The sequence below is a fragment of the Marinobacter sp. MBR-105 genome, from assembly GCF_053628895.1.
In genome coordinates this window covers 110,964-341,649 of the sequence record NZ_JBRJHG010000001.1, presented here as the reverse complement: position 1 = coordinate 341,649, position 230,686 = coordinate 110,964, and the positions used below count along the sequence as shown (strand labels likewise).

The 230,686-nt window shown below is 56.3% G+C and carries 208 protein-coding genes, 3 tRNA genes, 1 other RNA gene and 1 pseudogene (2 of these 213 only partly in view); 161 read left to right on the top strand and 52 right to left on the bottom strand.

Translation table 11 applies throughout. The annotated features are described in order from the left end of the window. The 8 genes from ACSSVV_RS01640 to ACSSVV_RS01605 all read right to left on the bottom strand — a co-directional run. Positions 1-407, bottom strand: the 5' portion of a protein-coding gene (locus ACSSVV_RS01640) for an arginyltransferase (RefSeq protein WP_014421227.1). It extends 307 nt beyond the left edge of the window; only the first 407 of its 714 coding nucleotides appear in the window; the start codon lies at positions 405-407; its stop codon lies off the left edge, out of view. Then, positions 404-1,120, bottom strand: a complete 717-nt coding sequence (gene aat / locus ACSSVV_RS01635) for a leucyl/phenylalanyl-tRNA--protein transferase (RefSeq protein WP_022991060.1) — start codon at positions 1,118-1,120, stop codon at positions 404-406. Before aat ends, ACSSVV_RS01640 begins: the two co-directional genes overlap by 4 nt. A 15-nt stretch (positions 1,121-1,135) precedes the next feature. After that, complete coding sequence (trxB, locus tag ACSSVV_RS01630) at positions 1,136-2,089, bottom strand: thioredoxin-disulfide reductase (protein ID WP_022991061.1); 954 nt, start codon at positions 2,087-2,089, stop codon at positions 1,136-1,138. Positions 2,090-2,263: 174 nt separating this feature from the next. Continuing rightward, positions 2,264-3,175 carry an AAA family ATPase gene (locus tag ACSSVV_RS01625; protein WP_022991062.1) on the bottom strand — a complete coding sequence of 304 codons (912 nt, stop codon included), beginning with the start codon at positions 3,173-3,175 and terminating at the stop codon, positions 2,264-2,266. Positions 3,176-3,182: 7 nt separating this feature from the next. After that, a complete protein-coding gene (locus tag ACSSVV_RS01620; RefSeq protein WP_288036248.1) occupies positions 3,183-4,106 on the bottom strand; it encodes a carbon-nitrogen hydrolase in 924 nt (307 codons plus the stop codon). Continuing rightward, on the bottom strand, positions 4,103-5,155 hold the full coding sequence (locus ACSSVV_RS01615) for an agmatine deiminase family protein (RefSeq protein ID WP_081698959.1): 1,053 nt from the start codon (positions 5,153-5,155) through the stop codon (positions 4,103-4,105). The genes ACSSVV_RS01620 and ACSSVV_RS01615 overlap by 4 nt, the downstream gene beginning before the upstream one ends. Before the next feature lie 100 nt (positions 5,156-5,255). Continuing rightward, the gene (locus ACSSVV_RS01610; RefSeq protein ID WP_023010003.1) at positions 5,256-5,561 is read right to left on the bottom strand and encodes a hypothetical protein; all 306 of its coding nucleotides are present in this window, start codon (positions 5,559-5,561) and stop codon (positions 5,256-5,258) included. A 104-nt stretch (positions 5,562-5,665) separates the two neighbouring features. After that, positions 5,666-6,250, bottom strand: coding sequence for a PilZ domain-containing protein (locus ACSSVV_RS01605; protein ID WP_014421234.1), 585 nt, complete (start codon positions 6,248-6,250; stop codon positions 5,666-5,668). Positions 6,251-6,404: 154 nt separating this feature from the next. On the opposite strand from ACSSVV_RS01605, the gene ACSSVV_RS01600 reads away from it, so the two are divergent. Continuing rightward, positions 6,405-7,649, top strand: coding sequence for a lipoprotein-releasing ABC transporter permease subunit (locus tag ACSSVV_RS01600; protein ID WP_014421235.1), 1,245 nt, complete (start codon positions 6,405-6,407; stop codon positions 7,647-7,649). Then, on the top strand, positions 7,642-8,340 hold the full coding sequence (locus ACSSVV_RS01595) for an ABC transporter ATP-binding protein (protein WP_023010004.1): 699 nt from the start codon (positions 7,642-7,644) through the stop codon (positions 8,338-8,340). The genes ACSSVV_RS01600 and ACSSVV_RS01595 overlap by 8 nt, the downstream gene beginning before the upstream one ends. Here the strand turns inward: ACSSVV_RS01595 and ACSSVV_RS01590 are convergent. Next, positions 8,328-8,873, bottom strand: coding sequence for a DUF2062 domain-containing protein (locus ACSSVV_RS01590; RefSeq protein WP_022991069.1), 546 nt, complete (start codon positions 8,871-8,873; stop codon positions 8,328-8,330). The two genes, ACSSVV_RS01595 and ACSSVV_RS01590, sit on opposite strands and share 13 nt — an antisense overlap. Positions 8,874-8,956: 83 nt before the next feature. Between ACSSVV_RS01590 and ACSSVV_RS01585 the strand changes: the two genes are divergently transcribed. From ACSSVV_RS01585 to murB, 9 genes are all read left to right on the top strand, one after another. Continuing rightward, positions 8,957-11,377, top strand: a complete 2,421-nt coding sequence (locus tag ACSSVV_RS01585; protein WP_454105455.1) for a DNA internalization-related competence protein ComEC/Rec2 — start codon at positions 8,957-8,959, stop codon at positions 11,375-11,377. Positions 11,378-11,449: 72 nt separating this feature from the next. Continuing rightward, entirely contained in the window at positions 11,450-12,076 is a 627-nt protein-coding gene (locus ACSSVV_RS01580) for a MotA/TolQ/ExbB proton channel family protein (RefSeq protein WP_014421239.1), read from the top strand. Between the two features lie 5 nt (positions 12,077-12,081). Further along, entirely contained in the window at positions 12,082-12,507 is a 426-nt protein-coding gene (locus tag ACSSVV_RS01575) for an ExbD/TolR family protein (RefSeq protein WP_014421240.1), read from the top strand. Further along, positions 12,507-14,276 (top strand): lipid A export permease/ATP-binding protein MsbA, encoded by a 1,770-nt coding sequence (msbA, locus tag ACSSVV_RS01570; protein WP_023010440.1) that lies wholly within the window; start codon positions 12,507-12,509, stop codon positions 14,274-14,276. Before ACSSVV_RS01575 ends, msbA begins: the two co-directional genes overlap by 1 nt. Next, positions 14,273-15,334, top strand: coding sequence for a tetraacyldisaccharide 4'-kinase (lpxK, locus tag ACSSVV_RS01565; protein WP_454105454.1), 1,062 nt, complete (start codon positions 14,273-14,275; stop codon positions 15,332-15,334). The genes msbA and lpxK overlap by 4 nt, the downstream gene beginning before the upstream one ends. After that, on the top strand, positions 15,327-15,515 hold the full coding sequence (locus ACSSVV_RS01560) for a Trm112 family protein (RefSeq protein ID WP_011785222.1): 189 nt from the start codon (positions 15,327-15,329) through the stop codon (positions 15,513-15,515). Before lpxK ends, ACSSVV_RS01560 begins: the two co-directional genes overlap by 8 nt. Before the next feature lie 20 nt (positions 15,516-15,535). Next, positions 15,536-16,321, top strand: coding sequence for a 3-deoxy-manno-octulosonate cytidylyltransferase (gene kdsB, locus ACSSVV_RS01555; protein WP_114433972.1), 786 nt, complete (start codon positions 15,536-15,538; stop codon positions 16,319-16,321). After that, positions 16,314-16,793: a low molecular weight protein-tyrosine-phosphatase gene (locus tag ACSSVV_RS01550; protein WP_023010437.1), complete on the top strand. Its 480-nt coding sequence runs from the start codon at positions 16,314-16,316 to the stop codon at positions 16,791-16,793. Before kdsB ends, ACSSVV_RS01550 begins: the two co-directional genes overlap by 8 nt. Next, entirely contained in the window at positions 16,790-17,821 is a 1,032-nt protein-coding gene (gene murB / locus ACSSVV_RS01545) for a UDP-N-acetylmuramate dehydrogenase (RefSeq protein WP_454105453.1), read from the top strand. Before ACSSVV_RS01550 ends, murB begins: the two co-directional genes overlap by 4 nt. Before the next feature lie 64 nt (positions 17,822-17,885). On the opposite strand, the gene ACSSVV_RS01540 is transcribed toward murB, so the two are convergent. Continuing rightward, entirely contained in the window at positions 17,886-19,619 is a 1,734-nt protein-coding gene (locus tag ACSSVV_RS01540; RefSeq protein WP_023010008.1) for a proline--tRNA ligase, read from the bottom strand. A 126-nt stretch (positions 19,620-19,745) separates the two neighbouring features. Between ACSSVV_RS01540 and ACSSVV_RS01535 the strand changes: the two genes are divergently transcribed. Next, positions 19,746-20,369, top strand: a complete 624-nt coding sequence (locus ACSSVV_RS01535; RefSeq protein WP_454105452.1) for a TetR/AcrR family transcriptional regulator — start codon at positions 19,746-19,748, stop codon at positions 20,367-20,369. Here ACSSVV_RS01535 and ACSSVV_RS01530 read toward each other — a convergent pair. Then, positions 20,357-20,854 (bottom strand): Lrp/AsnC family transcriptional regulator, encoded by a 498-nt coding sequence (locus ACSSVV_RS01530; protein ID WP_454105451.1) that lies wholly within the window; start codon positions 20,852-20,854, stop codon positions 20,357-20,359. The genes ACSSVV_RS01535 and ACSSVV_RS01530 overlap by 13 nt on opposite strands. Before the next feature lie 142 nt (positions 20,855-20,996). Here ACSSVV_RS01530 and leuA point away from each other — a divergent pair, with 142 nt between their 5' ends. Continuing rightward, positions 20,997-22,691: a 2-isopropylmalate synthase gene (gene leuA / locus ACSSVV_RS01525; RefSeq protein WP_011785215.1), complete on the top strand. Its 1,695-nt coding sequence runs from the start codon at positions 20,997-20,999 to the stop codon at positions 22,689-22,691. A 100-nt stretch (positions 22,692-22,791) separates the two neighbouring features. Here leuA and ACSSVV_RS01520 read toward each other — a convergent pair whose 3' ends face one another. The 3 genes from ACSSVV_RS01520 to xseA form a co-directional block, all read right to left on the bottom strand. After that, a complete protein-coding gene (locus tag ACSSVV_RS01520; RefSeq protein WP_011785214.1) occupies positions 22,792-23,001 on the bottom strand; it encodes a cold-shock protein in 210 nt (69 codons plus the stop codon). Positions 23,002-23,314: 313 nt separating this feature from the next. Next, complete coding sequence (locus ACSSVV_RS01515; RefSeq protein ID WP_264192109.1) at positions 23,315-25,240, bottom strand: propionyl-CoA synthetase; 1,926 nt, start codon at positions 25,238-25,240, stop codon at positions 23,315-23,317. 62 nt (positions 25,241-25,302) lie between these two features. Beyond that, on the bottom strand, positions 25,303-26,682 hold the full coding sequence (xseA, locus tag ACSSVV_RS01510) for an exodeoxyribonuclease VII large subunit (RefSeq protein WP_036148472.1): 1,380 nt from the start codon (positions 26,680-26,682) through the stop codon (positions 25,303-25,305). Between the two features lie 190 nt (positions 26,683-26,872). On the opposite strand from xseA, the gene guaB reads away from it, so the two are divergent. Both guaB and guaA read left to right on the top strand, forming a co-directional pair. Next, positions 26,873-28,336, top strand: a complete 1,464-nt coding sequence (gene guaB, locus ACSSVV_RS01505; protein WP_022991076.1) for an IMP dehydrogenase — start codon at positions 26,873-26,875, stop codon at positions 28,334-28,336. Positions 28,337-28,401: 65 nt separating this feature from the next. Next, positions 28,402-29,979, top strand: coding sequence for a glutamine-hydrolyzing GMP synthase (guaA, locus tag ACSSVV_RS01500; RefSeq protein ID WP_454105450.1), 1,578 nt, complete (start codon positions 28,402-28,404; stop codon positions 29,977-29,979). A gap of 67 nt (positions 29,980-30,046) precedes the next feature. On the opposite strand, the gene ACSSVV_RS01495 is transcribed toward guaA, so the two are convergent. Further along, positions 30,047-31,078, bottom strand: coding sequence for a zinc-dependent alcohol dehydrogenase family protein (locus ACSSVV_RS01495; RefSeq protein ID WP_011785196.1), 1,032 nt, complete (start codon positions 31,076-31,078; stop codon positions 30,047-30,049). 272 nt (positions 31,079-31,350) lie between these two features. Between ACSSVV_RS01495 and tadA the strand changes: the two genes are divergently transcribed. The 4 genes from tadA to ACSSVV_RS01475 are packed head-to-tail and all read left to right on the top strand — an operon-like array spanning position 31,351 to position 34,660. Next, positions 31,351-31,854 (top strand): tRNA adenosine(34) deaminase TadA, encoded by a 504-nt coding sequence (gene tadA, locus ACSSVV_RS01490; protein ID WP_011785195.1) that lies wholly within the window; start codon positions 31,351-31,353, stop codon positions 31,852-31,854. A 6-nt stretch (positions 31,855-31,860) separates the two neighbouring features. Next, on the top strand, positions 31,861-32,850 hold the full coding sequence (galE, locus tag ACSSVV_RS01485) for a UDP-glucose 4-epimerase GalE (RefSeq protein ID WP_011785194.1): 990 nt from the start codon (positions 31,861-31,863) through the stop codon (positions 32,848-32,850). 33 nt (positions 32,851-32,883) lie between these two features. Next, a complete protein-coding gene (locus ACSSVV_RS01480; RefSeq protein WP_023010014.1) occupies positions 32,884-34,230 on the top strand; it encodes a UDP-glucose dehydrogenase family protein in 1,347 nt (448 codons plus the stop codon). A gap of 19 nt (positions 34,231-34,249) precedes the next feature. Then, complete coding sequence (locus ACSSVV_RS01475; protein ID WP_454105449.1) at positions 34,250-34,660, top strand: HIT domain-containing protein; 411 nt, start codon at positions 34,250-34,252, stop codon at positions 34,658-34,660. Between the two features lie 11 nt (positions 34,661-34,671). Here ACSSVV_RS01475 and fabR read toward each other — a convergent pair whose 3' ends face one another. Continuing rightward, positions 34,672-35,298 (bottom strand): HTH-type transcriptional repressor FabR, encoded by a 627-nt coding sequence (gene fabR, locus ACSSVV_RS01470; RefSeq protein ID WP_023010016.1) that lies wholly within the window; start codon positions 35,296-35,298, stop codon positions 34,672-34,674. Between the two features lie 204 nt (positions 35,299-35,502). Between fabR and aspS the strand changes: the two genes are divergently transcribed. From aspS to nadA, 14 genes are all read left to right on the top strand, one after another. After that, the gene (gene aspS, locus ACSSVV_RS01465) at positions 35,503-37,302 is read left to right on the top strand and encodes an aspartate--tRNA ligase (protein ID WP_224848727.1); all 1,800 of its coding nucleotides are present in this window, start codon (positions 35,503-35,505) and stop codon (positions 37,300-37,302) included. Positions 37,303-37,374: 72 nt separating this feature from the next. Next, positions 37,375-37,902 (top strand): crossover junction endodeoxyribonuclease RuvC, encoded by a 528-nt coding sequence (ruvC, locus tag ACSSVV_RS01460; protein WP_011785189.1) that lies wholly within the window; start codon positions 37,375-37,377, stop codon positions 37,900-37,902. 30 nt (positions 37,903-37,932) lie between these two features. After that, positions 37,933-38,562, top strand: coding sequence for a Holliday junction branch migration protein RuvA (gene ruvA / locus ACSSVV_RS01455; protein ID WP_014421260.1), 630 nt, complete (start codon positions 37,933-37,935; stop codon positions 38,560-38,562). A 160-nt stretch (positions 38,563-38,722) separates the two neighbouring features. Beyond that, a complete protein-coding gene (gene ruvB, locus ACSSVV_RS01450; protein ID WP_011785187.1) occupies positions 38,723-39,754 on the top strand; it encodes a Holliday junction branch migration DNA helicase RuvB in 1,032 nt (343 codons plus the stop codon). Next, positions 39,747-40,166, top strand: coding sequence for a tol-pal system-associated acyl-CoA thioesterase (gene ybgC / locus ACSSVV_RS01445; RefSeq protein ID WP_454105448.1), 420 nt, complete (start codon positions 39,747-39,749; stop codon positions 40,164-40,166). Before ruvB ends, ybgC begins: the two co-directional genes overlap by 8 nt. 38 nt (positions 40,167-40,204) lie before the next feature. Further along, positions 40,205-40,894, top strand: coding sequence for a protein TolQ (gene tolQ / locus ACSSVV_RS01440; RefSeq protein ID WP_011785185.1), 690 nt, complete (start codon positions 40,205-40,207; stop codon positions 40,892-40,894). A 33-nt stretch (positions 40,895-40,927) separates the two neighbouring features. Continuing rightward, positions 40,928-41,374 carry a protein TolR gene (tolR, locus tag ACSSVV_RS01435; RefSeq protein WP_011785184.1) on the top strand — a complete coding sequence of 149 codons (447 nt, stop codon included), beginning with the start codon at positions 40,928-40,930 and terminating at the stop codon, positions 41,372-41,374. An 18-nt stretch (positions 41,375-41,392) separates the two neighbouring features. Further along, the gene (gene tolA, locus ACSSVV_RS01430; protein ID WP_454105447.1) at positions 41,393-42,424 is read left to right on the top strand and encodes a cell envelope integrity protein TolA; all 1,032 of its coding nucleotides are present in this window, start codon (positions 41,393-41,395) and stop codon (positions 42,422-42,424) included. 14 nt (positions 42,425-42,438) lie between these two features. Continuing rightward, a complete protein-coding gene (gene tolB, locus ACSSVV_RS01425) occupies positions 42,439-43,761 on the top strand; it encodes a Tol-Pal system beta propeller repeat protein TolB (RefSeq protein ID WP_454105446.1) in 1,323 nt (440 codons plus the stop codon). A gap of 54 nt (positions 43,762-43,815) precedes the next feature. Then, the gene (pal, locus tag ACSSVV_RS01420) at positions 43,816-44,385 is read left to right on the top strand and encodes a peptidoglycan-associated lipoprotein Pal (RefSeq protein WP_206851811.1); all 570 of its coding nucleotides are present in this window, start codon (positions 43,816-43,818) and stop codon (positions 44,383-44,385) included. Positions 44,386-44,408: 23 nt separating this feature from the next. Beyond that, positions 44,409-45,185 carry a tol-pal system protein YbgF gene (gene ybgF, locus ACSSVV_RS01415; RefSeq protein WP_454105445.1) on the top strand — a complete coding sequence of 259 codons (777 nt, stop codon included), beginning with the start codon at positions 44,409-44,411 and terminating at the stop codon, positions 45,183-45,185. A 113-nt stretch (positions 45,186-45,298) separates the two neighbouring features. Next, positions 45,299-45,374, top strand: a tRNA-Lys gene (locus ACSSVV_RS01410). A 62-nt stretch (positions 45,375-45,436) separates the two neighbouring features. Then, a tRNA-Lys gene (locus ACSSVV_RS01405) sits at positions 45,437-45,512 on the top strand. 192 nt (positions 45,513-45,704) lie between these two features. Further along, a complete protein-coding gene (gene nadA, locus ACSSVV_RS01400) occupies positions 45,705-46,766 on the top strand; it encodes a quinolinate synthase NadA (protein ID WP_121206718.1) in 1,062 nt (353 codons plus the stop codon). A gap of 17 nt (positions 46,767-46,783) precedes the next feature. Here nadA and ACSSVV_RS01395 read toward each other — a convergent pair whose 3' ends face one another. Beyond that, positions 46,784-48,256 carry a M48 family metalloprotease gene (locus ACSSVV_RS01395; RefSeq protein WP_454105444.1) on the bottom strand — a complete coding sequence of 491 codons (1,473 nt, stop codon included), beginning with the start codon at positions 48,254-48,256 and terminating at the stop codon, positions 46,784-46,786. Between the two features lie 156 nt (positions 48,257-48,412). Between ACSSVV_RS01395 and ACSSVV_RS01390 the strand changes: the two genes are divergently transcribed. Together ACSSVV_RS01390 and ACSSVV_RS01385 are read left to right on the top strand one after the other, a co-directional pair. Beyond that, positions 48,413-48,640 (top strand): sulfurtransferase TusA family protein, encoded by a 228-nt coding sequence (locus ACSSVV_RS01390; RefSeq protein ID WP_454105443.1) that lies wholly within the window; start codon positions 48,413-48,415, stop codon positions 48,638-48,640. A 15-nt stretch (positions 48,641-48,655) separates the two neighbouring features. Continuing rightward, on the top strand, positions 48,656-49,732 hold the full coding sequence (locus ACSSVV_RS01385) for an AI-2E family transporter (RefSeq protein WP_023010422.1): 1,077 nt from the start codon (positions 48,656-48,658) through the stop codon (positions 49,730-49,732). A gap of 4 nt (positions 49,733-49,736) precedes the next feature. On the opposite strand, the gene ACSSVV_RS01380 is transcribed toward ACSSVV_RS01385, so the two are convergent. Beyond that, on the bottom strand, positions 49,737-50,204 hold the full coding sequence (locus ACSSVV_RS01380; RefSeq protein WP_454105442.1) for a peroxiredoxin: 468 nt from the start codon (positions 50,202-50,204) through the stop codon (positions 49,737-49,739). A gap of 74 nt (positions 50,205-50,278) precedes the next feature. Between ACSSVV_RS01380 and dapA the strand changes: the two genes are divergently transcribed. The 5 genes from dapA to ACSSVV_RS01355 are packed head-to-tail and all read left to right on the top strand — an operon-like array spanning position 50,279 to position 54,866. Continuing rightward, on the top strand, positions 50,279-51,157 hold the full coding sequence (gene dapA, locus ACSSVV_RS01375) for a 4-hydroxy-tetrahydrodipicolinate synthase (protein ID WP_454105441.1): 879 nt from the start codon (positions 50,279-50,281) through the stop codon (positions 51,155-51,157). Positions 51,158-51,188: 31 nt separating this feature from the next. Next, a complete protein-coding gene (bamC, locus tag ACSSVV_RS01370) occupies positions 51,189-52,283 on the top strand; it encodes an outer membrane protein assembly factor BamC (RefSeq protein WP_454105440.1) in 1,095 nt (364 codons plus the stop codon). Between the two features lie 41 nt (positions 52,284-52,324). Beyond that, entirely contained in the window at positions 52,325-53,038 is a 714-nt protein-coding gene (gene purC / locus ACSSVV_RS01365) for a phosphoribosylaminoimidazolesuccinocarboxamide synthase (RefSeq protein WP_113880230.1), read from the top strand. Between the two features lie 33 nt (positions 53,039-53,071). Further along, the gene (locus ACSSVV_RS01360; RefSeq protein WP_454105439.1) at positions 53,072-53,806 is read left to right on the top strand and encodes a TIGR04219 family outer membrane beta-barrel protein; all 735 of its coding nucleotides are present in this window, start codon (positions 53,072-53,074) and stop codon (positions 53,804-53,806) included. A gap of 52 nt (positions 53,807-53,858) precedes the next feature. Next, the gene (locus ACSSVV_RS01355) at positions 53,859-54,866 is read left to right on the top strand and encodes an NAD-dependent epimerase (RefSeq protein WP_011785170.1); all 1,008 of its coding nucleotides are present in this window, start codon (positions 53,859-53,861) and stop codon (positions 54,864-54,866) included. Positions 54,867-54,918: 52 nt separating this feature from the next. Here the strand turns inward: ACSSVV_RS01355 and ACSSVV_RS01350 are convergent, their stop codons facing one another. After that, entirely contained in the window at positions 54,919-55,722 is an 804-nt protein-coding gene (locus ACSSVV_RS01350; RefSeq protein WP_454105438.1) for an RluA family pseudouridine synthase, read from the bottom strand. Between the two features lie 157 nt (positions 55,723-55,879). On the opposite strand from ACSSVV_RS01350, the gene ACSSVV_RS01345 reads away from it, so the two are divergent. The 11 genes from ACSSVV_RS01345 to ACSSVV_RS01295 all read left to right on the top strand — a co-directional run bounded on the left by ACSSVV_RS01345 (position 55,880) and on the right by ACSSVV_RS01295 (position 65,221). After that, positions 55,880-56,053 (top strand): DUF2897 family protein, encoded by a 174-nt coding sequence (locus ACSSVV_RS01345; protein ID WP_011785168.1) that lies wholly within the window; start codon positions 55,880-55,882, stop codon positions 56,051-56,053. Between the two features lie 271 nt (positions 56,054-56,324). Next, positions 56,325-57,278, top strand: a complete 954-nt coding sequence (locus tag ACSSVV_RS01340) for a hypothetical protein (RefSeq protein WP_454105436.1) — start codon at positions 56,325-56,327, stop codon at positions 57,276-57,278. A gap of 290 nt (positions 57,279-57,568) precedes the next feature. Next, a complete protein-coding gene (locus ACSSVV_RS01335) occupies positions 57,569-58,918 on the top strand; it encodes a tyrosine-type recombinase/integrase (RefSeq protein WP_454105435.1) in 1,350 nt (449 codons plus the stop codon). Next, positions 58,915-59,496, top strand: a complete 582-nt coding sequence (locus ACSSVV_RS01330) for a hypothetical protein (RefSeq protein WP_454105434.1) — start codon at positions 58,915-58,917, stop codon at positions 59,494-59,496. Before ACSSVV_RS01335 ends, ACSSVV_RS01330 begins: the two co-directional genes overlap by 4 nt. Before the next feature lie 86 nt (positions 59,497-59,582). Beyond that, positions 59,583-59,792: a helix-turn-helix transcriptional regulator gene (locus ACSSVV_RS01325; protein WP_444712839.1), complete on the top strand. Its 210-nt coding sequence runs from the start codon at positions 59,583-59,585 to the stop codon at positions 59,790-59,792. Beyond that, positions 59,789-59,995 (top strand): hypothetical protein, encoded by a 207-nt coding sequence (locus ACSSVV_RS01320; protein ID WP_454105433.1) that lies wholly within the window; start codon positions 59,789-59,791, stop codon positions 59,993-59,995. The genes ACSSVV_RS01325 and ACSSVV_RS01320 overlap by 4 nt, the downstream gene beginning before the upstream one ends. Then, positions 59,992-60,213, top strand: coding sequence for a hypothetical protein (locus ACSSVV_RS01315; protein WP_454105432.1), 222 nt, complete (start codon positions 59,992-59,994; stop codon positions 60,211-60,213). The genes ACSSVV_RS01320 and ACSSVV_RS01315 overlap by 4 nt, the downstream gene beginning before the upstream one ends. Then, positions 60,213-62,384 carry a DUF3987 domain-containing protein gene (locus ACSSVV_RS01310; protein WP_454105431.1) on the top strand — a complete coding sequence of 724 codons (2,172 nt, stop codon included), beginning with the start codon at positions 60,213-60,215 and terminating at the stop codon, positions 62,382-62,384. The genes ACSSVV_RS01315 and ACSSVV_RS01310 overlap by 1 nt, the downstream gene beginning before the upstream one ends. 381 nt (positions 62,385-62,765) lie before the next feature. Next, positions 62,766-63,119, top strand: coding sequence for a hypothetical protein (locus tag ACSSVV_RS01305; protein WP_454105430.1), 354 nt, complete (start codon positions 62,766-62,768; stop codon positions 63,117-63,119). 14 nt (positions 63,120-63,133) lie between these two features. After that, positions 63,134-64,534 (top strand): hypothetical protein, encoded by a 1,401-nt coding sequence (locus ACSSVV_RS01300; RefSeq protein WP_454105429.1) that lies wholly within the window; start codon positions 63,134-63,136, stop codon positions 64,532-64,534. 15 nt (positions 64,535-64,549) lie between these two features. Then, complete coding sequence (locus ACSSVV_RS01295; protein WP_454105428.1) at positions 64,550-65,221, top strand: hypothetical protein; 672 nt, start codon at positions 64,550-64,552, stop codon at positions 65,219-65,221. Positions 65,222-65,732: 511 nt separating this feature from the next. Here the strand turns inward: ACSSVV_RS01295 and ACSSVV_RS01290 are convergent. From ACSSVV_RS01290 to ACSSVV_RS01260, 7 genes are all read right to left on the bottom strand, one after another. Next, a tRNA-Val gene (locus ACSSVV_RS01290) sits at positions 65,733-65,809 on the bottom strand. Positions 65,810-65,852: 43 nt separating this feature from the next. Continuing rightward, positions 65,853-66,812: a DMT family transporter gene (locus ACSSVV_RS01285; RefSeq protein ID WP_454105427.1), complete on the bottom strand. Its 960-nt coding sequence runs from the start codon at positions 66,810-66,812 to the stop codon at positions 65,853-65,855. Positions 66,813-66,928: 116 nt separating this feature from the next. Continuing rightward, positions 66,929-67,288, bottom strand: coding sequence for a hypothetical protein (locus ACSSVV_RS01280; protein WP_454105426.1), 360 nt, complete (start codon positions 67,286-67,288; stop codon positions 66,929-66,931). Between the two features lie 20 nt (positions 67,289-67,308). Further along, on the bottom strand, positions 67,309-67,536 hold the full coding sequence (locus ACSSVV_RS01275) for a hypothetical protein (RefSeq protein WP_454105425.1): 228 nt from the start codon (positions 67,534-67,536) through the stop codon (positions 67,309-67,311). A gap of 64 nt (positions 67,537-67,600) precedes the next feature. Further along, positions 67,601-68,212, bottom strand: coding sequence for a hypothetical protein (locus ACSSVV_RS01270; protein WP_454105424.1), 612 nt, complete (start codon positions 68,210-68,212; stop codon positions 67,601-67,603). 129 nt (positions 68,213-68,341) lie between these two features. Further along, the gene (locus tag ACSSVV_RS01265) at positions 68,342-68,944 is read right to left on the bottom strand and encodes a YceI family protein (protein WP_023010404.1); all 603 of its coding nucleotides are present in this window, start codon (positions 68,942-68,944) and stop codon (positions 68,342-68,344) included. After that, positions 68,925-69,680 carry a CDP-alcohol phosphatidyltransferase family protein gene (locus ACSSVV_RS01260; protein WP_023010403.1) on the bottom strand — a complete coding sequence of 252 codons (756 nt, stop codon included), beginning with the start codon at positions 69,678-69,680 and terminating at the stop codon, positions 68,925-68,927. The genes ACSSVV_RS01265 and ACSSVV_RS01260 overlap by 20 nt, the downstream gene beginning before the upstream one ends. 111 nt (positions 69,681-69,791) lie before the next feature. Between ACSSVV_RS01260 and ACSSVV_RS01255 the strand changes: the two genes are divergently transcribed. Genes ACSSVV_RS01255 through ACSSVV_RS01240 form a run of 4 tightly spaced genes read left to right on the top strand, consistent with a single transcriptional unit; the run spans position 69,792 to position 74,043 of the window. Continuing rightward, positions 69,792-70,808, top strand: a complete 1,017-nt coding sequence (locus tag ACSSVV_RS01255) for a zinc-dependent alcohol dehydrogenase (protein ID WP_023010402.1) — start codon at positions 69,792-69,794, stop codon at positions 70,806-70,808. Then, the gene (locus ACSSVV_RS01250; RefSeq protein WP_023010031.1) at positions 70,786-71,184 is read left to right on the top strand and encodes a 6-pyruvoyl trahydropterin synthase family protein; all 399 of its coding nucleotides are present in this window, start codon (positions 70,786-70,788) and stop codon (positions 71,182-71,184) included. The genes ACSSVV_RS01255 and ACSSVV_RS01250 overlap by 23 nt, the downstream gene beginning before the upstream one ends. After that, complete coding sequence (locus ACSSVV_RS01245; RefSeq protein WP_454105422.1) at positions 71,171-73,090, top strand: glycosyltransferase family 4 protein; 1,920 nt, start codon at positions 71,171-71,173, stop codon at positions 73,088-73,090. Before ACSSVV_RS01250 ends, ACSSVV_RS01245 begins: the two co-directional genes overlap by 14 nt. Next, positions 73,072-74,043: a lysylphosphatidylglycerol synthase transmembrane domain-containing protein gene (locus tag ACSSVV_RS01240; protein ID WP_023010033.1), complete on the top strand. Its 972-nt coding sequence runs from the start codon at positions 73,072-73,074 to the stop codon at positions 74,041-74,043. The genes ACSSVV_RS01245 and ACSSVV_RS01240 overlap by 19 nt, the downstream gene beginning before the upstream one ends. Here ACSSVV_RS01240 and ACSSVV_RS01235 read toward each other — a convergent pair whose 3' ends face one another. Continuing rightward, complete coding sequence (locus tag ACSSVV_RS01235; protein ID WP_023010034.1) at positions 74,044-74,910, bottom strand: RibD family protein; 867 nt, start codon at positions 74,908-74,910, stop codon at positions 74,044-74,046. 118 nt (positions 74,911-75,028) lie between these two features. Here ACSSVV_RS01235 and ACSSVV_RS01230 point away from each other — a divergent pair, with 118 nt between their 5' ends. Then, positions 75,029-75,445 carry a helix-turn-helix domain-containing protein gene (locus tag ACSSVV_RS01230; protein WP_023010035.1) on the top strand — a complete coding sequence of 139 codons (417 nt, stop codon included), beginning with the start codon at positions 75,029-75,031 and terminating at the stop codon, positions 75,443-75,445. A 16-nt stretch (positions 75,446-75,461) separates the two neighbouring features. On the opposite strand, the gene galU is transcribed toward ACSSVV_RS01230, so the two are convergent. Then, complete coding sequence (galU, locus tag ACSSVV_RS01225) at positions 75,462-76,298, bottom strand: UTP--glucose-1-phosphate uridylyltransferase GalU (protein WP_011785155.1); 837 nt, start codon at positions 76,296-76,298, stop codon at positions 75,462-75,464. A gap of 319 nt (positions 76,299-76,617) precedes the next feature. Between galU and ACSSVV_RS01220 the strand changes: the two genes are divergently transcribed. The 36 genes from ACSSVV_RS01220 to ACSSVV_RS01045 all read left to right on the top strand — a co-directional run bounded on the left by ACSSVV_RS01220 (position 76,618) and on the right by ACSSVV_RS01045 (position 120,359). Then, the gene (locus ACSSVV_RS01220) at positions 76,618-77,823 is read left to right on the top strand and encodes a ShlB/FhaC/HecB family hemolysin secretion/activation protein (protein ID WP_454105421.1); all 1,206 of its coding nucleotides are present in this window, start codon (positions 76,618-76,620) and stop codon (positions 77,821-77,823) included. 120 nt (positions 77,824-77,943) lie between these two features. After that, positions 77,944-79,482 carry a glucan biosynthesis protein G gene (locus ACSSVV_RS01215; protein WP_454105419.1) on the top strand — a complete coding sequence of 513 codons (1,539 nt, stop codon included), beginning with the start codon at positions 77,944-77,946 and terminating at the stop codon, positions 79,480-79,482. A 14-nt stretch (positions 79,483-79,496) separates the two neighbouring features. Beyond that, positions 79,497-79,754, top strand: coding sequence for a hypothetical protein (locus ACSSVV_RS01210; protein ID WP_022991112.1), 258 nt, complete (start codon positions 79,497-79,499; stop codon positions 79,752-79,754). Then, positions 79,747-81,852 carry a glucans biosynthesis glucosyltransferase MdoH gene (gene mdoH, locus ACSSVV_RS01205; protein WP_454105418.1) on the top strand — a complete coding sequence of 702 codons (2,106 nt, stop codon included), beginning with the start codon at positions 79,747-79,749 and terminating at the stop codon, positions 81,850-81,852. The genes ACSSVV_RS01210 and mdoH overlap by 8 nt, the downstream gene beginning before the upstream one ends. Before the next feature lie 92 nt (positions 81,853-81,944). Continuing rightward, positions 81,945-82,625 carry a GntR family transcriptional regulator gene (locus tag ACSSVV_RS01200; RefSeq protein ID WP_022991114.1) on the top strand — a complete coding sequence of 227 codons (681 nt, stop codon included), beginning with the start codon at positions 81,945-81,947 and terminating at the stop codon, positions 82,623-82,625. Between the two features lie 17 nt (positions 82,626-82,642). Then, positions 82,643-83,530, top strand: coding sequence for a methylisocitrate lyase (gene prpB / locus ACSSVV_RS01195; protein WP_011785149.1), 888 nt, complete (start codon positions 82,643-82,645; stop codon positions 83,528-83,530). Between the two features lie 47 nt (positions 83,531-83,577). Beyond that, positions 83,578-84,711, top strand: coding sequence for a bifunctional 2-methylcitrate synthase/citrate synthase (prpC, locus tag ACSSVV_RS01190; protein WP_014421292.1), 1,134 nt, complete (start codon positions 83,578-83,580; stop codon positions 84,709-84,711). A gap of 8 nt (positions 84,712-84,719) precedes the next feature. Continuing rightward, positions 84,720-87,344: a Fe/S-dependent 2-methylisocitrate dehydratase AcnD gene (gene acnD / locus ACSSVV_RS01185; protein ID WP_023010043.1), complete on the top strand. Its 2,625-nt coding sequence runs from the start codon at positions 84,720-84,722 to the stop codon at positions 87,342-87,344. A gap of 73 nt (positions 87,345-87,417) precedes the next feature. Further along, positions 87,418-88,596 (top strand): 2-methylaconitate cis-trans isomerase PrpF, encoded by a 1,179-nt coding sequence (gene prpF, locus ACSSVV_RS01180; RefSeq protein WP_113880188.1) that lies wholly within the window; start codon positions 87,418-87,420, stop codon positions 88,594-88,596. Positions 88,597-88,634: 38 nt separating this feature from the next. Further along, entirely contained in the window at positions 88,635-90,113 is a 1,479-nt protein-coding gene (prpD, locus tag ACSSVV_RS01175) for a 2-methylcitrate dehydratase (RefSeq protein ID WP_454105417.1), read from the top strand. Between the two features lie 143 nt (positions 90,114-90,256). Further along, complete coding sequence (locus tag ACSSVV_RS01170) at positions 90,257-91,669, top strand: TIGR03013 family XrtA/PEP-CTERM system glycosyltransferase (protein WP_278800691.1); 1,413 nt, start codon at positions 90,257-90,259, stop codon at positions 91,667-91,669. Positions 91,670-91,733: 64 nt separating this feature from the next. After that, on the top strand, positions 91,734-92,378 hold the full coding sequence (locus tag ACSSVV_RS01165) for an XrtA/PEP-CTERM system exopolysaccharide export protein (protein ID WP_023010390.1): 645 nt from the start codon (positions 91,734-91,736) through the stop codon (positions 92,376-92,378). Between the two features lie 39 nt (positions 92,379-92,417). Further along, on the top strand, positions 92,418-93,935 hold the full coding sequence (locus tag ACSSVV_RS01160; RefSeq protein ID WP_454105416.1) for an XrtA system polysaccharide chain length determinant: 1,518 nt from the start codon (positions 92,418-92,420) through the stop codon (positions 93,933-93,935). After that, positions 93,935-94,840 carry a polysaccharide biosynthesis protein gene (locus ACSSVV_RS01155; RefSeq protein ID WP_454105415.1) on the top strand — a complete coding sequence of 302 codons (906 nt, stop codon included), beginning with the start codon at positions 93,935-93,937 and terminating at the stop codon, positions 94,838-94,840. The genes ACSSVV_RS01160 and ACSSVV_RS01155 overlap by 1 nt, the downstream gene beginning before the upstream one ends. After that, the gene (locus ACSSVV_RS01150) at positions 94,833-96,119 is read left to right on the top strand and encodes an outer membrane beta-barrel protein (protein WP_011785140.1); all 1,287 of its coding nucleotides are present in this window, start codon (positions 94,833-94,835) and stop codon (positions 96,117-96,119) included. The genes ACSSVV_RS01155 and ACSSVV_RS01150 overlap by 8 nt, the downstream gene beginning before the upstream one ends. Before the next feature lie 28 nt (positions 96,120-96,147). Then, complete coding sequence (locus ACSSVV_RS01145; RefSeq protein WP_454105536.1) at positions 96,148-97,047, top strand: XrtA system polysaccharide deacetylase; 900 nt, start codon at positions 96,148-96,150, stop codon at positions 97,045-97,047. Continuing rightward, positions 97,044-98,201: a glycosyltransferase family 2 protein gene (locus ACSSVV_RS01140; protein ID WP_454105414.1), complete on the top strand. Its 1,158-nt coding sequence runs from the start codon at positions 97,044-97,046 to the stop codon at positions 98,199-98,201. Before ACSSVV_RS01145 ends, ACSSVV_RS01140 begins: the two co-directional genes overlap by 4 nt. After that, a complete protein-coding gene (locus ACSSVV_RS01135) occupies positions 98,201-98,506 on the top strand; it encodes a hypothetical protein (protein WP_454105413.1) in 306 nt (101 codons plus the stop codon). Before ACSSVV_RS01140 ends, ACSSVV_RS01135 begins: the two co-directional genes overlap by 1 nt. Next, positions 98,503-99,627 (top strand): glycosyltransferase, encoded by a 1,125-nt coding sequence (locus ACSSVV_RS01130; protein ID WP_454105412.1) that lies wholly within the window; start codon positions 98,503-98,505, stop codon positions 99,625-99,627. Before ACSSVV_RS01135 ends, ACSSVV_RS01130 begins: the two co-directional genes overlap by 4 nt. Positions 99,628-99,842: 215 nt before the next feature. After that, on the top strand, positions 99,843-100,877 hold the full coding sequence (locus tag ACSSVV_RS01125) for a CoF synthetase (protein WP_454105411.1): 1,035 nt from the start codon (positions 99,843-99,845) through the stop codon (positions 100,875-100,877). A gap of 62 nt (positions 100,878-100,939) precedes the next feature. Continuing rightward, entirely contained in the window at positions 100,940-101,929 is a 990-nt protein-coding gene (locus ACSSVV_RS01120; protein WP_426373971.1) for a glycosyltransferase family protein, read from the top strand. 63 nt (positions 101,930-101,992) lie between these two features. Then, positions 101,993-103,480: a hypothetical protein gene (locus tag ACSSVV_RS01115; protein ID WP_454105410.1), complete on the top strand. Its 1,488-nt coding sequence runs from the start codon at positions 101,993-101,995 to the stop codon at positions 103,478-103,480. Positions 103,481-103,735: 255 nt separating this feature from the next. Then, positions 103,736-103,888 carry a hypothetical protein gene (locus ACSSVV_RS01110; protein WP_454105409.1) on the top strand — a complete coding sequence of 51 codons (153 nt, stop codon included), beginning with the start codon at positions 103,736-103,738 and terminating at the stop codon, positions 103,886-103,888. Positions 103,889-104,278: 390 nt separating this feature from the next. After that, positions 104,279-105,547, top strand: coding sequence for a glycosyltransferase (locus tag ACSSVV_RS01105; RefSeq protein WP_454105408.1), 1,269 nt, complete (start codon positions 104,279-104,281; stop codon positions 105,545-105,547). A gap of 142 nt (positions 105,548-105,689) precedes the next feature. Further along, positions 105,690-106,607, top strand: a complete 918-nt coding sequence (locus ACSSVV_RS01100) for a glycosyltransferase (protein ID WP_454105407.1) — start codon at positions 105,690-105,692, stop codon at positions 106,605-106,607. Continuing rightward, positions 106,600-107,727, top strand: a complete 1,128-nt coding sequence (locus ACSSVV_RS01095) for a glycosyltransferase (RefSeq protein WP_454105406.1) — start codon at positions 106,600-106,602, stop codon at positions 107,725-107,727. Before ACSSVV_RS01100 ends, ACSSVV_RS01095 begins: the two co-directional genes overlap by 8 nt. Before the next feature lie 6 nt (positions 107,728-107,733). Next, positions 107,734-108,774 carry a polysaccharide deacetylase family protein gene (locus ACSSVV_RS01090; protein ID WP_454105405.1) on the top strand — a complete coding sequence of 347 codons (1,041 nt, stop codon included), beginning with the start codon at positions 107,734-107,736 and terminating at the stop codon, positions 108,772-108,774. Beyond that, positions 108,764-110,137, top strand: coding sequence for an O-antigen ligase family protein (locus tag ACSSVV_RS01085; protein ID WP_454105404.1), 1,374 nt, complete (start codon positions 108,764-108,766; stop codon positions 110,135-110,137). The genes ACSSVV_RS01090 and ACSSVV_RS01085 overlap by 11 nt, the downstream gene beginning before the upstream one ends. A gap of 99 nt (positions 110,138-110,236) precedes the next feature. Beyond that, on the top strand, positions 110,237-111,367 hold the full coding sequence (locus tag ACSSVV_RS01080) for a glycosyltransferase family 4 protein (RefSeq protein ID WP_426373963.1): 1,131 nt from the start codon (positions 110,237-110,239) through the stop codon (positions 111,365-111,367). Next, a complete protein-coding gene (locus tag ACSSVV_RS01075; RefSeq protein ID WP_454105403.1) occupies positions 111,364-112,878 on the top strand; it encodes an oligosaccharide flippase family protein in 1,515 nt (504 codons plus the stop codon). The genes ACSSVV_RS01080 and ACSSVV_RS01075 overlap by 4 nt, the downstream gene beginning before the upstream one ends. 3 nt (positions 112,879-112,881) lie before the next feature. Then, positions 112,882-114,813 (top strand): asparagine synthase (glutamine-hydrolyzing), encoded by a 1,932-nt coding sequence (asnB, locus tag ACSSVV_RS01070; protein ID WP_454105402.1) that lies wholly within the window; start codon positions 112,882-112,884, stop codon positions 114,811-114,813. Beyond that, complete coding sequence (locus ACSSVV_RS01065; protein ID WP_454105401.1) at positions 114,806-115,879, top strand: hypothetical protein; 1,074 nt, start codon at positions 114,806-114,808, stop codon at positions 115,877-115,879. The genes asnB and ACSSVV_RS01065 overlap by 8 nt, the downstream gene beginning before the upstream one ends. Continuing rightward, on the top strand, positions 115,858-116,739 hold the full coding sequence (locus ACSSVV_RS01060) for a glycosyltransferase (protein WP_426373959.1): 882 nt from the start codon (positions 115,858-115,860) through the stop codon (positions 116,737-116,739). Before ACSSVV_RS01065 ends, ACSSVV_RS01060 begins: the two co-directional genes overlap by 22 nt. A 36-nt stretch (positions 116,740-116,775) precedes the next feature. Then, positions 116,776-117,675, top strand: a complete 900-nt coding sequence (locus tag ACSSVV_RS01055) for a glycosyltransferase (protein WP_454105400.1) — start codon at positions 116,776-116,778, stop codon at positions 117,673-117,675. Further along, the gene (locus tag ACSSVV_RS01050) at positions 117,672-118,793 is read left to right on the top strand and encodes a GNAT family N-acetyltransferase (RefSeq protein WP_454105399.1); all 1,122 of its coding nucleotides are present in this window, start codon (positions 117,672-117,674) and stop codon (positions 118,791-118,793) included. The genes ACSSVV_RS01055 and ACSSVV_RS01050 overlap by 4 nt, the downstream gene beginning before the upstream one ends. Before the next feature lie 12 nt (positions 118,794-118,805). Beyond that, the gene (locus ACSSVV_RS01045; protein WP_454105398.1) at positions 118,806-120,359 is read left to right on the top strand and encodes an exosortase/archaeosortase family protein; all 1,554 of its coding nucleotides are present in this window, start codon (positions 118,806-118,808) and stop codon (positions 120,357-120,359) included. On the opposite strand, the gene ACSSVV_RS01040 is transcribed toward ACSSVV_RS01045, so the two are convergent. The 9 genes from ACSSVV_RS01040 to ACSSVV_RS01000 all read right to left on the bottom strand — a co-directional run bounded on the left by ACSSVV_RS01040 (position 120,301) and on the right by ACSSVV_RS01000 (position 133,588). Continuing rightward, positions 120,301-121,371 carry a glycosyltransferase gene (locus ACSSVV_RS01040; protein ID WP_454105397.1) on the bottom strand — a complete coding sequence of 357 codons (1,071 nt, stop codon included), beginning with the start codon at positions 121,369-121,371 and terminating at the stop codon, positions 120,301-120,303. The genes ACSSVV_RS01045 and ACSSVV_RS01040 overlap by 59 nt on opposite strands. Positions 121,372-121,438: 67 nt before the next feature. Continuing rightward, positions 121,439-122,119 carry a PEP-CTERM sorting domain-containing protein gene (locus ACSSVV_RS01035; protein WP_454105396.1) on the bottom strand — a complete coding sequence of 227 codons (681 nt, stop codon included), beginning with the start codon at positions 122,117-122,119 and terminating at the stop codon, positions 121,439-121,441. A 148-nt stretch (positions 122,120-122,267) separates the two neighbouring features. Next, positions 122,268-124,232 (bottom strand): PA14 domain-containing protein, encoded by a 1,965-nt coding sequence (locus ACSSVV_RS01030; RefSeq protein WP_023010362.1) that lies wholly within the window; start codon positions 124,230-124,232, stop codon positions 122,268-122,270. Between the two features lie 120 nt (positions 124,233-124,352). Beyond that, positions 124,353-127,055, bottom strand: a complete 2,703-nt coding sequence (locus ACSSVV_RS01025) for a tetratricopeptide repeat protein (RefSeq protein ID WP_454105395.1) — start codon at positions 127,053-127,055, stop codon at positions 124,353-124,355. A 50-nt stretch (positions 127,056-127,105) separates the two neighbouring features. Next, positions 127,106-128,476, bottom strand: coding sequence for a PEP-CTERM-box response regulator transcription factor (gene prsR / locus ACSSVV_RS01020; protein ID WP_014421323.1), 1,371 nt, complete (start codon positions 128,474-128,476; stop codon positions 127,106-127,108). A gap of 135 nt (positions 128,477-128,611) precedes the next feature. Beyond that, positions 128,612-130,750, bottom strand: coding sequence for an XrtA/PEP-CTERM system histidine kinase PrsK (gene prsK, locus ACSSVV_RS01015; RefSeq protein ID WP_454105394.1), 2,139 nt, complete (start codon positions 130,748-130,750; stop codon positions 128,612-128,614). Between the two features lie 124 nt (positions 130,751-130,874). Next, positions 130,875-131,822 carry an SDR family oxidoreductase gene (locus tag ACSSVV_RS01010; protein ID WP_014421325.1) on the bottom strand — a complete coding sequence of 316 codons (948 nt, stop codon included), beginning with the start codon at positions 131,820-131,822 and terminating at the stop codon, positions 130,875-130,877. Then, complete coding sequence (locus ACSSVV_RS01005; protein WP_022991126.1) at positions 131,822-132,637, bottom strand: lysophospholipid acyltransferase family protein; 816 nt, start codon at positions 132,635-132,637, stop codon at positions 131,822-131,824. The genes ACSSVV_RS01010 and ACSSVV_RS01005 overlap by 1 nt, the downstream gene beginning before the upstream one ends. Before the next feature lie 30 nt (positions 132,638-132,667). Then, complete coding sequence (locus ACSSVV_RS01000) at positions 132,668-133,588, bottom strand: D-hexose-6-phosphate mutarotase (protein WP_014421327.1); 921 nt, start codon at positions 133,586-133,588, stop codon at positions 132,668-132,670. A 109-nt stretch (positions 133,589-133,697) separates the two neighbouring features. On the opposite strand from ACSSVV_RS01000, the gene ACSSVV_RS00995 reads away from it, so the two are divergent. From ACSSVV_RS00995 to ACSSVV_RS00895, 21 genes are all read left to right on the top strand, one after another. Further along, on the top strand, positions 133,698-134,453 hold the full coding sequence (locus ACSSVV_RS00995) for a 2OG-Fe(II) oxygenase (RefSeq protein WP_023010073.1): 756 nt from the start codon (positions 133,698-133,700) through the stop codon (positions 134,451-134,453). A 71-nt stretch (positions 134,454-134,524) separates the two neighbouring features. Beyond that, positions 134,525-134,621: signal recognition particle sRNA small type (ffs, locus tag ACSSVV_RS00990), an RNA gene on the top strand. 124 nt (positions 134,622-134,745) lie between these two features. Further along, positions 134,746-136,659: a DNA polymerase III subunit gamma/tau gene (gene dnaX / locus ACSSVV_RS00985; protein WP_226610764.1), complete on the top strand. Its 1,914-nt coding sequence runs from the start codon at positions 134,746-134,748 to the stop codon at positions 136,657-136,659. 4 nt (positions 136,660-136,663) lie between these two features. Beyond that, complete coding sequence (locus ACSSVV_RS00980; RefSeq protein ID WP_011785097.1) at positions 136,664-136,987, top strand: YbaB/EbfC family nucleoid-associated protein; 324 nt, start codon at positions 136,664-136,666, stop codon at positions 136,985-136,987. Positions 136,988-137,020: 33 nt separating this feature from the next. Continuing rightward, positions 137,021-137,623: a recombination mediator RecR gene (gene recR / locus ACSSVV_RS00975; RefSeq protein WP_011785096.1), complete on the top strand. Its 603-nt coding sequence runs from the start codon at positions 137,021-137,023 to the stop codon at positions 137,621-137,623. Positions 137,624-137,640: 17 nt separating this feature from the next. Then, a complete protein-coding gene (locus tag ACSSVV_RS00970; RefSeq protein WP_226610766.1) occupies positions 137,641-138,792 on the top strand; it encodes a ribonuclease D in 1,152 nt (383 codons plus the stop codon). Continuing rightward, positions 138,789-139,082, top strand: coding sequence for a YcgL domain-containing protein (locus ACSSVV_RS00965; protein ID WP_023010355.1), 294 nt, complete (start codon positions 138,789-138,791; stop codon positions 139,080-139,082). The genes ACSSVV_RS00970 and ACSSVV_RS00965 overlap by 4 nt, the downstream gene beginning before the upstream one ends. Next, complete coding sequence (locus ACSSVV_RS00960) at positions 139,079-139,525, top strand: YcgN family cysteine cluster protein (protein ID WP_023010354.1); 447 nt, start codon at positions 139,079-139,081, stop codon at positions 139,523-139,525. Before ACSSVV_RS00965 ends, ACSSVV_RS00960 begins: the two co-directional genes overlap by 4 nt. Beyond that, positions 139,525-139,869, top strand: coding sequence for a hypothetical protein (locus tag ACSSVV_RS00955; RefSeq protein ID WP_226610768.1), 345 nt, complete (start codon positions 139,525-139,527; stop codon positions 139,867-139,869). The genes ACSSVV_RS00960 and ACSSVV_RS00955 overlap by 1 nt, the downstream gene beginning before the upstream one ends. 75 nt (positions 139,870-139,944) lie before the next feature. Further along, positions 139,945-142,062, top strand: coding sequence for a VWA domain-containing protein (locus tag ACSSVV_RS00950; protein ID WP_454105393.1), 2,118 nt, complete (start codon positions 139,945-139,947; stop codon positions 142,060-142,062). Between the two features lie 18 nt (positions 142,063-142,080). Then, entirely contained in the window at positions 142,081-142,923 is an 843-nt protein-coding gene (locus tag ACSSVV_RS00945) for an AAA family ATPase (RefSeq protein ID WP_011785090.1), read from the top strand. 22 nt (positions 142,924-142,945) lie between these two features. Beyond that, entirely contained in the window at positions 142,946-144,124 is a 1,179-nt protein-coding gene (locus tag ACSSVV_RS00940; RefSeq protein WP_199451624.1) for a vWA domain-containing protein, read from the top strand. Positions 144,125-144,538: 414 nt separating this feature from the next. Further along, positions 144,539-145,018, top strand: coding sequence for a hypothetical protein (locus ACSSVV_RS00935; RefSeq protein WP_022991135.1), 480 nt, complete (start codon positions 144,539-144,541; stop codon positions 145,016-145,018). 18 nt (positions 145,019-145,036) lie between these two features. Continuing rightward, entirely contained in the window at positions 145,037-146,677 is a 1,641-nt protein-coding gene (locus tag ACSSVV_RS00930; protein WP_454105392.1) for a hypothetical protein, read from the top strand. After that, a complete protein-coding gene (gene bamD, locus ACSSVV_RS00925) occupies positions 146,674-149,493 on the top strand; it encodes an outer membrane protein assembly factor BamD (protein ID WP_454105391.1) in 2,820 nt (939 codons plus the stop codon). Before ACSSVV_RS00930 ends, bamD begins: the two co-directional genes overlap by 4 nt. Beyond that, positions 149,490-149,978 carry a tetratricopeptide repeat protein gene (locus ACSSVV_RS00920; protein WP_036148514.1) on the top strand — a complete coding sequence of 163 codons (489 nt, stop codon included), beginning with the start codon at positions 149,490-149,492 and terminating at the stop codon, positions 149,976-149,978. The genes bamD and ACSSVV_RS00920 overlap by 4 nt, the downstream gene beginning before the upstream one ends. Continuing rightward, positions 149,975-150,346 (top strand): hypothetical protein, encoded by a 372-nt coding sequence (locus ACSSVV_RS00915; protein WP_022991139.1) that lies wholly within the window; start codon positions 149,975-149,977, stop codon positions 150,344-150,346. The genes ACSSVV_RS00920 and ACSSVV_RS00915 overlap by 4 nt, the downstream gene beginning before the upstream one ends. Positions 150,347-150,372: 26 nt before the next feature. After that, positions 150,373-151,023 (top strand): MotA/TolQ/ExbB proton channel family protein, encoded by a 651-nt coding sequence (locus ACSSVV_RS00910; RefSeq protein ID WP_014421339.1) that lies wholly within the window; start codon positions 150,373-150,375, stop codon positions 151,021-151,023. 40 nt (positions 151,024-151,063) lie between these two features. Then, on the top strand, positions 151,064-151,594 hold the full coding sequence (locus ACSSVV_RS00905; protein ID WP_023010082.1) for an ExbD/TolR family protein: 531 nt from the start codon (positions 151,064-151,066) through the stop codon (positions 151,592-151,594). Next, positions 151,591-152,079: an ExbD/TolR family protein gene (locus ACSSVV_RS00900; protein ID WP_011785081.1), complete on the top strand. Its 489-nt coding sequence runs from the start codon at positions 151,591-151,593 to the stop codon at positions 152,077-152,079. The genes ACSSVV_RS00905 and ACSSVV_RS00900 overlap by 4 nt, the downstream gene beginning before the upstream one ends. Next, entirely contained in the window at positions 152,072-153,037 is a 966-nt protein-coding gene (locus ACSSVV_RS00895) for an AgmX/PglI C-terminal domain-containing protein (RefSeq protein WP_014421342.1), read from the top strand. Before ACSSVV_RS00900 ends, ACSSVV_RS00895 begins: the two co-directional genes overlap by 8 nt. Positions 153,038-153,050: 13 nt before the next feature. Here ACSSVV_RS00895 and ACSSVV_RS00890 read toward each other — a convergent pair whose 3' ends face one another. Beyond that, the gene (locus ACSSVV_RS00890) at positions 153,051-153,536 is read right to left on the bottom strand and encodes a MaoC/PaaZ C-terminal domain-containing protein (protein ID WP_011785079.1); all 486 of its coding nucleotides are present in this window, start codon (positions 153,534-153,536) and stop codon (positions 153,051-153,053) included. 223 nt (positions 153,537-153,759) lie between these two features. Here ACSSVV_RS00890 and ACSSVV_RS00885 point away from each other — a divergent pair, with 223 nt between their 5' ends. The 3 genes from ACSSVV_RS00885 (at position 153,760) to ACSSVV_RS00875 (ending at position 160,732) form a co-directional block, all read left to right on the top strand. Beyond that, positions 153,760-155,436, top strand: coding sequence for a long-chain fatty acid--CoA ligase (locus tag ACSSVV_RS00885; protein WP_228223539.1), 1,677 nt, complete (start codon positions 153,760-153,762; stop codon positions 155,434-155,436). A gap of 127 nt (positions 155,437-155,563) precedes the next feature. Next, positions 155,564-159,484: an ATP-dependent RNA helicase HrpA gene (gene hrpA, locus ACSSVV_RS00880; RefSeq protein ID WP_454105390.1), complete on the top strand. Its 3,921-nt coding sequence runs from the start codon at positions 155,564-155,566 to the stop codon at positions 159,482-159,484. Between the two features lie 126 nt (positions 159,485-159,610). Next, entirely contained in the window at positions 159,611-160,732 is a 1,122-nt protein-coding gene (locus tag ACSSVV_RS00875) for a beta-ketoacyl-ACP synthase III (protein ID WP_014421346.1), read from the top strand. A gap of 6 nt (positions 160,733-160,738) precedes the next feature. Here ACSSVV_RS00875 and ACSSVV_RS00870 read toward each other — a convergent pair whose 3' ends face one another. Beyond that, positions 160,739-161,146: an acyl-CoA thioesterase gene (locus ACSSVV_RS00870; RefSeq protein WP_454105389.1), complete on the bottom strand. Its 408-nt coding sequence runs from the start codon at positions 161,144-161,146 to the stop codon at positions 160,739-160,741. A gap of 88 nt (positions 161,147-161,234) precedes the next feature. Between ACSSVV_RS00870 and ACSSVV_RS00865 the strand changes: the two genes are divergently transcribed. The 5 genes from ACSSVV_RS00865 to dinG are packed head-to-tail and all read left to right on the top strand — an operon-like array spanning position 161,235 to position 168,159. Next, the gene (locus ACSSVV_RS00865; RefSeq protein WP_454105388.1) at positions 161,235-162,017 is read left to right on the top strand and encodes an MlaA family lipoprotein; all 783 of its coding nucleotides are present in this window, start codon (positions 161,235-161,237) and stop codon (positions 162,015-162,017) included. A gap of 23 nt (positions 162,018-162,040) precedes the next feature. After that, entirely contained in the window at positions 162,041-163,528 is a 1,488-nt protein-coding gene (locus ACSSVV_RS00860; protein ID WP_454105387.1) for a DUF3336 domain-containing protein, read from the top strand. Between the two features lie 6 nt (positions 163,529-163,534). Then, positions 163,535-165,223 (top strand): AAA family ATPase, encoded by a 1,689-nt coding sequence (locus ACSSVV_RS00855; RefSeq protein ID WP_273029955.1) that lies wholly within the window; start codon positions 163,535-163,537, stop codon positions 165,221-165,223. Between the two features lie 3 nt (positions 165,224-165,226). Further along, positions 165,227-165,982, top strand: a complete 756-nt coding sequence (locus ACSSVV_RS00850) for a general secretion pathway protein GspB (RefSeq protein WP_454105386.1) — start codon at positions 165,227-165,229, stop codon at positions 165,980-165,982. After that, positions 165,982-168,159, top strand: coding sequence for an ATP-dependent DNA helicase DinG (gene dinG, locus ACSSVV_RS00845; protein WP_454105385.1), 2,178 nt, complete (start codon positions 165,982-165,984; stop codon positions 168,157-168,159). Before ACSSVV_RS00850 ends, dinG begins: the two co-directional genes overlap by 1 nt. A gap of 250 nt (positions 168,160-168,409) precedes the next feature. Here the strand turns inward: dinG and ACSSVV_RS00840 are convergent, their stop codons facing one another. After that, the gene (locus ACSSVV_RS00840) at positions 168,410-171,160 is read right to left on the bottom strand and encodes a LuxR C-terminal-related transcriptional regulator (RefSeq protein ID WP_454105384.1); all 2,751 of its coding nucleotides are present in this window, start codon (positions 171,158-171,160) and stop codon (positions 168,410-168,412) included. 260 nt (positions 171,161-171,420) lie between these two features. Here ACSSVV_RS00840 and cysB point away from each other — a divergent pair, with 260 nt between their 5' ends. Then, positions 171,421-172,398 carry an HTH-type transcriptional regulator CysB gene (gene cysB / locus ACSSVV_RS00835; RefSeq protein WP_022991154.1) on the top strand — a complete coding sequence of 326 codons (978 nt, stop codon included), beginning with the start codon at positions 171,421-171,423 and terminating at the stop codon, positions 172,396-172,398. Between the two features lie 73 nt (positions 172,399-172,471). Here the strand turns inward: cysB and ACSSVV_RS00830 are convergent, their stop codons facing one another. Then, complete coding sequence (locus tag ACSSVV_RS00830) at positions 172,472-173,197, bottom strand: phosphoadenylyl-sulfate reductase (protein ID WP_022991155.1); 726 nt, start codon at positions 173,195-173,197, stop codon at positions 172,472-172,474. Positions 173,198-173,404: 207 nt separating this feature from the next. On the opposite strand from ACSSVV_RS00830, the gene thrH reads away from it, so the two are divergent. Beyond that, entirely contained in the window at positions 173,405-174,019 is a 615-nt protein-coding gene (thrH, locus tag ACSSVV_RS00825; protein WP_022991156.1) for a bifunctional phosphoserine phosphatase/homoserine phosphotransferase ThrH, read from the top strand. A 48-nt stretch (positions 174,020-174,067) separates the two neighbouring features. Here thrH and pabB read toward each other — a convergent pair whose 3' ends face one another. Beyond that, on the bottom strand, positions 174,068-175,417 hold the full coding sequence (gene pabB, locus ACSSVV_RS00820; RefSeq protein ID WP_454105383.1) for an aminodeoxychorismate synthase component I: 1,350 nt from the start codon (positions 175,415-175,417) through the stop codon (positions 174,068-174,070). Positions 175,418-175,600: 183 nt separating this feature from the next. On the opposite strand from pabB, the gene ACSSVV_RS00815 reads away from it, so the two are divergent. Next, complete coding sequence (locus ACSSVV_RS00815; RefSeq protein WP_227501047.1) at positions 175,601-176,182, top strand: hypothetical protein; 582 nt, start codon at positions 175,601-175,603, stop codon at positions 176,180-176,182. A gap of 159 nt (positions 176,183-176,341) precedes the next feature. Continuing rightward, complete coding sequence (locus tag ACSSVV_RS00810) at positions 176,342-177,163, top strand: DUF6160 family protein (RefSeq protein ID WP_454105382.1); 822 nt, start codon at positions 176,342-176,344, stop codon at positions 177,161-177,163. A 127-nt stretch (positions 177,164-177,290) separates the two neighbouring features. Here ACSSVV_RS00810 and ACSSVV_RS00805 read toward each other — a convergent pair whose 3' ends face one another. Next, on the bottom strand, positions 177,291-177,902 hold the full coding sequence (locus ACSSVV_RS00805) for a hypothetical protein (RefSeq protein WP_224848525.1): 612 nt from the start codon (positions 177,900-177,902) through the stop codon (positions 177,291-177,293). A gap of 254 nt (positions 177,903-178,156) precedes the next feature. On the opposite strand from ACSSVV_RS00805, the gene ACSSVV_RS00800 reads away from it, so the two are divergent. The 10 genes from ACSSVV_RS00800 (at position 178,157) to ACSSVV_RS00755 (ending at position 189,039) form a co-directional block, all read left to right on the top strand. Then, the gene (locus ACSSVV_RS00800) at positions 178,157-179,179 is read left to right on the top strand and encodes a DUF58 domain-containing protein (RefSeq protein ID WP_454105381.1); all 1,023 of its coding nucleotides are present in this window, start codon (positions 178,157-178,159) and stop codon (positions 179,177-179,179) included. Continuing rightward, positions 179,176-181,266: a transglutaminase TgpA family protein gene (locus ACSSVV_RS00795; RefSeq protein ID WP_454105380.1), complete on the top strand. Its 2,091-nt coding sequence runs from the start codon at positions 179,176-179,178 to the stop codon at positions 181,264-181,266. Before ACSSVV_RS00800 ends, ACSSVV_RS00795 begins: the two co-directional genes overlap by 4 nt. Then, on the top strand, positions 181,259-182,290 hold the full coding sequence (holB, locus tag ACSSVV_RS00790; RefSeq protein ID WP_454105379.1) for a DNA polymerase III subunit delta': 1,032 nt from the start codon (positions 181,259-181,261) through the stop codon (positions 182,288-182,290). Before ACSSVV_RS00795 ends, holB begins: the two co-directional genes overlap by 8 nt. A 65-nt stretch (positions 182,291-182,355) precedes the next feature. Further along, on the top strand, positions 182,356-182,706 hold the full coding sequence (locus tag ACSSVV_RS00785) for a PilZ domain-containing protein (RefSeq protein ID WP_454105378.1): 351 nt from the start codon (positions 182,356-182,358) through the stop codon (positions 182,704-182,706). A 12-nt stretch (positions 182,707-182,718) separates the two neighbouring features. After that, complete coding sequence (locus tag ACSSVV_RS00780) at positions 182,719-183,639, top strand: alpha/beta fold hydrolase (RefSeq protein ID WP_454105377.1); 921 nt, start codon at positions 182,719-182,721, stop codon at positions 183,637-183,639. Next, complete coding sequence (locus ACSSVV_RS00775; protein WP_454105376.1) at positions 183,632-184,540, top strand: DUF4892 domain-containing protein; 909 nt, start codon at positions 183,632-183,634, stop codon at positions 184,538-184,540. The genes ACSSVV_RS00780 and ACSSVV_RS00775 overlap by 8 nt, the downstream gene beginning before the upstream one ends. A 4-nt stretch (positions 184,541-184,544) precedes the next feature. Beyond that, the gene (locus tag ACSSVV_RS00770; protein ID WP_226596336.1) at positions 184,545-185,753 is read left to right on the top strand and encodes a patatin-like phospholipase family protein; all 1,209 of its coding nucleotides are present in this window, start codon (positions 184,545-184,547) and stop codon (positions 185,751-185,753) included. Positions 185,754-185,828: 75 nt separating this feature from the next. Further along, positions 185,829-186,734 (top strand): 50S ribosomal protein L3 N(5)-glutamine methyltransferase, encoded by a 906-nt coding sequence (gene prmB / locus ACSSVV_RS00765; RefSeq protein WP_023010098.1) that lies wholly within the window; start codon positions 185,829-185,831, stop codon positions 186,732-186,734. Between the two features lie 37 nt (positions 186,735-186,771). After that, positions 186,772-187,866, top strand: coding sequence for a chorismate synthase (aroC, locus tag ACSSVV_RS00760; protein WP_141066935.1), 1,095 nt, complete (start codon positions 186,772-186,774; stop codon positions 187,864-187,866). Positions 187,867-187,884: 18 nt separating this feature from the next. Beyond that, complete coding sequence (locus ACSSVV_RS00755) at positions 187,885-189,039, top strand: MFS transporter (RefSeq protein ID WP_454105535.1); 1,155 nt, start codon at positions 187,885-187,887, stop codon at positions 189,037-189,039. On the opposite strand, the gene ACSSVV_RS00750 is transcribed toward ACSSVV_RS00755, so the two are convergent. Further along, on the bottom strand, positions 189,033-189,920 hold the full coding sequence (locus tag ACSSVV_RS00750) for a LysR family transcriptional regulator (RefSeq protein ID WP_454105375.1): 888 nt from the start codon (positions 189,918-189,920) through the stop codon (positions 189,033-189,035). The genes ACSSVV_RS00755 and ACSSVV_RS00750 overlap by 7 nt on opposite strands. Positions 189,921-190,285: 365 nt before the next feature. Between ACSSVV_RS00750 and leuC the strand changes: the two genes are divergently transcribed. The 20 genes and pseudogenes from leuC to cobA all read left to right on the top strand — a co-directional run. Then, positions 190,286-191,704 (top strand): 3-isopropylmalate dehydratase large subunit, encoded by a 1,419-nt coding sequence (leuC, locus tag ACSSVV_RS00745; protein WP_454105374.1) that lies wholly within the window; start codon positions 190,286-190,288, stop codon positions 191,702-191,704. A gap of 17 nt (positions 191,705-191,721) precedes the next feature. Next, positions 191,722-192,369, top strand: a complete 648-nt coding sequence (leuD, locus tag ACSSVV_RS00740) for a 3-isopropylmalate dehydratase small subunit (protein WP_141066938.1) — start codon at positions 191,722-191,724, stop codon at positions 192,367-192,369. An 18-nt stretch (positions 192,370-192,387) separates the two neighbouring features. Beyond that, the gene (gene leuB, locus ACSSVV_RS00735; RefSeq protein ID WP_228223558.1) at positions 192,388-193,461 is read left to right on the top strand and encodes a 3-isopropylmalate dehydrogenase; all 1,074 of its coding nucleotides are present in this window, start codon (positions 192,388-192,390) and stop codon (positions 193,459-193,461) included. Positions 193,462-193,587: 126 nt separating this feature from the next. Beyond that, positions 193,588-194,703 carry an aspartate-semialdehyde dehydrogenase gene (asd, locus tag ACSSVV_RS00730; protein ID WP_031210539.1) on the top strand — a complete coding sequence of 372 codons (1,116 nt, stop codon included), beginning with the start codon at positions 193,588-193,590 and terminating at the stop codon, positions 194,701-194,703. Positions 194,704-195,016: 313 nt separating this feature from the next. Beyond that, positions 195,017-198,190, top strand: a complete 3,174-nt coding sequence (locus ACSSVV_RS00725; RefSeq protein WP_454105373.1) for a FimV/HubP family polar landmark protein — start codon at positions 195,017-195,019, stop codon at positions 198,188-198,190. A gap of 84 nt (positions 198,191-198,274) precedes the next feature. Beyond that, positions 198,275-199,183 carry a tRNA pseudouridine(38-40) synthase TruA gene (gene truA / locus ACSSVV_RS00720; protein WP_023010108.1) on the top strand — a complete coding sequence of 303 codons (909 nt, stop codon included), beginning with the start codon at positions 198,275-198,277 and terminating at the stop codon, positions 199,181-199,183. Beyond that, a complete protein-coding gene (locus tag ACSSVV_RS00715; protein ID WP_023010109.1) occupies positions 199,180-199,809 on the top strand; it encodes a phosphoribosylanthranilate isomerase in 630 nt (209 codons plus the stop codon). Before truA ends, ACSSVV_RS00715 begins: the two co-directional genes overlap by 4 nt. Then, complete coding sequence (trpB, locus tag ACSSVV_RS00710) at positions 199,802-201,010, top strand: tryptophan synthase subunit beta (protein WP_197536003.1); 1,209 nt, start codon at positions 199,802-199,804, stop codon at positions 201,008-201,010. Before ACSSVV_RS00715 ends, trpB begins: the two co-directional genes overlap by 8 nt. Positions 201,011-201,027: 17 nt before the next feature. Next, entirely contained in the window at positions 201,028-201,840 is an 813-nt protein-coding gene (trpA, locus tag ACSSVV_RS00705; RefSeq protein WP_222448048.1) for a tryptophan synthase subunit alpha, read from the top strand. A 38-nt stretch (positions 201,841-201,878) separates the two neighbouring features. Then, positions 201,879-202,808: an acetyl-CoA carboxylase, carboxyltransferase subunit beta gene (gene accD / locus ACSSVV_RS00700; RefSeq protein WP_014421381.1), complete on the top strand. Its 930-nt coding sequence runs from the start codon at positions 201,879-201,881 to the stop codon at positions 202,806-202,808. Next, the gene (folC, locus tag ACSSVV_RS00695; protein ID WP_153739925.1) at positions 202,789-204,111 is read left to right on the top strand and encodes a bifunctional tetrahydrofolate synthase/dihydrofolate synthase; all 1,323 of its coding nucleotides are present in this window, start codon (positions 202,789-202,791) and stop codon (positions 204,109-204,111) included. Before accD ends, folC begins: the two co-directional genes overlap by 20 nt. Before the next feature lie 92 nt (positions 204,112-204,203). After that, the gene (locus tag ACSSVV_RS00690) at positions 204,204-204,875 is read left to right on the top strand and encodes an SPOR domain-containing protein (RefSeq protein WP_014421383.1); all 672 of its coding nucleotides are present in this window, start codon (positions 204,204-204,206) and stop codon (positions 204,873-204,875) included. Between the two features lie 93 nt (positions 204,876-204,968). Further along, positions 204,969-205,538, top strand: a complete 570-nt coding sequence (locus tag ACSSVV_RS00685; RefSeq protein ID WP_014421384.1) for a CvpA family protein — start codon at positions 204,969-204,971, stop codon at positions 205,536-205,538. 34 nt (positions 205,539-205,572) lie between these two features. Next, positions 205,573-207,096 carry an amidophosphoribosyltransferase gene (gene purF / locus ACSSVV_RS00680; protein ID WP_014421385.1) on the top strand — a complete coding sequence of 508 codons (1,524 nt, stop codon included), beginning with the start codon at positions 205,573-205,575 and terminating at the stop codon, positions 207,094-207,096. 27 nt (positions 207,097-207,123) lie between these two features. Beyond that, positions 207,124-208,347, top strand: a complete 1,224-nt coding sequence (locus ACSSVV_RS00675) for an O-succinylhomoserine sulfhydrylase (RefSeq protein ID WP_454105372.1) — start codon at positions 207,124-207,126, stop codon at positions 208,345-208,347. 22 nt (positions 208,348-208,369) lie between these two features. Beyond that, positions 208,370-210,970, top strand: coding sequence for a DNA translocase FtsK (locus tag ACSSVV_RS00670; protein WP_454105371.1), 2,601 nt, complete (start codon positions 208,370-208,372; stop codon positions 210,968-210,970). Between the two features lie 40 nt (positions 210,971-211,010). After that, entirely contained in the window at positions 211,011-211,631 is a 621-nt protein-coding gene (gene lolA, locus ACSSVV_RS00665; protein WP_014421388.1) for an outer membrane lipoprotein chaperone LolA, read from the top strand. After that, positions 211,631-212,965: a replication-associated recombination protein A gene (locus ACSSVV_RS00660; RefSeq protein WP_153739921.1), complete on the top strand. Its 1,335-nt coding sequence runs from the start codon at positions 211,631-211,633 to the stop codon at positions 212,963-212,965. The genes lolA and ACSSVV_RS00660 overlap by 1 nt, the downstream gene beginning before the upstream one ends. 114 nt (positions 212,966-213,079) lie before the next feature. Continuing rightward, positions 213,080-214,354 (top strand): serine--tRNA ligase, encoded by a 1,275-nt coding sequence (gene serS / locus ACSSVV_RS00655; RefSeq protein WP_454105370.1) that lies wholly within the window; start codon positions 213,080-213,082, stop codon positions 214,352-214,354. A gap of 41 nt (positions 214,355-214,395) precedes the next feature. Further along, a pseudogene (cobA, locus tag ACSSVV_RS00650) lies at positions 214,396-215,202 on the top strand (uroporphyrinogen-III C-methyltransferase); the annotation flags it as partial. A gap of 16 nt (positions 215,203-215,218) precedes the next feature. Here cobA and ACSSVV_RS00645 read toward each other — a convergent pair. Continuing rightward, positions 215,219-216,298 carry a 3-deoxy-7-phosphoheptulonate synthase gene (locus ACSSVV_RS00645; protein WP_011785031.1) on the bottom strand — a complete coding sequence of 360 codons (1,080 nt, stop codon included), beginning with the start codon at positions 216,296-216,298 and terminating at the stop codon, positions 215,219-215,221. 183 nt (positions 216,299-216,481) lie between these two features. Here ACSSVV_RS00645 and ACSSVV_RS00640 point away from each other — a divergent pair, with 183 nt between their 5' ends. Together ACSSVV_RS00640 and ACSSVV_RS00635 are read left to right on the top strand one after the other, a co-directional pair. Further along, a complete protein-coding gene (locus ACSSVV_RS00640; RefSeq protein WP_011785030.1) occupies positions 216,482-218,308 on the top strand; it encodes a DUF1631 family protein in 1,827 nt (608 codons plus the stop codon). Between the two features lie 8 nt (positions 218,309-218,316). Beyond that, complete coding sequence (locus ACSSVV_RS00635) at positions 218,317-218,733, top strand: PilZ domain-containing protein (RefSeq protein ID WP_141066949.1); 417 nt, start codon at positions 218,317-218,319, stop codon at positions 218,731-218,733. 56 nt (positions 218,734-218,789) lie between these two features. Here ACSSVV_RS00635 and ACSSVV_RS00630 read toward each other — a convergent pair whose 3' ends face one another. The 7 genes from ACSSVV_RS00630 to gloB all read right to left on the bottom strand — a co-directional run bounded on the left by ACSSVV_RS00630 (position 218,790) and on the right by gloB (position 227,942). After that, a complete protein-coding gene (locus ACSSVV_RS00630) occupies positions 218,790-219,575 on the bottom strand; it encodes an enoyl-ACP reductase FabI (protein WP_011785028.1) in 786 nt (261 codons plus the stop codon). Positions 219,576-219,642: 67 nt separating this feature from the next. Beyond that, complete coding sequence (locus ACSSVV_RS00625) at positions 219,643-221,241, bottom strand: ABC transporter ATP-binding protein (protein ID WP_454105369.1); 1,599 nt, start codon at positions 221,239-221,241, stop codon at positions 219,643-219,645. Position 221,242: 1 nt separating this feature from the next. Then, positions 221,243-222,265 (bottom strand): ABC transporter permease, encoded by a 1,023-nt coding sequence (locus ACSSVV_RS00620; RefSeq protein ID WP_454105368.1) that lies wholly within the window; start codon positions 222,263-222,265, stop codon positions 221,243-221,245. 2 nt (positions 222,266-222,267) lie between these two features. Continuing rightward, complete coding sequence (locus ACSSVV_RS00615; protein WP_022991191.1) at positions 222,268-223,353, bottom strand: microcin C ABC transporter permease YejB; 1,086 nt, start codon at positions 223,351-223,353, stop codon at positions 222,268-222,270. 43 nt (positions 223,354-223,396) lie between these two features. After that, on the bottom strand, positions 223,397-225,226 hold the full coding sequence (locus tag ACSSVV_RS00610; RefSeq protein WP_454105367.1) for an extracellular solute-binding protein: 1,830 nt from the start codon (positions 225,224-225,226) through the stop codon (positions 223,397-223,399). A gap of 12 nt (positions 225,227-225,238) precedes the next feature. Beyond that, on the bottom strand, positions 225,239-226,981 hold the full coding sequence (locus tag ACSSVV_RS00605; protein ID WP_011785023.1) for a LysM peptidoglycan-binding domain-containing protein: 1,743 nt from the start codon (positions 226,979-226,981) through the stop codon (positions 225,239-225,241). Positions 226,982-227,150: 169 nt separating this feature from the next. After that, positions 227,151-227,942: a hydroxyacylglutathione hydrolase gene (gloB, locus tag ACSSVV_RS00600; RefSeq protein ID WP_011785022.1), complete on the bottom strand. Its 792-nt coding sequence runs from the start codon at positions 227,940-227,942 to the stop codon at positions 227,151-227,153. A gap of 122 nt (positions 227,943-228,064) precedes the next feature. Between gloB and ACSSVV_RS00595 the strand changes: the two genes are divergently transcribed. From ACSSVV_RS00595 to ACSSVV_RS00580, 4 genes are all read left to right on the top strand, one after another. Further along, positions 228,065-228,874 carry a class I SAM-dependent methyltransferase gene (locus tag ACSSVV_RS00595; protein ID WP_011785021.1) on the top strand — a complete coding sequence of 270 codons (810 nt, stop codon included), beginning with the start codon at positions 228,065-228,067 and terminating at the stop codon, positions 228,872-228,874. Beyond that, positions 228,874-229,317, top strand: coding sequence for a ribonuclease HI (gene rnhA / locus ACSSVV_RS00590; protein ID WP_011785020.1), 444 nt, complete (start codon positions 228,874-228,876; stop codon positions 229,315-229,317). The genes ACSSVV_RS00595 and rnhA overlap by 1 nt, the downstream gene beginning before the upstream one ends. 52 nt (positions 229,318-229,369) lie before the next feature. After that, entirely contained in the window at positions 229,370-230,080 is a 711-nt protein-coding gene (gene dnaQ, locus ACSSVV_RS00585) for a DNA polymerase III subunit epsilon (RefSeq protein WP_454105366.1), read from the top strand. Between the two features lie 210 nt (positions 230,081-230,290). Beyond that, positions 230,291-230,686, top strand: partial view of a hypothetical protein gene (locus ACSSVV_RS00580; protein ID WP_022991196.1) — the beginning only. It continues 1,311 nt past the right edge of the window; only the first 396 of its 1,707 coding nucleotides appear in the window; the start codon lies at positions 230,291-230,293; the stop codon falls past the right edge of the window.

The following is a 230,686-nucleotide window of genomic DNA, read 5'->3' as shown; positions in this document are numbered from 1 at the left end:
ACGAGGAACGAGGTAAATTGTTCTCTTGAAGGTGGATACATGTCCCCGTCGCGATGACGCTCCTCTATATAGTGGGCATACAGCCGGTAATAGCGTTCACTGAATGCTGCTGGCACCAGCTTGCAGTCGAGGTCGGCATTTTTGCGAAGCACCCGGCGTTGATTCCGGTCTGGCTCGAATTGGCCAACCTGCAGGCGCACCGGAACACAGGCGTTGCAGCTTTCGCAGTGCGGACGGTAGTAATGTGAGCCGCTGCGACGGAAGCCCAGTGCGGTTAACTGGCTGTAGAGCTTTCTGTCGATGTGGGCGCGAGGGTCCACAAACATGGTGGTCGCTTCACGGTCTGGCAGGTAACTGCAATCGTGAGGAGGGGTGGCAAAGAAAACGAGCGTTCTGAGATTACTCATTTCACCTCCGGGCAGGGCCATTGCCAGCTGAAGTTCCAGTCTGGCTGGTCCGGTTTCCGATCGACACATGCCCTGAGTATAGATAAAAACTCCGCCCTCGGAATACTGCGCGCGCCCATCGTCAGCAAGTGGTCGCTCTCTACCTGGCAATCCATGAGCTGGTAACCCCATTCGCCGAGCTGGTGGGCCAGATGCACCATCAGTACCTTGGAGGCGTTGGTTTCCAGTGAAAACATGGATTCGCCGAAGAAACAGCGGCCGATAGCCAGACCGTACATGCCGCCTGCGAGCTCATTGTTGCGATTCCAGACTTCAATGGAGTGGGCGATACCACGTTTATGCAGCTCGGTATACGCTGCCATCATGTCGTCAGTAATCCAGGTGCCCTCAGCGCGGGTGTTTGCGCAGAGCCGAATGATGCGGCCAAAGCATTGATCGGTGGTGATATGGAATCGACGCTGGTTCAGCGTCCGGCGCAGGCTCCGGGAGATGTGGATGTCAGAGGGAAACAGCACGCAGCGGGGGTTCGGTGACCACCAGAGAATGGGCTGGTCGTCACTGAACCAGGGGAAAATGCCATTTCGATAGGCCAGAATCAGGCGTTCCGGAGACAGGTCGCCACCCAGGGCAAGCAGGCCATCGGGATCCTCCAGCGCTTCTTCTGCCGGAGGAAACCAGAATTGATCAGGGTCCAGCCAGGGTAGCGACGTCATTCTGCTCCTGAGCAGTTAGCCTTGTTGATCAAGAAACTTTTCGGCGTCGAGCGCAGCCATGCAACCAAACCCGGCGGACGTCACAGCCTGCCGATAGACGTGATCGGCTACGTCGCCAGCCGCGAACACGCCTGGAATGCTGGTCTGGGTGGCCATGCCGTCCAGGCCGGAGCGAATCCGGATGTAGCCGTTAGCCATATCCAGTTGCCCTTCAAACAGGCTGGTATTCGGCTTGTGGCCGATCGCGATGAATACGCCGGCCAGCTCCAGATCCTGGGTGCTGCCATCTTTGGTGTTCCGGATGCGCATGCCGGTAACACCGGTGCCATCGCCGAGCACTTCGTCCAGGGTGTGGTCCCAGATGATGTTGACGTTGCCGTTTTCTGCTTTCTCGAAGAGTTTGTCCTGAAGGATCTTCTCGGCCCGAAGCTTGTCACGGCGATGAACCAGGGTCACTTCATCAGCGATGTTCGAGAGATACAGCGCCTCTTCCACAGCAGTATTGCCGCCGCCGATAACCGCGACTTTCTGCTTGCGGTAGAAGAAGCCGTCACAGGTGGCGCAGGCCGACACGCCCTGACCCTTGAACTTCTCTTCCGACTCAAGCCCCAGATACATGGCAGAGGCGCCAGTGGCAATGATCAGAGCGTCGCAGGTGTATTCGCCGTTGTCGCCTTTGAGCCGGAACGGGCGGTTGTTCAGGTCAGCTTCGTTGATGGTGTCGTACACGATGCTGGTTTCAAAACGCTCGGCGTGCTTCTGCATGCGCTGCATGAGCTCGGGGCCCTGAACGCCGTCATTGTCGCCCGGCCAGTTGTCTACGTCAGTGGTGGTGGTCAGCTGGCCGCCAACTTCGATACCGGTGATCAGGGTCGGGTTCAGGTTGGCGCGCGCGGCATAGACTGCAGCGGTGTAGCCGGCCGGGCCGGAGCCAAGAATGATCAGTCGGGAATGTCGGGTTTCGCTCATCTGTGTCTCACTGAAATGAAGTATGCGTATTCGACGGCTCTCCTCTGTCCCTGCGGAGGGCAGAACAGGAACCGCTCATCTGAAATCTGGCAAAAGGCTAACATGAAATGACCGGACTGCCATTTGTTTACGCCAATGCGGCTTATAAAACCTTGCTATGTGGTCAGATCCGGATTATTCAAGCACCGATACGGTCGTTAACAGCTGGCGCACCCGCTCCCGGGCTTTACCGGATTCTCCCTGTTCCAGCCGGTGCTCGGCTACGGCGGGGAAGACGGCCTGCACGTCGTCGGGCAGTACGTGATTACGACCTTCCATCAGTGCCCATGCTTTGGCGGCTCTCAGCAGGCCGAGGCCCGCCCTCGGGGACAAGCCGTAAAGCAATCCGGGCATGCGCCGGCTCTGCTCAAGAAGGCGTTGCAGGTAATCCAGCAAAGCCGGGCTGGCGGATACCTTTTCCACGGCCTGCTGCAAGGCCACCAGCTCATCGTGCGGGAGTATGGCCTGCAAACGATCGGTAAGGTGTTTGCGGTCTTCGCCCTCCAGCAACTCCCGTTCCGCTTTCGGGTCGGGGTAGCCCAGCCGAAGGCGCATCAGAAACCGGTCAAGCTGGGATTCAGGCAGGGGAAAGGTGCCGCCTTGCTCTATGGGGTTCTGGGTTGCGATCACAAAGAACGGGGTAGGTAGTGGTCGGGTTTCCCCCTCAATGGATACCTGCCTTTCTTCCATGGCTTCCAGCAGGGCGCTTTGGGTGCGCGGTGACGCGCGGTTGATTTCGTCTGCCAGAACCACCTGGGCGAAGATGGGGCCGGGGTGAAACACGAGCCCGCCGGCCTGCTTGTCATACATGGAGTAGCCGAGGACGTCTGCAGGCAGCAGGTCATTGGTGAACTGGATTCGCTGATAGCTTAACCCCATGATTTTTGCCAGCGCATGGGAGAGGGTGGTCTTGCCCATGCCCGGAATATCTTCAATCAACAGGTGGCCGCGGGCAAGCAGGCCGCAGAGCGCCAGACGAACCTGATTCTCCTTGCCCAGCAGTACCTTGTTAAGGGCGCTGACGACCGTGTCCATTTTCTGTTTCATGCCGGTTTCAGTCCCTTACCCGTTTCAGAATGTCGCCGTAGGCATCGATGCGCCTGTCCCTGAGGTACGGCCAGATTCTCCGGATGGATTCGGTGCGCTGGCGGTTCAGGGTTACCGACAGGATACACTCGTCAGTCTCGTTGCCGCGGGCCAGAAACTCGCCCTGAGGGCCACAGATGAAACTGTTCCCCCAGAACCGGATGCCATCGCTTTGGCCGGAAGGATCTGGCTCGGTCCCAACGCGATTCGGGGCGATAACCGGAAGGTTGTTGGCTACCGCATGGCCACGCTGAACGGTCACCCAGGCGTCCAGTTGCCGGGCCTGTTCGTCTGGATCGTCGGTCACGTCCCAGCCAATGGCGGTCGGGTAGATCAGTATTTCCGCGCCGGCCAGTGCCATCAGTCGGGCCGCTTCCGGGTACCACTGGTCCCAGCACACAAGGACCCCCAGCTTACCAACGGAAGTCTGGATGGGGGTAAACCCGCTGCTGCCGTCATTGAAGGTGGCATCACCGGGAGTAAAGTAGAATTTCTCATAAAAGCCCGGGTCGTCCGGGATGTGCATTTTCCGGTACAGCCCGGCCAGGCTGCCATCGGTGTCGAACACCACAGATGTGTTGTGGTAAACGCCATTCATGCGCCTTTCAAAAATAGAACCCACAAGCACAACGCCTAATTCTTTTGCGAGACCAGACAGATAGTTGCTGGTGGGCCCGGGAATGGGCTCGGCAAGCTCAAAAATGGCGGTGTCTTCGGTCTGGCAGAAATACTGGGTGGCGTGCAGCTCCTGCAGGACAATCAACTGCGCGCCATCCGCCGCAGCCTGCCGTATCAGGCGTTCGGATGTCGCGAGACTCTGGTTCTTGTCGGGACTGCAGGTTTGCTGAATGGCGGCGACCTTCAGGTTGGAGCTGGTGTTCGTGCTGGTCATACCGTTACCACCCCCGCAGGAATTTGCATGGTTACGCAGTGCAGACTGCCGTGTTGGTAAATAAGCGGGCGGCAGTCAATCGGAATAATCTCCCGGTCTGGGAAGATGCCCGCCATGATGCGGACGGCTTCTTCGTCCTGCGGCACATCGTAGACTGGCAGCAGAACTGCGCCGTTGATGATCAGGAAGTTGGCGTAGGTCGCTGGCAACCTTTCGCCGTCCTCATCGTAAATCGGGTCGGGCCAGGGCAGGGGCGTCAGGCGATAGGGGGTGCCGTCGGCCTGACGGAATTCCTGCAATTCTTCTTCCATCGCCGCCAGGGCGCTGTAGTGCTCGTCCGCAACATCCGGGCAGGTCACATAGCAGATATGATCAGGCGCGCAGAACCGTGCCAGGGTATCGATGTGGCTGTCGGTATCGTCGCCCGCCAGATATCCGTGGTTGAGCCAGAGAATACGATCGACCCCGAGGACCTCCTCCAGCAATTGCTCGATAGCCGTCCGATCCATGGATGGGTTTCTGGACGGAGTCAGCAGGCACTCGCTGGTAGTGAGCAAGGTGCCGGCGCCATCGGATTCTATAGAGCCGCCTTCCAGGACAAAATCCACTGGCTGCAGTGGGTGTTTGCCGAAAACGCCCGCGTTCGCCAGGTGCCGGTTGAGGGCATCGTCTTTTTCCCAGGGAAATTTGTCTCCCCAGGCATTGAACCGGAAGTCCAGCAGAGCGGGGCCGTCAGCGGTATCCACGGTGATGGGGCCGTGGTCCCTGGCCCAAGTGTCGTTGGCCGGGGCTGGCACAGTGATTACGCGACCTGGTAACCCGTTGCCTTCGGCATAAGCGTTCAGCTGCTGGCCAAGTTGCTGGAGACGTGCCACGAACTCGCAGCTGATCACCAGGTGTTCAAAACGGAGGACCGCTTTGGCAATGGCCTCGAACACGGGCTCCACGTCGGCCATGCGCTTTGCCCAGTCGGTTCCGGGATGAGGCCAGGTCAACATGACTGCGCTTTGGGAAGCCCACTCCGCAGGCAACGTACGTCTGGAAGTCACTGTATAAGTCACCTTGGTTTGCAAAAGCCGCCATTCTATCTGAGCAATGCAGCCCGTGCATTGTCATTCCTTGGCCGGTGTTTGATGAAGCGGGTGTTTATCAGTCTTTGTGTTGCTTTGCCACTGCATGTATTACGCGGTTACCTTCGAAATAGACGACAAAATCCTGATAATGCCACTGACTGATGGGGGGTTCTCCGACCGGGCCTTTGATGTTCTGGGGGGCGCCCCAGCGATTTCGGACGGAGTCTTCACTCATGCCGTTCGCGGGCAGGCTGATCTGGCTTCTGTCGGCCTGGCTGCCGACCGGTACCCTCAGTTCCTCAGCAAGGGCCAGTGGCGCTGAGCCGGCGAATACAGCCGTAGCCAAAACGGCGGCAGCCATCACATTGCGGTAGTTTGTCATAGAGGAGTCTCCAATAATGCATGATTACTGCGCACTGTCTGCGGCAGATGAATAAAACGTAATATCCCGAAAAGCTTAGCAAAAGTCAGCACTTTTTCAGTATCTTACTCTTTTTGGCGTTGCCGAATCTGCCAACGCATCACATGCCGGGCAATTTGCTGACGGTCGCTGTCATCCAGTTCAACAAACAGCGTGTGAACCCGTGTGCCGCCTTGGTTGTCGTGCTCGGTATCCAGTACTTCAGCAATGGCTCTTGGCTGGTATAGCTCTGGTGGTAGAGTCATCCGAATGGCCAGTCGGTCACCCGCGCCAAAGGTTGCTGTCGGCCAGCGGAATGAGAGGCCGCCCTCACTCAGGGTTACATCCTGCCAGTCCTCCGGTTGCAACGGATTTTGCTCAAAGGCGATAATGCGCGCCAGCGTATCGACCTTGCTGTTCAGGGATTTGACCAGCCCGGCCAGCAGGCGGTCGCGCTCAGCCAGGCTTGCCAGGTGTGCACGTACGTCCTGGTCCAGCCTCCGGAACTCGGCTTTCAGGGCTTCCAGTGGAGAGTTATTGAACGGATCGTCGCCGGGATGGGCGTCGTCCAGGCGGCGTACCTCAAGCCCGATACGGTCGTCTATCCGGAAGAACTCCCGGCGCTCCCGCTGGCTGTCTCCGCTCGGTGGCGTTTTATTCTGGCTTGGCATCCTGTCTCCGGACGGGTTTTTATTGATTATAGAACAGTTTAGCAGTTTCCCAACGGCTGGTAAGAGGCCTGGCAAATCTCCGGGCCAGGTAATGATCGAGGCCAGCGGGGATTCAATAATCGACGGACCGCAAGGTAGCGACAGGCACCCCTACATGTTCAGACCCTTATCGTTTTATATTGGCCTGCGATATACCGCCGCCAAACGACGTAATCACTTCATCTCCTTTATCTCCCTGACCTCAATGATTGGCCTGATGCTGGGCGTTGCGGTATTGATCATCGTGCTCTCGGTCATGAACGGGTTCGATCGCGAACTCAAGCAGCGCATTCTTGGGATGGTGCCTCATGCCACGATTCAGGGGGCTTCCGGTCCCCTGGAGAACTGGCAGGAGATTGACCAGAAGGTTGAAGCCTACCCGCGAGTGCTGGCGGCCGCTCCCTTTATCCAGGGCCAGGGCATGGTAACCGGTGGTGGAAACGTCCGGGGCGTGATGCTCAACGGTGTCCTGCCGGAGCAGGAGGCCAGCGTTTCGATTATCGAGAACCATTTCATCGAAGGCAGCCTTGAGGAGCTTCGGTCCGGGGAATTCGGAATCATCATTGGCCGGTTGATGGCAAACAGCCTTCGACTGGGGGTAGGCGATAAACTCACGGTGGTATTACCGGAAGCCTCGGTAACGCCGGCCGGCGTGTTGCCCAGGCTCAAGCGCTTTACCGTCAAGGGTATTTTCAGCGTTGGTGCTGAGCTTGATGGGAACTACGCGCTGATTCATATGGATGATGCGGCGCGTTTGATGCGTACCGGTGGCCGCGCGGAGGGTATCCGGCTTTTAATGGATGACCTGTTTGCGGCGCCCAAAGTTGTCAATGATGTTGCCCGGACCCTGGGAGGCCGCTATTACGTATCGGACTGGACCCGCACCCATGGCAACCTGTTTCAGGCAATCCGCATGGAAAAAACCATGATCGGGTTGCTGTTGATGTTCATTGTCGCTGTGGCGGCCTTCAACATTGTGTCAACGCTGGTCATGGTGGTGACCGACAAGACCGCTGATATCGCCATCCTGCGAACCATGGGCGCCACGCCCGGGCGCATTATGAGGATCTTTATCATCCAGGGTGCCGTGATTGGTGTGTTTGGCACGCTCACAGGTACTGCATTGGGGATCTTTGGCGCTCTGAACATCAGCGGCTTCATTTCCTGGCTCGAATCCGCACTGGGGCATCAGTTTCTCAGCGCTGATGTTTATTTCATCAGCTACCTGCCGTCGCAGCTCCAGTTGCAGGATGTACTGATTATCAGCGGTGCGGGCCTTGCCATGAGCCTGCTGGCAACTATTTATCCGGCCTGGCGTGCGTCGCGGGTCGAACCGGCGGAGGCATTGCGTTATGAGTGACGGGCAGACGACATCTCTGGTGATTGATTGTCAGAAGGTTACCCGCACCTACAGTGAAGGGCCGGAAACATTGACGATTTTCTCGGACATCTCACTTCAGGTTAAGGCCGGCGAGACGGTTGCCATTGTGGGCAGTAGCGGGGCAGGGAAAACCACCTTGCTGAACCTGCTGGGCGGTTTGGATCGCCCTTCCTCCGGGCATATCCGGATTTGTGGCAAGGATATTCATCAGCTATCGGAAGCAGGCCGGGCGAGGTTCCGGAATCAGCACCTGGGGTTTGTGTATCAGTTCCATCATCTGCTGCCGGAATTTACCGCACTTGAGAACGTCATGTTGCCCTGCGCGCTGGGTGGCATGGCACCCAGGCAGGCCCGCCCGAAGGCGGAGCAACTGCTGCAACGGGTGGGGCTGGGTGAGCGGCTCAGGCACAAACCCGGCGAGTTGTCCGGTGGTGAGCGTCAGCGGGTAGCGATCGCCAGAGCGCTGGTTAACAGCCCGGAGTGTGTGTTAATGGATGAGCCTACCGGCAATCTGGATGAGCACACAGGGGAGGGTATCCGTGCCCTGATCGGCGACCTGCGTGATAATTCCGGGACGTCATTCATCATGGTTACCCACGACATGACCATGGCCCGGAGCCTGGGAAGGGTGCTGCGACTGGAGCAGGGGCGATTGGTTCAGGAGGCCTGATTGCTCGCGGGCGTTCGCTTGTTGCGCTGGCGACGCCGTAATTGCCATTCAGTGCGGATCTTGCGGCGCCATAGATACTGGATGATCAGGTAAGCGACGCAGGCGGTCACCGTGGCCAGAACCAGAGAACCCAGGTACAACGGCACGCCGATATCGATCAACCTGTGGCTGATCCAGTCCCAGGAAAGCTCGAATTCGAACGCCAGAACCGGCCGATTGAGTATCCAGGCCCCCACCTTGTAATTGAAGTAGAACATCGGGGGCATGGTCAGCGGATTGCTGATCCAGACCAGAACCACGGATAAAGGCAGGTTGGCGTTAAACCAGATGGCGCAGAATGCGGCTGCCAGCATCTGGAAAGGCATCGGAATAAAACAGAACCAGACGCCCACCAGGAAGGCCCTGGCAACACAGTGCCGGTTGATGTGCCACAGGTTGGGTTCATGGAGGATATCGCCCAGAAAACGCAGCGATTGCATCGACTGCACCTTTTCAGGGGTGGGCAAATACCGTTTCATGAACTTCTTCGGCATAGGAAGTTCGGCCTGTTTCCTGGCTTTGAGTAATCACTGGAGCCCAGAGGCTGCCAGCGCTATCGAAAATCGGAGGACAAGGATTGTCCGAAAACCCAGTTTCCAACCGGGTCAGCAGGCTCGGTGTTGGACTCGCCAGCATTCTCGCCTTCTCTTGCGGCGTTATCTTACTGTATCGGCTCGCAACCTTGCCACCATATCCATGGCTGTTTGTGCTGGTTGGGTTAATGTTGCTGGCTATGGCCTGTCGATACCAGCGCATACAGAGGCTCGGGCCCGTGGTGGTTGCTGCGACGCTGGGGTTGGTCTGGGCCGGCTGGAATGCCGATATGAGACTGGCCGAGCGCCTGCCTTCGGAGTGGGAAACCAAGCGCATTGTGGTTTCCGGGTATCTCTGTGATTTGCCGACGCCGGGAAGCTTTGACAGTCTGAGATTCGGATTCTGTGTCCTGCACTGGCAGGCACCTGGCGTGTCGGTAGATAACAACTTGCCCCGCGTCCTGCGACTATCCTGGTACGGCAGGGAGGGGCGCAGGCTACCCGACCATCGCCTGACACTGGAGGTCACTCTCAAGCGTCCTCAGGGCAACCTGAACCCAGATGGGTTTCGCTACGAAGACTGGTTGTTCCGTCACGGCTATCGGGCGACCGGTTCCGTTAAACAGGTCTCTGCGGCACCGGAGCTGTCATGCGCACTGCAATGTCAGTACCACGCCTGGCACTGGCGAGCATCAAAGAAGTTGCAGCGTTGGTTTGGTGAAGCGGAATACTACCCCCTGATTGCGTCTCTGCTAATGGGTAACCGGGGTTCTCTGGAAGATCATCACTGGCAGGTACTCAAGTCGACCGGCACCATTCATCTGGTGGCTATTTCCGGTTTGCATCTCGGTCTGGTGGCGGTCGGAGTTGGTCTGTTGGCGCGCTGGGGTTTGTTATTGCTGCCGGTTGGTGGTCTGAGTGAGCAGGGCCGGCGTTCTCTGGTTTTTCTGGTGGTTGTGCTCAGCTGCCTTGTCTATTCGCTATTGGCCGGTTTTACCGTACCAACCCGGCGGGCCCTGGTGATGGTGGTTGCCGGCGGCTGGTATCTGCTCAAGGCAAGACAGCAGAGCGGCTGGCGACCCTTTGTGCTGGCTCTGGCAGTGGTGCTTCTGATGGATCCGTTTGCGCCTCTGGACCAGGGTTTCTGGTTGTCTTTTGGCGCTGTCGGGGTGCTGCTGGCGGTATTTTCAGGGCGTCTGGGTTCGTCGGGTTGGTTGTCGGCTTTGTTGATAGCCCAGTTGGCGGTCTTTGTCGGGTTGTGGCCAATGTTGATGCTGGTGCATCAGGGCCAACCTTTTGCAGGCTTCGCGGCCAATCTATTGGCGGTGCCCTGGGTGTCGTTTGCCGTCATGCCGGTACTGTTCCTGGGGGCCATCATCGCCCTTTTTTCCGGGGGGTGGCTCCTGCCCTGGGTGTCGGCCGGGTTTGACCTTGTCCTGGGGGCGCTATGGTGGTGGCTGGAGCTGGTGGCCCAGTTCCCGGCAGGGCAGATGCAGCCTCTGCCGCTGCCACTGGCAGCGGGTTTGGCGTTGCTGGCGCTTTGGGGGATTCGCTGGAGGGACTGGCGATGGCGGGCATTGCTGGGCGTTACCTTCCTGTTGCTCAGTGTACCCTGGTCAGGTACGGGAGCAGGCAATTCCGTGGCACGGGCACCTGAAGTCCGGGTGTTGGATGTGGGGCAGGGGCTGTCGGTTGTGGTTCGCGCCGGTGGCCGGGTGATGGTGTATGACACCGGGCCCGAAGTTACGGGCGTCTACTCCGCCGCCGATTCGGTGCTGGTGCCGAATCTTCGGGCAATGGGCGTCGAGGTTATTGATCTGCTGGTCTTGAGCCATGCGGATAATGACCACGCCGGCGGTCTCGAGACGTTGTCTGAGCACTTCGCGATCAAAAGGGTGATTTCCGGAGAGCCTGCTCTTATTACCGGGCGGGTGCCGGTGACGGTGGAAGGTTGTCGCCCGGGGAATATCCGGTGGCCGGGTCTGGTGATGTCGCTGTGGCAAAATCCGTTGCCTGCGGACGGGAATGACGCTTCGTGCGTGATACGCGTGTACCACCCGTCCAGCAACAGCGATTTCGTATTGACCGGGGACATCAGCCGGAAGGTTGAGCAACTGATGCTCGGTGGCGGCGGCCCAGAGTGGCTTGAGAACCGCGTTGCGCAGCGGGTGGTGCTGGCGCCACACCATGGCAGCAAAACTTCATCTTCAACACGCTGGGTACAGGCGGTGGCGCCGGATCAGGTGATCTATACGGCGGGCTACCGGCACCATTTCGGGCATCCGCATCCGGAAGTAACCGGTCGGTACCGCGCCAGTGGTGCCGTGCCATTGAACACGGCCTGCTCCGGCCAGATCACACTCAGGTTCGCAGATTCAGGCCTGCTTATAAGTGAGCTCTGGCAGACACAGCCTTTCTGGATAGCGTCTCCGGGGCTTGCCAGGAGTGAATGTAAAATACCGTGACAATCCGGGTGTGGCCTGCACCGACAGCTATGCTAAAGTAGCGCGGCTTGTAACTAATCAGGGAGATCAAGCGTGTTCGAGCTGTTGAAAGCCGGTGGCATCCTGATGGTGCCCATTGTTGCCTGTTCCATCCTGGCACTTGCCATCATTCTGGAACGAATCTGGACCTTGCGGGCCTCTCGGGTCGCGCCCCCGCAGTCTATTAACGAACTCTGGCGCTGGATCAAGAAAAAAGAGCTTAACGGTCGCAAGCTGAAAGCCTTGCAGGCATCTTCGCCACTTGGCCGGATTCTCGCCGGCGGCCTGATCAACGCCAAACATGGTCGCGAGATCATGAAAGAAAGCATCGAACACGAGGCCAGCCAGGTTATCCACGAGCTGGAGCGTTTTCTGAATCCCCTGGGCACTATCGCCACAATCACGCCACTGTTGGGCCTTTTGGGTACCGTTATCGGCATGATCAAAGTGTTTGCCGAAATCCAGTTGGCCGGCGTCGGCAATGCCGGCAACCTGGCCGGAGGCATTTCCGAGGCATTGATCACCACTGCGGCTGGCCTGAGTGTCGCCATTCCTGCTCTGATCTGTCACCGCTATTTCATCCGTCGCGTAGACGAATTGGTGGTCAACATGGAGCAGGAAGCCATCAAACTGGTGGAAGTGGTCCACGGAGACCGCGAAATCGACGTTGAAGGAGCCTGAACGCCGTGAAGTTCAAGCGCCAACGAAGCCAGGAAGTCGGGGTAGATCTGACGCCACTGATTGATGTGGTGTTCCTGCTGCTGATTTTCTTCATGGTGTCGACCACATTTACCCGGGAGAGTCATCTGCAGGTGGAGCTTCCGGAAGCCAGTGCAGAGCCGGCAGCTCCGTCTGAGGTCCGGCAGATTGATGTGGTGATCAATGCCGAGGGCCAGTACTTTCTGAACGACCGACCACTGGTTAACAATCGCCGGGAAACCCTCGAGCGTGGCGTCAGTGAGCTGGCCGAAGGCGACAACAGCCTGCCGTTCATCATCACTGCAGACGCCCAAACCCCCCATGAATTTGTGGTGCGGGCCATGGATGTTGCCGGTCGCCTGGGGTTTGCCAAGCTGAGCATAACCACAGAGCGGGAGGCTGAAAGCCAGTGATGCAGACAAGGCCGGAGCCGCTCAAGACGCCACCTGCCGGTAGCTGGACCACCTACAAACGCCTGCTCAAGTACGTCAAGCCTTTCTGGTTTGCGTTCTCCCTCGCCGTGTTCGGAAACATCATTTACGCCGCTGCATCCACCGGGATGGCCGCGGCGATGGAATATGTGATCACGGCGATCGAGAATCCGTCCGACCAGAACCGGATGTTGCTGACCGGGCTGATCGTGGGTGTTTTTGCCTTCAGAGGCGTTGGTACGTTTTTTAGCCAGTATTTTATCAGCTACGTCGGGCGCAACGTGATCAACGCCTTACGCAACGATGTGTTTGATCGCCTGATGTCTTTACCGTCACGATACTATGATGAAAACGCATCCGGGCGTCTGGTCTCGAAGCTCACCTTTAACGTTGAGCAGGTCGCGGATGCTGCGACCAATGCGGTGACTATCACCCTTCGCGAAGGGCTGACCATAGTGGGTCTGCTCGGCTTCATGCTGTACACCAACTGGAAGTTGACCCTGATTTTTCTTACGGCCGGTCCGGTCATTGGTCTGGTCGTGAATTATGCCAGCAAACGGTTTCGTCGAATCAGTAAGCGTATTCAGGGTTCCATGGGCGATATCACCCATGTGGCCTCCGAGTCGATCACCGGATACCGGGTGGTGCGCACCTTCGGAGGCGAAGATTATGAACGGGAGCGGTTTCGTGAGGTCAGTGCCCGTAACCTGAAACAGAGCCTGAAAATGGCTTCTACTCAGGCGATCAGTGTCCCGGTCATTCAGGTGCTGGTGGCTTTTGCTATCGCCGCGCTGGTGTGGACCATGCTTGCGCCGGAGATTCGGGGTGAGATGTCGACTGGTCAGCTGATTGCGTTCATCACCGCGGCGACGACGATGGCCAAGCCCATTCGCCAGGTCACTTCCGTGCACGCCAAGATTCAGAAGGGTGTGGCGGCTGCGTTTGATGTGTTCGAGACCATGGATGAAAAGCCGGAAGAGGACCAGGGCTCCTACAACCCGCAGCGGGTCAAAGGCGACATCACATTTGACCAGGTGTCTTTCCGATACCGGGATCAGCTCGACAATGTGCTTGAAGGGATAACCATCGATATTCCAGCCGGCCAGAGTGTCGCACTGGTGGGCCGGTCAGGCAGTGGTAAGTCGACCATGGTCAGCCTGTTACCCCGTTTCTACGAGTACACCGGGGGAGCTATCCGCATTGATGACCATGAACTGAAGGAGTTTTCGCTTCAGTCCCTGCGTGCCCAGATTGCTCTGGTGAACCAGAACGTGGTGCTGTTCAACGATACCATCGCCGCCAACATTGCCTACGGTTCCCTGCGCGACTGCAGCCGGGAAGAAATTATGGAAGCGGCTGAAAAGGCCCACGCGCTAGAGTTTATCAACCGCATGCCGGAAGGGCTCGACACCATGATTGGCGACAATGGTGTGATGCTTTCCGGTGGCCAGCGCCAACGGCTTGCGATTGCGCGGGCCATCCTCAAGGACGCCCCAATTCTCATTCTGGATGAGGCGACATCGGCGCTGGATACGGAATCCGAACGCCATATTCAGGAAGCGCTGGAAACGGTTATGCAGGGCCGTACCACGCTGGTGATCGCACACAGGCTATCCACCATTGAGAAGGCCGACCGGATTCTGGTCATGGACAATGGCCGCATTGTTGAGTCCGGAAGTCATGGTGAGCTGTTGGCTGCGGGTGGGGCATATGCCCAGCTGCATCAGATTCAGTTCAGCGAGCACGCATGAGCACCAGCCTGGTTGACCGGCTTTGGTACGGGCAGGGCAGGCCTCTTGCACTGCTCACACCACTGGCCTGGTTATATCGGGCGGTGTCTGAGTCCAGGCGTCGAAAGGCCTGGCATGCGCGAAACGAATTGCTGCCGGTCCCGGTTGTGGTGGTGGGCAATATCACCGCTGGCGGCACTGGTAAGTCACCTCTCACTGCCAGCCTGGTTCAGTGCATGAATCAACATGGCTGGAAACCGGTGATTCTCAGCCGTGGCTACGGTGGTAAAAGCTCTCAGTACCCCTTACTGGTCGCTGACGGGACCCCTGCGGGCATCTGTGGTGACGAACCCCTGATGCTGGCACGGTCCACCGGATGCCCGGTGGTGGTTGACCCGGATCGCTGTCGTGGGGCTCGCTGGGCGTTGGAGAATGGCCTGGGCGATGTACTGATCTGTGACGATGGCCTGCAGCACTACCGTCTGCCCAGAGACATTGAACTGGCAGTATTTGATGCCCGGCGTGGCACTGGAAACGGTGCCATCATTCCGGTCGGTCCGCTGCGGGAGCCGGTTGAACGGTTGAACGGTGTCGACTTTGTCGTTCTTAACGGAGCGGAGTTTCCGGAGGCTGGCGAGACCATCGAGAGCTTTGCCGGCGTTGATCATCCGGAGATTCATGCCATGGAGCTGGTGCCCTCGGCTCTGGTGAATCTGAATTCCGGTGAGACCCTGTCGCCGGGGCAGCTTGAAGGTAAACCGGTACGGGCGGTGGCGGGTATCGGTAATCCCGGTCGATTTTTCGATACCCTCCGGACTCTTGGCGCTCACGTCAATGAAGTGCCCTTTCCTGACCATCATCATTTTCGCCCCGAAGACCTGGCGTCGGGCGCTCTCGAATGGTTGGTAATGACGGCCAAAGATGCAGTGAAGTGCCAGGGCTTTGCTCCGGATAACGCCTGGGTCTTGACGGTTCAGGCCCGGTTGTCGGAACCTTTTGAACGGCATTTTCTGGAACGGCTCAGAGCCTGCTCTGGCCAGTTGCAACCTGATATCAGCGAGGAATCGAATCATGGATAAAAAACTGCTGGCCATGTTGGCCTGCCCGGTGTGCAAGGGTGAGCTCAAGCTCAACGATGCCCGCACCGAGTTGATTTGCTACCAGGATGCCATGGCGTTCCCCATTCGTGAGGGGATTCCGGTTATGCTGGCGGTTGAAGCCCGCACCCTCAGCACAGACGAGCGCCTCGACAAACACTGAGTCACCCGCAGGACGCAACCATGTCATTTACCGTTGTCATTCCCGCCCGATACGCTTCCAGCCGTTTGCCCGGCAAACCTCTGGCCATGATTGCCGGCAAGCCGATGATCCAGCATGTCTGCGAGCGGGCGAATGAGAGCCGCGCCAGCCGCGTGGTGGTCGCGACCGACGATGCCCGTATCGAGGAGGCGTGTCGAGGTTTTGGTGCCGAAGTCATCATGACCTCGCCCAACCATGCCAGTGGCACAGACCGCCTTGAGGAAGTGGCGAGGAAGCTGCAGCTGGATCCGGACCATCGCGTGGTCAACGTTCAGGGGGACGAGCCTCTGATTCCGCCTGAACTGATCAATCAGGTTGCCGATAACCTTGAACAGTACCAGGAGGCCGCCATCGCAACACTGTGCGAGCGGATTCACGATGCCCGCCAGGTGTTCAACCCCAATGTTGTGAAAGTGGTCTTCGATGCCCGGGGTATGGCTCATTATTTCAGTCGGGCACCGATTCCCTGGGCCAGGGACTTCTGGCCAGCGGGGGCTGCTACCCAGGACGTGGACCTTCCGGATGGCATCGGCTATTTCAGGCACATTGGCATCTATGGTTATCGTGCCAGTGTGCTCAGTGAGTTTGTTACCTGGCTGCCGGCCCCCACCGAACGGGTGGAATCCCTGGAACAGTTGCGGGCACTCTATAACGGCGCTCTTATTCATGTGGATGTGGCGGACCGGCCTCCTGCTCCGGGGGTAGATACCGAAGAGGATCTGGCCCGTCTGCGGGCGCTGATGGAAAAAGGGGGTGCCCGTGGCTGATCGTGTAAGCGTGCTGTTTGTCTGCCTGGGCAATATCTGTCGTTCTCCCAGTGCTGAGGGCGTTTTTCGCCACCTCGCCCGGGAACAGGGCCTGTTCGGCAGACTGCATATTGACTCCTGCGGCACCGGCAACTGGCATATCGGTAAATCTCCGGACGAGCGGGCAACTGCCGCCGCGGCGCGCCGTGGTATCGACATCAGCGACCTTCGTGCCCGCCAGTTCCGTGCAGAAGATCTGGATCAATTTGACTATGTGCTGGTGATGGATCGGTCTAATCTCGCGGATGTTCGAGAGGTCTGGCACCAGAATGGGGGCACGGAGCCGCGCTTGTTTCTGGATTACGGTGACTCCCGGTTGGCCGAGGTGCCCGATCCTTACTACGGCGGAGAGGATGGATTTGAGCACGTGCTTGATCTGATTCATGACGCCAGTTCCGGCCTCCTGGACGAAATCCGGAGGCGGCTGGCTTGAGTCAGGATCTGCAGATTCAGGAGTGGGCCAGCCTTCAGGGATTGAATACCCTGGCTGTGCCGGTAACGGCCCGATACCTGGTGGAAGTCGAAAATCCGGATCAGCTCAAACAGGCGCTTTCCTGGGCCTGTAACCACGAACAGTCCATTCTGGTACTGGGCGGTGGCAGTAATCTGGTGTTTGCCGGCGATTATCCCGGCCTGGTCATCCGGATGGCACTGCGTGGCCGAAGCTGGGAGCAGGTAGACGATCACGGCGCGGTACTGGTGTTGAAAGCCGGTGAGAACTGGCACGAGGCTGTGCTTTACGCCGCTCGTTCCGGTTATCGCGGGATCGAGAACCTGGCGTTGATCCCGGGCACCGCCGGTGCCGCCCCGGTACAGAACATCGGGGCTTATGGCACCGAATTGGGTGACTGTCTTGACAGTGTCACGGTACTGAACCGCCAGACTCTGAAGGTTGAAACCCTGCCTGCAAGCGCCTGCGAGTTCGGCTATCGCGACAGCCTGTTCAAGCACCGGCCGGGCTACTACATCATCCTTGAAATCCGGCTCCGGTTGTCCCGTAATGCGCCTTTGAAGATTGGCTATCGGGATCTTCAGGATTACTTTGGCGACGTTAACGAGGCTGAGTTAACACCCCTGGCGGTGGCCGAAGGCGTGATGGCCGTGCGCCATCGCAAACTGCCGGACCCTGCGGTATTGCCGAATGTAGGCAGTTTCTTCAAAAACCCGGTTATAGGATTGGCTCAGTTTCGGGAGCTTCAGGCCCGGTTTCCGGATGTTGTGTCCTATCCCGCGGATAGTCAGGTCAAACTGGCGGCTGCATGGCTTATTGACCAGGCCGGATGGAAGGGGTTTCGCAACAGTCGGGTGGGGGTTCACAACCGCCAGGCGCTGGTGCTGATCAATCATTCCGGTGGAACTGGCCAGGATGTACTGTCCCTGGCTGATGACGTGCGTCAGTCTGTGCTTGAGAAATTCGGCGTTGAGCTGGAGATGGAGCCGGGGATCGTGGGCAACGCCTGATCTGCGGAGACGTCGTTAACTCACCGGGAGACTGAAGGCAGTCTCCCGGTGAGTTTGATCAGGGTTACAAGCCGCCTTTGGGCGACGCCTTCACCAGGAACGACAGAGCCTCATCCACAGGAATATCCTGTTTTTCCTCGTCTCGCCGACCCTTGTATTCCAGGGTTCCGGCGCTCAGGCCGCGTTCTGAGACCACGAAGCGGTGGGGGATACCGATCAGCTCCATATCTGCGAATTTCACACCCGGGCGTTCGTTACGGTCGTCCAGCAGGACATCGTAACCAGCCTGGCGAAGCTGTTCGTACAGTTTGTCGCCAGCCTCGGCCACCACCGGAGATTTGTGGCCATTCAGGGTAACAATGGCCACCTCGAACGGTGCGATGGCATCCGGCCAGATGATGCCCTTCTCGTCGTGGTTCTGCTCGATGGACGCCGCGACGATGCGGGAAACGCCAATACCATAGCAGCCCATTTCCATTATCGAAGTCTTGCCGTGTTCATCCAGAACCGAGGCGTTCATGGCCTTGCTGTACTTGTTTCCTAGCTTGAAAATGTGGCCAACTTCAATACCGCGACGGATCTCCAGTGTGCCGTTCCCATCCGGGCTGGCATCGCCCTCGACCACATTGCGAAGATCTTCCACACGGCTGATTTCGGCATCACGTTCCCAGTTTACGCCAGTCAGGTGATAATCATCCTTGTTGGCGCCGCAGACAAAGTCTGCCAGGTGTGCTGCGCTGCGATCCACGATAACCGGCACCGGCAGCTTGACCGGGCCGATGGAGCCTGGCTTGCAGCCGATGGCTTTTTCGATTTCCTCGTCGGTTGCCATGGTCAGCGGCTCGGCAATGCCGGGGAGGTTCTCAGCCTTGATCTCATTCAGGGTGTGATCGCCGCGCAGAATCAGGGCCACCAGGCCGGATTCACCATTCTCATCCGCCTCTGCCTTTACCAGCAGTGTTTTCACACTGCGCTCAGCCGGCATGCCCAGGAACTGGGAAACGGCGTCGATGGTGCGTTGACCCGGTGTGTGAACTTCTTTCAGTTCCTCGCCGGGGGCAGGGCGCTCGCCGGCAGGTGCTACCGCTTCGGCTTTTTCGATGTTGGCGGCGTAGTCACCGCTGGTGCTGAATACGATGGCATCTTCGCCAGAGGAGGCTAGCACGTGGAATTCATGGGAGGAGCTGCCACCAATGGAACCGGAGTCCGCCTGTACCGGACGGTAGTCGAGCCCCAGCCGATCGAAAATGTTGCAGTAGGTCTGGTGCATCACCTTATAGGTTTCATCCAGGGATTCCGCGTTCAGATGGAATGAGTAAGCATCCTTCATGATGAACTCGCGGGCGCGCATCACGCCAAACCGCGGGCGGCGCTCATCGCGGAACTTGGTCTGGATCTGGTAGAAGTTGGCCGGCAGCTCTTTGTAGCTTTTCAGTTCGTTCCGGATCAGATCGGTGATAACTTCTTCATGAGTGGGGCCAAAGCAGAAATCGCGGCCATGGCGGTCGTTCAGGCGCAGCAGTTCTCCACCGTACTGTTCCCAGCGGCCGGATTCCTGCCACAGCTCGGCGGGTTGTACCGCCGGCATGAGAACTTCCTGGGCGCCGCTCTTGTCCATTTCTTCACGGACGATTCGCTCCACCTTACGCAGGGTGCGCAACCCTAACGGCAACCAGGTGTAAAGGCCGGCGGCCAGTTTACGGATCATGCCCGCCCGCAGCATCAGCTGGTGGCTGATAATCTCGGCGTCGGAAGGGGTCTCTTTCTGGGTAGCTATCAGGTAACGGCTCGCTCGCATCGTGTCTTCCGCTGTCATCAGAAAAGTGGGAGTCAGACTAATTGGCAAGGCGGGATGCCCGCCACAGCCTTTCATTGTCGTAGAGTGGGCGTTATTGTACGGAGCCTGCATCACAAGGTACAGATAATGACTGACGAATCCATCGATGTGTCACCCCGCCGGCGCCCGGTTCAGGCCCGCAGCCGGGAACGGGTGAACACCATACTGCAGCATGCTGCCGGGATCTTTCACGAGCAGGGCGTCGACAGTGCCAGTATGTCTGCCATTGCCCGCCAGTCCGGCATGTCTTTGGCATCGCTTTATCGCTATTTCCCGAATAAAGCGGCGATTGTCAACGCTATTGCGGAGCGACATGTTGAGAAGATGGAGCTGGCGTTGCGGGCCAAACTGCCTCAACTGAGCCTGAGCGATGCGGTAGATGTTCTGATCGATCTGTTTTACGAGTTCTACCGAACGGAGCCCGCCTATTCCGCGATCTGGAGCGGTGTGGAAGCCATGCCGGAACTGAGGGAGCTGGATCTTCGCGAACTCTACAGCAACGCCCGGGACCTGGATGCCCGTCTGCAGGAGGAGTATCCCGATTTGCCGGCAGATCGCCGCTGGACAGCCAGTTTGCTGTTACCCCGTTCCGCCGGCACGATTCTTCGGCTGGCGGCCACCCTGCCGGACGAGCAGGGCGTGCTGTTGGTGCAGGAAATGAAAGCCATGGCCCGTGCCTATCTGGACAACCTGGTGGCTCAGGACAGATAACCCAGCGGCAGTGCGGTGCTGTCGATGACGCGCCGGAGAACAAAGCTGGAGTGAACACCGCTAACACCGGGAATACGGGTTATCCTGTTCAACAGGAAGTGGTGGTAGTGGTCCATATCCGGCACGACCACTTTGAGCATGTAATCCGCACTCTGACCAGTGATCAGATAACACTCCTGAACCTCCGGGTATTCCCCCGCCTGTTCCTCAAACGCGGCAAAGCGCTCTGGTGTATGCCGGTCCATGCCAATGAGAATAATGGCGGTGAGCGACAGCCCCAGTTTTTTGTGATCCAGAATGGTGACCGTTCGCACGATAATGCCCGCCTCCTCGAGGGCGCGAACTCGCCGAAGGCAGGGGGAAGGGGATAGGCCGACCTTCTCGGCCAGTTGCTGATTGGTCAGTGAGCCGTCTTTTTGCAATTGTTCGAGGATTTTTCGATCGAGCCTGTCAATTTTGACAAGCGTTTTCTCGGTATCAGGCATTTTCTGTCTCTTATTTAAGAATTTATGAAATTATATGGCATTATCTGGTCGTGCGGCCAGAAAATGGCAACCAAATAGCTCGCTCCAGCCTTTACACTGTGTGTGTTCCAATCACTGTTTGATATCGGAAGGAATTTTCATCATGGCTTTTGACCATCGCAAATACGTTGCTTTCCAGCCGGTCGCCAAGAAAGACCGTCGCTGGCCCGATCAGGTTATCCAGAAAGCCCCGGCCTGGTGCGCTGTAGATCTTCGGGACGGCAACCAGGCCCTGGTCAAACCCATGTCTGTTGCCCAGAAGCAGCGCTTATTCGATTTGCTGGTCAAGCTGGGTTTCAAAGAGATCGAAATCGGTTTCCCGGCAGCCAGCCAGCCGGACTTTGATTTCTGTCGCAAGCTGATCGAAGAAAACCGGATTCCGGATGATGTAAAGATCCAGGTGCTGACCCAGGCTCGCCCTGAATTGATCGAGCGGACTTACCAGGCCCTTGAGGGTGCCAAACGGGCGATTGTTCACGTTTACAATTCCACCTCAACCGTGCAGCGTGAGCAGGTGTTCGGGCTGGACCGGGACGGTATCCGCGATATCGCGGTCCACGGCGCCACCATCGTGCGGGATATCGCCGCCCGCTATCCGGACACGGAGTGGACCTTCCAGTATTCGCCAGAGAGTTTTACCGGTACGGAGCTGGACTTTGCGGCCAGTGTGATTGATGCCGTCAACGATGTCTGGCGCCCGGACCAGGGGCAACCGGTTATCATTAACCTGCCGGCGACTGTTGAAATGGCAACGCCCAATGTCTTCGCAGATCAGGTGGAGTGGATCTGTGACAACATTCGCTATCGGGAGCACATCAGCATCAGCCTGCATACCCACAATGACCGGGGCTGCGCGGTGGCCGCTGCCGAACTCGGCGTGATGGCCGGGGCAGATCGGGTGGAAGGCACCCTGATGGGCAACGGCGAGCGCACCGGTAACATGGACCTGGTCACCATGGCTATGAACCTGTATTCCCAGGGGATTGACCCTACCCTGGATCTGTCCGGCATGGCCGAAATCACCGAAGTGGTGGAGGCGTGCACCGAAATTTCCACTCATCCGCGTCATCCCTATGCCGGTGAGCTGGTCTTTACCGCTTTCTCCGGCAGCCATCAGGACGCCATTCGCAAGTGTCTCTCCCGTCGGAAAGAGGGCGATGCCTGGAACGTGGCTTACCTGCCCATCGATCCGTTCGATGTCGGTCGCCGATACGAGGAAGTGGTTCGTATCAACAGTCAGTCCGGCAAAGGCGGCGTCGCTTACGTACTCGAGCGCGACTACGACATTACCTTGCCGCGGTGGCTGCAGATCGAGTTCAGCAAGGTGGTTCAGCGCGAGGCTGAAACCAATGGGGGCGAGATCGACTCACACACCATTCACCGTTTGTTTGAAGAGCGATATCTGAAGGTGCACAGCGATTGGGCTCTTCGCTCCTATGACCTGCATCGGGATGACAATGGGGTGCGGGCCGAGGTGGTTGTTGGGGGTGATGCCGCGCCGGTTACCCTTGAAGGTCGTGGGTTGGGAGCCGTTGAGGCCGTTTCCGATGCACTGTCCCGGCAGTTTGGGGTCTCGGTGGCGGTTGAAGCCTATGATGAGTTTGCGCTGGGCGAGGGTACCAATGCCAATGCTCTGGCATGCATACGGCTCACAGCCAATGGCAAGCACTGCAGTGCGGCAGCCCTGGCAGAGGATACCACCTCGGCAACGTTGCAAGCTCTGTTCTCGGCTGTAGCCCAGGTGCTCGATGATAGTCGGTCCGAGTCTGTTTCTGCAGAAGCAGCCGAGACTGCCTGAACGGATAATCCCTTAAACAAACAGAAAGGCCGGTAATCCCAGGATTACCGGCCTTTCTTGTTTCTGCCCGTGAGGGGCATCAGGACGTTAACATAACGGCTTAGAGCGGCGTTACGTTTTCGGCCTGCGGGCCTTTCGGGCCCTGGGTTACGGTGAACTGTACCTGCTGACCTTCGGCCAGAGTACGGAAACCGTTTGCGTTGATTGCACTGTAGTGAACGAAAACGTCACTGCCGCCTTCCTGGGCGATGAAGCCAAAGCCCTTGGATTCGTTGAACCACTTTACGTGGCCGGTTTTGGTATCGGACATCGATCTTTCCTGTCTTACTGATAATTTTCCCTCACGGGACCTTCTTTCGAGCTGGGACATCCGGAGCGCACTGAGGAAGGGGCAACGAAAAGCCAAGGGCAGGACGTTGTAACGCATTCGCCAAATAACGCTGCAGAAGTACACAGCAATTTTCAGTATAGACCGACTTTGAAAGGCGTCAATTGTTTTTTTTATGATCAGCAAGTGTTTTTTAATTGATAAAAAACAATAAGTTGTAATCAAAGTGAAACCCGGGGCTGCTCTCGACCAAGAGCGCCCCGGGTGTTCTGTGGCTCAGCGGATGGAGGTTTGATCAGCGACCGAATTTCTCGCTGATTTCTTCCAGAATGGCCGGGTCGTCGATGGTGCTGGGTACCGTGTACTCCTCGCCATCGGCAATCTGGCGAATAATACGTCGCAGGATCTTGCCGGAGCGGGTTTTGGGTAAACGGTCAACAACGATAGCCCGGCGGAAACAGGCAATAGCCCCGATCTTCTCGCGAACCATCTCTACCAGCTCCTCCTCCAGTTCATCCTGGTCAATGGTGGCGCCATCTTTGATCAGCACCAGGCCAACCGGAATCTGACCCTTCATATCGTCATGAGCGCCCACTACGCAGCATTCCGCGATCGCCGGGTGGGATGCAACGACTTCTTCCATCTCGCCGGTAGAGAGCCGGTGCCCGGCGACGTTAATTACATCATCCGTCCGCCCCATGATGAAGACATAGCCGTCATCATCGATAAAACCACCGTCGCCGGAGCTGTAGAAGCCAGGGATTGGCTTGAGGTAGCTGTTCTGGAAGCGCTGGTCGTCGCCCCATACGGTCATCAGGCAGCCCGGCGGTAATGGCAGTTTGACTGCAACCTGGCCCTGTTCGCCCGCGGGTACCTGGCTGCCTTCCATGTCCACTACCTGAACGTTGAAGCCGGGTGAGGGCACGGTTGCAGAGCCGGGTTTCGTAGTCATCATTTCAATGCCGACCGGGTTGCAGCATATGGCCCAGCCCGTTTCGGTCTGCCACCAGTGATCGAGGATGGGCAGCCCGGTATGCTCCTTCAGCCATTCATAGGTGGGTGGATCCAGGCGCTCGCCGGCCAGGAAAATCCGTTTGAGGGAGGAAACATCGTAGCGGCTCAACTGATCTGCTTCCGGGTCTTCCTTGCGCACTGCACGGAATGCGGTGGGCGCGGTAAACAGCATATTGACCTTGTGGTCCTGAACCACGCGCCAGAATGCGCCGGCATCCGGGGTTTTTACCGGTTTGCCCTCGTAAAAAATGGTGGTGCAGCCGGTAAAGAGCGGTGCATAAACAATGTAACTATGGCCTACCACCCAGCCAACATCTGAGGCCGCCCAGTAAACGTCTCCGGGTTTGGCGTCGTAGACCAGCTTCATGCTGTAAGTGAGGGCAACGGCGTGGCCCCCGTTGTCACGGACGACGCCTTTGGGTTTCCCGGTGGTACCGGAGGTGTAGAGAATATAAAGTGGGTCGTTGGCTTTGACGGGTACCGGTTCGGCCGGGGTGGCGTTGGCCACGATCTCGTTCCAGTCAAAGTCTCGGCCTTCCTGCATGGTTGCCTTGACCTGTGGCCGCTGGAATACCACGCACGCGTCCGGTTTGTGGCTGGATTGCTCTATGGCCTTGTCTACCAGCGGTTTGTATTCGATCACCTTGGTAACTTCGATGCCGCAGGAGGCGGTAATCAGTGCCTTGGGTTTGGCATCTTCAATGCGAACGGCCAGTTCGTGTGCTGCAAAACCGCCGAAGACCACCGAATGGACTGCGCCTAGCCTGGCGCAGGCCAGCATGGCGATGGCTGCCTGAGGAATCATCGGCATATAGATGATTACGCGGTCACCTTTTTCTACTCCGCGGGCACGCAGGGCGCCGGCGAACAGGGCAACTTCATCACGCAGTTCGTTGTAGGTGAATGACTGTTTGGTGTTGGTGACCGGGGAGTCATAAATCAGGGCTTTCTGGTCGCCGCGGCCGGCACGGATATTGGCATCCAGGGCTACGTCGCTGGTGTTCAGCTCACCGTCTGGAAACCACTCGCCATGGCCGTTATCGAGGGCGCGCCAGATCGTATTCGGGGCTTTGATCCAGTCGATGTGCTGCGCCTGCTCACGCCAGAAATCATCCCGCTGGTCAATGGACCGGCGAAATTCGGAGTTGTAGCTCATTGTGCTCCACCTCGGTTGTCCGTGTTGTTGTTTTATCGTTGTTATCGACAACTTTAGGAGCTTTGAAATCCGGGGCTAGTAGACCATAGGCGTAGTTGCCAGGCTCTGCGGCTCTATTCGCTCGAAGAATTGATCTCTGTCACCCGGGCGGACACCGAGCCATGACCAAGTCTTGCGGTAATCTGACTGCCAGTTTCCAGATCACCAGCCTTGCGAACGATCCGGTCATTGTCGTCTTTGACGATGGCGTAGCCTCTTCCAAGGGTGACCAGGGGGCTGACAACATGAAGGGTTTGTGCAATGTGCTGTAATCGCTCGTCTTTTTGGCGCAGCTGGTGACGGGTCGCGAGTGTCAGGCGTTCCTCGAGACGTTGGGTCTGTTCTCTTACCGTTTTTAGGGTTCGGCGTGGGGATTGTGCGCTCATCCTTTGAAGCAGGTAATCGGTTTTCTGCTTCTGCTGGTCCAGTCTGTCACGGATCGCCTTGTTCAGCCGCAGCTCAAGCTCATCCATGCGTTGCGCCTTTTCCAGCAGTTCCCGTCTCGGATCCCGAAGCCGGGCAGACAGGTGCCCCAACTGGTTATCCAGCCTTTGCAATAAGCGGCGTGCAGACTGGCCAAGACGCCCCTGCTGCTCGGTCAGTCGACGGAGCCAGTCCTGCTGGTCGGGCGAGATCTTCTCAGCGGCGGCCGACGGCGTGGGGGCTCTCAAGTCCGCGACAAAATCAGCAATGGTGACGTCGACCTCATGGCCAACGGCGCTGACGGTCGGGATGGGGCAGGCGGCAATGGCCCGCGCGACGGCTTCTTCGTTGAAGCACCACAAGTCTTCCAGGGAGCCGCCGCCCCGGCCGATGATCAGGACATCGGCCAGACCATGCTGCTGCGCCCGGTCAATGGCCTGGACAATATCTGCGGTGGCCGGCTGGCCCTGGACGGCGGTGGGATAGAGCGTGACCGGAATAGCCGGGCAGCGCCGCTTGAGTACCGTCAGAATATCGTGGATGGCGGCGCCAGTTGGCGAGGTAACCACACCAATATGTCTGGGCGTGGCGGGAATCGGTTTCTTTCGGGCCGGGTCAAACAGGCCTTCGCCCTGGAGTCTTGCTTTGAGGGCCTCGAAAGCCTGCTGCAGGGCGCCCAGCCCGGCGGGCTCGAGGTGTTCCACGATGATCTGGAAATCCCCGCGGTTCTCGTACAGGGTCACCTTGCCGCGAATCCGGATCTGGTCACCTTCCCGGGGCAGGGTGCGGATGCGCTGGTTGGCGCCACGGAACATGGCGCAGCGGATCTGGCATTTCTGATCCTTGAGTGAGAAATACCAGTGCCCTGACGAGGGTCTGGAAAAGCCCGAGAGTTCTCCCTCCACCCAGACCTGCATAAAGCTTGATTCCAGCAGGTGGCGCGCCTGGTGGTTGAGCTCACTGACTGTGAGTGCTCGTGGGCGGGTGTCCGGATAAGGGGTGCTCACAGGGCGGGCTCCAGGATTATTCATAAGCAATAGCCGAAAGAGATGGCCAAAAATAACGGAAATTCAAAAAGATGCAACCAAATGGCAAAAACCGCGCGGTTTACTGTCCTTACGCACCACTTTATAATAGATCGATTAAGGATTTTGCTTTGTCGCACCGCCGCGGGTGCGGCACGGAAATTCCCAACTTAGCATGTTCAAAAGGCGGATCCCAATGCTGCGTATTGCCGAAGAAGCCCTCACGTTTGACGACGTTCTGCTCGTGCCCGGATATTCTGAAGTTCTCCCTCACCAGGTCGACCTGAAAACCCAGCTGACCAAGGGTATTACCCTGAATATTCCGCTGGTCTCGGCGGCCATGGATACGGTAACCGAGGCGGAGCTGGCCATCGCCATGGCCCAGGAAGGCGGTATCGGTATCATGCACAAGAACATGACGGTGGAGCAGCAGGCGGCTGCTGTCCGCAAGGTCAAGAAGTTCGAAAGTGGTGTGGTCAAGGATCCGATCACCGTATCTCCGGGTACCACCGTGCGTGAGCTGGTCGATATCACCATGGCCAACAATATCTCCGGCCTCCCGGTTGTCGATGGCAATGACCTTGTCGGTATCGTGACTGGCCGTGATATCCGTTTTGAAAGCCGCATGGATACCCCCGTCCGGGATATCATGACGCCCAAGGACAAGCTTGTTACCGTCAAGGAAGGCGCCGATCTGGAAGAAGTAAAAGAGCTTCTGCATCGTCACCGCATTGAAAAAGTTCTGGTGGTAAACGATGAGTTCCAGCTTCGTGGCCTGATCACGGTAAAAGACATTCAGAAAGCCAAGGACTATCCGCTGGCGTGCAAGGACGAGCAGGGGCGCCTGCGAGTTGGCGCGGCGGTCAGCACCGGTGGTGACACCGAAGCTCGCGTAGCCGCACTGGCAGAAGCCGGGGTGGATGTGATCGTGGTGGATACCGCCCATGGCCATTCCAGGGGCGTGATCGATCGGGTTCGCTGGGTGAAACAAAACTACCCGGATGTTCAGGTCATTGGCGGCAATATCGCCACCAGTGATGCTGCCATCGCCCTGGCCGAAGCTGGCGCAGACGCCGTGAAGGTAGGTATTGGCCCCGGTTCCATTTGTACCACCCGGATCGTCGCCGGCATTGGTGTGCCCCAGATTTCTGCGGTTTCCAATGTCGCCGCTGCCCTGAAGGACCGCGGTGTGCCACTGATTGCAGACGGCGGTATCCGCTTCTCCGGAGACATCGCCAAGGCCATTGCTGCTGGCGCTCACTGCGTCATGATCGGCAGCCTGCTGGCAGGCACCGATGAGGCTCCGGGTGAAGTCGAACTGTTCCAGGGTCGCAGCTACAAAGCGTATCGCGGCATGGGCTCTATCGGCGCCATGGGGCAGGGTTCCAGCGACCGTTATTTCCAGGATGCCAGCAAAGGCATCGAGAAACTGGTGCCGGAGGGCATTGAGGGCCGCGTGGCCTGTAAAGGCCCGATGCGTAATATCGTGCATCAACTGGTTGGCGGTATCCGGGCCTCCATGGGCTACACCGGTAGCGCCACCATGGACGAAATGCGTACCAAGCCCGAGTTTGTTCGCATTACCAATGCCGGTATGCGTGAGAGTCACGTCCACGATGTGACCATCACCAAAGAAGCGCCCAACTACCGAATCGGTTAATCTTTGCCTGATCAGACGCGGCCCGGTTTCCGGGCCGCGTTGTTTCTTTACAGCCCGAGGACTCCATGGCCCAGAACATTCACGACCACCGTATCCTGATTCTCGATTTCGGTTCCCAGTACACCCAGTTGATCGCTCGTCGCGTTCGTGAAATCGGGGTTTACTGCGAGATCAAGGCATTCGATATCACCGATGACGAACTTAACGAGTTCAATCCCAAGGGTATTATTCTGGCGGGCGGCCCGGAATCGGTCACCCAGCTCGGTGGCCCGCGTGCCCCGGAAGGTCTGTTCGATCGTGGTATTCCGGTGCTGGGTATCTGCTACGGCATGCAGACCATGGCAGAGCAGCTTGGCGGTCGGGTTGCCAGTTCCGAGAAGCGGGAGTTCGGTTATGCCCAGGTGAAGGTTCGTGCCAAGGGCCCGCTGCTGGCAGACATTACCGACCACCTGACGCCGGCTGGTGATTCCCTGCTGGACGTCTGGATGAGCCACGGCGACAAAGTGGTCGCCATGCCGGAAGGCTTCGAGCTGTTGGCCTCCACTGAGAGCGCGCCGATTGCTGCCATGCAGGACCTGAGCCGCAACCTGTACGGCGTTCAGTTCCACCCGGAAGTGACTCACACCCTGCAGGGCAAGCGCATCCTCGAGCACTTTGTCCTGACCATCTCCGGCTGTGAGGCTCTGTGGACCCCGGCCAAGATCGTCGACGATGCCGTTCGGCAGATTCGCGAGCAGGTGGGTTCCGACAAGGTGCTGTTGGGCCTGTCCGGTGGTGTGGATTCTTCGGTTACGGCGGCGTTGTTGCATAAAGCCATCGGTGACCAGCTTACCTGCGTGTTCGTGGACAACGGCCTGCTGCGCCTGCACGAAGGCGATCAGGTGATGGACATGTTTGCCAGTAACATGGGCGTTAAGGTTATCCGTGTAGACGCTGAAGACCTGTTCCTGTCCAAGCTCAAGGGCGTGAACGACCCGGAGCAGAAGCGCAAGATCATCGGTAATACTTTCATTGACGTGTTCGACGACGAAGCGGCCAATATCAAAGACGTGAACTGGCTGGCCCAGGGCACAATTTACCCGGACGTGATCGAATCTGCGGCGTCCAAAACCGGTAAAGCTCACGTCATCAAGTCCCATCACAATGTGGGTGGCCTGCCGGAAACCATGAAGATGAAGCTGGTCGAGCCCCTGCGTGAGCTGTTTAAAGACGAAGTGCGCCGGATCGGCCTTGAGCTGGGCCTGCCATATGACATGGTGTATCGCCATCCATTCCCGGGGCCTGGGCTGGGCGTTCGTATCCTCGGCGAGGTCAAGAAAGAGTATGCGGACATTCTGCGTCGTGCCGACGCGATCTTCCTGGAAGAACTGCATCGTGCTGACCTGTACCATAAGACCAGTCAGGCGTTTGCTGTATTCCTGCCGGTGAAATCCGTGGGTGTAGTGGGTGATGCCCGCCGCTACGAATACGTGATCGCGATCCGTGCCGTGGAAACCGTGGACTTTATGACCGCACGCTGGGCGCGGCTCCCGTACGAACTGCTGGAAACCGTATCCAACCGGATTATCAACGAGATTTCCGGTGTATCACGGGTGACCTACGATATTTCGTCCAAGCCGCCCGCAACCATTGAATGGGAATGAGTCGGGCAGGCTAGAGCCGGAAGGCGGCAAGCAGGGATGCTTGCCGCCTTTTTTCGTTTTCAGGTCGTCATTCGGCGGTCAGCAACATCTTGACTGCTTTCTCCTTCGCCGCCTGGCTGAAGATGTCGTAGGCTTTTTCGATATCGTTGAGCTTGAGGCGGTGTGTGACCAGGTCCTCCGGCTTCACATCGCCACTCTCGACGACCTTCATCAGCACCGGAATGGTGTTGGTGCTCACCAAGCCGGTGCGTACCGTGATGTTTTTGATCCACAGGTCCTGCAGCCGGAATTCCACGCTTTTGCCGTGTACGCCGATGTTCGCGATGTTGCCGCCAGCGCGAATGATGCTCTGGCAGATATCGAAGGTCTCAGGTATGCCGACCGCCTCCATGGCAACGTCTACACCCTCACCGTTGGTCAGTTCTTTGATGGTTTCGATGGGGTCTCGGGCGATGGTGTCTGTGGCCCCCAGCATCCTGGCCATTGCCAGGCGGTTCTCGTCCGGATCAATCATGATGATACGCGCCGGTGAGTAGAAGCGGGAGGTCATTACGGCGGCCAGTCCGATGGGGCCGGCGCCGATGATGGCGACTGTGTCCCCCAGTTTGACTTCGCCGGCGAGAGCGCCAATCTCGTGTCCTGTGGGCAGGATGTCGCTGAGCATCACCGCGGCAGCTGGGTCCATTCCTGAAGGCAGGTGGTACAGGCTGTTGTCGGCATGGGGGATGCGTACATACTCGGCCTGGGTGCCATCGATCAAATGCCCCAGAATCCAGCCGCCGTCCCGGCAGTGGGCATAGATGCCGCGCTTACAGTAGTCGCAACGCCCGCAGGAGGTGACGCAGGAAATCAACACTTTGTCGCCAACCTTGATGTTACTTACTCCGTCACCCACTTCTTCGACCACTCCCACGCCTTCGTGGCCGAGAGTGCGACCTTTCGTGACCGCTGGCACATCGCCTTTCAGGATGTGCAGGTCGGTGCCGCAAATGGTGGTATGGGTGATGCGCACCACGGCATCTGTGGGTTTCTCGATTGCAGGCTGTGGCTTGTCTTCCCAGCTACGCTTTCCTGGTCCGTGAAATACCAATGCTTTCATAATGTTCTCTCCTTGAAGGATCTGCGGCTGCAGATGCGATTCAGGTCCTTGTAAGTCTTGCACGGACTGCACTGATTGAAACATGACGTATGTCAGTATAGGCCCCGAAAGGTAAAACGGTATGACAGTTGTCTGAGTAAAAAATCTTCTTTCAGTGCGGGTGCGCCCGGGGCCGTCGCTTGGTTAAGACGGCGAATAATGGTATTTTCGTGGCGCTTTCGGGGTTGGCCACTATCGTAGTTGTATAGGGCGCTATCAGTAGAGCCGCATTTATGTCGGATTCACCAAAGAATGATCAATACTGGATGGCCCGTGCACTGATGCTGGCGGAGCGGGCGGCCTCGATAGGCGAAGTGCCCGTTGGCGCGATTGTTGTCCGTGATGGTAAGGAGCTGGGCGTGGGTTACAATGCGCCCATTACCGGTTGTGATCCCACAGCCCACGCGGAGATTCGGGCTTTGCGGGATGCCTCCGCCAGGGTGGGGAACTACCGGCTGACCGGGGCAACTTTATACGTCACCCTTGAGCCTTGCACCATGTGTGTGGGCGCCATTGTGCACAGCCGAATCAGCCGCCTTGTTTATGGTGCCCGCGAGCCCAAAGCGGGTGCGGTAGAATCTGCCCGGCGTACGCTGGACGAGGCCCACCTTAACTGGCAAGTAGAAGCGGAAGGCAGTGTCCTGGAAGGCGAGTGCGGCCAGGTTATCAGTGATTTTTTCAGCCGGCGGCGGGCAGAGATTCGGCGGCGGCGTAAACAGAATTCAGGGAAGGAGTAACTCTGCGTGAAAGTACTTGTTACCGGCGGTGCCGGATATATCGGCAGTCACGTTGTGCGTCAGCTGGCGGCGGCAGGTCATGACATTGTCGTTTTTGATAACCTGTCTACCGGTTATCGCTGGGCCGTGACCGCCGGCGAGTTGGTGGTGGGCGACCTTGCCGATGAGCAAGCCCTCAGTGCGGTTTTTTCGCAGCATAAGTTCGAGGCGGTACTGCACTTTGCCGCCAATATCGTGGTACCGGAATCCGTTTCCAACCCCCTCAAGTACTACAGCAACAACACCCGGAACACCCTGAATCTTCTCAAGATGGTTGAGCACTATCAGGTTCCCTACATGGTGTTTTCCTCCACCGCAGCGGTTTACGGTATGCCCGAGCAAACCGTACTGACGGAAGACCTGCCGCTGGCTCCCATCAACCCCTACGGCGCCTCGAAAATGATGAGCGAGCGCATGATGATGGACCTCGCCGCTGCCAGCAGTCTGAATTACGTGATCCTTCGCTATTTCAATGTGGCCGGCGCCAACCCGGACGGCTTGTTGGGGCAGGCAACGCCGGAGGCAACGCACCTGATCAAGGTAGCCTGCGAGTGCGTGACCGGGCAGAGAGACGGCATGAGCGTGTTTGGCACTGACTACGAGACCCGTGACGGCACCTGTGTCCGCGACTACATCCATGTGGAAGATCTGGCCAAGGCCCATGTTATGGCGCTGGATTATATGGCCAAAGGTGGAGAGTCCCAGGTACTCAATTGCGGTTATGGCCGTGGTTTCACCGTGCGTGAAGTGATCGATGTGGTGAAAGCCGAGTCCGGCGTTGATTTCCTGGTACAGGAAACCGGACGCCGAGCCGGCGACCCGGCTGCGCTGATGGCCGATAACACACGGATCAAGAATGTTCTGGGCTGGCAGCCGGATTTCGATGACCTGAATACCATTGTGCGGACCGCACTGGCCTGGGAAAAGATCTGGCAGCAAAAGAAAGCAGGCCACTGACAGTTTTTATTCTAAATTTTCAGGAAGAGTTGCATGAAGATTACGATTTTCGGAACCGGTTATGTCGGCCTTGTGACTGGCGCCTGTCTGGCGGATGTCGGGCACCACGTGCTGTGCATGGATGTGGACCAGGGCAAGATCGAAAAACTGAAGAACGGCCAGATTCCTATTTACGAGCCAGGCCTGGACAACATCGTCAAGCACACCGTTGAGGCTGGTCGCCTGGCATTTACCACGGACACCGAGGAAGCGGTCAAGCACGGTACCCTTCAGTTTATCGCCGTTGGCACGCCACCGGATGAAGATGGTTCTGCGGACCTTCAGTATGTTCTGGCAGTGGCGAAATCCATTGGGCAGCACATGGAGGATTACAAGGTGGTGGTGGACAAGTCCACCGTACCGGTCGGGACTGGCGACAAGGTAAAGGCGGCGGTTCGTGCCCAGCTGGACAAGCGGGGGTTGGAACTGGATTTTGATGTGGTGTCCAATCCGGAATTCCTGAAAGAAGGTGCTGCCATCAACGATTTCATGAAGCCGGACAGGATTGTGGTCGGCACCGAGAGCGAAAAGGCGGCGGATTTGTTGCGGGAAGTGTACTACCCGTTCAACCGCAACCACGATCGCATGATCTTCATGGACATCCGTTCTGCTGAGCTGACCAAGTACGCGGCCAATGCCATGCTGGCCACCAAGATCAGCTTCATGAACGAAGTGGCAAACCTGGCCGAGCGGCTGGGCGCGGATATTGAAGAAGTGCGCCGGGGTATCGGTTCTGATCCGCGTATCGGTTACCACTTTATCTACCCGGGTTGCGGTTACGGCGGTTCCTGCTTCCCGAAAGATGTGCAGGCCCTGGCCCGCACCGCCCGAGACTGTGATTACGAATCCAAGCTGCTGAATGCCGTAGAAGCCGTCAACTATGCCCAGAAGCACGTGCTGTTCGACAAGGTCTCGCACTACTTTCAGGGTGATCTGAAGGGCAAGACCGTGGCGCTCTGGGGTCTGGCGTTCAAGCCCAACACAGATGACATGCGCGAAGCATCTTCCCGCACCCTGATGGAAGATCTCTGGAAAGCTGGTGCGAAGGTGCAGGCTTTCGATCCGGAAGCCATGGAGGAAACCCAGCGCATCTACGGGGATCACGACGGACTGACTTTGTGCGGTACCAAGGAACAGGCGTTGAAGGGTGCTGACGTATTGGTGATCTGCACCGAGTGGAAAGAGTTCCGCTCACCGGACTTTGATGTGATTGCCTCCACCTTGAGTGAGCCGGTGGTGTTTGACGGCCGCAACCTGTACGAGCCGGAAATGCTGGAGCGTCATGGCCTGATCTACTACGCCATTGGCCGCGGCCGTAACCAGTTCCATTCAGCGGTCTGACGGCCGGGGAGGGGTGTTGATGTTCCAGCTTCATGAGCGTTTGGCGGCGGATACCCACAAGCTGGGAGAGAGTCGTCTTTGCGATATCTTGCTGATGAACGACAGCACCTGGCCCTGGATCATTCTGGTGCCCCGGGTATCCGGCATCCGGGAAATCTACCAGTTGGCGAGCGAACAGCAGCAACAATTGCTGGCGGAGTCCTCGGTGCTGAGTGAGGGGATGATGGATCTGTTTGCGGGAGACAAGATGAATGTGGCAGCGCTGGGCAATATGGTGCCCCAGTTGCACTTGCATCATATTGTCCGCTATCAGGGCGACCCGGCCTGGCCGGGCCCGGTGTGGGGCAAGCAGCCTCCTGTACCTTACACAGAAGAGCAGCTAGCCAGTGTGAAAGCAAAGCTGCAGCCGCTACTTGAGCAACTTGCCTAAGATTTAGTAGCTCAATCCAGACCCTGCTGCCACTGGACCAGGGTCTGGGAACCCACCAGAATCATTCTCAGCTCGGTTTTCAATTTCTGCTTGAGTTCTTCTCGCTCTTCCGGGGTTGCATCCAGCGCCTCGGCGCCTTGATTGAAGACCAGTGTGACCATGGCTTCGGCGACAATCCTGGCTTCCGCCAGGGGTTTGTTCTGTTCGTCGGCAAACCGGCCAAGATCGTCGGCCAGCTCCGTTACGAAATGGTCGATTTCTGCTTTCACCGCCGTCCGGAAAGGCTTGGATACGCCGGTGCGCTCCCTCAGCATCAGGCGGAACAGGTTGGCGTTATTACCCAGGTACTCCATGAAGGTGTCCACCGAAGTGGAAATCGCACTGCCGTCCCGGGCAATACGTTTACGGGCCTGGCGCATCAGCTGCCGCAGGGCCACGCCGCCTTCGTCCACCAGGGCCAGGCCAAGCTCGTCCAGCTCGGCGAAGTGCCGATAAAAGGATGTGGGGGCAATGCCGGCCTCCCGGGCGACTTCCCGCAAACTCAGGCTGCCAAAGCCCCGATCTGCGCTCAGTTGGGCGAGGGCAGCGTCCATCAGTGCTCGACGGGTTTTCAGTTTCTGTTCCGCTCGGGTGGCCAACGTCTTACTCCATGGTCCGGTCAAACCATGCATTCTAGCCCCCGGTTTTTTGATAGTCATCCCGCTGCCGGATATCCGGTGTCAATTCTGTTTCGGGACGCCTGATTTTCAAAGTCATTGTGTTTATAATGGGCGGCTTTTCGGCTATAGCCGCCCAAATTCTTTGATTCAACGCGAACACATTCAGAACGAACGGGAACCGATATGCGCAGCCATTATTGCGGTGGGATTAACGAATCTCACATCGATCAGGAAGTCACACTCTGCGGATGGGTACACCGCCGCCGTGACCACGGTGGGGTCATCTTTCTGGATCTGCGAGATCGGGATGGCATGTCTCAGGTTGTGGTCGATCCGGACACCCCTGAAAGTTTTGCTCTGGCGGAGAAAGTCCGCAGCGAATTTGTTATCAAGGTGACCGGCCGCGTTCGTCGTCGCCCCGCGGGTACCGAGAACAACAACATGCCCACTGGCCAGGTCGAGCTGTTGGGCAAAGAGCTGGTCATTCTGAACGCAGCCGCCACCCCGCCGTTCCCGCTGGATGAGCACGTCGACGTGGGCGAGGATGTTCGCCTGCGCTACCGTTTCGTAGATCTGCGTCGCCCGGAGATGATCAACCGTCTGCGGTTCCGTTCCCGTGTGACCAGTTACATCCGGAACTTCCTGGACAGCCGCGGATTCATGGATGTGGAAACCCCGATCTTGACCCGTGCCACCCCGGAAGGTGCCCGTGACTACCTGGTACCGAGCCGTACCCACGAAGGTTCCTTCTTCGCTCTGCCACAGTCGCCGCAGCTGTTCAAGCAGTTGCTGATGGTGTCTGGTGTAGATCGCTACTACCAGATTGCCAAGTGTTTCCGCGATGAAGATCTGCGTGCCGATCGTCAGCCCGAGTTTACCCAGGTGGACATCGAGGCTTCTTTCATCGATGAAGAAACCCTGATGGGCCTGAACGAGGAAATGATTCGTTCCCTGTTCAAGGATGTGCTGGATGTTGAGCTGCCGGAGTTTCCGCGCATGCCGTATTCTGAAGCCATGCAGCGTTACGGCAGCGACAAGCCGGACCTTCGTATCCCTCTGGAACTTCAGGATGTGGGTGATCTGGTGGAAAGCGTGGACTTCAAGGTGTTCGCTGGTCCCGCCAAAGATCCGAAAGGCCGTGTCGCCGCCCTTCGCGTGCCCAAGGGTGCCGAGCTGACCCGTAAACAGATTGATGACTACACCAAGTTTGTTGGTATCTACGGTGCCAAGGGCCTGGCCTACATCAAGGTAAACGAACTGGCCAAGGGTGCCGAAGGCCTGCAGTCGCCAATCGTGAAATTCCTGGGTGACGACGTTGCGCTGGCCATCATGGAGCGCGTAGGTGCGGAAGATGGCGATATCGTCTTCTTCGGCGCCGATAAGGCTACCGTCGTGAATGAAGCGCTGGGCGCCCTGCGTATCAAGGTAGGACACGACCTCAACATGCTTACCTGCGAGTGGGCACCAATGTGGGTTGTAGACTTCCCGATGTTCGAGGAGCTGCCGGATGGCAATCTGACCGCCATTCACCACCCGTTCACGGCGCCGTCCTGCAGTCCGGAAGATCTGGCAGCAGACCCGGCGAACGCCTTGTCCCGTGCCTATGACATGGTGCTCAATGGTACCGAGCTGGGCGGTGGTTCTATCCGTATCCACGACGAGAAAATGCAGGAAGCGGTGTTCCGTATCCTGGGTATCGGAGAGGAAGAGGCTCGTGCCAAGTTTGGCTTCCTGCTGGATGCCCTGAAATTTGGTTGCCCGCCTCACGGTGGTCTGGCCTTTGGTCTGGATCGTCTAGTGATGCTGATGACCGGTTCTTCGTCAATCCGCGACGTCATCGCTTTCCCGAAAACCCAGAGCGCCACCTGTCTGATGACTCAGGCGCCGGGCGAGGTAGACGAGAAGCAGCTGAAGGAGCTGCATATTCGTCTGCGCCGTTCCGCTAAAGCCGTTGAAGGCAACAAGGCAGAAGATAAAGAGTAATAAAGGCACGATGCCGGAGGTGGCGCGCCATCTCCGGCACGGCCAGACTCTCTCACTTCCGAGGGCAGGCGGATGGCAATCATCCTGGGGGTAGACCCCGGCTCCCGCATCACCGGCTACGGTCTTATTCGTTCTGAAGGCCGGCTTCTTGAGTACCTCGACAGTGGCTGCATCCGAGTAGGTGAAAAGCCAATGGCGGAGAGGCTGCAGACTATTTTCCACAGTCTCGCCGTGCTGATTGGCGAATATCGCCCGGAGGAGTTCGCTATTGAGCAGGTGTTCATGGCGCGCAACCCGGACTCGGCCCTGAAGCTCGGTCAGGCAAGGGGAGCTGCAATCGTCAGTGCCGCCAACAGCGGCCTGGCAGTCCATGAGTATTCTGCCCGGCAGGTGAAGCAGGCGGTGGTGGGTACTGGTGGAGCGGATAAATCCCAGGTGCAGCACATGGTGCAGGCGCTTCTGGGACTGTCCCGAAAACCACAGGCGGATGCCGCCGATGCCCTGGCCATAGCCCTGTGCCATGCCCATATGAACCAGAGTGTATTACGTATGGCCAGGACCGGAGGTAAGGTCAGAAGCGGCCGCGTACGCCAACCATAAGCGGCGGTTTGCCGCGACAGGAGAGCCGGTTTGATTGGTCGAATCCGAGGAATGCTGATTGAAAAGTCTCCCGGGCAGGCGCTGGTGGAATGTTCCGGCCTGGGTTACGAAATTGACATTCCCTACACCACGTTTTTTCATCTGCCCGAGACCGGGCAGGAAGTAACCCTTCATACCCATTTCGCCGTTCGTGAAGACGCCCAGAGCCTTTATGGTTTTGCCTCCCGTCTGGATCGAAATCTGTTCCGGCTGCTGATCAAGGTTAACGGTGTTGGCCCCAAACTTGCTGTGGGCATTCTGTCGGGCCTGGATGCTCAGCAATTCATCCGCTGTGTCGAGGCTCGGGACGCGAATTCGCTGGTGAAACTGCCCGGTGTCGGCAAAAAAACGGCCGAGAGGCTGTTGATTGAAATGGCCGACAGGATAGGGCAGCTGGAAGGGCAGTTCGTCCCGTCTCAGCCCGATGTGCCGACTGGAGCCGGGGCGGCTATGGCGAGTCAGGCTGGACCTGACCCACGTGAGGAGGCGGAGGCCGCATTGATTGCGCTTGGCTACAAGCCCCAGGAGGCGGCCAAGGCGATCAGCAAGGTGGCCGGCCCGGATATGAACAGCGAAACGCTGATACGTCTGGCCCTGAAGAATATGATTCCCGCCGGGTAACAACCCGGCGTTTTTGTGTCGGCTATGGCCACAGAACCATGACACCAATGTGTATAGAGCGTAACGTGACTCACAAGCGCCCCTTTGTACAATTGGTGCAACCTGACTTACAGGGTGAGCCAGCGGGCATGTTGTTTATTCCCAGCAAGCGGATAATGCCATGATTGAATCGGACCGATTGATATCGGCCAAGGCCGGAGAATATGAGGAAGTGCATGATCGGGCCATCCGTCCGACGTTGCTTTCCGAGTATGTGGGCCAGCCTACGGTACGCGAACAGATGGAGATTTTTATCTCCGCTGCCCGGGGCCGCCAGGAAGCGCTGGATCATGTGCTGATTTTCGGCCCTCCCGGGCTTGGTAAAACCACTCTGGCCAACATCATTGCCAATGAGATGGGTGTCTCGATCAAGACGACGTCCGGCCCGGTACTGGAAAAGGCCGGAGACCTGGCTGCCATGCTCACCAACCTCGAGGAAGGTGACGTCCTGTTTATCGACGAGATCCATCGCTTGAGTGCGGCGGTGGAGGAAGTGCTCTATCCGGCCATGGAAGACTATCAGCTGGATATCATGATTGGTGAAGGGCCGGCTGCACGGTCTATCAAGCTGGATCTGCCGCCGTTTACGCTGGTGGGGGCAACCACTCGTGCTGGTCTGCTGACGTCGCCACTGAGAGACCGGTTCGGCATTGTCCAGCGCCTGGAGTTCTACAATCACCAGGACCTCACCCATATTATTACCCGTTCGGCCCGGCTGTCGTCGGTGGAAATCGACGAGGCTGGGGCGTTCGAGATTGCCCGCCGGTCCCGGGGAACCCCGAGGATTGCCAACCGGCTGCTGCGCCGGGTCAGGGATTTTGCGGAAGTGCGCTCCAATGGCCATATCACGGCGGATATTGCCGACCAGGCACTGAACATGCTGAAGGTGGACAGCCAGGGCTTCGACCACATGGACCGTCGCCTGTTGCTGGCCATGATCGAGAAATTTGATGGTGGCCCGGTGGGTGTGGAGAGTCTGGCGGCCGCAATCAGTGAGGAGCGGGGGACCATTGAGGACGTACTGGAGCCGTTCTTGATTCAGCAGGGGTACATGGTGCGTACACCGAGAGGGCGTATGGTAACGTCGAATGCCTACCAGCATTTCGGAGTGGTGCCGCCCAGATCCGGCCGGGAGGACGACCTGTTTGAGTGATCCCTCTGCCAGCTTTGAATTGCCGGTTCGGGTCTACATAGAAGATACAGATGCCGGTGGCATTGTTTTTCATGCCAAATACCTGCACTACATGGAGCGTGCCAGAACGGAGTGGGTCCGTAGCCAGGGTGTCGGGCTTCGTGCGGGGCTGGAGCACAACATCAGCTACGTGGTGCAAAAGATGAATCTGCACTTCCGGATGCCCGCGAAGCTGGATGATCAGTTGCTGGTTACGACTGAGCTGAAAGCGGCATCCCGGGTCTGGATGGGCTTTCGGCAATGCGTGTATCGCGCGGATGATCGGCAGTTGCTGTGTGATGCAGACGTTCGTGTGGCCTGTGTTGCACTGGATACCGGCAAACCCCGGCGTCTTCCGGAAAATATGCAAGAAATTCTTAAGAATTTCGTATAATTTGTTGAAAGATTTACAAAACTACTTGGGAGTGAACAGTGGAAACGGAACTGTCAGTCTGGCATCTGATTGCGAATGCAGGGATTTTGGTGCAGTTGGTCATGCTGTTGCTGATGCTGGCATCGGTCGTCTCCTGGGCACTGATTTTCCAGCGCCTGCAGGTCTTCCGGAAAGCCCGTCAGGCTCAGCTGGAATTTGAGGACCGGTTCTGGTCCGGCATGGATCTGGGCCAGCTTTACAAAGAAGTGAGTGCGGAGCCAACGCCGTTTTCCGGTATGGAGTCTGTGTTCCGGGCAGGGTTCAAGGAGTTCTCCCGCCTTCGTCAGCAGAGCAGGGATGCCGACGCCGTGATGGAAGGTACCCAAAGGGCCATGCGCGTGGCTTTTTCCCGGGAGCAAGAGCGCCTGGAAACCCATCTGCCGTTCCTGGCCACGGTCGGTTCCACCAGTCCCTACGTTGGCCTGTTCGGTACCGTGTGGGGCATCATGAACTCCTTCCGCGGTCTGGCGCAGGTGCAGCAGGCCACGCTGGCCACGGTGGCGCCGGGTATCTCTGAGGCGTTGATTGCCACCGCCATGGGCCTGTTCGCGGCCATCCCTGCGGTCATTGCCTATAACCGGTTCTCGGCCATGTCCGACGCCTTGCTGAAGAACTATGAAACCTTTGCGGAAGAGTTTTCCAGCATTCTGCATCGCCGGGTCCACAACAGCGATCAGGCCGCAGCATAAGTTGCCATCTGGCGGTAACAGGAGTGTAGCGAGATGAAAGGTATGGGAATGATGCCTCAGCAACGGCGCAAGCCGATGTCTGAGATCAACGTAGTCCCCTACATCGATGTGATGCTGGTGCTTCTGGTGATCTTCATGGTGACGGCACCGATGCTCACCCAGGGCGTGAAGGTGGATCTGCCGGAGACAACCTCCGATCCGATTCAGCAGGACAAAGACGTGGAGTCCATCACCGTGTCTGTCGATAGCAATGGCGCCTACTACCTGGAAGTGGGTGACGACGCCAGCGAGCCGATGGCGCTGGACGAGGTGCGCAACCAGGTGGCAAAGATTCTGTCCCAACGGAGCAACGGTGAAGTGCTCGTCCGGGGCGATGAGTACGTGGACTACGGTGTGGTGGTGCGCCTGATGGCTGAGCTTCAGGCTGCCGGGGCCACCGGGATTGGCCTGATTACCGACGCGCCCAATGATAATCAGTAATTGGATGATGGTGACATTTTGAAGGGCCACAAGCGGGACATCGTCAGTACCGGAAAAGCACCTCTGAAATCGCCGGTGGCGGTCTCGGTAGGGCTGCACCTGCTGGTGTTCGGTATTGCTCTGGCCGGGTGGTCGTGGAATACGCCACCAGAACCGGAGCCCAGAAGTATTTCGGCCCGGCTGATCAGTCCTGAACCAAGGCCGACACCGGTGGTGGAAGAGCAGGACGAGGCGGATAAAGAGCAGGAGCGCAAGCAGGCACAGGCGCGCGAGCGGGAAGAAGCCGAACGCCAGCGTCAGGCTGAAGAAAAAGCCCGGCAGGAGGCGGAACGGAAGGCTCAGGAAGAAGCTCGCAGGCGCGAAGAAGAGCGTCGTCAGCAAGAGGCGCAGGCAAAGGAGCTGGCAGAGAAGCAAGCCAGAGAGCGTGAAGCGGCGCGCCAGAAAGCGGAAGCCGAAGCCAAAGAGCGGGAGCGGCAGAAAGCTGAGGAAGAGCGCAAGCGGCAAGAAGAAGCTAAACGCCGGGCCGAGGAAGAAAAGCGCCGCCAGGAAGAACAGCGAAAGAAAGAAGAGGCTGAACGACAGCGCCGCGAAGAGGAAGCTCGCAAAGAGGCGGAGCGGAAACGTCTTGAGGCTGAGAGGCGCCTGCGTGAACAGCAGCTGGAAGCACTGGCGGATCAGGCCAGACAGGAGCGTGAAGCGGAAGCCCGCCGCCAGCAGGAAGCCGCGGCAGCACGTGCAAGAGAAGCACAGATGTTGAGCGAGAGTGAGAAGTATAAGGCACTGATACGGGAGAAGCTGACTCAGGCTTGGTTTATGCCATCTTCCGCGACCAAGGATATGACAGTTAGGTTGCAGATAACGCTTCTGCCATCCGGTGAGTTAGCTGGTGTGACAGTGGCGAGTAGTAGTGGCAACACTGCCTTTGATAATTCGGCCTTGAACGCAGTGCGAGATCTAAATCGCTATCCGATCCCTAATGATCGTGACACGTTTGAGCGCTATTTTCGCCAGTTTACTATTGAATTCAATCCGAGCCAGAAATCGCGTTGAGGCTGATAATGTTTATGAAAAGCAGATCCCGTTGCTCTGGTAGCTTTCTGAAGACTCCGGTTATTGCCTGCCTGGTGCTTTTTTTGACGGCATCCCTGAGCGCCCGGGCGGAATTGTTGATCCGCATCACCGAAGGCGCAGGGTCGGCCATTCCGATTGCCGTAGTGCCATTTGCAGAGAGTGGCAGTATGCCGGCCGGAGACAAGGTAGGCAGCATCGTGCAGGCGGATCTGACCATGAGTGGCGAGTTCCGCCCTCTGGAGCCGTCGAAAATGCTGAGCCTTCCCTCGGAACGCTCCGAGGTGTATTTCCGGGACTGGCGTCTGCTGGGTCAGCGCTATGTGCTGGTGGGGCAACTGACCCGCAATGGTGATCGGATTCAGGCCCGCTACGAGTTGTTTGATGTTAACCAGGAGAAGCGGATTCTTGGTGAAACGGCGGCAGTTCCTGCCTCTAACCTGCGATCTCTGGGCCACCACATCAGTGACCGGGTGCATGAGGCTATTACCGGAGCTCCCGGTGTATTCTCCACCAAGCTGGCGTACATCACCGTGTCTGGTGAGGGCGAGCAGACCCGTTACCGGCTTCAGGTCAGCGATGTGGATGGTAAGCGCTCCAAAGTCCGGCTGGAAAGCCGGGAGCCCATTCTGTCACCGGCCTGGTCGCCGGATGGAAAGAAACTGGCCTATGTTTCCTTCGAGACTGGCAAGCCGGTGATTTTTGTCCACGAACTGGCTACCGGTGAGCGCCAGAAGGTCGCAGACTTTCCGGGGCTGAACTCGGCACCGGCCTGGTCGGCCGATGGCCGTTCCCTGTTGATGACGCTTTCCCGTGACGGTAACGCCGAGATTTACCGAATGGACCTTGCCAGCCGCAATCTGACGCGTTTGACAGACCATTGGGCGATTGATACCGAAGCCGCATGGGACCATGCCGACCGGGGTATCTACTTTACCTCTGATCGCTCCGGTGGGCCGCAGATCTATCACATGGAACGCCCGGGGGCTGAGCCGCGTCGAATCACCTTTGGCAGTCGCTACAACGCCAGGCCGCGACCGAGCCCCACGGGTGACTATGTCTATTACGTTCATCAGCGCGACAGTGCCTTCCATATTGCCAGAACGAACCTGGAGACCGGCGAAGAGACGGTTATTACCCGAACCGGCTCCGATGAATCACCCAGTGTGGCTCCCAATGGCAGGTTGCTGATCTACGCAACCCGTCAGAATGGGGAAGGCGTACTGACCGTGGTATCCGCAGACGGAGGCGCGGCGTATAGCCTGCCGGCCTCTGAGGGCGAAGTGCGGGAGCCGGCCTGGGGGCCGGTTACCCGCTGAAAATGCACTGAACTGAATTAATTCAACGAAGACCTGAAAAGAGGAAATAACGTGATGAAGATGTCTTTCTCTGCAAAAGCGTTTGCCATGCTCCTGTCCGCCGGCCTGGTTGCTGGTTGTAGCTCCACCGGTGAAAACATGGAAGAGGGTACTTACGGTTCTGACGTGGCCGCGATTGATCAGGATGGCGGTTCTACCGTTTACGGTGGTGCGGATGGCTCCAGCGTTTCCGCCTCCGAGCTGACTGATGACGAGCGTCGGGCCGCTCAGGAGCAAGCCGAGCAGGAAGCCCTGCGTGACATTACCACCTTCTACTTCGATTTCGATACGTCCGAAATCAAGCCGGACGCCCGTGACGTGCTGGTTGCCCACGCTCGCTACCTGGCGGACAACCCGCGTCAGCAGGTACGCCTGGAAGGTCATGCTGACGAGCGTGGTACCAAGGAATACAACCTGGCTCTGGGTGAGCGCCGCGCGAACGCCGTACAGCGCTTCCTGATTGTAAACGGCGCTTCCCGTGGCCAGATTGAAACCGTAAGCTATGGTGAAGAGAAGCCGGCCGTGCGTGGTTCCACTGAAAGTGCCTGGGCACAGAACCGTCGCGTAGAGCTGGTATTCCAGTAAAACCGACCTAGACGGACGTATCCATGAGAAAACACCTCATGGCGGCCGTGCTGATCCCGCTGGGCCTTGGCCTGGCGGGAGTCACCCATGCACAGTCGTCCACACCCGCATTCCAGAACAACAGCTCCGAGGCCCAGCGTAAGGCCGGCAACAACCAGGCCACGGCAGAGCTGTTCTACATGATTCAGCAACTGCAGCGCGAAGTGAGAGACCTGCGGGGCCAGGTTGAAGAACAGCAGCACCAGATCAGTCGCCTGCAACAGCAGGGCAGGGACCGCTATGTGGATCTGGATCAGCGGATACTGGAGCTGTCCAAGGCCGTCGAGTCCGGGGCCAGTGCTGCACAGCAGCCGACTGCAGCGGGGGCTTCAGCAGATAGTGGAAGACTGACGCCTGCCCGGGTGTATCGCTCGCCGGAACCGGAAGAGCAGAAAACCTATAACGACATTATCGACCTTATCCGTAACAAGAAAGACTACGACACGGCGATAACGCGCCTGTACGAGTTTGTGGATACCTATCCCGAGGGCGACCTCACCGTTAATGCCTATTACTGGCTTGGTGAAGTCTATCTGGCGAAACCCCAGCTGGAGCAGGCCCGTCAGGCTTTTACCATTGTTGCGACGCGCTATAGTGATCATCGCAAGGCACCCGACGCTGTGTACAAGCTGGGGGTGACCCTGGATCGTCTGGGCGAAAAAGATGAAGCTCGGCGCCGGATGACCTCCGTAGTTGAGCAGTACCCGAATTCAGGAGCGGCAGAGTTGGCGAAGAAGTATCTGGATTCCGCCCAGGGTTGATCGGTATCTGGTCAACCTGCACGGATCTTGATCGGTCATTGAAAAAAGTTGGTCGACCATGAAAAAAAGGGGTTGATCACCAAAAAAATATCAGTAATATGTGCGCCTCGTTTGGGTCGTTAGCTCAGTTGGTAGAGCAGTTGGCTTTTAACCAATTGGTCGAAGGTTCGAATCCTTCACGACCCACCAAATTCAGAGCGCGAGGTTTGTGCCACGCGTTCGCTGGATGAAAAGCCAGCACAGCCAGTTAGGGGTCGTTAGCTCAGTTGGTAGAGCAGTTGGCTTTTAACCAATTGGTCGAAGGTTCGAATCCTTCACGACCCACCAACAAGGCAAGCCGTCACTACGGGGTTTGCGGAAAAAAGAGCCGAAAGGCTCTTTTTTTTTTGCCTGCAAGAACCCACCTATACCCACAGGACGGACGCTATCCTGCAACCTGGCATACCCACATTGCAGGATCATGAAACCAAAGGCAGAAGTGATATACTCTGGCCGTTAACGTCAATCAGAGAATAAGTGATGACTAAAGCGCAAGACCGCATTCTGGTTCAGGAACATCTCGCCCATCAGGCGGAGCCCAAGCCCCTGAGCGCCTCAGAGAAAGCTGATCTCGAGGCCAGGATCAAGGTGGCTCTGAAGGAGAAGGATGCCGTTCTGGTAGCGCATTATTACACCGACCCGGACATCCAGCGGCTGGCAGAAGAGACCGGTGGTTGTGTGGCGGATTCCCTGGAAATGGCGCGCTTCGGTAACCAACACCCGGCCTCCACCGTTGTCGTTGCCGGCGTTCGTTTCATGGGAGAGACGGCAAAGATTCTGAATCCGGAGAAAAAGGTTCTGATGCCGACTTTGGAGGCAACTTGCTCGCTTGATGTTGGTTGCCCGGCAGACGAGTTCTCCGAGTTCTGTGATCAGCACCCGGATCGCACCGTCGTGGTTTATGCCAACACCTCGGCTGCGGTGAAAGCCCGGGCCGATTGGGTGGTCACCTCCAGTTGCGCCCAGGCCATTGTTGAGCATCTGGACGCCAAAGGTGAAAAAATCCTGTGGGCGCCAGACAAACACCTGGGCGGCTATGTACAGAAAACCACAGGCGCAGACGTTCTGCTGTGGGACGGCTCCTGCATCGTGCACGAGGAATTCAAGTACCGTGGCCTGGAAGACCTCAAGGCTCTGTACCCGGATGCAGCAATCCTGGTGCACCCGGAGTCACCCGATGCGGTGGTACAGATGGCGGATGTGGTCGGTTCAACCTCGCAACTGATTCACGCGGTGCAAACGCTTCCGAACGAAGAGTTTATCGTTGCAACCGACAACGGCATTTTCTACAAGATGCAACAGCTGGCGCCCAACAAAACGTTGATTGAGGCGCCCACCGCGGGCAACGGCGCAACCTGCCGAAGCTGTGCCCATTGTCCCTGGATGGCCATGAACGGTCTGGAGAATCTGCTGCACGTGCTCGAGCATGGCGACCAGGAAGTGCATGTGGATGACGCGCTGCGAGAAGACGCGCTGCGCCCGCTGCGCCGCATGCTGGACTTTACCGCCAACATGAACCTCAAAGCTGCCGGCAACGCCTGAAGGTTCCGTGGTTATTCCTAACCGGCTTCGCGCGCCTGAAGCCGGTTGGTCAGCTCTCCAAGGCGCTCGCTGACCACCTGACGTTCGGCGGAGCCGGCCGGCAGTTTTTCTTGAGCCTGGCGCAATTGCCGCTGTGCTGATTTCAGATCGCCCATCAGTACGTCGTATTCCGCTCTCGCCCGGTGCACCCCGACAATATTCCGAGCCATACCTTCGGCTTCGGCCAGTCTCAACCATAGCTGCTCCTGGCTGGGCAGGCGGCGAGTCAGTTCCCTCAGGTAGTCGGCAGCGGCGGCCCCGTTACCATCGGCAATCTCTATGGCCGCCAGCGTGGAGGTTATTGGATAGTTGCCGGGATTGCGAGCCAGTGCCTCCTGCATAAGCGCTCTGGCGTCTTCATACCGTTTCTGGCTGATCAGTACCTCCGCCAGTGATACCTGGAACGTGATGCGCCCGGGGTTGGCTTTCAGTAATTCCCGCATTAACTGTTCGGCCTGTTCGTAGCGCCGGCTTTCCTGATAAGCCACCGCCAGACCATAGCGGATAGCATCGTTGCGCTGGGCGTCTTCCCGAGCCAGGTAGGCCTCGAAGGTTTCTATCGCCGTTTCCGGGGATTCGCTGTAGTGCACCTGCAGGCGACTGCGCACCAGGTGGTATTCCTGGCCATCCTGCACCCGGGTATCAGGGTATTGTTCGGCCCGGTTGCGGGTGTCGGCAACCCGGTTCTGGGTCAGGGGGTGAGTGGAAAGGTATTCCGGCAGGCGATTCCCCTGCAGGCGGTTCTGGCGCATCATGATTTCGAACATCTCGGGCATGCCTCGCGGGTCCATGCCGGCACTGGCCAGGATGTCCATGCCAACCCGGTCGGCTTCCTGTTCGTGAGAGCGGCTGTAGGCCAGCATGTTCTGTACCGCCATGGCCTGGGTGCCGGCAATGGCGGCAATGCCAATGTCTGACTGGGTAACTGCAGATAGCACGATGCCGGCGATCATGCCTGCCAGCGTCAGCGGAGCGCTGGTTTCCTGTTGCTGCATTCTGCGGGCAAAGTGGCGCTGGCTGAGGTGGGCCAGTTCGTGGGCCAGGACCGAGGCAAACTGTTGTTCGGTTGCCGCATTGAGGAAAAGGCCCCCATTCACGCCCACGACACCGCCGGGTACGGCGAAGGCGTTGATGGCCGGGCTGTCAATCAGAACCAGTTTCAGGTCGCGGTTGTCCAGCGGTGCAGATGGCACCAGGCGATAGATAATCGCGCTCAGGTAGTCATAAACCAGTGGGTCCTGCAGTTGCGGGGCGGAGCGGCGAATGGAGGCCATAACCTGTTGGCCAATATCGGCTTCCATCTGTCCGGAAATCAGGCCGCCGCTACCACCGATGCTTGGCAGGTCTGACGACTGCGCGCGTGTGGCCGGGCTGATGACCGCCATGGTGAGGGCCAGAAAAACGATCAGGGCCCAGGAGCAGCGGTGTTGGCCTTCTTGCTGGTACTTCATATGTCTGAGAGTGCCTCGAATTCATGTTGCCCGTTTGACAAGGCGGCAGCCGGCAAGTTCTCCGGAGTATTACCAACTCTTGTGATGCAATAGAGTAACACCAGCGGCATAATGCCTGCCTGGTTACTGTATGAAACGTAATGGTAAATGCTGATTATGGCTGACAGAACCCTGGATACCAGCGGCCTGCGTTGTCCCATGCCGCTGCTGAAGACCAAGCTGGAACTCAATTCCATGACCCCCGGGGAGGAGTTGGAGGTTGTTGCCACGGATACCGGCTCACTGAGGGACATACCTGCCTGGCTGGCATTGTCGGCCCATACGCTTGTCAGCCAATCGGAGAGTAATGGGGAATATCGTTTCGTGATAAAGTGCGGCGGTTAATTTCCGGAGTTATTCATGGTCAGAATTCTACGCGGTCTAGCCCACAAATATTTTTCAGACGAAGAAGCCGTCATCCTGTTTTTGCTGCTGGTGACTGGCACCGTCTTTATCATCTGGTTCGGGGCCATGCTGGCGCCAGCCATCGCTTCCCTGATTGTGGCGTTCATTCTGCAGGGCCTGGTGTCGAAACTGAACCGGATGGGTGTGCCTGAGCTGATCGCCGTGATAGGTGTGTTTGTGGTGTTCCTGGGCGTGCTGGTGGGTTTTATCTTCGGCCTGTTGCCGTTGATCTGGACTCAGCTGAGTACCCTTGCCGGCGAAGCGCCCCGGATTATCAGGGAGCTCCAGTCCTATCTTGAAGTCCTGCCCGAGCAGTACCCCCATCTGGTCTCAGTCGAATCTGTGAACACCATGTATCAGCAGATCTCGGCGGAAGTAGGGCACCTGACTCAATGGCTGGTGTCCTTCTCGCTGTCCAGCATTCCGGACCTTGTGGCCTTGCTGATCTACATGGTTCTGGTGCCTATCCTGGTGTTTTTCTTCCTGAAAGACCGCCGGGTTCTGGTGAACTCTTTCGCCCGTCTGCTGCCTCCGCAGCGGCCGATGATGGTTCGCATCTGGCATGAAGTAAACCTGCAGTGCGCCAATTATGTCCGCGGCAAGGCGGTGGAAATTCTGATTGTCGGTGGCGTCACCTATGTCGCCTTCAAGTTCCTCGGTATGCCCTATGCGGCACTGCTCTCCCTGTTGGTGGGGCTGAGTGTGGTGATTCCCTACATTGGTGCCGCGGTGGTCACCATTCCGGTGGCAGTGATCGCCCTGTTTGCGTTCGGCTGGGGCAGCCATTTTATCTGGGTCATGGTGATCTACGGCATTATTCAGGCGCTTGATGGCAATGTCCTGGTACCGATACTGTTCTCGGAAGTGAATAACCTGCACCCGGTGGCGATTATTGTCGCCGTGCTGTTCTTTGGCGGGATCTGGGGCTTGTGGGGCGTGTTTTTTGCGATTCCGCTGGCGACGATGCTGAAAGCGGTCTTCGCCGCCTGGCCGGTGAAGGAGTCGCCTCCGCCACCAGCCATCGCGGAATAGGGTATTACAGGGCCTTGACGGCCTCCAGCACCTCGTCGGCGTGGCCTTTGACCTTGACACCGCGCCATTCCTTGCGCAGCACGCCTTCCTTGTCGATCAGGAAGGTGCTGCGTTCAATGCCAAGGTGCTCCTTGCCATAAAGCTTCTTGAGCTTGATAACGTCGAACAGCTTGCACAGGGATTCGTCCTTGTCTGAAATCAGGTGGAACGGAAACCCGTGTTTGGCCCGGAAGTTTTCATGGGCTTTCAGGCCATCCCGCGAGACGCCGAAAATCTCGGTGTCCTCGGCAGCGAAGGCCTCCATTCTGTCCCGGAAGTCCTGGCCCTCGGTGGTGCAGCCCGGTGTATTGTCTTTCGGATAGAAATAAATAACGATGTTCCGGCCTTTCAGGTCGCTCAGGCGAACGGTCTGATCGCCAGTGGCCTCAGCCTGAAACTCTGGCACGGGTTGATTCAATGCTACGGATGACATGACATCTCCTTTAATTCCCTTGTGTCAGTTCGAGCCCAACATTACCATATCGGTTTTATTTGGACGGAGCTTTTATGATTACGGGTAGCCTTGTCGCACTGGTCACGCCCATGCATCCAAACGGTGATATTCACTGGGAGGATCTGGACAAGCTGGTGGACTTTCATATCGAAAACGGCACCCATGGCATTGTTGCTGTGGGCACCACTGGCGAATCCGCAACCCTGGATCCGGAGGAACACATCCGGACGATCGGGCATATCATAAAACGTGTAAACGGCCGGATTCCCGTTATTGCCGGTACCGGTGGTAACAGTACGCGCGAAGCCATCGAATTGACCACCGAAGCCCACAAACTCGGTGCGGATGCCTGTCTGCTCGTAGTGCCTTACTACAATAAGCCGACCCAGGAAGGCCTGTATCAGCACTTCAAGGCCATCGCGGAAGCGGTACCGTGCATGAACCAGATTCTCTACAACGTACCGGGCCGCACCGCCTGCGATATGCTGAACGAGACGGTCGTCCGTCTGGCCGATATCCCCAATATCGTTGGTATCAAGGATGCGACCGGGAACATTCCCCGTGGCGCCGAGCTGATCGAAGCCCTGGGTGGCCGCCTTGCGGTGTATTCCGGTGACGACGCCACAGCGGCGGATCTGATGCTGGCGGGCGCGAAAGGTAATGTTTCGGTAACGGCCAACGTTGCTCCGAAAGCCATGGCCGAGCTCTGTGAAGCGGCCATTGCGGGCAACGAAGACGAAACCCGCCGCTTGAATGAGCTTTTGATGCCGCTTAATCGCAAGCTGTTCCTGGAAGCCAACCCGATTCCGGTAAAATGGGCGCTGTACCGCATGGGCATGATCGGTGAGGGCATTCGTCTGCCACTGACGCCGCTCAGCGAGAAGTTCCACGGCGAGGTGGAAGACGCGCTCAAGGCCTCAGGTGTTCTCTGAGGCCACCGTTACCGTTAACCGGAGTAACCCGATGCAGGTTCCTGCAAGAGCCCGTAAGAAAACCGTTTTGTTCGTTCGACCTGTTTCGGCGCTGGTGCTTGCCAGTGCCCTGGCCGGTTGCAGTCTGATCGATGATCGTTCCGAAGGCTATGTCAACGCACCGGAAGGCGAGCCGATTCAGGTGCCTGAAGGCCTCGACAGCTCCCGGCTGAGCGAGACCATGCCGATACGGGCTATCAACACCGCCGATTCCCGCAATCTTTACCCGTCGTCGATTCCCCGTCCGCCGGATATGACATCCGAGATTCTGGACGAAAACTACGTGATTGAAGAGTTGGACGGCCGTATCTGGCTGCTGGTCAATGAGGTGCCAGGACGACTCTGGCCCGTGGTCAGTGCCTGGATGAATGAGAGCGGCCTGGGCATTGCCCATGACAGTCCCCAACTTGGGATTATTCAGAGTGAACTGGCGAACTTCAGCAAGCGCAGCCGTACACTGCTGGGGCTCGCCGATAATCCGACCGCCACAGAACCCAAGGTGGTGATGCAGGCCCGCCTGGCCCCTGGCATTCGGCGTAAAACCACCGAAATCCGCGTGCGTATTCTGGAGCTGGAGCAGGCTCCGGAAGAGCTTCTGCCCTGGGACAGTAGCACGGTGTCCGATGCAACCTTCGAGCAACAACAACGGGTGCTGTTGGCCGAGTTGGGGGATTTCCTCAAACAGCGTGAGGACAATAAATCCTTCTCGCGGGCGGCCTCAGGCATGGTATCCGAGCCGCTCGTGCGCTTGCAGTCGGAACAGGATGAAGCGGTCGCCATTCGGGTAGAGCTGGACTTCGGCCGCACCTGGGCAGAGGTCAATCGGTCCCTGGAGGAAATGGGGCTGCCGGTACTGGATCTGAATCGCAGTGAAGGCTGGTTGCAGGTGGATTTCCGCACGGAAGACGAGCGCAGTCCGGGCTGGTTCTCGTGGTTCAGCGATGCTGAAAAGCCGGTCCACACCCACACAATCCGGATTCAGCAGGGTGCCGACGCCATGAGCGTTACCGCCGAGCAGCACGACAGCTACGAGGGTGAACGCAGTTCAGCAGATCTGCTCACCCAACTCTTTGAACATCTGTATTGATTAACGGGGTGGCCGAGGCCACCGGCCGTTTGGAGAAAGTAATGGAAAAGCGCGAAGAGCTTTATGCCGGCAAGGCAAAATCGGTTTACCGCACGGACGACCCCGAACGGTTTGTTCTGGTGTTCCGCGACGATACCTCTGCTTTTGACGGAGAGAAAAAAGAACAGCTGAACCGCAAGGGCATGGTGAACAACAAGTTCAATGCCTTCATCATGGAAAAGCTGGAAGCGGCCGGCGTACCTACCCACTTCGAAGGGCTGCTGTCGGATACCGAGTCCCTGGTCAAGAAGCTCGAGATGATCCCGGTTGAATGCGTGGTGCGCAATGTGTCTGCGGGCAGCCTGTGCCGTCGCCTTGGCGTGGAAGAGGGTCAGGAGCTGAACCCGTCCACCTTTGAGCTCTTTCTGAAAAACGACGCGCTGCACGATCCGATGGTGAACGAATCCCTGGCGGTCAGCTTCGGCTGGGCCAAGGCCGATGAGCTGGCCCGGATGAAAGAGCTGACCTATAAGGTCAACGACGTGCTGAAAAAACTGTTTGACGACGCCGGCATGCTGCTGGTGGACTATAAGCTGGAATTTGGCCGCAGTGGTGGTCAGATCGTTCTGGGTGACGAATTCAGCCCCGATGGCTGTCGTATCTGGGACAAGGAAACCCGCAAGAAGATGGACAAGGATCGCTTCCGCCAGGGCCTTGGCGAAGTGATCGAAACCTATGAAGAAGTCGGTCGTCGTCTCGGCATAAAGTTTGACTGACCGGGCAATACAACCACAAAAAACGGGTGCGTTATGCGTAAACTGATGATTGTTGTAGGTGGCTCACTGGCTTTGGCCGCGCCGCTGGCCAATGCTGATGTACTGGGCGTTGGCGCCAACGTTAGCTATTGGGATTCCGATTTCTCTGGCGAAGTGGTCAACAAGGATTCGGCCGTTGATATTGAAAAGGATCTCAACCTCGACAGCGACAGCAACGCGAACTTCACGGCGTTTTTCGAGCATCCGATTCCGGTGCTGCCGAACGTAAGGTTGAATTACACCAGCATTTCCCAGAGTGGGCGTGGTGAGATTGGGCCGGAAGAATTCGACGGTATTGTTAACACGGATGTTAAATCTGATCTCGATATTGATCAGTTCGATGTCACCCTGTACTACGAAGTGCTTGATAACTGGGTGAATCTCGATCTGGGCCTGACTGCCCGTAATTTTGACGGGGAGCTCGTTGTTAGGGACCAAGCCAACATAGCCAACATCAGCAAAACCTCCGTCGACGCCGTCGTCCCCATGGGCTACCTCGCTGCCCGTTTCGACTTGCCGTTCACCGGCGTGTCCGTAGGTGCTGAGGGCAACATCATCAGCTACAGCGGCGACTCCCTGCACGACTTCAATGCCTATGGCCAGTACGAGTTTGCCATGCTGCAGCTGCGGGCCGGCTATCGCCAGATGTCTATCGACTATGAAGACGATGATGACAAGCTGGATGTGGAAATGTCCGGACCCTTCGCCAGTGTTGGCGTGGCGTTCTGACCAGGACAGCTAGAAGGCGCCTTCGGGCGCCATTTTTCATGGAGAACAGATCTTGAAAATCCTCGTTACGGGAACCGCCGGCTTTATTGGCTCGCATCTTGCTCACCGTTTGCTCGATCGTGGCGATGAAGTGATTGGCGTGGACAACGTCAACGACTATTACGACGTCAATCTCAAGGAAGCGCGGCTGGCCCGCCTGCTGAACAAGCCCGGTTTCACCGAAGTACGCCAGGACGTGGCCGACCGCGAGGCCATGGAAGCGGTTTTTCGTGAACACAAGCCCGAGCGGGTAGTGCACCTGGCGGCCCAGGCCGGAGTCCGGTATTCCCTGGAGAACCCTCATGCCTATGTGGATGCCAATCTGGTCGGCTTCATGAACATCCTTGAGGGTTGCCGTCATAACGAGGTCAAGCACCTGGTGTATGCCTCCAGCAGCTCCGTGTACGGGGCCAATGAGACCATGCCATTCTCCGTGCACGATAACGTGGATCATCCGCTGAGCCTGTACGCGGCGTCCAAGAAAGCCAACGAGCTGATGGCCCATACATACAGCCATCTGTACAACCTGCCCACCACCGGGCTGCGCTTCTTTACCGTTTACGGCCCCTGGGGCCGGCCGGATATGGCGCTGTTTATCTTTACCAAAAAGATCCTGGCCGGTGAGCCCATCGACGTGTTTAACCACGGGCATCACAAGCGGGACTTCACCTACATCGACGACATCGTCGAAGGCGTTATCCGCACTCTGGACAACGTAGCCCAGCCGAACCAGGACTGGAGCGGGGCCCAGCCGGATCCGGGCACCAGTAAGGGGCCTTACCGCATCTACAACATCGGCAGTAATAACCCGGTGGAGCTGTCCCGTTTTATCGAGATCATTGAGGAGCGGGTGGGCAAGAAAGCCGAGAAGAACCTGCTGCCGTTGCAACCGGGTGACGTGCCGGCCACCTATGCCAATGTCGATGACCTGATCAACGATGTGGGGTACAAGCCGTCTACCACGGTGGAAGAGGGCATTGCCAACTTCGTGGACTGGTATCGGGATTTTTACAACGCCTGAGCGTCCATCATCGCTTATGAATAAGGCCAGCCGAGACGCTGGCCTTATTTGTTTATGGTCGCTGTTCCGGAAGCCTGAATACCTGGGGTTTACGGGTGAGGGGGCACTGGAAGGCCAGCTCAACAGCGGTAAGTTGCAGGCCGGCCGGATTGGCCGTGCCATACAGCCGATCCCCGATAATCGGGTGACCAATGCCGGCCAGGTGCCGTCGGATCTGATGTTTACGTCCGGTTTCGATTCGTACCTGTACATCAGTCGTGTTTGATTCCTCATCCCGGTTCAGCGTGGTTATGCGACTGATGGAGTCCTTGCCATCCAGTGGCGAGTCGATGCGAAGATCATCCGCCACCAGGTTACCGGTGACCCGTGCCCGGTAGATCTTGGTCATGGCGCGCCCGGCAAACAATTCTGAAAGGGCCGCCGCGGCCTTGCCATCCTGGGCAATCAGCATCAGGCCCGCAGCGTCAGCGTCCAGGCGGTGTACCAGAAAGCAGGGTGTGTTCAGTTCAATTTCTGCCAGGCGCAGCAGGCTGCAGTGGTCGCCCCATTGAGACCCTTGTGATAAAAGCCCGTGGGGCTTGAACCAGACACTGTAACGTCCTTTGTTCTCCAGCAGCGTCGGTGTTTCCGGCTTGCGCGCCAACACCTGATCATCGTAGAACAGCTGAATACGGGTACCGGGTTTCAGTTCCCGCTTGGCCTTGCGTAAACGTACCTGCTTTCCCTTCTGTGTCCACCAGCACGCGCCCTTGGCCATGGCATCCTTGATGCGCTGCTTGGGCAGGCCCGAGGCGCCTGCAAGCGCATCCACAGCCGTCGTGCTCTGGTCTACGGTGACATCAAACTGTTTGCGCATCGGCGTTTTTATCCGGAAGGAGAAGATCCAAGATGATTGCCGGCAATGATACGGAGCGGGGAATGTATCGACAAGGCGCTTGTACCTCAAGGCACATTGATGACAGTGAGCGCTGAGGGTGTACACTGATGAAAAGCCACCTCAAGGAGATATCGACATGCCAATGATTGGCTGGCTGTTTATACTCGCCGCATTCGCGATGATTGTGGGAAGCCTGCTGCTACTCAGAGATGGGGCCAATATGAAAATCCCCAAAGAAAAGCTTGAGAAGATTCGTCAGCGCAAAGCAGAACAGGACGCGAAAGATAAAAAAGAGGGGGATAGCTGGTAGCGCCAGAACCATGAACCAGTCCACGACTTTTGAGTCTGCCCCCGCCTGAACCTTTCGCGACCTAACGATATGTCGCATGATTAGACATCACTGCCCGGATATGGACTAGACGACACCGGATGTCGCCGCTACGAGTGCGCAATTCCTGCAAGAGTTATCCCGTCTTTTTCATCAATGCCGCAACCAGAAGCGCACAGACTGTATCGCCTCGGGAATGGCAGTGATCGCGCCTGAAGAATAAGCCTGAAATCATAAGAAAAAAGGAAAGAACATGATCCAGTTGAGCCGTATTGGATGGGGGCCCGTGTTGCCCATGGTGCTTGTATTATCTGCCTGCGGTGGCGGAAGCGGGGGTGGAGGTAATGATCAGCCTGAAGAGCAGACTGGGCCTCAGTTGAGCTACGACAACAAGAACTTTGCCCAAAAATCAGTATCGATAACCAGAGATAGCGGTGCTGAAGGCTTGATACGCCTCCGCGACGATCTTGCGTTGGGGTGGTCAATTATTGATGAGTACACGTCGGCTATTCAAGATATGTCGGTCCTGGAGCAGGGCACTTACCCATGTGCGGGTGGTGGTAACCTGGAAATCCGCTGGACAGAGACTGAGAACTCCCTGGAGGAGACCACCCGATTCAGCAGATGCGTACTGGATACCCCGACCCATGGCCCTATTATGATCAGTGGCAGCACCATCTACGAAAGCGTCCTGATCGCCGAATCGGAAACCGCTGCCAGTTGGAAGAGTTCTTACATGGACGATCTGTCCGGAACAATCCGGCGCACGGGTGAGTCGCTTCGTTTCAGTGGCGCACTTCGTATGAGCGATTATCTGAATGAGAATGGTGGAGTCACGAGCTGGCGCTACGTTCGGGATATCAAACGATACGAGATGATGCTGGGTAAGCGCTACGTCGCCATTGCCGACGCTCAGAACCGGGATTCGGGAACGGATGCAGACTCGGAGTATTCGGTTCGCGCCACCATTGTCGGCTCGGCGATTGGTGGTTACATGAAGCTGGAGACCCCGGATCCGGTGGAGTTTTCCTCCAACCTGGAGTGCCCGGTGTCCGGAATCGTAAAACTGTCCAGCAACGGTGAGGCCGAGGTTCGCTTTGGTAGCAGCGCAGGCGGTACCGCCAAGGCAGTTGCGGTCTGGGTTGATGGTGCCGTTGTCGAGAGTTATGACGATTGCAGTGAAATAGGTGTGGTTCTGTACTTCTGACCGGAGGAGGGCAGGCTTCTCTGGTCTGCCCTCTACGACTGCTAACAGCAAATGCGAGGCACAAAAAAAGCCGCCCAGCAAAGCTGTAAGCGACTTCTTCTGCAGGATTGGTAGGACCACGCGGATTCGAACCGCGGACCTCTACCATGTCAAAACAAAATGGGATCAAGCGGGACAAGGGCTGTAGACGATAAAACAATAACTTAGACTATATTTGTGTTCGTGGTAGACCACTTTTGTTCGTGTTTGTGTTACCATAAAGGTCACAGATTGGTGACACGGGGTGACACATGGCTAAGAAAAAGCAGATTGACCTTTGCAGCTTTTCAGATGACGAGGCTTTTTATTTCCTTCAGTCGTCCTCTGATCGGGCTACAAAGTGGTGCGAGAACATACCCGGCCTCCATCTGCTCAAGACCAAAACCGGCGGAAGTTGGCGCTATCGGTACACAGACCCGACCGGCAAGCGCAAGACTGCAACGGTAGGTCGTTATCCATCCATGAAGCCACAACAAGCCGCCGAAAAGGCAATGGCATGGCGTAATGATGATGTGGACGTTCTGGCGGAGAAGGAGAAGCGAAAGCAACAGGCTCACGCTGAGAAACAACGCGCAGAGCATAGGACCATGCAAGCCTACCTCGACGGTCCATATACTCGCTATCAAGACCGCCGCCGCGCTGGTGATGCCACCATTGCAATCCTGAAATCGAATTTTGAGAACCTTCTCGACCGCGATATGGCCAGCCTAACCCGCGCTGACATTCAGGCATGGCAATCTGACCGAGAAAAGAAAGGCCGCGCTCATTCCACCCTGAAACGCGCCTATGGGGCATTGCGGACGATGCTACGGCAAGCGATTGTCGATGGCGTGCTCGACGACAACCCGCTCGAACATGTGTCACTTGAGAAACCGCTCGACGATGAGCGATCAAAAGAGCTACGCGAGAAAAGAGAGGCCACTCGTCGTCTGCTGAAACCGGAAGAGCTAAAGGCTTTTCATAGTGGCCTAGATGTATTTGCCGAGGAAATCCGACAGGGCAGGCGAAACAGTCGCAAGCATGGCAAGCCGCATCTCCCAGACCTCGACAATGTAGTCTTTCCCCATTGGTTCATTCCGTTTGCGAAGTTGAGCCTCTACACCGGATTGCGTCCCGGCGATCTCTATTCGCTGACCTGGACCAATGAGCTAAACCCTACCTTTGGCCGTTTGACCAAGACCCCGGAGAAAACGAGACACCACGGCGAGGATAAAGCCGCGCGTGTCGAGATGGATCTCCCGCCGGAGGCGCTGGAAGTTGTCAAAGAGTGGTGGACGCAAAACGGCAAGCCGGAATCCGGCCTTGTGTTTCCATCTCCGGTGACTGGCAGGCGTATGGATAAGAACGCACACGACAAGCCGTGGAGGCGCGTTAAAAAGCTGGCAGGCTTGCCCAATGATCTAACCCTGTATGCGCTGAGACACCACTTTATATCGAGTCTGGTGGCGGCTGGTGTGCCGTTGTTTGCAGTGGCAAAGCTGGCAGGTCACAAGTCGGTAACGATGATCGAAAACCACTATGGCCACCAGTGTCCTGATGCAGCGAAAGACATCATGAAAATATACGGTGCGAGTGTTTCAGGTGTAAGGGAGGCGGTATGAGAAACAAAAATCTTGACCCGTGGATTTCGGAACAATTACCGATTCAAGATCTCGATGCTTTTCTGCAAAAAGCACTTAGCCTCGATGCAAACCACTATAAAAATCAATATGACCGTTATTTCGTTTGGGCGTTACAGGGTTCAATCTACGGCAACAATGAACTGATAAGTGGTTTCCTTTCTGAAGAAGATTGGTTCGAAAACCTTTCGCCTCCCAAAAGGCAAGTTATCGCCTTGATTCTTAATTCCCCGCGTTCGCGTCGAAAAGCGATGGAGCGAAGCCGAAATAATATGATGTATTTTGCCCATATGGTCGCGGAACTGACAGAGTGGTGTGGATATGGGAAAACTCAAGCCATACAGACGATTGTTGAAAAGTGGGTAGACCATCCGACGGCAGAGAAAACCCTCGAAGCTGCTGATAAAAGAGAGCAGAAAAAGGAAAGCCTAAAAACACAAATTTTCCGCGAAATAGGGAAAGGTGGGAAGGCTCACGATTATTTTAATACGCAGGTCGCAGAGATTCGACAGCGCAATAAAGAGCGCCTTGAGAGAGTAAAGCAAAGGTCTGACGGCTAGTAACTTTTCCCGAAAAGTTGTTTCTATAAGCCTACGGAAATATGCGGAGAATTAGGTATCACCATGAACAACTGAGGTGATACTCGATGCAACCGCAAGCACAACCCGACCAAGCATTTTTCCGTCCCGCAGATGCGTGTAAATATCTCGGAATCGGCAGAACAAAACTGCATGAACTTTCCGAATATGACGCATCCTTTCCCCGCAAAATTCGCATCTCTCGCAGGTGCGTAGGTTGGACCCGTGGACAGCTCGATTCCTGGCTCGAATCTAAGCAACAGGAGGTCGAGGCGTGAGGATGAATCCCGGCACTTTTCACAATCACGGCAACAGCCTTGAATACATCGTTCTGACGCGAGCGGCTGACGCTGCTGGCGTCCCTGCTCACGTTATCACCAACGCAATCAGCAACGGCGACTTGCCTGTTCACGAGGTAAGCGGCTGCAAGTGCGTCACGCTGGCGGATCTGCTCAGGCTGAAAAGCGAGGTGGCACAATGAAAGCAGTATTTAACCCCTCAGCTACAAACGACGACATAAACCGCGCTGCTTCAGAGTTCTATAACGGCGGTTATCGCTCAGTCTGGGTAAACGGCAATATGAGCCGCCGCCATATGCGCCGCCAACTGCAAAAAATGGGAATGACCAAAGAGCAGGCGGAAAAGCATTTAACCGATATGGGAATGCCAAAGAAACAACCGGCGCGGAGGGGCAAATAATGGAACACCAAAAAGAGACCCTCGCAGCCGGACAGACTAACGAGGGCGCATATCAAAATCAGCCAGATAATTATAGCACTCGGTCTCATGCCTACCTAGAGCGCAAAGAGATTGACCTCTCCGATTTGCAGGCTGTATGCGCCGCTAAAGTTGAAATAAGACCTACAGCTATCGGCAAGTTCAAAGGACAAGCTGTATTCCGTGAGCTTGTGGACGTTAACGGTGAATCACAGGGTTTCGAGAGAATCTTGTCGGAAAGAATCGCGTTTGATGGAGGCAAGCCGAACGACAAGTTTACGGAGCGTGGCAGTAAGGTATCGGGCACGTTTACACCAATCGGATTTGACCCCGGCGAACTATTCAGCATGAGCAAGCCTCTAATTGTTTGTGCTGGCCTCGCTGATGGTTACAGACTGCATAAGGCAACCGGCGATCCGGTCGCGTGCTGCGTAGGTGAGCAGAATATCCGAAGCGTGGTCGAAGCTATCCAGCAACTTATGCCAAACCTATTTGCCGCAGTGGACAACGACGACGCAGGTAGGCGCGCCGCTGAGGTCCTATCAGTGCCTTGGTGTCACCCAGAGACCGATAAAGACTGGAGCGATGTATACCAGACCAAAGGTCTGGATGAGGTCAAAAGGCAATTTGAAGCAGGCGTAACGCAATCACAGTTTTCGGCGCAAGACGCTGACTCCTCGAAACTGAATCAATGGATTGATGCGGTAGACCTGTTCTCTGAAAACGTTGTTCCGGCTTTCCCGATGGATATTTTGCCGCAGCCATTCAGGGAGCTGGCTAAGGAGAAGTCGGAGCAGTCCGGTTTTGATCCTGGAGCCTATGGCTTTTGTTTGCTCGTCTCCGCTGCCAATACGATCGACCACAGAGCAAAGCTCGATCTCGGACCGTTCAGCGTACCGGCCTACCTTTGGGGCGGTCTAGTGGGTGACTCAGGGACCGCTAAAAGCCCAATTTTGAATGATGCGAAACGATCGGCGGAGCATATCGACAAGGCGCTACTCGATGAATCACGCCGCGCTATTTCGAGGTGGATGGATGCGTGCCAAAGGGCAAAAGAGGATAAGGCAGAGGTGCCGCCAAAACCGCCGTGGAAGCAACGACACGCAACGGACACCACGACAGAGGCGCTTGGTTTGCTCCTGCAAGACAACCCCGAAGGCGTGAATATGTATCACCACGAGATCACCGAGTTTATCGGAAGGATGGATGCATACTCAGGTAAGGATGGTGGCAAGGATCGAGGCGTTTATCTTCGGTCGTATGATGGCGGCTACGTGACGATCAACCGAGCGGGAAGGGCGCAGCCGCTTGTTATCGACAATTTCAGCGTGGGGATCCTGGCAGGGATTCAGCCGGAGAAGCTGGCCTATCTGTTCAAGAAATCCGGCGGCGGATCTGATGGGCTATATCAGCGGTTTATGATGTATTGCCTGCAACCTGCTGGCGAGGTCAATTACATGGCCAAGGAAAGCCCGTTCACGCAGAGCAACGTGGATATGATCGTCGAGCGCATCCATAACTGGACAGGACAAACCAAAGTTTCGGCGAGGCTCTCAGATTCGGCCAAGTCGATGATGCAGGATTATCACAACAACATCCGAAAGCTGGCCACTCGAACCGCCGCGCAGCGTTTTGGGGAGCATTTGAACAAGTTTCCCGGCACTTTGGGGCGTGTCGCGTTTGCCTTGCATTGTGTCCATGCCGCCGCCGAGGACAAGGACCCTGCTGGCGTGGTAACGGCTGAGACTATGGCAATGGCCATTCGGTTTATGCGTGTCATGTATCGGCACTCTGAGGCCGTGTATCGCATTCTGGATCAGGAGGCCGGAGACATACGCGGGCTGGTGGTATCTGCTGCTGAGGCCATTCTCAGCAAGTCGTGGGACACCTTCAAACGTGGCGATCTGACGAGGAATGCAACGTACTGGCAAGGCGCTGACAACCGCCAGTCAGAGAACGCTATCGACTACCTAATCGAACTGGGATGGATTGCAGACATTACACCTCCCGCAATGCCTGGTAGGCGAGGGCGGCGGTCTGATGGTGTGTACGCCGTAAATCCGTCTGTCCATGCTCAGTTTCAAGAGCATACCGCGCGCATTAAGTCTGCAAGGGCAGAGCGGTACCAAGCAATAAAGGAGGCCGCCGGTTAATTAGTTGGAAAAGTTGTATGTGCGTACGAGACGGAAAGTATAAATAACCATCTTAATTAATTTTTGTACTTCGCACGCGCATACAACTAATTCAACTTATAGATGATGTGAGTAATTCGGGTATTGGCTCAGAACAAAATTACCCTTATCTCTAAGTATAGGTTTAGGCTATTGATAGCCCTTTATAGATAGCCTCGAATACCTGCAATCTGGACCCCAGTACCCTGCTAAAACACGCCAGAACCATAGACCTCTACCCTGTTATAGTATTTTAGAGCCCTGCAAATAGGGTTTTTGTTCGTGTAAGTCCGTTGCGTGTTATCAATATGTCACCGTTGATGGGAAAATAGGCTGCATATAGAGCAGATATACCGGCCATTTATGACCCAGACACAAGCAATCCCGAAAGAATACTCGCCTGATTGGCTGGAGCGGTTAGACGGTCGCACTCGTCTGGCTCAGGTTATCAATAGCCGTTACCACCAACTGACCACGGATCTCGGCGGAGTTGATGCGCTCAGTTATCAGCAACGTAGCCTCTGCCGCAGAGCGCTATGGTTCGAGGCCATGCTCGAACAGTGGGAAGCGGCGCTTTCACGTGGCGAAGATGTAGACCCCGGAAAGCTCACCAATACGACGAATACCCTTATCGGTTTATACAAGGCTCTCGGATTGAACCGCCAGACCCGTGAGGTCTCTCTCGCTGACGTTCTGAATGGGAGCAAAAGCGAATGAATATCCTTGAGGCAATGCAGACCCCTGAACTGTTTGGCGATGCCTTCAAGGGGGATTCATGGGAGACCTGGAGGGCGGTTCTTTCAGGCGCGTTTGCGCTCCCGATGGACGATGACCGGATGGCCACGTTCAAGTCGGTGGCTGGAGACCGTGAGCCGCCCTCAGAGCGTGTTAGAGAGTTGTGGTGTATCGCTGGCAGGCGTAGCGCAAAGACGCACACGGCGGCTGCTATCGCGGTCTATCTGGCAACCGTTGGCGCTGCTATCGAAAGGCTGACCGACAAGCTATCTGCTGGCGAGCGTGGAGTTATCGCGTTGCTGGCCACTGACCGCAATCAGGCGAAAGTGGCGCTCAACTACATCCACGGCTTATTCGATGCGTCTCCCGCCTTACGAGGCATGATCGAGAAGCGAGGCGCAGAGAGTATCGACCTTAACAACCGGATCAGTGTTGAGGTTTCCACGTCCAACTACAGGGCCATCCGAGGCCGCACTTTGCTGGCGGTTCTGCTGGACGAATGCGCATTTTTTCGCGACAGCGAGACAAGCGCAGCCAACGACAAGGAAATCTATCGCGCTGCCGTTCCTGGCCTTGCGACCACTGGCGGGATGCTCATCGGCATTAGTTCGCCCTATGCAAAGCGGGGATTGCTGTTCGACAAATACCGCAAGCACTACGGCAACGACTCTGACATTCTGGTGGTCAAGGGACCGACAACCGCATTCAATCCGACACTGAACCCGAAGATCATCGAGGATGCGCTCGTTGATGATCCCGAAGCGGCCAAAACCGAATGGCTTGGCGAGTTCCGCGAAGGAGTGTCGTCTTTCCTCGACCGCATAGTGGTGGACTCCTGCACTCGCTCTAAACCACTGGTGGTGCCTCCCGCTACTGGCGTTACGTACTTCGGATTTACTGACCCCGCAGGCGGTGGCAAAGGCCCTAATGCTGACCAGTTCACGCTGGCTATCGGCTATTACGACCGCAAGGTGGCTCAAGTGGTGGTTTGTGGTGTTTGGGGCCGTAAGGGCTCCCCGGCGGAGATTGTCAAAGAGTACAGCGACATCCTGAAAAGCTACGGCGTCCGGCGCGTGTTCTCTGATAGGTATGCCGGAAGCTGGCCCGCAGAAGAATACAAGCGTCACGGTGTGCATCTCCGATACACCGAATACAACCGCTCTCAGCTCTATCAGGAAGTTTTGCCGATGTTCAACACCGGCAGAATTGAAATCCCGAACGACCCCTATCTAGTCAACCAGTTTTGCAGTCTGGAGCGCCGTGTCGGGCGCAATTCCGACATTATCGACCATCCACCCGGAGGTCACGACGATCTAAGTAATGCCGTTAGTGGCCTAGCAGTACACGCAGCCAATGGCATGAACTATGACGCACCGATTCTAGTAGTCGGTTACTAACAGCGAGGAATCACCATGTCAGACCAACGATTCATTGAAGCCCAGATCCGAGGATTGGGAGCCCTAAAAAGCCGCTTGAGCGAAAGCTCTTTCGCCCTCAACCACGTCACACGACTGCACACGGCAGCGGAAGCCCTTGGCACCATTGCCAGCTCTAATGATGGATCAGGAGCCCGTGCGCAACGACTGGCAGACGCGAGCAAGCGTTACCTTGATGCCATCCAGCGAACCAAAGCGGAGATTCAGGAGCGGGAACTCGGCGGGCTTAGAAGTCTGTCTCAGGAGTTCGCAGAGCGGGTAGGTTTGCAGGCGGATCGTTACGCCAATGAGATTGTGCAAGCCTTCGGACGGGCTGGCCAGAAAGAGCGCATCGCCTGGCTATCGAAAATCGCAGAGGACGGCGACGGACGCGCGCTTGCCGCCTTGCAGGAAGCCCCGGATTTCATCACCGGCCTAGACCGTGAAACGATTGGCAAGTTTCGGTCAGTAATGGAGCAACGCCATTGCCCTGATCTTGCCGAGAAACGCCAGACGTTTAACGCCGATGTTGAGGCCGCAAAGGGGGCGATTGCTCAGGCTTCACAGATTGCAGAGACGGCGCTGAAGATTGACGATGTAGATGATGCCATTGCCGCCAGAGATAGGGTTAACGAGGCTCAGGCAGCGTTTGAGGCTGCAACCGAGTAATGGCAGAGCCGGTGCCAGATTGTCCGGTAGCGGAAGGCAAGGAAGCTGGCCGGGCAGAACTGACGATGTGGAATCACGCCCTATGGTTGCTGATTTCAGACGCTAGACGTTACTGGCAGGGCAAAACCGTTGCCCTAGAGGCAGAACAAGCCTTTGATGATGTATGCAGAAACGGGCCGATGATAAGGCGGTTATGCTGCTTTACCGGCCATGATTCGGAATGGCTCAGTCAGGGCTTTCTAAGGTGGTGTGAAAATATGGCCTGAAGCCGGTGACGGGCTATAGACCTGATCCGGTGGATGGCCGCCCTTATCGGTGCCGGTCTCTCCCGACTGTCCCACCATTTCCGGCAGGTGGCGCAACCGCTGGGCAATGTACTGCCTGCATCCATGCGAGCGGTTATGTTCTGATTTCATGGTCACATATTGGTGACATTAAGACTATGCATGTTACCAGAAACGAAAAAAGCAACCCGGCTTTCGCTCTAAGTGACTGTCATTGTTGCAGAAATTGGTAGGACCACGCGGATTCGAACCGCGGACCTCTACCATGTCAAGGTAGCGCTCTAACCAACTGAGCTATGGTCCTGTCCTGCAACGGGGTGGAAATATACGGATTTCGGGTGCCCTGGTCAACCTCTTTGCGGGGGATTTTTCGCTTTCATCAGGCCCTTGATGGCGCGGCTGAGGGCGTTCCAGCGATTGACCAGAAGCGCGGCAAAAATCAGCGCGCAGCCGGCTATTTGCAGCAGGGTCATGGTCTCGCCGAACCAGGCAACCGCGAAGACAGCAACCCACACCGGTTCCAGTACCAGTATCACTACACCGTGGCTGTTAACCGACAGGCTCTGGGCATAGGTCTGCAACAGGAAACGTCCCGCTGTGGCAATCAAGGCACTGGCCAGTACCCAGATATAGAGCATGGGTTCGGGGTTGGTCAGTGTGTGAGTCCAACGCTCGCTGATGGCGGACTCCGCCAAGGTCACGGTCCCAACGGTAAGCAGGGCAATGGCCGTCAGCGGCAGTGCCGGTACTTTCTTTTTCTCCACCGATTTGCCTTGCTTGTCGACCACGATGCGTTGGTTGGCGGCGCGCGTATTGAGCGTGAAGTACAGGGCAAAGATGGTTGCCGCCAGAACGAAATAGAGCTGCCCCGGGTCTGGCCTGAAGCCGTTTTCCAGGGACAAAAGCGCCAGACCGGCCACCGCAATCGGTATCGCCAGCCAGGTGCTCAAAGGCTGCTGTTCGCCAAATACTGTGCGGGCAATGATCGGGACAATCACCACGCCCAGGCTGGTCAGAAACGCGCCCTCGCCCATGCTGTCGGTGTGATACAGCCCCATGATCCAGCAGGTCATGGCAATGCCGAACACAAAGCCCACGCCCAGGCTTCGGAGTATCTGGTCCCGGGTAAGCCTTAACAGTGAGGGTAAGGCCAGCAGGGCGAGAAAGGCGCCGGCAATCAGAAAGCGAGCCGCCATGAACATCAGGGGCGGCATCATTAAAACCGCCTCTTTAGACAGCATCCAGCCAATCGCCGCCAGCAGGGTAACGAGTACCAGGTAAAGATCAGATTTGTGGGCGTCAGACATGATTGAACCGGCATCAATAGAAATCAGAGGGCTCAATCTATAGTTTGCGAACTAAAAAAGATAGCAGCGAAAACCGAGGGAGTGGCTCATCCCTGAGCCTTTGCAACAACGATCGATCAGTTGTTGAGTGTGGTGTAGACAAGATTGGACAGACTGGTCTGGCTGGAGTTCGGCACTTCAATGTACTGATCGCCAGAGCCCCAGAACTGCCACCACGCACGCTGATTGTAGGTGCGGCTGGCGAAGTCCACACGCAGGCCGTTCAGGGTGGTGTTGTTCACCACGGGGACAGCGGTGTTGCCGGTCTGGGTATTGATCACGTCGCCATGGTTGGCGCCCTCGCTCATCAGCACCGGGTAGTGGTTGTAATACAACCCGGACGGGCCGTTCTGTCCGCTGACTTTACCGGCCAGGCTGATGCTGTTGGGGCTGACGGCCAGGTTGGCCAGTTCCGTGCTACCACCGGCACCGGCCATGTCCAGTACTGCCAGGATTTTCAGCGGTTGCAGGCCCAGTCGATACGGGCTTCGGCCCGGTTCAGCCAGTATTCCCGCCAGTTATCTTCGCCGGCCTGCTGGACTTCCTGGAAGTTGGCCGGTGGGTTGGACAGATCATCCATCATGAAGCCGTGAACCAGGATCACATTGTGGCCGGCCAACTGCGCACTTGCGCCAGTGGCAAACAGGCCGCCAGCCAGCGCAGTCGCAAGGGCGGTTTTCGTCAAGCATCCTCTTCTTTTCATTGTCATTGGTTGCTCCGTTTCTTTCCGATTTATTGTTGTGGTGTTATCAGAACTTGTCCGCCAGTTGCCGCAGCAGGGCAGCACGTTGTTCTGATTCGGGATTCATCGCCGGCTGGTCTCGGAGGCCGTCCAGATCCGGCGGTGAAAATTCATAGCCTTCCTCGGGGCCGAAGGCGTAATCGGTCCGGTCGCCCGGGGTGGCGGACAGAGACTGGCCGAACACCTGACGACCATTCAGGGACGCCACCACCAGAATCGGCTCACCCTGGCTGAAGCGGAATTTGTCCAGCGTCACCACAAAGCGGCCATCACCCTCGAGCGGGAGCACGACCGGGTGGTAGCGGTTGCCCTGGTAAGCCTCTGCCTGAGCTTTGGTCAGCGGCACCGAATAATCCGGGTACCGAATAGTCTGTTGGTATTCCTCTGCAACACTTGCCAGCATGAAGCCCAGCGCATTTTCAGAGGGTGGCTCGGGAACAGGCCCGGCAGGTGTGGCCGGAGCTACGGTATCCTGGTTAGCAACCATTTGGGGCGCGGAAGAGTTGGTGTCTTGCAGCGGGCCCCGGAAGCTGCCCTCGTTCTCGGCAGAGAGCAGCCACACGGTGCCGGCCACACCGGCGGTGATGGCCAGGGTTAGGCTTAATGCCCGGTACGGCATTGTCAGACCCCGTTATTGTTGTTGATGGTTGGGTTAACTTTTAACCATAGGGTCGGATTGTTCTAAACGGCAAAAATTTAGGCCGAAATTGCGGAGGTTTTGTGTCGTTTTGAGAGGCGGTTCTCAAAGTCAGAACCAGCCACTGTCTTTGATGGCCTCAAAGCCGAAGCGCAACCGCACTTCGTCTCCCACCAGCCCGTTTTCCAGGCCGTAGGTCATGCCCCAATCGCTGCGGTTGATGACAGCCTCCGCGCTTATGCCCAGGGTGTAGTCTTCATGGCCGATGGGATACTCCGCGGCCTTGTTCAGGGTGACATTCACATCGACCGGTCGGGTCTGCCCCAGCAAGGTCAGGTCGCCGGTCACTACGCCAGTATTGTCACCGGTTTTTTTAAAGTCACTCACCACAAAGGTAATCTCCGGGTATTTGCTGGCGTCCAGAAAATCGGGCTTGCGGAGGTGGTCGTCCCGTTTATCGTGGTTGGTAAAGACACTGCTGGCTTTGAAAACCAGCTTCCCGGAATTCAGTTCTCCGGTTTCTTCGTTGTATTCAAACTGGCCTTCAATATCCCGGAACATGCCCATCACCGGGGCATAACCGATATGCATGATTTCGAAGCTCATGGAAAAGTGCTCTTCGTCCACTTCGAACTTAGCCGGCTCTGCAGACACACTGGTAGCGGTGGCCAGCAGGATTGAGGTTGTCAGAGCTTCAGGAAATGACAGTTTCATGATTTTGTCTCCTTTGGTAGAGCCAGCGCACGTCCAGATAAAAGGACCAGGCAAGCAACGCCAGAGCGAGCCCGAGCGTCAGGCTGGCGAACAATGCAGGGGTAATGGGCACAACGGCGACCATCAGTGTGACCACCTGCCAGACACAGATGGTCTTCCGTCGGAAGCTGTCTGGCAGCGGGTTATTCAGCCAGGGCAGCGGCCAACTGGCCAATATGAACAGATAGCGCATCAGGCCCAGGGCAAGTACCCAGCTACCGGCTTTCTCCAGAGCCAGTGTGGCAACGCACAGCCCGAGGATAAAGAGCGCGTCCAGCTCCATATCGAAACGGGCACCGAAGGCGCTATGGCTTCCTGTTGCCCGGGCGATTTTGCCGTCGACACCGTCCAACAACAGAGCGATCAGGCTGATAACCGCATAACTCCAGAGCGCGGGTGAGGCTGCTGAAGAGGAGTGGTCACCGAGGAACGGAGCCCAGCCAACCAGTGCCAGCACCAAAACCGAGCGCAGCAGCGTGGCGCGGTTGGCCCAGCCGAAGTCGGCTCTCCAACGCCAGTGCCGGAGGACAAGGACACTTTGCCCGAGATAGAACGCAAAGGTGATTAACCAGAAGCCGGTTGGCAGATCAAAGGCTTTGGCCAGAAAAAACGAAACGCCAGCCAGGCCCAGCATTCCCAGGATCAGATCACTGATGGGGCTGAAACTTCCTTTCATTGAGGTGCTGGTGGAATCCATACGCCATTGCGTCCGTATAGCCTGTGAGTGGCGTTAGCAAGCTCCCATTCTATGACTATAGTTTGGAGAGACTGCTTTTGCGTACGCGGCCATTCATCAAATGGACTATTCATGGACGTTGAGAACAACACTGCCTTTTGGATTACCGGGTATCAGGAGGCCAGGTTAGGGCCAGTGCCCGAGCCGACATTTCCCGCTTCTGAAACACCGTATGTGATCGTTCGTTCCCGCTATTCCGGCATCAGCCGGGGGACGGAATCCCTCGTCTACAACAACCAGGTTCCTGAAAACGAATACCAGAGAATGCGGGCACCGTTTCAGGAAGGCGAATTTCCGTTTCCGGTGAAATACGGCTATGCCAGTGTAGGAGAGGTTGTGGACGGGCCGGAAGCCCTGCTGGGGCAGAACGTATTCTGCCTCTATCCTCACCAGCAGCGATACGCGGTGCCCGCATCCGCGGTTCTGCCTTTGCCAGCCAAGGTTCCAGCCGAGCGAGCAGTGCTGGCGGCCAACATGGAGACCGCCATCAACGGCGTCTGGGACGGGCAGCCTGCGGTTGGTGACCGGATTGCGGTGATTGGTCTTGGCGTGGTGGGCTTGTTGGTGGCCTGGCTGGTCAATCGCATTCCCGGCGTGGAATTGATCGGAGTTGATACCAATGAAGGGCGAAGATCGGTGGCTCAAGCCCTTGGAGTACGTTTCACTACCGAGCCGGACATCCAGAACTGTGACCTGGTATTTCATGCCTCAGGGCACCCCTCTGGGTTGGCCAAAGCCCTGGCGCTGGCGGGGCCGGATGCCCGTGTGGTTGAACTGAGCTGGTATGGCGACACGCCTGTTTCCGTGCCGCTGGGCCACGCGTTTCACCCGAACCGGCTGACTCTGAAATCAAGCCAGGTGGGGCAGCTATCGCCGGAGCGGAGGCCGCGCTGGAACCATCGCCGCCGCATGGAGCTGGCGCTTTCCCTGCTGTCAGAGCCGGTTCTGGATGCGCTGATCAGTGGAGAGTCGAGCTTTGACCAGCTTCCGCAAGTCGCCAGAGATATCCTGATGCCGGGCGCCGATGCGCTTTGCCACCGAATCGTTTACTTACCAGGGAGAGACTATGTTCAGCCTGACCGTTCGTGATCACATGATGATCGCCCACAGCTTTAACGGTGAGATTTTCGGGCCTGCCCAGGGCGTTCACGGGGCAACCTATGTGGTGGATGTTACTTTCGAGCGCCACGTACTCGACAACAACGACCTGATTGTCGACATCGGGCAGGCTTCGGCGTTGCTCAAGGACGTGTTGTCGGAATTCAACATGAAGAACCTGGATGATATTCCCCAGTTTGCGGGACGAAACACCACCACAGAGTTCATGGCCAAGGTTGTGTTCGACCGCATGGCAGCGGCCATTCACGCCGGGCGTCTGGGTGAGGACGGTAAAGGCGTGGTCAGCTTGAAAGTGACCCTCAGCGAGTCGCACATCGCGTGGGCCAGCTACCATGCCGGCATCTGAACTCTGGTTCGTGGTGCCGGGAGACCCCGGCCAGAACACCGGCGGTTACCGTTATGTTCGGCGCCTGGTCGAGGCGTTGGTCAAGGCGGGCATTCCGGTAAAGCTGGCCGGGCTGGAGGGAGCGTTTCCCAAACCGGATGACTTTGCCAGGCAGTCGCTGGATCGGTTCCTTGCGGGTTTGCCAGACGGAACCCGGGTCGTGCTGGATGGCCTGGCGATGGGCGGCCTGCCTGAGGTTTTACAGCGACACCAGAGCCGGTTGAACCTGATTGCGCTGGTGCATCACCCGCTGGCGGATGAGAACGGCCTGAGTGAGCAGGAGCAAGCCTGGTTCAAGCACTCGGAAACGACGGCATTGGCCTGTGTTGGCGCCGTATTCACCACCAGCTATTACACGGCGGAACGGCTGCAGGCATTCGGAGTGACGCCGGCGCGGGTGACCACCGCCTTGCCCGCTGTCGACGACGCATTTTTTCAGCAGTCGCCCCGGATTGGCCGGCGTGATGCCACCAGGGCGATTCACCTGTTGTGTGTCGGTCATCTGTCGCCACGAAAAGCGCAGCATCAGTTGATTCAGGCGCTTGCTCAACTCACACATCTGGACTGGCGCTTGAGGCTGGTTGGCAGTGCCGGGCGAGCCACGGATTATGCCTCGGGGGTTCGTGCCCTGGTCCGTGAATCCGGGCTGGAAAGCCGCGTTGAGTTTGCTGGCGAGTTGGGAGAAGCAGATGTGCTGAAGGCTTATCAGCAAGCCGATCTGTTTGTGTTTCCCTCGCTTTACGAGGGCTATGGCATGGTAATCGATGAGGCCCTCGCAGCCGGTCTGCCGGTGTTGAGTTCCGACGGTGGCGCGCTGGCTTTGACTGGCGCCAAACCAGGGGTTGAGTTGTATGAAGCGGGCAATGTAGCGGCTCTGGCCACCAGATTGACCCGGCTGATTGCCGAACCGGATGACGTTGAAGCACTGGTCGCCGGCGCCATGCAGTCCCGGTGCGAGATCCGTCGCTGGTCTGAAACCGCGCAAGATTTCCTTGCCGGGCTGGAAAAGGGCAGGCCGCGTAATCCGGTTCAATTTGCCGCGGATTGGCTGGAAGCAAGGGAGCCCGCCGATCACCAGGCCCGTGATGATGGGCTGACGGCCCGACTCGCCGAATGGCTTACCGAACGATATGACTGTCGGGCGTCGGGTAGTAAACCGGGGGCGCCCCTTCACCTTGTGGATCTCGGTACCGGTCGGGGCTCCAATCCCGTCTACCTTAGCCCGAAACTACCGGTACCCCAGCGTTGGACTCTGGTTGAGCCGGACCAAACCCTGGCCGGGATCGCCCTTCAGCGGGTTGAAAAGCTGGATGCACCGGCTGTGCTGGAAACAATGGTCTTGACGAAAGATAACCTCAGTACGGCGTTGCCCGCAGACGCCGACCTGGTGACGTCTTCGGCCTTGGTCGACCTGGTTTCCGAACCCTGGTTGAGCGCCTTGTCTGCAGCGGTGGCCAAACGTCAGGCGGCATTGTTGGTCGTCATCACTTACAGCGGCTATTTTACCCTGGAACCTGCACATCCCTTCGATGACGAACTGCGCGCTCTGGTCAATGCCCATCAACATCGGGAGAAGGGCAGTGGCGCTGCGCTCGGCCCGGACGCCACGGCCTGTTTGAGCCGTCTGATGTCTAACAAGGGCTATCACATCCAAACGGCAGATAGTCCCTGGGTATTGACGGGTGAGCAGGCCAGCCTCGCCGCAATGTTGCTTGAGGGCTGGGCGGAGGCTGCCACAGAACAGCAGCCGGAACAGGAGAACGATATCCAATCCTGGCTCGAAACCCGTCGGCAACAGCTGGATACCGGCGCCCTCGTCATTACCGTGAGCCATACGGATCTGCTGGCATGGCCGAAGCAGGTCTGAACCCGGAGAGGCCGGTCCCCGGCTTTGGGCGAGGGGTGTTTCGCTGGTGCGTCACCTTGCTGCTCCTGGGGATTGTTTTTGTTTTCGTCGACATCGATAGGCTAGCCCAGAGGCTGGCGATGGTTCCGCCAACGATCGTCCTTGCGGTATTGGTGGTCTCGCTGATTCAGATCGCACTGTCGGCCTGGCGCTGGCGGTATACCGCGAACCGGCTCGGTGTAGTCATGGGCTTTGGCTTTGCCTTTCGGGAGTATTACCTGGCCGGGTTTCTGAATCAGGTGCTTCCCGGGGGCGTGATGGGGGACGTAAATCGAGCCTGGCGCCACAGCCGTTCGGCGAAGCGTTTGCAGCAATTAGCGATTGTCCATGCGGTTGTGCTGGAGCGCCTGTCAGGCCAGTTGGTGCTGGTACCGGTTGTACTGATTGCGGTGTCCGGGCTTTGGTGGACCGGGCAGTTAAATAGCCAGGTCGGTGACGCAGGCGTATCCCTGAACCTGGGCTATTGGCTGATTCTGCCCGCGTTGGCCGTGCTCGGGGTTTTGCTGGTCTCTATGACGGGGTTCGGGGCCCGGTTCAGGCGTTATGTCCGACGATTAAGCGGGGATGTGCGTCGGGCTTTTCTGGGTTGTCGGAATGCCCTGGTGCAGGTTGGTACCTCGGTTCTGGTTTTCCTGACCTATATGGCGGTGTTCATGTTAATGGCCACGGGCATGGACTTGTTTGCCGACGGCACACCCTGGCTGTTGGTCGTGGCCCTGTGCCCGCTGCTGCTTTTGGCCATGGTTATGCCGGTAACGGTGTCCGGCTGGGGCGTCAGAGAAGGTGTAGCGGCCATTCTATGGCCATTGGTGGGGTTGCCCGCAGAGCAGGGCGTGGCGCTGAGTGTTGGCTATGGTGCTGCGGTGTTTCTGGTGAGCTTGCCGGGCGCGCTGGCGCTGCTTGTCCGCCGGTAATCAGGGTTTGGCGGTGTCGAACGCCAGATCAAAGAGCATGTCGCTACCAAGGTTAACCAGCTGGGCTTTGGGGCGAAGCGCTTCATCCAGCTGGTCAATCTCCGGCAGGGAGAACGCTGGCCGGCCGCTGCCGATGATCATGGGGGCAACCATCACATGTAAGCGGTCCAGTAATCCCGCCTTCAGGAAAGACGAGACGGTAACGCCTCCGCCCTCGATAAAAATCTTGCGAAGTCCAAAATCCTGTAACACCTGCAGGATACGTTCGGGAGAAGCAGGGGTTTCGTTTTCTGCGGAGCCCAGGCAAGGCACTGTTGTAACCCCGGTCGGATCCAGCGTTTTGGGGCCTGGCTGATAATCGCCGGCAATCAGGTGCAGGGTAGGAGCATCGCCGTCGGTGAACAGGTGGTGGCTGGCAGGCACCCGCTGCCGGCGGTCGATCACGACGCGCACCGGGTTGCGGCCAGAGGTTCGGCGCACGGTCAGGCGCGGATTGTCGGTGCTGGCCGTTCCGGCACCGACCACCACGGCGTCACACAGGGCGCGGATTCGGTGCAGGTGGGTGATGCCGTCGTCACCGTTGATAAACCGGGAGCAGCCGGTGACCGTGGCGATCCGTCCATCCAGGCTCTGGCCAAGCTGGCCGATCACCCGGCTGTTATTGGTGACGGGCTGGCACAAGGGCAGGAACAACGATAGCAGGTTCCTCGCCTGTTCGGATGCCGGCTGAACGAGTTCCCAGCTTTTGCCGTTGATCTTCACCGCGGGTTGATCAGAACCGGGCACGGGCAGGGTGATATTGCTCCGGTTGATCGCGCTGAGTACCAGATCCCAGGCGTTATCGGTGTCCAGTGCGTCATTTGCCATGTGGTACCTGCTCGTTCGTTGTTCGTTTCAGTATAGGCAGATTGTGTCCAAAGCTATATGTACGATACATTTCCGGTTTGATTCACTTTTTCGGCCAACTTTTCAGGGGCACGGAGCCATGCGGTACCTGCAATCTTTTAACCGTCGTCTGCGTCGTATTCGGGAGCAGGGCCAGTTGTCCCTGGGGGATGTGGCCGAAATGTGTGGCGTGGACGAGGCCCGTGTCCGCAGCTGGGAGGCGACGGACGCACGCCAGAGAGGGTACCCCGGGGTTAGTGAATTGCTGGATTTTTGCCTGAAAACCGAAACACCTCTGGAACGTCTGCTGGATATGGACGATGACGGTGAGGATGGGCAACTGGAACTGCCGGGGCTGGCGTTCAGCAACAGTGATGATCTGTCAGTGGCGCTGAAAGAGCTTGAGCAGGAGATCAATCGAATCCAGCTCAGTGATGACGAAATCGAGCTGTTGCGCCGGTTCCGCAAGGCAAGTGCAGATAACCGGCGCATGGTGTTGCAGCTATTGGGGCGCTAAAGGGCCCGGGTCGCCTCTATTTTCCCTTCTTGTAGATGTTCTCGTACACGAAGTTGGTGGCCTCCACGAAACCGTCGATGCTGCCGCAGTCAAAACGCTGACCTTTAAACTGGTAGGCCAGCACGCAACCATTCTTCGCCTGCTCCAGCAGGGCATCGGTAATCTGAACCTCACCATTCTTACCCGGCGGTGTACGCTCGATAATGTCGAAAATGTCCGGGGTCAGGATGTAGCGCCCGATAATCGCCAGGTTGCTGGGCGCGTCTTCCGGTGCTGGTTTCTCCACCATGTCGGTAATACGGTAAAGGCCATCCTTCATGGATTCACCCGCAATCACACCGTACTTGTGGGTTTCGTCTTCCGGTACTTCTTCAATGGCCACAATGGAGCAGCGGAACTGGTTATACAGTTTGACCATCTGGGTCAGAACGCCGTCACCATCTTCCGGGCCCACGCAGAAGTCATCCGCGAGCACAACCGCGAACGGGTTGTCGCCCACCAGGTTGCGGCCAGTCAGGATGGCGTGGCCCAGTCCCTTCATTTCATTCTGACGGGTGAAGGCAAAAGAGTTGTTGTTGATCAGATCCCGGATAGAGGTAAGCAGGCCTTCCTTGCCGGTACCGGCAATCTGGTGCTCGAGCTCGTAACTGATATCAAAATGATCTTCGATGGCGCGTTTGCCGCGGCCGGTGACAAAGCCGAATTCATGAATGCCGGCATCTGCGGCTTCCTCCACCCCGTACTGCACCAGTGGCTTGTTAACGATCGGCAGAATTTCCTTGGGCATGGCCTTGGTGGCCGGAAGGAAACGGGTGCCGTATCCGGCAACCGGGAAGAGGCACTTTTTGATCATGATTGTTCGTCCTTAATCAGGTGGTTTACTGCTTTGTTTACCCACAAAGCGTGCCAAGTGTAACCAAGTTGTATGCCGAGTTGGAGGGTTTCATTTCCGAGTGTTGATTTCTGGTAATTCTGTCGACTGGTTCCGATCTGTCCGGGGTGACTGAAATGCCTAGAAAATTGTTTCACTCCCCCTTTTAACTACATGATTTTAAGTAACATTAAATTTGTAAATTTATGATGATAATGGTGGCCTGAGAGCGGCCTATCTTTTAAAGTTGCACCGAATTAATGGGTTTACATGAAATTGACATTGCTTCGGGTTTTCCAGAGTGCCGCCATCGATCTTCAAACTGCCTGTTCGTCACTTCTCATTGTCTGCACTGTTTTTGTGCGCGACAGCGAGCTGGTGTCTGCCAGCCTACGGTTCAGAGACGGCGCTTGATGGTGATACCCCGGAAACCAGCCGGCAGGCGTTGCTTCCCGAGAACAGTCTGAAGCTGACCCGTGAACATTGGCTGCGCTCCAAAATGAAGTTTTCCGGGCGCACCAACCGGGACACCGATCATCGGGATGGGGCGCTGAACGTGGGCCTGAATGGTCTTTTCTGGGCGAATCATCGTGCCGGCGTCCGCTACAGTGACGCCAAGACCTATCGGGTGGGCAATGAGCGCCGAGTACTCGGCTTCAGTTATGGCCTTCCGGTAGGGCGTAACCATCTGGATATTGAACTCCGGAATACCGCTTATGAAGAGGTGTCCAGGGCAGACGGTTCCCGTTTTCAGAAAGAAGGACGCACCCGGGATCTCACTATCACCGGCAGGCGGGCCCTGTTCTCTACGTTCGGCTATCAGTTCCTCGGCCGTGCCGGATACTCTTCCGTAAACCAGTACTGGACCCGAAGAACGGATGAAGTGCATCGTTCCAGTTACCAGTTATCGACTGTGGGGTTTGAGGCTAACGGACATCACAATCTGTACGGTGGTTTTGACCTGAGCAGCGGACTGCGCGCGGTCACGGGTATTGAGGCCGAGATAGAGCGTGCGACCGATTCGGAACAGGGGCGGCGTGAAGAGCAGTTTGGGCGCATGGTTCTCAGTGCATCGCTTGACCGAGAGTTACTGGCCTGGCAATGGGGGCTGGACGGGGAATACCAGTTGGCGTCTGCCGATATTCCGGGTTCTCAGCACCTGAGGGTTGCCGGATCGGGGCTGGTGGCGGGTTTCAACGGCCAGTCACTTAGCGTAGCCGAAGGTGGGTGGCTGCGCCTGGGTAGCCGTAGCCCGGAATTCGATATTCCGTTCTTTCCCAGGCTGTCGTCCAGTGTCCGCCTTTCTGTTCTGCGCGGCTGGATTCCCGATGAGTCATTTCAGCAGCATCAGGCGGGGCATGTGACGTCGGGAGAGCTCTCATGGGGGCTATCTGCGCGGCAGTTCAGCGCCGATGTCAGCCTGGGGCGGGTGCTGAACACAACCACAGATGCCATAGCCGTACCTGATCAACCGGATGTCCGCTTTACCATGAGCTTGCAGATCTGAAGCAACTCTGCCTCACGTCGTTTCATTTGATTTCGATTCGCTTACGAACTTGTCACTTGTAGCAGCCCTCGGGCGCGGTGCTACATTGAATGGACAAACCGTGAACCGAGGAAGGAAACGATGCACGCAGGGAAAGTAGGTCTGGTGGTTCTGGGATTGTTCTTGTTTGCTCCCCTTTATGCCCAGGCGTTCCAGTTTCAGGATGTTGTGGAAAAAGCGAAATCGAAGGCGAGTGCGGCGTACGAGCCGGTCCCTGGAATTCCCGACTTCATGGCAGGCCTGAGCTACGACGAATACCAGTCTATCCGCTTTGATCCTTCAAAAAGCCTCTGGCGAGAAGGGGATTCCCGTTTCCAGGTAATGCTCATTCCCGCTGGTAAATTTTACACCCGTCCAGTAAGCATCCACGTAGTGGACAGCGAGGGCATCCATCCGCTGTCGTTCGATAAGAGTCTGTTCAATGTCGACGACGAGGCGCTCAGAAAACGGGTGCCGGCCGATCTAGGCTATGCCGGACTCAAGTTGACGTTCCCTTTTGATGGTCCCGACGTAGCCAATCAGTTCCTGGTGTTCGCGGGCGCAAGCTATTTTCGCGGCGTCAGTAAGGAAACCTCTTTCGGGCTATCTGCGCGGGGTATCGCTGTAGACACGGGTTTGCCGACCGGTGAGGAGTTTCCTGATTTCACGGAGTTCTGGTTGGAGCGCCCCGCTCCCGACAGCGACCATGTTCGTGTCTACGCATTGTTGGATGGTCCAAGCCTGACCGGGGCCTATGAGTTCACGGTCTACCCCGGGGAGCAGACCCGGGTAGATGTGAAAGCCCGCCTGTTTATGCGGGAAGACATCGAGTTGCTGGGGCTCGCACCACTCACTTCGATGTTCTATTACGGGGAACATACTCCCAGGCCGCTTGGTGAGTGGCGCCCCCAGGTGCACGATTCGGACGGATTGTTAATCCATGATGATGCAACCGGCGAATGGCTATGGCGCCCGCTGATGAACCCGGATCGACTTGCCGCAAGTTTCCACAGTGTCCGTCGTGTTGGCGGCTTTGGTCTGATTCAGCGTGATCGGGAGTTTCGTCACTACGAAGATCTGGAGGCCCGATATGAGCGCAGGCCCAGCGCCTGGGTGAGCGCCGAGGGGGACTGGGGGAAAGGAAATGTGGTTCTGGTGGAGATACCTACGGACGACGAAACCAATGACAACATAGTCGCTTTCTGGAGTCCGGGAGGTGAAGTGTCCGCAGGCACGTCGCGGGATCTGAACTACTCGATTCAGTTCGGCGGTCCCGGCGTGGCGCCACATCCCGGCGGCAAGGTGGTAAACACCTTCGTCGGCGCAGGGGATCGTATAGGCGGCGGTGATCAGGCGGGTGCCTATCGGATTCTGGTGGATTTTGCCGGCGGTCCCTTGTCGGAGCTCAACGCGGAGTCTCCCGTAGTCAGCAAAGTGACCGGGGGCGAGGGTGTTGAGGTGCTTGAACACTTTGTGGAGTGGGTAGCGCCAGAGAATCATTGGCGATTGTCGATCCTGGCCAAGCCCGCGCCGGATCAGATTCTTCAGCTGCGGGGTTTTCTGATGGTGGATGATGAGGTCGCCACGGAGACGTGGAGCTACTCCCTGCCGCCGGGGACAGGCCTGCGGGCAGAACCCTGATCCTGGAGGATCGTATGGACGCGCAAACCTCTTACCAGTTGCTGGGAAAGCTGTTGGTGTACCTTGAATTGAGTGGCGCCAGTAACGACCGTAAAACGTTCAATGGCGCACTGGCCTTACTCGCGGACGGCGTTGCCGGAAACGAACACAGCGTTCGGTTTGAGGACCTTTTGGCCCGCATTCCTGACTACTTTGAGTTGGATGAGCCAAGTCTTCCGCCGGTAGCACCGCCGATTCGCCGCAGCAGTATCGGGTATTTCACCGATGACTGAGTCAGCGACTGTGTCCCGCCCCTGGCACCTGCAGGCGACGATCCGACGCCTGGTGCTGACTGCTTTTGTGGCTGGCCAGACGGGGCTGGCATCCTGGTTTCTGCTCCAGGTGCTGCCTTATCACGGCGGCAATGTGGTGGAGTGGCTGATCGTTGCTGTTTTCGCGGTACTTTACCTTTGGATTGCCTTTGGCTTCTGGATCGCGGTATACGGTTTCCTGCTGCGCTTGCTGGGCGGAGATCGGGCATCGTTACTGAAGCGCCATACTCAGAATGAGCTGGCGGCAACGCCGCTGTCGAAAACCGCAATTGTCATGCCGTTGTATCACGAGCCGGTAAGCTGGACGCTGAAGGGGCTCAAAGCCATTTACCTCGATCTGGCGCGATCAGGCCGCCTGGATGATTTTGATTTTTATATTCTCTCAGACAGTCAGGATCCTGATGTCTGGCTGCAAGAACAGCAGGTCTGGTTGAAACTGGTGGAAGAGCTCGGCGCTCAGGGTCGGCTCTTCTATCGCCGGCGTCGGGTTAATCTCAACTACAAAAGCGGCAACGTGGCTGATTTCTTGAGGCGCTGGGGAAGTCAGTATCAGTATATGGTCGTTCTGGATGCCGATAGCCTCCTCGCCGGTGACACTATTCGGACCATGGTGCAGGTGATGAACCGGGAACCGCAGGTTGGTATCCTTCAGACTGCTCCTACCATTATTAACGCTCGCTCCGCGTTTGCTCGTATCCAACAGTTTGCCAATCGGCTTTACTCGCCGCTTTTCGCCACGGGCCTGGCTGCCATCCAGATGGGGGATGCTGCATTCTGGGGCCACAACGCTGTGATACGCGTTGCTCCATTTATGGCGCATTGTGGTTTGCCAAAGCTCAAAGGCGCTGGTATCTGGCAAGGGCCGATCATGAGCCATGATTTCGTAGAGGCGGCGTTTCTGGGGAGAGCAGGGTATGAAGTCTGGCTGGAACCGGCTTTGGGGGCCAGTTATGAAGAATCTCCGCCCACGCTTGATGACGAACTTGCCCGAGATCAGCGCTGGTCGAAAGGGAATCTGCAGCACGCAGCGCTGATGCTATTCTCGCCTCGATTGCGCCTGGCACATCGTTTTGCTTTTTTGAATGGCATCATGGCGTACGCGTCGTCCCCGTTGTGGTTGTTGTTCCTGGTCCTGACAACGATTGCTGCTGTGCAACTGACCATCGCGCCTATCGATTATTTTCCGGACGGGCGTGAGAGCCCCTTTCCTTTATGGCCAGAATGGCGGCCGACATGGGCCATCACCCTGGTCGTCAGCACCATGGCGCTATTGTTTTTGCCGAAGTTTCTGGCCATTGTTGACGTCGTCGTCCATCGGGCTCTGAGTGGATTTGGCGGCTTTTTCAGGTTGTTGTCCAGCGTGTTGCTCGAAATCGTCGTCTCAGTGTTGCTTGCCCCCATCCGGATGCTTGCCCACAGTCATTCCGTCGTTTCGGCCCTGTTAAACGTTCGGCTGAGTTGGGCAGGCCAGAATCGTACCGAGGAGACCGGTTGGCGAGAGGCTGCTATGCGACATCTGCCCGGACTTATCATCGGTAGCGCCTGGTCGGCCTTTGCCTGGACCCTGGACCCGATGTTCTTTTTATGGTCATTACCCGTGTCTGTCCCTCTGGCACTGGCAGCGCCAACAACGGTTTGGCTGAGCCGGTCAAGCAGCGGTGAGTCCCTGAGTTGCAGGGGCTTATTGTTAACACCTGAGGAGCGAACCCGTATGCCGTTGCTTGATGATGCAAGGGGCTTTCGAGAGGAAGCAGAGAGTGAGGTTGCTCTCACGCCGGTTGAGCAGGCGGTACTGATCCCTGCGGTCAATCGGCTGCACCGCCACCTTGCCGGGCGTGGCGCCAAGGGCCTGAAGAAAGAAGTCATTGAGGGAGAGCTCGATGCCTGCGTCAGCCGAGGCTACCGGGGAATCGAAAAGGGCCGGCTTTCGCTTTTGCTGGAAGACCCGCAGGCACTGACAGCCCTGCATCGGCGAGCCTGGAGTGCGCCTTCGGACTCATTCTGGGGGCAACGCGTTCGCAATCTCGTGCTGCACGCGCAAGGTTTGCAGGATCTGTAAACAATCATACTTAAGCCTAACTCACAATTGTTGACAATCAGAGAAGTCAGGCGTAGTTTCACGCTAAATAACCTCTGGATTGTTAACAAAGCATGATTCAGGCACAGTTGCAAACCCAAACCCGCGCCGATGAGGCCTTTGATTGTCTGCAAACGGCGATTGTGAAGGGTGATCTGGCGCCGGGCGAAAAGATCGGCGAAGTCGAGCTCTGTTCCCGCTTTAACCTTACCCGAGGCCCGCTGCGTGAAGCGTTGGGCCGCCTTGAATCCCGTGGATTACTGGTCAGGCGCCCTCACGCTGGTGTGAAGGTGGTGTCCGTTAGTGCCGCAGAGCTTCTTGAGTTGTACCGAATTCGTGAAGTCATGGAGGGGCTGGCAGCCCGTCAGGCGGCCGAACGCATGCCCGATGAAGAAATCCGTGATCTCCTGGCCACGCTCGATAGTCATGAAAAAATGATTGAGGAAGCCCAGGGCCAGGCCTACTACCAGGCCGAGGGTGACTACGACTTCCACCACCGGATTGCCACCGGCAGTCGCAATACCAAGCTGGCCCAGATGCTTCTGGGTGATCTTTACTACATGGTGCGGATGTACCGTTACCGGTTAAGCACCTCGGCCGGGCGCCCCCATCTGGCGCTGGGTGAACACCGCCGTATCGTCGAGGCCATTGCCCAGCGCGATGGCGAACTCGCCGAATTCCTGATGAAACGACACATTAATGCCGCACGCCAGAACATCGAGAAGAAAATCGAAGAAGGCGTTCTCACCATCTGATAAGAGAGGAAAAACCCATGGCTAACAAACTCTCCCCGGGCGCCCGTTTTCGTAAAGCCCTGAAAGAAAACCAGCCACTGCAGATTGTTGGTACCATCAACGCCTACGCGGCCATGATGGCCGAGCGGGTAGGGCACCAGGCCATTTATCTGTCTGGTGGTGGTGTAGCGAACGCCTCCTATGGTTTGCCGGACCTGGGCATGACCACCATGAATGACGTGGTGGAAGATGTGCGCCGGATTACCGCCGCGGTTGATGTTCCGCTGCTGGTCGATATCGATACTGGCTGGGGCGGGGCGTTTAACATTGCCCGTACCATTCGGGAGATGGAGCGTGCCGGCGCCGCTGCCGTACACATTGAAGACCAGGTCGCCCAGAAGCGCTGCGGCCACCGCCCGAACAAGGAAATCGTTTCCAAAGAGGAAATGGTAGACCGTATTAAAGCCGCAGCCGACGCTCGTGAAGACAAAGACTTCTTCATCATGGCCCGTACCGATGCGTTCCAGAAAGAAGGTCTGGACGCGGCCATCGATCGTGCCAAGGCCTGTATCGAAGCCGGTGCCGATGGCATTTTTGCGGAAGCCGTGCACGAACTGAGTGACTACAAAGCCTTTGCCGAGGCGATCGATGCGCCGATTCTGGCCAACATCACCGAATTTGGCGCCACGCCGCTGTACAACCGGAAAGAACTGGCGGATGCCGGCGCGGCGATGGTGCTGTACCCGCTGAGCGCCTTCCGTGCCATGAACAAGGCAGCGTTGACGGTATACCAGAATATTCTGGAAAAAGGTGACCAGAAAGACGTGGTTGACCTGATGCAGACCCGTATGGAGCTGTACGATTTCCTCAACTACCACGATTTCGAGCAGAAGCTGGACCAGCTGTTCGCTCAGAAAAAAGACTGATTGCGTTAAACTGAACAAAATATAAACAGAAAATCTGGGAGACCAACATGGCTGAAGCAAAGAAACTCGGTGGCGCTGGCCTGCGTGGCCAGGTAGCTGGTGAAACCGCCCTGTGCACCGTTGGCAAAACCGGTACCGGCCTGACCTACCGCGGATACGATATTACCGATCTGGCGGATAACGCCCAGTTCGAAGAAGTGGCTTACCTTCTGCTGCGAGGCAAACTGCCGAACCAGGCCGAGCTGGATGCCTACAAAACCAAGCTCAAGAGCCTGCGTAACCTACCGGAAGCGCTGAAGCTGGTGCTGGAGCAGATCCCTAAGGACGCGCATCCGATGGATGTGATGCGTACCGGTTGCTCCATGCTCGGTAACCTGGAAACCGAACAGGATTTCAGCGAGCAGGACGACAAGATCGACCGCATGCTGGCGGTGTTCCCGGCCATCATCACCTACTGGTACCGCTTTGCCCACGAAGGCATTCGCATTGATACCGCCAATACCGAATGCGATTCCATTGGTGGCGTGTTCCTGGAGCTCCTGCATGGCAAGAAGCCCAGCGAGCTGCATGAGCGGGTGATGAACGTCTCCCTGATTCTGTACGCGGAGCACGAGTTCAACGCCTCCACCTTCACGGCACGTGTATGCGCCTCCACGTTGTCTGACATCCACAGCTGCGTGACCGGTGCTATCGGCTCCCTGCGCGGCCCGCTGCACGGCGGCGCCAACGAAGCGGCGATGGAACTGATTCAGAAGTTCAAGACCCCGGAAGAGGCCGAAGCCGGCCTGATGGGCATGCTGGAACGCAAAGAAAAAATCATGGGCTTCGGACACGCCATCTACAGCGAATCCGACCCGCGCAATGCCATTATCAAAAAGTGGTCTGAAAAGCTGGCCAAGGAAGTGGGCGATACCGTGCTGTACCCGGTTTCCGTTCGCTGTGAAGAAGTCATGTGGCGCGAGAAGAAGCTGTTCTGTAACGCCGACTTCTTCCACGCCTCGGCCTATCACTTCATGGGCATTCCGACCGAGTTGTTCACGCCCATCTTCGTGATGTCCCGGGTATCCGGCTGGACCGCCCACGTGAAAGAGCAACGCGCCAACAACCGAATTATCCGCCCGAGCGCTGAGTACACAGGCCCTGAACATCAGGACTGGTTGCCCATCGACAAGCGGAGCTGAGAGAGACTATGAATACCCAATACCGTAAAGCCCTGCCGGGCACGGAACTGAAATACTACGATACGCGCCAGGCGGTAGAAGACATCCAGCCGGGCGCCTATGCCAAGCTGCCTTATACCTCCAAGATTCTGGCGGAGCAGCTGGTGCGCCGTTGCGATGCGGAGTCTCTGACGGATTCCCTCAAGCAGCTGATTGAGCGTCGCCGCGACCTGGATTTCCCCTGGTACCCGGCGCGGGTGGTGTGCCATGACATCCTGGGCCAGACCGCCCTGGTGGACCTGGCCGGCCTGCGTGATGCCATCGCCGAGAAGGGGGGTGATCCCTCCAAGGTCAACCCGGTGGTTCAGACCCAGCTGATTGTTGACCATTCCCTGGCCGTTGAAGCCCCGGGTTTTGACCCGGATGCCTTCGAGAAGAACCGCGCCATCGAAGACCGCCGTAACGAAGATCGTTTTCACTTCATCAACTGGACCCGCACCGCATTCAAGAATGTGGACGTGATTCCGGCCGGTAACGGCATCATGCACCAGATCAATCTGGAGAAGATGTCGCCGGTGATCCAGAACCGCCCGGACGAAGACGGTCACCCGATTGCCTTCCCGGATACCTGCGTGGGCACCGACAGCCATACGCCTCACATTGATGCGTTGGGTGTTATCGCCGTAGGCGTGGGCGGTCTGGAAGCGGAAACTGTGATGCTGGGGCGTCCGTCCATGATGCGTCTGCCCGATATCGTGGGTGTGAAGCTGACTGGCAAGCGCCAGCCTGGCATTACCGCCACCGATATTGTTCTGGCGATTACCGAGTTCCTGCGTAAGGAGCGCGTGGTCGGCGCCTACCTGGAATTCTTCGGCGAAGGTGCGTCCAGTCTGACCATTGGCGACCGCGCCACCATTTCCAACATGACCCCGGAATACGGCGCTACGGCCGCGATGTTCTACATCGACGAGCAGACCGTTGACTACCTGAAGCTGACCGGCCGTGAGCCAGAGCAGGTAGACCTGGTTGAGAAGTACGCCAAAGAAACCGGCCTGTGGGCCAGCGAGATGACCGGGGCTCAGTACGAGCGCGTGCTGGAGTTTGATCTGTCTACCGTGGTCCGTAACGTGGCCGGCCCGTCCAACCCGCACCGCCGTGTCGCCACGTCCGATCTGCACGATCGCGGCATTGCCGTGAATCTGGACAAGGCACTGGAAGAGGAGAAAAAGGGCCTGATGCCGGATGGCGCGGTCATCATCGCTGCCATTACCTCCTGCACCAACACTTCCAACCCCCGCAACGTGGTGGCGGCTGGCCTGCTGGCCAAGAAAGCCAACGAACTGGGGCTGGTGCGCAAACCCTGGGTGAAATCTTCCTTCGCACCGGGTTCCAAAGTGGCCCGCCTGTATCTGGAAGAAGCCGGTTTGTTACCAGAACTGGAGAAACTGGGTTTCGGTATCGTGGCCTATGCCTGCACCACCTGTAACGGCATGTCTGGCGCCCTGGACCCGAAAATCCAGCAGGAGATCATTGATCGGGACCTGTATTCCACCGCCGTTCTCTCCGGTAACCGGAACTTCGATGGCCGGATTCATCCGTACGCGAAACAGGCCTTCCTGGCGTCACCTCCGCTGGTCGTCGCCTATGCCATCGCCGGTACCGTTCGGTTCGATATCGAACAGGACGCCCTGGGCTACGACAAGGATGGCAACCCCGTCACCCTGAAAGACCTGTGGCCGTCTGATGAAGAAATCGACCGCATTGTCGGCGAATACGTGAAGCCGGAGCAGTTCAAGCAGGTGTACATCCCGATGTTCAACCTGGATGAAGCCGAGCAGGCCAAGAGCCCGTTGTACGAGTGGCGCCCGCAGTCCACCTACATCCGTCGGCCGCCATACTGGGAAGGCACCATGGCCGCCGAGCGCGCGCTCAAGGGTATGCGCCCGCTGGCGATCCTGCCGGACAACATCACCACAGACCACCTGTCGCCATCCAACGCCATCATGATGGACTCGGCTGCCGGTGAGTACCTGCACAAGATGGGCCTGCCGGAGGAAGACTTCAACTCCTACGCCACCCACCGTGGTGACCACCTGACTGCCCAGCGAGCGACCCTGGCCAACCCGAAACTGTTCAACGAAATGGTCCGGGACGAAAACGGGGAAGTGGTGCAGGGTTCCCTGGCCCGCGTGGAGCCGGAAGGCAAAACCATGCGTATGTGGGAAGCCATTGAAACCTATATGGAACGCAAGCAGCCGCTGATCATCATTGCCGGTGCAGACTACGGGCAGGGTTCTTCCCGTGACTGGGCGGCCAAGGGTGTTGCCCTTGCAGGTGTAGAGACCATCGTCGCCGAAGGCTTCGAGCGGATTCACCGCACCAACCTGATCGGTATGGGTGTGATGCCGCTGCAGTTCGAAGAAGGCACCACGCGCCACACGCTTCAGCTGGATGGTACCGAGACCTACGACGTGGAAGGCAAGCCCGCCCCCGGCGCCAAGCTGGAACTGGTCATTCACCGCAAGAGTGGTGAAGTGGACCGGGTGCCGGTGATCTGTCGTCTGGATACCGCGGAAGAGGTCACCGTGTACTCTGCCGGTGGCGTACTGCAGCGCTTTGCCCAGGATTTCCTGGCGTCTGAAAGCGCCGCCTGATCGCCATGGCAAGGTCAGGCGGGAGTTGTTCCTGGCTCCCGCCTGAAACATTCATTCAAGTGAGGCTCGCTCAATGAGTTTTGCTCCCCAAGTTCGTATTCCTGCCACCTACATGCGTGGCGGTACCAGTAAAGGCGTCTTCTTCCGCCTGCAAGATCTGCCCGAAGTCTGCCAGGTACCCGGTGAAGCGCGAGACAAGCTTTTGCTGCGCGTAATTGGTAGCCCCGATCCCTACGAAAAGCAGATCGATGGCCTGGGCAATGCCACCTCCAGCACCAGTAAATCGGTAATCCTGGCAGCGCCCACGCAACCGGATCACGACGTCGATTATCTGTTCGGTCAGGTGTCCATCGACAAACCCTTTGTCGACTGGAGCGGTAACTGCGGCAATCTCACCGCCGCCGTAGGCGCATTCGCCATTAACGGCGGCTTTGTGGCCAAAGAGCGCATTCCCGAAAACGGCATCTGCACCGTTCGTATCTGGCAGGCCAACATCCGCAAAACCATCGTGGCCCACGTGCCCATCACCAACGGTGAAGTACAGGAAACCGGTGATTTTGAACTGGATGGCGTAACCTTCCCGGCGGCGGAAGTGCAGATCGAGTTTATGGACCCTGCCGATGGTGAAGGGGCCATGTTCCCCACGGGTAACCTGGTGGATGAGCTGGAAGTGCCGGGTGTCGGCACCCTGAACGCCACCATGATCAATGCCGGTATCCCGACCATTTTCATCAATGCCGAAGATATTGGCTACAAGGGCACCGAGCTGCAGAACGACATCAACAGCGACCCCAAGGCGCTGGCCATGTTCGAAACCATTCGCGCCCATGGCGCGGTGAAAATGGGACTGATCTCGGATATCGCGGAAGCTGCCAGTCGCCAGCACACCCCGAAAGTGGCGTTTGTGGCCAAACCTTCGGATTACGTGTCTTCCAGCGGTAAACAGATCAATGCGGCCGATATCGATGTACTGGTTCGGGCGCTGTCCATGGGCAAGCTGCACCACGCCATGATGGGTACCGCTGCGGTGGCTATTGCAACGGCCTCTGCTATTCCCGGTACGCTGGTTAATCTGGCAGCTGGCGGCGGAGACCGTACCCATGTGACTTTCGGGCATCCGTCTGGAACCCTTCGGGTGGGGGCGGAAGCGAAGGAAGTAAATGGTCAGTGGACTGCCACCAAGGCGATCATGAGCCGCAGTGCGCGGATTATCATGGAAGGTTGGGTGAGGGTACCTGGCGACAGCTTCTGATGGCTCCTATAGTTGGGACAGGAGAGGAGGGCCGTAATATGTCTGCCACTTACGATCTCAACGAACGCCCGGACTACGACGACGTACTGCAACAAATCGCCGACTATGCCCTTGATTACCGCATAGAAAGCGAAGAAGCCTGGGAAACGGCCCGTTATTGCCTGATGGACACCCTGGGCTGCGGTTTGCTGGCGTTGCGTTTTCCGGAATGCACCAAACACCTGGGCCCGCTGGTGGAAGGCACGATCGTTCCCCACGGCGCCCGGGTGCCTGGCACTCCATACCGCCTGGACCCGGTGAAAGCCGCCTGGGACATTGGCTGTATCGTCCGCTGGCTGGATTACAACGATACCTGGCTGGCGGCCGAATGGGGCCACCCCTCCGATAATCTTGGCGCCATTCTTGCGGTTGCCGATCACCTCTCGCAGAAGCGCGTTGCCGATGGCCACGCGCCATTGGCCATGAAGGCCGTTCTTGAGGCCATGATTCTGGCCCATGAAATTCAGGGTGTACTTGCCCTTGAGAACTCGTTTAACCGGGTCGGGCTGGATCATGTTGTGTTGGTGAAGGTGGCGTCGACCGCCGTCAGTGCCAAACTGATGGGCGCCAACCGGGAACAGATGCTCTCCGCGCTGTCTCATGCCTGGGTCGATGGCCAGGCCCTGCGCACCTATCGCCACGCGCCCAACGCCAGTTCCCGTAAATCCTGGGCGGCAGGCGATGCCACCTCGCGGGGTGTTCGCCTGGCAGATATTGCCATGCGAGGGGAGATGGGCATTCCCGGGGTGCTGACGGCGCCACAATGGGGCTTCTACGACGTCCTCTTCAGCAAGACCAATCGAGATCAGGCCCTGAAACCTGAATCATCACGTAGCTTCGCATTACCACAGCCTTTCGGCTCCTACGTGATGGAAAACATCTTGTTCAAGATCTCCTTCCCGGCAGAGTTTCATGCCCAGACCGCCGCCGAGGCAGCGGTATCACTGCACCCGCAAGTGAGGGGCCGACTGGACGACATTGATCGCGTAGAGATCACTACCCACGAGTCGGCTATTCGCATCATTTCCAAGCAGGGCAAGCTCGCCAACCCCGCAGACCGGGATCACTGCCTGCAGTACATGACGGCGGTGCCACTGATCTTTGGCAGCCTGACAGCTGAGCATTACGAAGACAGCTTTCACCAGGCCCATCCAGAAATCGACCGCCTGAGAGAAAAAATGCAGGTCATCGAGGATGAACGATATACCCGCGAATACCTCGAGGCCGATAAACGATCAATCGCCAATGCGATACAGGTTTTCTTCAAGGATGGCTCCAGTACCGACAAGATTGCAGTGGAATACCCGATAGGGCACCGGCGCCGGCGAGAGGAGGGTATGCCGCTGCTGGTGAAGAAATTCCGCGCCAATCTTCAGACGCGCTTTCCTGCCCAGCAATGCGACGCCATTATGGACAGTTGTGCTAGTCTAGGGCGGCTTGAGGTGATGCCGGTGCACGAGTTTGTGTCACAACTATAAAATATTTGTAAAATCGAACGAAATGGGCGAGTGGCCCACATTGCAGTTTCAATGAATTGCCGTACAATCCCGTAACGGTTTGTTACAGTGTGTAGCAAAGGATGCTTGCAGTACAGGCAGTGTGAACCGCACAAGGAGTCGACGTGGCCCACGTCAGGTTGTTCAGACACTATATACACTTACCTTTTGTTATTCTCGGCCTGATCGATCTGATCGTCATGGGCCTTGCGTTCGCACTGGCGGTGTTTTTCCGCTTCTTCGGCGAGCTCGAATTCTTCCTCGATAATCTGGTTTTTGTCCTCCCTTCCATCACGATCTTTGCGTTGTTCAATCTGATCGTCATGATCGCTCTGGGCGTGCACCAGTCCCGTGTGGAAGAAGGCATGTCCGGCATGATGCTACGCACCATCATGGCCATGATTCTCGCCATACCGCTGCACGGCTTTGCCTATTTCGTGGCCGATGACTGGCTCTGGTATCTGGGCAGCTTCGGGTTACTGACATCGGCGACTGTGCTGGCGATATTTTCGCTGGGGATTGCCAGAGTGGTGTTCTTTGCTGTAGTAGGCAAGGACCGCTTCAAGCGCCGGGTTCTGGTGCTGGGTGCCGGCCGCCGGGCAAAACAGATGTTCGAGGACCTGACCACTCCTTTCAACCGCAAAGGATTTTCACTGGACGGCTTCGTTCCCATGCCGGATGACACGGTGGAAGTGGATGAGCAGTACCTCATTAACCTTCCAACCTCCTTGCATGACTACGTACTTCGACACCCGGTAAGGGAGATTGTGGTTGCGGTGGACGACCGCCGTCGGGGCTTGCCGATGGAAGACCTTCTGGAATGCAAAATGGAAGGTGTGCACATTATCGACGGTGCTAACTTCTACGAGCGTGAATCCCGTAAGGTGGCTCTGGAAATGATCACCCGCGGCTGGCTGGTGTTCTCTGACGGATTCACGGTTTCTTCGGTGTATGGCGTCGGCAAGCGGGCGCTGGACGTTCTGGCCTCTGGTACGCTCCTGCTGGCTACGTTCCCGATCATGGTTCTCACCGCCATCGCCATCAAACTGGAAGACGGATTAAAAGCTCCGGTGATTTACAGCCAGGAACGGGTAGGTCTGAACAACCAGGTGTTCAAGGTGCACAAGTTTCGGTCCATGATTACCGACGCGGAAAAGAACGGCGCGGTCTGGGCCAGGAAGAACGATACCCGGGTGACACGGGTTGGCGAATTTATCCGTAAGGTGCGGATTGATGAACTGCCACAGATCTTTAATGTACTGAATGGCACCATGGCCTTTGTCGGGCCGAGGCCAGAACGGCCGGTGTTCGTTGAACAGCTGTCTGAAAAGATTCCGTTTTATGCAGAAAGGCACCGGGTAAAGCCCGGGCTGACCGGTTGGGCCCAATTGTGTTTCGCCTATGCGGACAACGAAGAGGACACCCGGGAAAAGCTGCGCTACGACCTCTACTACATCAAGAACCAGAGTTTACTTCTTGATCTGTTGATTATAATTCAGACAGTAGAAGTGGTATTGTTCAAAAAAGGATCAAGGTAGTTTCGGGAGTCAGCTGTTCCCGGAACATGGAATAAAGCACGGACCTCACAAGAGAGGAATAAAGATGTCACGGAAGTATCTCATCCAAGGGCTTATTGTGTCCCTCATGGCGGTAGCTTTGGCAACGGGTTGTGCCGGCCCTTCCGCTTCCTCTTCAGAACAGATCCAGCGTGCATTGGCCGTTGATACCCGGGATAGCGTGGACCAGTACATACTGGGCGCAACCGATGTCGTACGGGTTTCTGTGTGGCGCAACGAGGATCTCAGCATCTCCGTTCCGGTTCGGCCTGACGGCAAGATTTCCGTGCCGCTGGTAGGGGATGTTCAGGCCAGTGGCCGCACGCCCGAAGAGTTGGCCAGCTCCATTCGTACGTCCCTGACTGAGTACATTCGTGAGCCACAGGTGAGTGTGGTTGTGACCTCCATGGGCAGCCATGAATTCACAGACCGGGTGCGGGTAACCGGTGCGGTTCGCCAGCCCATTTCAGTGCCTCACCAGAGCGGCATGACGGTTCTGGATATCTTCCTGAATGCCGGTGGTGCGAATGAGTTTGCCGCGCTAAACAACGCCATGCTGTATCGGAAGCTTGAGGGCGAGGTGGTTGCCATTCCCGTAAAACTGGACGACATCCTTAACAAAGGCCGGGTTGAAACCAACTACGGCATGCGGCCGGGTGACATTCTTACCATTCCAGAGCGCAGTTTCTGAGTGGTTGCAGAGCTAAAAGGTCTGAAGGCGGGTTAGGTTATGGCATTACCGTTATCCCAGTTACCGCAGGAGATCATTCGCGAGGTCCGGGGCCGGAAGGGCCTCGCGTTTCTTGCGTTTGTGATTGTCAGTTTTGCTGTGCTTGGAGCAGGCTTTGTATGGCCCTATAAGTATCAGTCTGAGACCATCATCTTCGTAGACGACCGCAACATCATTGCGCCGTTGATGGAAGGGCGCGCCGTGGCCACGGAGATTAACGACCGTACCTCGGCTGCAAAAGAATTGCTGATGAGCCGGAGCCTGATCGAGAAAGTGGCTTTGGATCCTGAAATTTATCCGGATGCGCCCTCTGACCCGGCGGCACTTGAGTACCGGATTGCGAACATTCGCTCGGGTTTGTCGGTCAGGCCCCGGGGCGACAGTTATTTCAGTATTGGCTTCTCGTCCACTTCCCAGATGGAAGCATTCCGCGTTGCCCAGAAACTGGGGCAGGTCTTTATAGAAGAAACCAAAGACCGTAAGCGGGCCGAAAGCCGCAACGCCTACGATTTCATCGACAAACAGGTCAAAAGCTACGAGCAGCAACTGGCCCAGGCTGAGAACCGGCTCAAGGAGTTCCTCTCTGAAAACACCGATGGAACGGAGCAGGAAGCCAATGCCCGCATGGCGCAGCTTCGTAATCAGCTGGAACTGGCCGAACTCGAGAAAAAAGAACTTGAAACCCGTGCGGCTTCCCTTCAGAGCCAGCTCGGAGGCATCCGGCCCACGATCACGCAAGGCCGAACTGAGGATGCCTACAGAGAGCGGATCCGGATCCTGGAAGAGCGCCTGGATAGTCTGCGGCTGCAATACCACGATACCTACCCGGATATCGTGATACTCCGGGAACAGCTGGCGGAACTGCGCAAACAACGAGACCAGGCGGCAGAACGGCCGACGGACGTGAGTTCACTTGAGGGCGAAGAAGCTGTTAACCCGCTCTACCAGGAACTGCGGGCAAACCTCTCTACCACGCGGGCGGATATGGCCACCGTGGATACAAGAATTACTTCGCTCTCCCGTCTGCTGGAACAGCAAGCAAAGCGCATGGAGCGCATCCAGGCCAACAAAGCCCAGTACTCTGAGCTCACCCGCGACATGGAAGTGAACCGTGAGATTTACGATGACCTGCTCAAACGCCGGGAAAAAGCGCGGGTCTCCATGCATCTCGACATTGAAGGGCAGGGGCTCAACTACCGCATTAATGAAACCGCTCAATTCCCGCGCACGCCCTCTGGCCCCCAGTTCTCCATGTTTGCTGCGGCTGGATTGTTCCTGGGGCTGGCGGCACCCTTTGGAGCGGTTGCGGGTCTGTTACAGGTAGATCCCCGGATTCGTGCCAGGAAGCAGTTGGAAGACGACATTGGTTTGCCGGTTCTTGTTGAGATTCCGGAGGTACGAACACCCTACGAAAAGCGACGGGATCGAAAGGTTACGTTACTGATCGGGATTTTCGCGGTGCTCACGGTAACAGTGTATGTGACCATCGTTGTGCTAGCTCAAATGGGAGTGATCTGATGCCAGAACAACGAAATGATCGGTCCGGATTTGATCCCGAGGAATCCCAGGATTCTGGCAATGAGACAACCGGCAGCAGCCCGGCGGGCAGTGAAGAGCATTCCTTTTGGCTGAAGCGCAAGGAGCGTTTGAAACAAGAGCTGGATTTCCGGGATGACGAAGACTCCCGCATGCTGGTGCCAAGCTCTCTGGAACTGGGGCCCGGCGCGGTTGATAAATACGTTATCAGTAAGCAGATCGTGCGTATGCAGGAGCCCAGAAGGCTCACGCACGACGACCTCGACGAGCGTCGGATTATCTATCCCGAGTCCCGCAACCGCGCGCTGGTCAACCGTTTCCGGGATCTGAGAACCAAGCTGCTGGAGGTTTCCGGAGGCAATAACTTCACTCTGGTCGTGAGCGGTGCCAGCTCTGGCGCCGGTTCCTCGTTTGTAGCCCTGAATCTTGCTGCAGCCTTTGCCTTTGATCAGGCCAAGACGGCTTTGATCATCGACTGCAACCTGCGCGAACCGTCTTTGCACTCCACACTGGATGTGATGCCCGAGACAGGCCTGACCGACTTTCTGGATGACCCGGACTACGACATTTCCAGGATTCTCTATCCGACCGGTATTCCCAGGCTGAGGCTGATTCCGGCGGGCAGTCGCCGTGAAACACCGGCCGAGTTTTTTACCTCCTTCCGGATGAAGCAATTCCTGCAGGCAATCCGTCGTCGCTATCCAGACCGTTTCATCGTGCTGGACACGGCGCCGATATCCGAATCTCCGGATGCCCGCATTCTGACCGAACTCTGCGATTACGCCATGCTGGTGGTACCTCACGGCAAGATCACTGCGGCGATGGCCGAACAAGCTGCGACGGCTTTCAATCCGGACAAGTTTGTAGGAGCGGTGATCAATGGCTGATCGGCAGAGGGTAGGGACACCCGTTGCAATAACGGCAATACCAGTAATGTTACTGGCTGGTGCCTGCTCGTTCCCCGTGTTTGCGCAAAGTGAGGTCACGTTCGGGCTGGACAGCCGCTTCACCGACAATGCCCGCAAGGCAGATACGAATGAAGACAGCGATTTCGAGACCCGTGCCTACCTGACCGCCGGTTACCAGACAGATCCCGGACGCTGCAACGCTGATTTCCTGGGCACTCTGGGGTATTCCTGGTGGCAGGACGATAGCTTTGACAGCGAGAGCTTCGCGGAAATGGACTTCCAGGGCGATTGCGAGCTCGCCAACCAGCTTTACTGGGAAGTGGACAACAACCTTAGGGAAGTGAACCAGGACACTCGCCAGAGTGACACACCGGACAACCGAACCCGAAAAAACGTGTTCAGCACTGGCCCCAGATACCTCTGGCGTCTGAATGACACCAACTGGCTCAATCTTTCTGCCCGCTACGCCAACACCGAGTACGACGAACCGGAGGAAACGGACAGCGAACGCTATACCGGTTCTATCGCCTGGAACCACCTGTTCAGTTCCACATTCACCGGGGGCCTGAGTATTTCCCACAGTCAAACCGAGTTCGACTATGGCGCAGAAGTGGATGTGAATAGTGCCCAGGTTACCTTCGAGAACCGTTGGGCGACCACGTCTCTTTCCGGTTCTGTTGGCGTGAGTGAAATCGAAACGGATTACGCCAATACCAACCAGTCGAGCGATGGGCTGGTAGGCCAGATAAACCTTACCCGGCAAATCAATCCGAGTACCGAATGGTACCTGAATGCCTCAAGGGAGCTGACAGACCGCACGTCCACGCTTGACCTTCGTTTCGGAGAGTTCGAGTTCAACCTCCGCGAAAGCATCACCGTTGAAAACAGCGTTTTGTCGACCGGCATCAACAAGCAGTTTTCCGACGCCTCCTCACTGAATCTTGACCTCTATGCTTATCGCTCGGATTACCTGGAAAGCGACGAGAAAGAAGACAAAGCCGGCATTAATGCCCGCTATTCTCGCCAGTTTTCGGAACTGACCACCGGATACCTGGCGCTGGGCTTCGACCACCTGAGTTATGAACGCGACGACACCCAGGACGAAGTTGCCCGGCTTGTGATCGGCGCTGAGCACCAGGCAACCAGGGATTTGAGTTTGTTGGCCAGGGTAGGGCACGACACCAAGTCCAGCGATATTTCCAGCCGGGAATACGATGAGAACTGGGTGTTGGTTGGTCTGGAATACCGACTGCGCTGATCAACACAGGAAGTGTGAGGCTATGGCCATGAAAGAACCGATACAGAACGCCCTGACAATTGATGTGGAAGACTACTTTCAGGTAGCTGCGTTGGCAGAGGCCGTTCGCTACGACGACTGGTCCTCCATGGAGTATCGGGTTGAAGCGAATACAGATCGCATTCTCGCGTTATTCGAGAGGGCAGGTGTAAAAGCGACCTTTTTTACCCTTGGGTGGGTCGCTGAGCGTTCTCCAGAGCTGGTGAAACGGATTGCGGCTCAAGGCCATGAAGTTGCCAGCCATGGTTACAGTCATCAGTTGATCTATAACCAGACGCCGGAAGTTTTCAAAGAAGAAACCCGGCGATCGAAGGTTATTCTTGAGGACATTCTCGGTGCGCCGGTAACAGGGTATCGTGCGGCCAGCTATTCCATCACCAATCAATCGCGTTGGGCGCTGGATATCCTTGCCGAGCAGGGGTTTACCTGGGATTCGTCCATCTTTCCAGTGCATCACGACCGCTATGGCATGCCCGGCACGCCACGCTGGCCCCATCGGCTGACCACCGATAAAGGATATGAGCTGGCGGAGTTTCCGCTAAGCACGTTCAAGTTGCCGGGCTACACCCTTCCAATTGCTGGTGGTGGATATTTCCGGCTTTTCCCGTACTGGTTCAGTCGATACGGACTGGGCTCCATCAACCGGCAGGGACGGCCTTTTGTGTTCTACCTTCACCCCTGGGAAGTAGATCCGGACCAGCCGCGCCTGGATGTAAAGTGGTTCTCCCGCTTCCGTCATTACAACAATCTGGATGTGTGTGAACAGAGATTGGCCAGATTGTTGTCTGATTTCCGGTTTACCACCATGAGCCAGGTTCTGGAAAGCGAAGGGGTTCTTGAGCCCTCATCGAACACCCTAGGTTCCAGCTCTGTGGCAGGGATGGCATGATGGTCGCAGTATTCTGGATATCTTTCCTGTTGTTGGCTTACATCTACTTCGGCTATCCCGTCTGTATCAGACTGCTGGCATCCGCACGACCCTTGCCCGTAAACAAAAGCGGCGCTTACCAGCCGAAAGTCTCGATTCTTATCGCCGCCTACAACGAGGCCAAAGACATTGAGGCTACACTCAGGAATAAGCTGGCGTTGGACTATCCCAGGGAGCAATTGGAAATCCTGGTGGTTTCCGATGAGTCGGAGGACGGAACCGACGAGATTGTCCAGGCTGTTGCTGCTGATGCGCCTTTCCCGGTCAAACTGTTTCGTCAGGTACCCCGTCAGGGCAAAACCGCGGGGCTCAACATGCTCAAACAGCATGCGGAAGGGGAGATCCTGGCGTTCTCGGATGCCAACTCCGAATGGGATCAACAAGCCCTGAAAGCACTGGTGAGTAACTTCAACGACCCAGCGGTGGGATACGTAACCGGAAAAATGGTCTATGTGAACCCGGAGGGCGCCCTGATTGGCGACGGCTGCAGCGCTTACATGAAGTATGAGAACTGGCTCAGGGCACAGGAGACTCTGGTAGGCTCTGTGGTAGGCGTAGACGGTGGCATTGACGCCATGCGTAAAGAACTGCACTCCGAGCTGAATGCCGATCAGTTGCCGGATTTTGTTCAGCCACTCAAAGTGGTTGAACAGGGGTACCGCGTTGTTTATGAACCTGGGGCGCTGCTTAAGGAAGAAGCGTTAAGCGATGGGGGCAGTGAATTCAGCATGCGGGTGCGGGTAAGCCTGCGTGCACTGTGGGCGCTCAAAGACATGAAACAGCTCATGAGCCCGGCCAACGATCCAGTGTTTGCCTGGCAGCTTATCTCCCACAAGCTGCTGCGCTACGCGGCCTTTGCACCCATGATAACCCTTGCGATTGCTGCCCTTTACCTGGCGCCGGTGAAAGGGTTGTATGCGTTAGCCGCGATAGGGTACGGCCTGTTTCTCTATTTCGCGTGGGCGGGCTATCAAAAAGAGAGCCGGGGGCAATCGCTTTCTAGCGTGTATGCCCTGCCTTACTACTTCGTGTTGTTAAACCTTGCGTCCTTTAAGGCATTTGTCGCCTTCGCCAAGGGCGAGAAGAAGGTTGTCTGGAACCCAAGGAAGGGATAATGGCATTGCCCAACCTGGAAGCCTTGCTGGAGGAGAAAAAACTCCCCGGGCTTGATGGATTTCGAATGGTTGCCGTCATGGCCGTGGTGCTGGCTCACTCAGGGGTAGGCACGCTGTTCTTTTCGGCACGCCATGGCGTGATTCTCAGTGGTTTGCTTGCCTCAGCGTCTTACCATTTCCTCGAAAAACGATTCCTGCGATTAAAGCACCGCTATGAGGTAGTGGGAGCAAAGACTGGACGCTCACCGAAGGCGGGTAATCCATCCGGAATGGAGAGCCTCGCGGCCAGGGAGCGTTCCAGTTGAAGGTATTGCACCTGATTGATAGTGGCGGCCTGTATGGCGCAGAGCGAATGCTGTTGGCTCTGGTAGCAGAGCAAATCAAGCAGGGGCTGGAGCCCATGATTCTCAGTGCCGGCGAGCAGGGGATTCACCAAAAGCCGCTTGAGATCGAGGCTGAGAAACTGGGATTGCCGCTTGTAGTTTGGCGAATGACTCCGGGCTTGAACTACTCGGAAACTCGGAAAATCTGTGAGTGGGCCGAGCATTGGGGTGTCGACCTGGTGCATTCCCACGGGTACAAGTTCAATATTCTGATGTCTCTCTTTGGTCGGCTTAGTCGGAAGGTTCCGGTTGTGAGTACCTTGCACGGGTATGTTCACGCGCCTCGCTTTTCCAGGATGTGGGTATATGAATTGCTTGATCGACTGGCGATCAGTCGGTTGGATGGAGTGATCATGGTTGGCGCGGCGATGAAGAAGGAACTATCAACGGGACTGATTCGTCCCCGTCGCCTCACGACAATAAGAAACGGACTGGCGGTAGACGACACTCAGCGCAAGGCAACTGAACCCTTGCCAGAGGCGCTGGAAGAGTTTTTTAGCACCCATGAGCCGGTGATTCTGGGGGTTGGTCGTCTATCCAACGAAAAGGGCTTCAGTCATCTTATTGATAGCTTCCGTAAGATCAAACAATCTGCTCCTAAAGCTGGGTTGCTGATTGTTGGCGATGGAATGCTGCGTAAGGATCTGGAAGACCAGGTTGCGCGTCTCGGTCTTGGCGGCGATGTCTGCTTGCCCGGGTATTGCGACAATGTGCCTGCTTTGATGGCGCGCTCGTCTGCATTGGTTATTTCCTCGTCTACCGAGGGCTTGCCGATCACCTTGCTCGAAGCGATGGCTGTCCGCCTGCCCGTTGTATCTACCGATGTTGGCGAGATCCCGTTTGTTCTGGATGAAGGGGATAGCGGCGTTCTGGTAACGGATCCTGCTTCAGAGTTGGTTGATGCCATAGAACTCGTGCTCAACGAGACAGAGGCCACTCATCGGAAAACTGAGCACGCTTTTCATAAAGTCTCCGGAGAGTTGTCTGCAAGATCAATGGCCGAACAGTATCTGCGCGTATATAACGGGGTGGTGGCATCTTGAAGGCTTTGTTCTTTTTTCGGTATGTCTTGGCGCGCTTAACCTACCTGGTTCTGCGGCTTCCTGTTGCCAGGTTTCAGGCTGAAGTAGAGGAGCTTTGGGGATTAGAGCCAAACGAAAGACTGCAGCGGCTGTCTTGTATACTCAACAAGAATCAGCCTAAAGATGCCCAGGGTGTGGCAGTGCATTCTCTGTCGGAATTGCCGGATAGACCGCCAATGAGCAAGGCTGATCTCAGAGCAATGTCCGCTGCCAGCAGCACTGTGGCATCGAGTTTTTCCCGGCACACGGCGGGCACTACCGGAGAGCCAACACATATTTCTCTGTCCAGAACTGAGCTGGCGCAGATGCTTGCCATCAGGGCGTATTGCTATAGCAAGCACGGTCTGAAACTTGGTCAGAGAGAAGCGCGAGTATGGGGTAGGGCAGCCAATTCCCTAACGGCAAAGATCCGCGATTTTTTGTTGAACCGTAAGGTGTTCTACCCGGCGGAGGATGGTGCTGAAGAAACGGTTGAAAAACTGGTCAAGTGGAGCCCTGAGTATCTGTATGGATATACGTCGCTCATCCTTGAGGCCGCGCAGATTGCGCAAAAGAAGGGACTTAAGCCAAGGGGCGTAAAAGCCGTGATCTGCACGGCGGAGTCGATCCTGCCCGCACAGAAGAAGTTTATCGCAGAGGTGTTTGGAGCTCCGGTTTTTGAGGAATATGGGTCCACCGAGTTTGATGTCATCGCCTTTGAATGCTCAAGAGGACATTTGCACTTGGTAAATCCCTGGCTTTGGGTTGAGGAAGAAGAAGACACGGTGTTGATCACGGATGTCTCTCGCAAATCTCAAAGTATCGTTCGTTATCAGCTGGGAGATGCAGTTAGCCTTGCCAAGGCTGATTGTAGTGAGTTGGGTTCGATGTGCTCGATCGAAGAGCTGCGTGGACGTACAGCTCAGCAGTTTGCTTATATCAATCCGAAGCAAAAATTTCACGCTGTCGTATTTGGAAGAGTCCTTGACTCTTATATGCGGAATTTCAATGATTGTTTTAGATTTACAATCAGGCAAAAGGAATATAACTCGTTTTATTTTTATCTATCTGAACAGCCATCGCTTGGAGTGAGGCATTTTAGAAGCTGGATAAGTTCAGAGCTAATAACCAAACTCGAATTACAGCAAGATTTGAATATCGTCGTTTCATGCGATAATACCAAAGCTGGGCGAGAAAAATTCACCTACTTTGTACAAGAGATAAAATCTTAGATTTTTATATTAAGATTACAATGATTTTATTTTAAGCAATAATTTATGAGTTGATACAAATAATGAAGAATATATGGATAACTTGGGAAGATCATCGGCGCTCACGAGAGTTGGCAGAGTCTTTTGATGCAGAATATATCTTTGTAAAATCTCCAAAAAACCGATTGGCAAAATATATTTATTCAACTGTTCTTACATTATATCTGATCGCTCGAAAGAGGCCTGATAATGTTTTTTGTCAGAACCCGTCGGTAATGCTTGCCTATGTTGTTGTTTTAATGAAAAAATTCTTTCGCTATAAAGCAATTGTTGATAGGCATTCAAATTTTAAGATTGATAAATTGGATGATGGAAGCCTTAAATGGAGAATTTTTCACTACTTGAGCAACTACTCGTTGTCTAATGCAGATATTACAATAGTGACAAATGACTACGCAAAAGATTATATTTCATCATTAGCGAGAAGCGTTGCCATTTTACCGGACCGAATTCCAAGGATCGAATGTAAGGCTTGCTCTGAAAAGTTTGAAGTTGATGTCGCCGAGAAAAAAAAGGTTCTTTTTGTTACTACATTTGATGATGATGAGCCAATAAATGAGATGCTAGAAGCGGCGAAAAGCTTAGATTCGGTTAGCGTTTATCTTACCGGAAACTACAAAAAAAAGTTTTCTGAATCTGAGGTAATTGAGTTCAAAAGACATGACATAATTTTCACAGGATTTGTTCCAAATTCGGTTTATGAAACGTTGCTTTGTGAGTCGGATTTGGTGGTTGTTCTTACTGACAAAGATCTAATTTTGAATTGTGGTGCTTACGAAGCTTTATCGCTAAATAAGCCGTTAATACTAAGCAATACCAAAACCCTCAAGTCCTACTTTGGAGGTCCAGGAATAATTTATGTAAATAATTCTAGATTGGATATCTTGGGCGGTATAAACGAAGCATTGTCTTCTTTGGATGTCATGAAAAGTAATATAGTGGAGCGAAGAAAAGAGATTGATAAAGATTGGCAGTCCAAGAAAGATGATCTGATGAGTCTTATTCATCATTAGTATGGTTCTATATAAAGAATTTTTGACTATAGATAATTGTGATAAAGCTTCCGGACTAAAGCAATGAGCCTCTACTATAATTATTCAACCACGATAGGAGGATTCGAAATGGCTAGTTCGGTATCAAAACGTGTGAGTGCTCTAGTTGCTGGGCTAACTGTAATTTCTCTTGGATGCCTTGGAACTGCCGTCTACGCGGCGCCAAGTATCGGTTCAGTTGTAGCTGAGAGAGTATCAGATGACGTCTTTCGCGTCAGGGTTCAAGGGGCGGGCTTCACTGAGAAAACAGATGGCAACCCGGTTCTCTACGATCATGTTGATGTCACTTGGGAGAACGGTAAACCAAATTTTCATCAGTCCCAGTTTAAAGATGGCCAGGTGGTGCAAAGACAGGACTCAGATCCGAATACGATTTGGGCGAAGCCTTCACTTCCTAACGATGACAATACGGGGATGTTGGTAGTTAAGTCGAAAGCACACCGGACATCCAACGGCGTTGCTCATTATTTCGGTAAAGGTGGTGATAATTACCTCGGATGGCCGATGGCGAGTGGGGGAGAAACTATAAATTACAGTTCCCGCAGTATGTATGCTTCATTTTGGATAAAACTCCCGTACGACATGGCTCGTTACTATGCTATTCCGGGTTCTCGAGAGTCATACCGGTTTATAGACGGAGGTGATGGCAGTTATGGGGAGGGTATAAAGATATCAGGACTCGACGGTACAGGAAAAATCATACGCTACAAGTCCGACTTAGGTAATCAAGAATACGGCTGGCTGTTTTTTGAGCCGCCCGAAGGTGTCAGCACGCGCGACATGCTAGGCCAGCAAATAGTTGGCTTGGAGTCAGGTGCATCTACCATATTCCCGTCATCGCCATCGAATAATAAGTTTGATGATTTTGGATATATACCGCCTAGGGGCAAGTATGCAAGATTCTGGAGTGACTCAAGCGGAAAAGGGTATGGCTTCGCTTTAGGTAATATCAGCTGGGCCGGTCATGGATTGTCGTTGTGGTCTAATGAGTACGGGAGCGTCTCTGCAGAACCCGGACGATGGAATCTGGTTGAAGTTGAGATTAGCTTGGGAAATAGTGAAGGAACGATTCCTCCGCGGCTAGCGGTATACATGAACGGCCAAACTTTCGTAAGGTCTGATGATAAATGGGAGCAAGAAATTTTAAATGTCAATTTTGATGATAGTTCAGGGCTAACAATTGCTCTTTTGGGGATTAATGACTTTATGTCCGTTCCCTTTTCCGTTGAGGTTGACGATATATACTTAGATAAATCTTTGCATCGCGTAAAAATTTGTAACGTTAGTGATTACACTCTTTATCGTCAAGGCAAAGGTACTTGCGAAGTTCAAAGAACAACTCGCTGGACTGATACTGAAGTAGTTTTTGAAAAGTATCTTGGTGCTTTGGATAGTAATGACAATTATTATATTTATATTTTTGATAAACTTGGTCATTTCAATCAGAAGGGCGTATTAATTGGGGCCAAAAACGTTCCGCCTAGCCCAATTGAAAGCATTGAAATTAATTGATTAGAGTATGGTAGGCGAGTGTATCCAACCCCGCGGCGCTCTAGGAAATGACGGAACTTGAGGGGCGTGGCTTCGCACGGCAACCGGTCCAAGTTCCGGTCGGCGGACTTACGCATAGATACGATCTCTTACGGGGCATCTTCCATAGCCGGGTCGCTGAGGTATCAGCACAACTGCATGCAGTGAACGCGGAGCATCGTAGGCAGCGGTTAATGGTGGGCTACCTTTTACCCGACCTGTTTCCCGGGGATCAGCTTGTCCATCCGTTCCAAAAAAAATCTTGCAGCGGGTTTTGCGTTTCTTGGTCTGGTACTGGACTTCGGAGAAGATGGTCTGATCCATGGCGCCACTGAATTCTATGCGGTTGACAGTGGCCGTGTTATTCCTGATTTTGAGATTTATTCATAGTTTTCCTAGACTCGATTGCGTCGATAGGAAATAACGCAGACCAAGAAACGCTTCAGAACATATATTTATCAGAAATTTATATGAATAATACTATTCAGTGGATTGTTATCAGTGACGTACAGAATTATGAAGCTCTTAGTTACTATGAAATACAGCGTTTAGTCGGCTGGAACGAGAATCCAACTTAGCTCTCTGTAGACTTTTGGGTATAGGATCGTACATTTTACCTTTATCTTTACGTATTTGATGAAAATGGTAGACCAAGCCAGGAACGCTTTGCGTTGTGTGAAAGTTTCGATTGCCCTTCGCGACGTAATTTTATTAATTTGTAGGTAAACTGAGTTGTAATCTTCCCGCCTTTCGACGCATATTCGTTCAGGAGAACTTGAAATGATAAATAAATTAAAGCGGGAGTTGTTTAACCTCGCTCGCGAATCAGATCTCGCCGGTTGGCTATTTCTGGTTCGTATGATCTGGAGTCGTGTTGCTAGCGTTTCGCGGGCGGGAGGTAGTTTCAGGCTTAATCAGCTTGCGGGCACTTTAGGTTACTTTCCTGGGAACCGCCGCCATAAACGTCAGCTATCTGAAGCGCTGGATATTGCCTGCTCAGTCAATCGGTCTGTTAAGGAAGCGAAACCAGTATCGCTTAGTTACTGCGCGGTATTGAAGCCCTTTATCTCGGAGTCTGAAAAGGGCATATTGTTGGTTTCGTTCGAGAACCAGTTGGCGAAGTTGCTCGACTCCGGTCGTATTGATGACGTTCTTGCTCGCTATCATCTGGTTTTTATCCCTTCTTGGAGTGGTCTGTACTCTAAAGAATTATTCAGATTAGTCGCTGCTGCAGGCCAAGAACCTGTTTTCGTCTTGCCAGTTCATAGTCATGAGCGAGAGTTGGTTACGACGCTTGGTAGTAATTGCCATTCGCTTCCGTTTAACGCAGCCAGTTGGGTTAATTCTGATTTTTTTGAAAGGCCGGCTCAAGAAAGAGATATTGATTGCCTGATGGTTGCCAACTTCGCCAGTTTCAAAAGGCACTGGCTGTTATTCAAGGCATTAAAGGAGTTGCCCGAGGATATTCGGGTAACATGTGTTGGCGTTCCTTTGGGTTCCCGAACAGCCGAGAGCATCCGCCAGGAGGCAGCGGAATACGGAGTATTAGGTCAGGTAACAATTGTCGAGGATCCTAGCCAGGAGGAACTGAGGCGATATTTTCGAAGGGCAAAAATGTTTTGCGCAATGTCTTACCGCGAAGGCTCGTTTATTGCTGTTGCGGAGTCTTTGATGTCTGGCACGCCTGTTCTCATGTTTCGCAAGGCACATATCGGTACAAAGAGTCTCATCAATGAAAGGACTGGCGCGCTGGTGAAGTCTGTCAGAGAGTTGCGGAAGAAAATATTGGAGTACAGGAACTTTGAAGGGCACGATCAGGTTCGTCAGATTGCTATAGAGAATATCAGTGGACAGGCTAATTCTCGTAAACTTAACAGCATGCTCCGGGACTGGTCAAACAGCAATGGCAAGGCCTGGTCGGTTGGCGTAGAACCATTCTACAGTCAGCGACTGGACTTTTATTACTTTAGTGATGAAAGCTGTGATCGTCTCGTAAACGACTATAAGTATCTGTCTGAGCTAGGTATTGGATTTCCGAGTCACTCCTGACGCCATTCAATTGGCGCACTTTGTCTATACATCGTTTGCAGAGTGGTTCAGGTTGTATCAGAATGTAACTTTGGGTCATTGACTACTTGGTATCAATTGAGCTTCTATCAGTTTGCGACCTACGAACATCAAGGTATTTTCCATGGATCAGGATTCGCTTCCCGTAGTTTCGGTTATAACTCCATCATTCAACCGAGTTGATTTGCTCCCCGCCACGTTAGATTCTGTACTTTCTCAAAGTTACCGGCAGTTTGAGTACATAGTCGTTGACGACGGGTCTACCGATGGAACTTGGGAGTGGCTCAACCGCATCGACGATCCGCGAGTGAAGGTCTTCACTCATACAGATAGGAAGAACCGCGGGCAGTCAGCGTCAATCAATCTAGGATTACGCCATGCCAGTGGGCGATATGTTGTAATCCTTGACAGCGATGACCTTCTTGCCCAAGGAGCGCTTGCAGGCCACGTTGAAGTGCTGGATAACAATCCGTCGGTTGGTATGGTTTATGGTCAGGGGTACGCTGTTGACGAGGGGGCGGCGAGGCTCTATCAGCTTTTTCCCTCGACCCATCAGGAGGAAAGTGACCCCAATCGACTTTTACTCGATTGCTACATAGTGTCCCCCGGGCTTTGCATGTTCCGAAAAAACGTGATTTCCAAGGTTGGACAACTAGAAGAGACCTTTAGGGCGGCTCAGGATCACGACTTTGTGCTGCGGATCGCAGAGGTATCCCAGATCGCATATTCCGGCGTTGAATGTTTTTATTACAGAAAGCACGGTGGAACGATTAGCGCAAATGGAAAGCTGACTCGCTGGCAGAATGGATTCAAAATCCTTGAGCGGGCGGCGGCTCGGTATCCATATCCACGTTCTACGCTGCGGAGGCGCCGAGCCGTATTGTATTTCCGATTAGGGCAGGTTTACTTTGAAAAACGGATGTACGTAAAGGCAATTTTCTCCTTCCTGACTTGTTCACTATTGGACCCAAGAAGAGCGATCGATGTAGGGCTAAAAGGTGCTAAGCGCCCCGAGATGAGCGTTTCGACTATTCATGAGTAGCTCTACGCCACCAACACCTATTCTATTTGTAATTGATTTTTTTCGTAATCCCCATGCTGGCACGGAAGGGCAGTTATACCAATTAATCACTGGGCTTGATAGGCGACGGTTTGAACCAACTCTTCTAGTGTTCAAGCCCTCCGAATACCTAGATTCGGCCGAGTTCCCGTGTGCGGTGAAGGTGCTTGGGCATAGTCGTTTGCTATCTATTAAAACTTGGTTAAGTTTGTGGGTGGCTGCCAAGAAATTCCGTTCGGAAGGAGGTCGGGTAGCCCATGTTTTTTTTAATGATCCATCGGTAATCTGTCCTCCGGTTTTCGGAATGCTGGGCATCCAAACCATTATCTCCCGCCGGGACATGGGTTATTGGTACACACGAAAATATCTGGCGATGTTGAATCTTAGTGGACGATTTGCTGCTTTGGCTATCACTAATAGCCAAGCGGTGAGGAAAGTTACTGTCGAACATGAGCCATTTGATCTGACAAGCACTCATGTGATTTATAACGGCTATGTATTTGAGGAGAGGCAGCCGGAGATACCTGTTGATCTAAAGGAATTGCGTCGGATGTATCCAGAAGCAGTATTTGCCGTAATCGTTGCTAACATCCGGCCTATAAAACGGTTGGAAGACGCAGTGCGAGCTTTGGGGGCGTTGCCAGGGGAAATTCCGGCTTTACATCTGGTCATTATTGGAGATGGAGATCCAAAGGCACTCAAGGCGACATCAAAAGAGCTGGGCGTTGAGGGGCGCGTTCACTTTTTGGGAGCGAGGCGTGATGTAAAGGAGTGTCTTACCGGGCTTGATATAGGCTTGTTATGTTCCGATTCCGAAGGTTTTTCTAATTCATTGGTGGAGTATATGCAGGCTGGCTTAGCGGTTGTATGCAGCGCGGTGGGAGGTAACCCGGAAGCGATAACTCACGGAGAAACCGGGCTTTTGTATACGTGTGGTAATTTGGATGAATTGGCTATTTGCCTTGAAAAACTGGTAACGGATGGTGAACTCCGTGAACGTTTAGGGAAAAATGCGAAATCTACCGCAAGACAACGCTTCAGTATGGAAACGATGGTTCAGCAGCATCAGGAACTTTATGACTCCCTGCTGAACAAGGAGTAATGCAGTATGGGCTTGTTCTCCAAAACCATTCGCACGCTGGGACCTTGGGGTGGTTATCAATTAGCCAGACAGATCTGCCGGAAGCAGCCACGCATTTTAATGTATCACCGGTTCTCCAATCCGCCAGTTAAAGATTGGGCAAGCCCAAAGTACTTTGAGCAGCAGGTTCGACACATCAAGGAGAACTATAACTCCTTTTCCTTGGTGGGCTTGATGCAATACAAACGTGAGCATGGGCACATGCCACGTCACGCCGTTGTCATCACTGTTGATGACGGATATCGCGATTTCTATCATTATGCGTACCCAATCCTCAGAAAATATCAGGTTCCCGCTACACTGTTTGTTACCACCGGCTTTATAGACCGTAGACTCTGGCTGTGGCCAGACAAGATTACTTGGCTCTTGAGCCAGGTCGATCGTATTCCGGAAGCAATAAAGATTGGCTCTTTTCGGAGTGGAGCTGGAGAAGTTGATTTCGAAACTCGTCCGTTATACTGGAAACAATGGATCCATCACGCACTGTCCTTACCTGACGTTGAAAAGCATTTTTTTATTGACCAGCTTGCTTCTGGGCTAGGAAAAACTTTCCCTGATTCCATTCCCCCTGAATTCGAACCAGTGAACTGGCTTGAGCTTTCAGAAATGCAGGATAATGGCATTGAGATTGGCGGACACACTGTTACTCATCCGTCGCTTGGGCGAGTAACCAAATCTCAGGCGAGAGAGGAGATATTTGGTTGCCGAGACGCCTTGAATGCTAGACTGGGAGGTCGATGTCGAACGTTTTGCTATCCAAATGGGCAGCCCTCCGATTTCCGGGATTTTTTGCCAGGCCTTGTCCAAGAAGCAGGGTTTCTTGGTGCTGTAACTGCCTTTCCGGATGCATTCGGAACCCGTGAGCCTATGCTCATGCGACGCCATGTTAGTGGTGATGACATGTTTCAGTTTTTCAAGTCTGTTTCTGGCGTCGAATTAATAGGGTTGAGGCTTCGGAAAGAAGTTCGTATGGGGTTGAGTGGTGCGGTGTCTGGTTATGCCGGGTAAGGTGGTAACTACACCGCAGCAGGCAAAAGTATCTGATCAGGTGGTCAGCTCCTTTACGTTTGTCTTTTTTCTATATTTTACTTTGGATTTTTTCCTTCGCTTTTCAGTTCGGATACCAGGCTATTCAAGTCTCCGCCCTACATTGGTGGCTGTGGTTGTTCTGGCGCTATCTCTATTCTTACAGCGTGAAAAACTGGTTGAGAAGTTTCAGCATCCTATTTTCAAGCCTATATTTGTCTTGCTTGCCTACATAGTGATAAGCCTGCCTCTTGTGGAGTGGCCAGGTAGCGTTATCCGGAATAACTTGGATCCTTTTGTTAAAGCTATTGTCTTTTTATTTTTTACTGCGCTGATTGTAGATACTCGTAAAAGGCTGGTCTGGTTTATTGTTATATTCGTTTTTTGTCAGGTAGTTCGGGTACTTGAGCCGCTATATTTGAATTTGACCCAGGGATACTGGGGTAGCTCAACCTATTTAAGTACCAACGAGTTTGCTAACCGACTTGCCGGCGCTCCGACTGATGTGATCAATCCTAACGAGCTCGGGTTTGTGATCGTTACGGTAATTCCGTTTTTACACTATCTCCTATGGACCGGAAGGTGGAGGCTTAAAGTTTTTTACCTGGTTTTGATGCCGTTATTGTTATATGCCCTGATTTTGACTATGTCGCGTGGTGCGTTTCTTGCTTTGATGGTCGTCAGCTTTTTTATTTTCAAGGAATCACGACACAAGACTGCTCTTGTTGGAGTGGCCGTAATGGCGATTGTGACAGCGTTTTCCGTAATGACGCCCGTCCAGAAGGAACGCTATCTTTCGATTATTGACCGTGATGTTGAAGGCGGCGCATCCGCCGAAGGTCGTATTCAAGGGATGATCCAGGAGTTCCGGCTTGGGCTGAGTCGGCCTGTTGTGGGGCATGGACTTGGCACAACGGGTGAGGCGAAAGCACATAAACTGGGTCGACGCCAGGCAAGTCACAATCTATATGCTGAGCTGTTAATTGAGATCGGGTTTATCGGGTTTGCAATATTCATGGTCTTTTTATTTCGTGCCTTCAGGCAGCTGAAATGTCTTCAAATAGAGTTTGGCCGAACCGCTAGGACAAAAGTTTCCTTCTATGAAAACCTTAATAAAGTACTTATCTGTTTGTTTTGGATGTACGCAGTCTACAGCATTAACTATTGGGGTTTGTCTCAGTACTACTGGTACTTGTTCGGCGGTCTGACTATCGCATTGGGCCGTTTAGCGATGTTACAAAAGTCGATCCCTATGAGAGAGGCTGGTGCCATTGAAGAAATCAGTGAAAATGGGCGTTTCACTCTAGCAGAAAAACTTCGTAATGGTCGGCACTATTTCAGCTGATGTGATGCTAGATTATGAAAGACTTCATGAAATTACGGACTATTACAGTGTGAACGTACCACACCAGCACTGAATTTTGTTTTATAAAAGGATTTATTGATGAGAGTTTTAGTTTTTGCCAGGCATCCGAGCGGTGGAATTAGGACGTATTTTTCTTATGTATATGGCGATAAATCTCTGCGAGATAACAGCTTTAACCTAGTAACACCTGAGTCCGAGGCGCTTCGAACACTTGTAGGGCCATTAGCTAATGTTAAAGTATCTGCTCAGCCTTCTGATAACCTGGTTATGTTATTCCTCGCGCTCTTGAAACAGGTGGTAAAGGTCAGGCCGGCAATAGTCCACTCCCACGGGTTTACAGCGGGACTGATTGCGGCTTTGCCGCTTCGTATACTCCGTATACCTCATGTCATAACGACTCACGATGTATTTATGCCGGGACAGTTCCAAGGTCTGGTGGGAAAGTTGAAGAAACGGATAATGGCTAGCCTGTTCTCCTTAGCAGATGTCATAAATCCGGTGGGTGAGGACGCGGCTTTGAATTTTATAGATACCTTTCCCATTTTGGGTTCCCGCGGACGCGTGAAGGAGATTCGGAATGGAATTAAAGCTGAGGCTTTTATAGGGAATAGTGTCAGGAATCTCCGCAACGAGGCCGGTATTCCTCCCGATGCTCTTGTTATCGGTTTTTTTGGGCGGTTCATGGCTCAAAAGGGGTTTGGCCTATTGGTCAATGCTGTCGAGAGTTTGAATCGCGAGGGTATTGGAAAGCCAGTTCACGTATGCTGTTTTGGTTGGGGTGGGTTTATTAGAGAGGAGCAGGCCGACATTCGGTCCCGGGATTTGGAGCCATTCTTCCATTTCTTCCCAGCGACAGATTTGATGTCGGAGGCCATACGAGGTGTAGATGTCGTTGTGATGCCGTCAAAATGGGAGGCGTGCCCGCTTTTACCGATGGAAGTGATGGTATCTGGTCGACCATTCATTGCATCCAACTGTATCGGAATGAAGGAAGTGGTCGCCGATTCTCCTGCACTCGTATTCGAGGTCGGATCACTGGACGGACTTCTTGATAAGATCCGCTTATTTGTAGCGGATCAGAACTTCTTTCAGCTTGAGTCGGATAGATTCAGACAAGAAGCCGCTTCGAGATTTGATGTCAGCCAAACCGCAGGTGAATTGGCGCACCTTTATAAAGGGGTTTTGATGAAGCCGGAGTCCGATAGGTGATTCGGACTTTATTGGTCAATACCGGCTCAAATATCTTGGTGATGATCGTTAAATTGGTCATTACTTTCATTATGACCCCAATATTTGTCCATAATCTGGGCGAATACGATTACGGCCTTTGGGAAATGATCGGAGCGGTTATCGGCTACATGGGTATACTTGATCTTGGCCTTCGCCCCGCTATCAGCCGTTATGCCGCCAAGCATCTGGCAGAGAGAGATGAAACCGCGCTTCAGGCTGTATACATGTCGGCGCTTGTCTTCATGGCCCTGGTTGGTTTGCTACTGTTTTTGTTCTTTTTCTCCTGGGGATATTGGTTCGGGGGGGCGTTGGCGCCCGAGGGTGCGCCTCATCAAAAGTACCAGTTATTTTTGATAATTATTGGCGCTTATCTATTGATTGCCTTCCCCGGGTATGTGGCAGAAAGTTACCTTGAGGGTTTTCAGAAGTACTACCTGAAAAACAACATTACTATCGTGAATTCCGTAATCGGAGGTGTTTTGTTGTATACCCTGATTACACCGGAAAATGGGTTGGTGCTTCTCGCGGGTATTAATGCGATCGGTCTTACTGTGAAGTATCTGCTGTTTATGTGGATTCTTTCGCGCCCAGCCTACGGTGCCATTCGCGCCCAGTGGAAGACGTTTTCTTGGACGAGGCTGAAGGAGCTTATCGTCTTCGGCTTTAAGTCGTTTGTTCAGGGTATAGCAACACGTGTTGAGAATGCGACAGACGTTCTGGTCATCGGCTTAATTCTGGGACCGGCAGCTGTGCCATTCTACAGTATACCCGCAAACCTGACGCAGCATATACGAGGTTTGGGATGGACGTTAACCCATGCCTTTATGCCTTTGTTTAGTGGCCTCAGTGCTAAGGATGAGTATGAGACAATTCGGCAAGTTTTTCTTATTTCATCCCGTTACGTCGTCTGTGTGCTTTTTGCTATGGGGACCGGCGCTTTACTACTTGGCGCGCCATTTATTTCAGTTTGGCTAGGCCCCGAGTTTGGTGAAAAAGCTAAGTGGCTCATCTTGTTTCTGGTCTTTTTTACGATATTGCCATTCATAAATCCTTTTGCCAGCCGTTACCTTACGGCCATTAATAAGCATGGAATTTTTGCTCGCCTTACGCCATTGGCGGCATTGCTTAATATCGGACTTAGCCTTGTGCTTGTCTATCCATTTGGGCTTGAGGGCGTTGCCTTTGCCTCTGTCGTCCCGGGATTGATTTTTGTGCCTCTGTATCTTCGGTATACCTGTCGGCATTTGGACTTGCCGGTTAGGCAATATCTGCGGGCGTCTGTGCTGCCGGGGGTTGCGCCGGCCGGTTTTATGGCTTTGATTATCCTGGGACTCGGCGAATATCTGGTATACGACTCATATGGTCATATTTTGCTAGGCGCTATATTGGGAAGTGTGGGTTGGTTAGCGGCCTTTTGGTTGCTGGTGTTGAATCGGGAAGAGCGAGACTACGTGGGCGCTCGATTGACTCGCATTGCAGGAAGGAACTAATCCATGTGCGGTTTTGCAGGATTCGTAAACAGGGATGTGGGTCGAGGGCCCGAAACGACGCTGGAACGTATGGGTGAGGCTATCATTCACCGGGGCCCAGACGACGCCGGTGTTTGGTTTAGGGCCGAGCTTGGTGTTGGTCTGGTGCACAGGCGGCTGGCCATTCAGGATCTGTCACCGGCGGGTGCGCAGCCGATGGCGTCAGCGAGCGGGCGCTTTGTTATTGCCTTCAATGGGGAAATCTATAACTTTCGGCAGCTGCGAGCAGAGCTTGAAAAGGAGGGATGCACCTTTCGGGGCCACTCAGACACGGAAGTGATGCTCCACGCAATTGAGCGTTGGGGGTTGGAAGAGAGTCTACCGAAGTTTTCGGGAATGTTTGCTTTTGCGCTGGTGGATCTGAAAAGCCGGGATCTGATTCTGGCCCGAGACCGAATGGGTGAAAAGCCACTGTATTATGGATGGCAAGGCAACACTCTGTTATTTGGTTCGGAGCTCAAGGCGCTTCGGGTACATCCTGCATGGCAAGGCGGTGTAGAGCCTGGGGCGCTGGCGCTGTTGCTCCGGCACAACGTGATACCAGCACCGATCAGTATTCACAGAGGAATTTTAAAACTACCGCCTGCCTCACTGGTTCGTTTTCCTCTTGATGGATCCTCACCGGCTACGTTACCGGAACCGCAGCGCTACTGGTGCCTTGAGGATTGCTTTACAGAGAGCCGGGCGCCGGAAAGCTTTGAGGCTGCCAGTGACCAGTTGGAGGCTTTACTCGGGAACGTGATCGAAGACCAGATGGTATCGGACGTCCCTTTAGGTGCTTTTCTCTCCGGCGGTATCGACTCTTCCACCGTGGTTGCACTTATGCAAGCCCGTGCAAGCCAGAACGTGAGAACGTTCAGTATTGGCTTTGATGAGCCGGGCTTTAATGAGGCAGAGCATGCTGCACAGGTTGCCCATCATCTGGGAACCGAACACACGGAGTTGTACGTAACTCCCGAGGATGCGCTTGACCTCGTGCCACGGTTGCCAGATCTATACGACGAGCCTTTCGCGGATTCCTCGCAGCTGCCTACTTTTCTTGTCAGCGAGATGACCCGAAAACATGTCACGGTGGCGCTGTCTGGCGACGGCGGCGATGAGCTTTTTTGCGGTTACTCCCGATATCCGTCGGTTCATAAACGTTGGCAGGTGCGAAACGGTGTTGGCGGTGCTGCCCGACGTTTGCTCACTCGTTTGCCAGAGGGCCCAACTGCGCATGTTATTCGGTCACTAATACCTTCGCAGCGTGGGCGCTCGGCTCTGGCGATTCGCCATCGACTGAAAGCGGAGCGAGCGTTGGCCTCGGCCGCCAGTCTCTCGGAATTCTACCGCCAATCGGTGTCTTTCTGGACCGAGCCAGAATGTTTCCTGAGCAATGTTAATGAGCCGCTCTACGGTTTGAGCGGGAATCTTCCGAATGTCATTCCTCAAGACAGCCTTAAAACTCTCATGTGGCGCGATCTGAATTGGTACCTGCCAGATGACATTCTGGTTAAGGTGGATAGGGCGGCCATGGCTTGCAGCCTTGAGACCCGGATACCGATGTTGGATCCCAACGTAGTTGCCTTCGCGCTATCTTTGCCGTTGAGCTATAACCTGAAAGGCGGCATTGGCAAACAGGTACTGCGAAGTGTGCTCTACCGACATGTGCCTCAGTCGATGGTTGACAGGCCGAAACAGGGTTTTGCAGTGCCGGTGGGACAATGGCTTAGGGGTCCATTACGTCCTTGGGCCGAGTCTTTGTTGCAGCCCTCGGTGTTCGATAAGCAAGATTACCTTGATCGTTTGGTCGTTCATGCCTATTGGCAAGAACATCTGAAAGGACGGGAAGATTATTCCGCAGAATTATGGGGCATTCTGATGTTTCTTGCCTGGCTGGAGCGTACCGGTGGTTGAGATTAAACCCTACGAGGAGCACCGACACAGGGAGCAGGTACTCAATCTTTTCTCTGATGTAGCGTTCAAGCGTGATATCTGGGATTACCAGTTTCTGGATAATCCCGGGGCTCGGGCTCGGGGCTTTGCCCCCGTGGTGGCAGAAGAAGAAGGCTCCGTTGTCGGGTTCAATGCTGTGGTTCCCGTGTCCATATTGTGGGAGGGCAGGCCTACTTCTGCGATGTGGAGCTGCGATTTCAAGGTTAACCAAGGCCTGCGAGGAAAGGGCATTGGTAGGCTGATCAAGGTGGAGCTTGCGCAGCGTTCCCCCATTCTAATGTCGTTTGGTATCAGTCCTGTGGCCGCCATTGTTCTGGAGCGGATGGGATGGCAAGCCAATAACGAGGTGCATTTTCTCAGGCGAATTCGAGAGCCCCGTTCATTCCGTGACTGGGCATTGATGGTTTTTCAATTCGGGACAAAGTTGATAACCCGCAGAACACCTCCAATGGCGGATTCCATATCGGTAACAAAGCAGCTTCCGGCCAAAGATGAGATCGACGCGCTGTGGAATTCGATAGCAAAAGGCTACGACAAGGCAGTAGTGCGGAATTGGAGCTATCTGGATTGGCGATATCAGCAACATCCGTTTGCAAATTATCAGTTTATAGAATTGAGAGACCGAGGCCGCACTCTGAAAGCTCTTGGAGTGGTACGAGAGTATGGTAGACAGGTGCGCCTGGTGGATTACCTCGGGCCGGCCAAATCGAAGGGGATAAAAGCAGCGGTTATTGAAGCAATACTCAGTAATTGGCCTGGTGCGTCGTCTTATTCCGCAATGACATCTGATCTGGAATTAAAGCAAGTAATGAAAGCTGCCGGTTTCTATCAGGGGCGCGAGCAACCCAGGTTTTTTGTGTGGGCCTCCCCGGAAAGTGAGTCTGTAGCCGAGACCCAGCAGTGCATACAAGGTTGGTTCATCATGGGGGGGGATTCCGATGGTGAATTACTGCAGTCTGCTCGAGAAAACTGGAACGAAAAAGATACGAACAAGGAAGGCGGCGAATGTCGGTTGAAAACCCTTTAGTCACTATTATCACTCCGACATACAACCGTTCGGAATTCATCCTGGAAGCAGTTGAGAGTGTCATAAAACAGAGTTATCCGCACTTTGAGTTCCTCATCGTTGATGATGGCTCAACGGACAACACGGTCGAGTTGCTTCAGCCCTATCTCAAGGACGAGAGAGTACGTTTGTTCCAACAGGAAAACCGGGGGCAAAGTGTGGCCAGGAATGTTGCTCTTGCAGAGGCGGCTGGGGAGTTTATCTGTTTTCTGGATTCCGATAATTACTGGCCCCTGGATAAACTGGAAAACCAGATTCGTATTTTTGAAAAGCATCCGGAAGTGGATGTGCTCTACGGCGATAATGTGATTATCAATGAGCAGGGTAAGGAAATCAGCCGGAAAAACATGTCCCGCTATTCCGGCCGAATTGCAGCCAGAATGATTCAGGATAACTGCGTTGCGATGAATACGACCATGGCCAGGCGGCGCTGCTTCGAAGAAATGGGCGGTATGAGTGGTAAGCGAAGAGTGGCGGACGACTATGACCTCTGGCTGCGGTTTTCTGCCCGGTATGAATTCCGATATGAACCGGAATACTGGGCCTGGTACCGTGTGATGGAAGATCAGATTTCTTCAGATAAAACCCAACGCTTTAAAGTTAACGAAGCCATTATTCACGATTTCCGGCGTGAGTATCCCGAGGCGCTGAGTACCAGGGATTTTGATAAAGGATTTGCTCATTTCTATATCCGGAAGGGCCGCTACCTCGGAGCAACTGGCGAGAAGGCCGCCGGTCTAAAGGAGATTGTGAAAGCACTCAAGTACGCGCCTGCGGAGTCGAATGTCTGGCGCGCACTCTTTGCGGTAGCGCTGAAATAACAACAATGCTGAACAAGACAGGGAAGTAAAGTGGTCATGTCTTTGAGTCCTTTGGTGTCAGTCATTACGCCAACATTCAACCGAGCGGATTATCTGCCATTCGCAGTTGAGAGTGTGCTTTCACAGTCATTCGATGATCTGGAGTTGATTGTCGTTGATGATGGCTCCACTGATGGTACAGCTGAGTTGATGAAGAAGTATTTCTCAGATCCTCGTGTGCGGTATCTGCATCAGAAGAACCAGGGCCAGAGCGTGGCCAGGAATCGGGGCATTGATGAAGCACGAGGTCAGTTCATCTGCTTTCTTGACTCTGATAATGCCTGGGTCAGAACCAAGTTAGAACGCACGCTCAAGGCTTTCGAGGCAAATCCTCAGGCAGATATAGCCTATGGCGATTATATGGTCATAGACGGGGAAGGGCAGGAACGTGGCGTTAACCGAATGAAGCGCTATTCCGGTCGCATAACCCCTCATTTGCTGCGAGACAATTTTGTCAGTATGAACACCACCATGACTCGAAGGCGCTGTTTTGACGAGATGGGTGGCTTCGATAATGCAGACCGGCTGGCAGAGGATTACGGGCTTTGGTTGCGATTCTCTACTCGTTATCGGTTTCTCTACATTCCGGAAATCCTGGGGTATTACCGGGTAATGGAGAACCAGATTTCCTCTGACAAAGACAGCCGCTTTCGAGCTAACGAGCAGATTGTTCACAGTTTTCTGCAAGCCTTTCCTGAGTCGGTCACCCCAAGAGAAGCCCGTAGGGGGTTGAGCTATTTCCAAATTCGGAAAGGCCGGCATGAGCTTTCGGTAGGCCGACGTGATCAGGCTTTTCAATGCCTTCTTCGCGCCCTTAGACAGGATCCTTTTTGGTCCGGGCCATGGAGGTTTGCCTTCAAATTCGGGTTTGTTCCCGGTGCAGGGAGGCGCACATGAGCTATACCGTTCGCCGTCTATTTGAGAGGGATTTTTTCAACCTGCAGGATCAATGGGACGCTCTGCTCAACACAAGCAATGCAGACCCGTTATTTATGAGTTGGGCTTGGCAGGTGTCCTGGTGGGAAACCTGGGGCAATAAACTCGATTTAGAGCTATTGCTTCTCGCAGTATTCGACGGCGACGAAAACCTTGTAGGAATTGCGCCACTATACTTGAGCTCTGTCACCACACCGCTGGGATGGAAGGTTCGCAGGCTGCACGTGGTTGGCAATGCCTGGAAGCTTGGTCCCACGGTTCGGACAGAATACGTGGGCGTGATCGTTGAGCGCCGCCAACAGCAATCGGTGATGGATACGCTTTCTGATTATCTTGCGGGTCTTGATTGGGACGAAATGATCTTCGCTGATGCTTCAGCTCGGTCTATGAATATGGTTGAGACCAGTCTGTGTGACCGTATGGATTTATCTCGCCTGGTCCGGAGTGAATCGGGCGGAGTAGTGATTCCGGTGCAGGGGGTGTTTGCCGATTGGTTGGCGCGCCTTGGCAAAAATACCCGATTGAAAGTCTATAACCGCCGTGACTGGTTTGAGAACTCGTTACAGGGGCGATATGAGGAATGTCATGATCCCCAGAGGTTTCTTGAGCAACTGAACCACTTTCATTGGGAGCGTTGGGGGAAACCGTGTTTTGACGAGAACGCTGTTCGCTTTCATCAAGCTATGCTCGCCCGTCTTTCTCGCAATCAGAGGCCCAGCTTGTCTGTGTTGACAGCCAACGGAGAGGTGGTCTCTGTGCTTTATGATGTGCAAGCGGGTAACCGGGTATATAACCTTCAGGCGGGTTTTATGGAGAATTTGAACAGCAAGGTATCTTTGGGAACCCTACACCTGGGATATGCCATTGAGCGGGCGTTCCGGGACACTGAGGTTTTCAGTTACGATTTATTGGCCGGGGCGGGAAAGAACACCTTTTATAAAAGTCATTTCCGGGGCGAAGATGTGCTGTTTACAACCGTGGAGTATGTGCGTTCCCCGGTTCTGAAGTTGGCGTACAGTGCAAGAGGTTGCTTGCCTTCTCGCTTGGTATCGTCGATCAACCGTTTTTTTCGTCTTTAGTCAGGAGTTGTGATGACCGAGGAAAGGATGCCGTCTATGAATTTAATGAGTCGTCTATGGCCATTTCTTGCTTTGCTAGGTTTGCTGGCACTGGTTACGTTTCCCTCGATCGACGGTATTGTAAACCGATGGCTCAAGTTGGATGAATCATACTCCCACGGCATCCTGCTTGCGGCGGTATCTGTGTATTTGACAGCACGTGCAGCAAAGGCTCATCCAGTCGTTCCCGGGTTTTATCCGTTATGGCTTTTACCGTTGCTGGCCTGCTTTGGGGCGTATTGGGTAGGAGGCCTGATCCGGCTTCAGGCATTACAACACCTGTCACTGGTACCTATGCTACTGAGCGCTTGCGCCACGCTAATGGGGTGGCGACAGGTACGGTGGTTCCTTGTGCCGCTGGGTTTGCTGTTTCTGACCATTCCTGTGTGGGACTTCCTGGCCTGGACGCTACAGGTAATTACCGTTGTCGTTAATAAGGTCCTGTTGGGTTTTTTCGATATTGATTTTGAGGTGGAGGGCGTTTTCGTTTACCTCATCGGTGTCGGAACCTTTGAAGTTGCTCATGGGTGCTCTGGACTCCGGTATCTGCTGGTGGGACAGGCGCTGGTTCTGATTTATGGCGAGTTATACCTGTCGAGGTTACGATCCCGCGTCACGTTATTCTGTTTGGGGGTGGCATTCGCTCTACTTGCCAACTGGATCCGGGTGTTCGTCATCATCTACATGGGGTATGAAACGAACATGCAGTCCGGCCTGATTGAGGATCACGATGATTTTGGCTGGTGGGTGTTTGCGGGCACGCTTGTTCCCCTTTATTTTCTGGCTCGTCAGCTTGAGAAACGGGATGACCAGGTTGTTGCCGGTCAGGCCAGTGACGAGAAACAAGATAAGGTTGAATCCGCAGGGAAGGCTGCCGTTGCTGTTGTGGTTGTGGCAATCTTGGGATTAGTTACCTGGATCTCTTTGCCGGACAAGCGCGGCAATATTACGTCTGAATCTGAAGGTTATGCCATTGATTTGGGTGAAAGGTATGCCCCGGTGTTTGGGGCGGGACTGCAGGGATGGCGGCCCAAAATTCTTAATCCAGATAGGGTTTATGCGCAAACCCTGTTCGACCGTTTACAAGCCCGCGCAGGGCAAGGTTTGGGCACAACCTACTATCTGGGCGCTTTTACCTATGACTATCAAAGGCATCGTGCGGAACTCATCCAGTACAGTAACCGCCTTTATGACCGTGATTTCTGGATTCCGGAAGGCTTCTTTGATGTTGAAAACAGCCTGAATATCCCGGTGCAGGGAGTCACCCTGAAACATCGTGTTTCCGGACAACGTGTGCATCTGGGGTATAGCTACTTTGTTCAGGGGCAGTGGGAAACCGATCAGTGGCGCGCGAAGCTTGCTCAAGTGGGTGGGTTCTTCAGTGGCCGTGATGATGCCTCTTTACTCATCTCTGCAGTGGCGTGCGATGGCTGTGAGGTGGCTGCAACTCTCGCTGAGTTTATCGAGTCTACCTTTCCGGTGATTCTTGAGCAGATTGATCAAGAGGTGGTGCGACCAGATCTTTGAGCTGGCTCTCTAATCGGGAAAGAAACTGTTCGTGATTGGTTGAATACCATTCGATTGCCCGCCTGGACATGTGGGCCAGCGTGGCCGGTGGCTGGTCTATCGCAGCTTGAATGCTCTGCTCCAGAGCTTGCTCTGAGACAAGGTAACGGGTGCCCAGGCGAAACGTCAGCTTTCTTTCCACGTGGGCCAGAAAGCCTCTGTCCTTCCCAACCAGCTCGTTCATGGGCGGTGCATCAGTTGTTATTGTAATACAGCCGTAAGCCATGGCCTCTGCCAGTACCTGGCCATAACCCTCCACCTCAGAAGGTAGTACCGCGAAACCGGCCTGGGCCCAGAGTGTGTTTAGTTCATTGTTCGTGAGATTTTTCTCTACCCTGATATTGGCGGCGGGGGGGGTGTCCAGATGCTGGGAGACGACGACCAGTTCTGGCCATTCAGGGTGCCTCTGCCAACATGCCATAACACGTTGCGTGCCCTTGAACTGACTGTTGCCAGCTACATGCAAAGCCAAACCGTAGTCTTTCCTTTCTGAACCGTTTTGAGCGCTAACTTCACCGCCGGTAAAGCCGAGGTATTGGGTGTCTGCATGTAAGGCGGAAAAAATCGATACCGCGTGCTGTGTTTTGCAGAGTATACGGTTGGTAAAGCTGAGGTAGGGACCTCTCGATTCAATGAACCATTCCTGGTTAGGGATGAGCCAGTGGTGTCGGCCAGCAGCCAATTGAGATATCCAGATATTCTCGAGGTGAATGACGAGATCTGCCCGTTGACCCGTATGGAGCGGCCGGAGTAAAGCAATTTGAGTTCGATAGAAGAGTTTGCTGAGAAATCTGGGGCAAAGTCGTTCTAATGCCTTGAAACGATAAGCTGAAAGGCGGGAACGCCATAAGGGAGTAGGGGGCAGTTGAACCTGCCTGGCCTGGTGCCCAAGCCGCTGTAGGGCTGCTTCCAGTATCCTGGCATCTTTTTGCAGCCCTCTGCCGCTATTGGCATAAACAATCAGTACATCCATGAACCTGACCTGAAATGAAAAAGCCCTGCAAGTGCAGGGCTTTTAAAGCGTAGCATAGAACTCGATGTCAGGCTTTTTTACGGCCTTTCATCCGGACGGCAATGCCAGCGAGACCAAGGCCAAGCAGTGCCAGCGTGCCAGGCTCGGGAACCTTGGTAGCGCGAACTGCGATCACCATATCGTCGTGGTTATCGTCGCCTACGTAACCGTCATCCAGGCTGATTACAAAGTAATCATCTTCAACATAGAAGAGGTTGAAGTTTGTGCTGGAATTGGGCTTGGTAATGTCGTTGAACTGCCCGCCATTATTAGCGTCGTTATTAATGGTAACGCCTCTGCCATTGATGAACTTGAAGTTCAGCAGGGCGTCAAGACCACCGTAAAATACAGCACTGTATTGGTCATCTACGGAACTATTGGTATCGAATACCAGCGTGTTACCCCAGTAGAACTGGTTGTTGTCTGAAGCTTCCTTACCCAGGTAGGTGAAGGTCAGCTTGAACAGATCGGAGCTGGTGGATTTCAGGTTGTGGCCGAACAGTACGGTATCACCCACGTTGTACAGAGGTGCATCGGCTGTCCAGGTACCACTAATGCGAGTGGCGTAATCGTTGTCTCCCGGAACACTTTGCTCAGCTACAGCGCCAGGTGCGTTTGCATTGGCAACAGCATCGATATAGGCAGCCTGAGCTACTCCAGCAAAACCGACGGCTGCAGCCATTGCCAAGCCTTGAGTCAATTTTTTCATTTGAGTCACTCCTCCAGTGAGTGGTCTTTGCGTTACGTCATCCTCTAATAAGCAGGCTTCGTGCCAGATTTTAAGTCATTGAATATTAATGAACTTTTCTGGTCGCTGCTGTTTGGTTGTAAAATAACTCGACAACTAAAATGCTCACTTAGTTAACCTGATGCTCTACCGGATCAGACGGTTCACTACTCAATCCATTGATATCAATTACCTGAATCGTAAAGTACCAGGTGCCGGGCGCCAGGCCGGTAACCGTGGTTGAGGTTGTGCCTGCCGGCACCTCCAGAGTTTGAGTCAGGTTTGCAGCATCCTGTCCGTAGTTGATCCGGTAACGGTCAATTTCGCTCAGAGAAATGCTGCTGCCATCTACCCTGGTGCCGGGAGGCGTCCACGACAATGTCACACTGCCGCTGGCATCGCCGGTACCACCGGGCTGACTGGTGACCGGTGATTCTGGTTCCGATACGGTTTCGAGCGTGTACGGGTGCAGGCCCGATTGATAAGCCTCAAGAACCGTCACGCCGCTATCGTTAAGCACCCGGCTGGCTGATGGTTGCATCAGGGGGAGTCCGTAGCGAAGTTTGTAAAGATCGTCGATGCCGTCGTTCAAGGTGCTTTCGGCGAACTCGCTGTCCAATGCCAGATGCTGGACGGTGTTGGTCGTGGATATGGCATCTCCAGTGGCGGCGTCGGTAATCGCCAGTTGTGCAGTGGCGCCCCAGCCGAACTCAAAGTACTCCATGGTGATGGCAACGGGGGTCCCCGCTTCGAGACTCGCTGTGGCGTTGTAGCTGGTGGGGGATTGGTTCTTCCACTGATCAATGACGGTAGAGCCGTTGAGGAAAAGCCGAACACCATCATCCGTAGTGGTGGTGAAGGTGTAGTCCCGGGTTCCTTCATTGTGAGGTGGTGTGAACCATCCCTGCCAACGCACGCTGAACCGGTCCCTTGGAAGCTCCGCTGACGGGCTTCCACTATTCCAGTTGAAGTTGACCGTCGCATCCCGCTGACTGTAAACGAAGCTGTCAAACTCGGTGCCTGTGAAGTACTGGCCGACGAATCCGGTTGCGTACACTTCCTGAGGGGCAGGGAAGTCGCTGGCATCGGTGGGATTGGTGCCCGCCTGGTACTCTTGCAGGATGGTGTAGCCATCACCGTCAAGATCTACATTGGCATCGCCCGGGTTGGTGGGGTCCGTGCCATAGGCGTATTCGTACCCATCCGGAATACCGTCATTATCAGTATCTTCGGTGCCGGGATTGGTCCTGGCCCAGAACTCATCCATGGCGGTAAGCAGGTCATTGTCGGTATCGGATTTGGCGTCGGCCGCATTGGATGGATCCAGCCCGTACACAATCTCCCAGTTGTCGTACAGATCATCACTGTCCGCATCAAGTGGTGGGTACTGGCTGTTGAATGAGAGTCCCTGTTCAGCGTCAAAGTAGCCGATTCGGTAACCCAGATGGTAGGCATCTTCGGTTGTCATCTCGGGGGCCGAGTCAGGGGCTTTCTGAGCGTAGCTGTGTAGCGCGCTGCCGCTGATCACTTGCTGAGAGATGCCGGGGCCGGACCAGGCAACGGTAAAGTGGTCGTCCCATCCACCTTCCTTGTGTCTGAATTCAAAGTAATATTTTTTGCCGGCCTCCAGATATTGTACGCCGGAGGTTTGTGAGGCGTAGCGGGTGAAATTATCGAGGGGCGTGGACATGGTGGAGGCGATCTGAACCGCACCGTCCGGGTTCTGGGAATCAGATAACCACAGTTGTGTCTGATCGTCGCCACTGATGTAAAAGGTGTATTCGCCCGTTTCGGGGGGCTCGATAAAGCCCCGGATCAGCGTGCCGTAATTATTGGCTCGGCTGGTGGCTTGGCGCAGTTGGGTGAGTTCAGTGATTTCATCGGGCGAATCCGGATATTTCTCTGCGTCCAGCATGCCCTGAACGTAGTTCCCGGAGATACCGTCAAAATACCAGACATCGACCTTTCCCGGTTCGCTCGTCTCTGGTATCGCGGCTGTCGGTGGCAAATCCTCAATATCCCTGAACTGCCAGTTCTGACAGCCGCTGAGCAGAACCACCACGGTGCCTACGCTCAACACTTTGATAGCAGCCATAACCCACCTTCCTTGCTATTGGAAACAATATGTAAAGTATTGTTGCAGTGGGTCAGGGCTGCCACCGGCGGCTAGGAACGTTTCGTTATGTCCTCTCTTTGGTTATAGCGTGAGTAATGATTAGCCGTTGTTGCCTGCGCTGAACTTGTCCATGATCTGCTGGGCCGCATCCGTGCGGCCGGTGGCTCGATAAGCTTCGGCCAGATGCATGGCAATTTCCTGGGAATCCGGTGCCAGGGAATGGGCTCTTTCCAGTACCGCCAGGCTTTGCTCGTGTTCACCAGCCTCGAACAGGATCCAGCCGTAGGTATCTGCAATCGCAGCATTTTCGGGCACCAGTTCGTAGGCGCGTTTGGCCAGTGATGCCGCTTCGCTGTTGCCGGCCTCGTAATACAGCCAGGCGAGATTGTTCAGCGCCAGGGCGTTGTCCGGGGTCAGTTGCAGAACCTGCTGGTAGTGCTCAATGGCCGCATCCGTCTGGCCTGCTTGCTGGGTTTGAAGCGCCAGTGTAAGCAGAATTGACGAATTGTTCGGGAATTGTTTGTTGGCTTCCTGCAGTGCTTCTATCGAATTCTGAGATCGGCCGGCGTTAGAGAGTGCGCGAGCATGGGCGATGGCCAGTTCCGCCGTTTGTCGCTTGGCCAGCGCCAGTTGATAAAGCTCAGCAGCTTGCTGATGTTCGCCCTGGTTTTCGTAATAGCTGGCTTCTACCTGGTAGGGCGCGGGGGAGTCCGGGTGATGCTGCTTGGCATCCTGCAGCGCGCTGCGCGCGGCGGTTGCGTTGCCATTGCTGAATTCGATGGCAGCCACTTTTAGGGCGATGGCCTCGTTCTCTGGGAAGAGCGCTCGTCCGCGGCTCAGGATCTCCAGAGCGCGCTCGCTGTTGTCGCGCTGTGCCATTTGAGTGGCAATGCCTTCATACACCGCAGCGACCAGCGGTTCAGACGGTGAGGGCTGGTCTTCGCGCTCTCTTTCCATCAACCGGGCGGTAAGTTCATCGGCTCGCAACGTCTCGTTGTTGATCAGCGCGGATTCCAGAAGGATCAGCCGCGGTCCGTTTGCCTCAGGATGTTGCGTGCTGATTTCCTGCATCAGCCCGGTAAGTTGATCGCGCTTCATCACACCGGCAAGGGCCTGAATGGCGGGCAGGTTGTTCGGGTTGGTTTCGACCGCCTGGCGGTACCAGGCAATCGCCTGCTCCGTGTTCTGCTGTTCGCGGGCAAGGTTGCCCAGAGCTACCAGAGGAGCTGCTTCTTCCGGATGTTGCTTGTGCGCCCGCTCAAAGTAGCTGGCCGCCTGTTGGGTGTTGTTCAGGCTGCTGGCCAGGTTTCCGCGGGCGATCAAAGCCGCCATGCTGTCCGGATTGGCTTTAAGCCAGGTGTCGAGGGTGTCTGTTGCCGCCTGCGAATTGCCAGACAAAGCCTGGGCCTGGGATGTCAGGATTGTCGCCTGCAGGGCCTCCGTGGCATCCGACGGAATCTGTCTGGCCTGTTTGATGGCATTGGCGAAATCTCGGGTTTGAGTGAGGTAAGCCGCATAGCGCAAACGCAGGTTGTGGTTGTCTGGTGCCAGTTCCAGCGACTTTTCCAGGAGCTGGCGGCCACTCTGGTCATCGCCAGAAGCCAGGCTTGCAATGCCTACCAGTGCCAGTGTTTGTGGATCGGCGTCGCTGCCCTCCAGGTCTTCCAGCAGTGATTTTGCGCCAGCCGGGTCGCGCATGGATATGCGGGTGGCGGCCAGGAGTTTGCGTACTTCATCGGCGTTTTCCATATTGGCCAGCGGTGCAAGCAGTTTCTCCGCCTCCTCGGGGCGGCCTTGCCGATAACGTATTACGCCCAGCATCAATGCGCTTTGTTGATGGTTGGGAACCTGGTTAAGGACTTCCTGCAGATACCTGGCGGCGGTATTCAGGTCGCCATCATTATAGGCTGAGGCCGCGGCTTCCAGGTTGCTTTTGATCGTACCCGGGCCGGACTTGGCAAGGATTTCCTCGTAGACAAATGCCTCCGCCGATTTGCCCTGCTCACGCAAAACGGTGATCAGGGCCGAAATGGTCTGGTATTTCCGGAAGGTCATAACGTCGAACTGGCCAATGGTCTCCAGTGCGCGTATGTACGCCTGTTCTGCTTCGGCCCATTGTTGTTGGGCATGGGCGAATTGCGCTCTCCAGAGCCAGACGTCCTCGTGTTCAGCGTCAATTTCTATGGCTTTCTCAAGGCGTTCCTTTGCAGTGTCGAAGTCGCCCTTGGCCGTGGCAACCCGGGACAGGCCGACCATGGCAACAACGTTATTGCTGTGTTTGTCGAACGCGCTCTGGTAGGCCTCTTCGGCTTTGTCAAAGTCGCCGCTGGTCAACCAGGCGCGACCTTTCAGGTTGTCTGCCTGCAACTGTTGATCCGGAGAGGGCGATGAAATCTGGTCCAGAGACTCCAGGGCTTCCTGGTGTTTACCCTGGAGAATACGGGCTTCAGCCCGGATCAACGCAGCCTGGTTGCGTTCCGATTGGCCCAGCTCCTCAAGGTTCGTCTTCTCAAGGAGCTTGTCCAGTTGCCGTTCAGCGTTCGCCGCATCACCGGCAGTTAGCAGGTTGTGGATGATGACAAAGTAGGGGGCGGCGCGATTCGGCTGGAGATCGATGGCGCTTCGGGCCTCGATGGTGCTTGCTTTCAGCTCACCCTGGCGCTGGAAAAACCGTGCCTGGTCTACATGGCTGATGTACTGAATGTCTTCCTGAGACATGTCCGGTTCGCTGTTGCACCCCGTCACGGCCAAAGCGATGGCAGCGGATAGCAGTGATGCACGCGCAATAGTTCTTATCTTCATGCCCTGGTCCTTCCTTCGTCGGGTCTTGTTCTGTTCCAGCATTGGGTGTCTCAGGCCTCGTTCGGGGCGGTGTTGGTCTCGATCCGGTACTTGTCGGTCAGGTTGTACAGCGTCGGGCGGGTAACGCCCAGAAGGCGCGATGCCTGAGCCATGTTGAAATTACTGGTGGTGAGGGCCTGAATAATCGCCTTTCGTTCTGCCGCTTCACGTACCTGGCGCAGGTTGAGCTGAAAGTCGGTGTCGCAGCCTTCGAGCGGCAGAACCAGGTCCTCGGCGGTGATGCGCTTGCCATCGGCCATGATGATCGCCCGCTTCACCTTGTTGATCATTTCACGCACATTGCCTGGCCAGCTGTAGGCATTGATGGCCTGAACCGCATCGTCCGAGAACGTGAGGTTAGGGCGGTCCATTTGTTTCCCCAGGGTTTTCAGGAGGGATTGTGCGATCACCAGTGGGTCGCCATCCCGTTCACGCAGGGCAGGCACATCCAGTGTGATTTCACTGATCCGGTAATACAGGTCTTCCCGGAAATCGCCCTGGGCAATCAGGTCCTGAACATTCCGGTGGGTGGCGCACACCACCCGGACATCAACGGGAATCGGTTTTACCGAACCTACCCGGTCGACCACTCGTTCCTGCAGGAAGCGAAGCAGTTTGGCCTGCAGTGCCATCGGCATATCGCCAATCTCGTCGAGAAACAGGGTGCCGCCGTTGGCGCTCTCAATCTTGCCTTTCTTGGATTGGGTCGCGCCGGTAAAGGAGCCTTTCTCGAACCCGAACAGTTCGCTCTCCAGCAGGTTTTCCGGAATGGCGGCGCAGTTGATGGCCGCAAAGGGTTTGTCGGCGCGATGGCTCAGGTCGTGCAGGGCCCGGGCCAGGAGTTCCTTGCCGGTACCGGTTTCGCCGGTAATCAGGGTGGTGACATCGGTAGGCGCAACCTTTTCAACCGTGCGGCAAATCACCAGCATTTCGGGGCTGGCGGCAACAATGCCTTTGATGTTGGTGCCATTGCCTTGCGAGGACAGTTCGCGGTTTTCTTTTTCCAGTTCCGCGAGGCGGAATGCCCGATTTACCACAAAGGTGAGGATGTCGGCATCCAGCGGCTTCTGGTAGAAGTCGCAGGCTCCCATGCCTATGGCCTTGACGGCGTTTTCCTTGTCTTCCCGCCCAGTCACCACGATCACTTTGGTCATGGGCGCCAGGCGAAGGATATCTTCCAGCAGGGCGAAACCCTCAGTGGCGCCGCCGGGGTCGGGTGGCAAGCCAAGATCCAGCGTCACCACTTCAGGCTCGAGACGCCGAAGTGCCGTTAGCGCTGCCTCCCGGTCAGCGGCCACCGAGACTTCAATGTCTTCACTGAAGCACCATCGCATCTGGCTCTGGAGGCCAGGATCATCCTCGACTATCAATAACTGCTTCACAACAACAACCAGTCCTTTGTTCCGTGTTCATATCGGATAGACGCCCATGAGGCGAACGCGATTCCATGACTCTGATTCTTAACTGAACATTGACACTTTGCAATGCTCGCTTAATAAAATAGTCTTCTCCGCCGGTTAATTGACGGCTTGCCTGCCTTCCTGCAAGCCGGAATCTGTCGGTTCCGGCTTGTTCCCGGCTGATTCGCCGGTCGCTGCATTGGCCAGCGGAATACGTACCGAAAAGCAGGAGCCCAGGCCGGGTTCGCTGGTTACGTCAATCGAACCGCCGAGTTCCTGTATGTATTCCCGGGCCTGATAGGCTCCAATCCCCATACCGGTAAGCCCTTTGGTGCTTTCGAAGGGTTTGAAAAGCCGGGTGCGGATAAACTCTTCCGTCATGCCGCTGCCGGTATCCTGGATAAACAGCACCACGCTGCCTTTAGCCGTTTTCAGGTTCAGTGTGATTTCCCCGGTTGGAGCCGTGGCGTCCTGGGCGTTACTAATCAGGTGGCCCAGCACGCTGCGCAGTTGTTCTTGGTCGGCACATACCTGGATGGAGGGTGGAGCGCCCAGTAGCACCGGTGCCGGGCTGCGGCGGCTGTTGTCTTCAATCAGCTCGCGGACCAGTTGGGTCAGGTCTATGGGAGCACGTTGCTCGCCCGCCCCGGAGGATGGTTTGCGGATATGATCCACGAGGTTCGACATTTTACGGACCGCATGATCGGTGGTGGCAATCATGTCGTCGATAAAGGCTGGGTTGTTGCGATGTTTGGGCGCATTCTTGACCAGCAGGGACAGCTGGGCGATCAGCGTTTTCAGGTCATGCACCATGAACGCGCTGGCCTTGCTGACGGCTTCAAACTGCATGGCCCGTGAGAGCCGGTTCTGGGCATCGTTCTGGGCGATGAGGTTGCAGGTCTGGCGGGCTACCACCTTGATCAGGTCGAAGTTCTCCCAGTTAAGCTCCACCCTGGCGTAAGGCGCGCCGACCATGACAATGCCGTAGAGTTCGTTATCAAGATACAGCGGGATGACCAGCCAGGCTTCCGGGGTTTTGGTGATGGAGTCCGGTATCTCCAGCAGGTTGTAGCTCACCGGGTCTTCCCGGTATTCACTCAGATCAATGATCCACTCACGATCTTTAAAGAACTTCACCATATCCGAGTCTTCGTCAATGATGGTGTACTTCGGAGTCGCGATATTGACGCTTGCTTTCAGGTGGAAATCTTTCTGCTCGCCCTTTATCCAGAGCGCGCCGGCATTGCTTTCCACCAGTCCGGCCAGAATGCGCACTACTCGTTCGGGCAGGGGTGGTTCGTTGCTCAGGTTGGCAAGTTCCTTGGTGAGCTTGAGCCATTCATCGCGATAATCGTACTTGTAGTCGAAGAAGTTCTGGCTGATGAAGACCATCAGGCGGCCGCGAATACGCCGCGACAGCAGAAGTGTGACCAGAAACGCCAGGGAAACGGTGATGAACAGAACCTGCAGGGCTTCGCCCCACTCACCACCCAGGGCGCGTACGTAGTAACCGCCGATGGCCAGCAGTAACAGGTATCCGCCCGCGAAGATGAGTGTGCCAGCGTGAAATACGGCCGAACGGGACAGCTGGAAGTCTACAGGTTGTTTGCGTGTGTTAACCACGTTAATGGCAAAAAGGGGCATGAGTGCGGCGTTCACAAAACCGCGCGCATTCCAGAACGAATCCGCGACTTGCCCGAACAGCAGAGCATCAGCATACATGAAGAAATCAAAGGCGAAGATGGTGGCAACGCCAATGCACAGGTATTTCATGCTGGAGCGGCCGAAGACAGTAGAGTTTCGCCAGATTTGCTCGACCATCGACAGGCCCAGGAGTGACAGGGCGATCTGGCCAATCACCTTGGTCTTACCGCTGACCAGATCGATGTGGAGGGCGAACTCCAGTGTACCAAGGGCCAGCAAGGTGATGATCAGTATCGCCGTTGCGGCACCCAATACCTTCTTTATTTGACTGGTGAACCGGCCTTGCCGAAAGCCGTCGCGAAGCATGGCGAACAGCAGGAGTAACCAGGCTGTGTCTCTGAGCAGTTCCAGGAGGTAGCGGGTGAAGAATCCGGGCGATCCCCAGAGGCTTTGGGTAACCAGGACGGAGGCCCACAGGGCGGTAACAATGGCGGCAAGGAACAGAGCACGATCAATGTCGCGGCGAAGATAACGGGTTGCCACAAGAACGGCCAGAACCGCAAAGACAGCGGCTGCCGCACCGTGACTGATCACGCTGAGATCCCTGAACATTAGCTCTTTCCTTGAACACCGGGAATCCCGGGCCTGCCGGTGCCCGGGTACTGTATTTAATATGTACAGGGTAGCGCCGAAAAGGGCCGTTCGTCTATTTGAATACTCAAATTACCGATGAGTTTCACACCGGTTTTTTGTTATCGCGATAATACCGGAAAATCTCTTTCAATGGCCGTTTGGGCTCAAAACCGAATTCCCGGGCGAAGGCGCGACCGTCAATCACCACCGGATATTTGAAGAATGCCATCAGGTACGGAGGGAAGCTGCGCAGGTTCAGAACCCGGGCAATGGCCTTCGGCACGCTCGGTGGAATGGAGGGAATGGGTATGGTTTTGCAACCGCAGAGCTTCAGGGCGTGCTGGTAGGCGACCCAGTCTTGCGGCGCGACATTGAACACACCTTTTACGGGCTTTGCCCAGGCGGCGACAATGGCGTCTGCCATATCGTCGATATGGATGAACTGCATCATCGGCGAAAAGCCAGCCAATACGGGTGCCCGCGCACTGCTGAGCAGGGTGCTCATGGTATTGCGAACACCGGGGCCCACGATGTTGCAGGGCCGAAGAATAGTGATGTTGAGTTCCGGGTAGCGCCAAAGATAGATGTTGGCGAGGTTCTCAAGCTCCACTGAATCCACCAGGTCGGCACTCAGGCCTGCGCTTTTGAGCGGGGCGGACTCGTCAATCAGCGCCGGGTTATAGGCCACGGCACCATAGACGTGGTAGGTGGATAGCACAATCACCCGGCGTATGCCGTATTTGTGGGATAGGTCCAGTAGCTTCTGGGTGCCCAGTACATTGGCGTTATAGCGGCGCATGCGGGTCAGTTGGCTGGAGAGGATGCGGCCGAGATGTATCACGCCATCAAACTCGTAGCGTCGGAACAGGTCTTCAAAGACCCGCTTGTTGAAGTCAATGCAGTAGCTGGGAATGTCGTCGCCCAGATAAACCTGTTCCCGGAAATCGACGGCCACCAGGTCGCAGCTTTCTCGCAGGCGGCGGATCACCTGCTGGGCCAGCGCACCGGCAGCACCGGTGATCAGAATGCGGGGTCTTTGGTGCTTGCTCATCAGAACAGCCTTTTCCTTTCGCTCAGTCCCTTGTCAATCAGTCGGCTGATCTCGGCTTTCACAGCCTCTACCCGTTCGGTGACCTGTTCTTCAGGGATTTCGGTATCATCAAAATACATGGGTTCCCCGAAATTCAGGTGTACCTTGGCGGGGAGCACCACGGGCAGGGCGACAGGAACGTAGGGTACGCCCAGGGCATTGGCCAGGGGTTTGATGTTGGCAATGGCCGGGATGGTCTCTTCGCAGCCCACTACGCCCACAGGCACAATGGGCGCCTTGTACTTCATGGCCAGATGCATAAAACCGTTGCCGAAACGCTTCAGTTGATACCTGTCCCGGTAGAGCTTGCCGGAGCCTCTTACGCCCTCCGGAAACACAATCACTGCTTCGTTGTTGGCGAGCATCTTCGCGCAGTTAACCGGGTCTCCGAGCACGGCGCCGATTTCGTTCAGGAGATTGCCAAGCCACGGCACCGTCGGAAAGAAGCGCTCGATCATGGCGCGGGGAATTCGAGGATTTTTTTCCCGTGAGGCGAGGGCATAACCAATGAGCAGGCCGTCGATGGGTAACTGGCCGGAGTGGTTGGCAATAATCAGCACCGGGCCCTCTGCCGGCACATTGTCAACGCCGGAGGCGCTGACCCGAAAGTATTTCTCGTAGATTTGTCGGGCAACGGAAAAACCGTACTTCACCGCTTCGTTGTTATAACCCCATGGATCGTAGCCCAGTGTGCCGATGGGTTTGCGAATGCGGTTTACCTGTTCGTCCAGTTCCGCTGGTATCAGTTTCGATCTCAGATACGATGCCAGGCCCATGCCCGCTCCCTGTGTCAAAGAAGTTGCCGCTCAGGCGCGGCCGATGAATACGCCCAGTGTGTGGCTCTGGCCTTCATTTAATACCCGATAATCCGATGCTGCATTGGCTGTTTCGACGCACAGCATTTTCTGCCAGGCAGAGTCCGGAAAATCTGAAAGGCGCTGCGCTTTTCCTGGGCCAGGATTCCATACCACGGTTGAATCACTACCCACAGACGTAAGCTTACGTTTGCCTGAAGGTGTTACTACGGTCAGTGCTTCGCCGGTCTCGTATATCCGGTCCACTTCACCTTCGAAATACACTGGCCCTTCCTGTGAGACGTAGTCCCAGTCTTTCAGCGTGTCGATGTACTGACTGTTTCCCAGGCCCAGCACGCGGGTTCGCTGAATGTCGTCAGTGGGCAGGTAAGTGTGAAGGGCCTGGCTGAACGCCAGCGGTGCTTTCGAAAGATTGGTGGTTGTCAGTGCGATCTGGCAACCGCGAATGGAAAAACTGAAGGTGATCAGGGCCAGGGCGTGGCCGTCCCAGTGTTCCTGGAAATCGTCGTTGGCGCTGAGGGACAGGCTGACTTCTACCTCGTGGGCGCTTTCCCGAACATCTTCCAGCCGCCATAAAGCGGTGCGGGCAAAGCCATGGGCTGAGGATGACGCTATGCGCTTGCGGATTTCCGGCGGGTTCCGGAGTGGGTCTCCAAACCAGGGCCAGCACACGGGAATGCCACCGCGAATTGCTCGGCCAGGTTGAAAACGGGCGAGTTCACTGAGCCAGAGCCAGTTGCGTTCATCCTTTGGCGCGAAATGGGTGAGGTGTGCCCCCTGTAGAAACAACGTGGCCTGGAACAATGGGTGATGAACTTCAAGTGCCTCCAGTTGCCCGATGGTACTCCAGCGGGTAAATGACCAGTTGCCCGGGCCTCCGGTTGCTGGCGGCTTGCTACTGCTGTCCGACATATTCAGAAACGGCTTCCTTTAGGTAAAACTCCGTAGCTTCAGAGTAATTTAAAACCGTGCGCGCGGCGAGTTTCTGAATACAATACGTCAAAATTGTGAGGGTCTGAACATGGAATCAGAAAATCCGGTAGCGTCGGTCTTGCCGATGCCGGAGCCGCTTCTCGAGCAGTCCGCGGGCCAGTTGGACAAGGTGGCTGGAGACATTATCGGGGCAGCTGGCCGCTGTGATTCTTTGTTAGTCTCCGATGGCTGGTTAGATGAACTCGCCGATAGCCTGAGCGAGAAAGCCTGGATTGAGCTGGATCTGCTCGGTCATTTGCCCGTTGGCCTGATCGCTGCGCTTCGTAACGAGGTAGAGATACTGGACCGTACCGAAGCCATGGGGCGAGCAGGGATTGGGCGCGGTGCCGATCTGACCCGTGATCGCAGCGTCCGCCGGGATAAAATCGCCTGGCTTGATGGCTATACCGCCGCCCAGTCGGAGCTGTTCCGGTTCTTTGATGCCTTGCGGGTTGGTCTGAACCAGCGCCTGTTTCTTGGGCTGAAGCGCTATGAAGCGCATTATGCCACCTACCAGCCTGGCGATTTCTACAAGCGCCACCTGGACAGTTTCCGGGGCAGGGCATCCCGAGTGGTCAGCCTGGTGCTGTATCTGAATGAAGGATGGCAGCTGCAAGACGGGGGAGAGTTGCGGGTGTTCAGCCCCGACAACGAAGATCAGATGGTTGGTCTGGTGCGGCCGGAAGCAGGGCGTGCGGCACTGTTTCTGAGTGAGGATGTGCCCCACGAGGTATTACCCGCCAATCGCACCCGGTACAGCATTGCCTGTTGGTTCCGGCAGGACGAAGTCCCTTTGCCGTTGTAGTCCTTATACCCTTCTGTTAATATGCGCGCCGCTTTCGAGGGAAATGCCCCGAAACGCCGTTATGGTGGCCCCATTGGTGCCTCCGCAACATGAAACCGTGAACCCGGTCAGGCCCGGAAGGGAGCAGCCGAAGCGGTGGATGTGTGTGCCGGGGGATCGCTGGTGGGGTCACCCCCATATCCTGCCTCTTGTTTTGCCTGTTTCCTCTCCCGTTTGTTGCGCAAGCGCATGCTTCTTCTCATTGCCTGTCCATGCTAGAGTTGTTCCCATTTTTCAGAGCAGTTGATGGATCATGAGCTATCAGGTTTTAGCCCGGAAATGGCGCCCCCGTACCTTTGAAGACATGGTGGGGCAGGAACATGTGTTACAGGCGCTTATTCACGCCCTGGAACACCAGCGCCTGCACCATGCCTATCTGTTTACCGGCACCCGGGGCGTGGGCAAAACCACCATTGGCCGCCTGCTGGCCCGCTGTCTGAACTGTGAGACCGGCATAACGCCGAATCCCTGCGGTGAATGCGACAGCTGCAAGGAGATCCTGGAGAACCGTTTTGTTGATCTGATCGAAATCGATGCTGCCTCCCGCACCGGTGTAGATGACATGCGGGAACTGACCGACAACGTGCAGTACGCTCCCACGCGCGGCCGCTACAAGGTGTACCTCATCGATGAGGTGCACATGCTCACCAACCAGTCCTTCAACGCCTTTCTGAAAACCCTGGAAGAGCCTCCTGAACACGTCAAGTTCCTGTTGGCCACCACTGATCCCCAGAAGCTGCCGGTGACGGTGCTTTCCCGGTGTCTGCAGTTCAATCTCAAGCGGATGACGCCGGAGCACATTGTTGGCCACCTGAAGCACGTTCTGACCGAAGAACAGATCCCGTTTGAAGACCCGGCCCTGTGGCTGTTGGCGAGGGCGGCCGATGGCAGTATGAGGGATGCCCTCAGCCTGACCGACCAGGCGATTGCATTCGGCAACGAGAACCTGGCTGCCAGTGATGTCAGCAATATGCTGGGCACCATCGATCAGCGCGATATCCAGCGCATTGTTAACGCATTGGTTGAGCGTGATGGCCCCGGTCTGCTGTCTGAAATTAACCGGATCTCGGATTTTGCCCCGGATTATGGAGTCATTCTGTCCGATATGCTGTCCCTGTTTCATCGCGTCACCATGGAGCAGGTGGTACCGGGCAGTGCCGACAACGCCATGGGCGATGCTGCCCAGGTGCAGGAACTGGCCCGTCGTCTGAGTGCCGAAGATGCCCAGTTGTTTTACCAGACCGCGTTGATTGGCCGGAAAGATCTGTCGGTAACACCGGATGCCCGTATGGGCTTTGAAATGACCTTGCTGCGCATGCTGGCGTTTCGACCGGGTACCGATCGCCGGGAACCGCCGGCGCTGGCCTCTGGCAACAGCAACAATGGCCCGGCGGATTCAGAACCTGAGCCTGGCCCGGTTTCGCAATCCGCGCCCACCCAGGCTGTCGCCGCGGCACCGCAACCCGAGCCCGCGCCTCAGCCGGTTCCCAGTCCGGAGCCGGTAGCTGAACTTGAACCACAGCCACCCATGGTGGATGACCCGCCACCCTGGGAGCCAGAAGACTACGGCGTTCAGGCTGAATCACCCGAGTGGCAAGAGCCGGTCCCGCAATCGGATTCCAGTATTGAGCCTGACGCAAGCGCGACATCCGCGCCAGAGTCAGCGCCGGAACCAGTTTTGGCCCCTGATCCGGTGCAGTCAGAGCAAAATGCTGACCAGACCATGGTGAACGAACCTGAGCCGGCACCTGCCGAGCCCGAGCAACCGGTCACCGCCGACGGGTTTGTCTGGGAACGTGATTTCCGCTCGCTGGGTATTACCGGCATGCCTGGAAACCTGGCCAGCTATTCGTCCATGAGAATGGAAGGGCAGGCGGTTGTGCTGACTCTGGATGAGGGGCATGCGCGGCTGCTCAATGCTCGCCACGAAGAAAAAATACTGGCGGCCTTGAGATCACGCTTCGGCGACGCCACACAGTTGAAGATAGAGCAGGGTGTGCCGGGGTTGCATACGCCCGCCGCCTTTGAGGAGCGCCAGCGAGCTGCGCGCCAGAAAGCCGCGGAAGAGTCCATCCGGCAGGATCCTCTGGTCAAGAGTATTGTGGAACGATTTGAAGGGCGGGTCGTCGAAGAAAGTATCCGCCCCGCAGAAACAGCCAGGAGATAAGCAGATGATGAATAATATGGGCGACCTGATGAAAAAGGCCCAGCAGATGCAGGAGCAGATGCAGAAGGCTCAGGAAGAGATCGCCAAAGCTGAAGTCACCGGTGAATCCGGCGCAGGGTTGGTGAAAGTCACCATGAACGGCCGGCACGATGTCCGCAAGGTGGATATCGATCCGTCTCTGCTGTCTGAAGACAAGGAAATTCTGGAAGACCTGCTGGCTGCCGCCGTGAACGATGCGGTTCGCCGGGTAGAAGCAAACCAGAAAGACAAAATGTCCGGCATGATGTCTGGCATGGGGATGCCGCCCGGTTTCAAGATGCCGTTCTGAGCCGGCCTGCCATCGATTTTTTGAGGAGTAGTCATGGCATTCAGCCCCCTGGTTGATGAATTGGTGGAATCCCTGAGATGCCTGCCGGGTGTTGGCCAGAAAACGGCCCAGCGCATGGCCTTTCATCTGCTGGAGCGGGGCCGCTCTGGCGGAACCCGGCTGGCAGCGGCGTTGAATCATGCGATGGACGGCGTGCGCCGTTGCGACAGCTGCCAGAATTTTTCGGATACCGAAATCTGCCAGATCTGCGAAAAACCCGAGCGCCGCAATGGCACCCTGTGTGTTGTTGAAAGCCCTTCAGACCTGCTTGCCATTGAGCAGGCCGGCGATTACAAAGGCAGTTACTTCGTGTTGATGGGGCACCTGTCTCCCATCGATGGCGTGGGCCCGGAGGAGATCGGGATCGAGCGTCTGCTTGATAGAGTGCGCCGTGAAGGCGTAACCGAATTGATCCTGGCCACCAACCCCACGGTGGAAGGTGAAGCTACCGCCCACTACATTGCTGACCGCCTTGATGGCCAGAATATCCTGATCACACGCCTGGCCCATGGCATTCCCGTTGGCGGTGAGCTGGGCTATGTTGACGGCTTTACACTCACCCATGCATTCCGGGGTCGCAAACCCCTGTCTGAATAAGTCCTCAGGTTCTGTCTATGACTCACACCGACCCGGCCGTAACCATTCCAGCGGCCCCGGATACCGTTCGCTGGCTGGAGACACCCGAGCAACTGGATCAGTGGCTCGGCTGTCTTGACCCCGGCATTCCGGTTGCACTTGATACCGAGTTTGAACGGGTATCCACCTTCTACCCGATTCCAGGCCTCGTGCAGTTAGGCGCTGACGGACAGTTCTGGCTGGTGGATCCGGAGGTAGCCGAGGCCGCTGGGTCGTTCCGGGCCATGCTGGCCGATGAAAGCCGGCCAAAACTGCTGTATGCCATGAGCGAGGATCTGGAGTTATTTCGCCATTGGCTGAATGTGGAGCCAGCGGGTGTGCTGGATTTGCAGATCGGTGCCGCACTGGCCGGTGCCGGATTTTCCGTTGGTTATGCCCGCCTGGTTGAGACCCTGTTCGGAGAGGCGCTCGATAAATCCGCCACCCGTTCGGACTGGGTGTCACGGCCACTGACGCCGGCCCAGGAACGCTACGCTCTGGACGACATCCGTTTTCTTGGGCCACTTTACGGATGGGTGTTGGCTAACCTCAGGCAGCGTAACCTGGAACATGCCCTGGCGGATGAGTCCCGGCGATTTGCCAACGAGGCCGCTACCCAGGAAGACCCGGAGCAGCATTACCTGAAACTCCGGGGCGGCTGGACCCTGAACCGGGAACAGCAAGCGGTTCTCCGGGCACTGGTCGTCTGGCGCGAGCAGGAGTGCCGACGCCAGGACCGGCCACGCAACAGGGTCCTGAACGATGGCTTGCTGATTGCCATTGCTGAGCGTTTGCCGTCATCTGCTGCGGTGATCAGGGATGTTCAGGGCGTACCCGGAGGGTTCGTTAAACGCTATGGCGAGCAGTTGGTTGAACTTGTGCAGGCCGCCCGTGCTACCGATAATTCCGGGCTTGAGCTCATCCCCAGACCGCTGAGCCGGGATCAGCAAGCGCTTTACAAGAAGGTTAAGCGTTACTTTAGCAATGCAGCCGAACGCTTTGATATTCCAATGGAAATATTGGCGCCACGTAAACGTATTGAGAAACTGATCCAGGATGGCACCCTGGCGGGCCAGACGTTTTTTGAGGGATGGCGTGAGGATATTATCGCGCCGGTAAAGCAAGATATTGAGGAACTGCTCAACCAATGACTGAACGCGAATTTGTATCGGTGTTTCGCAGCAGCAAGAAAGGCGACACCTATCTCTTTGTCCGCCGAGGGCAAAAGTGGGACGATTTACCGGAGGCGCTGAGAGGTATCTTTGGCTCGCCCATCCACTCGATGGATCTGCTGCTGACGCCAGACAAGAAGCTCGCGCGCACTACCGGAAAGGAAGTGTTGGCGGCAATTGAGGAAAAGGACTTTTTCCTGCAGATGCCGGAAGAACAGGAAACCTACATCGTCGACTTCAAGCGCAAGATTGAGCAGCACCGGAAATGATTGCGCAGATTCCTTTCTGGCAGCGCAAACGATTGGCGGAAATGACTCAGCCGGAATGGGAATCCCTTTGTGATGGCTGCGGTAAGTGCTGTTTACAAAAGCTGGAGGATGAGGATACGGGGGAGGTGTATCACACCGATCTTGTATGCCGTTACATGGACCTGGATACCTGTGGCTGTTCGGTCTATGAGCAACGATTGAAAAAGGTACCGGGGTGTACGGTACTGACCGCTGATACGGTTCTCAGCTACCACTGGTTACCATACACCTGTGCGTACCGGACCCTCGCTGAGGGAAGGCCTCTGCCGGACTGGCACCCGCTTCGTAGCGGTGATCCGGATACCGTTCATCAAGCCCGTGTTTCGGTGCGGGGAAACGTGGTGTCGGAAGATTCTGTGCCGGAAGAGGATTGGGAAGAACACATTATTCACTGGATTCTGTAATGATGGATACAGACGCGTCACTCGCTTATGGGGTTTTCTGGGCGGCCTATGCAGTCGCTTTCGTTGTGTTTTTCTACATGATGAAATCACTGTTCCGGGTATTGCCCTTTTATGGTCTGCGGACACTGCTTTTGTCTGCGCTTTTGGTGCTGGTGCTGACCCCCGTGGAATCGCCAGACGTGGCCGGCTGGTGGATACCGGCCTGGCTGTTTGCGGGCTATGAGCTGATTCTTGGTGACACCGATGCCGCCGGTCGCGCGCTGTTCAATTTCAGCATCGCCGCGATTGTTATGCTACTGGTATGGATACTTGATCTGGTTCGGTACCGACTGGTTCGCAAATAGACGATTTCTGAGAACTACAAAAGATAAGGGCGCAGTTCAATGAACGGGTTCAAACGCATTTGGGTGGCTGCAGCTTTGCTGCTGATTTCTTGGCAAGCAGGTGCGCAGGACCCGGCACTGTCTCTGCCCGGCAATGCAGATGTGCGCATTGTGGTGGATATTTCCGGCTCCATGAAGGAAACCGATCCACAGAATCTCCGCCGCCCAGCGGTTCGTCTGCTGGCCCGGACATTGCCGGAAGGAGCCAGTGCCGGTCTCTGGACTTTCGGGCAGTACGTTAACATGCTGGTGCCCTACGGTGTGGTTGACCAGTCCTGGCGCGACACTGCTATTGAGCGTTCCGAGCAGATCAATTCGGTAGCGCTGCATACGAACCTCGGTTTGGCGATGGAGAAAGCCGCCAACGACTGGCTGTCTGGCGGTACCCTCGAGAATACTCATCTTATCGTCCTCAGCGATGGCAAGGTCGACGTGCCAGGCGGTGACGACGCAAGTCTGGCTGAGGAAAAACGCATAGTCGATTCCTTGTTGCCAGCGCTGAAAGACAAGGGCGCCACAATTCATACGGTTGGTCTGTCTGAGAAAGCGGACATCCGGTTTCTTCGTAACCTGGCCCGGGAAACCGGTGGCAGCTTCCAGCTGGCGCAATCTGCCGAGGCGTTGAATCTGGCGTTTGCCAATGCGCTGAATACCGCAGTGCCGCAGGAACAGGTTCCCATTGAGGGCGATGGCTTTGCCGTTGATGATGGCGTCAGCGAGTTTACGGCACTGATCTTCTCCGGACAGGATGCTTCTGGCGAAGAGCCGTTGGCACTTGCTCAGCCTGGTGGTGAGCCGTTCACCCGGGAGAGCGCTCCGGATAATGTCCGTTGGGCATCTGAGCCGGGCTATGATCTGATCACGGTTACTGAACCGGTCTCGGGCCGCTGGCGTATCATTGGCGATCTTGGCCAGGGGAGCCGCGTGACGGTGGTCAGTGATCTGCGCATGGCCGTGAATCCGATTCCCGCTGAGTTTACCGAAGAGCAGCCTCTGGCCATTGAAGTGGCTTTTTTTGAGGAAACCGAAAAGATTACCGGGTCCGATTTTCTCTCGGTCATGGACGTTAGCCTGTCGATAACCGCGAGTGATGGTCGGCAAGGTACTAAGGTTTTGTCTCCCGATACCCCGCCGGAAGACGGCGTATATCGGGACACCGTACCCAGATTGCCTGCGCCTGGCCGCTATCAGGTTGATGTGGTGGCGGATGGCGGAACTTTCTCCCGCAAATTCAGTGCCATGACGACGTTTACCGTGCCAGGGGAAGAGCCACCTCTGGAGGTGGTGACCGAACCCATGGTGCCAGACCTGTCTGAACAGGCGGAGCCGCTGCCGGATTTTGATGGCGGAGCCAACTCTTCAGAACCGGAGCCGCCAGTGGAAGCTGAGCCTCCGGTCGAAGCCCCGGTTCAGGAATCTGAGCCGGAACCAGAGCCAGAGCCAGCATCGGTCGTTGAGCCGGAGCCCGAAGCGCCGGTCGAACAGCCGATCGCTGACACGGAGCCGGAGAAGGGTACCCTTCTGGGTATCCCGGTTTGGGCCTGGGGTGCTGGCGCAGCCTTGCTGGTTGCTATCGTGGGCCTTGGTTTGTTTGCATGGCGTCAGAAAAAAGCGAGGGCAGAACAGGAGCAGGCGGCAGCGGCTGAGCGTGAAACCCTGGAAGACCTGGCTGAAGAGTCTGAGGAGCCACCAGTGGTTGAGCCGGAGCCTCCGGCAGCGGCGGCGTCAGAGTCGGTGGAAGCGGAGGCTGAACCTGAACCTGAACCTGCCCCGGAAAAAGAGCCAGAGCTGGCGTCTGCCGAAGAGCCGGAACCGGAACCTGAAGACATTCCGGAACTCTCGCAAGCTGACAGCGAACCGGATGAGATTCCGGATGAGGCCGTACCCGAAGTAACGGAAGAGCTGCCATCGGCTGAACTGGAACCGGAAGAGGATGACATCCCCTTGGCAGACGATACGGTTGGCGCCGAGGCGGAGCCAGATCCTTCTGAAGCTGATGAGATCAGCGAGTCGGAGTTCGACATTGATGAGGACGAGTTTGGTCTGGAAGACTTCGACCTCTCCGAATTCGACGATTTGCCCGATTATGATGAAGAGTCCCCGGAGGACGAAAAATCCAAACCGGCGGACAAGAAAGAGAATCCGAAAAAGTAACCAACAGGAATCAGACACATGAAGTTTACCGGCACCGATAAATACGTAGCCACCGATGACCTGCAAATGGCAGTCAATGCAGCGATCGCGCTGCAGCGTCCGTTGTTGATCAAGGGTGAACCCGGCACCGGTAAAACCCTGCTGGCGGAGGAAATGGCCGCGGCGCTGGGAATGACTCTGATTCCCTGGCACATCAAGTCGACCACCAAGGCCCAGCAAGGCCTGTACGAATATGATGCGGTGTCCCGCCTTCGGGATTCCCAACTCGGGGACGAGAAGGTCAAAGACATTCGCAACTACATTGTGAAGGGCAAGCTCTGGGAAGCCTTTGAGGCGGACGAGCAGGTGGTTCTGCTGATCGACGAAATTGACAAGGCGGATATCGAGTTCCCGAACGACCTGTTGCTGGAACTGGATCGAATGGAGTTTTTCGTTTACGAAACCCAGGAGTTTGTGAAAGCGAAGAAACGCCCGATTGTGGTCATCACCAGTAACAACGAGAAAGAGCTGCCAGATGCCTTCCTGCGCCGCTGCTTCTTCCACTACATCAGCTTCCCGGATCACGACACCATGAAGAACATCGTGGATGTGCACTTCCCGGGAATTCAGCAGCAGGTGGTGCGGGATGCGCTGGAAGTGTTTTTTGACGTTCGCAAGGTGCCGGGGCTCAAGAAGAAACCGTCGACATCCGAGCTGATCGACTGGCTCAAGTTGCTGATGGCGGATGAGCTCTCTGCCAAAGCCCTGCAGGAGAAAGACTCCAGCTCGGCTCTGCCACCGCTCTATGGTGCCCTGGTGAAGAATGAGCAGGACGTTCATTTGCTGCAGAAGCTGGCTTTCATGGCGCGTCGCCGAAACTGATCACCGACAAGAGCCCTGCTTTATGTTGATTGATTTTTTCCTCGAAGTACGGCGGGCCAGGGTGCCGGCCAGTCTGCGGGAATTCCTGGACCTGCTGGAGGCCATTCAGCAGCGCCTGGCATTCGCGGACATGGAGGAGTTCTACTACCTGGCCAGGGTGTGTCTGGTTAAGGATGAGCGGCACTTTGACAAGTTTGATCGCGCCTTCCAGGCTTATTTTGAAGGCATCGAGAATCTCGATGATCTGCTCGAGGCGCTGATACCGGACGATTGGCTGCGCGCCGAATTCGAGAAACACCTGACCGATGAAGAGAAAGCCAAGATCGAGTCTCTCGGCGGGCTGGAAGAGTTGATCGAAACCTTCAAAAAGCGCATGGAAGAGCAGAAGGAGCGTCACGCCGGCGGTAACAAATGGATTGGTACCGGCGGAACCTCACCGTTTGGTGCCAACGGTTACAACCCGGAAGGTTTCCGCATCGGCCAGAACAAGGGTCGCCACGGCCGGGCGGTTAAAGTCTGGGAAAAGCGTGAGTTCCGTGATCTGGACGACAGCATCACCCTCGGCATCCGCAACATCAAGGTCGCCTTGCGCCGGCTGCGTAAATTTGCCCGACAGGGCGCGGCAGACCAGCTCGACATGGATGACACCATCCGCTCAACGGCCCGCAATGCAGGATACCTGGACCTGAAAATGGTTCCGGAGCGGCACAACGCCGTGAAGGTTCTGATCTTTTTTGATGTGGGCGGTTCAATGGATCCTCACGTTCGCGTGTGTGAAGAGCTGTTCTCCGCGGCACGTCTTGAGTTCAAGCACATGGAGTATTTCTACTTCCACAATTTCATTTATGAAAGCGTGTGGAAGAATAACATCCGGCGCATGAACGAGACGCTCAGCACCTGGGACATCCTGCATAAATATACGCCGGACTATAAGGTGATTTTTGTCGGGGATGCCACCATGGCGCCTTATGAGATCACGCATCCCGGTGGCTCGATCGAACACTGGAATGAGGAAGCAGGCGCCACCTGGTTCCAGCGTGTGACCGAGCATTTCCGAAAGGTGGTGTGGCTCAACCCGTTACCAGAAAGCTACTGGGGATCGGGTGGTTCACTGGGCATTACCCAGCAATTGGTCAATAATCATATGTACCCTTTGACCATTGAGGGGCTCGAATCGGCCATGAGGCAGTTGAGTAAATAAAAAAAAGCCGATGCGGTTGAGGGCATCGGCAAAGCTCGGCATATTCAAGCGGGGGTTGCCCGAAAGGCGCTCCCGCCATCTCTGGTAGAGCAATTCCGGGGCCATGCCCCTGTATCTGCTTTTAGTATCAATAAGTTGCCTCGTCATAGGGCTGTCCAGTCCTCTGTGATCCGCATCCCTTTTCTTTGTTTCTGTCAAATTAGTCGACGCTTTTCGTTGCCAATACCCGGCCAAATGCTCATTTGGTGAAATGGATACCGTTCTTGGTTGTTAGCGGGTGTTACTCTTTATTTCGAAATGTTACCTGAGCCGCGCACCAGCGCGGCCCGGCAAGGCAGGAAAGTGATGTTCGGCAGACAAAAACCACAAAAGTGCCGGATTGCCCCAGGGATCAGGGGGTTTTGTATATCCGGAATGATCATTGCCGCGATGGCGGCAACCTCCCACGCATCGTCGCTCGATGAGCAGATCGAGCGTCTGAACGCTGACATTACCCGGCATACCGCGAGTGTGCATGCCCTTGAGCAGAAACTGCTGCACCCGGTGAATACCCGGGTGGCGGTTTTTCTGTCTTTGGCGAACCGGCAGGCCCTGGAGCTGGATTCGGTAGAACTGTTCGTCAATGAGCAGCCGGTTACCGCTCATCTGTACACAGAAAACGAACGGAGCTCACTGGGCCAGGGCGGTGTACATCAACTGTTTATCGGCAACCTCGCGGACGGAAGACATACTCTCAAGGCAGTGATCAACGCCCGGGCGGCCAACAATCGTTTCGTGCGCCGGGAGATTGTCCACGATTTCCGGAAACAGCCCGGCACTTTGCGCCTGCAGATGACGCTGAACGCCAAGGCACCGGACTATGAACCGGAAGTCTCATTTGTTGAGTGGAAATAACCGGCCATGAATGGGCGCATGTCTCTGTTCCTCCGAAACAGTATTGGTGTCATGGCAGCGATGCTGGCAGGTGTGGCAACGCCGGTAGCAAATGCCATGGATAACTCGTTGGCATCTGGTGTGGTTCGCTTTGCGCTGGATACCGGTGAGGCTTCCTCGGTTGTCGGGTTGGCAATGAAGCTTGAAGGCGAATCGGCCGATTACCTTCAGGCCCGGCTTATGCTGGCCTCGGGGCAGCATGACGAGGCCAGGGCTGGGTTTGAGGGTGTATTTAACGGTGCGTCTCACCGTGGCGAAGCGGCATTGGCTCTGGCTGAAATGGCACAGGAAGATGGCGATCTCACCGGTGCGGAAAACTGGTACCAACAGGCGCGCCGAACCGGCTATGGCGAAGTGGCTCAAAAAGCGCTTCTTGGTCTGGCGGAGCTGGCCAGAATACAAGGGAAGACCGACGCGGCCGGTCAATACCTTGCGCGTATGGAAGATGGCTACTGGGCGGCTGTGGGCTATATGAACCTGGCGGCGGATTTCGCCCGCGATGATCTCGATTCGTCACGGGCCCTGGTTTCGCTCCGGGTTGCCATGGCCATGGCTGCCAAGGATACCGACACCAGCCGGAGCCGGGCACTGCTGGATCAGCTCAATCTCCGGGCCGGCTATCTTGCATTGGGTAGCGAAGATTACGACAAAGCGATTGATTTCCTGGAGAAGGTCTCTCTGGAAAGCTATCACACACCTCAGGCTCTCTACCTTCATGGACTGGCGCTGTCGCGCAAAGGTAACCACCGTGTCGCCATGCAGAGCTGGCACCGTGCCAAGAAATTTCCGCTGGCGTTTCCCGGTGTTTCAGATGCGTGGATTGGTATGGGCCGTGGTTACGATCTTTCCGGGTACCCGGGCCAGGCGGGAGAATCCTGGTTGGCAGCCAACGCGGCCTATGAGGGAGAACGGGTTACCCTTGGCAAGTTGTCCGAAAGGATCACGGCTGAAGGAGCCTACAAAGCTCTGGTTCAGGATGCCCGTAGCGACGACATTCAATGGTTTTTGGCCGATAACCGAACGTTAACCCAGCCACGAATGGCGTATCTTCTGCGCTTCATGGAAGAACCCGGGGCCCAGGTGGCGGTGCGGAGGGTGGCGCGCCTTGATGAGATGGTCGCAACACTGGATGCGAGCAAGTACAACCTGGAGGTTTTCATCCAGGCCCTTGAAGGCTTTATGGCCTCGGCCGGTTCAGGGGGGGCGGCGTCACAAACCGTGGTGCTTGAGCAGCAGCAAAGTGATCTGGAATCCAGATTGAATGGGTTGGTGGAGCAGGCGGCAACGCCTGCCCAGGTCACAGAGTTGCGTCAGCTAAAACAGTCCCTGGCAGGAGCCGGCCGCCGCATGGGCGCGTTGAATGAGCAGATCCTCCAAAGGCCTGAGCGCCTGGAGACGGTTCTGGACGAAGCTCGTGCATTGAGCGACGCCACCAAGGATTTACGTTACAAGACCCTCAGTCTCCGGGAGCAGGCTGCGCGAGAACTGGATGCACTGGCACTGGCGTTTGTTAAAACGCAGACCCAGCGCATGACTCACGCGCTGGACAAAACCGAGCAGCAAATCGCCCATCTCTACGAGTATCTCGCTCTGGAAAATCTCGGGGAGGGTGCACAGTGAATCTGCCTTTTGCTCCGAAGTCCTTTGCGGCATCCCTTGTCATGATTATGGCGTTGGCCCAAGCGCCGGTTTCTGCGCAGGAATCGTTCCGCGTGGAGTTGGGGCGGGATGGTGAAACCCTGGGGGATATGCGCCCGGTGTTTCTGAAATTTGAGAGCCGGCCACTGCCGGCGATTTCGCCTCTTGAAGTGGCTCGCCGTTATCAGAAGCTGTTTGAGTCCTCGGATGAGCCTGAAGTGCGGATAGACGCCCTGAACCGGCTCAACAACATCCGTGATAGGTCGGGAGAGGACGTCGGGTTCTCCGAAGAGCGGGAAGCGGCCATCTATGAGGAAGTGCTCGAGAGCTACGAAAGCATTCTGGCCAAAGGGTCCTTTTCCGGGCGTCTCGACGAGTTGCTGTACCAGATGGCCAAGGCCCACGCGCTGACCGGTCAACCGGAGCAGTCCATCGCAAGACTGAAACAGCTTGTTGGGCTTTACCCGAACTCGGAACTGGTACCTGAGGCCCGTTTTCGCATAGCGGAAGCGGCCTTCTCCGCCGGCCGTTACGCAGAGGCTGAGGCCGGTTACCTGCAGTTGCTGGAGCATGACAGCCATCAGGAGCTCGCCGCCAAAGCCCGCTACATGCTCGGCTGGAGTCAGTTTAAACAGGGTGAGCCCGCCTGGACCCGCGCGGCAGCGACGTTCATGGCGGTACTGGATCAGCAATTGCCAGACCAATCCACGCTGGTCAACCCGCCGGCGCAGTCCATGGATATGCTGGAGGACACCTTCCGGGTGCTGGCTTTGATGGCGTCCCGCCAGAGTGATGCCCGGACCCTTGTCGGCTGGCTGGATGGTCGTGAGTCATCAGCATGGCAGCATCTGTTATACGACCGGCTTGCGGATCTGCATGCGGTGGAACGTCGTTATGAACGGGCGGTGTCAGTCAACAACGCTTTTGTGTCCGAGTTTCCGGGCCACACAGCGAGCCCGGATTTCCTGGCCCAGAGTGTGTCCTACTGGCAACTGGCCGGTAATACCTCAAAAGCTCTGGCGGCGCGGGATGATTACGTCCAGCGTTTGGGGGCAGAGGCCCGATTCCAGACGATGACTCCTGAGCAGAAGGGGCTTTGGGCGCAATACACCCGCTTCCTCGCTGATCACTACTACGCCACCGGTACAGACCTCAGTAGCCGGAACCAAACGGCTGCCGCCAGTGAAGCCTGGGCCAAAGCCGCCCATTATTACGAACGGCTGGCACCTCGCTCGGATCAAGCCGGGGAACTGCTCCATCTCGCAGGCGATGCCCGGTTACTGGCTGGCGATCGGGCTGAAGCCGTCAGGAATTTCCGGGCCGCAGCCTACGACCATCGCCACGGGGATTCCCGGGATTCGGCCTGGGCCGCGATCCGAATTGTTCGTGAGGATCTTGAGCTGGCATCAGGAGAGAGCAGAACTGCGACGCTGCTCGTCCTGAGCAACGAAGAGCAGCAATATGCAGAGGCGTTTGGCCCGGATGAACGTCTGTCGGGGCTCCGTGCCGACCTTGCCAACCGTTGGTACGACCTGGGCGAATTCGAGCGTGCCCTGCAATACGCCAGTTCTACACTGACCTGGGAGCGGGCGGGGGTTACCGAGCGTTACGCCGCGTGGTTGGTGACCGCACGTATTCGACAGAAAAACAACGAATTTGGGCTAGCTGAACGTGCGTGGCGCCAGGCTTTGCCATTGGCTGACGAAGCCAGCCCGGATGCAGAAAGCCAAAGGCGCAGTCTTCTGGAACAACTCGCGTCCGCTATCTATCAGCAGGGTGAAAAGGCTGCTCGTGCCGGCGACGCAACTTTGGCCGTGGCGCATTTCCAGAGGGTTGAGGGCGTTATGCCGGGCTCTGAAATTGCGATCAAGGCTCGCTATGATGCCGCGAATACCCTGCTTCGGGCATCCGACTGGCTGGCTGCCATCAATGAACTCCAACGCTTCCGGATGGATTATCCGAGTCATGAGCTTACGCCTGAAACCAGTGAGAAGCTGGTTCTTGCCTATCAGGAATCTGGCCAGGGATTAAAAGCCGCGGAGGAGCTGCTGAGTCGCTCAGAAACGCTTGCGGACCCGTGGCCCACCAGGCTGCGTGCTGCGGCCATTTTCCACGCAGAGGGTGACAGCGCTTCCAGAAACCAGCTTTACAAAAACTGGCTGGCGGTTGCACCCACGCCCGATTCCGCCGAGGAGCATGTTCAACAGCAGACCATGCGCCAGCGCTTGATCGAATCGGGAGACTCGGCGGTTGCTGTGCGTGAACAACTGCTGGCTCAGGAAAGAGCCAGCCAGTGGCATTCCGACGATACCCTGCAATGGGCGGCAGATGCGGCACTGTTCTTTGGTGCACAGACGGCAGAGCGTTTTGCCGGTATTGCTCTGGCTCACCCGCTGGAGAAGTCACTTGCACGAAAACAGGCCGCCATGCAGCAGGCTCAGGAGTACCTGCAGGAGGCGGAGTCCTTTGCCGGCGAGGGGGTTCGTTCGGAGGTTTTATATCGCCGTGCAGAACTCTATCGAACACTGGCGTCTGACCTCATGTCCTCTGAAATACCCGCAGAGCTGAACGAAATGGAAGCGATGCAGTATCAGATGCTTCTGGAAGAGGAAGCGTTTCCGCTTGAGGAAGAGGCCATGGCGCTGCACGCCCGCAACCACGAACGTATCCCCACGGAGGGTTTCGATGAGTGGATTCAGCGCAGCCTGGAGGCCCTGGCCACCATGCACCCCGGGCGCTACGACCGACAGCTTCGCTGGATGAGTTGGACGACGGACACCAATCAGGGAGGCTCATGATGAGGTTGAGAGGGATACCCCAGGTTTTCCGGTTTTTACTTCTTCTGGTTCTTGCGGGGTTGGCTGGCTGCGCTTCCAAAGCGCCGGCACCTGAAAAAGTGGCGCCGGTGTATCAGCCGGAACAGTCAAAAGAGTGGGAGCGGCAGGGCCGGCAGGCCTACGAAGCCGGTGACCGGAAGACGGCGCTGGAGGCCTGGCACCAGGCGGTTGCGGCGGATCCTGCCAACGTGAGGGTCCGCAACAATCTGGCACTGCTTCTTAAAGAGCAGGAGCGCTTTGAGGAAGCCGCCGAGATGCTGGAAGCGGGGTTGAAGGTGACGCCGAAGGTGGCGGAACTGCATTACAACCTGGCGGTGATATCGGAGCTCTACCTGCTGGACCTCGACAAGGCGCTGGAACATTACCAGCAATATCAGTCCCTGGTGGGGGAGGAAGGCTCGCAGGTTGCCGGCTGGATTGCAGATCTTGAACGGAGGCTGGAATGATGCTGTCCAGGTTAACGTGCTGCGGTTTCCCCCTGTTTGTTCTGTTACTTTGGCCGGCCATCGGCTATTCCGCAGAAGGGATCAGTGAGGCGGGGCAGAGCCAACAGAACGTTCTGCAGGTACGGGGGCTCTCCGCTGGCACCGGCGAAGACGATCCGAGAATTCTGTACATATTGCCCTGGCAAACGCCGAGCCTGCCCCGGCGCCCGAGAACCGAACTCAATCAACAGGCACCGGAACTTTTGCATCCGGTACCTCAACCGGTTCTGGAGAACCACCGCCAGTTCCGCGAAACCCTGAACCCCCTTGTGCTGACACCAACGCTTTCTGCAGGGCAGGGCGCCGCACCAGTCGAGTCGCAACCGTAACGTCGCAGTAGATGGAGAACTACACCATGCTTGATACCGTTATCCGCTTTTTCCAGGAGGGTGGTCCCTTCATGTACCCGATTGCCATTGTGCTTGCACTGGGGCTGGCGATCACTCTGGAACGTTTCCTGTATCTCGGAGCGGTTCGCCGTCGAAACCGGGTGGCATTTGAGCGCGGCATTCTGCCCGCCCTGCAAAAACGTGATTACCAGCGCGCCATGAAGGCGGCGTCCAGCTCAGACAGCGCAATTGCCTCAGTGCTTGGCGCTGGCATTGCCCGGTTGATCAATAACTGCCGGCGTGAAGACATCGAATACGCGATGGAAGAGGGGCTGATGGAAGTGCTGCCCCGATTGGAAAAGCGCACGCAGTATCTCGCCACCCTGGCCAACATTGCGACGCTGCTGGGCTTGCTTGGCACCATCATTGGCTTGATTGCGGCATTCACCGCGGTTGCTGCCGCAGACCCCGCGCAGAAGGCATCGCTGTTATCGGAAAGTATTTCAGTGGCCATGAATACCACTGCTTTTGGCCTGATGTCGGCCATTCCGCTGCTCCTGTTCCATGCGGTACTGCAGACCCGCACCAACGAGATTGTCGACAGTTTTGAAATGGCGGGGGTCAAGCTCCTTAACATGGTGTCTGAGTCCGCAAACCGGCCGGCGGCGGCCGCCTGATGGTGCCGGCAATCCAGGATCTGATCAGGAGTAGCCGAACATGAGACGTCGACATCGCAGACTGACGGCCTCGGCAGACCTCGACATTACCGCCTTTCTCAATCTGATGATTGTGCTGGTGCCGGTGTTGCTTCTGGGCATGGTGTTCAGCCAGATCCGGATGATCGAGCTTAACTTTCCGGGCATGGAAGCGGGGCAGGCGCCGGATGCCGAATCGTTCCGGCTGGTGGTGACGGTCCTCCCGGAGGGTATTGAGGTGGCGGACAGCGACCGCGGCCTCATTGATGTGTTGCCTGTTACCGGGCAGGGCCAGGCCTATTCACGGCTGAGTGAACTGTTGCAGCAGATTAAATCCCGGATGCCCGACAAGACGGACGTGATCCTGGAAGTCGGACCAGACGTTGACTACCAGACTCTGGTGTCGGTTATGGATACGGTGCGCTCTTACCAGGCGGTGGTGGCAGCGAGCGTTGTGGAAGCAGAGCTCTTTCCGGATGTGTCTTTGATGGATGCTGGTGAGGATCGCAATCTGGCCGCGCGACCGATGGAAGGCAAAGGAGAAGGCGCGTGAAGTTGTCGAGACGAGCCCGACTGCGCCAGCGACACTATGGCCGGATGCACAAGGCGGGTGGCCTGAACCTGGTGTCACTGATGGATATCTTTACCATCCTGGTGTTCTTCCTGATGGTGAATTCCTCGGATGTTAAGGTCATGCAGAACACTGCGGATGTTCCCCTGCCCAGTTCGACCGCCCAACAGGAAGCCGTGGAAAATCTGACGGTACAGGTGGTCGGCCAGTCCATTCTGGTCCAGGGCCGGGAAGTGGCGCGCCTGGACGGCATAGAAGCCACGGATACTCGCATTGCCGGCTTGTCCGAAGAGTTGGCGTACCGAAGGAACCGTTGGGCTGAGGTACCGGAAAACGGTCTTGAAGTTACGATTATGGCAGCGAAAGATACCGATTACCGGTTGCTGAGAAAGATCATGCAGACCTGTGTCGATGAGCAGTTCCGGCAGGTACGACTGGCGGTGGAGTCGGAGGTTCGTAATGGTTGATCACAGGGAGCTGTCGCAACCTTCCCGGCTGCCCTGGTCCAGGGACAGAGCAGAGTCAGGCCGCTTCGGCCTGATAACCGGGCTGATGCTGGCGCTGTTTCTGATTCCTGCCCTCATTATTCCGGGCCTGCAGGTACCGGAACCTGAGCGTGAACAGGCGGAGCAATTGCCGCCTCGGCTGGCGAAGCTGGTACAGCCACCCAAGCCGGTTGAGCCACCCGAGCCGGTTGTGGAGCCAGAACCTGAGCAACCCAAGCCAGAGCCAGAGCCGGAACCGACGCAGGTTGAGGAGCCGCCACAGACCCGTCCTGAGCCGACTGTCGCAAAAACGGAGCCGAAGCCTGCGCCGCAGACGACCGAGCAGGCTCGTGAAACCGCCTCACGTTCCGGCCTGTTTGCCATGAAAGACCGGCTCAGTGCTCTGACGTCTGTGGACACTCCGGCACCTGAGGTGCAGCGTGTCGCGAATGTTAATAACAGTCAGGCGGTTGGCCTGGCACCGGAAACGCCGAATGATTCGGTACTGCAAGGCAGCGGCGGTGTTGAAACCCGCGAAGGGCCAGTTCGGGAAGTCGAACTGGCAAAGCATGAAACCAGTGACGTAGCCGCTCCCCGGGAAACCGCGCCTCAGGTGGCAAGCCAGCCGGAACCCGCCCGGCCGTCAGTGGGCGAGCGTGCCATGAGCAATATCCGGCAAGTATTTGATGCCCAGAAGAGCGTGCTCTATTCGCTGTACCAGCGGGAGTTAAGGCAGGATCCAACCCTTGAGGGTAAGGTTACCCTGGAACTGGTGATTGAGCCGGATGGCAGTGTCTCAGCCTGTGACGTGGTGGGTTCTGAACTGGATCACCCGATGCTGGAGAAGCGCATTGCTTTGCGCGTACAGATGTTCAATTTCGGGGCAGCCAATGTGGAAACCCGGAAGGTACGATTCCCCATCGATTTCCTTCCGGGGTAATGCCAGCCGAAACTCAGTTTTCAATGGTGATTTTCGGCAAGCGGGGTTTTTGCAACGAAATCTTTTCGGTGGGGGCAATCACCTTGGCCTCGCCGGTAACCACCTGATCACCGTTCTGATTGCGCACATCGCAGCCAAAAGAGACACGGTTTTTAGGTTCCTTGCGAAGCACCGACAAGGTGACGGTCAGTGTGTCGTCCAGCTTGACCGGTCGTTTGAACGACAGGCTCTGTTCCAGGTAGATGGTGCCGGGGCCGGGCATGACTGTGGCCAGGGCGGCAGAAATCAGTGAGCCACTCCACATACCATGAGCGATGCGCTCCCGGAACATGGATTCTGCGGCAAACTCCGAATCCAGGTGCACCGGGTTTACGTCCCCGGATACTGCAGCAAACAGCACCAGCTCATCTTCGGTGAGGGTGCGTGTGAAGGTGGCTGAATCGCCTTCGTTCAGTTCGTCGTAGGTAATGTTTTCCAGCGTATCCAGGGTGTCGCTCATCACAGGCTCCGGTGATTCAGTGTTCGAGTACGGTTGTACCGTTTGCTGATCTGAAAACTACCTCATCGTTAACAAAACTGCTATTCTCTCCCCACTTTTTTGAGGCTGATACTTTCGTCGGGTTGATTTTCCCGAGCGATCGGTCTTGGCAAAACATTACAATCAGGGGGCTTCTGAACCCATCCGGTAGTACCCCACAGCGCCAATCAGACAGGAGATGGTGATGGATTTTGAGCAGTTCTATCAAGACAAATACCCAGCTGGCATCCCCCGGGAAATCGATCTCAATAAATACAAGAACATGGTGGATGTTTTTGAGCAGGCGGTACAGAAGTTTGCAGACAAGCCTGCGTTTACAGCAGTTGGCGTTACCCTGACCTATCGGGATCTTGATACTCAGAGCCGTAACTTCGCGGCCTGGCTGCAGAACAAGACTGACCTGAAACCGGGCGACCGCATTGCGGTACAGATGCCGAACGTAACCCAGTATCCGGTGGTTGTGTTTGGGGCCATGCGCGCTGGCCTGATTGTGGTGAACACCAACCCCCTGTACACCACTCGTGAGATGGAGCACCAGTTTAACGATTCTGGCGCAAAGGCTCTGGTTGTTCTGGCCAATATGGCCGACAACGCGGAGAAGGTGTTGCCTCATACCGGCATCGAGCACGTGATCGTGACCGAGATTGCCGATATGCATTCCCCCATCAAGCGTACCCTGATGAATGCCGCGGTGAAGCACCTCAAGAAGATGGTTCCGGCGTTCAACATTCCGGGTGCTCATAAGCTGCCGGCGGTACTCAGTGCCGGTGCCCGTGAAAAGTTTACCCCGGTCGACATCAAGCTGGATGACCTGGCCGTGCTGCAGTACACCGGTGGTACCACTGGTGTTGCCAAGGGTGCCATGCTGACTCACGCCAACCTGGTGGCCAACCTGACACAAGTCCGGCCAATGCTGGAAGATCAGGTGGAAGAGGGCAAGGAAGTGGTGATTGCACCGCTGCCGCTGTACCACATTTACTCCTTCACCCTGAACTGCGGCATTATGCTGGAAGCAGGTGCCCATAACGTTCTGATTCCGAACCCGCGTGATATCCCCGGCTTTGTTAAAGAGCTGCAGAAGCAGAAGTTCTCTGCCTTTATTGGCCTGAATACCTTGTTTGTGGCCCTGTGCAACAACGAGGATTTCCAGGATCTGGACTTCTCTGGCCTCAAGCTGACTGCCTCTGGTGGTATGGCCCTGACCAGTGATACCGCGAAAATGTGGCAGCGTGTGACCGGTTGCGAAATCAGCGAAGGCTACGGTATGACCGAGACCTCGCCGGTGGTTACCTTCAACCCCCGCAGCGCCATCCAGATTGGAACCATCGGTCTGCCGATTCCGTCCACTGTGGTCAAAACCATTGACGACGACGGCAATGAAACACCGGTCGGCGAGCCGGGGGAACTGTGTGTAAGAGGCCCGCAGGTGATGCGCGGTTACTGGCAGCGTCCGGATGATACACAGAAGTCGTTCACCGATGACGGTTTCCTGAAGACCGGCGATGTGGCCCTGATCCAGGAAGACGGTTACATCCGCATTGTGGATCGTAAGAAGGACATGATCATCGTGTCCGGTTTCAACGTGTTCCCGAACGAAATCGAAGATGTTGTGACCACACACCCGAAAGTGGTGGAGTGTGCCGCCGTGGGGATCCCCGATGCCAAGAGCGGTGAAGCGGTGAAGGTTTATGTAGTGCCCACCAAAGAAGGTGTAACCGCCAACGAACTCAAGGAGTTCTGTCGGGAGCGTCTGACCGCCTACAAGGTACCCAAGCACTTTGAGTTCCGTGATGAACTGCCAAAGAGCAACGTAGGCAAGATCCTGCGCCGTGAGCTGCGGGACGAGGCCAACGCCAAGTAACAGGCGAGGCCCTCATGCCAACCAAAGACCCTGCTTCGGCGGGGTCTTTGTGTTTCTTGGCTCCGGTTTTCGTTAGACTGTTTCGCCCTGACGTTCCACCTATCCATTGATGAGCCTGCAGCTGTTAATGACTGACAACACTCGTTCCGATACTCCTGTTGACCCCCGGGCCGCCGTCAAAGCGATGATGAGCCAGCTGGACGCCTGTAACCAGCAGGAGGCCGCCCGCATCATTCGCCGTGTAAGCCGTTGTAAGGGTAGCCCCGGCAATAAGGATCTGGAAAAGATGGCGCAATGGCTGGATCAGGGGCTGGAGAAGGTACGTAAGCGTCAGGCTCTGCACAAGCCGGCCACCTTTCCCGCCGGGTTGCCGGTCAGCGATCGCGTCGAGGACATCAGTGATGCCATCAATAACCATCAGGTGGTGATCATTGCTGGTGAGACCGGGTCCGGTAAAACCACTCAGATTCCGAAGATTTGCCTGAACCTGGGGCGGGGCATCCGCGGGCTTATTGGCCATACCCAGCCCCGGCGTATCGCCGCGCGCAGTGTTTCCAGCCGGATTGCCGAAGAACTGGGTGAGACGGTAGGCCAGCAGGTCGGGTATCAGGTGCGGTTTACCGACAACACCTCGGAATCGTCCCGGGTCAAGGTAATGACCGACGGCATCCTTCTGGCAGAAGTGCAGCATGACCGTTTTCTGGATCGCTATGACACGCTGATTATCGATGAGGCCCACGAGCGCAGCCTGAATATTGATTTTCTGCTCGGCTATCTCAAGCAACTGTTGCCGAAGCGCCCGGATCTGAAAGTCATCATCACCTCGGCCACGATCGAGGTGGAGCGCTTCAGCGAGTTTTTCAACGAAGCGCCGGTGATTGAAGTCAGCGGTCGTACCTTTCCGGTAGATATTCGATATCGCCCCCTGGTTGGGGACGAGGACGACAGGGATCAGGGCTGGACCGATGGTGTTCTCTCGGCGTTGGACGAGATTGAACAGCATGAACGCCAGGAAAAGCAGCCTCCGGGCGATGTACTGGTTTTTCTGCCAGGCGAGCGCGAGATCCGGGCCGTGAGCAAGGTGCTGCGCCACGCCGACCTGCGTCATACCGAAGTGTTGCCGTTGTATTCCCGCCTGAGTAACCAGGAACAGAACCGGGTGTTTCAGGGCCACAAGGGACGGCGGATTGTGTTGTCCACCAACGTGGCTGAGACCTCGCTGACCGTGCCCGGTATTCGCTACGTGATTGATACCGGCGTTGCGCGCATCAGCCGGTACAGTGTGCGCTCGAAAATACAGCGGCTGCCAATTGAACCGATTTCCCAGGCCAGTGCCAACCAGCGGGCAGGCCGGTGTGGCCGTGTGGCGCCGGGGATCTGTTTCCGTCTGTACGACGAAACGGACTTTTTGAACCGCCCGGAATACACCGATCCCGAAATCCTGAGAACCAACCTGGCCTCCGTTATCCTGCAAATGGCGACATCCGGACTGGGTGAGATCCGGCATTTTCCGTTTCTTGAGGCGCCGGACCGTCGTCAGGTCAACGATGGTTACAAGCTGCTGGAAGAGCTTAGCGCCGTCGATGACAAACGGCGTGTCACCAGGCTTGGGCGCACCATGGCCCGATTGCCGCTGGATCCCCGGTTAGCCCGGATGCTGGTGACCTCAGCAGAGCAGGGCAGTCTGGCGGAAGTGTCGATTGTGATTGCCGGCCTGAGCGTTCAGGACCCCAGGGAACGCCCACAGGACAAGCAGCAGGCGGCCGACCAGGCTCACGCACCGTTCAACGACAAGGAATCGGATTTCGCTACCCTGCTGAATATCTGGAACTGGTTTGAGGAGCAGCGGCAGGAATTGTCCCAGAACCAGCTCAAGAAACTGTGCCAGAAAACTTTCCTGAGCTGGATGCGAATGCGTGAGTGGCGGGACATTCACCGCCAGCTCACCCTGATCTGCCGGGAGCAGAAGCTGACATTGAATAGCCAGCCGGCCAACTACGACGCAGTGCATAAAGCCATTCTGGCCGGCTTGCTTGGCCAGGTGGCGGTGAAAGTGGAAAAGCGGGAGTATCTGGCCACCCGAAACCGCAAGGTAATGATTTTCCCGGGTTCCAAAGTTGGCAAGACGGCACCCAAGTGGATTGTGGCGGCCGAGATCGTCGAAACCAGCAAGGTGTTTGCCCGAATGGTGGCGGCCATTCAGCCCGAATGGGTGGAGCCGCTGGCCGGCCACGTGGTAAAGCACCACTTTTTTGAGCCCCACTGGGAGCAGAAGCGTGCGCAGGTGATGGGGTATGAGAAGGTCACACTTTATGGCCTGGATGTGGTCCCCAAGCGCCGCATTCCTTACGCTAAGGTAGACCCCGCCGAGTGCCGGAATCTGTTTATTCGCCGTGCCCTGGTTGAGGGGGATTTCCAGTCCAGGGCGCCGTTTATTGCCCGTAACCGCGAAATGCTGGATACCGTCGAGAATCTGGAGAAGAAAACCCGGCGGCGGGATCTTCTGGTGGATGATGAAGTTTTAGTGGCGTTCTACGATCAGAGACTGCCATCGGATATCGTTAGTGGCCGACATTTTGAGTCCTGGTGGAAAGGATTATCTGCCGAGGAACTGAAGAAGTTGGAGCTGACAGAGGCCGACGTTCTGCAAAGGCCTCTGGATGAGTCCTCGGCCCAGCAGTATCCCGACTACCTGGAATGGGAGGGGGTGAAGTACCCTCTGAGCTACGAATTTGAGCCAACCAGTGAGCGCGACGGTGTCACCCTCAACGTGCCCTTGATGGCTTTGCGACAGATACCCGCCCGACGTCTGGAATGGCTGGTACCGGGGCTGCTTCGGGAAAAATGCATTGCCTTGGTAAAAGGTCTGCCGAAAGCGCTGCGCCGAAATTTTGTGCCGGTACCGGACTTTGTCGACGCCGCGCTGGCCAACCTGCAGCCGGGCAATGAGCCTCTGGCGATCAAACTGGGCGAACAGCTGCGTCGCATGACGGGGGTCCAGATTGATCCGGATGCCTGGCCGGAGGAGGAGCTGCCCCGCCACCTGAGGATGAACCTGAGGGTGACCGGCGATAAAGGCAAGGTCATCGCCGAAAGCCGAGACACCGATGAGCTCCAGGCCAGACTGGAGGGCCGGGCCGAAGAAGCGCTGGCCTCGGCGACGAGAGATGAACCCGGGCAAAAACAGGCGGGTGAATACACCGACTGGCAATTCGGCGCCTTCCCGGAGCAGGTTCAAACAGAAAAAGGCGGTATGCAGGTCACGGTGTACCCGGCTCTGGAAGATCTGGGTAATAAGGTGCGGGCTTCTCGTTGCCTGGACAAGCTCACCGCCGAGGATACCCATCGTCGCGGCGTTGCGCGGCTGATTGTGAACCGGTTCGGCAATACCCTGGTGGATCTTGAACGAAAGCTGCCCCGGTTCAAGCAGTCTGCGTTGATGTTTGCACCGATCGGCCAGGCAAAGGGACTGCTGGATGATCTGGTGTTGTCGACGGTTATGCAGCATTTTCTGGCGGATCAACTGCCCAGAACCGAACAGGCGTTCGCAGAGCTGTTCGACCGCCACCGGGGGGACTTCATTCCTGCTCTGGAAGCTGCTGACGAGCGTCTGTTTCAGGCTATGAACGGCTACCAGAAAGTCGCGAAACAGCTCAAGGGCAAGATCAATCTGGCGCTGGCGGCAAGCATGGCTGACCTCAAATTCCAGTTGCAACATCTGGTGTACCCGGGATTCCTGGTCAATACCCCGGCTCAGTGGCTGGAACGGTTCGGCACCTACTTTGAAGCGGCGGACATCCGGTTGGAAAAAATGCCGCGGGAAATGGGCCGTGAGCGGGAATTTCTTCACACCATTGAGCCATTATGGGCGCGGTATGCCGCGAAACTGGAGCAACAGAAGCGCCAGGGCGTGCGAGACCCGGAGCTGGAAACCTACCGCTGGATGATGGAGGAGTTCCGGGTGTCGTTTTTTGCCCAACAACTGGGCACGGTAATGACGGTTTCGGCGAAGCGGCTGGATAAACAATGGGAAAAGACCCGTATATAACGTTTTCGGATGCACTATAACGGGGCCACTGGACGATAGTCCCACGGGCAATTCTGCCGGACTGTGTTAGTATTTCTGACATCGTGATGTCAGAAACCGTTTTTATAATTGTGACGTGGGGTTATTGTGATTAAAGCCGTCATCAGCGGAACCGGCCTGTATACGCCGCCCGCCATTATCGAGAATGATGAACTGGTTGAAGCGTTCAATCAGTACGTGGAGCTGTTCAACAACGAGCATGCCGACGAAATTGCCCGTGGTGAGGTCGCTGCCCTGCAACCCTCGTCTTCTGCCTTTATTGAAAAAGCCTCCGGTATCAAGCGCCGGCATGTTATTGATCGGGATGGTATTCTTGATCCCCACCGGATGACCCCCTACATTCCGGAGCGCAGCAACGATGAACCGTCGGTACAGTGTGATATGGCTGTGGCCGCGAGCAAGGAAGCCCTGGCCCAGGCGGGTAAAACGGCGGCCGATGTCGATGCCGTCATTGTTGCCTGTTCCAACCTGCAAAGGCCGTATCCGGCCATCGCCATTGAAGTGCAGGAAGCCCTGGGTATTGAAGGCTTTGCCTATGACATGAACGTGGCGTGCAGTTCTGCCACTTTCGGCCTGCAGGCGGCAGTCAACTCGGTCGAAAATGGTGCAGCACGTTCGGTGCTGGTGGTCAGCCCGGAAATCTGCTCCGGCCACTTGAATTTCAGGGATCGGGACAGCCACTTTATCTTCGGTGATGCCTGCACGGCGATACTGGTTGAGCGTGAGGAAGACACCAAAGCCGGCCAGGGTTTTGAAATTCTGGGTACTCGTCTGAAAACCAAGTTTTCCAACAACATCCGGAATAACTTCGGCTTCCTCAATCGTGCCGATGAATCCGGCATTGGCAAGGCGGACAAACTGTTTATCCAGCAAGGGCGGAAGGTGTTCAAGGAAGTCTCGCCCCTGGTGGCCGAGACCATTCAGGGCCACCTGGCATCCCTTTCCCTCAGCCCGGATAATCTCACCCGAATGTGGCTGCATCAGGCCAACCTGAACATGAACCAGTTAATTGCGCGCAAGGTTCTGGGTCGCGATGCCAGTGTGGAAGAGGCTCCGGTGATTCTGGACGAATACGCTAACACCAGTTCCGCTGGTTCCATCATCGCGTTCCACAAATACAAGGACGATCTGAAAGCCGGCGATCTGGGCGTGATCTGCTCATTCGGCGCCGGCTATTCCATTGGCAGCGTCGTGGTTCGCCACCGCTGAGCAGGTTTATCTCGCTGCCAGTGCCCGCAGGGTATCTGGCAGCGGGGTGGATTTGCGTGTCGCCCGGTCCGTCCAGACGATTTTCGCATAGCCTTCCGCGTAGATATCTCCGGTATCCTTGTCTTTCAACAGGTGGTAAGTGTCCAGGCTGGTATTTCCGGCTTTGTCCGCGTAAGTTTCCACCACCACATTGGCGGGGTGAGTCAGCTCCTTCAGGAATGTGGCGCTGGTCTTTATAATGACCGGCCCGGTGGCGTCTTTGGCACCACCGAGTTCCAGTGAGGCAAGCCAGACAATCCGGGCTTCTTCAAAGAAACGAAAGTAAACTGTGTTATTGGCGTGGCCGTATGCATCCATATCACCCCATCGCAGTGCCATGGTGAGGGAGCTGACGGGATTTCCCGGTACTGACATCGGATTTCCTCCGGAAGGTTGAAAAATAATAATAAAGCGCCGGTATTGTTGACGAAACTGAACAGGTTAAACAACCCAAGAGAGCGACATGAAAGAGCGTAAGTCCCGGCGCTGGTCATCCTGGATGGTCATCGCAGTTTTCCCGGCCCTGGCGGTCTTTAATCCGGCCACGGCCCAGAATCTTCAGGAGCCCCCGGGTGAACAGACTATGCCGGTTGAAACCGGCGATCCCTATGAAAACTGGAACCGAAAGGTCTTCGCCTTTAATGATGCTATTGACCGGTGGTTTCTCCGGCCGGTAGCCAAGGGCTATCGCACCGTCACACCAGATCTGGTGGACCGGGGGATTACCAATTTTTTCAATAACCTGACCGAAATCCGTAACTTCACCAACAGCCTTCTGCAGCTGAAGGGTGAGTCTGCGGTTGTGGCGTTTGGCCGTTTTACCTACAACACGGTTTTCGGCCTTGGTGGTTTCTTTGATGTTGCCAACGCCTTCGAGCTGCCCGAGCGGCCAGAGGATTTCGGCCAGACCCTGGCAACCTGGGGAGTGGATTCCGGTCCTTACCTGATGCTGCCGTTGCTTGGGCCGTCCACGCCCCGGTATTTCACGGGTATGGCGGCGGACGGGTTCATGCTGCCTTCGGCGTGGGACTCGGTCGAGAACCCCGAATGGTATTACCTGCGAATGCTCCAGATTGTGGATAAGCGGGCAGACCTGATCCCGGCGGAGAATTTCATTTCCGGGGATCGGTACACGTTTATGCGCAATGCCTTCCTGCAGCGTCGTGAATTCCTGATTAACGATGGTAAGATCACCGAAGATCCTTTCGCGAGTGATGATGACGATCTGATGCTCGACGATTTCTGAGTGTACAAGCCGGGAGGCGACAGGTGATCAAGGACCCGAGAATAACCCGTTTCCGAAAAATGCTGGCGCAGGCCTCGAATTATGAACAGTGGAAAGCGGCCGCACTGGAGCTGGATTTTCTTGAGGGCAATGCTGAATGGAAAGAGGATTTTGCCTCCGATCTTTACCATTACGAGCTGATCTATGATCGCCTGTCCAATCTCAAGCAGTATCGCCAACAGAATGATTTCGAGCGCCTGAAGCGCGCGCTCAGGGAAGGGTTGCATCACGACCTTGGTAACATGGGGAATCCGGCGCTGTACACCCGCTCCCGCGTCGGTACCAAACACCTGATTGAAGAATATATCACTCAGGTCTGTGAGTCGCTGGATTACCTGTGTGACCACCCGGTCCCTGGCTTCCCGGTGTATGACAAACTGCAGTTTTTCCGCGACACCCTGACAAGCTACGGGCGGCCCACCTTACTGTTGAGTGGTGGCGCCAGTCTGGGCATGTTCCATTTCGGGGTTATCAAGGCGCTCTGGGAGAAAGGCCTTTTGCCGCAGGTGATTGCCGGCTCCAGCATCGGCGCCATTATCGCCGGCATTCTGGGAGTTCATACCGATGCTGAAATTCCTGAAATGCTGGTGCCTGAAAGCCATAACCTGAAAGCATGGAAATGGCGGGGGTTGTTAAGCGCCATGCGCGGAACCGGTCTGATGGATCAGGACACATTGCGCCGATGCCTGCGGGAGAATATTGGCGACTATACCTTTGAGGAAGCCTACCAGCGCACGGGGCGCAGTATTAATATCAGTGTGTCTCCGGTGCAGGCGCATCAGAAAGCCCGCTTGCTGTGCGGTTACACGTCACCGTACCTGTTGGTGTGGAGTGCTGCCCTGGCTAGTGCCGCTGTACCGGGTATTTTCCCGCCGGTAACGCTGATGAAAAAAGATCTTAACGGTAATTCGCTGCCCTACATGCCGCGGCTCAAGTTTGTGGACGGCTCTGTTGTGAGCGATCTGCCTATTGAACGACTGATGCACCTTTATGATGTAAATTTCACCATTGTCAGCCAGACCAACCCTCACGTGGTGCCGTTTCTGACGGATCGTGGCCAGGATGAAAAACTGTCGCTGACCAATCTGCCGTCCCACTTGCTGAAATCCGAGATACAGTTCCACGGGCAAGGCGTATTCGATTACCTTCGAAAACGTGTTCGGCCAGAGATCCTGCGGCAGCTTTCCGGCCAGATGTATACCATTATGGCTCAGCGATACTCCGGCGATGTGACCATCGCACCAAACTATTCCCTGCGGCATTTTCGGCGTATGCTTGCCAACCCGAGCCCTGAGTATGTTCGTGAGATGATTCTGGAAGGTGAGCGGGCGACCTGGCCCAAGATATCCATGATCCGCTCCCACGCACGGATCTCGAAAACCCTGGAGCGTTGCGTTCGCCGCCTGAAACAGCAAAACCGGCGCGCAGCGGAACTCAAACTGGTAAGCGGTGATACCCCGGCCAGGCCCTGAGGAACCATGTACTACGATTTCTTCGGCTTTCGTGAGCCGCCATTTTCAATCGCTCCCGACCCCCGATATCTCTACCTCAGCGATCGCCACAAGGAAGCACTGGCGCACCTGATGTACGGTGTGCAGGGGCAGGGCGGTTTCATTGTGATCACTGGCGAGGTGGGCACCGGTAAAACCACGGTTTGCCGCTGCTTCATAGAAAACGCGCCGGCACATGTGGATATTGCGTTGGTCCTGAATCCGCGCCTGTCCGCCAGGGAACTGTTGTCGTCCGTTTGTGATGAACTGGAAATAGCGCATCAACCTGATGCCAGTATCAAAACCCTGGTCGACAGCATCAACCAGGATTTGTTGAAAGCCCACGCTGCGGGCCGGCACAAGGTGTTGATTATTGATGAGGCCCAGAACCTCTCTGCTGAGGTGCTCGAACAGCTGCGCCTGCTGACCAACCTGGAAACCTCGGAAAAGAAACTGCTGCAGATTGTTCTGCTTGGCCAGCCGGAATTGCAGGAGATCCTGGCTCTGCCGGAACTTCGCCAGCTTAATCAAAGGGTCACGGCACGCTACCACCTGGATGCAATAGACCGGCAGGAATTGCCTGCCTATCTGCAGTACCGGCTTAATGTTGCCGGTATGCGGGGTGATATTTTTACCCCCGGGGCGGTCCGTAGACTGTATCGGGAAAGTCAGGGCGTACCCCGGCTTATCAATCTGATCAGCGACCGGGCACTGCTCGGCGCCTATGCGGAGGGAGATCATCTGATCTCCGTCACCCACATTCGCAAAGCGGCAAAAGAGGTCAATGGCGGGCTGGCGATGGCCCCGGCCGGCGGGACGTTCCGAAGCCGGGGCAGTCATGTATGGTTGGTTGTCGCCTCGGTCATACTGGCCATCATTGGCACCTTGTGGCTGCTTGAACTTCCTGGTTCACCCACCCCGGCACTCGCCGAGCCCAAGGCCGAACGGTCCGTTGCAGGTGTGATTGAACGGGAGGCAGAGCCTGAGCCCCAAACGGTATCAGATTCTGACCAGCCGGAAATCGTGGCGCCGGAGCCAACATCGCAGGGGTTCGTGTTCAACCAGCACACCCAGTCGTTGGCTGAGGCCTTCGGCGCTTTGTTTGATCTGTGGGGCAAGAATTATGAACCGTCGGCCAACCCGATCGCCTGTGATTACGCCGCAACGGTAGGGCTGGCCTGCCTTGAACGCCAGGGCAGTCGGAGAAGCCTGGAGTTTATCAATCGGCCGGCCATCCTTCAGTTAAGGGATGAACGCGGTCGTACCCGCCAGGTAGTTGTGGAACAGCTGGATGGTGAGCTGGCCATGATTGCGACGCCGGTGGGCAGCCAACAAGTGCCGTTTCGCGAGATTGAGGAATACTGGTACGGTGATTTCAGGGTACTTTGGCGAATTCCTGAATTCATGACCGGCGATGGTTTCTACGGCGATGATTCTGGCCAGCAGTTATGGATCGGTGCCCGGATGATGGAGCTTGCAGAGCGTCTGAGCAGTGGTGGGCAGGAGGCGGCCCGGGTGAAGCGTATGGAGATGACGGACCAGGTGCGCTGGTATCAGGAAAAACGTGGGCTCACTGTGGATGGTATTGCAGGCGCCATGACCATTATCCAGATGAACAACGATCTGGCCGAGAATATTCCACGTCTGGTTTCGTCGGTGATGGTCAGGAGCGGGTAGCGTATGTCGTATATTCTCGATGCGCTCCGAAAATCTGAAGCGGAGCGCCGACAGGGCAAAGCGCCTGATCTCGGACAACCGGTACAGATGGTATACCGCCCCAAACGTAAGCCGGTATCGGCCGTGGTGTGGGTTGCACTGGCCTTGTTAGTGAACGCGGGTGTGCTTGCCTGGTTGTTCTGGCCGGAGCGAGACGCAAAGATCGTGACGGTGCAGGAGGCTCCTGCTGTAGCCCAGGAACAGTCCGAACCGGTACCCGATGTGCCGGCGGCTCAGCCTGAGCCTGAGCCGCTTCCAGAGACTGAAATAGCGGATCCGGTCCGGGTTTCCGGAGGGCAGGACCTGTCTCAGGCAACAGGTACAGGTGTGGTCACTGAGGCAGATGATGCCATGTCAGATGAGTCCGGGGTCAACCAGCAGTCCTGGGACGAACCTGTCGTCATTGTTCCAAGTCGGTCCGAAAGTGAGCCGTTACCACAATCTGCCTTGACGGAACGGGTGCCGCAGGGCAGGGTGCCTCATCTCGTGGAACTGCCCCTTTCTTTTCAGAAGAGTGTCCCTGATTTGACCTTTAACAGTCATATTTTTGCATCTGATCCTTCCGCCAGTCGGGTGATGATTAATGGTCATTACCTGAAACCGGGAGATGGCTTTGGGCCGCTGTTGGTGGAACGTATTACCGAAGACGGCGTGGTGCTCAGCAAGAACGGCCAGTTTTTCCGTGTAGGTACCGTGCGTGACTGGGTGAGCCCGAGATAATGGCGCTGACCGAGGACGTTAAACAGCAGATTCAGAAAGCCTATCGGGATGTGTTGGCGGGCAAGGATATCCGTGCCCGTTATGGCCAGCGCTTGATGATTGCGGAGATTGCCCGGTATATGGGGGAAATCACCGATAACGATGGCCAGCGCACTTCCCCGCCGGCTACCTGCGTGGTGGAGGCTGGTACCGGTACAGGTAAAACGCTGGCCTACCTCATCGCCGCCATTCCGGTGGCGAAAGCCCTTGGCAAGACTCTGGTGATTTCCACCGCCACGGTGGCGCTTCAGGATCAAATCGTTCTGAAAGATCTGCCAGACCTGCGTAAACACAGCAAGCTGGATTTCAGCTGGACTCTTGCCAAAGGCCGTGGTCGTTACCTGTGTATGTCGCGACTGGAAGCGAGGCTGCACGATGAGGGCCATGGTGACAGCGATACCATGCCGTTGTTCCTGTTGGATCAGCCGGTAGACGACGAAGCCCGTAGCCGGGCCACCTTTGAAAACATGCTTGCCAGTTATGGTTCCCGGGACTGGGACGGCGACCGGGATCACTGGCCGGAACAGATTCCCGATGAAATCTGGCGTCAGGTGACGACTGATCATCGCCAGTGCACCAACCGGCACTGCGCCTACTTTGACAGTTGTGCGTTCTTTGATGCCCGCAAGGATCTGGACGATGCCGATGTGGTGGTGGCCAATCACGACCTGGTGCTGGCGGATCTGGCCCTGGGCGGTGGTGCCATTCTCCCGGAGCCGGAGAACGCGCTGTTCATCTTCGATGAAGCCCATCACCTGCCAGACAAGGCCCTGAACCATTTCGCCGCGTCAGTGCCGCTGAACTCCACCCGGCAATGGCTGAAACAGCTTTCCCAGGCGCTGGTCAAGATGCAGCCCTGGCTTCCAGCGGGCTCCCAGGCCGCCAAAGCGGTTGAAAAGATCAGTACCGCGGGCCGGGACCTGGACCTGGCTCTCACTCGCGTGTACGAAGAGGTTGAGCAGAATACCGGCTGGGAATTCAACGAAGAGCGCCGCAGTGCCCAGTGGCGGTATCCGGATGGTGCCTTGCCCGAGAAGCTGGCCGAACTGGCTGGGGAAACACGAATCGCCACGGCAGGGTTGTGTCGGCACCTCGGAACATTGGTCGATGAACTCCAGAGCGCATTCGATGAGCGCAAGGATCCGGAGCTGGACCGGGACACAGCAGATTCCTGGTATCCGGTAGTAGGTTCCTTTCATGCAAGGGCGGAAGATCAGCTGCGGTTGTGGATTGCCTGGAGCGAAGGTGTCGCCATCGTCAGTGATGAAGAGGAGCCGGTGGTCGAAGCTCCTGCCCGTAAAGGCCCACCGGCGGCAAGGTGGGCAGTGCGCCAGCGCTGGGACCATGCAGAAGACATTACCTTGTTCAGCTCGCCGGTACTGGCCGATAACCTGCTTTATTCGAGATTGTGGTCGAGGGCTTACGGAGCGGTACTTACCAGCGCCACGCTGACGGCGCTCGGGCGCTTTGATCGCCTTCGTTCACGGGCCGGATTGCCTGAGGCCAGCCGTTATCTGGTAGTGCCCAGTTCTTTCCGGTACGCCGAAATGGCGACGGTGGAAGTGCCGGCCATGGTCGCGATGCCTACCGACGATGGTTTCGCCGATGCCCTGGTCAAGCGTTTACCGGAGCTCTGGGCCGGAGAAAAGGCAACACTGGTCCTGTTCACGTCGCGCCGTCAGATGCAGCAGGTTCGTGATGCGCTGGCGCCTGAATACCCGGAACTGATCCTGACCCAGGACGATATGGCCAAGAATGAGGTGCTCAGGGTGCATTGCAGCCGGGTTGACGAAGGTAAGCCCAGTGTACTGTTTGGTGTGGCCAGTTTTGCAGAGGGCATTGACCTGCCGGGGCGCTATCTGCACCACGTGGTGATCACCCGGTTGCCCTTTTCGGTACCGGATGACCCCATTGAAGCCAGTCTGGCCGAGTGGGTGACCCAGCGCGGAGGCAATCCCTTTATGGAAATCACGGTGCCGGATGCTTCTGTCAAACTGGTACAGGCCGTTGGCCGCCTGCTGCGAACGGAACAGGACACGGGGCGGGTGACCATTCTGGACCGCAGGATTGTGGCGCGACGCTACGGCCAGTTGCTGTTGGATGCACTCCCGCCGTTTCGCCGCATCATTGAACATTAGGTTTCTCGCAAATCTGTAAACTGACCCATAAAAAAAGAGCCAGCCCGCAAGGGGTGGCTCTCATGGAAGGGGTTCTTAACGAACCCGGGCGTCGAAACAACGCGGAACAAGAAGTCTGAAGGCCTGAATTTCAGATTTCGAGGTAAGGCGTTAACCTCACCATGGTTAAATGATAGGGCTTAAAGGGGCGTAAACGGATCGTCCAAAGGGCGTAGTGACCAGGCTTAATTGGTGTCAAATGTGATGTTCATCACATTTTCGCGACATCCTCCAGCAACCCCACCTCCCGTGCTTTCGCCAGCGCCTCGGTGCGCCGGCTCACGCCGAGCTTGCCGTACAGGTTCCTGATGTGCGCTTTCACGGTAGCCGGGGCAACGGACATGCGCTCAGCAATTTCTTTATTGGCCAGTCCCTGATGGATCAGCACAAGCACTTCCTGCTCACGCTGGCTCAACGGTTCCGCCAGAACATTTGCAGCCTCACCCCCCGAACGGGCAGTCTCGTTGGTACGACTGGTTTCCTGGGCACCATTGGAAGACGGTTCGCCAGGCTGCTCTGCAGCAAGTTCCCGAAGCATTGCGAGCAACTCCCGGTTCCACCGGCCCGGGGTGCGTAGTCTGGGAAAATCCAGAAGCATGTCCCGCAGGGCAGTGCTCTCTTCCGCGAACAGGCGCAGAAAACCCGCGTTTTCGGCCCGGTCCAATGCCTTCTCCAGCATGGCATCGGACTCGTCGGCACGGCCCTCGTGGGCGAGCGCCTCGGCGTACACCAGAAGAATCTCCACCAGATGCCGGTTGTGGGCGTTGCGTTCCGCCGTTGGAATCAGAGCGGACAGGGTGTCCTGGGCTTGCTGATATTCGCCCAGTGCATTCTGCACCCGGGCCAGGGCAATCTGGTTCTGCTCCCGGTTAAGCGGATTTGTCGCTGGTTGGTCCAGAGCGGGTTGCAAACAGGCGCGGGCCTTGTCGGCGTGGCCGGAGGCCAGGTAGCAGCGTGCCAGCAACGCGGAAGCGGCCGGGGGCTCGAATACAATGTGTTCCCTCCGGCGCCGGCCGGTGGTCACGGCATCTTCCAGTGCCTCAACCGCCGTTTCCAGGTCACCCCGGGTAAAGGCGAGGTGTCCCCGTACATACTGGATCACCACATGCTGGCCCGGTTCGGTACCCTTTCGTACATGATCGAGCAGGGGGGCCAGGTATCCGTCGGCGGTGCTGATCTGGTTTCGCTCGCGATAGATTTCTGTCAATGCACTGTTTTGCCAGCAGGAGATCAGTCTCGGCTGGCTGGGGTCCGAATAGTGTTCGTCCACCCATTGTCGGACTCGCCCCGTCGTCTCAAGAGCAAGATCGGTATCGCCACGGTGGTATTGAATCCAGGCGAGCAGGCCGCCGGATGACAGAACGGTACTTGCTTTGCGCTCTACCTGGCCATAATGAACGGCAGACTCCAGAGCCTCCTCGGCGTCATTCAGTTCGCCCTTGCCGAAATAATCCAGGCCCAGGCCGTAATAGGTGACGGACTTCAGGGGAATGCTGATCTGATCAATGTCCTTCAGCACCTGCCGGGTTAGATCCGAGGCGTTTTTCTCATCGTTGCGGGTGCGGGCCAGGTAGGATCTCACCAGCGAAATCTCGCTGTGCAACGCCAGGGCGCCTTCCGCGTCAGGGTGCGAATCGGCAACACGGCGGTCCAGCAGGTCCTCAACTTCCAGCAGAAGCGGGTCCAGGCTTTCCACCCGGTTTGCGAAAAACAGGCCCCAGATTCTGAGCATCTGCAGTTGCGGGCTGTCCTGAATCTTGTGGGCAGGGATAGCATCCAGCCATTCAAGTACCGGAAGGTGATAGCCGCCATGAATCAGGTTGTTGCCGTGTTCCGCCAGAACCGCCGCCAGATGGTCTGTATCGTTGCGCCGGACGATCTGGACAATCCCTTCCTGGACATGGCCATGGCGCAGTAGCCAGTCAATGGCTCGGGATTGCAGTTCCGAGGCATGGGAGGGGGCGGCACTCTGGATTCGCTGTAACAGGGCTTCCCGAAACAGGTCGTGGTAACGGAACCACTCGTTGCTGTTGTCCAGCGGGATCAGAAAGAGATTCTGGGACAAAAGGCTGGACAGCTTTTCCTGACTGTCCTGGCGTTGCCTGACGGCATTGCACAAAGGGGCGCACAAGCGCGGACAACAGGCTGTTTCCAGCAGGAAGTCCGTCAGCTCTTCGGGAAGCTGCTCTAGCACTTCGGTAAGGACATAATCGGAAATCAGTCGGCTGTCCGGTGAGCCCATGGCCTGGCCGGGCACGACGGCTTCTTTCTTGCCCGCCAACGCTGAAAGCTGCATGGCGGCGACCCAGCCTTCGGTTTTACGGCATATCGACCGAATGTCGTCCTCGGACAGCTCCATGGCCATAGTGCTGCGGAAGAATTCCTGACATTCCTCTTCGGAAAACGCGAGCAGACCGGGGTGGATGTCCTGAACCTGACGACGGACGCGCCAGCGGGCCAGTGGCAGCGGTGGCTCAGTTCGTGACGCCAGGGTCACCAGGATACCGGGTGGCAGATAGTCCAGAAACCACGCGAGCTGGCGATGGAGGGTGTCGTTACTGATAACGTGGTAGTCATCCATCACCAGAGACCAGGCATTGCCATCTGCCGCGAGAACATTCAAAAGGCCGGTAATGGCGGGTGTGAGTTCGTCGTCGTCCTGCCTGGCCAGCAGTTTCTTGCAGTCCTCCAGCCCGATCAGGCCGGCATGCTCGAAGGCGCCAATCACGTACTGCCAGAACTGCCTTGGCTTGTCGTCGTGCTCGTCCAGTGAGAGCCAGGCGGTGGGCATGCTGTTGCCGGCGCACCATTGGCTGGCCAGGGTGGTCTTGCCGTAACCCGCCGGTGCAATAACCAGATTCAGTCGTTTGCCGGATTCCGGTTGCAGCAGGGTGTCCAGCCGTTGACGTTGAACGGCTCTGGAATCGGGTGTTGGCCGGAGGAATTTGGTTGTCAGCAGCATGGCTTCCCGGGATCTGGGCACGTTTGATTAGCGATTGTGTGCTTTGTCACACACAAGTCAAGGGCTGTGTTGACGCAAGGTGTTGTCGGGCCAGCGAAACCAGAGATTTGGTCTACACTGAATACAGATTGCCTTGTATACCAAAAAAGAATGAAAAATTGATCCTTTATGCGTATTATCCGGTTATGAATCCACCAGCGTTCACGAGTTGAGCCTGAGGCACTGACTCAGGGCCGGAAATCCAGGGAGCGACAAGATTAATGAAATTACAGCAGCTGCGTTATATCTGGGAAGTTGCGCACCACGACCTGAATGTGTCCGCCACCGCCCAGAGCCTGTTCACCTCACAACCGGGCATTTCCAAACAGATTCGTTTGCTCGAGGACGAGCTGGGGCTTGAGGTGTTTGCCCGCAGCGGCAAGCACCTGACCCGCATTACCCCCGGCGGCGAGATCATCATCCGGGAGGCAGGGGAGATCCTGCGTCGGGTCGAGGGCATCAAGAAAATTGCCCAGGAGTTCAGTAACCAGCGTAAAGGCGACCTGAGCATCGCGACCACCCACACCCAGGCGCGTTATGCGCTGCCGCCGGTCATCCGGGGCTTTATTGAGGAGTATCCGGATGTGTCCTTGCACATGCACCAGGGCACACCCATGCAGATTTCAGAGATGGCCGCCAACGGGGCGGTGGATTTTGCCATTGCCACTGAAGGCATGGACCTGTTCAACGATCTGATCATGATGCCCTGCTATAAATGGAACCGCTGCGTGATCGTTCCCAAGGATCACCCTCTGGCAAAAGGTCAGGAACTGACGCTTGAAGAACTGGCAGAGTACTCCCTGGTTACCTACGTGTTCGGGTTCACCGGGCGATCCAAGCTGGACGAGGCATTCCAGTCACGGGGGCTGACCCCGAAAGTGGTGTTTACCGCAGCGGATGCCGACGTTATCAAAACTTATGTGCGACTGGGTCTGGGCGTCGGCATTATCGCCAGTATGGCGTTCGATCCCAAGGTGGATACTGATCTCGTGGCGCTGGATGCCAGCAAGCTGTTCAGGGCATCGGTCACCCGTATTGGTTTTCGCAAAGGAACCTTCCTGCGGGGCTACATGTACGACTTCATGGAACGGTTCGCGCCCCATCTCACCAAGGAAAAGGTGGATGAAGCCGTGGCCCATCAGGGAAGCCGTTCCGAAATCCAGGAGCTATTCAAGGATATCGAGCTGCCTACCTACTGAGGTTGGGGCCAATGAAAAGCCCGCGGGCCGTTAAGGCGACGCGGGCTTTTTTGTGGGCACAGCTTCGGGCAGTTCAGCCAGACTTGCCGATCAGGTTGCCGGCATGCAGACCGCATTCCTTGTGGGTGGCTTCTTCCCACCACCAGCGTCCTTCGCGCTCGTGCTGACCAGGTAGCACCGGGCGGGTGCAGGGCTGGCATCCAATACTGACAAAGCCCTGCTCGTGTAACCGGTTATAGGGCGCCTCAGACATGCGGATGTAATCCCAGACTTCTTTGGAGCTCCAGTTTGCCAGCGGGTTAAATTTTACCAATGGCTTATCGTCGGTTGAGAAGGCGGTATCCAGCTGGACCACCGGCACCTCATTCCGGGTACCAGGGCTCTGATCCCGACGCTGGCCCGTGACCCAGGCATCAAGCGTGGCGAGCTTCCGGCGCAACGGGTTAACCTTGCGGATACCGCAGCACTCAGAATGACCATCTTCGTAAAAACTGAACAGGCCTTTGCGGTTGACCATGTCCTGAACTTCTTTGGCATCCGGGAACAGGACTTCAATATCGATGCCGTAGTGTTTGCGCACCCGATCGACAAACTCGTAGGTTTCCGGGTGCAGTCGGCCGGTATCCAGGGTAAACACCCGGAGGTTGTCGGTCAGTTTGTGAGCCATTTCGATCAGTACGACATCCTCGGCGCCACTGAAAGAAATGGCAATGTTGCCATAGTGGGCGAGGGCGGCTTTCAGGATCGCCCTGGGGCTCTGGCCGTCCAGTTCTGCCCGGAGAGAATCGATGTCAGTCATAATCATCCAGTCTGTATCAATAGCTTGTGCGGCTAGCTTAGCAGCAAACCTTTAATATCCTGAAGGAATGAGGATCTATATCTTTATGCCTTCAGGTCGAGGCAAAAACCGGATACACGATGCATTTGGCCGCGCTTTTTCATATCATACGCCCACCAACCGGGGCGCAGCTGCCCCGCCTTTTTACTTATCGTTCAGGAGACCGTTGTGGAACTCGCATGTCTTGACCTTGAGGGCGTACTCATCCCGGAAATCTGGATCGCCTTTGCAGAAAAAACCGGCATTGAAGAACTCAAGGCAACCACCCGGGATATTCCTGATTACGATGTCTTGATGAAGCAGCGCCTGGGCATTCTGGATCAGCACGGCTATGGCTTGCCGGAGATTCAGGAAGTGATTGGCACTCTGGACCCGCTTCCGGGCGCCCGGGAATTCCTCGACTGGCTGCGTGAGCGCTTCCAGGTGGTGATTCTCTCTGACACCTTTTACGAGTTCGCCATGCCGCTGATGAAGAAACTCGGCTACCCGGCGTTGCTGTGTCATAAACTGGAAGTGGCGGAGAGCGGCCAGATCACCAACTATCTGCTGCGTCAGCGGGATCCGAAACGCCAGTCCGTACGCGCATTCCAGTTGTTGAACTACCGGGTGATTGCCGCTGGCGATTCCTACAACGATACCACCATGCTGGGCCAGGCAGAGGCGGGCATTCTGTTCCACGCGCCCCAGAACGTTATCGATGAGTTCCCGCAGTTCCCGGCGGTGCACAATTTTGACGATCTGAAACAGGAATTTTTGAAGGCGAGCGCGATTCACAGCGCCTGATCGTTCGAATCGCTGATCTGCGCCGCGGCTTTGCGACAGTGGTGCAGATCAGAGTTCCAGCTTTTCCAGAAAATTCATCAGCGGTTTGACCTTGGTAAGTGTCTCCTGATACTCGGCCTCCGGGTCAGAATCCGCCACAATGCCTCCGCCCCCCCAACAACGAATCGTACCGTTGGACTCGCACAGCAGGGTTCGTATCGCGATGTTGCTGTCCAGCCGACCATCAAGTCCGTAATAGAAGACAGACCCGCAATAGGGCCCGCGCCAGTGTGGCTCCAGTTCCCGAATGATTTCCATCGCCCGGATTTTCGGAGCACCCGTGATGGAACCGCCAGGAAAGGCATCGAACAACACCTGAAGTGGGCTGATACCCGGTTTTAACCTGGCCTTGATATGGCTGACCAGGTGGTGGACGTTGGCGTAGGACTCCAGGGCAAACAGCTGTTCAACCTCTACGCTACCGGCCTCGGCGTGAACGCTGAGATCGTTCCGTAACAGATCCACAATCATCAGGTTCTCGGCGCGGTCTTTCTCGGATGCCTGAAGTTCATTCGCCAAATTGATATCGGATTCCGGCGACGAGCCCCGGGGGCGTGTACCTTTGATGGGGCTGGTCTCGACTACGCCCTGATCTATTTTCAGAAACCGCTCTGGCGATATGGAAAGAACCGAGGTGTCACCGACGCTCAGGAAGGCGCTATAGGGCGTCGGGTTGGCGGCAGTGAGCTTCTCGAAGGCCAGCCAGGGATGGCCGCAGAATCTGCCAGAGAATGCCTGGGATAGGTTGGCCTGATAGCAATCGCCATCCTCTATGTAGCGTTTAATCGCTTCGACACCTGATTTGAATTGGTCTGGCGTTTGCGCCGGCGCGAATGGGGCTTCCATGTGCCAGTGCATCTGGAGGTTTTCCGGGGCCGACAGCCATTGTTCAACCTGATCGCGAATCGGAGCAGGGCATGACGGGTGAATCCAGAGCCAGAAACGACTGCTATTTCGGTCAAAACTTGCGGTCCAGAGATAGAGCCCGGCGTGCATTAACGGAACGGTGGAGGCCTCGTGCAATTGCGCCAGCCGCCGTTCCCGGGCGTAGCCCAGTTCGTACCCCAGATAGCCAATCCAGCCGCCAGTGAGATGATACGGGTCGGTACCGCGCTCTACCTGAAATGGTGCGGCAAGCTCTTCCATTTCCCGGGCGAGACTGGCGGTATCAACGGCGGCCGAACTGGCACCAGGCAGTTCCTGCGAGCATACGGCCATGGCCGAGAAACCACATAAGGTGCCGCGACCGGAGCCATAGCCTGCGCTACCCAGAAAGGCGAAATCTGGTGCCCGGCAGGCATGCATCATAAGCTGGTGGTAGGTCGCCCGGGTAAGTTCCCGTGTTGTTGCCCGGCCCAAGGGTCCTCCGGAATCTTGCTGAAATGATAAACAGGCCACAAAAACAGCGTTGTAGCGTTTGCGGCGGCACTGATCTAATGAAATAGCGTCCTGTTCGGACGGAGAGAAAAAGCCGGTGGCTATTCTAACCGAGATAGCAGGGCACCCCCAGCATAAAAACAATGTGAAAGCCGCGCGCTCCTGTTGCGCGAGCTTTTTGAGGAAAGTGGAGTAGGTATGACACAGTTAAAATCCCGTTTGATGACCTTCCTGATGTTTCTGGTTCCCCTGCTCATGGCACCCGGATACGCCAATGCCCAGCAGCCGTCTGAAACTGAAATCAAGGAGATGATTCAGGAGCAGTTTGTGCGGATGTACCAGAAGGGGGTCGATGACCTTGAAAACCGGATCGTGGTGACTGGCGGGGTAAAACCGTTTGCCGTGGTAACCGACACTGGAGACAAGACCAAAACGATTCGGATCAAGCAGATTGAGGAAATGCCGGCAGATTTGGCAATTGAAGTGCTACGGCGCTCGCTGATTGCCCTGGTGAAGAAAGGCAAGATTGGTGCGACGGCGGTATTTTACACGGCGGCAAACCCCAACAAAGAGTCTGAAGCTGATCGGGTTTTGGTGGTTGAAATGGAACATATTTTCGGTCCAACGCTGGCTCAGCTTGTACCTTTTAACGTCACCGATGGAAAAGCTCGTTTTGGCGAGCAGGTTGTTGTTGAGATGGAGAAAAAGATTTTTAACATCAATGTCGGGGAAGAGTCTGAGGAATAGATGTCAGGTGTCCGACAATCCAGGTATCGATTACGTGAAGGTGGTCACGGAACATTCAGTTACTCCTGCAGTACTCTGTAGCCGTGCAGATACAAAAGTACAGCAAACAGTCTGCACGAGATGGAAATAACAACAAACTGTTCCAATTAGGAGAACGTTATGAAAGGCCTGAAAAAAATCGCACTGGCAACGGCCGTTGCTGCAGCTCCTTTTGCCGCTCAAGCTGATCTGAAAGCGCTTGACGACACCACCATGGGTAACGTGACCGGTCAGGCCGGTGTGACCATCGAACTGGAAACCGAAGTTTCCATCGGTGAGTTCCGCTACACTGACGAAGGTTACCTGGCAGTTAACGACATCTCCATCGGTGGCGGCTCCGTTGAGCGTGATGCCAACGGCGCGGTAACTGGCGTATCCGGCATGCTGGACGACCTGCTGATTGACATCGATGTTGAAGCAGACGGCGATGCCGTGATTGATGTTCACAGCATCTCTGGCGCTCCGATCGACTTCGCCGTGGCTGTTGGCTCTGCCTCTCTGAACGCCACTGACGGCAGCGGCGACTCCACTCTGCTGGCCAGCAACATCGGTATCGAGGGTAACATCGGCCTGCTGAACATCCGTGTGGATACCGCCACTGACGACCTGATCATGAACGTTGGCTTCAACGTGACTGACATGGATATGGATGTGGACTTCCTGGGTGTTAACGTGCGTGACCTGACCGTAATGGGCGCGCAGTTCTATGAGCAAGATGGCCAGCCAACTGATGCAGCGGGTATGTTTGCCCAGGCACAGATCACTGTTGGCAAGGGCACTTCTGCCGCTACTGGTGGCGACGCTCTGGAAATCAGCATTCCTTCCTTCGTAGCTGACATCGGTGTAGGCGCGGTTGAGATCGGCGGTGAGTCCATCGGTTCCTTCCGAGTGGACAACCTGGCTGTGACCAACACCACCATGAAGGTATACGGTCACCAGTAAGTTGACCTGACACCGTAAAATGGTGATAACGCCCCGCGCTGCGGGGCGTTTTTTTTGCGCTGATTCAGTCAGACAAAAAAACGGCGACCGCTCTGGTCGCCGTTTTTCATTCCAGGGGCTGGATCAATTACTGATCGGGTACCTGAATGGAAAGGTCAAACCCACCGCCCGGGCGCGGCGTCAGGGTAATTGGGCCTTCGTTAATCGCTTCCGGGATCTGGATTTGGTCAATGCCCGGCGGATTGCCGATACTGAAATTCAGATTCTGGCCATCGAAGCCAATGCCCAACTGGTCGTTCAGGAAAGTCTGTGTGAAGGGTTCATCCGGGATTTCCGGTTGCTGGCCAAAGATAATGGGCAGTGTCCTTGGGGTGAAGTCCGCCGGTGGCTGTGCTCTGGCCAGTTCGTCGACCGGGAGCAGCAGGGCTCTGCGCAGGAACTCCTCTTCGGCATCGGACAGCGCATCTTTCTTGCCCTCATCAAGATAGCGCTGAAGGGCTTCCCGATACGCTTCCTCTTCCGCTTCGCTCAGAACGGGCTCGCCCGGCGAGATGGTGAGGGCGCGGATGATCTTTTCCCGATCCGCCTCTGACTTCTGTTGTTGGCGCGGGACAACAATAACGGCGGAATCCTCCACGTAGGTTTCTACCATCTCGTCGGAGGTCATGGTTTGCACGCCGGCCCAGGCCGGTGTGAGAGTGGTGGCCGTGATCGCGGCTGCAAGCAGTTTGCGACGCATTTGGGATTGCCTCATGCTGAATCGGTTCAAAAGAGGCGCTGCTGAGTGTACTGCTTCAGTCAATACGCTTCATACTATTACTTTTGAGTATTCGGTTTGTCCGACAGTTTTTCAACCGTAAAGTGCCTGGTGTGTGATCAGAATCCGGTGCTCGAGGGTAAATAGTTAAGGAACCATTATTTTTATGGTTTTATGTCCGGATTACTGGCAACCACATTCCATGAACTTTTGGGCCTGAACCCAGTCGCAGGAGCATGATGCGAAACTCTTTAAACGCCCGTTGGCGACGATGGATCAATCGCCGAATCCCGAGAGCAGACAGCCAGACCCTCAGCCAGAAGAACATCTTCATTCTGCCCACCGCGGCCGGCGTGGTGTACGGCTTGTTGCTGTTGGTTATGCTGATTACCGGAATCAATTACCAGAACAGCCTTATCTATCTGCTTACGTTTATTCTCGGAGCCTTGTTTGTGGGAGCCATGCACCAGACCCACAGAAATCTGTCCGGTCTTTCTGTTGCCCTGGTCCGTCCCGGTGAAGGTCGGGCGGGTGATGACATTCCGTTTGTGCTGCGGGTAACTGCAGGCAAGGACCCAGGCCTTGGCCTGAGCCTGTCGGTTGAGGATTCATCGGTTGAGAGCGTGCATGTATCGCCGGGTGAATCCCGGGACGTGGTGCTGCCAGTGCCGTCTGCCCATCGCGGCTATCTTCGTCCGGATCGGATCCGTATCGAAACCCGTTTTCCGTTCGGGCTGTTAAAGGCCTGGTCATGGTTGCGTCCTTCGTCTGCCGGAGTGGCCTTTCCCAGGCCCCTACCGGCACCCGATGCTGCCGGGACCGTGCAGGATGGTAGCGAAGCCGCGTCGTCTGCGCCTGTGGCCGGCCAGGACAATGCCGACCTTCGTCCCTGGCGTGAAGGCGATATGAGTCAGCGGGTCATGTGGAAACGCTTTGCCCGCACAGGCCAGATGATTGTGGCCGACTGGCAGGGCGAGCAAGGCAGTCCGCACTGGCTGGATTTCCAGGCGTTTCCTGGCGTTGATGCCGAGTTGCGGCTGAGTTATCTGGCCTGGATGGTGGCGGACCGGGTACAGAAGAATGCAAGGTTTGGTCTCAGTTTGCCCGGCGATACCATGGAGCCGGATAGTGGTTCACTGCATGGAGAGCGTTGTCTGCGTGCGCTAGCGGTGTGGGGCGAGCAACCGCCGAGGGATCCAGATGGTCAGCCTTTTGGTACCCGTCAGGTCGAGAATGCGAAAGCGGGAGTATCTGGATGATATTGACCATAGCCAGAGTTTTCTCCGCAAAACCGGCAGAACAGGCGCCCATCGAAGCCATCCCCGGTAACGCGCTTTTGTGGTTGATTGCCAGTTTTGCACTGCTCCTGGTTCCCCAATGGGATCGCCTGCCCTGGTGGCTCATCGCGGCCTGCGCTGTGCTGGCAAGCTGGCGCTGGTTGGCACAAAAGGGCCGGGTGAAACTGCCAGGGCGGCTGCTGCGCACAGGAATCATGGTGACTTTGATTGGTGTTTATGCGGCCACCGTGCAGGGGCGATTCACCGTGGATACCGCCGCGTCGTTCTTTGTGTTGGCCGTTGGGTTGAAATGGCTCGAAACCCGGTCCGCCAGGGATTTCTATGTGCTCTTTTTTATTCAGGTCTATCTCGCGGCCGTGAACTTCCTGTTCAAGCAGGATATTGCCTGGGCGTTACTGACCTTCTCGGCCATCGGCTGCCTGATGGTGGGCCTGCAGATTCTTAACGCGCCGGATCTTCCCGGGAGCCTGAGGGCTGGCTGGAAGCGCCTGGGTTTACTGGTGCAGAAAACCCTTCCGGTGGTTGTGCTGCTTTTCGTGTTTTTTCCGCGCATGGCGCCGCTCTGGAGTGTGCCACTGGTTTCTGGAGAGGCCCGCAGCGGCATTTCCGACACTATGCGCCCGGGTGATATTTCCAATCTGGCCCAGAGCAGTGAACGGGCGTTCCGGGTAACTTTCGGGGGCGAGTCGCCGCCGTATCGGGAGCGTTACTGGCGGGGTCTGATCCTCGACTATCTGGACGACGAAACCTGGCGCCAGAGGGACTCCGAAGGTTTTCGGCGACCCGCAAGAGTAGACAACGACGGTGGCGTCGGGCCATTGCAAAATAATGAATACGATATCCTGTTGGAGCCGACGGATGAACGTTGGGCGTTTTCTCTGGAGAATTCGGTAGCGGTCTCGGGCAATGTGGTAAGCACGCCGGAGGATTTGTTCCGGTTTCAGCGCCCGGCCGACAGCCCGGTGCGTTATCGCCTGGCCCAGGTTTCCTCTGAGCCAGCGCCGGCTGAGGCCCTTTCCCCGGCAGAAGCGCGTCGTTATCTCCAGCTTCCTCCGTCCGGCAACCCCCGGGCCAGGGAGCTGGCGCGCGAACTGTCTACCGACCTGTCCCATTCAGAGGTCGTCAACACGTTGCTCCGGCGTTTTCGGGAGCAAGCCTATTTTTATACGTTGCGCCCGCCCACCATGCCAGACGACGGTGTTGATGCGCTGTTGTTTGATGAAAAACGGGGCTTTTGTGCCCACTATGCCGGTGCGGCGACCTTTGTCTTCCGGGCCGCCGGGATTCCTGCCCGAATTGTGGTCGGCTATCAGGGCGGCGACGCCGGGGCGGGCGGAGATTACCTCATTGTCCGTCAGTACGATGCCCACGCCTGGGTGGAGGTGTGGCTGGAAGGCCAGGGCTGGGTGAGGGTGGACCCGACAGCTGCCATTGCGCCAAGCAGGATTGAATCCGGATTGCGGGATGCGGTGGCCGATGAGGGCTCGTTCCTGGAAAATGATCTGACCTCGCCGCAGCGCTACGGTGATGTCGCGATCCTGCAATGGGCGTCGCTCCAGCTCGATCGCATCAATTATCACTGGCAGCGATGGGTGGTAGGTTACCAGGGGCAGAGTCAGATGGATCTGATGTCCCGGTTGCCGGGCAATTTCGGGCTCAAGGAGCTTGGCTACCTGACGGCCGGAGTGGTTGGCTTCACCCTGCTGATCGCAGGTGTTGTCTCGGCTCTTTCGATTCGCCGCGGCGCCCGCAAGGATGCATTCGGTCGGGTGGTGTTGGCCTGGCATCGGCTGTGCGAACAGGTTGGCGTGCCGGTCCGTACCGGTGAAACCCCTGCGACGCTGGCAGAACGCCTGGCGGATGCGCGCCCGGAGGTTGAATCTTCGGCCCGTCTCTTTGCCCGGGCGGTAAACAGCCATTACTATACGGCCTCAACACAGGAAGCTTCCGCGCACGAAGCGCGCAGGCTTACCCGGCTATTGAAAACGATGAAACGACAGCTCCGTCGTAAACCTGAACCCGCTTCACGGACGTTCCGACATGACTGATATCGCGAAGGACATGCCCTGGCTCGGCCGCGCCTGGAGCACGGTGCAGCAACGCCTTGCCCAGGATCGGTTGCCTCACGCGCTGCTGGTCGTTGGTGAGCAGGGCGTCGGGAAAAGGGCGTGGGCAGAAGCCGTCGCTGGGCTGCTGTTGTGCGACCAGCAGGTCGGGCTAGACAACGGAGCACCGATAGCGTGTGGTCAGTGTCGTCAGTGTCAGTTGATCGCGGCGAACAGTCATCCCGATGTCCGGGTGTATTCACCGGAAAAGTCCCGGATGGTGAAGGTGGACCAGATCCGCGCGCTGTCGACGTTTGCCGTGGCCTCGCCACAGGTTGCACACCGCAAGGTGGCCATAGTCGACCGGGCGGATCAGCTCAACATCAACGCCGCCAACGCATTGCTGAAAACTCTGGAAGAGCCTTTGCCGGATGTGACCCTGTTGCTGCTCCAGGAATCCGGGCGGCCGGTACTTCCCACCATACGATCCCGCTGCCAGGCCCTGACAATACCGTTACCTGATGCCGAGGATGCCGGGCGATGGCTGTCTGCCCGGGTATCCGAGTTGGAGGAATCCATCCGCCCGTCGCCGGACACTCTGGCCAAAAGCCTGATGCTGGCGGGTAATGCTCCCAGGCTGGCGCTGGAGTATGCCACTGGCGAGTTTCTTGCGCAGAGGGATGAGGCCTTCGAGGCATTTCGACAGTTCATGAAAGGCCAGATGACGATAGGAGACGCCGCCCGCCGCTTTAAAACGCTGGGACTGGACGATACATTATGGCTGTTTGAAAGCTGGGCCGCGGACCTGGCCCGGTGTGGTGCCGGGGGCGAAGTTCAGGACCCGGAGGCGGCAGACATGTTGGGCTATCTGGCCAGATCCAACCCGCCGTGGCGCGCTCATCAATTGTTGGAGCGGGTTCGGGAAAGCCGGAGTGCGGGCGTATATAACGCAAGCCCGGAGCTTGAGGCCACTCAGCTTCTACTGGCCTGGCGGGAGTTGATGCCCCGGAAGCGGCAGACAACGTGAGCGTTGTTCAGGATCAACTGCTATCATTGCGAAATATCAGTAAATTTGCGTAAAAGGTATTTGATATGGGGCCCGGATTCGGAGCACGCAGCGGTATTCTAACCCTGACGATCAAGGACAAGGCGGTTCTCTATGCGGCGTACATGCCCTATATCCGCCAGGGAGGCCTGTTTATTCCTACCCAGAAGCAATATCAGCTGGGCGATGAGGTATTTCTGCTGCTCAACCTGATGGATGAGCCGGAGAAAATCCCGGTGGCTGGCAAGGTCATCTGGGTTACCCCCAAAGGTGCTCAGGGAAACCGGGCCGCAGGCATTGGCGTGCAGTTCAATGGCGATGACGAAACTGCTCGCACCAAGATTGAATCCTACCTGGCCGGCTCGCTGAGTTCCGATCGCCCCACCCACACCATGTAAGGCCGCTACCGAATGACGGAGACCTCGTTGCCCGGTAGCGTTCCCGAGTCCCGGGCCGGTTGCCATGAAATGCTCTGGCCGCTGGATAACATCACCCTCGCCGGTTTGACGTGGCCGAGCGCTGATAAAGAAGCTTCCCGAACACCGGCAATCCTGCTGCACGGCTGGCTCGACAACGCCATGTCTTTTGCCCGACTGGCACCGTTGTTGGCCGAGAAGACCACGGTACATGCGGTGGATATGGCCGGGCACGGACACTCGGGCCACCGGCCGCCGGGTTACAGCTATTGGTTGATGGACTACGTTGGGGATCTTTCCGAACTGGTGGAACGGCATTTTCCGGAAAGCGAGCGTTATCCTCTGGATCTGGTGGGGCATTCTCTGGGCGGGATCGTCTGCGCACTCTACGCCGCCGCCTTCCCGGAACGGGTGCGTCGATTGGTGATGATTGACAGTCTGGGCGCTCTCAGTCGGCCAGCCCGTGAGACCATTCCCCAGTTGCGGCGGGCATTACAGAAACGCAGGGCCGGTTCTGCTGCCCCGGCGGTCTATCCGGATGTTCAGAGCGCGGCCCGAATCCGGGAGGGCGGGCTAAGTCCTCTGAGCCCCGAGGCGGCAAAAACGCTGGTGCCCAGAAACATGCGCGCGGAGCCTGGTGGATTCATATGGCGCACGGATGCCCGTTTACGACATCCGACACCGCTGATGATGACCGAAGAACAAGTCAGGGCCTCTTTGGCTGCCATCCAGACTCCCGCTTTATTCGTAAGGGCAGAAGAAGGATTGCTGGTTTCGCGCACCGGGCTCGATAGCCGTGCCGATCTGGTTCCCAACCTTGAAACAGTCGATGTGCCCGGTGGGCATCATTGTCATCTTGACGGCGAGGTCACTCCCGTTGCCGAAGCGATTAACAGGTTCCTCTTACATGGCTGATCGTGGCTTTTCTTCGACGGTCGGTGCGCTGGCCGGCCTTATATTGTTAGGTTTCACCAATCCTGCAATGGCTGCCTGGCCGGAAGAGGCGCCAGCCCCGTTCCCGCAGTCAACGCTTGAATCCACGGTCGAAATTCAGTCTGCTGGCCATCTGGTGCTTTTTAGTCCGGTTCGGGAAATTCGTGATGAAATCCGCTCCGAGACCATGGCTCGTCTGCCGGTGCAGGGGCAGGGCCAGCTGTTTGAAATCTCCAGGGATGCAAATCGTCAGGCTGCGAGGGCCCATTACTTCCAGCAATTGTCTGCTGGTGGCGCAAAGATTCTGTTTGAGTGTGCAGGCATCGCCTGTGGCCGCAGTAATGTCTGGGCCAACCAGATTTTCCAGCAATCCCGACTGCTGGGACGGGACGCCACCCAGGATTACCTGGTTGCGGCGACAACCGCTGAGGACGGACAGCAATGGCTGACCCTTGTCTACACCGTGACAAGAGGTAACCTGAGGGAGTATGTCTGGGTTGAGCATCTGAATGTTGGTTTCGGTGCGGCCATTCCCGGGTATACCATTGGAGCTGGCCCGATTCAGGGGCCTTTGGTGATCCCCTGGTCCGGCGGAGTGACGTTTCGTTTTGAGTGGTCAGCGGATGATCGGCGAACCCTGAATGACTGGGCTGGCGATGATGCGGAAGTGGTACTGGCCTCGTTCACCGATCTCGAGCAGGACGAGCCGATCGAAGCGGCTTTGGAGCGCTCTCGCGCTGCGGCGGAAAGCCTGGCCGCGCTGCTGGGTAAATCGGGGATATCGGGAAGTCAGATACGCATTGTTCCGGTTGGGCCGGCCGTCCAGATGAATGACCCGGCCCGGCAGGGTAACCGGGTTGAGGTTCTGGTTATCAAGAGGTAGGGAAATGGCAGATAAGGACAGCCCGGAAAAGGAAGCGTCCGGCAGAACCGCAGCCGCGCAGGACGGCGTCACGTCGGTAGTGACCAGTTCTGGTATTTCTGCGGCGTCAGCGCCGGCCAGTACCGAGCGCATGGAGCCATTGCCTGGTAAGGGCAAAACCGTTGCACTCACCCTTGGTAGCGGCGGCGCCCGTGGCTATGCCCACATCGGTGCGATTGAAGTCCTTCAGGAGCGTGGTTACGAGATCGTTGCCATCTCCGGCTGCTCCATGGGCGCCCTGATCGGTGGCATGTACGGTGCCGGTAAGATGAAAGACTACAAGGACTGGGTGACCGGGCTCGGCCAGTTTGATGTCTTGCGATTGCTGGATGTGACCTTCACTTCTGTCGGCGCTATTCGTGGAGAAAAAGTCTTTTCTGTGGTTCGGGATATTCTGGGCGATACGCGTATTGAGGATCTGCCCATTGCTTACACCGCCGTAGCAACAGATCTTCTGGCCCATAAGGAAATCTGGTTTCAGGAAGGCCCGCTGGACCAGGCTATCCGCGCCTCCATTGCCATACCCAGCGTGGTGACGCCTCTGGTGCTCAACGGCCGGGTACTGGTGGATGGCGCACTGCTCAATCCATTGCCTATTATTCCCACCATCTCAGCCCATGCAGATCTGGTGATGGCCGTTAACCTGAGCGGTGAGGATGATCAACAAAGGCGCATTCCAGACGCTGCGTTTGCTCCGGAAGAAACCAGTAGCGATATGGAGGAATGGGTCGATGCCATTCGCGAAAAGGCGTCCCGCTGGTTTGATTGGGATACCCTGAAAACGCTGGGTTCCCGAAAACCGGAAAGTGGTGAGTCGCCGGAACAGAAAATAAGCCGGGAAATGGCAAAAAAGACGGCGCCCGAGAAAAAGCGTGAAGACGAATCGGGGCGGTCCAGACATCGTGACGAGCACGAGACCATCGACTGGGACAAGCTGGGCATTGGCAAATTCGATGTAATGAACCTGACCATCGAGACCATGCAAAGCGCGTTAGTGCAGTACAAGATTGCCGGCTACCCACCGGATCTGTTGGTTAACATTCCCAAGAATGCCTGCAGAAGCTACGACTATCACAAGGCCCCGGAGCTGATACAACTGGGCCGGGAGCGGATGTTGGCCGCCCTGGACCGGTTTGAACAAAGCCGCAGCAGCTCCGGCCCGCTGGCTCTCTGAGCCACAAGAGCTGCAGCCCGCGCCGCAATGCGCGTATAATGCCGCGCACCATTAGCCAGACCAGGAAGCTAAGTTTTGACCAGTCCCGTTGACGACCTGCACTCCATCCGTGACCTGCTTCGGTTCACGGTTTCCCGTTTTGCGGCTTCGCCAATCTACTTTGGCCATGGCACTGATAACGTCTGGGATGAGGCCGTTCAGCTGGTATTGCGCAGCCTGCATCTGCCGCTGGAAAACAACAATCTGTTTCTGGATGCGCGACTGACCCGTTCAGAGCGGGAACTGATTCTCGAGCGCGTAGAGCGTCGGGTCAACGAGCGTATTCCGATTGCTTACCTGCTTGGCGAAGCCTGGTTTATGGGGATGCCGTTCAACGTTGATGAGCGCGTTCTGGTTCCCCGTTCGCCGATTGGCGAACTGCTGGAGAACGGTCTTCAGCCCTGGTTAGGCGCGACGCAGGTTCAACGAATTCTGGATTTGTGTACTGGCAGCGGCTGTATCGGTATTGGCGCGGCGACGGTTTTTGACGAGGCGGAAGTGGATCTGTCTGATATTTCGGCGGATGCCCTCGCCGTAGCTGAGTCCAATATTGAACTTCATGGACTGGAGGGTCGCGTACGCGCGATTCAGTCGGATGTTTTCGACAACATTGAAGGTCGCTACGACGTGATCGTCAGTAATCCGCCTTATGTGGATGCGGAAGACCTTGCAGACATGCCGGCCGAGTATCACCATGAGCCCGAACTGGGCCTGGCCGCCGGAGACGATGGGCTGGACATTGCCCACCGCATAGTTGCCCAGGCTGCCGATTACCTCACCGACGACGGACTCCTGATTGTGGAGGTTGGCAACTCCTGGGGTGCCATGGATGATGCCTACCCGGATTTGCCGTTAACCTGGCTGGAATTCGAGAACGGCGGCAATGGCGTATTCCTGGTCACTGCCCGGGATCTGCGTGAATGGCAGGCCCGAAAAAGCTAAGATCGTAAATTACAAAACCTGTATAAAGTGCTGAATTATGTCGGGAAATACATTCGGAAAGCTGTTCACCGTCACCACCTTTGGTGAGAGTCACGGCGCGGCCCTGGGCTGCATTATCGACGGTTGCCCTCCGGGCCTGGAGCTGTCAGAAGAAGATATGCAGCGGGACCTGGATCGCCGCAAACCCGGTACTTCCCGGCATACGACCCAGCGTCGTGAGGCGGACGAGGTTCGGATTCTGTCTGGTGTGTTTGAGGGCAAAACCACGGGCACACCGATTGGTCTGATTATCGAAAACACCGACCAGCGTTCCAAGGACTATTCGAAGATTGCTGCTCAGTTCCGCCCGGCCCACGCAGACTACACCTACCACCACAAGTACGGTGCCCGGGATTATCGTGGTGGTGGCCGCTCTTCCGCCAGGGAAACCGCCATGCGGGTTGCTGCTGGCGCCGTCGCCCGGAAGTTTCTTGAGCAGCGTCTCGGGATCAAAGTGCGGGGTTATCTTTCCCAGTTAGGGCCAATCAAGGCAGACAAGCTGGATTGGGAGCAGGTTCACCAGAATCCGTTCTTTTGTCCGGATGCAGACAAGATCTCCGAGATGGAAGCCTACATGGATGCTTTGCGTAAAGAAGGAGATTCGATTGGCGCCCGCATCAATGTGGTTGCGGAGGGAGTTCCCCCAGGCCTCGGTGAGCCGATTTTTGATCGTCTGGATGCCGATCTTGCCCACGCCCTGATGAGCATCAACGCGGTCAAGGGTGTGGAGATCGGTGCCGGTTTTGATTGCATCGAGCAGAAAGGAACAGAGCACCGGGATGAGATGACGCCAGAAGGCTTCCTTTCCAACAATGCCGGTGGTGTTTTGGGCGGCATTTCCTCCGGTCAGCCGATTGTTGCCAGCATTGCACTAAAGCCAACATCAAGCTTGCGCCTGCCCGGCAAGGGCATTGATGTAGACGGCAATCCGGTGGAGGTGATCACCACTGGTCGGCACGACCCGTGTGTCGGTATCCGCGCGACGCCCATCGCCGAGGCCATGATGGCGATCGTCCTGATGGACCATTACCTGCGTCATCGCGGCCAGAACGGCGATGTAGAAGTCACCACGCCGGTCCTCGGCCAGCTCTGATTCAGGGGAGGCGCTACCATCTACTGGCGGCTGTCGAACCTCTATTTCTGGTTTTTCGCCCTCCTTGGAGGGCTTTTGCCCTATTGGTCCCTCTATCTTGAGGGGCAGGGCTACTCCTATCTCCAGATCGCCACATTGATGGCGACCATCCAGCTAACCAAGATCGTTGCACCCAGCGTTTGGGGTTACATCGGTGACCGGACCGGCCAGCGGGTCCGCCTGGTGCGATTTGGTGCTATTTTCGGCTCGCTGTTTTTCGCCGGCGTGTTTCTGGAACCCGGATTCTACGGTCTGTTGCTGGTCATGCTGGTGTTCACCTTTTTCTGGAACGCCATTTTGCCGCTGTATGAAGTCATTACCCTGCGGGTACTCGGCAAGCACCGGGACAAGTACGGCAAGGTTCGTCTTTGGGGCTCTGTAGGATTTATCGGAGCAGTGGCTCTGATCGGCGGGCTACTGGAACTGGTGGAGATTCAGTACTTGCCGTGGCTGTTATTGCCGGTATTCGCAGGGATTGCCGTCTCGGCATTTCTGGTACCTTCCGAGCGTGGTGAGCGCAAGAAGCAATCTGCACCTGTCGGTAGCCTGAAAGCAATTGTCACTCATCCGGCTGTGATTGCTTTTTTCGCGATGAATTTTCTGCTTCAGGTATCACATGGTGCCTACTACACCTTCTTCAGTATCCACCTGGAACAGCATGGATACGGCAAGCTGGCTATCGGGTTGCTGTGGTCACTCGGAGTCATCGCAGAGATAGGCTTGTTTCTGATTATGCACAGGCTATCCCGGCGTTTTAGTGTACGGCAGGTGGTGCTGGGGGCACTGGTGCTGACGATGATCCGCTGGGGCCTGATTGCCGAGCTTACGTCGGTATTGCCGGTGCTGATCTTTGCCCAACTGTTGCATGCGGCTTCTTACGGCGCATTGCATGCAGTATCCGTCCAATACATTCAGGGCTTTTTCGGTAAGCACCATCATGGCCAGGGTCAGGCTCTTTACAGTGGCCTGACCTTTGGCGCCGGCGGGGCGCTCGGTGCATGGTTATCCGGTTTCCTGGTGGATGGTTTCAGTACCTCCGCGGCGTTCTGGGGTGGTGCCGCCGCGATGGCCCTTGCGATTATCGTAACCTGGCGGGGTTTGCAGCCGCCACCTCAGCTCCAGCACGATCATTGACTGGACTCTGGTCGCGTTTCTTCCTCTTCTACTATCTGCAGCAATGCCTGCGCGGCACTACCCAGTTGTCGGCGGGAGAGCGCCACGGCACCCAGAACCCGGGTAACAGGGTGGGGCACTTCAAGCACTTTCAGGCTGTTATCGAGCATGCTGACCGGCAAAATGCTCCACCCAAGGCCAACGCTTACCATCATTTTGATGGTTTCCAGGTAGTTAGTTGGCATCAGGGGTCTCAGGGTGAGGTTGGCTTCCAGAAACAGACGGCTGACCACCCGGTAGGTGGCGGTACTGGTATCCGGTAGCAGCGCCGGGTGTGGAGCGAGGTCAGAAAGTGAAGGGCTCGCCAGTGTTGCGAGAGGGTGTTCTTTCCCAACCACGAAGGCCATTGGGTCTGGCCACTGGGCAAGGATGGAGAATTCCGGATTCATGCTGTCGCTGAGGGTCACAAAGGCCAGTTCTGCGTTGCGTTTGTTCATCTGGTCGTAGGCGGCATCGGACTCCATGAATTGCAGATGCAGATCTACTTGAGGGTATTCCCGGCGGTAGCGGCGCAGCCAGTTGGGCAGGTGGTGCAGGCCGATGTGGTGGCTGGCGATGGCGTGGAGTTCGCCTCCGATGCTGTCGGCGCTGGTGGTCAGGGCCATGCGGGCGTTGTGGATTTCGTCGAGGATTTTGCGGGCATGGGGGAGGAGTCTTGTGCCGGCTTCGGTCAGGCGGATTTCCCGGTTGCTGCGGTCGATCAGTCGGGTGTCCAGTTGGGTTTCCAGGGCGGCCAGGCGTTTGCTGATGGCTGGCTGTGTCAGGTGTAGGGTTTCAGCGGCTTCTGAGAAGGAGCCTTGGTCGACGATTGTCAGGAATGCTTTCAGGGAGTTTGCGTCCATTGGGCAGAACCTTTGACGTTGGTGTGAGCGCGGCTTTGGGTGGCCTCTCCCGAAAACCGCTACAAGCACATCCATGTGCGCTTCTCTCCGGCCATCCATGGCCTCCGACATTTTCGGGAGAGGCCACCCAAACCCGCTATCGGTAATCACAGTATGCCGTCTGGTGACAAATGCCAGCAGGCGCGCAGAGCGTATGGGGCCTTACCCGCCCGTTCGTGACCTGCGCCGAAGTATGGCTCTACTATTTTTGATTCCTGGTTGGAATGCAAGTCATAAAAAACATGAATTGAAGTTATTCGTGACGCAGGGGTATGATGTCACCATTCGAAGCAGAAACAGAAACCCCCAGAGAGTGAGAGAGAATCATGGCGGGCAAGACTTTATACGACAAATTGTGGGACGACCATTTGGTCAAGCAGCGGGACGATGGTTCCGCGTTGATTTACATTGATCGTCAATTGTTGCACGAAGTGACATCACCTCAGGCCTTTGAAGGCCTTCGTCTGGCCGGCCGTAAGCCTTGGCGGATTGATGCCAACATCGCCACGCCGGATCATAACGTACCGACTACGGATCGTGACAAAGGCATCGACGGTATTGTGGACCCGGTGTCCCGCACCCAGGTGGAGACGCTGGACAAGAACTGTGACGAATTCGGGATTCTCGAGTTCAAGATCAAGGATCAGCGCCAGGGTATCGTGCACGTGATTGGGCCGGAGCAGGGTGCGACGTTGCCGGGCATGAGCATTGTCTGTGGTGATTCTCATACTTCTACTCACGGCGCTTTTGGCTGTCTGGCTCATGGTATCGGCACGTCTGAAGTGGAGCATGTTCTGGCGACCCAGTGCCTGGTCCAGAAGAAGATGAAGAACATGCTGGTAAAGGTGAACGGTAAGCTGGGCGCGGGTGTTACCGGCAAGGATGTGGTTCTGGCGATCATCGGCAAGATTGGTACCGCCGGTGGTACCGGTTACGCCATTGAATTTGGTGGCGAGGCGATCCGTGGTTTGAGCATGGAAGGCCGAATGACCATTTGTAATATGTCCATCGAAGCCGGTGCCCGGGTGGGTATGGTGGCAGTGGATGACACCACCATCGAGTATGTCAAAGGTCGTCCGTTTTCGCCCAGGGGTGAGACCTGGGACAAGGCGGTTGAATATTGGCGCACGCTCCACAGCGACGATGATGCGGTGTTCGACAAAGTGGTTGAGCTTGATGGTTCCGCCATTCAGCCTCAGGTGAGCTGGGGCACGTCGCCGGAGATGGTGGTTGGTGTAGAGGGCGCGGTGCCGGATCCTGCGAAGGAAGAGGATCCCATCAAGCGCGAGGGGATCGTCCGCGCGTTGAAGTACATGGGCCTTCAGCCGAATCAGAAGATTACCGATATCAAGCTGGATCGCGTGTTTATCGGTTCCTGCACCAACAGCCGAATTGAGGATCTGCGGGAAGCTGCGGCGGTGGTTAAGGGCCGTAAGGTGGCTGCCAGCCTCAAGCAGGCGATGGTGGTTCCGGGTTCCGGTCTGGTAAAAGCCCAGGCGGAGCAGGAAGGTCTCGACAAGGTCTTTATCGAGGCGGGTCTGGAGTGGCGTGATCCGGGTTGTTCCATGTGTCTGGCTATGAACGCCGACAAGTTGGGGCAGGGCGAGCATTGCGCGTCTACCTCCAACCGGAACTTCGAAGGTCGTCAGGGCTTTGGTGGGCGGACTCACCTGGTGAGCCCGGCTATGGCCGCCGCGGCAGCGGTGACTGGCCACTTCGTTGATGTCCGTGAATTGATGAACTGAGCCACAGGAGAGAGACCATGCGAGCATTTACGCAACACCAGGGCATTGTTGCCCCCATGGACCGTTCCAATGTGGACACGGACATGATCATTCCCAAGCAGTTTTTGAAGTCCATCAAGCGCACGGGCTTTGGCCCGAACCTGTTCGATGAGCTGCGTTATCTGGATGAAGGCAAGCCGGATCAGGATTGCTCCAACCGCCCCCTGAATCCGGACTTTGTGCTGAACCAGGATCGCTACAAAAACGCCAGCGTGTTGCTGGCGCGGACCAATTTTGGCTGTGGTTCGAGTCGTGAGCACGCGCCATGGGCGCTGGATGATTTCGGTTTCCGGGTGATTATTGCTCCGAGTTTTGCTGATATTTTCTACAACAACTGCTTTAAGAATGGACTTTTACCCATTGTTTTAGATGAAAAAGTGGTTGATAAGCTGTTCCGGGAAACCGAAGAGAATGAAGGCTATCAGCTGACGGTCGATCTCGAATCGAAAACGGTGACGACGCCCGGTGGCGAGTCGTTCAGTTTTGAGGTGGACGATTTCCGTCGTCATTGCCTGCTGAACGGTCTGGACGACATTGGCGTGACTCTGGAAGATGCGGATACCATTCGCGCTTATGAAGAATCCCGGCGCAAGACCGCTCCCTGGTTGTTTAATACTGGAAACTGATTAACAAGGAATTGGATTATGTCCCGTAATGTATTGCTCCTGCCGGGCGACGGCATTGGTCCGGAGATTGTGGCAGAAGCGGAGAAGGTTCTGCATAAGGTGAATGACCAGTTCGGTCTGGGTCTTGGTTTTGAGTCTGCTCTCGTTGGTGGTGCGGCGATTGATGAAACAGACACACCGCTGCCTGAAGAAACCCTGGAGAAGGCCCGTAAGGCTGACGCGATTCTGCTGGGGGCCGTAGGCGGCCCTAAGTGGGACAGTCTGCCGATGGCGAAGCGTCCGGAGAAGGGGCTGCTGGGGCTTCGCTCCAATCTTGAGCTGTTCGCCAACCTGCGTCCGGCCATTCTGTATCCGCAGCTGGCGTCTGCCTCGTCTCTCAAACCGGAAGTGGTTTCAGGGCTGGATATTCTGATCGTGCGCGAGCTGACCGGTGGTATCTATTTTGGTCAGCCTCGCGGCGTGCGTGAACTGGAAAGCGGTGAGCGCCAGGGCTACAACACCTACCAGTACACCGAGTCCGAGATTCGGCGTATTGGACGGGTTGCCTTTGAGGCGGCCCAGCAGCGGGGCAAGAAGTTGTGTTCGGTTGACAAGGCCAACGTGCTGGAAGTGACCGTGCTGTGGCGGGAAATCATGGAAGACCTTAAGCGGGAATATCCTGATGTGGAGCTTTCCCATATGTACGTGGATAACGCTGCCATGCAGCTGGTCCGTGCGCCGAAGCAATTCGACGTGATTGTGACTGGCAACATGTTTGGTGATATTCTTTCTGACGAAGCGGCAATGCTCACCGGTTCTATCGGCATGCTTCCCTCAGCGTCACTGAATTCCGACAAGCAGGGTATGTATGAGCCGTGTCACGGCTCGGCGCCGGATATTGCCGGGCAGGGCATTGCCAACCCGCTGGCTACCATCCTCAGTGCTGCAATGATGTTGCGTTACAGCCTGAATGAGGAGAAAGCTGCCCTGGCCATCGAGGCGGCGGTCAGCAAGGTGCTGGACCAGGGGCTGCGTACCGCCGACATTATGTCGGAAGGCGGTCAGAAGGTATCTACCCGCGACATGGGTGAAGCGGTTCTGAACGCGCTTTAACGCACCACTGGTTTACTTAATCGAGACCCGACAACGGCAGGATGCAGCCGTTGCGGGATCATCCATCCTGTCCCTGCCAGCGATAACGGTAGAGGGTGGGCATAAAACGAGGTTCAAAGGTCGCACATGAAGCGAGTTGGACTTGTAGGTTGGCGTGGCATGGTGGGCTCGGTCCTCATGCAGCGCATGCGCGAAGAAAATGATTTTGCCGACATCGATCCGGTGTTTTTTACCACTTCCCAGGCAGGGAAGCCGGCCCCGGACGTAGGCAAAGACGGCGTTCCACCACTGCAGGACGCGTTTGATATCGACATCCTCAAGGGAATGGATGTGATCGTTACCTGTCAGGGCGGCGATTACACCACCGAGGTTTACCAGAAGCTGCGTGATGCAGGCTGGGACGGTTACTGGATTGATGCGGCATCCACCCTGCGTATGGTCGATCACTCTGTGATCGTGCTGGATCCGGTTAACCGTAACGTGATCGATGCGGCCCTGGATAAGGGCGTAAAGGATTATATCGGCGGTAACTGCACCGTGAGCCTGATGATGCTGGCCCTGGGTGGCCTGCTGGAGCAGGATCTGATCGAGTGGGTGTCTCCGATGACTTACCAGGCAGCGTCCGGCTCTGGTGCCCAGAATATGCGGGAGCTGTTGAATCAGATGGGCACGCTGAATGAGAGCGTCAAATCTGAGCTGGCTGATCCGTCTTCCGCCATCCTCGAAATCGATCGCAAGGTGACCGATACCATGCGTTCCGGCGATTTCCCTACCGAGCATTTCGGTGTGCCGCTGGCGGGCAGTCTGATTCCGTTTATCGACAAGCAGCTCGATAACGGCATGAGCAAGGAAGAGTGGAAAGCGGGCGTCGAGACCAACAAGATTCTGGGTCGTAGTGACAATCCGATCCCTATCGATGGTATCTGTGTGCGCATTGGCGCCATGCGTTCCCATAGTCAGGCGCTGACCATCAAGCTGAAGAAAGACCTGTCAGTTTCCGAAATTGAAGGCATTCTGGCCAAGGCCAACGACTGGGTAAAGGTCATTCCCAATGATCGCGATGCCACCATGCAGGAGCTCACTCCGGCGAAAGTGACCGGCACATTGAGCATTCCGATTGGTCGTATTCGCAAGTTGTCTATGGGGCCAGAATACATTTCCGCTTTCACAGTGGGTGACCAGTTGCTGTGGGGTGCTGCAGAACCGCTGCGTCGGATGCTGCGAATCCTTCAGGAACGTTAAAAAGTGTTACACAGCGGTAATTAATGCCAACTGTGTCCGGTTTTTTGCAAGCCGGTCAGGGGCGGAGGCTGATTTCAGCGTCCGCCCCTGTTATTTTCAAGGGCGCTAAGGAGTTCCGCCCGATAGATAAAAAAACGGTGCAAGGATTGCAGCTGATTGATTGATAAAACGGGTTTTATCAACAATACTTGCCAAACCGAACGGTATAATTGCGATATAAAAACGAGAAATAACAAGGCGAAAGTCATCCAACCTCGTCCGATTCTGTTGAGATACGGCAGTAAAGAATAACGGAGACTGGAAAGGAATAAGCATGAAGGTACGCAAGCTTGCGGTTGCCCTGGCGCTGGCGGGAGGGCTCGGCTCTGGAATGGCTCAGGCGCTTGGACTTGGAGAAATTGAGCTCCAGTCCTGGCTGAACGAGCCACTGGATGCAGAAATATCACTGAATCAGAGTCGCGGTGTTGATCCCGGTGAAGTGTTCGTCAATGTGGCACCGGAGGCCGCCTATGAGCGCGTCGGCCTGGACCGCCACCAGTTTCTGAGTCAATTAAGGTTTGAAGTGGTTACCGGGACGGATGGCAATCTGGCCATCAATGTTTCCTCCCGGGCGCCGGTACGCGAGCCGTATCTGAATTTCCTCCTCGAGCTGACCTGGCCCAATGGTCGCCTGATGCGGGAATATGCCGTGCTGGTCGATCCTCCGGTCTACGCCGAGGAATCTGGTATTGAGGAGCAAGTCAGTGCTCCGGCCACGACAGCCACCAGACAGCAGCCGGCGCGCAGCCAGGAATCTGTCCGCCGCCAGGCGGCAGCAGAAGGCTCCGTGTCGCGTGGCTATCAGGCAGATACGTTTGGTCCGACAGGGCCATCCGACACACTCTGGACCATTGCCCAGCAGGTACGTCCGGATGGTTCGGTTTCCATGCAGCAGGTTATGCTCGCGATTCAGGATCAGAATCCTAACGCGTTCATTGGCGGGAATATTAACCGCCTGAAGCGTGGTGAGGTGTTGCGGATTCCCTCTCTGGATCAGATTCGGAGCCGTAGCCGCGCTGAAGCCAACCGGGTAGTTGCACAGCAGAACCAGGAATTCCAGTCTCCGAGAACCGTTGATGCAACGGATACCGCCCGGGCCGCAGCAGTCCAGGGTGCTACTCAGGCGGCAGCGGGTGATGAGTTGCGCCTGCTGGTTGCCGATGAATCGGAATCCCGGTCTACCGAAGACGGTGGTTCTGCCGGTGGTGACGGTGATCTGCCTGGCGGTGTTGATGCCGGTTCCGCAGTTGCGTTGGAAGAGCTGGAAGCCGCAAAACGCGAAAATGACGAGCTCAATACCCGTGTCCAGGATCTGCAGGATCAGGTTGAGACCCTGCAGCGGTTGCTGGAGCTGAAGAACAGCCAACTGGCGGACATGCAGGGTATGGTGTCGGAGGAAGAGTCTCCGGCCCCGACCGACACTGGCGTGACCGAGTCTGACGCTGAACCGGCGACCACACCTGTAGAAGGTGATCTGGGTGCCGGCACCGGCGAAGAACCGGTATCAGACGGCCAGTCTGATGAAGCCGCTGATGGTGAATCGGCCGACACAGCGATGGCGGAAGAAGATAGCGCCATGGCCCCGGACGAAGCTGATATTGCAGGTGAAGAGCCGTTTGGTGGTGATGTCGACGCGGGCGCTGCGGATGAGGTGGTGGCAGAGCAGCCTGCGGTTACCGAGCAGGAATCATCATCTGAACCTGAGCCAGCGGCCGTCCCCCAGGCCCAGCAGCCAAAGCCGCTGCAACCAGTAACGGCGCCTGAAAAGGCATTTCCGGGTAACATTATTGACGGTATTCTGAACAATCCGATGTATCAGATTGCCCTCGGTGGTGGTCTTATCCTTCTGCTTCTGTTGTTGTTGCTCGTGGCACGACGCAATGCCAATCGCGAAAAAGAATTCTACGACCAGTTGAACAGTGATGAAGGCGAAGGCGGTGATTCGTTCGACCTCAGTCTCGAAGATGAGGATGAGGCAGAAGCGGAAGCCGGTGATGCCATTGCCGAAGCAGAAACCTATGTTGCTTACGGTCGTCACGATCAGGCAGCCCAGGTGCTCGAGAACGCCATTTCACGTGAGCCCAGCCGTACTGATCTGCGCCTGAAGCTGTTGTCTGTGTATGCGGACAATCAGGACCGCGACGCGTTTGAAAAGCAGTACCGTGAAGTTGAAGCGCTGGATGATGAGGCAGCTATCCAGGAAGCTGAATCCCTCCGGGAGCGCCTTGCTGAAGCTGAAGCGATGCCCAGCATCGACGACCTTGAATCCCAACTGCGCTCGGATTCGTTTGGCAGTCAGCCAGAGCAAGAGCCGGCCACCGAGCATGCTTCGGATGACTGGGATATCTCTGACGAGCTGAAAGCTGACGAATTTGAAGCCACTTCAGAGCCCGCTGATGAAAACGAGTTCGGTGAGCTGGAATCCGATGTCAGCAAAGAATCCGATGGCCGGGATGACATGATTGAGTACGATCTGTCCGGCATTGGTGAAGAACCGGAGTCTGAAGACGAGTCCGCCACCGAAACTGATTACGCTTCACTTGATCTGGATTCCGGTCTGGATGAGGCAACCGGGACTTCCGAATCCAAAGAAGAGGACTTCAGTCTGGATTTCGAGTCGGCCTTTGAAGACGACGCACTCGCCGGTTCAGATGAGCCCTCCTTAGAAACCGATGAAGCGGAGCCGGTTGAGGCGGATCAGTCTGGTACCGTTTCGGATCAGGAAGACGATCTTGAGCTGGGCTTCGATCTTGATGACGACCTTGAGCCGACGGAAGAAGAGCCAGTTAAGCCGGAGGACACCGAGGTATCGGATCTGGACCTGGAGTCTGATTCGCTTGACGAGTCCTTCCTGGACGAGCTTGATGCGGAGCTGGATAAGGTTGCCGGCGAGGATGAAGACCCCTCTGAACTGGAGCTCGGCGAATCTGATCTGGATGACCTGGAGCTGGATGTGTCTGATGAAGATCTGGCGCTGATGGAAGAGTTCTCTGATAACGGAGAGCCTGCAGGTCCTCAGGAAGACGAACCATCCCTGGAAGATGAGCTTGGGCTGGAAGATGCGCTCAGCGAATCCGAGGGTGATGAGCCGGGCGTTGACCAGCAGAATCCGGAAGAGCTGGCGGAGCAGACAGAAGAGGTTGCTGAGGCCGAACCGGCTCCTGAAGAGCTGGAGGACGAAGTAGTGCCTGTGGCGTCAGACTCACTCGATGAAGGCTCCACTCGCAGTGATAGCGGGTTGGATATTGATGAGAGCGCTCTGGACGACGAGGATGACTTTGATTTCCTCGCCGGTACCGATGAAGCCGCCACCAAACTTGATCTTGCACGGGCCTACATCGAAATGGGTGACAGCGACGGTGCCAGGGATATTCTGGAGGAAGTTGCTCTTGAGGGTAGCGAAGAACAGAAGGCAGAAGCACAAGAGCTTCTTAAAAATCTCTCCTGATTCGTTATAATCAACTAACCGCGGCAAGCGCCGGCCATTGAGCCGGCGTTTTGCTTTTTCAGTGGACAGCAATCGGGTCAGCACTTGTTCCTCACGCCTCAGCCTCTCACCACAGATAACGCCATTGGTAATGGACGGGTTGCCATCATCTTTGAGTACGACGGTCAGGCCTTTCATGGCTGGCAATTGCAGAAGAGTGGCGTGCGTTCGGTGGAGGCAGAACTTTCCCGGGCCGCGGCCCGCGTTGCCGACCATCCGGTCGACCTGGTGTGTGCAGGCCGCACCGACGCCGGCGTGCATGCCAGTTTTCAGGTAGCCCATTTTGACACGCCATCGGTTCGAAACCTTCGTTCCTGGGTCATGGGAATGAACACGGCATTGCCTGATGACATTTCTGTGCACTGGGCAGGGAACGGCCAGGGCGATTTTCACGCCAGGTTTTCCGCGATTTACCGACGTTACCGGTATGTGATCTACAATCATCCGGTGCGCCCGGGGATCCAGCGTGGACAGGTGTCCTGGACCTTTCGTCCGTTGGATGCCGAAAGAATGCATCGTGCAGCCCAGGCACTGGTCGGCGAGCATGACTTCTCCTCATTTCGCGCTGCCGGTTGCCAGTCCCGGACTCCGGTTCGGTTTCTGGAGCAGATTTCGGTAACCCGATGCGGAGAGTTTGTCGTAATAGATGTGCAGGCCAACGCCTTTCTTCATCATATGGTACGCAATATTGCCGGTGCCTTGATGGCGGTTGGTAATGGTCAGCAGCCTGAAGGCTGGATTGGTGATATTCTGGAACGCCGTGATCGCAAACTTGCCGGTGTGACCGCCCCTCCTTACGGGCTCTACCTGGTGGATGTCGGTTATCCTGAGTCCTTCGGGATTCCCAAGGCATTGTGTGGACCGGCGTTCGTTACTCCCTGGTTTGACCCGGCCAGCAACGCGCCGATCACACCAACTCACATACACCCGAAACAGGGAAAGGCTCCTGCATGACAGCCCGCGTAAAAATATGTGGCCTGACGCGCCCGCAGGATGTGGAAGCCGCGGTAGCCTGTGGCGCCGATGCCATAGGTCTGGTGTTTTATGCGCCGAGCCCTAGAGCGGTCGATCTGGAGCAGGCCCGAATCCTGGCCGCCAAGGTTCCTGCGTTCGTGGCGGTTACTGGACTGTTCGTGAATCCTGAGCGGGATTATGTCGAAGCAGTTCTGGATGCTGTGCCACTGGATCTCCTGCAGTTCCATGGCGATGAGAGTCCGGAGTTCTGCCAGTCTTTTGGCCGGCGCTGGATCAAGGCCGTCAGGGTGCGTGAGCCCGGACAGATCGAACAGGCGTTTGCCGATTATCATCAGGCGTCCGGTTTGTTGGTGGACGCCTGGGATCCAAACCGCTATGGCGGTACCGGCCAGTCGTTCAACTGGTCACTGATTCCTGAAAGCAGGCCCTTGCCCCTGATATTGGCCGGTGGGTTGTCATCTGATAACGTAGCCCGCGCGATTGAGCAGGTACGCCCCTGGGCTGTTGACGTCAGCGGTGGGGTGGAAGAGAGCAAGGGTAAGAAAGACGCCACCAAATTGTCTCAATTTTTCAAAGAGGTTCACCGTGTCTGTAAAACTGACTGAAGAAATGTTGAAGGCGCTTCCTGATGCGAGAGGTCACTTCGGTGCCTTTGGTGGACGGTTTGTTTCAGAAACCCTGATGGATTCTCTGATGACCCTGGAAAAGGAGTACCTTCGGTTGAAGGAGGATCCGGAATTCCAGGCGACTTTTGATAATGACCTCGCCGATTATGTTGGCCGTCCCAGCCCGCTGTATTTCGCAGAGCGCCTGACTCGGGAAGCCGGTGGCGCACAAATCTGGCTCAAGCGCGAAGACCTCAACCACACCGGTGCCCATAAGGTGAATAACACCATTGGCCAGGCCCTGCTGGCCAGTTTTCTGGGCAAGAAGCGCATCATTGCAGAAACTGGCGCCGGTCAACATGGTGTAGCCACCGCCACGGTTTGTGCCCGTCTGGGCCTTGAATGTCACGTATTCATGGGGGCAGAAGACGTCAAGCGTCAGTCCCTGAACGTATACCGCATGAAACTGCTGGGCGCGACCGTCCATGCCGTTCAGAGCGGTACGAAAACCCTTAAGGATGCCATGAATGATGCCATGCGCGACTGGGTCGCGAATGTGGATGATACTTTCTACATCATCGGCACTGTGGCAGGGCCGCATCCCTATCCTTTACTGGTGCGTGATTTCCAGTCGGTGATTGGGCGAGAAATCCGTAAACAGGCCATGGAAAAAGTGGGTAAACTGCCGGACGCACTGGTGGCCTGCGTCGGTGGCGGTTCTAACGCCATTGGTATGTTCTATCCGTTCCTGGCGGATGAGTCCGTGGAGCTTTATGGTGTTGAAGCCGGTGGTCTGGGGATTGAAACCGGACAACATGCGGCGCCGCTTTGTGCCGGTCGCCCCGGAGTACTGCATGGTAACCGGACCTACCTGATGGAAGATGAGAATGGCCAGATCGCCGGAACACATTCCGTTAGTGCTGGTCTGGACTATCCCGGAGTGGGGCCCGAACATGCTTGGTTGAAAGACATTGGTCGAGCCAATTATGTGTCAGTGACTGATGACGAGGCCCTGGATGGCTTCCGTAAACTGACACGCGTGGAAGGGATTATGCCGGCGCTGGAAACCGCGCACGCCGTGGCTTATGGCGTGAAGCTGGCCGCAACCATGGACAAGGACCAAATGCTGGTGATCAACATCTCCGGTCGCGGCGACAAGGATATTCACACCATTGCCCAGCTTGATGGCATTGAGATCTGAAGGTATCAGGAGCAGGCATGAGCCGAATTGAAGGCGTATTGAAAGCATTGAAAGAGCAGGGCCGCAAGGCGCTGATTCCCTATATTACAGCGGGCGATCCACATCCGGATCAGACGGTCAGCCTGATGCATACCCTGGTCTCTGCCGGTGCTGATATTATCGAGCTGGGCGTGCCGTTCTCGGACCCGATGGCTGATGGTCCGGTGATTCAGCTGGCCTGTGAAAGGGCGCTCAAGCACGGTACGTCGCTGCGTCAGGTGATGGCGATGGTCAAGGAGTTCCGCAAGACCGATCCGGATACCCCGGTGGTGCTGATGGGTTATCTGAACCCGATGGAGGCCATGGGCTATGAAGCGTTTGCAGATGCGGCAGCGGACGCAGGTGTCGATGGCGTTCTGACGGTTGACCTGCCTCCCGAAGAGGCTGATCAGGTAGCACCGCTGTTTGCCGACCGCCATCTGGATCCGGTTTTCCTTTTGGCGCCGACAACCACGGATGACCGGATCAAGGCGATCAGCGAGCACTCATCCGGCTATGTGTACTATGTTTCTATCAAGGGCGTGACCGGGTCCGCAACCATTGATGTTGATGAAGTCGCGAAGAAAGTGGCCCACGTGCACGAGCTCACGGCGTTACCGGTGGGTGTGGGCTTTGGTATCAGGGATGCGGAAACTGCCGCTGCAGTAGGCAGAGTATCCGATGGTGTAATTGTTGGCAGTGTTCTGGTCGATACAATAGCCCGACATCAGACAGATCCTGACGCTTTGCGTAACGCGCTGACGGATCTGCTGCACCCGATGCGCGAAGCGCTGGACGGCCTCGCTCACTGAGCGGGCATTATCCAGGCATCAAAGGACAGGACGAGAGCATGAGTAACTGGCTGGACAAAATCATGCCGAGCAAGATTCGCTCGGAATCACGGCAACGTACCGGAGTGCCGGAAGGGTTATGGAAGAAATGTCCCAAATGCGGCGCATTCCTGTACAAGCCGGAGCTCGAGAAGAACCTGGACGTTTGCCCCAAGTGTAATCACCATCTGCGGGTGTCTGCACGTCGTCGACTGGATATCTTTCTGGACAAAGACGGGCGTGAGGAGTTGGCAGCTCACCTCGAACCGTCAGATCGGCTGAAGTTCAAAGACAGCAAGCGCTACAAGGACCGACTCGCGGCGGCGCAGAAAGCGACCGGCGAAAAAGATGCGCTGATTGCCATGCGTGGCACAACCATGGGTGTCCCTTTGGTTGCCTGCGCGTTCGAGTTCAACTTCCTGGGCGGTTCGATGGGTCAGGTGGTTGGCGAGAAGTTTGTCCAGGCAGCGAATGTGGCTCTTGAGCACCGGATTCCCTTGGTCTGCTTTTCCGCCAGTGGGGGTGCCCGCATGCAGGAAGCCATACTGTCTTTAATGCAGATGGCCAAGACCGCGGCGGTGTTGGAGAAGCTCAAGCAGGAAGGCATACCGTACATTTCGGTTATGACCGATCCGGTCTTTGGTGGTGTATCGGCCAGCCTCGCTATGCTGGGTGACCTCAATATTGCTGAACCTTACGCTCTGATCGGTTTCGCGGGCCCACGGGTTATCGAGCAAACCGTGCGCGAGAAACTGCCGGAAGGTTTCCAGCGCAGCGAATTTCTGCTGGAACATGGTGCGATTGATATGATTCTGCATCGTCATCAGATGCGTGAGCGCATCGCCCATCTGTTGGCCAAGTTTACTGCCCAGGAAAAGCCCGGCACCGAAGCCCCCATCGAATTTGAAGTTACTGAAAAGCCGGACGTTGATGAACCAGAAGGGCACTGAATCCTCCTCAGCCCCCGTTGGGCCTCCGGCCCTCGGGGCGTCTGTTCAAGAATGGCTGCACTGGCTCGAAGCCATTCATCCCACAGAAATAGATCTCGGCCTGGACCGGGTACTGGTGGTTCTGCGGCGGTTGTTCCCGCGCAAGCCTCAGGCTCGCATCATTACCGTGGCAGGGACCAATGGCAAAGGCACCACGGTTACGGCACTTGAGTCGATTTTGCTGGCAGCCGGCAGGAGCACCGGGGCTTATATGTCCCCCCATCTGTTCCGCTATAACGAGCGGGTTCGGATTGGTGGCCAGGAGATTTCCGATGCGGCCCTGGTGACCGCCTTCGAGCGGGTGGAGGCGGCTCGCCGCGGGGTGACTCTGACCTATTTTGAATTCGGAACGCTGGCCGCTTTTGTCGCATTTGCAGACGCCGGCGTTGAGAATTGGGTGCTGGAAGTCGGGTTGGGAGGTCGCCTGGATGCAGTCAACGTGCTGGACCCGGACTACGCGGTGATCACGTCAGTAGATATCGATCATATTGGTTTTCTGGGGGATAACCGGGAAGTCATTGGTTTTGAAAAAGCGGGGATCCTCAGACCGGGTATACCCGCCGTTTGTGCGGATCCAAATCCTCCATCCTCGGTCCTTCAACAGGCCGCGGCGCAGAAGGTGGCGCTGAAGCTCACCGGCCGCGATTATACGCTTGCGCCCGGTGCTCCCGGACAGGTTGTGCTCACTATTGGCGACGAGAAGATAGAGTTGCCAGCCGGCCCCTTGCCTGTCCAGAGTGTGGCGGCTGCGGCGGTGCTCTCCCGGCAACTCGTACCGGAGCTTTCACTGGAAAGCCTTCAGCATGCGATACATAGCGTGCGGGTTCCAGGCCGGTTTGAAACCATTCATCACGATCCGGATGTCATTATAGACGTTGGTCACAACCCCCATGCTGCTGCCTGGCTCGCTGACAACCTCCGTAGCCTTCGATGTGATGGTGATGGCCACGGGCGTATCCTGGCTGTGTACGGCGCGTTGGGAGACAAGGATGTGGAGGGTGTGGTCGGTGCCATGTCGTCCGTCGTTGATCAGTGGTACCTGGCGGGCCTGAATGTTGCCAGAGGGCTTGATTCCGACAGCCTGATGAAGCGTATCGCAAGCGTGCCATTTCGGGGAACGCCCGGCGTTTTTGATTCTGTGTCTGAGGCTCTCGCAGCGGCCATGGGCGAGGCAGTGTCCGGTGATCGGGTCGTGGTGTTCGGTTCGTTCTTCACGGTTGCTCTGGCCAGGGAAGAGCTTCTGCCGGCTTCGGAAGCGTCTTAAAGTTTGTCCATAGGCCCCTGGGAAGCTTTGAGTTCTGGCGAGTGGCCGGTTAGTATCGTGATCAAACAGGTTGTTAACGGGAGCCCTCTCAGGTGGATGGACTGAAGCAGCGGATCATTGGCGCACTGGTGCTGGTTTCACTCGCGGTTATTTTCGTGCCGATGATTTTTGACGAGCCCCATTCCCAAAGACAGTCAACCCCCATCACCATTCCCGAGGAACCTCCGTTCCCCGAAGTTGAGATGCCTGAATCTCAGTATCCGGATAACAAGACCGTCGGCGCAGAGGCACCCAGGAGTTCCGCGCCGCCCGTTAACGACGAGCCGGCGGCCGGTTTCCGGATCATCGAGGAAAACGCTGTTGCCGAGGAGGAGCCCGCCCCGGAGCCAAATTCCCAACAGGTGGAACCAGTACCGGCAGAATCCTCCGCTGAGCCGGAGCCTGCGGCGCCAGCCGAAAAACAAGATGCTGCCTCCACAGGCGCTGCAGAACCTGGCGATAAGGCCGAGTTTACGGGTTCACTTGAAGGTGCGTGGGTGGTGCAGCTTGGCAGTTTTGGTAACCAGGACAACGCCCGGCGTTTGCGGGACAAGGTTCTCGACATGGGGTACGGCGCCCACCTGCAACAGGTTGATCGCGGCGATAGCACCCTGACCCGGGTATTCAGCGGCCCGTTCGTCAACAAAGACGATGCCCAGAAAGCCAAGGCGGCCCTTGATAAAGCCTTCGGCTTGAACAGCCTGGTCACCACCGGCGACAAATAACTGGCCGTTGCCGGATTTAATCTGGCTTCGGCAGTTTGGTGTCACCCGGTTTCCTGTTAGAATCCGCCTTTCGTTTTCTCCACCGGGTTTTCCATGGAAGCGCTGATCTGGATAGACTGGGTCATCATTGCCCTCATTGCCGTCTCCACGCTTATCAGTCTGAAGCGGGGCTTCGTCCGTGAAGCGCTGTCGCTGGTTACCTGGGTTGGTGCATTTATCATCGCCCGGACGTTTCACCCCCAGATGCAATCTCTTCTGGAGTCCACGGTGGAAACACCGCTGGTGCGGTTGATTGCAGCGTTTGCCATCCTTTTCTTTGGCACCCTGATCGTTGGCGCGATCATCAACAATATGATCGGCCACCTGGTGCGTGCGACCGGCCTGTCAGCAACGGACAGGGTGCTCGGCATGGGGTTTGGTCTTCTCAGAGGGGTTGTGGTTGTGATTGTCGCCATTGCCTTCACGCGCTACACGCCGCTGGCCGAGGATACCTGGTGGAGAACGTCGGTCATGATTGAACGCCTTGCGGTAGTTGAGGATTGGTCCAGGCGCACGCTCGGCGACGAATTTGCCCGCTTCCTCGGTCCGGAGCAGGGCGCTCAGACAGCCCCGGAGGCGTCCGCAGAACCTGAAGGCGTGGAACCCGCGTCTGCATCCCGTTAACATTCAGTTTTAACACTCGGAGATATATCCAGCCATGTGCGGCATTGTCGGTATCGTCAGTACTTCCAACGTCAATCAGCTTCTTTATGATGCACTGACTGTTCTTCAGCACCGTGGCCAGGATGCGGCGGGTATTGTTACCTTCCAGGACAACCGATTCTTTTTACGTAAAGACAATGGACTGGTGCGGGATGTTTTCCATACTCGCCATATGCGCCGGTTGGTGGGTAACGTGGGCATCGGGCATGTGCGTTATCCCACGGCGGGTAGCTCAAGTTCAGCGGAGGCCCAGCCTTTCTATGTGAATAGCCCCTACGGCATTACCCTGGCGCACAACGGCAACCTGACCAATGCCGATGAGCTGAGCAGCGATCTGTTCCGAACCGATCTGCGCCACATCAACACCAACTCGGATTCTGAAGTTCTGCTGAACGTGTTCGCCCACGAACTGCAGAAACTGGGTAAGCTGAACCCCACCAAGGACGAGATTTTTTCCGCTGTACGCGCAGTGCACAAGCGTTGCAAAGGCGCCTATGCTGTTATCGCCATGATCACCGGTTATGGCATCGTCGGTTTCCGGGATCCGAACGGTATCCGGCCCGCCTGCTACGGTGTCCGGGAAAATGAAGAGGGCCAGAAGGAATACATGATCGCGTCGGAAAGCGTCGCCCTCAATGCTGCCGGTTTCAGCATCGTTCGTGACATTGCTCCGGGCGAGGCTGTCTATATTGAAACCGATGGCACCCTGTATTCAGAACAGTGCGCCGAATCACCCAAGCTCTATCCGTGTATTTTTGAACATGTCTATTTTGCCCGTCCGGACTCGATCATGGACGGCGTTTCCTGTTACAAGGCCAGGCTCCGGATGGGCGAGGTGCTGGCAGACAAGGTCCTGCGCGAGCGGCCCGACCACGATATCGACGTAGTCATTCCCATTCCGGACACCAGTCGTACGTCCGCCATGCAAATGGCCCATCAGTTGGGCGTGAAGTATCGCGAAGGCTTTATCAAGAATCGGTACATTGGCCGTACTTTTATCATGCCCGGCCAGAAAATGCGTAAGAAATCGGTACGCCAGAAGCTCAACCCGATTGACCTGGAATTCCGTGGCAAGAACGTCATGCTGGTGGACGATTCCATCGTACGGGGCACTACCTGTAAGGAAATTGTGCAGATGGCCCGGGATGCCGGAGCACGTAATGTCTATTTCGCGTCGGCTGCGCCCCCTGTGCGCTATCCCAACGTTTACGGCATCGACATGCCTTCGGCCAGCGAACTGATTGCCCATGACCGCACGGTGGAAGAGGTTCGGGATCTGATCGGCGCCGACTGGTTGGTGTATCAGGACCTGGATGACCTGATTTCCTGTGTCAACGATGTCAACGAAGATATTAATGGGTGGGAATGCTCCGTATTCACCGGGGATTACATTACCGGCGACGTGGATGAAGCTTACCTGACCAGGCTGGAGGATCTTCGCAAAGACGAGAAGCGCTCAACCAGCCAGGTCGCTAATGCCGATAATGCCATTATTGACCTGCACAACGATGAAGACTGATACCCGCAACTGCGCCAGGAGACTGCCATGACGTTCGGCCGAGATGAGCAAGTTTGGATTCCCGAATCGGACCTGGAAGGCATGTCGGTTGATACCCTGGCCGTGCGGGCAGGGCAGATCCGTACCGGGCAGCTCGAACACAGCGATGCAATTTTCCCGACCTCCAGCTTCGTCTATGGCAGCGCTGCCCAGGCGGCCGCCCGTTTCGGCGGTGAAGAGCCCGGTAATATCTACTCCCGCTTTACCAACCCGACCGTGCAGGCATTTGAAGCCAGAATTGCCGCCATGGAAGGAGGGGAGCGTGGTGTTGCGACCGCTTCGGGTATGGCTGCGATTCTCAGCACCTGCATGTCTTTGCTGAAATCCGGCGACCATGTGATCTGCTCCCGAGGTGTGTTCGGGACGACCAACGTACTGTTTCAGAAGTACATGGCCCGATTTGGCGTAGAAACCAGCTTTGTCAGCCTGACGAACACCGATGAGTGGAAGGCTGAGGTTCGTCCCGCCACCCGGATGCTGTTTCTGGAAACCCCGTCCAATCCGCTGTGCGAAGTGGCGGATCTTGCTGCCTTGTCTGCGATCGCGCGCGAAAACGATGCCTTGCTGGTGGTCGACAACTGCTTCTGCACACCTGTGCTGCAGCGGCCACTGGAGCAGGGCGCCGACATCGTTATCCACTCAGCCACCAAGTATCTCGACGGCCAGGGCCGTTGCGTCGGTGGCGTGGTGGTTGGGCCGTGCAAGTACCTGGACGAGATTTATGGTTTCATCCGTTCGGCGGGCCCGACCATGAGTCCGTTCAATGCCTGGGTGTTCCAGAAGGGCCTGGAAACCTTACCGATTCGTATGCGCGCCCACTGCGACAATGCGTTAGAGTTGGCTTTGTGGCTGGAACAGCAGGACTGTGTGGAGAAAGTTTACTATGCAGGCTTGCAGAGCCATCCGCAGCACGAGCTGGCGAAAAAACAGCAGGACGGCTTTGGTGGCGTGCTCTCCTTCCTGGTAAGGGGTGGTCGGGAACAGGCGTGGAAGTTCATTGACGCGACCCGGATGATTTCCATCACCGCCAATCTGGGAGATGTGAAAACCACCATCACTCATCCGGCGACAACCACTCATGGACGCCTCTCTCCCGAGGACAAGGCGAGGGCAGGCATTACCGAGAACCTGATTCGTCTGTCCGTCGGTATCGAATCCATCAAGGATCTGAAAACCGATCTGGACAGAGGTTTCCAGGCGTTGAAAGACTAACAACCGGACGGTTTGAGCATTCATGGCGGAATCCGCGAAAGCGAAGAAAGCAGTAGCCACAGAACTGACCGACAAGCAGAAGCGATTTCGTCGCCTGATGGCTCAGGGGGCCAGGGAAGGCGCGGTTATTGCGCTGATTGTGCTGTGCATCTATCTCGCCATGGCCTTGTTTACCTTCAATCCGGCTGACCCTGGCTGGGCCAGCATTGGCCACGATATCCGTGTGCAGAATTACGCAGGTCGCACCGGTGCCTGGCTGGCGAGCCTGTTCATGGACTTCTTTGGCCATGTGTCCTGGCTGTTTCCGGTGATGGTTGCGGGTTACGCCATCATGCTGATTCGTCGTCGGCATCAACCGCTGGATATGCACTGGCCGCTGTTCATGGTCCGCTTTGGCGGTTTTGTTCTTATTCTGCTGTCTGCCACTAGCCTGCTTTCTCTCTACTCCGTATTTGGCCTGGGCGCTTCCTCTGGAGGCGTTTTGGGTACTGCGGTGTCTGAAGCCATGGTGCGGTTTTTTAATCTTCCGGCGACCACGCTATTGCTGATTGCCATCTTTCTGTTTGCCCTGACGGTGACGATCGGCCTTTCCTGGTTCCGGTTGATGGACCAGGTGGGCGGCTTGACCCTGAAGTTTGCCCTGGGCGCCAAATCGCTATTCGCCGGGGCAGGGAAGAAGGCTGAAAAGACCACCGGCCAGGGAACTCCAGCAGCCAGGGCGGAAGCACCAAAGCCGGAACCGGAACCCCCGGTTGTGCGTGACAAAGTCCGGGCTCGCGAGAAGGGTAAAAATGACCGAAAGTCAGGCCAGCAGAGCTGGTGGCAGCGGATATTTGGTCGTCGTGCAAAACCCGCGGAGGATACCAGGGCTCGGGAGCCCCAGCGCGAACGGAAAGAGCCGGCTATCGAAGGGCTGCCTGCATCCATAGCGGAACCAGAGCACCTGGAGAGTTTCAGCTCTCGGGATGTAAAGGCAGAACCATCGCCTCCCCCTACTGAAAAGGCAAAAGCCCGTTCCCTGAAAATATCGCCGTTCAAGAAAGAAGAGCAGGGCGGTGCGCCGAAAAAGGGTGATGACCGCCAGGGCTCTCTGCTGGAAGACGTTGAAAGCCCGATTCCGCCGATTTCATTGCTGGATCCTCCCGAGGAGCACAAAGAAAGAGGCTATTCGGAAGAGTCTCTGGAGCATATGTCCCGTTTGCTCGAAGAGAAGCTCAGCGATTTCGGGGTGTCGGTTGAGGTAGTCGAGGTTAATCCCGGCCCCGTGATTACCCGCTTTGAGATCAAACCGGCGCCCGGGGTCAAGGTCAGCAAGATCTCCAATCTGGCAAAAGACCTGGCCCGATCCCTGGCCGTGCTCAGTGTGCGGGTGGTCGAGGTGATTCCGGGCAAATCCGTGGTCGGCATAGAGATTCCCAATGAGGAGCGTGAAATTGTACGCCTGAGCGAAGTGCTGGGTGCCAAAGTGTTCACCGAATCTTCCTCTCCACTGACGTTGGCTCTGGGGAATGATATCGGGGGCAACCCCATGGTTGCCAATCTGGCCAAGATGCCCCACCTGCTGGTCGCCGGCACCACCGGTTCCGGTAAGTCGGTGGGGGTGAACGCCATGTTATTGAGCATGTTGCTGAAGGCCACTCCGGACGAGGTCCGGTTCATCATGGTTGACCCGAAGATGCTTGAACTGAGCATTTACGACGGGATCCCGCATCTGTTGGCGCCAGTAGTCACCGACATGAAAGAGGCCGCCAATGCCCTGCGTTGGTGTGTGGCCGAGATGGAGCGCCGCTACCGGCTGATGGCCAGCCTGGGGGTTCGCAATATTGCCGGCTACAACAAGAAGGTGAAAGATGCCCGGGCGGAGGGAGAACCGCTGCTGGATCCAATCTGGAAGCCGGATGAATACCTGGCCAATGATGAGCAGGAACGCCCTGAGCTGGATACACTGCCGTTCATTGTGGTGGTGATCGATGAATTTGCCGACATGATGATGATTGTCGGCAAGAAAGTGGAAGAACTGATTGCCCGGATTGCCCAGAAGGCAAGGGCGGCCGGCATTCACCTGGTTCTGGCAACCCAACGGCCCTCCGTTGATGTGATTACCGGCCTGATCAAGGCCAACATTCCCACCCGGATGTCGTTCCAGGTGTCCTCCAAGATCGACTCCCGTACCGTTCTCGACCAGGGCGGTGCAGAGCAGTTGCTGGGCCATGGCGACATGCTTTATCTACCACCCGGGTCAGGTTTACCGGTGCGGGTGCACGGTGCCTTTGTCGATGATGACGAAGTTCACCGCGTCGTCAGTGCCTGGAAGGCCCGGGGTGAGCCGGAGTACGTGGATGATGTACTGAATGGCGCCGAGGGCGAGCACCTTCCTGGCGTGCCCACGCTTAGCGAGGGCGGCGCCGGTGGTGGCGAAGAGGGCGACGCCCTGTTTGACGAAGCTGTCGCCTTTGTTACCGAAAACCGGCGGGTGTCGATTTCGTCGGTCCAGCGTAAATTCAAGATCGGCTACAACCGTGCCGCCAATCTGGTGGATGCCATGGAAGCTTCGGGGGTAGTCAGCCCGGCGGGCCACAACGGTGCCAGAGAAGTTCTCGCACCGCCGCCTCCCAGAGACTAGGAGTTATCAGATGATCAGAATGTTTTCAGGAATCCTGTTGATGCTGGCAGCAACGTGGTCAGGCCTTTCCCAGGCTGAGAGCGTGCAGGCATCCCGGGGCGCGGCTGAGCAGTTGACCTCGATTCTGAAAGGCTACGAGACCTATCAGGCGGATTTCATACAGATTGTCGTCAACGAGAATGGCAGTCAGGTTCAGGAAACCCGTGGATCGCTCAAAGCCAAACGCCCTGGTTTGTTCTACTGGGAGACCGGTGCACCCTTGTCCCAGTTTATTGTCAGCGATGGCGACAAAGTCGAAGTCTACGATCCTGATCTGGAGCAGGTAACCGTCCACTCCCTTGATGAGCGGGTTCAGACCACGCCGGCACTGCTGTTAAGCGGCGAAGTAGAGAACCTGGATGAGAGTTACGAAGTGAGCGTTCGGGATCTTGGCGAAAGCACCCGTGAGTTCACTCTGGTACCCCGTAGCCAGGATTCTCTGTTTACCTCTCTGCGACTGAGCTTCTATGACGGAGAGCTGCAGGAAATGCGCATGCGGGATTCATTGTCCCAGATGAGCATTCTCAGCTTCGACCATATTGAACTGAATCAGGCACTCGATTCCAGTGTCTTCCGCCTCGATTATCCGGAGGGGGTTGACGTGATTCGGGATGGTGCCTGATGCAGGACAGCCTGTTTCAGACTGAGACCGGCTTTCAGCCCCTGGCCGCTCGTATGCGGCCGACCTCTCTCGAAGGCTATGTCGGCCAGGCTCACCTGGTCGGCCCTGGAAAACCCCTGCGCCGGGCTGTGGAGCAGGGGCAGCTGCATTCCATGATTCTCTGGGGGCCGCCCGGAGTCGGAAAAACCACCTTTGCTCGCCTGCTGGCCAATGTCGGCGACCTTTCCTTCGAAACCATCTCTGCAGTCCTCAGTGGCGTTAAGGAAATTCGCGAGGTGGTGGAGCGCGCTCGCAACCGTAAACAGTCCCAGGGCAGGGATACGCTTTTGTTCGTGGATGAAGTGCATCGCTTCAACAAAAGCCAGCAGGATGCATTCCTTCCCCACATCGAAGATGGCACCTTTATTTTCGTGGGCGCAACCACCGAAAACCCATCCTTCGAACTGAACAGCGCCCTGCTGTCCCGTACCCGTGTTTATGTCCTGAAAAACCTGGAGGCAGCGGATATACGACGGTTGCTGGACAGTGCCCTTGAGAGCGAACAGGGCTTCGCTGGCCAGCTTCGGGTAGATGAGTCGGTGCTGGCGACCATGGCGGAAGCGTCCGGTGGCGATGCCCGGCGAGCGCTGAACATTCTGGAAGTGGCCGCCGACCTCGCTGAGCCGGACGATGACGGGAATAATCGGGTTACCGCTCAAACTCTCGAACAGGTACTGCAGACCAGTCTCCGCCGTTTCGATAAAGGTGGGGATGTCTTCTACGACCAGATTTCGGCGCTGCACAAATCGGTGCGGGGCTCCAACCCGGACGGTTCACTTTACTGGTTGTGCCGGATGCTCGACGGAGGTTGCGACCCGCTGTATGTCGCCCGGCGCCTGGTTCGTATTGCCAGTGAAGACATCGGTAATGCCGACCCGAGGGCGCTCCAGATTACCCTGCAGGCCTGGGATGCTCAGGAACGTCTGGGCTCCCCGGAGGGTGAGCTGGCACTGGCGCAGGCCGTTACGTACCTGGCCCTTGCCCCCAAAAGCAATGCCGTTTACAAAGCTTACAATCAATGCATCGCGGATATCCGCAGCGATCCGGACTATGAAGTTCCGGTACATCTGCGTAATGCGCCCACCAAATTGCTGAAAAGCATGGGGCACGGAGAAGAGTACCGATACGCCCACGATGAGCCGGATGCGTATGCGGCAGGAGAAGCCTACCTTCCGGAGGCGATCCATCAGCGCCGCTATTACCAACCGGTCCAGCGGGGGCTGGAAATCAAGCTGGCTGAGAAGCGCGAACGACTGGACTCGCTGGATGCCAACAGCCCGAAAAAGCGGTACTAAGCCCCATCCCTTGCCAATTTTCCTGCCTGTGCCCGGCCGGTGGTGGTCAGCGCATTCACGGCAGGTATAATGCCCGCATAACCATTCATTCGTTAACCGGAAATCAGGAACAACATGCTCGATCCGAAACGTGTCCGTACACAGACTGAAGAGATCGCCCGTCGGCTGGCTATCAAGAATTTCGAGTTTGATATTGCCACCTTCGAGCAGCTTGAGGAACGCCGCCGGGCCATTCAGGTTCGTACGGAAAACTTGCAGAGCGAGCAGAACAAACGGTCGAAATCCATCGGCAAAGCCAAGGCGGCCGGTGAGGATATCAAACCGTTGCTGGAAGAAGTCGAAAGCCTGAAGCAGCAACGTGGTGACGCCGAGGACGAACTGCGTTCCGTGCAGGAATCCCTGAATGCCTTCTTTGCCGGTATTCCCAACCTTCCCGACGACGACGTGCCACCGGGCGCCAGTGAAGACGACAACGTAGAGACGCGTGTCTGGGGTACGCCCCGTGAATTCGATTTTGATCCTAAGGATCACGTGGCCCTGGGTGAGCAGCTGAAAGGCCTGGACTTTGAGAAGGCCACTCAGCTGGCCCATTCCCGTTTTGCTGTTATGCGCGGACAGCTGGCGCGCCTGCACCGTGCACTGGCTCAGTTCATGCTCGATCAGCATACTCTGCAGCATGGTTACACCGAGGCCTATGTGCCTTATCTGGTGAATGCCAACACTCTGTTTGGTACGGGCCAGCTGCCGAAATTTGAAGAAGATCTTTTCCGCACAGCCGGCGACAATCCCCTATACCTGATTCCTACCGCGGAAGTGCCGGCCACGAACCTGGTTGCGGATACCATTCTGGATGATGCTGAACTGCCGTTGCGCCTGGTTTGCCATACGCCGTGTTTCCGGAGTGAGGCAGGGTCTTATGGCCGGGATGTGCGGGGCATGATTCGTCAGCATCAGTTCGACAAAGTGGAGCTGGTGCACATCGTTCGGCCGGATGAATCCACGCAGGCGCTGGAGGAACTGACCGGACACGCCGAGAAGATCCTGCAACTGCTCGAACTGCCTTACCGCGTCGTCACCCTCTGTGGCGGAGACATGGGCTTTTCCGCCGCGAAAACCTATGACCTGGAAGTCTGGCTGCCGGGGCAGGATAAATACCGTGAGATTTCTTCCTGTTCCAACACCCGTGATTTTCAGGCACGGCGTATGCAAGCCCGCTGGCGTAATCCGGACACCGGAAAGCCCGAACCGGTCCATACCCTTAATGGTTCCGGCCTGGCCGTAGGTCGCGCCATGATTGCGGTGATGGAGAACTACCAGCAGGCGGACGGCAGTATTCTGGTGCCCGATGTACTCAAACCCTACATGGGAGGCGTCGAGCGTATTCAATGAATGATCAATCCAGGGATGCACCAGTAAAGGGCGTTCCCGTCGGGTCTGCACCGGCGCGATACAGGACCAATCCGGTTACGGATAACCCCAACAACTCGGCCGGTGAAGTGGCGCTGGTCGGTGCCGGCCCCGGCGATCCGGAGTTGCTCACCCTGAAAGCCTGGCGTCTGATCCAGTCGGCGGAGGTGGTGTTGTACGACCGCCTGGTTTCTCCGGAGATCATGGCGCTCATCCCTGAAAACGCCCAGAAAGTCCACGTTGGCAAACAGCGTTCGAACCACACGCTGCCGCAGGATCAGATCAATCAACGGTTGGTGGATCTGGCCCGGGAAGGCTATCGGGTGGTACGTCTTAAAGGCGGCGATCCGTTCATCTTTGGCCGTGGCGGCGAGGAGATTGAAACCCTGGCCTCGGCCGGCGTCCGTTTCCAGGTTGTGCCGGGTATCACGGCCGCCTCAGGTTGTGCTGCTTATGCCGGTATTCCGCTGACCCATCGGGATCACGCCCAGTCAGTGCGGTTTATTACGGGGCACCTGAAGAATGACACCTGTGATCTGCCGTGGAAGGATTTTGTTCAGAATAACCAGACGCTGGTGTTTTACATGGGCCTGGTCGGTTTACCGATCATCAGTCGGGAGTTGATGGCACACGGCATGCCGGCGGATATGCCTGTGGCACTGGTATCCCGCGGCACCACGCCGGAACAGGAAGTGATTACCGGCACTCTGGAAACAATTGTGGATCGGGTTCAGGAGAAGGGGGCTCAGGCGCCGACGTTGGTGATTATCGGCAATGTGGTTTCTCTTCGAAACCGTCTGGACTGGCTGGGAGCAGAAGCCGGGCGCTGAGGCCCGGCTTCAGACTTCAGGCAGAGGCGGTCCGCTTGGGCAGAACGTCTTTAAGCTTCTCACGCATGTCGCGAATGGCTTTTTCGGTGGTTTCCCAGTCGATACAGGCGTCGGTGATGGATACGCCGTATTTCAGGTCAGCCAGGTTCTCCGGAATAGACTGACTACCCCAGTTGATGTGGCTTTCCACCATCAGGCTCTGGATAGACTGATTGCCTTCCAGAATCTGGTGAGTCACATCCTGCATTACCAAAGGCTGAATAGCCGGATCCTTGCTGGAGTTGGCGTGACTGCAATCCACCATGATGGATTTGCGCAGCTTGGCCTTATCCAGTGCCTGTTCACACAGGGCTACGCTGACGGAGTCGTAGTTTGGCTTGCCGCCACCACCACGAAGCACGACGTGGCCGTAGTTGTTGCCCTTGGTGCGAATAATGGCAACTTTGCCCTGCTGGTCGATGCCCAGGAAGCTGTGGGGATGAGAGACCGACTTCATGGCGTTAACCGCAACGTCGAGGCTGCCATCGGTGCCGTTCTTGAAGCCGATGGCCATGGACAGGCCGCTGCTCATTTCCCGGTGGGTCTGGGACTCGGTGGTACGGGCACCGATAGCAGACCAGGCTATGGTGTCCTGAAGGTATTGGGGAGATATTGGGTCCAGGGCTTCAGTGGCGGCCGGAAGGCCCATCTCATTGATGTCCAGCAGCAGCCGGCGACCAATGTGCAGTCCCTGCTCGATATCAAAGGTATCATTCAGGTGCGGATCGTTGATCAGGCCTTTCCAGCCTACGGTGGTGCGTGGCTTCTCGAAGTACACGCGCATGACGATCAACAGTGTATCGCTGACTTCATCGGCGAGCTTTTTCAGTCGGGCGGCATAATCGCGGGCAGCTTCTACATCGTGAATCGAGCAGGGGCCTACGACAATGAACAAACGATGATCTTTGCCATCCATAATGTCGTAGATGGCTTGCCGACCATTGGCAACGGTTTCGGCTGCCTTGTCTGACAGTGGCATCTCTTGCTTCAGTGCTTCAGGAGTGATCAGTGTTTCCTGGCTGGCCACGTTCAGGTTTTCCAGTTTCTTACCCGACATCTTGTTGTGCTTCCCCGAATCTTGTCGTTACCTCACCCGGTATATTCATTCTTTTGTCCGGATGATTGAATAATAAGTGCGAGTGGGATACTAGGTTGCAGTAAACCCCGGCGAGTTGGTTATACTGCGTTATTTGCAGGCCCTTTTCAACGCTTCTCAACGCTTCAGGACAACAGGTAACGGATGTCGCCCTCATCAACGAAACCACAGGCTGTCGCTCCCTCCCGAAAGGTGGTTTCAGAAAGGATTACCCAGGTTCTGTCCGGGATCCGGGTGCCCGATCTGCCATACCCCGCCAGTAAGTCTTCTCCGGAGCAGGAACCGGACTGGCGTCCCTTATTGATGTCCTGCTGGACGGAACAGCGGGATGAGCGGGTAACCAAAGTGCTGCGTTCGGTTCAGATTGAGTGGACCGTCCGACAGGTGAATGCGGCCTACCTCTCCGACCGGATCATGGATGTCTTCCTGAAAACCTCAGGCCTGCATGCCGCCCTGGTGGGGCGCATAGCGCGCTTGCGGTTCTGGCTGGCATGGCAACTGGATCTGTGTGGTGCGGAGGTGTTCAGCGGGGTGCTTCTGGACTGGCTTGATAACCTTCAGGAATGGCGTGGCTGGAGTGATACCGGTGGTCGATCATCCCGCGTATTGCTGGATCAGCTTGATAGCCTGGTTATTACTGTATCCGGCAGCTTTGAGGCCGGCAGCCGCGATCCGCTGGAGCACTACTGCAGCCAATGGCTTGCCGATACCCGAAAGCGGGATGATCAGGTGGCGCGGCTCCGGGAACGGTTGTTGGAAACCGAGCAGGGGGCTTCACGCCAGCGTTTGTCAGATCAGGTGGCCAGGGCTCTGATTGGCCGCGCCTTGACGGGCCGTCAGCTACCACCGCCCATTACCCGCTTTATCCTGACCGACTGGCACAAGGTGTTGAAACAGAGTGTCTGGGCCGAAGGCGCGGACAGTGAAGTGCATCGGCACGCCAACAAATTACTGGAATGGCTGGTCTGGGTGGGAGACCCCCAGCTTTCTGATCGGGATCGTAACCGGTTGTACCACGTTGGGGAACAACTCGGCGACCGTGTCCGCGAAGTCTGGACTCGCGCTCTGGGTGAGGATGCTCCTGAACAGGCATTACACGAGATCCAGGCGGTAATTGTGGCTCGAATTCGAGGAGAGACACCAGAACTGGAGCCCGCGCTCGCCACCGGTTCAGATTTTGCCTGGGACAGCACCTGGCTGGCAAATGAGCCGGTCTCGGCCGACCACGCCAAACCTCTGGTCGGTCAGTGGTTTGTAGAGGGTGAAGGGGCAAGGGAACAGCGACGTTTTTTCTTTGCTTTGTTGTCTGATAGCGGGGAAGTGCTCTGGACCAATGGTGCCGGCGTTAAACTCGGACTGCAGCCGTGGGCCGAGTTCCAGGCCGAGCTTGGCCGCGGTGCGCTCAGGCCGCTTCCAGAACCAACGGCCTTCGGTCAGGTACTTGTAGAAACCCTCGAAGTGCTATCGAAAGTCTGCGCCAGGCAGCTGGAACAACGGGAAAAGGCGGCCAAGGAAGCCCGTGCCCGGGCCGAAGCGCTTCGGAAGGAACGGGAAGCGGCCGAGCAGCGCCGTCGGGAAGAAGAGCTCGCACGTCAGCAGGAACTTGAACGGGAGCGTGAAGAGGTTGAGCGCCAACGGGTGGCGGATGAGAAGGCGGAGCAGGAGCGTTTGCGAAAAGAGGCCGTGCTGGTGGCCACCAAACAGGTTGAAGGTATCGCTCTCGGTGGCTGGATTGTGCTTACCCAGGAAACCCGGGATGACGACCCTGTCCGGCTCAAGCTTGCCGTCAAGATTTCTGCCTCGCGTAAATATGTGTTTGTGGATCGCCTGGGGCTCAATCGCCGGGAATTTCTCCAGGACGAACTGGTTAACGGGATCGTGGAAGGGCGAATTCGTGTGCTTGGCAGTTCGGCCGAGTTTGATGACACCCTGAGCCGTGTTGTCGGGCGTATCCGTGTTGGTCGGAACTGAGGTGAACGATGATCGATGATGATTATGGCTTCGGATTAGAGGACGAGTTGCCGTCAGGGAAAGACCTTCGTGAGGACTACCGTCTAACGGCCCGGGCGCGTGCCTGGATACTCCCGGAATCGCCCGAACCGGAGTCTGAGCCGTCGACACTGGATGGTGTATCCGGAAGGCTGGAATGTCAGGTGCGCGACATATCGGCCCGTGGAATCAGTCTGTTGTGCGAGGCATCGCTTAGCATCGGGTCGATTTTGGTTGCGGAGGTAAGTCTTGGGGAACACGCAGAGCACTTCCGGCTGAGTGTCGAGGTCATGTGGTGTCGCGAGGCAGAGTGGGGGTATCTGATTGGCGTCCGGGTACTTGAGTCAGATGAAACTGACTATCTGGACTGGATCGAGGCGGTTGCCAGAGCACTCTCGGAAAGCTGAACGAAAAGAGCCGGCATCGCGCCGGCTCTTTCGCTATGGCTGATGTTAGCAATCCATCAGGCGTCCATCTCCGCCATGCCGGTGATATTGAACCCACCGTCCACGTACAGGATTTCACCGGTGATACCAGAGGCCAGGTCGGACGACATGAAGGCGGCGGCGTTGCCAACTTCTTCTGTGGTCACGTTACGACGCAAGGGGGCCTGCTTCGCGTTCTCGGCCAGCATGCGGCGGAAGCTCTTGATGCCCGAAGCGGCCAGAGTTTTGATCGGGCCCGCTGAGATACCGTTCACCCGGATGCCTTCCTTGCCCAGGCTGGCGGCCATATAACGTACGTTGGCTTCCAGGGATGCCTTCGCCAGTCCCATCACGTTGTAGTTCTGCAACACCCGCTCGGCGCCCAGGTAGCTCAGGGTCAGCAGACTGCTGCCTTCGTGCATCATCTCGCGCGCGCCCTTGGCGAGGGCCACGAAACTGTATGAGCTGATATCGTGGGCAATCCGGAATCCGTCACGGGTGGTGACGTCCACGTAGTTTCCATCCAGCTCATGGGCCGGCGCATAACCAACCGCATGGATGATGATGTCGATGTTGTCCCAGTGTTTGCCCAGTTGCTCGAATACCTGGTCAATCTGCTCGTCGCTGGCGACGTCACAGGGGAAAGTCAGTTTGCTGCCCCACTGTTCCGCAAACTTCTCAACGCGGGACTGCAGTTTCTCGTTCTGATAGGTGAAGGCCATTTCGGCGCCTTCACGAGCGAAGGCCTCGGCAATGCCGTAGGCAATGGAATGTTTGCTGGCGACGCCAACAATCAGTGCTTTTTTGCCACTGAGGATTCCCATGGGTTTCTGCTCCCTGTGTTCCGTGGTTTCGGCGCATTATCCCCGACCTGTCAGGGTCGGGTAACGCTCAATTGGTCGTAGACTGATAGAAAAATGCGGCATTCAGCAGTTCCCGGGTATACGGCTGTTGCGGTTCCCGGAAAATGGTCTCTGCATCGCCGTATTCCACAATCCGGCCTTGCCTGAGTACCAGCAGTTTGTGGCTGAGTGCGCGAACAACGGCCAGATCATGACTAATAAAGATGTAGCTTAGCCTATATCGGGCCTGAATTTCCCGTAAAAGCTCGATCACCTGCTTCTGTACCGTTCTGTCCAGGGCGGAGGTGGGTTCATCCAGAATCATCAGGTCTGGCTGGAGAACCAGCGCGCGTGCTATGGCAATACGCTGGCGCTGGCCGCCGGAGAATTCGTGTGGATACCGATGCCGTGCGTCCGGATCCAGTCCCACATCCTTAAGGGCCTGGATAACTCTGGCTTCGTGCTGCCCGGAACTCCCGGGCTCGTGGATTTCCAGTCCTTCACGGATGATTTCTTCAACGGACATCCGCGGGCTGAGGCTGCCAAACGGATCCTGGAAGACAATCTGAACGCGTCGGCGCCAAGGCCGGAAAGCCTTCTGGGAGAGGGCGGACAGCTCGGTACCGCAGAGGCTGAACTGGCCTGTGCTCGGAGTGAGTTTCAACAAGGCGTGGCCCAGTGTGGTTTTGCCACTGCCACTTTCGCCGACAATACCGAGGGTTTCACCGGCACGCAGCTCGAAGCTGGCATCCTGTACCGCGTGGAAGCTTTCTTTTACCTTGCCCAGCAGGGTCTTGCGAATGGGGAAATTCACATTCACGTTGTCTACGGTCATCAGGGTTTCGGTGCCGTTGGCGGCAGGCAGAGGGTGCTCCGGTGGTTCAGCGTCAATGAGTTTACGGGTGTAGGTATGAGAGGGCGACCTGAACAGCGCTTCTGTCGCGCCTTGTTCGACCATTTTTCCCCGTTCCATCACCACCACGTAATCGGCATACCGGCGGACGATGCTCAGATCGTGGGTAATTAATAGCACTGCCATGCCCAGCTTCTGCTGCAATGATTTCAGCAACTCCAGCACCTGTTTCTGAACCGTCACATCCAGCGCCGTGGTGGGCTCATCCGCAATCAGCAGATCAGGTTCATTGGCCAGAGCCATGGCAATCATTACCCGCTGTTTTTGCCCACCCGATAATTGGTGTGGGTAGCTCGTCAGGCGGGTCTCCGGGGCCGGAATCCCGACCAGTTCCAGTAATTCCAGGCAGCGTTTCCGGGCCTGGGGGCCGCGCATGCCTTTGTGGAGTTCCAGGGTCTCGCCAATCTGCTTTTCGACGGTATGCAACGGATTGAGCGAGGTCATCGGCTCCTGGAAGATCATGCTGATGTGCCGGCCACGAATCTGGCGCAGGCGCTTTTCCTTCGCCTGCAGCAAGTCTTCGCCCTTGTAGAGGATCTGTCCGGCGGGATAAGCCGCATGACGTTCATCCAGCAGCCGAAGTATCGACAGGGCAGATACCGACTTGCCGGAGCCGCTTTCGCCAACCAGTGCGAGAGTCTGGCCTTTGTCGATGCTTAATGACAGCCCGTCAACCACCCGTGGGCCGTTATCGAAGGTGATGGACAGGTCCGAGATGGAAAGCAGGTCACTCATATCAGTTCTTTCTCGGGTCAAAGGCATCGCGCACCGCTTCTCCCACAAACACCAGCAGCGTAAGCATGACGGCCAGTGACACGAATGCGGAAATACCCAGCCAGGGTGCATGAAGGTTGGCTTTACCCTGGGCAATCAGCTCGCCCAGTGACGGTGAACCCGAGGGCAGGCCGAACCCCAGGAAATCCAGAGACGTGAGCCCGGTTATGGCGCCGGTGAGAATAAACGGCATGAACGTGAGGGTTGCCACCATGGCATTGGGCAGAATGTGCCGGAACATGATTCTGCGATTGTCCAGGCCGAGTGCTCTGGCGGCTTTCACATACTCGAAGTTACGGGCGCGGAGAAACTCAGCCCGCACGACATCCACCAGCCCCATCCAGCTGAACAGCAGCATGATGCCCAGCAACCACCAGAAATTGGGCTGAACAATCGAAGACAGAATGATGAGCAGGTACAACATGGGCAAACCAGACCAGATCTCGATAAAGCGCTGGCCAAACAGATCGATCTTGCCACCGTAGTAGCCCTGAAGTGCGCCAACGGCAACGCCAACGATGGAACTGGCGATGGTGAGCGTCAGGCCGAACAACACCGAAATGCGAAATCCATAGATCACCCGGGCGGCCACATCCCGACCCTGATCGTCGGTTCCCAGCCAGTTCTCGGCACTGGGCGGCGCAGGTGAGGGAACAGTCAGATCGTAGTTGATAGTGTTATAACTGAAGCGAATGGCAGGCCAGAGCATCCAGCCATTGCTTTCGATTTCGCCCGCGATGAAGTCATCGCGATAATCGGCTTCCGTGGGCAGAAACCCACCAAAAGTTTCTTCGGGCACCTGCTGAATGACGGGAAAGTACCAGTCGCCGTGGTAGGAAACTACAAGAGGTTTATCGTTGGCGATCAGTTCGGCACATAGCGAAAGGCCAAACAGCACCAGAAAAATCCAGAGACTCCAGAAACCGCGCCGGTTAGCGGTAAAGTTATTGAGTCGTCTGCGCTGAATCGGAGAGAGGGTTGCCATGATTACGCACCCTCCCGGCTTTCAAAATCGATGCGCGGATCAACAGCGACATACGTGAGGTCGCTGATCAGCTTCATCACCAGCCCCATCAGCGTCAGGATGTAGAGAGTGCCGAAAATGACCGGATAATCCCGGTTGAGGGCAGCCTCAAAACCAAGCAGGCCGAGGCCGTCCAGTGAGAAGATTACCTCAATCAACAACGACCCGGTAAAGAACAGCGCCACCAGAACGCCGGGCATACTGGCAATGACAATCAGCATGGCATTACGGAACACATGGCCGTAAAGCACCTGCTTTTCTTCCAGGCCCTTGGCCCTGGCGGTGACCACATACTGCTTGCTGATTTCGTCCAGAAACGAGTTCTTGGTCAGCAGCGTGAGGGTAGCGAACCCGCCGATCACGTTTGCGGTCACTGGCAGGGCGAGATGCCAGAAATAATCAGCAACCTTCTGGTACCAGGTCATCTCGTCAAAACCCGGCGAGGTCAGGCCCCGGAGCGGGAACAGATCGAAATAGCTACCGCCGGCAAACAGTACGATCAGCAGGATCGCAAACAGGAATCCGGGAATGGCGTAGCCGACCACGATCGCGGAACTGGTCCAGACATCGAATCGGGAGCCATCCGTGACCGCCTTACGGATGCCCAGTGGAATGGAGACGAGGTAGATAATCAGCGTGGACCAGAGGCCGAGGGAAATGGAGACCGGCATCTTGTCCAGAATCAGTTCGACGACGCTTCTGTCCCGGAAAAAGGAATCGCCGAAATCGAAGGTGGCGTAATCGCCCAGCATTTTGAAAAAGCGTTCGTGCGCAGGCTTGTCGAAGCCGTACATGGCCTCAAGTTCTTCAAGAAGTTCGGGCGGCAGGCCCCGGGAGGCCCGGCTGTCTCCGGAACTGCTTGCCACTTCACTGCCGACATCGCCACCACCGGCGCGCGCCAGAGCGCTGCTGCCGTGGCCTTCCATCTCCGCGAGAATCTGTTCAATGGGGCCACCGGGAGCGGCCTGAACAATGACAAAATTCAACAGCATGATCCCCACCAGGGTGGGGATGATCAGGGCGAGGCGGCGGAGTATGTAAATGCCCATTCAGGGAGCAGTCCTTACTACAGCGTCGTGATAGCGAACGGTATCAGCGTTCAGTCCACCAGTTGTTAAGGTCGATGCCGTTCTTGGGCGTGTTGGCCGGGCGTTTCAGGTGGTTCCAGTAGGCCACCCGATCCTTGCGCAAATGCCAGTGCGGGATCACGTAATGGCCATTCAGCAGCACACGATCCAGTGCGTGCACCCGGCGTACAAGCTCTTCCCGGTCCGGCGCCTGAATGACCATGTTGACCAGCTCATCGATGACGGGATCGCTAACGCCCATGAAATTGCGGGAGCCGGGTACATCGGCATTACTCGAGTGCCAGTAGTCCCGTTGTTCATTACCCGGAGAATCAGATTGAGGCAGCACCTGGGTGATCATGTCGAAATCAAAACTCCGAACCCGCTGAACATACTGGTTGCTGTCGACCAGGCGCACCGACACATCGATGCCCAACTTTTCAAGATTCTGTTTGAAGGGTAGAACCACTCGTTCAAAGCTTTTCTGGAACAGAAGGATCTCGAATGCCAGTGGTTTGCCGGTCTCCTGATGGACCATTTTGCCATTCTTGATCTGATACCCGGCTTCCGTCAGGAGTTTCAGTGCGGTACGCAGATTGTCCCGCAGGCTGACGCCGTTTCCGGTATCCGGTGGGACATAGGCCTCTGTGAAAACGTCGGGGCTTAGTTGATCCCGATAGGCTTCAAGAATTTCAAGCTCTCGCCCTTCAGGCAAGCCCGATGAGGCAAGATCGCTGTTCTCAAAATAGCTGCTGGTGCGAGTGTACTGGCCAAAGAACAGGTTCTGGTTGGCCCACTGGAAATCAAAACCGTAGGTCAGCGCCTCCCGAACCAGGGGATCCTGAAACACCGGCTTGCGGGTATTGAAGATAAAGCCCTGCATGCCTGTGGGGCGGTGGTGCTCAATGGCTTCTTTCTCAATATCGCCGCTCTCGAACTGACGACCGGTATAGGCAGTGGCCCAGTTCTTGGCTGAGGTCTCCTGGCGGAAGTGGAAGTTGCCCGCCTTGAATGCCTCCAGGGCGACGGTGTCGTCGTTGTAGTATTCGTAGGAAACGGTGTCGAAGTTGAATCGGCCCTTGCGTACACCCAGATCTTTGGCCCAGTAGTCGTCGACCCTCTGATAGGTAATGGAGCGGCCTGCGTCAAAAGAGGCAATCCGGTAAGGGCCACTGCCCACCGGGATGGTCAGGCCGCTGCTTTCAAACTCTCGATCCTGCCAGAAATGTTCTGGCAGGACGGGCATCTGGCCAAGAATCAGGGGCAGTTCCCGATTGTTGGTTTGCGCAAAGTCAAAGCGAATCCGGTGACTGTTTTCAATGGTCACCTTGTCTACATCCGCGTAGTAGTTGCGGTAAAACGGGTGACCTTCGGTGGTCAGAATCCGGTAGGAAAATTCCACGTCTTCAGCGGTGATTGGTTCACCGTCCTGAAAGCGGGCCTCTTTATTGAGATTGAAGATGACGAAGCTGCGGTCTTCCGGAACTTCAACGGATTCGGCAATCAGCCCGTACTCGGAAAAAGGCTCGTCGGCAGAGGACTCCAGAAGGGTATCGTACACGTAGGCGTTAATACCCGCCGCAGAGATGCCCCGGATGACAAAGGGGTTAAAACTATCGAAGCCGTTGGCAACCACAGATAACTTCAGTTCGCCGCCTTTCGGGGCCTCCGGGTTGACGTAGTCGAAGTGACTGAAATCCGCAGGGTACTTCAGTTCACCGTGCATGGCGATGCCATGCACAGGAGTGGGGGTTTCGGTGACGCCTTCATCGGCTGAGGCGAAACAGGCAGACGCTGCCAGAGCCAGCGTCGCGGTAATTCTGGTCAGCAAGGGTGCTTCTGGTTTTTTTGTCATGGTTCTCGCACGTTACGGACTGTTTCTTATGTCCACGTAGAGTACCAGACTTTGGCCGGGTTGGAGATAACGGTCCGTATTAAGATCGTTCCATGATGCGATGTCACGCACATTCACGGAAAACCTGCTGGCGATGGCGGACAGGGAGTCGCCGCTGCGAACCCGGTATCCCACCTTGCGCACCATGGCCTTGCCACGGGTATTCGAAGCTACCATGGTCGGCTTTGAAGTTTTCGACCAGATCACCAGTTCCTTGCCTGGAATCAGGGGGTCTCCCGGTGCCATGCCATTCCAGGCAGCCACTTCCCGAACCGAAACCCGGTGCTCCCTAGCAATATCCCAGAAAGTATCGCCCCGGCGCACGGTGTACCGTACCTTGTTGCCGCTACGCTTGCGTTCCTGAGTTCGCTCCAGTCGCTGGGCCTGGCTTAGCGCATAGGCGTCGGAGCCCTTGGTGGAAGACGGAATTAACAGTTGCTGGCCAATCCGGATCAGGTCACTGTTGAGCTTGTTGACCTGTTGAATGACCGATGGGGTAGTGGAGAACTTGCGGGCAATGGTGTTCAGGCTGTCACCCTTGCGGACTTTATAGTTCTGCCAGGATACACGCTGTTCGCTTGGGAACTCTGCCAGTGCGGTTTGGAATGCCTCGGCCTGTTGCTTGGGTACCAGCAAGCGATGGGGGCCATCCGGATTGGTTGCCCAGCGATTGTAGGACGGGTTCAGCAGATAGATTTCATCAATATCCACGCCGGCTAGTTCTGCGGCCTGGGCCAGGTCCAGCTGGGAGCCGGTATCCACCACTTCGAAATACGGTTCGTCTTTTAATGGTGGCAGGTCGATACCGTAGGCTTTCGGATCGTCGAAAATTTTTGCCAGGGCAATCAGTTTGGGCACATAGTGGCGGGTCTCCGTCGGTAATGTCAGAGACCAGTAGTCTGTGGCTTTTCCGGCGTTGCGGTTGCGGCGCATGGCGCTGGATACGGTCCCGCCCCCGGAATTATAAGCGGCCAGGGCCAGGGTGTAATCGCCGTCGAACCGGTTGGCCAGGCGCTCCAGGTAAGTCAGGGCAGCATCGGTAGCCGCAATGACGTCCCGTCGGTCATCATGCCACCAGCTTTGGGTCAGCCCGAAGTATTTGCCGGTAGACGGGATGAACTGCCAAAGCCCGGCAGCGCGACCGTGGGAGTAGGCAAAAGGATCAAAGGCGCTTTCTACCACTGGCAACAGAGCCAGTTCGCTGGGCAGGCCGCGTTTTTCGATTTCATTGATAATGTAATGCAGGTACCGGGAGCCTCTTTCCACCACGCGATCGATGTAACGGGGGTGGCGCACGTACCAGTCCAATTGAGCCTGTACCCTGGCATTGTCGACGGAGTGATCCATGGTGAAACCGGCGCGAAGTCGTGACCACAGATCGTCTGTTCTGGTGGATACGTCGGATTGCCGGGCGGGATTGTCCAGTTTTTCCCGAGCTTGCTGGGCCTTGGCCTGAAGTTCCGGGGAGATGGCGTCATCTAATGGTGCCCCGCTGGTACTGTCCTCTCCATTGCCGGCAGCGACGTCAGCCTTGAGGTCCTCATCGCCCTTGGCAACAACCACTTGCTGTGAGTCCAGGGGGTCTTTTTGCTGATTCTCTTCCTCGGTCCCGAACCAGGCCGAAGGTGTATGCCAGTTTTCGGCGATCTGACTGGTACTGCAGCCGCTGAAAAGGGTTGACGCGAGAAGGATGAAGGGCAGTCGTTTTACCGGCATAAACACAGGGTTCCGGGTGGAGCCGGCGGGTATCTGTAAAAATAGCCGGCATATTTAACAGGTTACGTTCGATAATTGCTCGAAATTCTATGGGAGCGTTTTCCGGGCGGTCAAGCTGAGCCATGTTACGGCTGTGAGATAAATTGTTAAGCAGTGACCGCCCGCACGCTCAGAAGTTGTCTTTGCCGTGCCGCACGGCTGCAAAAACCGCACAATCCGAGCCGGTGGCAAGGCGGTGTGTGGTGCTGTAGTTCTCGGCGGCCTCTATGACCATGGCATCATCCCACCGAAGGAATGGATTCAGCTGTTTCTCCTGGCCAATCGTGGTCGGCACGGTTGGCTTACCCCGTTCCCGAAGGTCTTTGCAGGCGTTCTCAAACTCGGCCAACGCCTTATCTTCGGGTAGCCAGTGACGGGCGAAGCGAAGGTTTGCCAAGGTGTATTCATGAGCACAGTATACTGCAGTGTTATCCGGAAGGTCCCGCAGGGTCTGGAGCGAGGTGTGCATCTGCTCCGGTGTGCCTTCGAACAGTCGTCCGCAGCCGCAGACAAACAGTGTGTCGCCGCAGAACAGAACGGGTTTGTCATTTACCTGGGTGTCGCTGTAATAGGCAATATGATCCAGTGTATGGCCGGGAACTGCCAGGACATTGAACGTGATGCCTTCCCAGACGACTTCATCGCCGGCATGAACCGTGTTTGTAGCACCCTTGAAGGGCGAATCAGTCGGGCCAACAATACGGAGGTCCGGATACTGTTGCTGAAGCTCTTTCACGCCGCCGGTGTGATCCGGGTGGTGATGGGTGATCAGGATGGTGTCTGCTGAGAAACCGCTGTCACTGAGATAGTCCAGTACCGGCTTTGCCTGGCCGGGATCGACTATCAGGGTCTTGCCGGACTCAAGGTTGGTAAGGCACCAGATATAGTTGTCTGAGAATGCCGGAACCGGATGAATGCGCAAGGTGGCCACCCCATGTGTTCAATGAATGTGCCTGTTATGATAATGCAACAACGGGTACAGCCCAAGGAGCGGCAGGTTGCGCGAGCAATCAAGCATTTAGTGGATCGGGTAGGGGAGCCAGCGTGACAACCAGCGGCGTGATTGACTATTCAGCACGACATGAGAGCTTTGAGCGTTGGGTGCAGACCCCCCTTGGCCGCTCCCTGCTGGCCAGCCAGAGAGCGGTGCTTGATAAGGAACTGCAAGGCCTTACGGGGGCAAGACAACTTCAGGTCGGCCTGAGTCACCGATTGCCTTTAGCGAGTGGTACCGATTTTGCCCAGAAGATTATTACCTGTCCGGCCTGGCATGCCCATATGCCAGAGGGCGTGGCGGTTTGTGACGCCGACGAGCTGCCGTTTCCCGGTGATTCCATGGATCTTGTGATCCTTCATCATACGGCCGATTTCTCTCCGGATCCGCACCAGGTACTTCGCGAGTCCGCCCGTGTATTGCGAGGTGAGGGGCGCATCGCTCTGGTTGGGTTCAACCCCCTCAGTCTCTGGGGCGCACGCAGGCTGGTTTCCCGCCATCGGTTTGGCCCCTGGGGTGGTCGGTTCCTGATGCGATCACGAATGGAGGACTGGCTCAGGTTGCTGGGGTTCGAGCTGGAAAACAGTGGCACCTATTTCTGTACCCTTCCGCTGCAGCGAAAACACGGGGCATCCGGAAGACGGCAGCGTTTGGCCGCCAGTAGCCGCCCTCATTTACTGCCCACGGGCGCCTATTACTGTATCCTTGCGCGCAAACGCGAATACGCCCGGATCCGGACCAGGGCATCCTGGCGCAAGAGCAAGGTAATATCTTTGCCCGGAACGGTGGGGGTATCCAGTGGCTGTGCCAGCCATAGCTCAGGCAGGGTGGACAGGCGGAGAACAGAACAGGAGCAGTAATGGCTGGTAAGGTAGTGATGTATACCGACGGAGCCTGTAAAGGTAACCCTGGGCCCGGGGGGTGGGGTGTCGTATTGCGCTATGGTGATGCGTGCAAGACCATGCACGGTGGCGAGCTGCAGACCACGAATAACCGGATGGAACTGATGGCGGCCATTCGAGGCTTGAGGGAGCTTAAGCGCGCTTGCCAGGTGGAGTTGTATACGGACTCACAATACGTGCGCAAGGGCATTACCGAATGGATGAGCGGCTGGAAGCGCAATGGCTGGAAAACCTCGGCAAAGAAACCGGTCAAGAATGCGGATCTGTGGCAGGAGCTCGATGCTGAAACTGCCAGGCACACCGTTAACTGGCATTGGGTGAAGGGTCATTCAGGGCATCCTGATAACGAGTTGGCGGATGAGTTGGCCAACCGCGGAGTCCGCGAACTGAACGGGGCCTGAACCCTGGCCCCTGGAAAACCGATTAATGAGCAGTGAGTGAGAGCGCAGTTGCATGAGACAGATCGTACTGGATACCGAAACCACGGGTATTGATCCGAACGAAGGTCACCGCATTATCGAAATTGGTTGTGTGGAAGTGATCGAACGCGAGCTGACCGGTCGCAACTATCACGTATACATTAACCCTGAGCGGGAGGTAGAAGCGGAGGCTATCACCGTTCACGGTATCACCAACGAATTTCTGGCCGACAAGCCAAAGTTTGCGGAGGTTGCCGACGAGTTCTTTGAGTTCATCAAGGGTGCAGAGCTGGTCATCCATAACGCCGCGTTCGACGTGGGCTTCATGGACTCCGAATTCGCCCGCCTGAAACCGGTTCGGAAAACAGCAGACCACTGCGGCATTGTCGATTCACTGGCCATTGCCAGGAAAAAGCACCCGGGCCAGAAAAACAATCTCGACGCCCTGTGCAAGCGCTATGGAGTGGATAACTCCAACCGTGACCTTCACGGGGCATTGCTGGACGCCGAGATCCTGGCAGACGTCTATCTGCTGATGACCGGCGGCCAGACCGCGCTGTCCCTGGATGCCGGCTCCGGCGATGAAGGTGGCGATGGCGGTATTCGCCGGATCTCCGGTGAGCGCGCGCCGTTGGCGGTGGTTCGGGCCACCAGTGATGAAGCCTCTGCCCATGTTGAATTCATGGCGATGATGGAGAAGCAGGCCGGCGAAACGGTGTGGTCCCGGTTGCAGGCAACAGAATGAGAACCACGTTCAGCTGTACCATTTGTTACATTCCGGCTTTCTTGAGCTACTTGAGTTTTGTGTTATAAGTAATGATAAGTTCGCCAGTTTTTTGCGAACCGTTCAGGTATGGGCAAGGGCTGCCTCGCTGAACAGGAAGGACCTGCCCGTATGCAGGCTGCAGTTCATGAACAGGATGCGGTAGTCTCCGCAAATTAACAGGAAGCGTTTATGGTTCAATCGTCTCTGGCGACGAAATCGCAGTCGTTTGATCTGGTCAAAAGTGAAATCGAACAGACCATCAAGCAGGCAGAATCCAGCCTTGAGCGCTTTCAGGAAAACCGCGAGAGCGGGGAAGATCTGCAGAACTGTGTTGATTACCTGAACCAGCTTCGGGGAATCTTCATTCTGGTGGAGCTCCGGGGCGGAACCCTGCTTTGCCAGGAGGCGGTTAATCTCGCCAATGATGTGCCGGTTGGTGCCAACGACGACAAGAATATACTGCTGACAGCACTTAACAGCGCGCTGTTCATTCTCCGCCGTTACGTCGAGTACTACCATCAGCAACGTGAAGATCATCCCGAGCTGCTGCTGCCCGTGATCAATGATCTGCGTGAAGCCCGTCGT

Coding starts and splice junctions, on each gene's coding strand:
- ACSSVV_RS00855 (WP_273029955.1), top strand. CDS start 163,535: ATGTACTACGATTTCTTCGGCTTTCGTGAGCCGCCATTTTCAATCGCT.
- ruvB (WP_011785187.1), top strand. CDS start 38,723: ATGATTGAATCGGACCGATTGATATCGGCCAAGGCCGGAGAATATGAG.
- ACSSVV_RS00775 (WP_454105376.1), top strand. CDS start 183,632: ATGGCTGATCGTGGCTTTTCTTCGACGGTCGGTGCGCTGGCCGGCCTT.
- ACSSVV_RS01150 (WP_011785140.1), top strand. CDS start 94,833: ATGGCTGATCGGCAGAGGGTAGGGACACCCGTTGCAATAACGGCAATA.
- ACSSVV_RS01235 (WP_023010034.1), bottom strand. CDS start 74,910: ATGGCAAATGACGCACTGGACACCGATAACGCCTGGGATCTGGTACTC.
- ACSSVV_RS00625 (WP_454105369.1), bottom strand. CDS start 221,241: ATGAGTGACCTGCTTTCCATCTCGGACCTGTCCATCACCTTCGATAAC.
- msbA (WP_023010440.1), top strand. CDS start 12,507: ATGCAGACAAGGCCGGAGCCGCTCAAGACGCCACCTGCCGGTAGCTGG.
- ACSSVV_RS01010 (WP_014421325.1), bottom strand. CDS start 131,822: ATGAGCAAGCACCAAAGACCCCGCATTCTGATCACCGGTGCTGCCGGT.
- ACSSVV_RS01390 (WP_454105443.1), top strand. CDS start 48,413: ATGGCTGACAGAACCCTGGATACCAGCGGCCTGCGTTGTCCCATGCCG.
- ACSSVV_RS01600 (WP_014421235.1), top strand. CDS start 6,405: ATGTTCAGACCCTTATCGTTTTATATTGGCCTGCGATATACCGCCGCC.
- dnaQ (WP_454105366.1), top strand. CDS start 229,370: ATGAGACAGATCGTACTGGATACCGAAACCACGGGTATTGATCCGAAC.
- ACSSVV_RS00865 (WP_454105388.1), top strand. CDS start 161,235: ATGAAAGAGCGTAAGTCCCGGCGCTGGTCATCCTGGATGGTCATCGCA.
- ACSSVV_RS01200 (WP_022991114.1), top strand. CDS start 81,945: ATGATTCAGGCACAGTTGCAAACCCAAACCCGCGCCGATGAGGCCTTT.
- ACSSVV_RS01255 (WP_023010402.1), top strand. CDS start 69,792: ATGGACGTTGAGAACAACACTGCCTTTTGGATTACCGGGTATCAGGAG.
- purF (WP_014421385.1), top strand. CDS start 205,573: ATGTGCGGCATTGTCGGTATCGTCAGTACTTCCAACGTCAATCAGCTT.
- ACSSVV_RS01240 (WP_023010033.1), top strand. CDS start 73,072: ATGGCCGAAGCAGGTCTGAACCCGGAGAGGCCGGTCCCCGGCTTTGGG.
- ACSSVV_RS01030 (WP_023010362.1), bottom strand. CDS start 124,232: ATGGCTGCTATCAAAGTGTTGAGCGTAGGCACCGTGGTGGTTCTGCTC.
- ACSSVV_RS01230 (WP_023010035.1), top strand. CDS start 75,029: ATGCGGTACCTGCAATCTTTTAACCGTCGTCTGCGTCGTATTCGGGAG.
- dnaX (WP_226610764.1), top strand. CDS start 134,746: ATGAGCTATCAGGTTTTAGCCCGGAAATGGCGCCCCCGTACCTTTGAA.
- ACSSVV_RS00610 (WP_454105367.1), bottom strand. CDS start 225,226: ATGACAAAAAAACCAGAAGCACCCTTGCTGACCAGAATTACCGCGACG.
- acnD (WP_023010043.1), top strand. CDS start 84,720: ATGAATACCCAATACCGTAAAGCCCTGCCGGGCACGGAACTGAAATAC.
- pal (WP_206851811.1), top strand. CDS start 43,816: ATGAAGATGTCTTTCTCTGCAAAAGCGTTTGCCATGCTCCTGTCCGCC.
- prpD (WP_454105417.1), top strand. CDS start 88,635: ATGTCTGCCACTTACGATCTCAACGAACGCCCGGACTACGACGACGTA.
- rnhA (WP_011785020.1), top strand. CDS start 228,874: ATGGCTGGTAAGGTAGTGATGTATACCGACGGAGCCTGTAAAGGTAAC.
- ybgF (WP_454105445.1), top strand. CDS start 44,409: ATGAGAAAACACCTCATGGCGGCCGTGCTGATCCCGCTGGGCCTTGGC.
- ACSSVV_RS01345 (WP_011785168.1), top strand. CDS start 55,880: ATGCCAATGATTGGCTGGCTGTTTATACTCGCCGCATTCGCGATGATT.
- ACSSVV_RS00940 (WP_199451624.1), top strand. CDS start 142,946: ATGTTGATTGATTTTTTCCTCGAAGTACGGCGGGCCAGGGTGCCGGCC.
- ACSSVV_RS01480 (WP_023010014.1), top strand. CDS start 32,884: ATGAAGATTACGATTTTCGGAACCGGTTATGTCGGCCTTGTGACTGGC.
- ACSSVV_RS00965 (WP_023010355.1), top strand. CDS start 138,789: ATGACTGAACGCGAATTTGTATCGGTGTTTCGCAGCAGCAAGAAAGGC.
- purC (WP_113880230.1), top strand. CDS start 52,325: ATGGAAAAGCGCGAAGAGCTTTATGCCGGCAAGGCAAAATCGGTTTAC.
- ACSSVV_RS00785 (WP_454105378.1), top strand. CDS start 182,356: ATGGGGCCCGGATTCGGAGCACGCAGCGGTATTCTAACCCTGACGATC.
- ACSSVV_RS00935 (WP_022991135.1), top strand. CDS start 144,539: ATGATCATTGCCGCGATGGCGGCAACCTCCCACGCATCGTCGCTCGAT.
- ACSSVV_RS00840 (WP_454105384.1), bottom strand. CDS start 171,160: ATGCTGCTGACAACCAAATTCCTCCGGCCAACACCCGATTCCAGAGCC.
- ACSSVV_RS01475 (WP_454105449.1), top strand. CDS start 34,250: ATGTTCCAGCTTCATGAGCGTTTGGCGGCGGATACCCACAAGCTGGGA.
- ACSSVV_RS01520 (WP_011785214.1), bottom strand. CDS start 23,001: ATGTCCGATACCAAAACCGGCCACGTAAAGTGGTTCAACGAATCCAAG.
- ACSSVV_RS01250 (WP_023010031.1), top strand. CDS start 70,786: ATGTTCAGCCTGACCGTTCGTGATCACATGATGATCGCCCACAGCTTT.
- ACSSVV_RS01245 (WP_454105422.1), top strand. CDS start 71,171: ATGCCGGCATCTGAACTCTGGTTCGTGGTGCCGGGAGACCCCGGCCAG.
- ACSSVV_RS00945 (WP_011785090.1), top strand. CDS start 142,081: ATGAAGTTTACCGGCACCGATAAATACGTAGCCACCGATGACCTGCAA.
- ACSSVV_RS01000 (WP_014421327.1), bottom strand. CDS start 133,588: ATGTCGGACAGCAGTAGCAAGCCGCCAGCAACCGGAGGCCCGGGCAAC.
- asnB (WP_454105402.1), top strand. CDS start 112,882: ATGTGCGGTTTTGCAGGATTCGTAAACAGGGATGTGGGTCGAGGGCCC.
- ACSSVV_RS01025 (WP_454105395.1), bottom strand. CDS start 127,055: ATGAAGATAAGAACTATTGCGCGTGCATCACTGCTATCCGCTGCCATC.
- ACSSVV_RS01280 (WP_454105426.1), bottom strand. CDS start 67,288: ATGGCCGGTGCCGGTGGTAGCACGGAACTGGCCAACCTGGCCGTCAGC.
- ACSSVV_RS01360 (WP_454105439.1), top strand. CDS start 53,072: ATGCGTAAACTGATGATTGTTGTAGGTGGCTCACTGGCTTTGGCCGCG.
- prsK (WP_454105394.1), bottom strand. CDS start 130,750: ATGTTCAGGGATCTCAGCGTGATCAGTCACGGTGCGGCAGCCGCTGTC.
- ACSSVV_RS01080 (WP_426373963.1), top strand. CDS start 110,237: ATGAGAGTTTTAGTTTTTGCCAGGCATCCGAGCGGTGGAATTAGGACG.
- holB (WP_454105379.1), top strand. CDS start 181,259: ATGACTGATATCGCGAAGGACATGCCCTGGCTCGGCCGCGCCTGGAGC.
- tolB (WP_454105446.1), top strand. CDS start 42,439: ATGAAAAGCAGATCCCGTTGCTCTGGTAGCTTTCTGAAGACTCCGGTT.
- ACSSVV_RS01165 (WP_023010390.1), top strand. CDS start 91,734: ATGTCACGGAAGTATCTCATCCAAGGGCTTATTGTGTCCCTCATGGCG.
- ACSSVV_RS00920 (WP_036148514.1), top strand. CDS start 149,490: ATGATGAGGTTGAGAGGGATACCCCAGGTTTTCCGGTTTTTACTTCTT.
- ACSSVV_RS00850 (WP_454105386.1), top strand. CDS start 165,227: ATGTCGTATATTCTCGATGCGCTCCGAAAATCTGAAGCGGAGCGCCGA.
- ACSSVV_RS01100 (WP_454105407.1), top strand. CDS start 105,690: ATGGATCAGGATTCGCTTCCCGTAGTTTCGGTTATAACTCCATCATTC.
- ACSSVV_RS01610 (WP_023010003.1), bottom strand. CDS start 5,561: ATGACAAACTACCGCAATGTGATGGCTGCCGCCGTTTTGGCTACGGCT.
- nadA (WP_121206718.1), top strand. CDS start 45,705: ATGACTAAAGCGCAAGACCGCATTCTGGTTCAGGAACATCTCGCCCAT.
- ACSSVV_RS01120 (WP_426373971.1), top strand. CDS start 100,940: ATGAAGAATATATGGATAACTTGGGAAGATCATCGGCGCTCACGAGAG.
- leuC (WP_454105374.1), top strand. CDS start 190,286: ATGGCGGGCAAGACTTTATACGACAAATTGTGGGACGACCATTTGGTC.
- ACSSVV_RS01380 (WP_454105442.1), bottom strand. CDS start 50,204: ATGTCATCCGTAGCATTGAATCAACCCGTGCCAGAGTTTCAGGCTGAG.
- folC (WP_153739925.1), top strand. CDS start 202,789: ATGAACCAGAAGGGCACTGAATCCTCCTCAGCCCCCGTTGGGCCTCCG.
- aat (WP_022991060.1), bottom strand. CDS start 1,120: ATGACGTCGCTACCCTGGCTGGACCCTGATCAATTCTGGTTTCCTCCG.
- aroC (WP_141066935.1), top strand. CDS start 186,772: ATGTCGGGAAATACATTCGGAAAGCTGTTCACCGTCACCACCTTTGGT.
- ACSSVV_RS00630 (WP_011785028.1), bottom strand. CDS start 219,575: ATGGGAATCCTCAGTGGCAAAAAAGCACTGATTGTTGGCGTCGCCAGC.
- ACSSVV_RS01095 (WP_454105406.1), top strand. CDS start 106,600: ATGAGTAGCTCTACGCCACCAACACCTATTCTATTTGTAATTGATTTT.
- ACSSVV_RS01540 (WP_023010008.1), bottom strand. CDS start 19,619: ATGCGAGCGAGCCGTTACCTGATAGCTACCCAGAAAGAGACCCCTTCC.
- ACSSVV_RS00895 (WP_014421342.1), top strand. CDS start 152,072: ATGGTTGATCACAGGGAGCTGTCGCAACCTTCCCGGCTGCCCTGGTCC.
- ACSSVV_RS01125 (WP_454105411.1), top strand. CDS start 99,843: ATGAGCAAGGCTGATCTCAGAGCAATGTCCGCTGCCAGCAGCACTGTG.
- ACSSVV_RS01155 (WP_454105415.1), top strand. CDS start 93,935: ATGCCAGAACAACGAAATGATCGGTCCGGATTTGATCCCGAGGAATCC.
- kdsB (WP_114433972.1), top strand. CDS start 15,536: ATGTCATTTACCGTTGTCATTCCCGCCCGATACGCTTCCAGCCGTTTG.
- ACSSVV_RS01035 (WP_454105396.1), bottom strand. CDS start 122,119: ATGAAAAAATTGACTCAAGGCTTGGCAATGGCTGCAGCCGTCGGTTTT.
- ACSSVV_RS00640 (WP_011785030.1), top strand. CDS start 216,482: ATGTCGCCCTCATCAACGAAACCACAGGCTGTCGCTCCCTCCCGAAAG.
- ACSSVV_RS00915 (WP_022991139.1), top strand. CDS start 149,975: ATGATGCTGTCCAGGTTAACGTGCTGCGGTTTCCCCCTGTTTGTTCTG.
- serS (WP_454105370.1), top strand. CDS start 213,080: ATGCTCGATCCGAAACGTGTCCGTACACAGACTGAAGAGATCGCCCGT.
- ACSSVV_RS00770 (WP_226596336.1), top strand. CDS start 184,545: ATGGCAGATAAGGACAGCCCGGAAAAGGAAGCGTCCGGCAGAACCGCA.
- ACSSVV_RS01325 (WP_444712839.1), top strand. CDS start 59,583: ATGCAACCGCAAGCACAACCCGACCAAGCATTTTTCCGTCCCGCAGAT.
- ACSSVV_RS00750 (WP_454105375.1), bottom strand. CDS start 189,920: ATGGACGCAAACTCCCTGAAAGCATTCCTGACAATCGTCGACCAAGGC.
- ACSSVV_RS01335 (WP_454105435.1), top strand. CDS start 57,569: ATGGCTAAGAAAAAGCAGATTGACCTTTGCAGCTTTTCAGATGACGAG.
- ACSSVV_RS01045 (WP_454105398.1), top strand. CDS start 118,806: ATGACCGAGGAAAGGATGCCGTCTATGAATTTAATGAGTCGTCTATGG.
- ACSSVV_RS01605 (WP_014421234.1), bottom strand. CDS start 6,250: ATGCCAAGCCAGAATAAAACGCCACCGAGCGGAGACAGCCAGCGGGAG.
- leuD (WP_141066938.1), top strand. CDS start 191,722: ATGCGAGCATTTACGCAACACCAGGGCATTGTTGCCCCCATGGACCGT.
- dapA (WP_454105441.1), top strand. CDS start 50,279: ATGATTACGGGTAGCCTTGTCGCACTGGTCACGCCCATGCATCCAAAC.
- ACSSVV_RS01305 (WP_454105430.1), top strand. CDS start 62,766: ATGACCCAGACACAAGCAATCCCGAAAGAATACTCGCCTGATTGGCTG.
- galU (WP_011785155.1), bottom strand. CDS start 76,298: ATGATCAAAAAGTGCCTCTTCCCGGTTGCCGGATACGGCACCCGTTTC.
- ACSSVV_RS00685 (WP_014421384.1), top strand. CDS start 204,969: ATGGAAGCGCTGATCTGGATAGACTGGGTCATCATTGCCCTCATTGCC.
- ACSSVV_RS01105 (WP_454105408.1), top strand. CDS start 104,279: ATGATAAATAAATTAAAGCGGGAGTTGTTTAACCTCGCTCGCGAATCA.
- ACSSVV_RS01310 (WP_454105431.1), top strand. CDS start 60,213: ATGGAACACCAAAAAGAGACCCTCGCAGCCGGACAGACTAACGAGGGC.
- cysB (WP_022991154.1), top strand. CDS start 171,421: ATGAAATTACAGCAGCTGCGTTATATCTGGGAAGTTGCGCACCACGAC.
- lolA (WP_014421388.1), top strand. CDS start 211,011: ATGCTGGCAGCAACGTGGTCAGGCCTTTCCCAGGCTGAGAGCGTGCAG.
- ACSSVV_RS01300 (WP_454105429.1), top strand. CDS start 63,134: ATGCAGACCCCTGAACTGTTTGGCGATGCCTTCAAGGGGGATTCATGG.
- ACSSVV_RS01005 (WP_022991126.1), bottom strand. CDS start 132,637: ATGGGCCTGGCATCGTATCTGAGATCGAAACTGATACCAGCGGAACTG.
- ACSSVV_RS01385 (WP_023010422.1), top strand. CDS start 48,656: ATGGTCAGAATTCTACGCGGTCTAGCCCACAAATATTTTTCAGACGAA.
- ACSSVV_RS00725 (WP_454105373.1), top strand. CDS start 195,017: ATGAAGGTACGCAAGCTTGCGGTTGCCCTGGCGCTGGCGGGAGGGCTC.
- aspS (WP_224848727.1), top strand. CDS start 35,503: ATGCGCAGCCATTATTGCGGTGGGATTAACGAATCTCACATCGATCAG.
- ACSSVV_RS00670 (WP_454105371.1), top strand. CDS start 208,370: ATGGCGGAATCCGCGAAAGCGAAGAAAGCAGTAGCCACAGAACTGACC.
- ACSSVV_RS01140 (WP_454105414.1), top strand. CDS start 97,044: ATGATGGTCGCAGTATTCTGGATATCTTTCCTGTTGTTGGCTTACATC.
- xseA (WP_036148472.1), bottom strand. CDS start 26,682: ATGAATAATCCTGGAGCCCGCCCTGTGAGCACCCCTTATCCGGACACC.
- ACSSVV_RS00955 (WP_226610768.1), top strand. CDS start 139,525: ATGATGGATACAGACGCGTCACTCGCTTATGGGGTTTTCTGGGCGGCC.
- ruvC (WP_011785189.1), top strand. CDS start 37,375: ATGGCAATCATCCTGGGGGTAGACCCCGGCTCCCGCATCACCGGCTAC.
- ACSSVV_RS00675 (WP_454105372.1), top strand. CDS start 207,124: ATGACGTTCGGCCGAGATGAGCAAGTTTGGATTCCCGAATCGGACCTG.
- hrpA (WP_454105390.1), top strand. CDS start 155,564: ATGACTGACAACACTCGTTCCGATACTCCTGTTGACCCCCGGGCCGCC.
- ACSSVV_RS01295 (WP_454105428.1), top strand. CDS start 64,550: ATGTCAGACCAACGATTCATTGAAGCCCAGATCCGAGGATTGGGAGCC.
- ACSSVV_RS00810 (WP_454105382.1), top strand. CDS start 176,342: ATGAAAGGCCTGAAAAAAATCGCACTGGCAACGGCCGTTGCTGCAGCT.
- ACSSVV_RS00995 (WP_023010073.1), top strand. CDS start 133,698: ATGGAATCAGAAAATCCGGTAGCGTCGGTCTTGCCGATGCCGGAGCCG.
- ACSSVV_RS00870 (WP_454105389.1), bottom strand. CDS start 161,146: ATGTCAGTACCGGGAAATCCCGTCAGCTCCCTCACCATGGCACTGCGA.
- ACSSVV_RS01215 (WP_454105419.1), top strand. CDS start 77,944: ATGCACGCAGGGAAAGTAGGTCTGGTGGTTCTGGGATTGTTCTTGTTT.
- ACSSVV_RS01115 (WP_454105410.1), top strand. CDS start 101,993: ATGAGCCTCTACTATAATTATTCAACCACGATAGGAGGATTCGAAATG.
- ACSSVV_RS00980 (WP_011785097.1), top strand. CDS start 136,664: ATGATGAATAATATGGGCGACCTGATGAAAAAGGCCCAGCAGATGCAG.
- ACSSVV_RS01135 (WP_454105413.1), top strand. CDS start 98,201: ATGGCATTGCCCAACCTGGAAGCCTTGCTGGAGGAGAAAAAACTCCCC.
- prpC (WP_014421292.1), top strand. CDS start 83,578: ATGGCTGAAGCAAAGAAACTCGGTGGCGCTGGCCTGCGTGGCCAGGTA.
- ACSSVV_RS00960 (WP_023010354.1), top strand. CDS start 139,079: ATGATTGCGCAGATTCCTTTCTGGCAGCGCAAACGATTGGCGGAAATG.
- prpF (WP_113880188.1), top strand. CDS start 87,418: ATGAGTTTTGCTCCCCAAGTTCGTATTCCTGCCACCTACATGCGTGGC.
- ACSSVV_RS01535 (WP_454105452.1), top strand. CDS start 19,746: ATGACTGACGAATCCATCGATGTGTCACCCCGCCGGCGCCCGGTTCAG.
- ACSSVV_RS00620 (WP_454105368.1), bottom strand. CDS start 222,265: ATGGCAACCCTCTCTCCGATTCAGCGCAGACGACTCAATAACTTTACC.
- ACSSVV_RS00910 (WP_014421339.1), top strand. CDS start 150,373: ATGCTTGATACCGTTATCCGCTTTTTCCAGGAGGGTGGTCCCTTCATG.
- ACSSVV_RS01270 (WP_454105424.1), bottom strand. CDS start 68,212: ATGCCGTACCGGGCATTAAGCCTAACCCTGGCCATCACCGCCGGTGTG.
- ACSSVV_RS01285 (WP_454105427.1), bottom strand. CDS start 66,812: ATGTCTGACGCCCACAAATCTGATCTTTACCTGGTACTCGTTACCCTG.
- ACSSVV_RS00885 (WP_228223539.1), top strand. CDS start 153,760: ATGGATTTTGAGCAGTTCTATCAAGACAAATACCCAGCTGGCATCCCC.
- leuB (WP_228223558.1), top strand. CDS start 192,388: ATGTCCCGTAATGTATTGCTCCTGCCGGGCGACGGCATTGGTCCGGAG.
- ACSSVV_RS01085 (WP_454105404.1), top strand. CDS start 108,764: ATGCCGGGTAAGGTGGTAACTACACCGCAGCAGGCAAAAGTATCTGAT.
- ACSSVV_RS00800 (WP_454105381.1), top strand. CDS start 178,157: ATGATGCGAAACTCTTTAAACGCCCGTTGGCGACGATGGATCAATCGC.
- ACSSVV_RS01145 (WP_454105536.1), top strand. CDS start 96,148: ATGAAAGAACCGATACAGAACGCCCTGACAATTGATGTGGAAGACTAC.
- ACSSVV_RS01625 (WP_022991062.1), bottom strand. CDS start 3,175: ATGAAACAGAAAATGGACACGGTCGTCAGCGCCCTTAACAAGGTACTG.
- ACSSVV_RS00795 (WP_454105380.1), top strand. CDS start 179,176: ATGATATTGACCATAGCCAGAGTTTTCTCCGCAAAACCGGCAGAACAG.
- ACSSVV_RS01590 (WP_022991069.1), bottom strand. CDS start 8,873: ATGCCGAAGAAGTTCATGAAACGGTATTTGCCCACCCCTGAAAAGGTG.
- ACSSVV_RS01090 (WP_454105405.1), top strand. CDS start 107,734: ATGGGCTTGTTCTCCAAAACCATTCGCACGCTGGGACCTTGGGGTGGT.
- ACSSVV_RS01055 (WP_454105400.1), top strand. CDS start 116,776: ATGTCTTTGAGTCCTTTGGTGTCAGTCATTACGCCAACATTCAACCGA.
- ACSSVV_RS00970 (WP_226610766.1), top strand. CDS start 137,641: ATGACTCACACCGACCCGGCCGTAACCATTCCAGCGGCCCCGGATACC.
- ACSSVV_RS00830 (WP_022991155.1), bottom strand. CDS start 173,197: ATGACTGACATCGATTCTCTCCGGGCAGAACTGGACGGCCAGAGCCCC.
- tadA (WP_011785195.1), top strand. CDS start 31,351: ATGTCGGATTCACCAAAGAATGATCAATACTGGATGGCCCGTGCACTG.
- guaA (WP_454105450.1), top strand. CDS start 28,402: ATGGCCCAGAACATTCACGACCACCGTATCCTGATTCTCGATTTCGGT.
- bamC (WP_454105440.1), top strand. CDS start 51,189: ATGCAGGTTCCTGCAAGAGCCCGTAAGAAAACCGTTTTGTTCGTTCGA.
- ACSSVV_RS00605 (WP_011785023.1), bottom strand. CDS start 226,981: ATGCCGGTAAAACGACTGCCCTTCATCCTTCTCGCGTCAACCCTTTTC.
- ACSSVV_RS01050 (WP_454105399.1), top strand. CDS start 117,672: ATGAGCTATACCGTTCGCCGTCTATTTGAGAGGGATTTTTTCAACCTG.
- ACSSVV_RS01040 (WP_454105397.1), bottom strand. CDS start 121,371: ATGGATGTACTGATTGTTTATGCCAATAGCGGCAGAGGGCTGCAAAAA.
- ACSSVV_RS01060 (WP_426373959.1), top strand. CDS start 115,858: ATGTCGGTTGAAAACCCTTTAGTCACTATTATCACTCCGACATACAAC.
- ACSSVV_RS01260 (WP_023010403.1), bottom strand. CDS start 69,680: ATGGATTCCACCAGCACCTCAATGAAAGGAAGTTTCAGCCCCATCAGT.
- ACSSVV_RS01340 (WP_454105436.1), top strand. CDS start 56,325: ATGATCCAGTTGAGCCGTATTGGATGGGGGCCCGTGTTGCCCATGGTG.
- trpA (WP_222448048.1), top strand. CDS start 201,028: ATGAGCCGAATTGAAGGCGTATTGAAAGCATTGAAAGAGCAGGGCCGC.
- tolR (WP_011785184.1), top strand. CDS start 40,928: ATGAAAGGTATGGGAATGATGCCTCAGCAACGGCGCAAGCCGATGTCT.
- ACSSVV_RS01160 (WP_454105416.1), top strand. CDS start 92,418: ATGGCATTACCGTTATCCCAGTTACCGCAGGAGATCATTCGCGAGGTC.
- ACSSVV_RS00715 (WP_023010109.1), top strand. CDS start 199,180: ATGACAGCCCGCGTAAAAATATGTGGCCTGACGCGCCCGCAGGATGTG.
- ACSSVV_RS00905 (WP_023010082.1), top strand. CDS start 151,064: ATGAGACGTCGACATCGCAGACTGACGGCCTCGGCAGACCTCGACATT.
- recR (WP_011785096.1), top strand. CDS start 137,021: ATGGCATTCAGCCCCCTGGTTGATGAATTGGTGGAATCCCTGAGATGC.
- ACSSVV_RS01620 (WP_288036248.1), bottom strand. CDS start 4,106: ATGACCAGCACGAACACCAGCTCCAACCTGAAGGTCGCCGCCATTCAG.
- trxB (WP_022991061.1), bottom strand. CDS start 2,089: ATGAGCGAAACCCGACATTCCCGACTGATCATTCTTGGCTCCGGCCCG.
- asd (WP_031210539.1), top strand. CDS start 193,588: ATGAAGCGAGTTGGACTTGTAGGTTGGCGTGGCATGGTGGGCTCGGTC.
- ACSSVV_RS00890 (WP_011785079.1), bottom strand. CDS start 153,536: ATGAGCGACACCCTGGATACGCTGGAAAACATTACCTACGACGAACTG.
- mdoH (WP_454105418.1), top strand. CDS start 79,747: ATGACTGAGTCAGCGACTGTGTCCCGCCCCTGGCACCTGCAGGCGACG.
- ACSSVV_RS01210 (WP_022991112.1), top strand. CDS start 79,497: ATGGACGCGCAAACCTCTTACCAGTTGCTGGGAAAGCTGTTGGTGTAC.
- ACSSVV_RS01495 (WP_011785196.1), bottom strand. CDS start 31,078: ATGAAAGCATTGGTATTTCACGGACCAGGAAAGCGTAGCTGGGAAGAC.
- ACSSVV_RS00645 (WP_011785031.1), bottom strand. CDS start 216,298: ATGTCGGGTAAGAAACTGGAAAACCTGAACGTGGCCAGCCAGGAAACA.
- ACSSVV_RS01560 (WP_011785222.1), top strand. CDS start 15,327: ATGGATAAAAAACTGCTGGCCATGTTGGCCTGCCCGGTGTGCAAGGGT.
- ACSSVV_RS01595 (WP_023010004.1), top strand. CDS start 7,642: ATGAGTGACGGGCAGACGACATCTCTGGTGATTGATTGTCAGAAGGTT.
- ACSSVV_RS01315 (WP_454105432.1), top strand. CDS start 59,992: ATGAAAGCAGTATTTAACCCCTCAGCTACAAACGACGACATAAACCGC.
- dinG (WP_454105385.1), top strand. CDS start 165,982: ATGGCGCTGACCGAGGACGTTAAACAGCAGATTCAGAAAGCCTATCGG.
- guaB (WP_022991076.1), top strand. CDS start 26,873: ATGCTGCGTATTGCCGAAGAAGCCCTCACGTTTGACGACGTTCTGCTC.
- ACSSVV_RS00615 (WP_022991191.1), bottom strand. CDS start 223,353: ATGGGCATTTACATACTCCGCCGCCTCGCCCTGATCATCCCCACCCTG.
- ACSSVV_RS01395 (WP_454105444.1), bottom strand. CDS start 48,256: ATGAAGTACCAGCAAGAAGGCCAACACCGCTGCTCCTGGGCCCTGATC.
- ACSSVV_RS01265 (WP_023010404.1), bottom strand. CDS start 68,944: ATGAAACTGTCATTTCCTGAAGCTCTGACAACCTCAATCCTGCTGGCC.
- ACSSVV_RS00805 (WP_224848525.1), bottom strand. CDS start 177,902: ATGCGTCGCAAACTGCTTGCAGCCGCGATCACGGCCACCACTCTCACA.
- lpxK (WP_454105454.1), top strand. CDS start 14,273: ATGAGCACCAGCCTGGTTGACCGGCTTTGGTACGGGCAGGGCAGGCCT.
- ACSSVV_RS01330 (WP_454105434.1), top strand. CDS start 58,915: ATGAGAAACAAAAATCTTGACCCGTGGATTTCGGAACAATTACCGATT.
- ACSSVV_RS00930 (WP_454105392.1), top strand. CDS start 145,037: ATGTCTCTGTTCCTCCGAAACAGTATTGGTGTCATGGCAGCGATGCTG.
- ACSSVV_RS01350 (WP_454105438.1), bottom strand. CDS start 55,722: ATGCGCAAACAGTTTGATGTCACCGTAGACCAGAGCACGACGGCTGTG.
- ACSSVV_RS01530 (WP_454105451.1), bottom strand. CDS start 20,854: ATGCCTGATACCGAGAAAACGCTTGTCAAAATTGACAGGCTCGATCGA.
- ACSSVV_RS00780 (WP_454105377.1), top strand. CDS start 182,719: ATGACGGAGACCTCGTTGCCCGGTAGCGTTCCCGAGTCCCGGGCCGGT.
- ACSSVV_RS00660 (WP_153739921.1), top strand. CDS start 211,631: ATGCAGGACAGCCTGTTTCAGACTGAGACCGGCTTTCAGCCCCTGGCC.
- prpB (WP_011785149.1), top strand. CDS start 82,643: ATGGCTAACAAACTCTCCCCGGGCGCCCGTTTTCGTAAAGCCCTGAAA.
- accD (WP_014421381.1), top strand. CDS start 201,879: ATGAGTAACTGGCTGGACAAAATCATGCCGAGCAAGATTCGCTCGGAA.
- ACSSVV_RS00635 (WP_141066949.1), top strand. CDS start 218,317: ATGATCGATGATGATTATGGCTTCGGATTAGAGGACGAGTTGCCGTCA.
- leuA (WP_011785215.1), top strand. CDS start 20,997: ATGGCTTTTGACCATCGCAAATACGTTGCTTTCCAGCCGGTCGCCAAG.